205 protein-coding genes, 2 other RNA genes and 3 pseudogenes (2 of these 210 running past the window's edge) are annotated in these 230686 nt (G+C 63.5%); 128 read left to right on the top strand and 82 right to left on the bottom strand.

Going from position 1 to position 230686, the window contains the following annotated elements:
- From AC3EML_RS25415 to AC3EML_RS25405, 3 genes are all read left to right on the top strand, one after another.
- Positions 1–896: the 3' portion of a sugar phosphate isomerase/epimerase family protein gene (locus AC3EML_RS25415; RefSeq protein WP_023705643.1), read on the top strand. The gene continues 19 nt to the left of window position 1, outside the view; the window shows 896 of its 915 coding nt (coding positions 20–915); the start codon falls outside the window, past its left edge; its stop codon occupies positions 894–896.
- 16 nt (positions 897–912) lie between these two features.
- On the top strand, positions 913–2007 hold the full coding sequence (locus AC3EML_RS25410; RefSeq protein ID WP_023753589.1) for a fatty acid desaturase family protein: 1095 nt from the start codon (positions 913–915) through the stop codon (positions 2005–2007).
- 85 nt (positions 2008–2092) lie between these two features.
- Positions 2093–2896, top strand: a complete 804-nt coding sequence (locus tag AC3EML_RS25405) for a 3-methyl-2-oxobutanoate hydroxymethyltransferase (protein ID WP_023682254.1) — start codon at positions 2093–2095, stop codon at positions 2894–2896.
- Here the strand turns inward: AC3EML_RS25405 and AC3EML_RS25400 are convergent, their stop codons facing one another.
- The gene (locus tag AC3EML_RS25400; RefSeq protein WP_023815628.1) at positions 2897–4405 is read right to left on the bottom strand and encodes an HAL/PAL/TAL family ammonia-lyase; all 1509 of its coding nucleotides are present in this window, start codon (positions 4403–4405) and stop codon (positions 2897–2899) included. It lies immediately after the preceding gene.
- On the bottom strand, positions 4402–5403 hold the full coding sequence (locus AC3EML_RS25395) for an ornithine cyclodeaminase family protein (protein ID WP_023829197.1): 1002 nt from the start codon (positions 5401–5403) through the stop codon (positions 4402–4404). The genes AC3EML_RS25400 and AC3EML_RS25395 overlap by 4 nt, the downstream gene beginning before the upstream one ends.
- Before the next feature lie 109 nt (positions 5404–5512).
- Between AC3EML_RS25395 and AC3EML_RS25390 the strand changes: the two genes are divergently transcribed.
- The 7 genes from AC3EML_RS25390 to AC3EML_RS25360 all read left to right on the top strand — a co-directional run bounded on the left by AC3EML_RS25390 (position 5513) and on the right by AC3EML_RS25360 (position 14691).
- Positions 5513–6946 (top strand): DHA2 family efflux MFS transporter permease subunit, encoded by a 1434-nt coding sequence (locus tag AC3EML_RS25390; protein ID WP_352521548.1) that lies wholly within the window; start codon positions 5513–5515, stop codon positions 6944–6946.
- Between the two features lie 272 nt (positions 6947–7218).
- Positions 7219–8205, top strand: a complete 987-nt coding sequence (locus tag AC3EML_RS25385; RefSeq protein WP_023817888.1) for an ABC transporter permease — start codon at positions 7219–7221, stop codon at positions 8203–8205.
- Positions 8206–8265: 60 nt separating this feature from the next.
- The gene (locus AC3EML_RS25380) at positions 8266–9291 is read left to right on the top strand and encodes a sugar ABC transporter substrate-binding protein (protein ID WP_023668177.1); all 1026 of its coding nucleotides are present in this window, start codon (positions 8266–8268) and stop codon (positions 9289–9291) included.
- Between the two features lie 78 nt (positions 9292–9369).
- Positions 9370–11493, top strand: coding sequence for an ABC transporter permease (locus AC3EML_RS25375; protein ID WP_352521550.1), 2124 nt, complete (start codon positions 9370–9372; stop codon positions 11491–11493).
- Complete coding sequence (locus AC3EML_RS25370; protein ID WP_023729421.1) at positions 11490–12539, top strand: SMP-30/gluconolactonase/LRE family protein; 1050 nt, start codon at positions 11490–11492, stop codon at positions 12537–12539. The genes AC3EML_RS25375 and AC3EML_RS25370 overlap by 4 nt, the downstream gene beginning before the upstream one ends.
- Complete coding sequence (locus AC3EML_RS25365; protein WP_023714820.1) at positions 12539–14035, top strand: sugar ABC transporter ATP-binding protein; 1497 nt, start codon at positions 12539–12541, stop codon at positions 14033–14035. The genes AC3EML_RS25370 and AC3EML_RS25365 overlap by 1 nt, the downstream gene beginning before the upstream one ends.
- Positions 14036–14283: 248 nt before the next feature.
- On the top strand, positions 14284–14691 hold the full coding sequence (locus AC3EML_RS25360) for a carboxymuconolactone decarboxylase family protein (RefSeq protein WP_023725431.1): 408 nt from the start codon (positions 14284–14286) through the stop codon (positions 14689–14691).
- Between the two features lie 45 nt (positions 14692–14736).
- Here AC3EML_RS25360 and AC3EML_RS25355 read toward each other — a convergent pair whose 3' ends face one another.
- From AC3EML_RS25355 to AC3EML_RS25300, 12 genes are all read right to left on the bottom strand, one after another.
- The gene (locus tag AC3EML_RS25355) at positions 14737–15624 is read right to left on the bottom strand and encodes an amidohydrolase family protein (protein ID WP_023687944.1); all 888 of its coding nucleotides are present in this window, start codon (positions 15622–15624) and stop codon (positions 14737–14739) included.
- Positions 15624–16760, bottom strand: coding sequence for a vWA domain-containing protein (locus tag AC3EML_RS25350; protein ID WP_023804918.1), 1137 nt, complete (start codon positions 16758–16760; stop codon positions 15624–15626). Before AC3EML_RS25350 ends, AC3EML_RS25355 begins: the two co-directional genes overlap by 1 nt.
- Before the next feature lie 235 nt (positions 16761–16995).
- Positions 16996–17877 carry an AAA family ATPase gene (locus AC3EML_RS25345; RefSeq protein WP_352522025.1) on the bottom strand — a complete coding sequence of 294 codons (882 nt, stop codon included), beginning with the start codon at positions 17875–17877 and terminating at the stop codon, positions 16996–16998.
- A gap of 7 nt (positions 17878–17884) precedes the next feature.
- Positions 17885–18889, bottom strand: coding sequence for a xanthine dehydrogenase family protein molybdopterin-binding subunit (locus AC3EML_RS25340; RefSeq protein WP_023699673.1), 1005 nt, complete (start codon positions 18887–18889; stop codon positions 17885–17887).
- A 1-nt stretch (position 18890) separates the two neighbouring features.
- Positions 18891–20258: a xanthine dehydrogenase family protein molybdopterin-binding subunit gene (locus tag AC3EML_RS25335; RefSeq protein WP_352522026.1), complete on the bottom strand. Its 1368-nt coding sequence runs from the start codon at positions 20256–20258 to the stop codon at positions 18891–18893.
- Between the two features lie 11 nt (positions 20259–20269).
- Complete coding sequence (locus tag AC3EML_RS25330) at positions 20270–20752, bottom strand: (2Fe-2S)-binding protein (RefSeq protein WP_023673043.1); 483 nt, start codon at positions 20750–20752, stop codon at positions 20270–20272.
- A 60-nt stretch (positions 20753–20812) separates the two neighbouring features.
- Positions 20813–21607: an FAD binding domain-containing protein gene (locus AC3EML_RS25325; RefSeq protein WP_023687950.1), complete on the bottom strand. Its 795-nt coding sequence runs from the start codon at positions 21605–21607 to the stop codon at positions 20813–20815.
- A 15-nt stretch (positions 21608–21622) separates the two neighbouring features.
- Complete coding sequence (locus AC3EML_RS25320) at positions 21623–22066, bottom strand: SRPBCC family protein (RefSeq protein WP_352522027.1); 444 nt, start codon at positions 22064–22066, stop codon at positions 21623–21625.
- A gap of 112 nt (positions 22067–22178) precedes the next feature.
- A complete protein-coding gene (locus AC3EML_RS25315; protein WP_023673046.1) occupies positions 22179–23006 on the bottom strand; it encodes an AraC family transcriptional regulator in 828 nt (275 codons plus the stop codon).
- Between the two features lie 150 nt (positions 23007–23156).
- Positions 23157–23927, bottom strand: coding sequence for an SDR family oxidoreductase (locus tag AC3EML_RS25310; protein ID WP_031246147.1), 771 nt, complete (start codon positions 23925–23927; stop codon positions 23157–23159).
- Between the two features lie 39 nt (positions 23928–23966).
- Positions 23967–24965, bottom strand: a complete 999-nt coding sequence (locus AC3EML_RS25305; protein ID WP_023673048.1) for an ABC transporter permease — start codon at positions 24963–24965, stop codon at positions 23967–23969.
- Positions 24966–25007: 42 nt separating this feature from the next.
- Positions 25008–25748 (bottom strand): ATP-binding cassette domain-containing protein, encoded by a 741-nt coding sequence (locus AC3EML_RS25300; RefSeq protein WP_023673049.1) that lies wholly within the window; start codon positions 25746–25748, stop codon positions 25008–25010.
- 466 nt (positions 25749–26214) lie between these two features.
- Here AC3EML_RS25300 and AC3EML_RS25295 point away from each other — a divergent pair, with 466 nt between their 5' ends.
- Both AC3EML_RS25295 and AC3EML_RS25290 read left to right on the top strand, forming a co-directional pair.
- Positions 26215–27204: a sugar-binding protein gene (locus tag AC3EML_RS25295; RefSeq protein ID WP_023673050.1), complete on the top strand. Its 990-nt coding sequence runs from the start codon at positions 26215–26217 to the stop codon at positions 27202–27204.
- A gap of 179 nt (positions 27205–27383) precedes the next feature.
- Positions 27384–28166: a FadR/GntR family transcriptional regulator gene (locus tag AC3EML_RS25290; RefSeq protein ID WP_023673051.1), complete on the top strand. Its 783-nt coding sequence runs from the start codon at positions 27384–27386 to the stop codon at positions 28164–28166.
- 18 nt (positions 28167–28184) lie between these two features.
- On the opposite strand, the gene AC3EML_RS25285 is transcribed toward AC3EML_RS25290, so the two are convergent.
- Positions 28185–29123, bottom strand: a complete 939-nt coding sequence (locus tag AC3EML_RS25285; protein WP_023682235.1) for an NAD(P)-dependent oxidoreductase — start codon at positions 29121–29123, stop codon at positions 28185–28187.
- 117 nt (positions 29124–29240) lie between these two features.
- Here AC3EML_RS25285 and AC3EML_RS25280 point away from each other — a divergent pair, with 117 nt between their 5' ends.
- A complete protein-coding gene (locus AC3EML_RS25280) occupies positions 29241–30131 on the top strand; it encodes an NAD-dependent epimerase/dehydratase family protein (protein WP_023741747.1) in 891 nt (296 codons plus the stop codon).
- A 107-nt stretch (positions 30132–30238) separates the two neighbouring features.
- The gene (locus AC3EML_RS25275) at positions 30239–31015 is read left to right on the top strand and encodes a FadR/GntR family transcriptional regulator (protein ID WP_023687956.1); all 777 of its coding nucleotides are present in this window, start codon (positions 30239–30241) and stop codon (positions 31013–31015) included.
- Between the two features lie 148 nt (positions 31016–31163).
- Here the strand turns inward: AC3EML_RS25275 and AC3EML_RS25270 are convergent, their stop codons facing one another.
- The 5 genes from AC3EML_RS25270 to AC3EML_RS25250 form a co-directional block, all read right to left on the bottom strand.
- Positions 31164–32270, bottom strand: coding sequence for a Gfo/Idh/MocA family protein (locus AC3EML_RS25270; RefSeq protein WP_352522028.1), 1107 nt, complete (start codon positions 32268–32270; stop codon positions 31164–31166).
- 32 nt (positions 32271–32302) lie between these two features.
- Entirely contained in the window at positions 32303–33139 is an 837-nt protein-coding gene (locus AC3EML_RS25265) for an ATP-binding cassette domain-containing protein (protein WP_023712088.1), read from the bottom strand.
- Positions 33136–34251: an ABC transporter permease gene (locus tag AC3EML_RS25260; protein WP_023687958.1), complete on the bottom strand. Its 1116-nt coding sequence runs from the start codon at positions 34249–34251 to the stop codon at positions 33136–33138. The genes AC3EML_RS25265 and AC3EML_RS25260 overlap by 4 nt, the downstream gene beginning before the upstream one ends.
- Positions 34252–34408: 157 nt before the next feature.
- Complete coding sequence (locus AC3EML_RS25255) at positions 34409–35377, bottom strand: rhizopine catabolism ABC transporter substrate-binding protein (RefSeq protein WP_023687959.1); 969 nt, start codon at positions 35375–35377, stop codon at positions 34409–34411.
- A gap of 63 nt (positions 35378–35440) precedes the next feature.
- Positions 35441–36352 (bottom strand): polysaccharide deacetylase family protein, encoded by a 912-nt coding sequence (locus AC3EML_RS25250; RefSeq protein WP_023673060.1) that lies wholly within the window; start codon positions 36350–36352, stop codon positions 35441–35443.
- A gap of 359 nt (positions 36353–36711) precedes the next feature.
- Here AC3EML_RS25250 and AC3EML_RS25245 point away from each other — a divergent pair, with 359 nt between their 5' ends.
- Positions 36712–37956 (top strand): DegT/DnrJ/EryC1/StrS family aminotransferase, encoded by a 1245-nt coding sequence (locus AC3EML_RS25245; protein WP_023673061.1) that lies wholly within the window; start codon positions 36712–36714, stop codon positions 37954–37956.
- Positions 37957–37975: 19 nt separating this feature from the next.
- Here AC3EML_RS25245 and mocR read toward each other — a convergent pair whose 3' ends face one another.
- The 4 genes from mocR to AC3EML_RS25225 form a co-directional block, all read right to left on the bottom strand.
- Positions 37976–39442 carry a rhizopine catabolism transcriptional regulator MocR gene (gene mocR / locus AC3EML_RS25240; protein ID WP_023673062.1) on the bottom strand — a complete coding sequence of 489 codons (1467 nt, stop codon included), beginning with the start codon at positions 39440–39442 and terminating at the stop codon, positions 37976–37978.
- Between the two features lies 1 nt (position 39443).
- Entirely contained in the window at positions 39444–39650 is a 207-nt protein-coding gene (locus AC3EML_RS25235) for a LacI family DNA-binding transcriptional regulator (RefSeq protein ID WP_023673063.1), read from the bottom strand.
- A 214-nt stretch (positions 39651–39864) separates the two neighbouring features.
- Complete coding sequence (gene iolE, locus AC3EML_RS25230; protein ID WP_023673064.1) at positions 39865–40776, bottom strand: myo-inosose-2 dehydratase; 912 nt, start codon at positions 40774–40776, stop codon at positions 39865–39867.
- Between the two features lie 208 nt (positions 40777–40984).
- Positions 40985–41272, bottom strand: a complete 288-nt coding sequence (locus AC3EML_RS25225) for a DUF3175 domain-containing protein (protein WP_023817904.1) — start codon at positions 41270–41272, stop codon at positions 40985–40987.
- Positions 41273–41503: 231 nt separating this feature from the next.
- Between AC3EML_RS25225 and AC3EML_RS25220 the strand changes: the two genes are divergently transcribed.
- From AC3EML_RS25220 to AC3EML_RS25190, 7 genes are all read left to right on the top strand, one after another.
- On the top strand, positions 41504–42676 hold the full coding sequence (locus AC3EML_RS25220; RefSeq protein ID WP_352522052.1) for an MFS transporter: 1173 nt from the start codon (positions 41504–41506) through the stop codon (positions 42674–42676).
- Between the two features lie 155 nt (positions 42677–42831).
- The gene (gntR, locus tag AC3EML_RS25215; RefSeq protein ID WP_352522029.1) at positions 42832–43860 is read left to right on the top strand and encodes an HTH-type transcriptional regulator GntR; all 1029 of its coding nucleotides are present in this window, start codon (positions 42832–42834) and stop codon (positions 43858–43860) included.
- A 327-nt stretch (positions 43861–44187) separates the two neighbouring features.
- On the top strand, positions 44188–45312 hold the full coding sequence (locus AC3EML_RS25210) for a sugar ABC transporter substrate-binding protein (protein WP_023682221.1): 1125 nt from the start codon (positions 44188–44190) through the stop codon (positions 45310–45312).
- A 93-nt stretch (positions 45313–45405) separates the two neighbouring features.
- A complete protein-coding gene (locus tag AC3EML_RS25205; protein WP_023687963.1) occupies positions 45406–46971 on the top strand; it encodes a sugar ABC transporter ATP-binding protein in 1566 nt (521 codons plus the stop codon).
- Positions 46968–47948, top strand: coding sequence for an ABC transporter permease (locus AC3EML_RS25200; protein WP_352522030.1), 981 nt, complete (start codon positions 46968–46970; stop codon positions 47946–47948). The genes AC3EML_RS25205 and AC3EML_RS25200 overlap by 4 nt, the downstream gene beginning before the upstream one ends.
- Complete coding sequence (locus tag AC3EML_RS25195) at positions 47945–48931, top strand: ABC transporter permease (protein ID WP_352522031.1); 987 nt, start codon at positions 47945–47947, stop codon at positions 48929–48931. The genes AC3EML_RS25200 and AC3EML_RS25195 overlap by 4 nt, the downstream gene beginning before the upstream one ends.
- A 2-nt stretch (positions 48932–48933) precedes the next feature.
- The gene (locus tag AC3EML_RS25190) at positions 48934–49488 is read left to right on the top strand and encodes a gluconokinase (protein ID WP_023733120.1); all 555 of its coding nucleotides are present in this window, start codon (positions 48934–48936) and stop codon (positions 49486–49488) included.
- On the opposite strand, the gene AC3EML_RS25185 is transcribed toward AC3EML_RS25190, so the two are convergent.
- Positions 49483–50628 (bottom strand): hypothetical protein, encoded by a 1146-nt coding sequence (locus tag AC3EML_RS25185; RefSeq protein WP_352522032.1) that lies wholly within the window; start codon positions 50626–50628, stop codon positions 49483–49485. The genes AC3EML_RS25190 and AC3EML_RS25185 overlap by 6 nt on opposite strands.
- Before the next feature lie 86 nt (positions 50629–50714).
- Here AC3EML_RS25185 and AC3EML_RS25180 point away from each other — a divergent pair, with 86 nt between their 5' ends.
- Positions 50715–52283, top strand: a complete 1569-nt coding sequence (locus tag AC3EML_RS25180) for an acyl--CoA ligase (protein ID WP_352522033.1) — start codon at positions 50715–50717, stop codon at positions 52281–52283.
- Between the two features lie 65 nt (positions 52284–52348).
- Here the strand turns inward: AC3EML_RS25180 and AC3EML_RS25175 are convergent, their stop codons facing one another.
- Entirely contained in the window at positions 52349–52798 is a 450-nt protein-coding gene (locus AC3EML_RS25175; RefSeq protein WP_023673075.1) for an RrF2 family transcriptional regulator, read from the bottom strand.
- A gap of 261 nt (positions 52799–53059) precedes the next feature.
- Entirely contained in the window at positions 53060–54046 is a 987-nt protein-coding gene (locus AC3EML_RS25170) for a sulfate ABC transporter substrate-binding protein (protein WP_352522034.1), read from the bottom strand.
- A gap of 228 nt (positions 54047–54274) precedes the next feature.
- On the opposite strand from AC3EML_RS25170, the gene AC3EML_RS25165 reads away from it, so the two are divergent.
- Together AC3EML_RS25165 and AC3EML_RS25160 are read left to right on the top strand one after the other, a co-directional pair.
- Positions 54275–54544 carry an antitoxin gene (locus AC3EML_RS25165; RefSeq protein WP_352522035.1) on the top strand — a complete coding sequence of 90 codons (270 nt, stop codon included), beginning with the start codon at positions 54275–54277 and terminating at the stop codon, positions 54542–54544.
- Positions 54544–54939 (top strand): type II toxin-antitoxin system VapC family toxin, encoded by a 396-nt coding sequence (locus AC3EML_RS25160; protein WP_352522036.1) that lies wholly within the window; start codon positions 54544–54546, stop codon positions 54937–54939. The genes AC3EML_RS25165 and AC3EML_RS25160 overlap by 1 nt, the downstream gene beginning before the upstream one ends.
- Positions 54940–54953: 14 nt before the next feature.
- Here the strand turns inward: AC3EML_RS25160 and AC3EML_RS25155 are convergent, their stop codons facing one another.
- The 7 genes from AC3EML_RS25155 to AC3EML_RS25125 form a co-directional block, all read right to left on the bottom strand.
- The gene (locus AC3EML_RS25155) at positions 54954–55994 is read right to left on the bottom strand and encodes a sulfate/molybdate ABC transporter ATP-binding protein (RefSeq protein WP_023673079.1); all 1041 of its coding nucleotides are present in this window, start codon (positions 55992–55994) and stop codon (positions 54954–54956) included.
- Positions 55995–56067: 73 nt separating this feature from the next.
- Positions 56068–56952 (bottom strand): sulfate ABC transporter permease subunit CysW, encoded by an 885-nt coding sequence (gene cysW, locus AC3EML_RS25150; RefSeq protein ID WP_023690809.1) that lies wholly within the window; start codon positions 56950–56952, stop codon positions 56068–56070.
- The gene (gene cysT, locus AC3EML_RS25145; RefSeq protein ID WP_352522037.1) at positions 56945–57796 is read right to left on the bottom strand and encodes a sulfate ABC transporter permease subunit CysT; all 852 of its coding nucleotides are present in this window, start codon (positions 57794–57796) and stop codon (positions 56945–56947) included. Before cysT ends, cysW begins: the two co-directional genes overlap by 8 nt.
- 18 nt (positions 57797–57814) lie before the next feature.
- On the bottom strand, positions 57815–58843 hold the full coding sequence (locus tag AC3EML_RS25140) for a sulfate ABC transporter substrate-binding protein (RefSeq protein ID WP_023673082.1): 1029 nt from the start codon (positions 58841–58843) through the stop codon (positions 57815–57817).
- Between the two features lie 230 nt (positions 58844–59073).
- On the bottom strand, positions 59074–59769 hold the full coding sequence (locus tag AC3EML_RS25135) for a M15 family metallopeptidase (protein ID WP_352522038.1): 696 nt from the start codon (positions 59767–59769) through the stop codon (positions 59074–59076).
- Positions 59770–60010: 241 nt separating this feature from the next.
- The gene (gene pbpC, locus AC3EML_RS25130; protein WP_352522039.1) at positions 60011–62116 is read right to left on the bottom strand and encodes a penicillin-binding protein 1C; all 2106 of its coding nucleotides are present in this window, start codon (positions 62114–62116) and stop codon (positions 60011–60013) included.
- A gap of 83 nt (positions 62117–62199) precedes the next feature.
- Positions 62200–67686 carry an alpha-2-macroglobulin family protein gene (locus tag AC3EML_RS25125; protein ID WP_352522040.1) on the bottom strand — a complete coding sequence of 1829 codons (5487 nt, stop codon included), beginning with the start codon at positions 67684–67686 and terminating at the stop codon, positions 62200–62202.
- 277 nt (positions 67687–67963) lie between these two features.
- On the opposite strand from AC3EML_RS25125, the gene AC3EML_RS25120 reads away from it, so the two are divergent.
- The 8 genes from AC3EML_RS25120 to AC3EML_RS25085 all read left to right on the top strand — a co-directional run bounded on the left by AC3EML_RS25120 (position 67964) and on the right by AC3EML_RS25085 (position 83343).
- Positions 67964–69892 (top strand): autotransporter assembly complex protein TamA, encoded by a 1929-nt coding sequence (locus tag AC3EML_RS25120; protein WP_023804940.1) that lies wholly within the window; start codon positions 67964–67966, stop codon positions 69890–69892.
- A 2-nt stretch (positions 69893–69894) separates the two neighbouring features.
- On the top strand, positions 69895–75942 hold the full coding sequence (locus AC3EML_RS25115; protein WP_352522041.1) for a translocation/assembly module TamB domain-containing protein: 6048 nt from the start codon (positions 69895–69897) through the stop codon (positions 75940–75942).
- Between the two features lie 251 nt (positions 75943–76193).
- On the top strand, positions 76194–77846 hold the full coding sequence (locus AC3EML_RS25110; RefSeq protein WP_023668187.1) for an ABC transporter substrate-binding protein: 1653 nt from the start codon (positions 76194–76196) through the stop codon (positions 77844–77846).
- A gap of 222 nt (positions 77847–78068) precedes the next feature.
- Entirely contained in the window at positions 78069–79103 is a 1035-nt protein-coding gene (locus AC3EML_RS25105) for an ABC transporter permease (RefSeq protein WP_023687977.1), read from the top strand.
- A gap of 13 nt (positions 79104–79116) precedes the next feature.
- Positions 79117–80274: an ABC transporter permease gene (locus AC3EML_RS25100; RefSeq protein ID WP_352522042.1), complete on the top strand. Its 1158-nt coding sequence runs from the start codon at positions 79117–79119 to the stop codon at positions 80272–80274.
- A 48-nt stretch (positions 80275–80322) separates the two neighbouring features.
- The gene (locus tag AC3EML_RS25095; protein ID WP_023668190.1) at positions 80323–82539 is read left to right on the top strand and encodes a dipeptide ABC transporter ATP-binding protein; all 2217 of its coding nucleotides are present in this window, start codon (positions 80323–80325) and stop codon (positions 82537–82539) included.
- A 142-nt stretch (positions 82540–82681) separates the two neighbouring features.
- Positions 82682–82909 (top strand): hypothetical protein, encoded by a 228-nt coding sequence (locus AC3EML_RS25090; RefSeq protein ID WP_023668191.1) that lies wholly within the window; start codon positions 82682–82684, stop codon positions 82907–82909.
- Positions 82906–83343, top strand: coding sequence for a TA system VapC family ribonuclease toxin (locus AC3EML_RS25085; RefSeq protein WP_023682204.1), 438 nt, complete (start codon positions 82906–82908; stop codon positions 83341–83343). The genes AC3EML_RS25090 and AC3EML_RS25085 overlap by 4 nt, the downstream gene beginning before the upstream one ends.
- A gap of 56 nt (positions 83344–83399) precedes the next feature.
- On the opposite strand, the gene AC3EML_RS25080 is transcribed toward AC3EML_RS25085, so the two are convergent.
- The gene (locus tag AC3EML_RS25080) at positions 83400–83990 is read right to left on the bottom strand and encodes a transglycosylase SLT domain-containing protein (RefSeq protein WP_352522043.1); all 591 of its coding nucleotides are present in this window, start codon (positions 83988–83990) and stop codon (positions 83400–83402) included.
- A 217-nt stretch (positions 83991–84207) separates the two neighbouring features.
- Here AC3EML_RS25080 and AC3EML_RS25075 point away from each other — a divergent pair, with 217 nt between their 5' ends.
- A complete protein-coding gene (locus AC3EML_RS25075; protein ID WP_352522044.1) occupies positions 84208–85746 on the top strand; it encodes a trimethylamine methyltransferase family protein in 1539 nt (512 codons plus the stop codon).
- Positions 85747–85987: 241 nt separating this feature from the next.
- Positions 85988–88429 (top strand): GcvT family protein, encoded by a 2442-nt coding sequence (locus AC3EML_RS25070; protein ID WP_352522045.1) that lies wholly within the window; start codon positions 85988–85990, stop codon positions 88427–88429.
- 113 nt (positions 88430–88542) lie between these two features.
- On the opposite strand, the gene AC3EML_RS25065 is transcribed toward AC3EML_RS25070, so the two are convergent.
- Entirely contained in the window at positions 88543–88935 is a 393-nt protein-coding gene (locus AC3EML_RS25065; protein ID WP_023699646.1) for a DoxX family protein, read from the bottom strand.
- Positions 88936–89142: 207 nt separating this feature from the next.
- Between AC3EML_RS25065 and AC3EML_RS25060 the strand changes: the two genes are divergently transcribed.
- Positions 89143–89631 (top strand): hypothetical protein, encoded by a 489-nt coding sequence (locus AC3EML_RS25060; RefSeq protein WP_023699645.1) that lies wholly within the window; start codon positions 89143–89145, stop codon positions 89629–89631.
- A gap of 75 nt (positions 89632–89706) precedes the next feature.
- Here AC3EML_RS25060 and AC3EML_RS25055 read toward each other — a convergent pair whose 3' ends face one another.
- On the bottom strand, positions 89707–90483 hold the full coding sequence (locus AC3EML_RS25055) for a VOC family protein (RefSeq protein WP_023699644.1): 777 nt from the start codon (positions 90481–90483) through the stop codon (positions 89707–89709).
- Positions 90484–90677: 194 nt separating this feature from the next.
- Between AC3EML_RS25055 and AC3EML_RS25050 the strand changes: the two genes are divergently transcribed.
- Positions 90678–91397 (top strand): gamma-glutamylcyclotransferase, encoded by a 720-nt coding sequence (locus AC3EML_RS25050; protein ID WP_023699643.1) that lies wholly within the window; start codon positions 90678–90680, stop codon positions 91395–91397.
- A 68-nt stretch (positions 91398–91465) separates the two neighbouring features.
- Here the strand turns inward: AC3EML_RS25050 and AC3EML_RS25045 are convergent, their stop codons facing one another.
- The gene (locus tag AC3EML_RS25045) at positions 91466–91870 is read right to left on the bottom strand and encodes a hypothetical protein (protein ID WP_352446045.1); all 405 of its coding nucleotides are present in this window, start codon (positions 91868–91870) and stop codon (positions 91466–91468) included.
- Positions 91871–92121: 251 nt separating this feature from the next.
- On the opposite strand from AC3EML_RS25045, the gene AC3EML_RS25040 reads away from it, so the two are divergent.
- The 7 genes from AC3EML_RS25040 (at position 92122) to AC3EML_RS25010 (ending at position 97208) form a co-directional block, all read left to right on the top strand.
- Positions 92122–93489 carry an NAD(P)-dependent oxidoreductase gene (locus AC3EML_RS25040; protein WP_488505337.1) on the top strand — a complete coding sequence of 456 codons (1368 nt, stop codon included), beginning with the start codon at positions 92122–92124 and terminating at the stop codon, positions 93487–93489.
- A complete protein-coding gene (locus AC3EML_RS25035) occupies positions 93482–93805 on the top strand; it encodes a hypothetical protein (RefSeq protein ID WP_023729384.1) in 324 nt (107 codons plus the stop codon). The genes AC3EML_RS25040 and AC3EML_RS25035 overlap by 8 nt, the downstream gene beginning before the upstream one ends.
- Positions 93806–93913: 108 nt before the next feature.
- A complete protein-coding gene (locus tag AC3EML_RS25030; RefSeq protein ID WP_352522046.1) occupies positions 93914–94267 on the top strand; it encodes a hypothetical protein in 354 nt (117 codons plus the stop codon).
- A gap of 57 nt (positions 94268–94324) precedes the next feature.
- Positions 94325–95638 (top strand): NAD-dependent dihydropyrimidine dehydrogenase subunit PreA, encoded by a 1314-nt coding sequence (gene preA, locus AC3EML_RS25025; protein ID WP_023749913.1) that lies wholly within the window; start codon positions 94325–94327, stop codon positions 95636–95638.
- Between the two features lie 109 nt (positions 95639–95747).
- Positions 95748–96266 carry an RrF2 family transcriptional regulator gene (locus AC3EML_RS25020; protein WP_352522047.1) on the top strand — a complete coding sequence of 173 codons (519 nt, stop codon included), beginning with the start codon at positions 95748–95750 and terminating at the stop codon, positions 96264–96266.
- Positions 96267–96298: 32 nt separating this feature from the next.
- Positions 96299–96757, top strand: coding sequence for a carboxymuconolactone decarboxylase family protein (locus AC3EML_RS25015; protein ID WP_488505336.1), 459 nt, complete (start codon positions 96299–96301; stop codon positions 96755–96757).
- A 73-nt stretch (positions 96758–96830) separates the two neighbouring features.
- The gene (locus AC3EML_RS25010) at positions 96831–97208 is read left to right on the top strand and encodes a DoxX family protein (RefSeq protein ID WP_352522049.1); all 378 of its coding nucleotides are present in this window, start codon (positions 96831–96833) and stop codon (positions 97206–97208) included.
- Between the two features lie 2 nt (positions 97209–97210).
- On the opposite strand, the gene AC3EML_RS25005 is transcribed toward AC3EML_RS25010, so the two are convergent.
- Positions 97211–97933: an SDR family oxidoreductase gene (locus AC3EML_RS25005; RefSeq protein ID WP_352522050.1), complete on the bottom strand. Its 723-nt coding sequence runs from the start codon at positions 97931–97933 to the stop codon at positions 97211–97213.
- Entirely contained in the window at positions 97930–98769 is an 840-nt protein-coding gene (locus AC3EML_RS25000; RefSeq protein ID WP_352463489.1) for an SDR family oxidoreductase, read from the bottom strand. The genes AC3EML_RS25005 and AC3EML_RS25000 overlap by 4 nt, the downstream gene beginning before the upstream one ends.
- 99 nt (positions 98770–98868) lie before the next feature.
- Between AC3EML_RS25000 and AC3EML_RS24995 the strand changes: the two genes are divergently transcribed.
- Positions 98869–99741, top strand: coding sequence for a helix-turn-helix transcriptional regulator (locus AC3EML_RS24995; RefSeq protein ID WP_023697054.1), 873 nt, complete (start codon positions 98869–98871; stop codon positions 99739–99741).
- Between the two features lie 9 nt (positions 99742–99750).
- Here the strand turns inward: AC3EML_RS24995 and AC3EML_RS24990 are convergent, their stop codons facing one another.
- The gene (locus AC3EML_RS24990; protein ID WP_352522051.1) at positions 99751–100380 is read right to left on the bottom strand and encodes a TetR family transcriptional regulator C-terminal domain-containing protein; all 630 of its coding nucleotides are present in this window, start codon (positions 100378–100380) and stop codon (positions 99751–99753) included.
- A 255-nt stretch (positions 100381–100635) separates the two neighbouring features.
- Here AC3EML_RS24990 and aptA point away from each other — a divergent pair, with 255 nt between their 5' ends.
- The 5 genes from aptA (at position 100636) to AC3EML_RS24965 (ending at position 105571) form a co-directional block, all read left to right on the top strand.
- Positions 100636–101964, top strand: a complete 1329-nt coding sequence (gene aptA / locus AC3EML_RS24985) for an omega-aminotransferase AptA (RefSeq protein ID WP_023705584.1) — start codon at positions 100636–100638, stop codon at positions 101962–101964.
- A 69-nt stretch (positions 101965–102033) separates the two neighbouring features.
- Positions 102034–103284 carry a Zn-dependent hydrolase gene (locus AC3EML_RS24980; protein WP_023690832.1) on the top strand — a complete coding sequence of 417 codons (1251 nt, stop codon included), beginning with the start codon at positions 102034–102036 and terminating at the stop codon, positions 103282–103284.
- A 61-nt stretch (positions 103285–103345) separates the two neighbouring features.
- Entirely contained in the window at positions 103346–104797 is a 1452-nt protein-coding gene (gene hydA, locus AC3EML_RS24975; RefSeq protein WP_023699634.1) for a dihydropyrimidinase, read from the top strand.
- An 80-nt stretch (positions 104798–104877) separates the two neighbouring features.
- Positions 104878–105171, top strand: coding sequence for a hypothetical protein (locus AC3EML_RS24970; protein ID WP_245260000.1), 294 nt, complete (start codon positions 104878–104880; stop codon positions 105169–105171).
- A gap of 16 nt (positions 105172–105187) precedes the next feature.
- Entirely contained in the window at positions 105188–105571 is a 384-nt protein-coding gene (locus AC3EML_RS24965) for a hypothetical protein (RefSeq protein ID WP_031197044.1), read from the top strand.
- Between the two features lie 17 nt (positions 105572–105588).
- Here AC3EML_RS24965 and AC3EML_RS24960 read toward each other — a convergent pair whose 3' ends face one another.
- Positions 105589–105993, bottom strand: a complete 405-nt coding sequence (locus AC3EML_RS24960) for a cupin domain-containing protein (RefSeq protein WP_031196380.1) — start codon at positions 105991–105993, stop codon at positions 105589–105591.
- 110 nt (positions 105994–106103) lie between these two features.
- On the opposite strand from AC3EML_RS24960, the gene AC3EML_RS24955 reads away from it, so the two are divergent.
- The 4 genes from AC3EML_RS24955 to AC3EML_RS24940 all read left to right on the top strand — a co-directional run bounded on the left by AC3EML_RS24955 (position 106104) and on the right by AC3EML_RS24940 (position 110265).
- Positions 106104–106895 carry an ABC transporter ATP-binding protein gene (locus tag AC3EML_RS24955; RefSeq protein ID WP_023682182.1) on the top strand — a complete coding sequence of 264 codons (792 nt, stop codon included), beginning with the start codon at positions 106104–106106 and terminating at the stop codon, positions 106893–106895.
- 330 nt (positions 106896–107225) lie between these two features.
- Complete coding sequence (locus tag AC3EML_RS24950; RefSeq protein ID WP_023690837.1) at positions 107226–108104, top strand: ABC transporter permease; 879 nt, start codon at positions 107226–107228, stop codon at positions 108102–108104.
- Positions 108101–109255 carry an ABC transporter permease gene (locus AC3EML_RS24945; protein WP_023682179.1) on the top strand — a complete coding sequence of 385 codons (1155 nt, stop codon included), beginning with the start codon at positions 108101–108103 and terminating at the stop codon, positions 109253–109255. Before AC3EML_RS24950 ends, AC3EML_RS24945 begins: the two co-directional genes overlap by 4 nt.
- A 38-nt stretch (positions 109256–109293) precedes the next feature.
- Positions 109294–110265 carry an ABC transporter substrate-binding protein gene (locus tag AC3EML_RS24940; RefSeq protein WP_023682178.1) on the top strand — a complete coding sequence of 324 codons (972 nt, stop codon included), beginning with the start codon at positions 109294–109296 and terminating at the stop codon, positions 110263–110265.
- A 48-nt stretch (positions 110266–110313) separates the two neighbouring features.
- On the opposite strand, the gene AC3EML_RS24935 is transcribed toward AC3EML_RS24940, so the two are convergent.
- The gene (locus AC3EML_RS24935; protein ID WP_023682177.1) at positions 110314–110772 is read right to left on the bottom strand and encodes an Lrp/AsnC family transcriptional regulator; all 459 of its coding nucleotides are present in this window, start codon (positions 110770–110772) and stop codon (positions 110314–110316) included.
- A gap of 123 nt (positions 110773–110895) precedes the next feature.
- Between AC3EML_RS24935 and AC3EML_RS24930 the strand changes: the two genes are divergently transcribed.
- The gene (locus tag AC3EML_RS24930; RefSeq protein WP_023668225.1) at positions 110896–112179 is read left to right on the top strand and encodes a cystathionine gamma-synthase family protein; all 1284 of its coding nucleotides are present in this window, start codon (positions 110896–110898) and stop codon (positions 112177–112179) included.
- A 246-nt stretch (positions 112180–112425) separates the two neighbouring features.
- Here the strand turns inward: AC3EML_RS24930 and AC3EML_RS24925 are convergent, their stop codons facing one another.
- The 3 genes from AC3EML_RS24925 to AC3EML_RS24915 form a co-directional block, all read right to left on the bottom strand.
- A complete protein-coding gene (locus tag AC3EML_RS24925) occupies positions 112426–114075 on the bottom strand; it encodes a thiamine pyrophosphate-binding protein (protein WP_023735984.1) in 1650 nt (549 codons plus the stop codon).
- On the bottom strand, positions 114072–115247 hold the full coding sequence (locus AC3EML_RS24920; RefSeq protein ID WP_023668227.1) for a CaiB/BaiF CoA transferase family protein: 1176 nt from the start codon (positions 115245–115247) through the stop codon (positions 114072–114074). Before AC3EML_RS24920 ends, AC3EML_RS24925 begins: the two co-directional genes overlap by 4 nt.
- An 82-nt stretch (positions 115248–115329) precedes the next feature.
- Positions 115330–116262, bottom strand: a complete 933-nt coding sequence (locus AC3EML_RS24915; protein ID WP_023735983.1) for an alpha/beta fold hydrolase — start codon at positions 116260–116262, stop codon at positions 115330–115332.
- 140 nt (positions 116263–116402) lie between these two features.
- Between AC3EML_RS24915 and AC3EML_RS24910 the strand changes: the two genes are divergently transcribed.
- The 4 genes from AC3EML_RS24910 to AC3EML_RS24895 all read left to right on the top strand — a co-directional run bounded on the left by AC3EML_RS24910 (position 116403) and on the right by AC3EML_RS24895 (position 119529).
- Positions 116403–117293 carry an alpha/beta fold hydrolase gene (locus tag AC3EML_RS24910; protein ID WP_352522198.1) on the top strand — a complete coding sequence of 297 codons (891 nt, stop codon included), beginning with the start codon at positions 116403–116405 and terminating at the stop codon, positions 117291–117293.
- Complete coding sequence (locus AC3EML_RS24905) at positions 117290–117739, top strand: MarR family winged helix-turn-helix transcriptional regulator (protein WP_023729370.1); 450 nt, start codon at positions 117290–117292, stop codon at positions 117737–117739. Before AC3EML_RS24910 ends, AC3EML_RS24905 begins: the two co-directional genes overlap by 4 nt.
- Positions 117740–117837: 98 nt before the next feature.
- On the top strand, positions 117838–118845 hold the full coding sequence (locus tag AC3EML_RS24900; protein WP_023733088.1) for a ribonuclease T2 family protein: 1008 nt from the start codon (positions 117838–117840) through the stop codon (positions 118843–118845).
- Positions 118846–118914: 69 nt separating this feature from the next.
- On the top strand, positions 118915–119529 hold the full coding sequence (locus AC3EML_RS24895; protein WP_156937167.1) for a hypothetical protein: 615 nt from the start codon (positions 118915–118917) through the stop codon (positions 119527–119529).
- 5 nt (positions 119530–119534) lie between these two features.
- Here AC3EML_RS24895 and AC3EML_RS24890 read toward each other — a convergent pair whose 3' ends face one another.
- On the bottom strand, positions 119535–120821 hold the full coding sequence (locus tag AC3EML_RS24890; RefSeq protein WP_352522199.1) for a GGDEF domain-containing protein: 1287 nt from the start codon (positions 120819–120821) through the stop codon (positions 119535–119537).
- 235 nt (positions 120822–121056) lie between these two features.
- On the opposite strand from AC3EML_RS24890, the gene ettA reads away from it, so the two are divergent.
- From ettA to AC3EML_RS24865, 5 genes are all read left to right on the top strand, one after another.
- Entirely contained in the window at positions 121057–122706 is a 1650-nt protein-coding gene (ettA, locus tag AC3EML_RS24885) for an energy-dependent translational throttle protein EttA (protein WP_023688009.1), read from the top strand.
- A 62-nt stretch (positions 122707–122768) separates the two neighbouring features.
- On the top strand, positions 122769–123017 hold the full coding sequence (locus AC3EML_RS24880) for a DUF6290 family protein (protein WP_023668236.1): 249 nt from the start codon (positions 122769–122771) through the stop codon (positions 123015–123017).
- The gene (locus AC3EML_RS24875) at positions 123014–123280 is read left to right on the top strand and encodes a type II toxin-antitoxin system RelE family toxin (RefSeq protein WP_023668237.1); all 267 of its coding nucleotides are present in this window, start codon (positions 123014–123016) and stop codon (positions 123278–123280) included. Before AC3EML_RS24880 ends, AC3EML_RS24875 begins: the two co-directional genes overlap by 4 nt.
- The gene (gene tam, locus AC3EML_RS24870) at positions 123277–124065 is read left to right on the top strand and encodes a trans-aconitate 2-methyltransferase (protein WP_023690849.1); all 789 of its coding nucleotides are present in this window, start codon (positions 123277–123279) and stop codon (positions 124063–124065) included. Before AC3EML_RS24875 ends, tam begins: the two co-directional genes overlap by 4 nt.
- 131 nt (positions 124066–124196) lie before the next feature.
- Positions 124197–125318, top strand: a complete 1122-nt coding sequence (locus AC3EML_RS24865; RefSeq protein WP_023668239.1) for a beta-ketoacyl-ACP synthase III — start codon at positions 124197–124199, stop codon at positions 125316–125318.
- On the opposite strand, the gene AC3EML_RS24860 is transcribed toward AC3EML_RS24865, so the two are convergent.
- A complete protein-coding gene (locus AC3EML_RS24860) occupies positions 125319–125885 on the bottom strand; it encodes a methyltransferase family protein (protein WP_023668240.1) in 567 nt (188 codons plus the stop codon).
- Positions 125886–126081: 196 nt separating this feature from the next.
- Here AC3EML_RS24860 and AC3EML_RS24855 point away from each other — a divergent pair, with 196 nt between their 5' ends.
- Complete coding sequence (locus AC3EML_RS24855) at positions 126082–126693, top strand: MOSC domain-containing protein (protein ID WP_023753072.1); 612 nt, start codon at positions 126082–126084, stop codon at positions 126691–126693.
- 59 nt (positions 126694–126752) lie between these two features.
- On the opposite strand, the gene AC3EML_RS24850 is transcribed toward AC3EML_RS24855, so the two are convergent.
- Both AC3EML_RS24850 and AC3EML_RS24845 read right to left on the bottom strand, forming a co-directional pair.
- Positions 126753–127595, bottom strand: a complete 843-nt coding sequence (locus tag AC3EML_RS24850; RefSeq protein WP_023688012.1) for an SDR family oxidoreductase — start codon at positions 127593–127595, stop codon at positions 126753–126755.
- A gap of 145 nt (positions 127596–127740) precedes the next feature.
- Positions 127741–128703, bottom strand: a complete 963-nt coding sequence (locus AC3EML_RS24845) for an aminotransferase class IV (RefSeq protein ID WP_352522200.1) — start codon at positions 128701–128703, stop codon at positions 127741–127743.
- A 152-nt stretch (positions 128704–128855) separates the two neighbouring features.
- On the opposite strand from AC3EML_RS24845, the gene AC3EML_RS24840 reads away from it, so the two are divergent.
- Positions 128856–129362 carry a hypothetical protein gene (locus tag AC3EML_RS24840; RefSeq protein WP_352522201.1) on the top strand — a complete coding sequence of 169 codons (507 nt, stop codon included), beginning with the start codon at positions 128856–128858 and terminating at the stop codon, positions 129360–129362.
- 6 nt (positions 129363–129368) lie between these two features.
- Here AC3EML_RS24840 and AC3EML_RS24835 read toward each other — a convergent pair whose 3' ends face one another.
- Together AC3EML_RS24835 and tsaA are read right to left on the bottom strand one after the other, a co-directional pair.
- Positions 129369–129683, bottom strand: a complete 315-nt coding sequence (locus AC3EML_RS24835; RefSeq protein WP_023668245.1) for a DUF2293 domain-containing protein — start codon at positions 129681–129683, stop codon at positions 129369–129371.
- Positions 129680–130186: a tRNA (N6-threonylcarbamoyladenosine(37)-N6)-methyltransferase TrmO gene (gene tsaA, locus AC3EML_RS24830; protein WP_352522202.1), complete on the bottom strand. Its 507-nt coding sequence runs from the start codon at positions 130184–130186 to the stop codon at positions 129680–129682. Before tsaA ends, AC3EML_RS24835 begins: the two co-directional genes overlap by 4 nt.
- A gap of 167 nt (positions 130187–130353) precedes the next feature.
- On the opposite strand from tsaA, the gene AC3EML_RS24825 reads away from it, so the two are divergent.
- Together AC3EML_RS24825 and metF are read left to right on the top strand one after the other, a co-directional pair.
- The gene (locus AC3EML_RS24825) at positions 130354–131376 is read left to right on the top strand and encodes an ArsR/SmtB family transcription factor (RefSeq protein ID WP_488505335.1); all 1023 of its coding nucleotides are present in this window, start codon (positions 130354–130356) and stop codon (positions 131374–131376) included.
- Entirely contained in the window at positions 131376–132293 is a 918-nt protein-coding gene (gene metF / locus AC3EML_RS24820) for a methylenetetrahydrofolate reductase [NAD(P)H] (RefSeq protein WP_023690856.1), read from the top strand. Before AC3EML_RS24825 ends, metF begins: the two co-directional genes overlap by 1 nt.
- 449 nt (positions 132294–132742) lie before the next feature.
- Here metF and AC3EML_RS24815 read toward each other — a convergent pair whose 3' ends face one another.
- A complete protein-coding gene (locus AC3EML_RS24815) occupies positions 132743–133660 on the bottom strand; it encodes a DMT family transporter (RefSeq protein ID WP_023682155.1) in 918 nt (305 codons plus the stop codon).
- Positions 133661–133871: 211 nt separating this feature from the next.
- Here AC3EML_RS24815 and AC3EML_RS24810 point away from each other — a divergent pair, with 211 nt between their 5' ends.
- The gene (locus AC3EML_RS24810; RefSeq protein ID WP_023697033.1) at positions 133872–135092 is read left to right on the top strand and encodes an alanine racemase; all 1221 of its coding nucleotides are present in this window, start codon (positions 133872–133874) and stop codon (positions 135090–135092) included.
- Here the strand turns inward: AC3EML_RS24810 and AC3EML_RS24805 are convergent.
- On the bottom strand, positions 135089–135820 hold the full coding sequence (locus AC3EML_RS24805) for an SDR family oxidoreductase (RefSeq protein WP_023712423.1): 732 nt from the start codon (positions 135818–135820) through the stop codon (positions 135089–135091). The two genes, AC3EML_RS24810 and AC3EML_RS24805, sit on opposite strands and share 4 nt — an antisense overlap.
- 131 nt (positions 135821–135951) lie before the next feature.
- On the opposite strand from AC3EML_RS24805, the gene AC3EML_RS24800 reads away from it, so the two are divergent.
- Complete coding sequence (locus AC3EML_RS24800; protein WP_488505334.1) at positions 135952–136851, top strand: LysR family transcriptional regulator; 900 nt, start codon at positions 135952–135954, stop codon at positions 136849–136851.
- Between the two features lie 25 nt (positions 136852–136876).
- Here AC3EML_RS24800 and AC3EML_RS24795 read toward each other — a convergent pair whose 3' ends face one another.
- Together AC3EML_RS24795 and AC3EML_RS24790 are read right to left on the bottom strand one after the other, a co-directional pair.
- Positions 136877–138106 carry a lytic murein transglycosylase gene (locus tag AC3EML_RS24795; RefSeq protein WP_352522204.1) on the bottom strand — a complete coding sequence of 410 codons (1230 nt, stop codon included), beginning with the start codon at positions 138104–138106 and terminating at the stop codon, positions 136877–136879.
- A 32-nt stretch (positions 138107–138138) separates the two neighbouring features.
- A complete protein-coding gene (locus tag AC3EML_RS24790) occupies positions 138139–138936 on the bottom strand; it encodes a glycoside hydrolase family 25 protein (protein WP_023682151.1) in 798 nt (265 codons plus the stop codon).
- 283 nt (positions 138937–139219) lie between these two features.
- On the opposite strand from AC3EML_RS24790, the gene AC3EML_RS24785 reads away from it, so the two are divergent.
- Positions 139220–140599 (top strand): serine hydrolase domain-containing protein, encoded by a 1380-nt coding sequence (locus tag AC3EML_RS24785; RefSeq protein WP_023690860.1) that lies wholly within the window; start codon positions 139220–139222, stop codon positions 140597–140599.
- 123 nt (positions 140600–140722) lie between these two features.
- On the opposite strand, the pseudogene AC3EML_RS24780 reads toward AC3EML_RS24785, so the two are convergent.
- The 3 genes and pseudogenes from AC3EML_RS24780 to AC3EML_RS24770 form a co-directional block, all read right to left on the bottom strand.
- Positions 140723–141379: pseudogene (locus tag AC3EML_RS24780) on the bottom strand (class I SAM-dependent methyltransferase); the annotation flags it as partial.
- Entirely contained in the window at positions 141376–142674 is a 1299-nt protein-coding gene (locus tag AC3EML_RS24775; RefSeq protein ID WP_031201832.1) for a BtaA family protein, read from the bottom strand. The pseudogene AC3EML_RS24780 and the gene AC3EML_RS24775, both read right to left, overlap by 4 nt.
- A gap of 31 nt (positions 142675–142705) precedes the next feature.
- Positions 142706–146665 carry a hydantoinase B/oxoprolinase family protein gene (locus tag AC3EML_RS24770; RefSeq protein WP_352522205.1) on the bottom strand — a complete coding sequence of 1320 codons (3960 nt, stop codon included), beginning with the start codon at positions 146663–146665 and terminating at the stop codon, positions 142706–142708.
- 177 nt (positions 146666–146842) lie between these two features.
- Between AC3EML_RS24770 and AC3EML_RS24765 the strand changes: the two genes are divergently transcribed.
- The 8 genes and pseudogenes from AC3EML_RS24765 to AC3EML_RS24730 all read left to right on the top strand — a co-directional run bounded on the left by AC3EML_RS24765 (position 146843) and on the right by AC3EML_RS24730 (position 152174).
- Positions 146843–147040: a hypothetical protein gene (locus AC3EML_RS24765; RefSeq protein WP_023668260.1), complete on the top strand. Its 198-nt coding sequence runs from the start codon at positions 146843–146845 to the stop codon at positions 147038–147040.
- Between the two features lie 209 nt (positions 147041–147249).
- Positions 147250–147969 carry a TerB family tellurite resistance protein gene (locus AC3EML_RS24760; RefSeq protein ID WP_352522206.1) on the top strand — a complete coding sequence of 240 codons (720 nt, stop codon included), beginning with the start codon at positions 147250–147252 and terminating at the stop codon, positions 147967–147969.
- Positions 147966–148733: an N-acetylmuramoyl-L-alanine amidase gene (locus AC3EML_RS24755; RefSeq protein ID WP_023668262.1), complete on the top strand. Its 768-nt coding sequence runs from the start codon at positions 147966–147968 to the stop codon at positions 148731–148733. The genes AC3EML_RS24760 and AC3EML_RS24755 overlap by 4 nt, the downstream gene beginning before the upstream one ends.
- A gap of 184 nt (positions 148734–148917) precedes the next feature.
- The gene (locus tag AC3EML_RS24750; RefSeq protein WP_023729353.1) at positions 148918–149622 is read left to right on the top strand and encodes a lytic transglycosylase domain-containing protein; all 705 of its coding nucleotides are present in this window, start codon (positions 148918–148920) and stop codon (positions 149620–149622) included.
- A 51-nt stretch (positions 149623–149673) separates the two neighbouring features.
- An RNA gene (gene rnpB / locus AC3EML_RS24745) (RNase P RNA component class A) lies at positions 149674–150071 on the top strand.
- Between the two features lie 223 nt (positions 150072–150294).
- Positions 150295–151491 (top strand): annotated as a pseudogene (locus AC3EML_RS24740) (IS256 family transposase).
- Positions 151492–151600: 109 nt separating this feature from the next.
- Entirely contained in the window at positions 151601–151885 is a 285-nt protein-coding gene (locus AC3EML_RS24735) for a type II toxin-antitoxin system ParD family antitoxin (protein WP_023668264.1), read from the top strand.
- Complete coding sequence (locus AC3EML_RS24730; protein ID WP_352522181.1) at positions 151848–152174, top strand: type II toxin-antitoxin system RelE/ParE family toxin; 327 nt, start codon at positions 151848–151850, stop codon at positions 152172–152174. Before AC3EML_RS24735 ends, AC3EML_RS24730 begins: the two co-directional genes overlap by 38 nt.
- Positions 152175–152182: 8 nt before the next feature.
- On the opposite strand, the gene AC3EML_RS24725 is transcribed toward AC3EML_RS24730, so the two are convergent.
- Positions 152183–153298 (bottom strand): cystathionine gamma-lyase, encoded by a 1116-nt coding sequence (locus tag AC3EML_RS24725; RefSeq protein ID WP_023690869.1) that lies wholly within the window; start codon positions 153296–153298, stop codon positions 152183–152185.
- Positions 153299–153700: 402 nt separating this feature from the next.
- Between AC3EML_RS24725 and mraZ the strand changes: the two genes are divergently transcribed.
- From mraZ to AC3EML_RS24620, 21 genes are all read left to right on the top strand, one after another.
- Entirely contained in the window at positions 153701–154174 is a 474-nt protein-coding gene (gene mraZ / locus AC3EML_RS24720) for a division/cell wall cluster transcriptional repressor MraZ (RefSeq protein WP_023682144.1), read from the top strand.
- Complete coding sequence (gene rsmH / locus AC3EML_RS24715; RefSeq protein WP_352522179.1) at positions 154171–155187, top strand: 16S rRNA (cytosine(1402)-N(4))-methyltransferase RsmH; 1017 nt, start codon at positions 154171–154173, stop codon at positions 155185–155187. The genes mraZ and rsmH overlap by 4 nt, the downstream gene beginning before the upstream one ends.
- Before the next feature lie 4 nt (positions 155188–155191).
- Positions 155192–155584 (top strand): cell division protein FtsL, encoded by a 393-nt coding sequence (ftsL, locus tag AC3EML_RS24710; protein WP_023682142.1) that lies wholly within the window; start codon positions 155192–155194, stop codon positions 155582–155584.
- A 14-nt stretch (positions 155585–155598) separates the two neighbouring features.
- A complete protein-coding gene (locus AC3EML_RS24705) occupies positions 155599–157323 on the top strand; it encodes a peptidoglycan D,D-transpeptidase FtsI family protein (RefSeq protein ID WP_352522178.1) in 1725 nt (574 codons plus the stop codon).
- 54 nt (positions 157324–157377) lie between these two features.
- Positions 157378–158832 carry a UDP-N-acetylmuramoyl-L-alanyl-D-glutamate--2,6-diaminopimelate ligase gene (locus AC3EML_RS24700; RefSeq protein ID WP_352522177.1) on the top strand — a complete coding sequence of 485 codons (1455 nt, stop codon included), beginning with the start codon at positions 157378–157380 and terminating at the stop codon, positions 158830–158832.
- Positions 158829–160262: a UDP-N-acetylmuramoylalanyl-D-glutamyl-2,6-diaminopimelate--D-alanyl-D-alanine ligase gene (locus tag AC3EML_RS24695; RefSeq protein ID WP_352522176.1), complete on the top strand. Its 1434-nt coding sequence runs from the start codon at positions 158829–158831 to the stop codon at positions 160260–160262. Before AC3EML_RS24700 ends, AC3EML_RS24695 begins: the two co-directional genes overlap by 4 nt.
- 18 nt (positions 160263–160280) lie before the next feature.
- The gene (gene mraY / locus AC3EML_RS24690) at positions 160281–161363 is read left to right on the top strand and encodes a phospho-N-acetylmuramoyl-pentapeptide-transferase (RefSeq protein ID WP_023668273.1); all 1083 of its coding nucleotides are present in this window, start codon (positions 160281–160283) and stop codon (positions 161361–161363) included.
- A gap of 8 nt (positions 161364–161371) precedes the next feature.
- Positions 161372–162772 carry a UDP-N-acetylmuramoyl-L-alanine--D-glutamate ligase gene (murD, locus tag AC3EML_RS24685; protein WP_352522175.1) on the top strand — a complete coding sequence of 467 codons (1401 nt, stop codon included), beginning with the start codon at positions 161372–161374 and terminating at the stop codon, positions 162770–162772.
- A complete protein-coding gene (ftsW, locus tag AC3EML_RS24680; RefSeq protein ID WP_023668275.1) occupies positions 162772–163923 on the top strand; it encodes a putative lipid II flippase FtsW in 1152 nt (383 codons plus the stop codon). The genes murD and ftsW overlap by 1 nt, the downstream gene beginning before the upstream one ends.
- Before the next feature lies 1 nt (position 163924).
- Complete coding sequence (gene murG, locus AC3EML_RS24675) at positions 163925–165049, top strand: undecaprenyldiphospho-muramoylpentapeptide beta-N-acetylglucosaminyltransferase (RefSeq protein WP_023821777.1); 1125 nt, start codon at positions 163925–163927, stop codon at positions 165047–165049.
- Positions 165049–166455, top strand: coding sequence for a UDP-N-acetylmuramate--L-alanine ligase (gene murC / locus AC3EML_RS24670; protein ID WP_352522174.1), 1407 nt, complete (start codon positions 165049–165051; stop codon positions 166453–166455). Before murG ends, murC begins: the two co-directional genes overlap by 1 nt.
- Entirely contained in the window at positions 166452–167417 is a 966-nt protein-coding gene (murB, locus tag AC3EML_RS24665) for a UDP-N-acetylmuramate dehydrogenase (protein ID WP_027050618.1), read from the top strand. Before murC ends, murB begins: the two co-directional genes overlap by 4 nt.
- A 303-nt stretch (positions 167418–167720) precedes the next feature.
- A complete protein-coding gene (locus AC3EML_RS24660) occupies positions 167721–168647 on the top strand; it encodes a D-alanine--D-alanine ligase (protein WP_023744604.1) in 927 nt (308 codons plus the stop codon).
- Positions 168635–169576 (top strand): cell division protein FtsQ/DivIB, encoded by a 942-nt coding sequence (locus AC3EML_RS24655; RefSeq protein WP_023725356.1) that lies wholly within the window; start codon positions 168635–168637, stop codon positions 169574–169576. The genes AC3EML_RS24660 and AC3EML_RS24655 overlap by 13 nt, the downstream gene beginning before the upstream one ends.
- On the top strand, positions 169573–170880 hold the full coding sequence (gene ftsA, locus AC3EML_RS24650) for a cell division protein FtsA (RefSeq protein ID WP_023688034.1): 1308 nt from the start codon (positions 169573–169575) through the stop codon (positions 170878–170880). Before AC3EML_RS24655 ends, ftsA begins: the two co-directional genes overlap by 4 nt.
- Positions 170881–170946: 66 nt before the next feature.
- Positions 170947–172605, top strand: coding sequence for a cell division protein FtsZ (gene ftsZ / locus AC3EML_RS24645; protein WP_023744605.1), 1659 nt, complete (start codon positions 170947–170949; stop codon positions 172603–172605).
- A 271-nt stretch (positions 172606–172876) separates the two neighbouring features.
- A complete protein-coding gene (lpxC, locus tag AC3EML_RS24640; RefSeq protein WP_023668283.1) occupies positions 172877–173824 on the top strand; it encodes a UDP-3-O-acyl-N-acetylglucosamine deacetylase in 948 nt (315 codons plus the stop codon).
- 262 nt (positions 173825–174086) lie between these two features.
- Complete coding sequence (locus AC3EML_RS24635) at positions 174087–174956, top strand: outer membrane protein assembly factor BamD (protein ID WP_023668284.1); 870 nt, start codon at positions 174087–174089, stop codon at positions 174954–174956.
- A gap of 218 nt (positions 174957–175174) precedes the next feature.
- Positions 175175–176848 carry a DNA repair protein RecN gene (gene recN, locus AC3EML_RS24630; protein WP_352522173.1) on the top strand — a complete coding sequence of 558 codons (1674 nt, stop codon included), beginning with the start codon at positions 175175–175177 and terminating at the stop codon, positions 176846–176848.
- A 111-nt stretch (positions 176849–176959) separates the two neighbouring features.
- On the top strand, positions 176960–179164 hold the full coding sequence (gene ligA / locus AC3EML_RS24625) for an NAD-dependent DNA ligase LigA (protein WP_352522172.1): 2205 nt from the start codon (positions 176960–176962) through the stop codon (positions 179162–179164).
- Complete coding sequence (locus AC3EML_RS24620; protein ID WP_023682130.1) at positions 179161–179856, top strand: DUF2461 domain-containing protein; 696 nt, start codon at positions 179161–179163, stop codon at positions 179854–179856. Before ligA ends, AC3EML_RS24620 begins: the two co-directional genes overlap by 4 nt.
- Before the next feature lie 22 nt (positions 179857–179878).
- Here AC3EML_RS24620 and AC3EML_RS24615 read toward each other — a convergent pair whose 3' ends face one another.
- The gene (locus AC3EML_RS24615; protein ID WP_023682129.1) at positions 179879–180637 is read right to left on the bottom strand and encodes an SDR family NAD(P)-dependent oxidoreductase; all 759 of its coding nucleotides are present in this window, start codon (positions 180635–180637) and stop codon (positions 179879–179881) included.
- A 116-nt stretch (positions 180638–180753) separates the two neighbouring features.
- Here AC3EML_RS24615 and AC3EML_RS24610 point away from each other — a divergent pair, with 116 nt between their 5' ends.
- Both AC3EML_RS24610 and AC3EML_RS24605 read left to right on the top strand, forming a co-directional pair.
- Positions 180754–181482: an AzlC family ABC transporter permease gene (locus tag AC3EML_RS24610; RefSeq protein WP_352522171.1), complete on the top strand. Its 729-nt coding sequence runs from the start codon at positions 180754–180756 to the stop codon at positions 181480–181482.
- Positions 181479–181775 carry an AzlD family protein gene (locus AC3EML_RS24605; RefSeq protein WP_352522170.1) on the top strand — a complete coding sequence of 99 codons (297 nt, stop codon included), beginning with the start codon at positions 181479–181481 and terminating at the stop codon, positions 181773–181775. Before AC3EML_RS24610 ends, AC3EML_RS24605 begins: the two co-directional genes overlap by 4 nt.
- Before the next feature lie 155 nt (positions 181776–181930).
- On the opposite strand, the gene AC3EML_RS24600 is transcribed toward AC3EML_RS24605, so the two are convergent.
- The 3 genes from AC3EML_RS24600 to AC3EML_RS24590 form a co-directional block, all read right to left on the bottom strand.
- Complete coding sequence (locus tag AC3EML_RS24600; protein WP_352522169.1) at positions 181931–183775, bottom strand: aminopeptidase P family protein; 1845 nt, start codon at positions 183773–183775, stop codon at positions 181931–181933.
- A gap of 105 nt (positions 183776–183880) precedes the next feature.
- Complete coding sequence (locus AC3EML_RS24595) at positions 183881–184753, bottom strand: 50S ribosomal protein L11 methyltransferase (protein ID WP_023733063.1); 873 nt, start codon at positions 184751–184753, stop codon at positions 183881–183883.
- An 82-nt stretch (positions 184754–184835) separates the two neighbouring features.
- Complete coding sequence (locus tag AC3EML_RS24590) at positions 184836–185411, bottom strand: SCO family protein (RefSeq protein WP_023697009.1); 576 nt, start codon at positions 185409–185411, stop codon at positions 184836–184838.
- Between the two features lie 182 nt (positions 185412–185593).
- Here AC3EML_RS24590 and AC3EML_RS24585 point away from each other — a divergent pair, with 182 nt between their 5' ends.
- The 3 genes from AC3EML_RS24585 (at position 185594) to AC3EML_RS24575 (ending at position 187628) form a co-directional block, all read left to right on the top strand.
- Positions 185594–186112 (top strand): CreA family protein, encoded by a 519-nt coding sequence (locus AC3EML_RS24585; RefSeq protein ID WP_023753104.1) that lies wholly within the window; start codon positions 185594–185596, stop codon positions 186110–186112.
- Positions 186113–186172: 60 nt separating this feature from the next.
- Complete coding sequence (locus AC3EML_RS24580) at positions 186173–186814, top strand: LbetaH domain-containing protein (protein WP_023733062.1); 642 nt, start codon at positions 186173–186175, stop codon at positions 186812–186814.
- A 382-nt stretch (positions 186815–187196) separates the two neighbouring features.
- Positions 187197–187628 carry a low affinity iron permease family protein gene (locus AC3EML_RS24575; protein WP_023750938.1) on the top strand — a complete coding sequence of 144 codons (432 nt, stop codon included), beginning with the start codon at positions 187197–187199 and terminating at the stop codon, positions 187626–187628.
- Between the two features lie 26 nt (positions 187629–187654).
- Here the strand turns inward: AC3EML_RS24575 and AC3EML_RS24570 are convergent, their stop codons facing one another.
- The gene (locus AC3EML_RS24570) at positions 187655–188521 is read right to left on the bottom strand and encodes an SDR family NAD(P)-dependent oxidoreductase (protein ID WP_023682121.1); all 867 of its coding nucleotides are present in this window, start codon (positions 188519–188521) and stop codon (positions 187655–187657) included.
- Between the two features lie 131 nt (positions 188522–188652).
- Here AC3EML_RS24570 and AC3EML_RS24565 point away from each other — a divergent pair, with 131 nt between their 5' ends.
- Positions 188653–188934: a hypothetical protein gene (locus tag AC3EML_RS24565; protein ID WP_023668298.1), complete on the top strand. Its 282-nt coding sequence runs from the start codon at positions 188653–188655 to the stop codon at positions 188932–188934.
- A gap of 12 nt (positions 188935–188946) precedes the next feature.
- On the opposite strand, the gene AC3EML_RS24560 is transcribed toward AC3EML_RS24565, so the two are convergent.
- Positions 188947–189522, bottom strand: coding sequence for a TMEM175 family protein (locus AC3EML_RS24560; RefSeq protein WP_023682120.1), 576 nt, complete (start codon positions 189520–189522; stop codon positions 188947–188949).
- 153 nt (positions 189523–189675) lie between these two features.
- Between AC3EML_RS24560 and AC3EML_RS24555 the strand changes: the two genes are divergently transcribed.
- Positions 189676–190884, top strand: coding sequence for an MFS transporter (locus AC3EML_RS24555; protein WP_023712448.1), 1209 nt, complete (start codon positions 189676–189678; stop codon positions 190882–190884).
- Between the two features lie 3 nt (positions 190885–190887).
- On the opposite strand, the gene AC3EML_RS24550 is transcribed toward AC3EML_RS24555, so the two are convergent.
- Positions 190888–192360 carry an MATE family efflux transporter gene (locus AC3EML_RS24550; RefSeq protein WP_023712449.1) on the bottom strand — a complete coding sequence of 491 codons (1473 nt, stop codon included), beginning with the start codon at positions 192358–192360 and terminating at the stop codon, positions 190888–190890.
- Positions 192361–192558: 198 nt separating this feature from the next.
- Here AC3EML_RS24550 and AC3EML_RS24545 point away from each other — a divergent pair, with 198 nt between their 5' ends.
- Positions 192559–193347, top strand: coding sequence for a L,D-transpeptidase (locus tag AC3EML_RS24545; RefSeq protein ID WP_352463536.1), 789 nt, complete (start codon positions 192559–192561; stop codon positions 193345–193347).
- Between the two features lie 78 nt (positions 193348–193425).
- Here AC3EML_RS24545 and AC3EML_RS24540 read toward each other — a convergent pair whose 3' ends face one another.
- On the bottom strand, positions 193426–194901 hold the full coding sequence (locus AC3EML_RS24540) for an esterase-like activity of phytase family protein (protein WP_023714765.1): 1476 nt from the start codon (positions 194899–194901) through the stop codon (positions 193426–193428).
- Positions 194902–195062: 161 nt separating this feature from the next.
- Entirely contained in the window at positions 195063–196088 is a 1026-nt protein-coding gene (locus tag AC3EML_RS24535) for a LacI family DNA-binding transcriptional regulator (RefSeq protein ID WP_023682116.1), read from the bottom strand.
- Positions 196089–196282: 194 nt separating this feature from the next.
- Here AC3EML_RS24535 and AC3EML_RS24530 point away from each other — a divergent pair, with 194 nt between their 5' ends.
- The 5 genes from AC3EML_RS24530 to AC3EML_RS24510 all read left to right on the top strand — a co-directional run bounded on the left by AC3EML_RS24530 (position 196283) and on the right by AC3EML_RS24510 (position 201364).
- The gene (locus AC3EML_RS24530; RefSeq protein WP_352522168.1) at positions 196283–197314 is read left to right on the top strand and encodes a Gfo/Idh/MocA family protein; all 1032 of its coding nucleotides are present in this window, start codon (positions 196283–196285) and stop codon (positions 197312–197314) included.
- Positions 197314–198219: a sugar phosphate isomerase/epimerase family protein gene (locus AC3EML_RS24525; RefSeq protein WP_023682114.1), complete on the top strand. Its 906-nt coding sequence runs from the start codon at positions 197314–197316 to the stop codon at positions 198217–198219. Before AC3EML_RS24530 ends, AC3EML_RS24525 begins: the two co-directional genes overlap by 1 nt.
- Before the next feature lie 116 nt (positions 198220–198335).
- Positions 198336–199349 (top strand): substrate-binding domain-containing protein, encoded by a 1014-nt coding sequence (locus tag AC3EML_RS24520; protein WP_352522167.1) that lies wholly within the window; start codon positions 198336–198338, stop codon positions 199347–199349.
- 180 nt (positions 199350–199529) lie between these two features.
- Positions 199530–200327 (top strand): ATP-binding cassette domain-containing protein, encoded by a 798-nt coding sequence (locus AC3EML_RS24515; RefSeq protein ID WP_023668308.1) that lies wholly within the window; start codon positions 199530–199532, stop codon positions 200325–200327.
- The gene (locus AC3EML_RS24510; protein ID WP_352522166.1) at positions 200324–201364 is read left to right on the top strand and encodes an ABC transporter permease; all 1041 of its coding nucleotides are present in this window, start codon (positions 200324–200326) and stop codon (positions 201362–201364) included. The genes AC3EML_RS24515 and AC3EML_RS24510 overlap by 4 nt, the downstream gene beginning before the upstream one ends.
- A 317-nt stretch (positions 201365–201681) precedes the next feature.
- Here AC3EML_RS24510 and AC3EML_RS24505 read toward each other — a convergent pair whose 3' ends face one another.
- The gene (locus AC3EML_RS24505) at positions 201682–204468 is read right to left on the bottom strand and encodes an ATP-dependent helicase (protein WP_023823155.1); all 2787 of its coding nucleotides are present in this window, start codon (positions 204466–204468) and stop codon (positions 201682–201684) included.
- 80 nt (positions 204469–204548) lie between these two features.
- Complete coding sequence (locus AC3EML_RS24500; RefSeq protein ID WP_023712457.1) at positions 204549–205382, bottom strand: DUF2059 domain-containing protein; 834 nt, start codon at positions 205380–205382, stop codon at positions 204549–204551.
- Positions 205383–205625: 243 nt separating this feature from the next.
- Here AC3EML_RS24500 and AC3EML_RS24495 point away from each other — a divergent pair, with 243 nt between their 5' ends.
- Positions 205626–207965 (top strand): glucose/quinate/shikimate family membrane-bound PQQ-dependent dehydrogenase, encoded by a 2340-nt coding sequence (locus tag AC3EML_RS24495; protein WP_196814830.1) that lies wholly within the window; start codon positions 205626–205628, stop codon positions 207963–207965.
- A 655-nt stretch (positions 207966–208620) separates the two neighbouring features.
- Positions 208621–209526: a dienelactone hydrolase family protein gene (locus AC3EML_RS24490; protein ID WP_352522195.1), complete on the top strand. Its 906-nt coding sequence runs from the start codon at positions 208621–208623 to the stop codon at positions 209524–209526.
- A gap of 3 nt (positions 209527–209529) precedes the next feature.
- On the opposite strand, the gene AC3EML_RS24485 is transcribed toward AC3EML_RS24490, so the two are convergent.
- From AC3EML_RS24485 to AC3EML_RS24470, 4 genes are all read right to left on the bottom strand, one after another.
- Positions 209530–209979, bottom strand: coding sequence for a response regulator (locus AC3EML_RS24485; RefSeq protein ID WP_023668313.1), 450 nt, complete (start codon positions 209977–209979; stop codon positions 209530–209532).
- Positions 209976–211124, bottom strand: coding sequence for a histidine kinase dimerization/phosphoacceptor domain -containing protein (locus AC3EML_RS24480; RefSeq protein ID WP_023667428.1), 1149 nt, complete (start codon positions 211122–211124; stop codon positions 209976–209978). The genes AC3EML_RS24485 and AC3EML_RS24480 overlap by 4 nt, the downstream gene beginning before the upstream one ends.
- 260 nt (positions 211125–211384) lie before the next feature.
- The gene (locus AC3EML_RS24475; protein ID WP_013531006.1) at positions 211385–211582 is read right to left on the bottom strand and encodes a hypothetical protein; all 198 of its coding nucleotides are present in this window, start codon (positions 211580–211582) and stop codon (positions 211385–211387) included.
- A 146-nt stretch (positions 211583–211728) separates the two neighbouring features.
- Positions 211729–212214 (bottom strand): thioesterase family protein, encoded by a 486-nt coding sequence (locus tag AC3EML_RS24470; protein WP_352522194.1) that lies wholly within the window; start codon positions 212212–212214, stop codon positions 211729–211731.
- A gap of 102 nt (positions 212215–212316) precedes the next feature.
- Between AC3EML_RS24470 and AC3EML_RS24465 the strand changes: the two genes are divergently transcribed.
- The 3 genes from AC3EML_RS24465 to AC3EML_RS24455 all read left to right on the top strand — a co-directional run bounded on the left by AC3EML_RS24465 (position 212317) and on the right by AC3EML_RS24455 (position 218322).
- Positions 212317–213726 carry an FAD-binding oxidoreductase gene (locus AC3EML_RS24465; RefSeq protein ID WP_352522193.1) on the top strand — a complete coding sequence of 470 codons (1410 nt, stop codon included), beginning with the start codon at positions 212317–212319 and terminating at the stop codon, positions 213724–213726.
- A gap of 65 nt (positions 213727–213791) precedes the next feature.
- On the top strand, positions 213792–214226 hold the full coding sequence (locus tag AC3EML_RS24460; protein WP_352522192.1) for a hypothetical protein: 435 nt from the start codon (positions 213792–213794) through the stop codon (positions 214224–214226).
- 157 nt (positions 214227–214383) lie between these two features.
- The gene (locus AC3EML_RS24455; protein ID WP_352522191.1) at positions 214384–218322 is read left to right on the top strand and encodes an AsmA family protein; all 3939 of its coding nucleotides are present in this window, start codon (positions 214384–214386) and stop codon (positions 218320–218322) included.
- Between the two features lie 7 nt (positions 218323–218329).
- Here AC3EML_RS24455 and AC3EML_RS24450 read toward each other — a convergent pair whose 3' ends face one another.
- The 4 genes from AC3EML_RS24450 to AC3EML_RS24435 form a co-directional block, all read right to left on the bottom strand.
- The gene (locus AC3EML_RS24450; protein ID WP_023668319.1) at positions 218330–218551 is read right to left on the bottom strand and encodes a ribbon-helix-helix domain-containing protein; all 222 of its coding nucleotides are present in this window, start codon (positions 218549–218551) and stop codon (positions 218330–218332) included.
- Positions 218552–218564: 13 nt separating this feature from the next.
- Complete coding sequence (locus tag AC3EML_RS24445) at positions 218565–218759, bottom strand: DUF4169 family protein (protein WP_023667420.1); 195 nt, start codon at positions 218757–218759, stop codon at positions 218565–218567.
- Positions 218760–218777: 18 nt separating this feature from the next.
- Entirely contained in the window at positions 218778–219323 is a 546-nt protein-coding gene (locus AC3EML_RS24440; RefSeq protein WP_023746898.1) for an SspB family protein, read from the bottom strand.
- Positions 219324–219453: 130 nt separating this feature from the next.
- Positions 219454–220137 carry a TetR/AcrR family transcriptional regulator gene (locus tag AC3EML_RS24435; RefSeq protein ID WP_023690901.1) on the bottom strand — a complete coding sequence of 228 codons (684 nt, stop codon included), beginning with the start codon at positions 220135–220137 and terminating at the stop codon, positions 219454–219456.
- A 187-nt stretch (positions 220138–220324) separates the two neighbouring features.
- Between AC3EML_RS24435 and AC3EML_RS24430 the strand changes: the two genes are divergently transcribed.
- Entirely contained in the window at positions 220325–221530 is a 1206-nt protein-coding gene (locus AC3EML_RS24430; protein WP_023682099.1) for a multidrug effflux MFS transporter, read from the top strand.
- Between the two features lie 211 nt (positions 221531–221741).
- On the opposite strand, the gene ssrA is transcribed toward AC3EML_RS24430, so the two are convergent.
- Positions 221742–222100, bottom strand: a transfer-messenger RNA (tmRNA) gene (gene ssrA / locus AC3EML_RS24425).
- A gap of 168 nt (positions 222101–222268) precedes the next feature.
- Here ssrA and AC3EML_RS24420 point away from each other — a divergent pair.
- Together AC3EML_RS24420 and AC3EML_RS24415 are read left to right on the top strand one after the other, a co-directional pair.
- On the top strand, positions 222269–222580 hold the full coding sequence (locus tag AC3EML_RS24420; protein ID WP_488505330.1) for a DUF2853 family protein: 312 nt from the start codon (positions 222269–222271) through the stop codon (positions 222578–222580).
- A gap of 346 nt (positions 222581–222926) precedes the next feature.
- On the top strand, positions 222927–223721 hold the full coding sequence (locus AC3EML_RS24415; protein ID WP_023688064.1) for a thymidylate synthase: 795 nt from the start codon (positions 222927–222929) through the stop codon (positions 223719–223721).
- Positions 223722–223749: 28 nt separating this feature from the next.
- Here AC3EML_RS24415 and AC3EML_RS24410 read toward each other — a convergent pair.
- A pseudogene (locus tag AC3EML_RS24410) lies at positions 223750–223947 on the bottom strand (TOBE domain-containing protein).
- A gap of 159 nt (positions 223948–224106) precedes the next feature.
- Here AC3EML_RS24410 and modA point away from each other — a divergent pair.
- From modA to AC3EML_RS24390, 4 genes are all read left to right on the top strand, one after another.
- The gene (gene modA / locus AC3EML_RS24405; protein ID WP_352522197.1) at positions 224107–224901 is read left to right on the top strand and encodes a molybdate ABC transporter substrate-binding protein; all 795 of its coding nucleotides are present in this window, start codon (positions 224107–224109) and stop codon (positions 224899–224901) included.
- Positions 224902–224916: 15 nt separating this feature from the next.
- On the top strand, positions 224917–225621 hold the full coding sequence (gene modB, locus AC3EML_RS24400; protein WP_352522190.1) for a molybdate ABC transporter permease subunit: 705 nt from the start codon (positions 224917–224919) through the stop codon (positions 225619–225621).
- A complete protein-coding gene (gene modC, locus AC3EML_RS24395) occupies positions 225618–226730 on the top strand; it encodes a molybdenum ABC transporter ATP-binding protein (RefSeq protein WP_023741674.1) in 1113 nt (370 codons plus the stop codon). The genes modB and modC overlap by 4 nt, the downstream gene beginning before the upstream one ends.
- Positions 226731–226799: 69 nt before the next feature.
- Positions 226800–227141, top strand: coding sequence for a winged helix-turn-helix domain-containing protein (locus AC3EML_RS24390; RefSeq protein WP_023667411.1), 342 nt, complete (start codon positions 226800–226802; stop codon positions 227139–227141).
- A 202-nt stretch (positions 227142–227343) separates the two neighbouring features.
- Here the strand turns inward: AC3EML_RS24390 and cobF are convergent, their stop codons facing one another.
- The gene (cobF, locus tag AC3EML_RS24385) at positions 227344–228117 is read right to left on the bottom strand and encodes a precorrin-6A synthase (deacetylating) (protein ID WP_023667410.1); all 774 of its coding nucleotides are present in this window, start codon (positions 228115–228117) and stop codon (positions 227344–227346) included.
- 147 nt (positions 228118–228264) lie between these two features.
- Here cobF and AC3EML_RS24380 point away from each other — a divergent pair, with 147 nt between their 5' ends.
- The 3 genes from AC3EML_RS24380 to hflK form a co-directional block, all read left to right on the top strand.
- Entirely contained in the window at positions 228265–229281 is a 1017-nt protein-coding gene (locus tag AC3EML_RS24380) for a DUF4424 domain-containing protein (protein ID WP_352522189.1), read from the top strand.
- On the top strand, positions 229281–229799 hold the full coding sequence (locus tag AC3EML_RS24375; RefSeq protein WP_352522188.1) for a dihydrofolate reductase: 519 nt from the start codon (positions 229281–229283) through the stop codon (positions 229797–229799). The genes AC3EML_RS24380 and AC3EML_RS24375 overlap by 1 nt, the downstream gene beginning before the upstream one ends.
- Positions 229800–229944: 145 nt before the next feature.
- Positions 229945–230686: the 5' portion of an FtsH protease activity modulator HflK gene (gene hflK / locus AC3EML_RS24370; RefSeq protein ID WP_023667407.1), read on the top strand. Its footprint extends 368 nt past the window's final position; only the first 742 of its 1110 coding nucleotides appear in the window; its start codon is at positions 229945–229947; its stop codon lies off the right edge, out of view.

The following is a 230686-nucleotide window of genomic DNA, read 5'->3' as shown; positions in this document are numbered from 1 at the left end:
TCACCGGCTATTTCCCCTATGAGCTCGCGGAGGCCGCCCGCCGCATCCGTGCACTCGGCTTCAACACAGTGCAGCTCGACATGCATTTCAGGGATGTCGATCTCACGGCCGGGCAGATCACCGGGGACAAGGCGAGAACAGTGCGCGACACGTTTCGCGACCACAATCTGCCGGTCTGCTGCATCTCGGGCTACACCAACATCATCCATCCCGACAAATCCGAGCGCGAGAAGCGCGTCGGCTATCTCAAGGAAATCATCCGCAATGCGCGCGACTTCGGCTCGCCCTACGTGATCTCGGAGACCGGCACCTACAACACCGAATCCGACTGGGTGCATCATCCCAAAAACAAGACCGAGGAAGGCTTCGAGGAATGCCGCAAGGTGATCTCGGATCTTGCCCAGACGGCTTACGACCATGGCGCGGTGTTCCTGCTCGAAACCTATGTCAACAATGTCGTCGGTTCGGTCGAGGAGACGGTCAAAATGTTCGCGCAGGTCGACCATCCGGGCCTCGGCCTGCTGATGGATCCGACCAATTATTTCGAGGCGCACAATATCGACCGCATGGACCAGGTGCTGAACCAGGTGTTCGACACGCTGGCCGACAAGATCCGCATCGCGCACGCCAAGGACGTCAAGCGCTCAGGCAGCGACAAGACCGAGAAGCATGCCGATATCGGCGACGCGGACGCGCATGAGGGGCTGACCTTCCGCGGCGTCGGCGAGATCGAGCTGCCGGCGCCCGGGCTGGGATCGCTGAATTACGATCTCTATCTGCAGCGGCTCAGTGAGAAGCACCCGAACATCCCTGTTATCATCGAGCATCTGACCGAGGACGACGTGCCGCGGGCGAAAACATTTCTCGACGGGAAGTTCCGCGCCAACGGGCTTTGAGGTAGGCGAGACGGTGATGGCGACGGCGGCCAAGACAAAGCGCGATTACGGCCTGGTCGGCGAAAGCACCCGCCGGGCGATCGAGACCGGGATGGCCTCGGCCGAGTGGTATCACACCGACGTGCCGCGCAAGGCAATGAAGGAAATGATGCAGCGCTCCGACGGGCCGGCGATCCGCGATACAGTGATCTGGATCGCAGCCATCCTGGGCTCGGCCGCCGGCATCGTGTGGTTCTGGGGCACGTGGTGGGTGGTGCCGTTCCTGCTCGTCTATGGCGTGCTCTATGGATCGTCGAGCGATTCGCGCTGGCACGAATGCGGCCATGGCACCGCCTTCCGCACACGCTGGATGAACGATGCGATCTACGAAATCGCCAGCTTCATGGTGGTGCGCAATCCGGTGCAATGGCGCTGGAGCCATGCGCGGCATCACACCGACACGATCATCGTCGGCCGTGACGCCGAGATCGCGGTAATGCGGCCGCCAAATCTGGTCAAGGCGGCGCTTGCCTTCACCGGCATTCTCGATTTCCGTTATTCGCTGCCGATCCTGGCGCGCCAGGCGTTGGGCAAGCTGTCGGACGACGAAAAGAGCTACATTCCTGAGACCGAACAGGGCAAGGCCATCACGGCGGCGCGCTGGCATGTCGCCGTGTACGTTGCGACGATCGCCCTCGCGATCGCGCTGGGTTCATGGCTGCCGCTGGTGCTGATCGGCCTGCCGCGTTTTTATGGCAGCTGGCACATGGTTCTGACCGGCCTGCTGCAGCATATCGGGTTGGCCGACAATGTCGTCGACCACCGGCTGAACACGCGCACCGTCTACATGAACCCGGTCAGCCGCTTCATCTACTGGAACATGAATTACCACGTCGAGCATCACATGTTTCCGATGGTGCCCTACCATGCGCTGCCGAGGCTGCACGAGCTGGTCAAGCACGACCTGCCGGCGGCGAACCCGTCCATGTGGCATGCCTATCGCGAGGTCTGGCCGGTGCTGCTGAAGCAGCTGCGGTACGAGGATTATTTCCTCAAGCGCGAATTGCCGCCGACGGCGCGGCCCTATCGCGGTGAATTTCACGAGCTCGATATGTCGGCAGCGGCCGAGTAGCGAATAAACCACCCGCCTTCTATCCGGCCTGTTACGGGGCCGGTAAGGTGACCGGGAAAAGCAACCAGCCAACAGGGACATCCCGATGAGCCGAAAGAGACCGACCGTCGCCGATCTGCGCGCCATGAAGGGCAAGCGCCAGCTGACCATGCTGCGCGTCCTGACCATGGACGAGGCCGAGGCTGCCGAGCGGGCAGGGGTCGATATCGTCTCGGTGCCGCCCGAGCTGGTGCTCAACCCTGAGTATCGCGATGCGGCGCCCAGCCTGTTCACCATGCCGGGCGAGAATTTTTATGAGATCGGCACGGCGGACGATTTCCTGCGCTGGGCGTTCCGGCTCTACAAGGCCGGCGCCGACGCCGTTTATTGCAGCGCCGGTTTCGCCACCGTGAAGCGGCTCGCCGACGACGCGATCCCCGTCATCGGCCATGTCGGCCTCATTCCGTCCCGCGCCACCTGGACCGGCGGCTTCAAGGCCGTCGGCAAGACCGCCGACACCGCCATGCAGATTTTTGAGGCGGTCAAGCAGTATGAGGCCGTTGGAGCTCTCGGCGCCGAGATCGAAGTGGTGCCGATCGAGGTGGCGAAGGCGATCTCGGAACGGACCTCGCTGATCATGCTGTCGATGGGTGCGGGCACCGGCTGCGACGCGCAATATCTGTTCGCCGACGATATTCTTGGCCAGAACCGGGGCCACATGCCGCGCCATTCCAAGGTCTACCGCAACTTCGCCGCCGAGTACGATCGCCTGCAGGCCGAACGCGTCGCGGCGTTTTCCGAGTACGTTGCCGACGTCGATAGCGGCGCCTATCCGGAAGACAGGCATGTCGTGCGCATGGATCCGGCCGAGCTCAGCCTGTTCATGAAACGGGTGGACGCAAAGGGCTGACTACTCGGCCTCCTTGCCGATCATCGCTGCACCTTGCCATGTTCCGTCAGCGAGCATGGCATGGAGCACCTCGGCATCCGTTCCCAGCGGCCGGTCCTCCCTGAGCATCGCTACATGCGCGCGCACCGCGGTATGGACCGCTGCTGTGCCGGGCGCCAGCTTGAGACCGTCGCGCAGGTCCACGGCCTGTGCGGCGGCCATCAGTTCGAAGGCGATCAGCCGTCGCCACAGCGCGATCATCCCGGCGCATTTCGACACGGCAAGCGGCGTCTGCGTGGCGTGGTCCTCTACGCCTTCGGACACGGCCAGGAAATCCAGCATCACCGGATTGGCCTTGTGGCGGATGCCGGCCAGGATTGCCGTTGCGGTCTTTTGCAGCGGCACGAAACCGGCCGAGGCGCCGCCGACCGGTGACAAATATTTTGGCAGGCCGTTGCGGCCGGAGCCGGCGAGCTGGATGAAGCGGGCAACGCTTGCCGCGGCACATTGCGCGATCGCCAGGCCGAGCGTCTCGAAGGCAAGCGCCAGCGATGCGGTGTGGAAATTGCCGGTCGACAGAACCAGCCCGTCATCGCCCAGCACCAGCGGATTGTCGGCGGCGGCATTGAGTTCGATCTCCAGCGCCAGCCGCGCCTGATCGATCGCCTGGATCAATGCACCATGGATCGACGGCATGCAGCGGATCGACAACGGGTCCTGCAAGGTGGTCGGCGCCGGCTCCTCGTCACGGGCAAGCAGGTCGCGCAGGCCCTTGGCCGCGAGTTGCTGGCAGGCTGCCGGCCGCGCCAGATGCAGGCGCGGATCGAGGATGGTGCGGTTGGCGCCAAACCCTTCCATGGTCAGCGCGCCGGCCTGCTGCTGTTGCGCAAAGGCCGACAGCGCGTCGGCCAGTACCAACGCGCCAGTGCCGGCTGATACCGCCGAGGCGTTGATCAGCGACAGGCCGTCTTTCGGCGCCAGGCTGATCGGAGCCAACCGCGCCATCATCAACGCCTTGGCCGCCGGCATGCGCCGACCCTGATAGTCAGCTTCGCCGTCGCCGGTCAGCAGACGGGCGAGCGCCGCCATCAGCACGAGATCGCCGGCGCCGATCGAGCCCAACTGCGGCATTACCGGATGCACGCCTGCATTGAGCGCATCGACAAGGGCGGTGAAAGCCGCCGGCGAAATGCCGGAGCCGCCGACTGCCAGCATCGCTGCGCGCGCAAGCATGGTCGCCCGCACCGCCTCTTGGGGCAACGGTTCGCCGACAGCGCCGCTTCGCCCTTCCAGCAACTGGCGCTGGAAGGCGCTGGCATCGCCCTCGACCGATGTGCCGAGATTGGCGCCGAGCCCGGTGTTGAGCCCATAGATTTGCTGACCGGACGCGGCGACCTGATCGAGCACTTTTCGCGCTTTGTCGAGCCTCTCGATGACTGTCGGTTCAACCTCGACCTTGCGGCCGCCGCGGGCGACCTGCGCAACGTCCTCGACGCTGACGCCGGCGCCGGTGAGGACGAGCGCGCTCATGCGAAGCGCAGCCTCTGGCCGATGCCTTTATCAGCAGCCTTGGCCAGCATCGCCTTGCCCAGCGCAATGTCGGACAGCGACAGGCCGCGATGCCAGAACAGGATCGTCTCGTCGTCGCTCTGGCGTCCCGGCTTGAGACCGGCAGCGATCTGGCCGAGCTCGGCGTGCAGCGTCGCTTCGCCCAGCCGCCCGGTCTCGACATGGGCGCGCAGCGAGCCGAACTTGCCGCCTTTGCACTGGCCCCAGTCGTCGACGACCATTTTCTGCATGATGTCGGTCAATGACAGCTCCACCGCGCTCATCGTACCATAGGGCACGACCAGCGCACCGGGCTTGATCCATTCGGTCTTGAGCAGCGGCTGCGGCTCCGGCAGCCGCGAGGCCTCGACGACGATGTCGGCGCCCTTGACGCAGCTCTCCCAGTCGGCAACCGCGGTAACTTTCTTGCCGAGATCGGCCGAGAGTTTGGCAGCGAAGCCGTCGCGGCTTTTCGGGCGGCGCGAATGAACGCGGATCTCGTCGAAGTCGAAGAGATGGTCGAGCAGGCGGACATTCCAATAGGCGGTGCCACGTGCGCCGATATGGGCCAGCACCTTGGAGTTCTTGCGCGCCAGATGTTTGGCGCCGATAGCGGTGACGGCGCCGGTGCGCATGTCGGTGATGACGGTGGCGTCGAGAATGGCGCGCGGCGTGCCGGTGCGCGGATCGAACAGGTTTAGAATGCCAAATTCTGAAGGGAGCCCGTGCAGATAATTGTCGACATAGTCGCCGACGATTTTCACGCCCGCCGTATCGAGCGGCGCAACGTAGCCGCGCAGAACGTTGAAATGGCCATGGAAGGAAGGGTCGGGTTCAAGATGGACGCGCGGCTCGATCACCGTCTGGCCATTGCCTTGCGCGATAAGCCCGGCTTCGACAGCGGCAATGATTTCGCCGTCGGTCATCTCCAGGGCTTCGATATCTAGGGCATTGAGGTAGTCGATATAGATAGGCTTCATGCAATGTCCTTGGCCGCCCGCCCATCCATAACAGGCTGCGAGCCGACACGGAAGTTTGTTGGATAAGCTCTGGACGGGGCCAGCCATATGCTGTTCAACGCGGTTCGCTATGACTGCCGTTCCCGACACCGAGGCCTCCGCCGCAACCGCCAGCAATGCGCGGCGCGTGGCGTTGATCGTTGCCATCGCGTTTTTCATGCAGCTGCTGGATTCGACGATCATCTCGACCTCGCTGCCGCAGATGGGACAATCCTTCGGCGTGACGGCGGTGGCGATGAGCATCGGCATCACCGCCTACATGCTGACCATGGCGGTGTTCGTGCCGCTGTCGGGCTGGCTTGCCGACCGCTTCGGCGCGCGCAACATCTTCCTGCTGGCGATTGTGCTGTTCACGCTGGCCTCGCTGGCCTGCGGCTTCTCGCAAAATCTGCCTCAGTTCGTTGCCGCCCGTGTCGTGCAAGGCCTGGGCAGCGCGCTGATGACGCCGGTCGGGCGCATTCTGGTGCTGCGCAATGCGTCGAAGTCGGAGCTGCTCAACGCCACGGCGCTGATCACCTGGCCGGCGTTGTTTGCGCCCGTGGTCGGGCCGGTGCTTGGCGGCTTCATCACAACCTATCTCTCCTGGCACTGGAATTTCTTCATCAACATCCCGCTTGGGCTGGTCGGGCTGGCGCTGGTCGCGCGCTTCATTCCGGGCGACCGCGCGGCCGATCCCAAGCCGCTGGATTGGCCGGGGTTTTTCCTCACGTCGCTGGGGCTCGCGCTGCTGCTCTACGGCCTTGAGCGCATCGCACATCCGGAAGACGGCGCTTTGCCCGCCGTGCTGCTGATTGCCGCCGGCATCGTCATCGGCTGGCTGGCGGTGCGGCATCTCCGGCGCGCGCCGCATCCGCTGCTCGATCTCAGCGCGTTCAGGGTGCAGACCTTCGCCATCTCGACGCTTGCCGCCGGCACCATTTTTCGCGTGGCGATCAACGCCACGCCGTTCCTTTTGCCGCTGCTGTTTCAGGTCGGCTTTGGCCTTTCGCCGGTCGATGCCGGCTTGATGATCCTGGCCTATTTCCTCGGCAATCTCGGCATGAAGACGGTGACGACGCCGACGCTGCGGCGCTTTGGTTTTCGCACGGTCATGGTCGTCAACGGCCTGATCGCCTCGGCCTCGATCATGGCCTGCGCGGCGATCTCGCCGGAGACGCCGCAGGCGCTGGTGGTAGCGCTGATGCTGATCGCCGGCCTGACGCGCTCGATGCAGTTCACAGCGCTGAATACTCTGGCCTTCGCCGATATCGATGCGGCGCAGCGCAGCTCGGCGGCAACTTTGTCGTCCATGCTGCAGCAGATGTCGATGCTGTTCGGCGTAGCGGTGGCGGCTGCCATTCTGAACCTGTCGCAGATCGTCAGGCACCGGCCGGCGCTCGACCTCGTCGATTTTCGCATCGCCTTCCTGGTCATCGGCGCCATCGGGCTGGCGGCGGCGTTGCGGTTCCTCGTGCTGCCGCCCGGTGCAGGCGCCGAAGTTTCAGGCCACATGACCAGGACCTGAATTCGCGATTTTCGCCGCTCAGGCGGCAATTAATTGCGCCTTGTGCTTTCGCCTCAGAACGGCACCTTCGCGCATACACGCAATGGCGCAACGGAATGCCAAAAGCGCAGCCTTTTCCTAGGATTGCGCCAGTTCTAGCAATCGGTGCGTCCACTGGAAGATTATCACTGCCAACGGGCGTTCCGAGCGCGGATTCATTTGACGAAGCGGCGCCGAGCCGATTAGCTTTCTTCGGAAGGGGTGGCAGAGCTGCCATCGGGGCGAATGCAGACATGAACACGATTGGCTGGCCAAATGTCAGGAGCCTGAATCAGGAAGGCATTGTCTTTGCCATCGCCGTGGTGCTGTTCGTCGCCGCTGCCATTGGGCTGCCTGGTTTCATCGCTGCCAACAATCTCGTTGCCATCGTCCGCTCGGTGTCGGTGCTGGGCATTTTGGCGCTCGGCATGGCGGTCGTCATAATCGGCAGGGGCATCGACCTGTCGGCGGTGGCGATCATGGCGATGTCGGTCGCCTGGTATCTACAATTGCTCAACGCCGGAACGCCTGATGGGCTCGCCTTCGCCTATGTGCTGGCAGGCGTGCTCGCCATCGGCCTGCTCAACGGTTTTCTCGTCGCCTATGCCGACGTGCCGGCGATCTTCGTGACGCTGGCGACCGGCTCCTTCGTCTTCGGCTATGTCCGCTCGCAACTGATCACACAGGATGCGGTGCCGGTGCCTCAGGGCCATTGGGTGGAGTTGCTCGGCGGCCTGCGTTTCCTCGACATTCCGATCGAAGTGTTCGTCTTCGCCGGGCTCGCCTTCCTGTTCTTCCTGTTCCTGCGCTACACCAAATGGGGCCGCTACATCTATTTCGCCGGCGACAATTCGGTCGCCGCGCGCAACATCGGCATTCCGGTGCGGCCAATGCTGGTGCTGCGTTATGTGGTTTCGGCCTTTGTCGCGCTGATCGCCGGCCTGCTGACGGCGTCGAGCCTGCATTCGATCAACACCCGCATCGTCAACTCGACGCTGCTCTATGACATCGTGCTGGTGGCGGTGATCGGCGGCATCGGCCTTTCCGGCGGGCGGGGCGGGGTGCGCAATGTGCTGGTGGGCGCTGCACTGATCGGCATCCTGTCGAACGCGATGACCATCATCGACATTCCGCTGCTCTATCAAAACCTGATCAAGGCGGCGATCCTGCTCGGAGCCATCATCGTCGACGGCATCATCAATCCGCGTGACGAACAGACCGCGCAGCAGGGCGACATCTAAGGGGTACCCGACCGGGTCATGCCGACCGGCCGGCAATAAGTGAAAAACAGAGGATGTGACATGAAACTGATCAGAACACTGATGGCGGCCGCCACGGCGCTTGCCGCTACCGCCTTCGTCGCGCCGACCTTCGCCGCCGACGATCCGGGCCCGGCCGCATACGCGCAGGCGCTCAAGGGCAAGCGCGTCATGCTGGTGCCGCTGGCGATGGGCTTCGACCTTGCGCAGGGCTGGTCGCACTATCTGAAGACGGAAGTCGAGGCCTGGGGCGGCACCTTCGAAACACGCGATCCGAACTGGGTCGTCGATGCCGGTGCACAGGCGATCACCGACGCGATCTCGTCCGACACAAGGCCGGACGTGTTGATCATCCATGCGCCGGACCTCAACTCCTATTCCAAGCTGATGAAGAAGGCACAGGCCGCCGGAACCTACGTCATACTGGTCGACAACCCCGCCAACTTCCCGGCCGACGCCTTTGTCGGCAGCGACTGGGACCGGCTTGGCCAGCTCGAAGCCGAAGCGGCGATCAAGGGCTGCGGCGAGAACTCGTCGAAGAAGATCGGCCTTGTGCAGGGTGATCAGGCCAACTCGTCCAGTCTCTACCAGTATGCCGGCATCATGAAGGTGCTGGAGAAGCACCCCGACTTCAAAGTCGTGGCCAAGCCCGACTCCAACTGGGATCCGACGACGTCGCGCAACGTGACGACGACAATGCTGCAGCAGAACCCCGACATCTGCTCGATCATCGACTTCTGGGATGGTGACGCCACCGGCGCATCCGCCGCCATCCGCGACGCCAAGCTCGACGGCAAGGTCTTTTTGGTCACCACCGGCGGCGGCGAGAAGGCGGCCGATTGCGACAAGCTGCAGGACGGCACCTATGGCGCCGTTGTCATGACAGACCTTGCCCGCCAGTCCGGCGACATGAACGCTATCATCAAGTTCCTGCTGCAGAGCGGCCAGCCGGCCGGCACGTCGCACACCTACATCTACACGCTGGAGAAGGCTACGACCAAGGCCGACCTGAAGCCCGACAGCTGCTGGGACCTGAAGGCGCTGCAGGCCGAAGCGGCGGCGAAGTAAGCCGCGCTTTTCGACTGAAATAAACGAGGTGACTGGACAATCCGGTCACCTCGTTCCCTCATGGAATAGCAGCCGCCGATGTCCTTTCGCGAACGCCTCCAGTCCTGGCGCTACAATCTCGTGCCCGACCATCTGGTCGGCGAGATCCTGACAAAACGCTGGACCGACAACGCCATTCCGTTCCTGGCGCTGGTGGCGACGCTCAGCGTGTTCGGCTCGATCATTCCCGGCTTCTTCAAGCTGACCTCGCTGCAGGAATCGACCCGCCAGCTCGGCGAGTTCTCGATGGTAGTCACCGGCATGACGGTGGTGATGCTGGGCGGCGGCATCGACCTGTCCGTCGGCTCGATCTTCGCGCTGTCCTGTTTCTCCGCCGTCTATGTCTTCTTCATTCTCGAACAGTCTATCTGGCTGGCGCTGGCGGCATCGCTCGCCACCGGCCTGATCTTCGGCGCCGTCAACGGCTACCTCGTCGGCTACCTCAGGCTGCGCGCCTTCCTCACCACCCTGGTGACGTTCATCTTCGGCCGGGCGCTGTTCGATATTCTCGTCACCACCTATGCCGCCGACGTGCAGCTTTCCCAGGCGACATCGGATGTGCTCGACTTCATCGGCGACAGCACCTTCTGGGGGCTTTCGGTCTCGGTGTGGCTGGCGATCATTCTTGCCATCGTCACCCATATCGCGCTGACGCGCTCACGGCCGGGCTGGCATGTGCTGGCGGTCGGAGGCTCCAGGCGCTCGGCGCACAATGCCGGCATTCGCGTGCGCCGCACCGTGTTCATGACCTATGTCTTTTCCGGCTTCTGCGCCTCGATCGGCGGCTTCCTGATCGCTTGCCGCCTGAGTGGGGCAGGGCCGGGCACCGGCCTCAACCTTGAGATCATGGCGCTGACGGCGGCGGTGGTCGGCGGCGTCAGCTTGGGTGGTGGCCGCGGCTCGGTCATCAAGGGGCTGATGGGCGCCATCATCGTGCTGACCATGACCAACGGGCTGATCCGGCTGGGCTATGGCACCGGCACCAACCAGATGGTGCTGGGCATCATGCTGGCGGTGGCGGTGACGATCGACATCCGCTGGCTGAAGAACCGCCATAAGGTGCTCAACGAAGTCTATGTCGCGCCGGTCTATCTCAAGATGGGCGAGACACAGTCTGCGGTGCCGGGCTCAGGCACGCCCTACGCGCTCGACAACCGGCTGTCGGCGGCCGACCATATCGGGCTCGGCGAGTTGGAAGGGCCGGAAGACGTCATCCTCGACCGCGACGATCACCTCTATTGCGGCACGCGCCATGGCGAGATCGTCCGCTTCTTCGCGCCGGACTATATGAAATCGGAGGTGTTTGCCCATATCGGCGGCTTTCCGCTGGGCCTGGCCTTCGACAAATCGGGCAATCTGATCAGCTGCGTCGGCGCCATGGGGCTCTATTCCGTCTCGCCGGATCGGGATGTGAAACGCCTGTCGGCGGAGACGTCGCGTTCCTGGACCTCGATCGTCGACGATGCGCGGCTGCGCGACCCCAACGATTGCGACATCGCGCCGGACGGGCGGATCTATTTCACTGACTCCACCAAGCGCTATGACGCCCACGATTGGGCGCTGGACTCGATCGAGAACCGCGCCACCGGCCGGCTGCTGGTTTATGACCCGAAGGACGGTTCGACGAAGACACTGCTCGACGGCTACCGCTACACCAATGGCGTGTGCATGGCGCATGACTGGAAGTCGCTGTTCTTCGCTGAGAGCTGGGCCTGCCGTGTGCATCGATACTGGCTGGAAGGGCCGAAAGCAGGCACCGCCGAATGCGTCATCCGCGACATGCCGGGCTATCCCGACAACATCAACCGGGCGTCGGACGGCAATTACTGGATGGCATGGCTCGGCATGCGCACGCCGAGCTTCGACCTGTCGCTGCGCCATCCCGATATGCGCAAGCGCATGACGCGCCGGCTGCCGCAGGACGAGTGGCTGTTCCCCAACATCAATACCGGCGGCGTGGTGAAATTCAACGACAAGGGCGGCATTGTCGAGGCGATGGGCGACCTTACCGGCGGCGCGCATCCGATGGTCACCTCGATGCGCGAGCACAAGGGTTTCCTGTTCGTCGGCGGCATCCTTAACAACCGCATCGGCCGCTACAAGATTGCGGGCGCCGACCCGAACTGGACCAGTTCCGCTTCTTATTGGGGAGCGAAGCCATGATCCTCGATCCTGTGCTCGACCTGTTTCGTGGCAAGGCGGTGACCATCCCACCGCTCGACGGTGCCTTCCGTCCCAACACGCGGCTGGACGAGGCGCCAGTGTTCGCCGATTTGACGGAGCCCGACAATCTTCTGGTTGCCGATGGCCGGCTGCTCGTTTCCAGCGGCAATGCGGTATATTCGCTTGCCGCAGGGGTGGAGCCGAAGGTTGTCGGGACCTTTCCTTCCCCCATCACGGCGCTGGCTCTATCACTGTCGGGCGAACTGACGGTGGGGTTGGAAAGCGGCAAGCTGCTGGTTGCCGGCAAGGAGGTTTCGCTGCCGGCCGGCGTCAGCTGCATCACCGCGCTTGCCTATGCAGACGACGGCACGTTGTGGCTGGCCAATGGCTCGGCTGAGCACACGCCGTCGCAATGGGCCGCCGACCTGATGAAGAAGGGCGCGTCCGGTTCGCTTTGGAGGCGGGACGCGGCCGCCGCCGAGTTCCGCAAAGTGGCCGGCGATATCGCCTTTCCCTATGGGCTGCATCCCATTGGGCGGGATGTGCTGGTCAGCGAAAGCTGGCGCCATCAGCTCGTTCGCTTCGATGGTGCGACCGGTAGCCGCTCGACCGTGCTGACGCATCTGCCCGGCTATCCCGCGCGCCTCGCGCCGGCCGGCGATGGCGGCGCGTGGCTGGCTCTGTTCGCGCCACGCAACCGGCTGATCGAATTCGTTCTCCAGGAAACCCACTATCGGCGCGACATGCTAGACCAGGTGGCGCCGGCCTACTGGATCGCGCCGGCTTTGGCCTCCAATCGCAGCTTCCTCGAACCGCTGCAATGCGGCGGCATCCGCACCATGGGCATCCACAAGCCCTGGTCGCCGAGCCGCTCCTATGGGCTGGTGGTCAGGCTCGATCAGAACATGCAGCCGCAATTCAGCCTGCACAGCCGCGCCGACGGCACGCGCCATGGCATCTGCAGCGTGGCGGAAACGGACGGCCGCCTGTTCATCGCCTCCAGGGGCGGCGATTGCGTGCTGGCCATCGACGCAGGAGGTCTCTGATGGAACCGATCGTGCGCCTGGAAAATGTCACCAAGAACTATCGCGGCGTGCCCGCGGTCAGACAAGTCAGCTTCGAACTGCGCAAGGGCGAAATCCACGCGCTGCTCGGCGAGAACGGCGCCGGCAAATCCACGCTGACCAAGATCATCGCCGGCGTCGTCGACGCCACCTCAGGCAAGATGTTCCACAAAGGCCGCGAGATCGCTTATGCGTCGCCGCATGCGGCGCTCGAGGCCGGCATCGCCATGGTGTTCCAGGAGACCAGCCTGGTGCCGTCGATGACGGTGGCGCAAAACCTCTATCTCGGCACCGAAAAATTCCTCAACCGGCTGCGCGGCACCTACATTTCGGCGCAGCAGTTTTTGCAGTCGCTGAACTTTCCGGTCGACCCCAACGCCATGGTGGCGACGCTGGGCGCGGCCAAGCGTCAGATGGTCGAGATCGCGCGCGCCGTTCACCACAATGCCGAGATCATCATCTTCGACGAGCCGACGGCGACGCTGACGCCGGAGGAGAAGCGGCACTTCTTCGCGCTGATCCGGCGGCTGAAGGCGAACGGCGTCTCGATCGTCTTCATCAGCCATGCATTGGAAGAGGCGCTGATGATCGCCGACCGCATCACAATCCTGCGCGATGGCGAGCTGGTCATAACCGACGACACATCGGCCTTCGATCGCGACAAGATCGTCGCCGCCATGGTCGGGCGTACACTGTCGGGACAGATCTATCGCCAGCGCGACGAGGCCAGGCTGCGCAAGGCCGGCAAGAAGGTGCTGTCGGTGCAGGACATTTCGATGAGCAATGTCGTGCGCAACACCTCCTTCTCGATCTTCGAGGGACAGATCACCGGCGTGTTCGGGCTGATCGGCTCCGGCCGCACCGAGACCTTCAAGATCGTCTCCGGCATCTACAAGCGCGATTTTTTGCGCGGTGGCGCGATTGAACTCGACGACAGGCCGGTGCGCTATCTCGTGCCCAGTGAGGCGGTCGCCGACGGCATCGTCTATGTTACCGAGGACCGCAAGAGCGAGGGCATTTTCGAGACGATGGGCATCGCCGAGAACCTGTTCGGCGGGCTGCTGGCGGCGGGCCGCGAAAAGGCCTGGGTGATCAACCAGCAGGAGATGCGCACGCTTTCCGCTGAATGGACGAAGACGCTGAACATCAAGGCGATCAACGACAATGCCCGCGTGGTCGAGCTTTCCGGCGGCAACCAGCAAAAGGTGGTGATCGGCAAGGGGCTGGTGCAGCAGCCGCGTATCGTGATCTTCGACGAGCCGACGCGCGGCGTCGATGTCGGCGCCATCGCCGAGATCCACCAGATCATCAACCGGCTGGCCGACGAGGGATTGGCCGTCGTCGTTATCTCGTCCTACCTGCCGGAAATCATGAACCTGTCGGACCGGATTCTGGTGTGCCGGCAGGGCCGTATGGTCGAGGAGTTTTCGCCCGCCGAGGCGACGGAGGAGAAGATCATGTATGCGGCGGTTCATTAGGTTTCTGGTCGGTGTTTGAGGGTGCGCATAGGTCGCCAATTGGCGAAGGCCTCAGCGCCTTCGTCATCCTCGGGTCTCCGCGACGGCGCTTCGCGCCTGCTTCGCCCGTGAATGACGAAGCTGAGATGCTTCGGCCAATCGCCATGGTTCTGTCAGCATCAAAAACTGAATCGGAATAGCCGGTTAGCCGCCCTTGCTCGAGACCTGATTCAACCACCTGATCCACCGATTCAACGAAAGGAAACGCCATGGCCGCCACAAAACTCCTCAGCGATGCTGAGGTCGAAAAAATCCCGGTTGCGAAGGCTGTGTTCGATGACATCCGCGCGACGCGCAAATCGGATTTCGTCAACAATTTCTGGCGTGGGCTCGCCAACGATCCGGCCTTGCTGAAACGGACATGGGACCAGGTGAAGGTGGTGATGGCCACGGAGAGCGCCATCGACCCGCTGACCAAGGAAATGATCTATATCGCGGTGTCGACCGCCAATGGCTGCTCCTACTGCGTCCACTCGCATACGGCAGCTGCCCGCGCCAAAGGCATGACCGATGCGCAGCATGGCGAGATGGTGTCGATCATCGGGCTGGCCGGGCAGACCAACCATCTGGTGACTGCGATGCAGATTCCGGTCGATCCTGAGTTTGAAGTGAAGTGAGGGGCGGCTTTCGCTTCTCCCCTGTGGGAGAATGGAAAGCGTGCGCTATGCCGGTCTGTAAACCTTCTCTGCTGTATTCCAAAAGATATCCGCTTCCGCCACCGGACCGTGCTTCGCCACGGCTGCACGATGCGCCTTGATCAGTTCGGCGTGGCTGGTCCAGAGCTTCTCTATCGGGAAGTTGGAGCCGAACATCAGGTGGTCAGCGCCCAGAATGTCGATCGCATTGTCGACGATGTAGGCAATCAACGCCGGATCGTTGCGGTGGGCGAAGGTGCCGAGGCCCGACAGCTTGGCGTAGAAGTTCGGCGCTGTTGATAGCGTACTCAGGCCGGCTTTCCAGGCCTCGGTGGTTTCCGGCTCCATGCCGGTCAGCATGCCGGCATGGGTGAGGATGAAGTTGATCTGCGGGTTCTCGCCGACCAGCGTCAGCCCGTCCTTCATCTGGGCAGGGAAAAGCTGCAGGTCGAAGGACAGGCCATAGTCTTTAAGCCGCGCGACATTGGCCCGCACCTTGGGGTCGATGACCTGATCGGCCGAGGCAGCGAAGCGGAAGGCCGGCGTCTCGTGCCAATGCAGCTGCATGCGCACGCCGCGCAGCAGCGGGTACTTTTTCAATCGATCGATCTGGGGCCGGACATCGTCGACAGTCATATCGGTATAGCCGACGATAGCGTGCGGCCAGCCGGTCTCGTCGGCAGTCTTCTGCAGGAAGGCGACTTCTTTTTCGAAATCCTCCTTGGCCCAGTTGGTCTGGACATAGACGGCCTTCTCGACACCTGCGCCTTGCTGATCGGCGAGAAATTCCTCGATCGGATAGTCGCGGCGGATCGGCTCGTAGGGGCCGAAAATGCGCGGCACCATCGGCCCGACCAGCCAGGGCTGATCCTGCTGGCGCCAGATGTGGAAATGCGCGTCGATGGCTTTCTGCATCACGATACCCTTTTCCAGATTGCGGACGCCGCCGTGGCCGGGCGGGCGAGCGACAGGATGAAATCGGTGAGACTCCCGAGCGACGAGCCGTCGATGAGATCGTCGAGATCGGGCAAGATGGCGCGCAACGCCGCCGTTGCCGGCTGGAAGCGCGGATCGCCGGCCAAAGGTGTGGCCAGCGACAGGCGAAAGGCGCGGGCGCTCAGGCGGCGTATCGCGGTCTCGAGATCGGCATGGTCGCCGCGCTCCAGCGCGTCCGACAGGATGATCACAGCAGCGCCGCGGGCGAAGGCTGAGAAACGGGGCACCGAGAGGAAGGCGAGCAGGGTCGGTCCCATGCGCGTGCCGCCGTCCCAGTCGTCTACGAGTGCCGCCGCTCGGGCGAGAGCCTGGTCGCGATCGCGGATACGCAGTGCGGACGTGATTCGGGTGAGCTGCGTGCCGAAGGTGAAGATTTCGGCACGGTCAGCACCTTGTACGGCGGCGTGAGCCAATTTGAGATAATCCGATGTATGCAGCTTCATCGAGCCGGAGACGTCGATCAGGATCAGCAGTTTGCGCGGCACCGTCTGGCGGCGGCGGAGCTGCGGCGAGGGGATATCGCCATCGGCGGTGACGATTTCCCTGAGCGAGCGGCGCAGATCGAGCTTGCCACGCGAATGGGTGCGCACGGTGCGGAATGAGCGGCGCGCGGGGAGGGCTGAAGCGAGCTTGCGGCGAAAGGCGGTCAGCCTGTCATCGTCACGCTGAAAATCGCGCGTGCTCAGTTGCTCCAGGCCCGACGACAGATCGCCGCCTTTCTCCTGGCGCGTGGTCTGTTTCTCCTCCTGGCGCGTGCCGTGATCGTCTTTGATGCGGGTTTCCTCGTCTTCCTCGCCTTCGATCGAGGGTTGGCCATCGCCATGGAAGTGATTGCGAAAATGCGCCTCGAATTCGCCGCGGCGATCGGGCGGGGGGGCAAGCGTTGCGAGCGCCGCCTCGCGGATGTCGGCCATCGAGCGGGGACCGAGCAGGGTGACCGCCTGCATGAAGCTGGAGACCTGCTCGGGGGCGACGGCAAAGGCGTGGCGGCGCAGCAGCCGGGCGAAGTGGAGGAAGGGCGCGGAGGCGAGAGGAAGGGTTCCCTGACGCATCATTCCTTCGCGCCCCCCTCTGTCCTGCCGGACATCTCCCCCACAAGGGGGGAGATCAGCAGCTTTGGCGCTTCGGTTCTTTCTGCGCCGCTGGAGATTGGCGAAAGCCAGGATGACGGCTGATCTCCCCCCTTGTGGGGGAGATGTCCGGCAGGACAGAGGGGGGCGCTGTCCCGCCAGCGTTGCAGAGTGCCCAGGTGAGGCCACCTCGCTATGAACGAGCTGTTGACCTCACACGTCACCCCAGCGCCTCCTCGACAATCTGGCCAAGCTCCGGCGCGATCGCGGACAAATCCTCCTCGTCCTTGATAAGCACACCGATGGCTCGGCGGAAGGCTTGCGGCCATGGGCTGCCGCCTTTCTCCAGTATGGTGGCGGCGTTGGCCCATTCTACGGCCTCGGAGATGCCGGGCGGCTTGGCCAGCGGGCGGACGCGGATCTCCTGCACAGCGGCCGCCACGGCGCGGGCGGTGGTCTCGGCGACATCGCCGGCGCGCAGCATGATGATGGCGGCTTCGCGCTCGGCGTCGGGATAGCCGATCCAGTGATAGACGCAGCGCCGACGCAGCGCCTCCGCCAGTTCGCGGGTGCGGTTCGAGGTCAGGATGACGATCGGCTGCGCTTCGGCGCGGATCGTGCCGCGCTCGGGGATGCTGATCTGGAAATCGGAAAGGAATTCGAGAAGCAGCGCTTCGAACTCATGATCGGATCGGTCGATCTCGTCGACCAGCAGCACGCGCTGCCGGGGCGCTCGCAGCACTTGCAGAAGCGGCCGGGCGATCAGAAAGCGGTCGTCATAGATGTCGACCTCGTGCTCGCCGGCATGGCGGATGGCGAGCAACTGGCGCTGGTAGTTCCATTCATAGAGCGCGTGTGCTGCGTCGATGCCTTCGTAGCATTGCAGCCGGACCAGATCGCGGCCGAGGGCTTCGGCGATGGCCTTCGCTGCTTCGGTCTTGCCGACGCCGGGCGCCCCTTCGAGCAGCAACGGTTTGCCCAGCCGTATCGCCAGGAAGATCGCGGTTGCGAGGCTGTCGTCGGCGAGATAACGCGACGCAGCGAGATGCTGTGCCACCGCCTCCGGCGAGGTCGCGACAGTCTCGGCATTCGGCTCCTGCATGTCGTCCTCAGTTCGCCGCTTGCGCCTTCAGCGCGCGCAATATGCGCTCCGGTGTGATCGGCAGCGTGTCGATGCGCACGCCGACGGCGTCGAAGACGGCATTGGCAACCGCGGGGATCTGCGGGTTCGCGCACATTTCGCCTGGCCCTTTGGCACCGTAAGGACCATCCGCCGACGGCCGCTCCAGCACGATGATCTCGGTTTGGGCGAGATCGCCCGGTCCCGGCATCAGATACTGGTTGAAGTCGGTGCCGCCATGGTCGCGGTTGGGATAATAGGGCTCGGTCGTTTCGTAGAGCGCGTGGCTGATGCCCATCCAGGAACCGCCGACCAGTTGCTGCTCGACCATTTTCGGGTTCAGCGCGCGGCCGATCTCAAAGACGTTCTTCACGGTCAGCACCGTAACCTCGCCCGTCTCGTCATCGACCTCGACTTCGGCCACCGTGCAGGCATGGGCGTAGCAGGTCGACGGCTTCATCGCGCCGGTCTCTTTCTCCGGATAGGAGCGCGGGATCAGGAACATGCCGCGCCCGGATATCGAGCGCCCGCGCTTGAAATGCGCCGACAAGGCGACATCGAAGATCGAGATCGACTTTTGCGGCGCGCCCTTGACCAGAATATTGCCCTGGCCGTCAGTCTCAAGGTCGGAAGCGTTGACCTCCAGCTCTTCCGCCGCCACTTCCAACATCACCTGGCGCGCTTCCTTGGCCGCCTGGATGACGGCATTGCCGGCGCGGTGGGTGCCGCGCGAGGCGAAGGTACCCATGCAGTGCGGGCCGGTGTCGGTGTCGGCGGTGTCGATGGTGACCCGGTCGGTCGGCACGCCGATGGTCTCGGCGCAGATCTGCGCCATGATCTGCTTCAGGCCCTGGCCGAGATCGACCGACGAAAGTGTGACCATAAAATTGCCGGTCGGCGTCGAATGCACCAGCGCCTGCGTCGGGTCGCCGCCAAGGTTCATGCCCGTCGGGTAGTTGATCGCGGCGACGCCGCGTCCGCGCCTTATCGCCATCTCAAGCTCCCTTCGTGTAGGAGGACATCGCCATATACTTCTCCGCCACAGGCCAGTTGGCGGCGCGCGACGCCTCCTGCATGCACTCGATCAGCGCCGCACCTTCGGTCGGCTGGCGGTGCGCCTTCATGTCGCCGTCGCGATAGGCGTTGATGAAGCGGAATTCGAGCGGGTCCATGCCGATCAGCCGCGCCAGCTTGTCCATCTGCACCTCAAGCGCGAAGTCGCCGATGGTGACGCCGAAGCCGCGCATGGCGGAGGAGGGCGTGCGGTTGGTGTAGACGCAGTAGGTGTCGATCCAGACATTGGGAATGGTGTAGGGGCCGGGATAGTGCGCCGCACCCTTCTGCGCCCCGTAAGGCGAGTGGCGCGAATAGGCGCCGGCATCGGTATAGCCGGCCACCTTGCGCGCAACGATGCGGCCATCGTTCATCACGCCGTCCTTGATGATTATCTTTTCGGCGGCGCGGGGTGAGGAGATCTGCATCTCCTCTTCGCGGCTGTAGATGAAGGAGACGGGACGTCCTGTCAGCTTGGCGCCAAGAATGGCGATCGGCTCGACGATGACGTCGACCTTGCCGCCAAAGCCGCCGCCGACAGTGCCGCCGACGAAATGCAGTTTTGAGCCGGGCATCTGCAGGATGATCGAGGCGTTGTCGAGGGTGAAGAACATCGCCTGGGTGTTGGTGTAGCAGGTGAAGCGGTCATTGCCTTCCGGCACCACGACGCAACCCGTGGTCTCGGTCGGCGCATGCTCGATCGGCGAGGATTGATAACTCTGTTCCAGGATGTGGTCGGCGCCAGCGAAGCCCGCCTCGGCATCGCCGAAGCGCACCTTGCGGCATTCGCCGCTGTCATAGAGGTAATAATTCTGGCCGTGATATTCGTTGACCAAAGGCGCGCCGGGCTTCAGCGCTTCTTCCATGTCGAAGACGGCCGGCAGCACCTCATAATCGACCTTGACCTTGGCTGCCGCTTCCTGAGCCGCGCGCTCGGTCTCGGCCAGCACCGCCACCACGGCCTCGCCCTTCCAGCGCACCTTGCCGTCGGCCAGCACCGTTTCGTCTTCCGGTCCGACCTGGATCAGGATCAGGATGGTGTAGACATTGTGCGGCACATCCTTGGCGGTGAGGATTTTCACCACGCCGGTATGCTTCTCCGCTTCGGCAGTGTCGATCGAACGGATGCGGGCATGGTGGTGCGGACTGCGCACCATTTTCAGGTGAAGCATATTCGGGAAGTTGCGGTCGGCGAAATAGGCGGTCTTGCCCGTCACATGTCCCGGCGAATCCAGCCGAGGCCGCCCATGGCCGATCTCGTGCAGGCCGTCCTTGCGCTGATCGGCGAAATAGTTTTTGCGCAGTTCCATTCTTTTGGTCCTTAGGCCGCGTTCTGCGAATTGGCTCGGGCCGCGGTCAGCACCGCCTGGATGATCGGCTCGTAGCCGGTGCAGCGGCAGATATTGCCGGACAGCGCCTCGACCACATCCTCGCGGCTCGGATTAGGCGTGTGGTCAAGCAGCACCTTGGCGGCCATGATCATGCCCGGCGTGCAGAAGCCGCATTGTGTGGCGAAGGCGTCGAGGAAGGCACGCTGCAGCGGATGCAGGACGCCGGCCTCAGCGAGGCCCGATGTGGTGCGAATGTCGGCGCCGCCGCAGGTCTCGGCCAGCGTCAGGCAAGAGAGCCGGAGTTCGCCGTCGATGATGACCGAACAGGCGCCGCAGGTGCCCTGGTGGCAGCCGCCCTTGGGCGAGGTGTCGCCGATCTTGTCGCGCAGCGCGTGCAGCAGCGTCGTGCCGCTGTCGACAAATTCGGCCTTCTCCGAGCCGTTGAGCGTGAACTGAACCGGAACCTTTGCCATGTTTTCCTCCCAGCGCGCCTGCCCGGTTGATCGGACAGACGCGCGCCCCCCAAGCGGTGGTTAAGTAAGCAGCAGCCGGCCGAGATGGACCGGCAGAACCTCGGCGCGATACCAGGCGCTGGCGATCGGGTCGGTGATTGGCGAGGTGCCTTCACCGGCTGCAGCCAGCGCCGCTGCGACGCCGTCCTGCTCGAGCCTGCTGCCGATCAGTGCCTTTTCCGCAGCACGGGCGCGCATCGGCCGGTCTGCCATGCAGCCGAGCGCGATCCGCGCCGAGGAGACAGTGCCGTCGCCGGCCTGTTCGAGAACGGCGGCGATGCTGAGCACGGAGACGCCCTTCGGCTTGACCCGCGACACTTTCAGGAAGCGGAAATTCTCGGCCTTCGGCAGTGCGAAGGCGACTGATGTGACGATGGCGCGGCTGTCGTCCCGCCTGGCCAGAAAATCCTCGATAGGCAATTCCCCATCATCGGTGCCGACCGTCGCATCCAACGCCAGCAGGGCGACAGCGAAATCACCGTAGGGCGCGGGTGCGAACAGATTGCCGCCGACAGTCGCCATATTGCGGATTGCCGGGCCGCCGACGGCGCGTGCGGCCTTGGACAGCGCCGCAAGCTCCGGATGGCGGGCGATAGCCGCCATCGTCACCGAAGCGCCTATGCGGACCTTGCCGCCGGCAACGGTGATCCCGGAGAGGGTCGGATCGGTCGAGCGGACGAGGCCGGTGACGGAGACATCGCCTTCATTGGCGGCGCGCACGACCAGCGTGCCGCCGCCGAGATAGCGGGTGCCGGGCGCCTTCAGCGCCGCGTTGGCATCCCTGACGGCCGAAAAGGTCTGGAGGGCAAGCGCCATGGCAGTCTCCCTGGTTCAGCTCTGGCCAGAAAAATGGCTCTTCAACGCATTGAAGCCACCCTGGAAGACATTGGCGGCCATGCCGGCGGCGATCTTGTCGGCCTCTTCGGGCGCCGCGTCGAAGCTCGCGGTCCATTCGGCATAGGTGCGATCGCCGTCGGTCACGCGGCGCAATTGCAGCGTCGCCTTGTGATTGGTCAGCGGCTGCGGCGTCTCCAGGATGGAGTAGCTGACGCGGAAATTCGCATCGGAGAAGTCGAGCAGTTGTTCGCGGATACGCGCGCCGCTGGCGAGCTCGAAATTACGCACGCAGCCGATGGTTTCGGCGCTCTTGCCGTCTTCGATATGGCTCTTGACCATGCGCGGATGCCAGCCCGGCAGGCCGTTGAAGTCGCGTATGCGCGCCCAGACCTTTTCGACCGGCGCGTCGATGACGCTGGAGACGGTGACTTCGGCCATATGATCATTCCCCTACGAATTCGATACGCAGCAGGGTAGGGCGGCGGCCGGTGCTGCGCTTATCAATGGGTCTTGCGGCCCTATCAAGGAGTCTGAAAAACGAACGGCCCGTTCAGGCCATGGCACGCGCCGCTTCGCGGTAAAGCGTCGGCGGCACGCCGACATGGTCGCGGAAGAAGCGCGAGAAATTGCCCTGGGTGGTGAAGCCGAGATTGCAGGCGACCGAGATCAGCGGTTCCTGCGACCACTGCAGCTGCCGCACGGCTTCCTCCATGCGCAGCGTGTTCCAGTAGACATTGGGCGTCAGATTGGTCTGTTCCTTGAATAAAGCAAAGAAGTGCGGCCGCGACAGGCCGACGCTGCGGGCGACGTCGTCGAACGAGATGCGTTCGCAGACATTGGCCTTCATCAGCTGGATTGCCTTGCGGACGCGGAAATCCTGCATTGTGTTGACCCGGATCCGCGCCTCCTGCGGCGCCGAGGCGTCGGCGGCGTCGAGCAGGCTATCGATGAAGCGCTCGATCTCGTAATTGGCGACGTCGTCGATGCTTTCATTATCGCTCAAATGGTCGAGCAGGTTGGCGGCGGCCTGGTGCAGCCAGGGTTCGAGCGTGATCGCAGCCTGTGCAAACAACGGCGCCGACGAAGGCAGGTCGCGGCGCCGGCGCGCCCAATCCGGATCGATGTAGAAAGCGAGGAACAGGCCGGGCCTGCCGTTCTGCGACAGAATGTGGCTGTGCGGCTGGTAGGAATTGATGCCGGCGGCGGTGCCGGGACCCAGCGGCACCGTCTCGCGGCCGACGGTCATCTCGCCGGCCGTGCCCTCCAGCCAGATGATGATGTGGGCCTCGACATGCGCATGGGTGACGAAGTCGCTGGCGACATTCAGGACAGAAACATGTCCGAACCGGCCCCAATAGAGCCTGATCGCGTCCGTCATGGGTTATACCTCCCGCAGACGACTGGCCTCCCTTCGCCTGCGACGGGATTGTGCGGCTGAGTTCGGGCTCGCGTCAAGGCGCGGGGCGAAAGCCGCTGTGTGCTGCCGGCCGTAGTGGTGGATTTTCAGACTGAGCGATAGGGTTTCCCGTCAAACCGAAGCCGTCATGCCGCCGTCGACATAAAGCGTATGGCCGTTGACGAAGGATGAGGCGTCGGAGGCGAGGAACACGGCGGCGCCGATCAGTTCGTCGACATACCCCCAGCGGCCAGCCGGCGTGCGCTTTTCCAGCCAGGCGGAGAATTCCTGGTTGTCGACCAGCGCCTGGTTCATCTCGGTGCGGAAATAGCCGGGGGCGATGGCATTGACCTGCAAGCCGTATTTCGCCCAGTCGGTGCACATGCCACGTGTCAAATTGCGGATTGCGCCCTTGGTGGCCGTATAGGGCGCGATGTTGGGCCGGGCGAGTTCGCTCTGCACCGAGCCGATGTTGATGATCTTGCCCTTGCCGCGCGCGATCATATTGCGGGCGACCGCCTTGCCGGCATGGAAGGCGCCGGAGACATTGGTCTTGAACAGCCGCTCCCACTGCTCCTCGGGAAAGTCCTCGAGCGGAGCGCGGAACTGCACGCCGGCATTGTTGATCAGGATGTCGATGGCGCCGATCTCGGCCTCGATGCGGGCGACATCGGCATCGACCGCGCGAAAATCCGTCACGTCGAAGGTCGAGGGGTGCGCTTTGAAGCCAGCGTCGCGCAAGCCGGCGACAGCACCGGCAACCTTGCCGGCATCGCGGCCGTTGAGCACGACACTTGCGCCATGCTCGGCAAGGCCGCGCGCCAGCGCCAGGCCGATGCCCTGGCCGGAGCCGGTGATCAGCGCCAGCCGGCCGTTGAGCTCGAACAGGGATTTCGATGTCAAGGCAACGGTTTCCAGCCGAAAGGTTCAGTCCAAAAACATTCAGTCATTGCGCCTGAAGTTGCGGATCCGGTCGAACAGCACCGCGAGCAGGATGGCGCCGCCGATGAACACGCCTTGCCAGAAAGCATTGATGCCGAGCAGACCAAGGCTGTTGCGGATCACTTCGATGAGCGCGGCACCGACAATAGCGCCGAAGGCGGTGCCGACGCCGCCGGCGAGATTGGCGCCGCCAATGACCGTGGCGGCGATGACCTGCAGTTCCATGCCGGTTCCGAGATTGGTGGTGACGGCGCCCAGCCATCCGGTCTGGATGATGCCGGCAATGCCCGCCGCCAGCGCCGAGATCATATAGACGGCGACCTTGATCTGCTTGACGGGAACGCCGGTCAGCGTCGCCGCGTGCTCATTGCCGCCAATGGCGAAGATGTGGCGGCCAAACTTGGTCCAGCGCAGCGTGAAGCCGGTGATCAGCGCCAAAAGGATCATGTAGAGCACCGGATTGGCGATGCCGAACACCCAGGCACCGCCGCCCAGCGCCAGAAGCTTGTCGTGATCCGGGCCGAACTGGAAGACGACGGTGTTGTTGGAGGCGACCATGGCGAGGCTGCGGGCAATCGACAGCATACCGAGCGTCACCACGAAGGGTGGAAAGCCGAGATAGGCGATCATGATGCCGTTGAAGGCGCCTATGGCGAGCGCGGTGGCGATCGAGGCGAGGATGCCGACCTCGATGGAGTAGCCGGCATGCATGGTGACGGCCAGCACCATCGACGACAGGCAGAGCACCGAACCGACCGACAGGTCGATGCCACCTGTGATGATGACGAAGGTCATGCCGAGCGCGATGATGGCGACGAAGGTGATGTTGCGGGTGATGTTGTAAAGGTTCTTCGACGTGGCGAAGGCGTCGGTGGCAAAAGACAGGAACAGGCAGGCCAGGATGACCGCGATCACCACCCAGAAGGTCTGGCTGGCAAACAGTCTTGCCGGCAAGGATTGCTGCTTTTGTTCGATCGGCTGGTCAATTGTCAGTGCCATCGTCGACCTTCATGTGCTGGTGCGTGGTGAAATTCGCTGAGATCAAACCTGTTCGATGGCGCCGGTGATCAGCCCGGTGACTTCCTCGGGCGAACTTGACGCAATCGTCTTGTCGGCGACCTTGCGGCCGCGCCGCATGACGATGACGCGGTCGGCGACGGTGAACACGTCAGGCATGCGGTGGCTGATCAGCACCACTGCGATGCCCTGGTCGCGCAAATGGCGGATCAGGTTCAGCACTTCGGCGACCTGGCGCACCGAGATCGCGGCCGTCGGTTCGTCCATCAACACGATCTTCGCCTGCGACAGCATGGTGCGCGCGATCGCTACTGCCTGGCGCTGGCCGCCCGACATCTGCTTGACGAGGTCGCGCGGACGGGTCTCGGACTTCAACTCGGCGAAGAGCTGGCCGGCGCGCTTGTACATGGCGGCATAGTCGAGGATGCGTAAAGGGCCGAAGCCGCGGCGCAATTCACGGCCGAGATAGACATTGGCGGCGGCGGTCAGATTGTTGCACAGCGCCAGGTCCTGGTGGACGATCTCGATGCCGTGCTGGCGAGCTTCCGCCGGCTTGTGCAGGATCAACTCCTTGCCGTCCATGCGCATGACGCCATGGCTGGGGCGGAAATTGCCGGCGATCATCTTGACCAGCGTCGACTTGCCGGCGCCGTTGTCGCCCATCAGGCCGACCACCTGTCCGGGCTCGATCGACAGCGATACGTCGTTGACCGCCTGGATGGCGCCGAAATGCCTCGAGATATTGGTGAGTTCGAGAACCGCCACCAGTCTTTGCCTCCCCGTGTTTTGCGACCCGCTGCTGTTCCCGGCGTGAATGCCGGCGCTGCTTTGGCCCCGCTCTCCCCATCTCCTCCCGGAAACAGCGTCAGCGTTCTTTTACGCAAAAGCCGGCGCTCGTCAATCAATTGTCGGACGAATTGAAGCCTTGGTTGTCCAAAAATCCGTTTTGTAGGACAAATAGCATTGACGTTGGCCGCAAGCCGATATTAGCTAAGCGTCGGAGGAGATTGTGCCGATGCCGCTGGCGGTTAGCCGGGCGGAATCGGCGGAGGTTTATCGGTCGAGGTTGCGGCGCCACCCTTGTGTTGAGCCGGGCCAATGCCGCATCTGGAAATGCTTATCGATCTGTCTTGGCGACACGAGTGCTCGTGAAACGAACCTCGGTCATTAAGCATCCGGTCGATCTGTGTGGCGGGCACGCCGTGTCCGTCTGTTTCAAGGGAGGACTGACATGAGGAAAACACTTTTGCTCGCCGCCGTCGCCGCCATGGCGCTGGGCGCCGGGCCGGCTTTGGCCAAGAAACAGCTCGTCATCGTGGTGAAGGGTCTCGACAATCCATTCTTCGAAGCCATCCACCAGGGCTGCGAGAAATGGAACAAGGAAAATGCAAGCTCGGAATATGAATGCTTCTACACCGGCCCGGCATCGACCTCCGACGAGGCCGGCGAAGCGCAGATCGTTCAGGACATGCTGAGCAAGGCCGACACGGTGGCAATGGCGATTTCGCCATCCAACGCGCCGCTGATCGCTCAGACGATCAAGACCGCCAATCCGACGATCCCGATCATGACGCTCGACGCCGATCTCAGCAAGGAAGATGCCGCGCTGCGCAAGACCTATCTCGGCACCGACAACTATTTGATGGGTCACAAGATCGGCGAGTACATCAAGAAGGGCAAGCCGAACGGCGGCACGATCTGTACCATCGAAGGCAATCCCGCGGCCGACAACATCCTGCGCCGCGCGCAGGGCATGCGTGACGCGCTGTCGGGCAAGGAAGGCCTGGCGGCACTTGCCGGCGAAGGCGGCTGGACCGAAGTCGCCGGTTGCCCGGTGTTCACCAATGACGACGGCGCCAAGGGCGTGCAGGCGATGACCGACATCCTCGCCGCCAATCCCAAGCTCGACGCCTTCGGCATCATGGGCGGCTGGCCGCTGTTTGGCGCACCGCAGCCCTATCGCGACCTGTTCGGGCCGCTCAAGGACCGCATCGCCAGCAACGACTTCGTCATCGGCGCCGCCGATACGATCGGCGATGAAGTGGCGATCGCCCGTGACGGCCTTGTAACCGCTCTGGTTGGTCAGCGGCCGTTCGAAATGGGCTACAAGGCACCGTCGGTGATGATCGATCTGGTCGAAGGCAAGGCCGTCGCCGATCCGGTGTTCACCGGCCTCGACGAATGCACAAAGGACACGGTCGACACCTGCATCCAGAAGTAGGTTCTCGATTTCGGGGCGCCCTTTGACGGGCGCCCCGTCTCTTCCCGGACGGACGCAACGGTTGGGGCAGCAGGCTCCGGCTTTGACGCGTCTGTAGTTTGGATTTTCGGCAACGAGATCGGCGCGCCGTGCAGGTTCGGACCAGTCCGGACGCAGACGGCCGACGCATTGGAACGTGAATGCCGGACGAGAAATCAAAGAAGCGAACCGAGCGGGCCAAGGCACAAGCCAGCCGCGGTCCGGCTGTCATGCGCAGGGCCGGTGCCGCGCATTTTCCGGGAGCGAGCGTCCATGTCTCGCTGGCCGGCGAGATCGGCCTCAGAATCGTGCGCGGCGATTATCCGCCCGGCACCATTCTGCCCAACGAGGCCAAATGGGCCGAGATCTTCGATGTCAGTCGTTCGGCGGTGCGCGAAGCCATCAAGATGCTGATGGCCAAAAGCCTGCTGGCTTCACGGCCCAAGATCGGCAGTTGGGTCGAGCCCAGGGAACGCTGGAACCTGCTCGACCGCGATGTGCTGGCCTGGTACGCGACCGGGCCGGACCGGGAAGCCTTCCTGCGCACGGTGCAGGAGTTCCGTCACATCATCGAGCCGGAAGCGTCGGCCTTTGCCGCCACGCGGCGCAACGACGAGCAGATGGACGAGATCAGCCAGGCCTGTCGTGAGATGGGCGAGGCTCTGAACCTGCAGGAGCGTATCCGCGCCGATACGCGTTTTCACCTCGCCATACTGCGCGCCTCGGGCAACGATCTGCTGGTGCCGCTTGGCGTTCTGATCGAGTCGGCGCTCGATCATCTCTTTGTCTTCGTCACACGCGAGACCAGCGATCAGCGGCGGGCGCAGGCGCTGCATGAGGCGATCGAGAAGAACATCCGCCTGCAGCGTCCTGCGGCCGCGCGCAATGCGGTGCACAAACTGCTCGCCAACACCGACGATGTTATCGGCCGGTCGAGGCGCTGACACAGGCTTTTCGCCACCTCAAATCGTCTGCTTCTTGCCATCCTTGCTGGGCATCAGGTCGACGCCGTTGACCTTGCCGATATATGTCGCCAGCATCGGCACGAATTGCTCGGCCGGGCCAGTGGCATGGGCACCGGCGAAGGAGTTCTTGGTGGCGTTGCCGAGCGGGTTGGCGATGCCGGCCGCGCCCGCCATCGATTCCAGATAGGTCAGGTCCTTGAAGGCGTTGGCGATGGTGAATTTATGTGCGTCGCGGTCGCCCTCCAGCGTCCAGCGCATGAAGGTCTGGTAGAAGCCGCAATCCATGCGGCCGTTGCGGATGACGCTGTCGAAACGCGGTGGCGAGATGCCGACCTTTTCGGCCAGCGCCAGCGCCTCGGAATAGATCGCGGCATAGCCCAGCGAGATGAAGTTGTTGAGCAGCTTCATGCGGTGGCCGTCACCTGTATCGCCAATATGGACGATGCGGCCGGCCCAGGTTTCGATGACCGGCTTCACACGGGCAAACAGCGCGTCGGGCGCGCCGACCATGGCGTCGAGCGTGCCTTCCCAGGCTTCCTTCGGCGTGCGGCTGAGCGGTGCATCGACGAAGTCGACGCCGATCTCCTTCAGTTCCGCCGCCAGCGCCACGGTCGAGACCGGATCGGCGGTCGAGCAATCGACGACAACCGAGCCTCTTTTCAGGCCCTCCTTGAGGCCGCCGGGGCCACGGATGATGGCTTCGACCTCGCGCGAGCCGGTGACGCAGATGAAGACGATATCGGATGCCGCTGCCACCTCACGCGAGGTGGCCACTTCCTTCGCACCGCGGCCAGCCAAGTCTTCCGCCGGCTTGCGGTTCTTGCGGCCGAGGAAGGTCAGGCCATAGCCCTTGTCGACGATGTTCTTGGCAATGCCGTGCCCCATCAGGCCAAGGCCGATAAAGCCGATCTTTTCGCTCGCGGCGGTCGTGGTCATGTCTTGAAGTCCTGTTGCGATGATTGATATTGGGCGCCGCCGTCTTGCGGGCGAGGGTGGTTGCAGAATGCCATATTGTCTGACAATACACAGAAATCCTAGGCATTGGAGACGAAAATGACGAAGCGGATCATGTTCACCGGCGGCAGCGGCAAGGCCGGTCGCCATGTCGTGCAATATCTGATCGAACAGGGCTGCCAGGTGCTCAACATCGACACCAAGCCGCTCGACAATCCCAAGGTACGCACGCTGATCACCGACATCACCGACAGCGGCCAGGTGTTCAACGCGCTGTCGAGCTATATGGGCCTGCATGAATTCGATCCGTCGCTGCGCCCGCAGCCGGTCGATGCCGTGGTGCATTTCGCCGCCATACCGCGCATCATGATCACGACCGACAATGAGGCGTTCCGCATCAATGCGATGGGCACCTACAACGTCATCGAGGCGGCGGTGAAGCTCGGCATCCCGAAGGTGGTGATCGCGTCCAGCGAGACCACCTACGGCGTGGTGTTCGCCAACGAGCCGCGCGATCCCAAATATTTCCCACTCGACGAAGAATACGACGTCGATCCGATGGACAGCTATGCTCTGTCCAAGGTCGTCAACGAGCACACGGCGCGCGCCTTTGCGCAGCGCAACGGCACCGATATCTATGCCTTGCGCATCGGCAACGTCATCGAACCGCACGAATATTCGCTGTTTCCGAAGTGGTTTGCCGATCCGGGCTTTCGCAAGCGCATCGCCTGGAGCTATGTCGACGCGCGCGATCTCGGCCAGATCACGCTGCGCGCCGTTGAAACGGACGGGCTCGGCTTCCAGGTGTTCAACGCCGCCAATGACGACACCTCGTCCGACCTGCCGACGGCCGAACTTTTGAAGCGGTTTTACCCCGACGTGCCGGTCAAGGCGGATCTCGGCGAATATGAAACGCTGCTCTCGAACCGCAAGGCCAGGGACATGCTCGGCTTCCGTCCCGAGCACAGCTGGCGCAAATACGTCAAATAGGACGGCCGGGGGCAAGGTTGCGACCTGATCTGTGCACAGCCGCAGGCTTTGCCGTCAACGTCCCGTCCTTTGCTTGACAGCTTTCGAAATCCGGACTTTGTGGACGCATGAGGGACGGAAAGCCGAATAAGGGAAAGAAGCCTGAAAAGGCGGCATCCGGCGAGCGCCCGGCGACCCTTCGCCGGGCTGACGCCACCCGGATGCCCGGCACCAGCGTGCATGCCTCGCTGGCCAGCGAAATCGGGCTTCGGATCGTGCGCGGCGACTATCCGCCAGGCACCATCCTGCCCAATGAAGCCAAATGGTCCGAAACCTTCAACGTCAGTCGCTCTGCGGTGCGCGAAGCGATCAAGATGCTGATGGCCAAAAGCCTTTTGGCGTCGCGCCCCAAGATCGGCAGTTGGGTGGAGCCCAGGGAGCGCTGGAACCTGCTCGATCGCGATGTGCTCGCCTGGTACGCGACCGCGCCCGACCGTGAGGTGTTCCTGAAGACGGTGCAGGAATTCCGCCACATCATCGAGCCGGAAGCGACTGCCTTCGCAGCCATGCGACGCACCGAGGAGCAGATGGCCGAGATCAGCCAGGCCTGCCGCGAGATGGGCGAGGCGTCGAGCCTGCAGGAGCGCACGCGCGCCGACACACGTTTCCATCTGGCCATCCTGCGTGCCTCCGGCAATGACCTGCTGGTGCCGCTCGGCGTGCTGATCGAATCCGCCTTCGATCATCTGTTCACCTATACGACGCGCGAACTCGACGATCTGCAGCATGCACAGCAACTGCACGAGGCGATCGAGAAGGCCATCCGCCTGCAGCGGCCGGAGGCGGCCCGCAACGCGGTGCGCAAGCTGCTCGCCAATACAGACGGCGTCATCAACACCCGGTAGGATGTGCTGAAATTCAGGTGAGGCGGGCCTGCAAACGCCGGCTTTCTGCGCTTCCGGTGCTCACGTACTTAAGTACGCTCCGCTCCGGTTCTCGAACCCAATGTTTTCGGCGCGGCCTGACCTGAATCTCAACACATCCTGCGAGCGCTCAGCCGGCCTGCGAAGTGGCCAAATGCTGCCTGGTCAGCGCGATCAGCAGCGCCTGGTCGCGCGCGGCGTGCTCGGGGCGGTTGACCACCTCGTCGCCATTGACGATCGCACCCCAGAAGCCGCGCAGTTCCTCGACGAAGGCTTCGCCGTAGCCGGCGCGCAGATCCTTCGTCGACAGTGTGTGGCCGTCCGAGGTCTTCACAGTCAGCCGGGTCGGGTGATGGTTGAGCCAGGGCGAGGGGAATTCGAGCTCGAGGCTGGCAGCGTCGAAGAACAGCGTGATGCGTTCCTTGTAGTCGGCGAGCTTCGGCACGGTGAGATGCGTCATCGTCCACAGCGCCTGGCCGTCGAGCAGTTTTACTGCGCCCTGGCCGCCATCGCCATTGGCGAAGATCTGCGCGCCGACGACCTCGCCATCCGGCACGCTGAGCGCGTCGAGCAGGCCGTGTACGGCATTCACATCGTGAATCAAGGCGGAGCTGTAAGCGGCGGTAAATCCACGGAAAGCCAGATCGTTCAAAGGCTGGCCGATAGCGCGTTCGACCTGTTGTTTCTGCCTGGCTTGCGCGGCGGCAATCAGCTCCTCGGGAATGTCGTTGCCGCGCTTGTAGCGCTGGTGGGCGATGAACGGCCAGGCATCGGGATCGTTAACCTCGACCGAGACGGACCGCAACGTCTTTGCCGTGCCGGGCAGCGAGGCCAGCGCCAGCCGGTAGCTCGGATCGAAGCGCTTCATATAGCCGACCTGCATGACCTTGCCGGCCTTATCGCGCGCGGCGATGATCTCGGCGATTTCCGCCGGGGAATAGCAGAGCGGCTTTTCGCAGAAGACATGCAGGCCGCGCCCCACTGCGGCCAGCACCTGCTCTTGATGCAGCGGGTCGGGCGAGCCGATCACGACGGCGTCGAGCTTATGGTCGAACAGTTGCTCCGGCGTTTCGAAATTGGCGATGCCGTGAACTTCGCTGACATATTCCCGCGAAATCCTTGACGGGTCGGCGACGCCGACCAGTTCGAACAGGTCGCCGAGCCGCAACAGATTCGGAATATGCTCGACCTGCGAGATCATGCCGGCGCCGATAACGCCAACCCGTATCCTGCTCATGCTGCTAAAACTCTCTGCAAAGTGTTCCAGGCTCAGGGTGCGGCGGCCGGCCGATTGCCGATCTGCGCCAACAGCCCGGCAATCTCAGCTTCCACCGCCTTCAGATCCTCGCCGCCCGACATGATGGAAATCACCTCGTCGCGCGAGATCTCGGACTTTGCGTATGTGCCGCGATTGCGGCCGCGGTTGAGCAGCGTGAAAGTGTCACCGACAGGGTAGGCGTGGTGGATGTTGTGGCTGATGAAGATCACCGCCAGCCCGCGCATGCGCGCCTCGATGATGAATTTCAGCACCATGGCCGCCTGATGCACGCCGAGCGCCGAGGTCGGCTCGTCAAGGATCAGCACCTTTGCGCCGAAGTGGACTGCGCGCGCGATTGCCACCGATTGGCGCTCGCCGCCCGACAGCGTGCCGACGGCCTGCGTCGGGTCGCGCACGTCGATGCCGATATCGGCCATCGCCTGGCGGGCAATTGTGTTGGCGCGCTCCTTGTCGAAGCGCGAGAAGGGCAGGCGGCTTCTGGTCGGCTCGCGGCCGAGGAAGAAATTGCGCGTGATCGACATCAGCGAGATCATGCCGAGGTCCTGGAAGACCGTCGCGACGCCGAGGTCCTGCGCGTCGCGCGGGCTGCGGAACGTGACGGGCTTGCCGTCGACGAAAATCTCGCCCTTGGTCGGCCGGTGCACGCCCGACAGAACCTTGATCAGCGTCGACTTGCCGGCGCCGTTGTCGCCCAGCAAGCAGTGCACCTCGCCGGGATAGACCTTGATGTCGATATCCTGCAGCGCGCGCACCGAGCCGAAATTGACCGACACACCACGCAATTCCATGGCTGGCTGGATGGCCGGGGACGGGTTTGGGTAGGTCATTTGCCGCCTCCGCGTCCGAGCGCCTTGAGGCGGATGTAGTTGTTGACCAGCACGGCCATCAAAATGACGATGCCGAGGAAGACCTTGAACCAGTCGGTGTCGATGCCGGTGTAGAAGATGCCCATCTGCACCAGGCCGAAGATCAGCGCGCCGAACAGCACGCCATAGACGGTGCCGTAGCCGCCGGTGAGCAGCACGCCGCCGATGACCGCGGCGATGATCGCCTCGAATTCCTTGAGCAGGCCGCGCGTGGTGTCGGCGGAGCCGGCCTCCATCACCTGGATGGTGGCAAGCAAGGTCGCGGCACAGGCGGTGTAGATGAACAGCGCGATCTTAACCCGGTCGACCGGCACGCCGACATTGCGGGCGGCATTGAGGTCGCCGCCGGTGGCGAAGATCCAGTTGCCGTATTTGGTCTGGGTCAAGACATAGCCGGCAAGCGCTGTCAGTCCGAGCCACCAGACGATCGACATCGGAATGCCGACGACGAAGGGAATGCCGTCGGTGCGGGTGGCGATCCAACCTTGCGTGCCCATCCATTGGAAGAAGCCGGTCAGGAGATGGCCGTTGAACAGGCCCGCGGTTGCCGGGTCCGGCGCGCCGTCGAGGATGTAGGGGATCTGCGTGCGGCCGGTGACGGCGCGGGTGATGCCGATCGACAGGCCGCGCAGGATGTAGAGCGACGCCAGCGTCACGATGAAGGAGGGCAGGCGGGTCTTCACCACGATCAGGCCGTTGACGTAGCCGGTGAGGATGGCGACAGCGAAGGCGCAGGCGATGCCGCCCCACAGCGGCAAGCCCCAGTATTTGACGGTCAGGCCGATGACGACGCCGGCGAAGCCGACCATCGAGCCGACGGAGAGATCGAACTCGCCGGCGATGATGAGAAGGGCTGCGGCCGTGGCGATGATGCCGAGTTCGGCTGCCAGCGTCAGGAAGGTCATCGACCCCTGTAGCGAATAGAGGTTCGACGCACCCGGCAGCAGGGCGAAGATGATGACGGTGGCGATGAGGCCGCCGGCGGCACCGGCTTCGGGCCGGCGCAGCCATTGCGTCAGCCGGCCGGTGCTGGCCAGCCGCTCGTCAGTGCCGGCAGCCCGTTTCGACGTCATGCCGAAACGGTCCTTGCCCAGTACCCCGGGGGCCGGCGCTTCTGGAGGTATCGCCTTGTCTTCCACAACAGCCATTAGGCTCCCCAATCGCTCACTTCGCAATCTCGACCAGAGACGGGGAGCGCATGGCGGCTCCCCGATCCGTTTTGGTCTTGCCTTAGCGGATGCCGTCCTTGGCGAGCGCCAGGATCGCCTTGGCCTTGTCGGGCGAGTCGATGAACAGCGGCCCGGTGTAGGCGTTGTTCTGCGGCCAGAAGCCATGTGTGGCATGCTCGACCAGATAGATCACCGGCAGGTATCCCATCAGATATTGCTGGGCGTCCATGCCGAAGCCCATTTCGCCGGCGACGACGGAATCCAGGACTTCGGGGCTGATGTCGAAGGTGTAGAGCTTGATCTTGCCGAACAGTTCCTTCTGCCGGAAGAACGGGATCAGCGGATTGGCGGCGGTGGCGCCGAGCGCAAACACCGCCTGGGTGTCGGGATGCGCCGACAGATAGGCCTCGGTGCGGCGCTGGATGTCGGCCGGATCGGGCGACACGGTAAGCACCTCGGTGCCGCCGCCTGACGGCTTCAGCCCGTCATTCAACCCCTGGCAGCGCTGGTCGAGGCTGACATTGCCGACCTCGTGGTTGATGCAGACGACCTTGAGCGTGCCTTCCTTGGCCAGCCGCTCGCCCGCCTTCTTGCCGGAATCATATTCGGAGACTGTGCCGACGTAGAGAGAGGTGCCGAGTTCGGCGCCTTCCTTCTCGCCGGAATCCAGGACGACCATCGGAATGTTGGCGGCAAGGCCGGCCTTGACCGATTTACCAAGCGCATTGGCGTCGGCAATGGAGACGGCGATGCCGTCGGGATTGGTGGCGATGGCCGCGTCGAGCAGGCGGGCCTGTTCGACCACGTCGAACACTTGCGGCGCATAATATTCGACCTTGGCGCCGGTGAGCGCCGCCGCATCGTCGACGCCGCGCTTGACCACCGACCAGTAGGGATCGGAGGCCGAGCCATGCACCACGAAGGTGATGCGGACATCCTTCGGGTCCTTCAGGCCCGCGGCCTGCACGACGCCCGCCAGCATACTCATCGAGACAAGCGCGCCGAGCGCCAGTTTCAGAACAGTCTTCATGTCATTCTCCCATTGTCGTTGCAGTTCCAAATCCCTCTTTGCGCTGTTGGCCGACGGATCGGCTTACGGCGCTGACCGGGTGGCCGCTTTGCGGGCCTTTGCCGGTGTCGATGCCCCGAGCCGTGCACGCAGTTCCTCGCGCAACGGCTTCATGCCGATGATGTCGATGTCCTGCGCGCCGAGCCAGTCGCGAAAAGCCTGGTCGCGGAAGAGTTCATATTCCTCGGTGCGGATATAGGCGGAGCGCGGCTCGATCAGTTCGAGCTCGCCCGGCGCGTTGAAGTGCAGGCAAAAGAAGGTCAGGCCTTCACGGACCCCTTCGACCAATGCCTTGTAGGCTGGCTCTATCGGCTTGGAGCGTGGACGGCCCCAGGTCGTCTGAATGGCGGCGTCGAAGATGACAAAGCCTTTGGCGCGGGCTCCAGTGACGCCGCGCTGGAACGCCGCTTCGGTGACGCCGACCAGATTGTCGTTGGGCGAATAGGCCGACAGCGTTTTGGTCAACAGCACCGGCAGCCGATATTCCAGGCCGAGCTTGATGTAGACGTCGCAAAACTCCGGCGACAGCGCTGCCCCCATATGGGCGTCAAGATGAGTGACGTCGATGCCGGCGCGGTAGGCGGTGTCGATCTGCGCGCGAAGCTCGGTTTCCACCGCTTGCGGTGCTGCCTTGCGGCGGGTGGTCGCTACATCGGGCCAGAAATAGCCGAACTCGTCCGTCAGGCCGGCCGCGCGCGACGGCGACGTCAGCGGCCGCCATTTGTAGTGCTGCTTTTCGCTGTTCAGCGTCAGGTGGACGCCGAGATCGAGCCGGGGATCGGCGGCTGCCGCTTCGGCCATCTCAGGGAACCATGGGCACGGCACCATCACGGCGCCGGAGCTGCAGGCGCCGTGTGCGGTCAGTTCGAGGAAGGCGCTGTTGGCGCCATGGCACATGCCGACATCGTCTTCATGCAGGACGAGCTGTCGCGTCATGGACGGCCACCGTCTTGCCGGCCACCATCTTGCCGGCCACCATCTTGCCGGCACGCCGGTTTCGAGGGTCTTCCAAAGTGTGTCCCGTGCTGCATGGAACCGACCGTTTGCCCAACTGGACGCGATGGAACGCCCAATGCCGGCTTTCCGACAGGGCCACTTCGACGAATTCGGATGGGTACGATTTTTCCGCGGGCCTGCATTCTGGAATGTCGATTTCATTCGATATGCCCACATTCGGCGTCAAACCCGGCCATCAAGCAACCGGGATGGCTTGGTCAGATCGCAGCGGAGTGGTTCTTTCAAACAGCGGCCGCAGGCGTACTGCTTTCATACCATCAGCGATGTGGAGACTTGCCATGTACACTGCCGGCGAAGAAGAGATCGAAGCCATTGCCAGGGTGATCCGCTCGGGTGCGCTGTTTCGCTATGGCGAGAACAGCGAGTGCAACCGCTTCGAGGCCCGCTATGCCAGGCATCTCGGCGTCGAGCATTTTGCGCTGGCCGCCAGCGGCACCTATGGGCTCGCCGCCGGCCTGATCGGCCTCGGCATCGGCCCGGGCGATGAGGTGCTGGTGCCGGCGCACACCTATATGGCGACCGCAACGGCAGTGCTGTCGGTCGGCGCCATTCCGGTCATTGTCGACATCGACGAGAGCCTGACCATTGACCCGGCCGCTCTGCGCGACGCCATCGGCCCGCGCACCAAGGCGGTCATCCCGGTGCATATGTGGGGTGCGGCCTGCAACATGAACGCGATCATGGATATCGCTAAAAAACGCGGTCTGCTCGTGCTGGAAGATGTCTGCCAGGGCATTGGCGGCGGCTATGAGGGCAAGAAGCTCGGCTCCATCGGCCATGCCGGCGCCTACTCCTTCAACTACTTCAAGAACATCACGTCGGGCGAGGGCGGCGGCATCGCCACCAGCGATCCGAAAGTGGCCGAGCGCGCGCGCTGCGCCATCGACCCCTGCCACTTCTACTGGCAGGGCCGCAGCGACAGCATCAAGCCGTTCGCCGGCATCGGGGCGCGCGCCTCGGAACTGATGGGTGCAATGCTCAATGTCCAGCTCGACCGTCTGGACGGCATCATCGAGGCGATGCGGGCGGAGAAGAAGAAGGTGCTGGCCGGCACGCGCCATCTCGGCAATCTCGGCCTGACGCCGTCGCCGATGAACAGCCCCGACGACGATTGCGCGGCACAGGTAATGTATCTGCTGCCCAGCGAACAGGCGGCGCAGACTTTTTCGAAGACCATTCCGAGCGTCATTGCCGGCAAGACCGGCCGCCACAATTTCACCCAGTGGGACCAGGTGCTGATGCATGAGGGCGCGCATCATCCGGCGCTCAATCCGTACACGCTGCCGGAAAACAAGGGCCTGCGGCTGACCTATGCCGACGACCTCGGCAAGGGTTCTCTCGACATCCTCAACCGCACGGTGATGATCGCGATGAATCCGGCGCATGGCGACGCCGACATCGACGACATGATCCATAACATCGATGCGGCGGCCCGTGTGGCGCTGGAGAATGCCTCGCTGGACGATGTCGAGGTGCGCAAGGCAGCACCGGTGGACCTGCAGAAATTCGACAGCGTGAATTGAAGAGCCGCGTTGGACCGGCTTATTGCCGGTCCAGTCGCATAAAGGCGGCGCGCAGCGCCAGCACTGCGCGCAGGATCTGGCGTTCGTCCATCGCGGCATAGCCGAGCAGCAGGCCGTGTTCCGGCTCGCTCGAATGGTAGTTGATCGAGATGCCCTGCACGTCGAGGCCCTCCTTGACGGCAGCGGCGACGACGTCGCTGTCCTTGTAGGGTCGGATAAAACTGGCCAGCAGCTGCATGCCGGAATCGTTCTCGGTCACAGTCAGCCATTCGGCCAGATGCTCCTGGCACAGTTTTACGAAATTGGCCTGCCGGCGCGCATAGAGCCGGCGCATACGCTTCAGATGCGTGGCGAAATAGCCTTGCGTGATGAAGTCGTTGACCGTCGCCTGCAGGATCAGCGGCGCGAACTGGCCGGTGATCGAGACGGCGCGGTCGAAGGGGACCGACAGTTCGCGCGGCACGATGAGATAGCCGATGCGGAGCGCCGGGATCAGCGTCTTGCCGAAGGAGCCGATATAGACGACCCGGTCGGCGTGATCGAGGCCGCGCAGCGCCGGTACCGGCCGGCCACGGTACCGGTACTCGCCGTCATAATCATCCTCGACGATCCAGGCGCCGTGGCGCTCGGCGATGTCGAGCAGCTGCAGCCGTTCCTCGATGCGCATGATGGTGCCGAACGGCCACTGGCAGGATGGCGTCACATAGATCAGGCGCGGCGGCGGCAGCTCTGGGTCTGCGAGATGCCATCCAAGGCGATCGACCTTCAAGGGCGCAAGCTGCGCGCCGCTGGCGAGAAAGGCGCTCTTGGCGCCGAGATAGCCGGGCTCCTCCATCCAGACATGGTCGCCTTCGTCCATCAGCACGCGCGAAGCGAGGTCGAGTGCTGCCTGCGCGCCGGTGACGATGATGACCTGGTCGGCGGTGCAATTGATGCCGCGCGACAGGCTTATGGTCGAGGCGATGGCCTGGCGCAGGCCGGGATGGCCGGCAAAGGAGATATAGCCGAGCAAATTCTCATCGCGGCTGCGCGCATTGCGCACCAGAAGGCTCGACCAGATGGTGAAGGGAAAGGATGCCGATTCCGGCACGCCCGGATGGAAGTTGATGACGCCGGCATTGCGTGGCGGCTGCGGGCCGTTGACGATGGTCTGACCGCGCCGCGAGAGTTTTTGCGGGGCGGCGAGGCCGGCGCGCAGCGCGGCCGGCGGGCGTTTCTGCTGGATCGGCGCCACCCAGGTGCCGGACCCGGCGCGCGCCTCTATAAACCCTTCGGCGAGCAGCTGGTCGTAGGCGGCGATCACCGTGTTGCGGCCGACCTTGAGATCCTCGGCCAGCGAGCGTGTCGAAGGAAGCAGCGTGTTCTGCTGGATCTGGCCGTCGAGGATGAAGCGCCGCAAGGCGCCGTAGATCTGCCGGTGCATCGGTTCGTCCGAGCCGCGGTCGACCGACATGATGTCGAGGGAAAGGCGCATATGGTCGGCCAAGCTAGTCTCCGACCAACCTGGCGGCGCGGGCGATCTTCTCTTCGTTAAGCAGGCAGACAGTCTCCAGCACCAGCCGTCTGGTTTCGGGACGGACCTCGCGGCTGTTCTTCAGCGCGCGGTGAACGGTTGCCGCGCCGAGTTCCGCCTTCTCGGCGATCTCACGGATGGTGCAAAGCCGTTCCATGCCGAGTGCCGCCTCGAATGCCATGTCGCTCCTCCATCTGCATCAAGGCATGCCTCGTCCCCAGCCTCAAGCTGGAAACGCCGGGCCGGCAACTCGGGGGCAAAAATTTCGATGCCAAGAACTGTGCGATCCGCGCCGCCAAGGGAGGGCGGCGGCGCGGATCGCCGGGCGCTTTCGCGTCGCTACCCCTACCGAGGCGCGCGCCCAACCGGCCCAACCACCAGCCCCCCGGCGGTGGTTAGGCCATGTCTCGTATTGCCACGTCGAACCCGGCCGCGCAGGCCGTTTTGAGAAGCGAAGCGTAACCTTTCGTGGCATAGGTCAAGGGGTGTGCCTTGGCCGGATCCTGCTCGGCCTCGACGACGATCCAGCCTTCGAAGCCATGGCTGGCCAGAGGCTGCAGCAGCGACAGGAAATCGACGGAGCCATCGCCGGGCACGGTGAAGATTCCTTCCATCACTGCCGCCATGAAACTCATGTCCTCGCGCCGTGCCTTCTCCAGCACGGCCGCGCGGACGTCCTTGCAATGGAAATGCACGATGCGGTCGAGATGCCGGTTCAGGAGGGAGGCCGGGTCGCCGCCTGAGAACAGACAATGGCCGGTATCGAACAGCAGGCCGACGCTCTTGCCGGTTGCGGCCATCAGCCTGTCGACCTCGTCATCGCTCTCGACGATCGTGCCCATATGGTGATGGAAAGCCATGCCGACGCCGAAGGCAGCCATGCGGTCGGCGAGTTCGGTCAGCTTCTCGCCATAGGCGGTCCATTCGCCGTCAGCGAGGCGCGGACGCTGTGAGATCGGCGCGAAAATGCCGTCATGACGGCCGCGCGAGGTGTCGGCATAGACGACGACCTTGGCGCCGAGGTCGCGCAGCAGGGTCAGATGCGAGGTGAGGGCGGCGAATTCCTCGTCGACCGTGCGGTCCAGAATGCGGCCGTCATACCAGCCGGAGACGAGTTCCAGTCCGTAAGAAGACAGGATCGGTCCAAGCTCGTCGCTTCGCCTGGGGAATTTGCCGCCGAGTTCGGTGCCGCGATAGCCGGCCTGCCTGGTTTCCGACAGGCATGTCGCGAGCGGCGTATCGCCGCCGAGTGCGGGAACATCGTCATTGCTCCAGGTGATGGGATTGATGCCGATCTTGACCGTCATGCCGCTACTTCAAAGGGCTCGGGGAAACACAAAGCCGAGGCCGGCAAACTGAGGGGAAAGAGGACCTGTCACTAGGTCCAGTTGAGGTGAATTTGGCAGAGCCAATCGGGAGCGCTAAAGCGCGTCCCGTTTGAACGGACTAAGTCGACGCGCTTAGGTCTTTGCATGTCGTTGTCTCAAAACCGGCGCCACTTTTGAGCGACATGCATTAATCCTGCTGCGGCCTTCCGAAGGCCGCGCGCAGTTCGTCCTTGGCGTCCTCGAGCACTTTCCGGCGCGCCTGCGGCAGGTTCTTGCCGGCGCGGTTGATGTAGAAATTCAGCAACGACATGGCCGACTGAAACGGCTCGGCCTTGCGGCGGTCGCTGTGCTCGGCCGAGCGCTTGAGCGAGGCCGCGGTCTTCCTGGCGTCGTCGGCTTCGAAGATGTGGTCCTCGAGGTCCATCGCATCGCTGTGCTCGGTCACCTCGGCCGACCATTTCTTTTTCGCGGTCATGACAAACTCCTTCCTGTCGCAAAAACTCGGGCAGGCCGCCGCCGGTTCCCGAGAAAGTCGCCGGGCCGCTGGAGCCACGGATCATGGCCCTGTGGCGCTGCCCGTCGCGGTGAATGCGCCGATAGTGGCGACACAACGGTCGACTTCCCAGGACCGTAGACAGGAAACGCCTTGACCCCGATCGTCGCCAATCAGGCGGATAGCCCCGGCATCGACAGCAGCTACGCCTGGATGCGGCTTGCCATCTCCATGCTGCTGGCGACGATCGGTGCGGTCGGCATGTGGGCCGTCGTCGTCGTGCTGCCGGCCGTGCAGGCCGAGTTCCGCGTTGACCGCGCCGCGGCATCGATGCCCTACGCCGCAACCATGGTCGGCTTCGCCGCCGGCAATGTGCTGGTTGGCCGCGCGGTCGATCGCATGGGGTATTGGATCCCGGCACTGCTATCCTCGGTGGCTCTCGCCGCCGGCCTGCTGCTCGCCGCGCTGTCGACCTCTATCCTGCAATTCACCCTTGCCCAGGGCGTGCTGATTGGTGTCGGCACATCGGTGATCTTCGGGCCGCTGATCGCCGACATCTCGCACTGGTTCAACCGTCGGCGCGGCGTCGCCGTCACAGCTGCGGCGGCTGGCAACTATCTCGCCGGAGCGCTCTGGCCAACCATCATGCCGACACTGATCAAGGCGGAGGGCTGGCGCTTCACCTATGCCGGCATCGGTGTCTTCTGCCTGGTTACCATGGTGCCACTGGTGCTGTTGTTGCGGCGCGCTGCTCCGGCGGCGGCTGCCGCCGGTTCACCCGGAAGCCGGACAGTGCAGTCGATTTCGCTGTCTCCGGCGACGTTACAGGTGCTGCTGATCGTTGCCGGTCTCGGCTGCTGCGTGGCAATGTCGATGCCGCAGGTGCACATCGTCGCCTATTGCATGGATCTTGGCTACGGCATTGCGCATGGCGCCGACATGCTGTCGATCATGATGGCGGCGGGCGTCGTCAGCCGGCTCGCCTCCGGCTTTGTCGCCGACCGCATCGGCGGCGTGAAAACCCTGCTTATCGGTTCCGTGCTGCAATGCCTGTCGCTTTTGTTTTACATCCCGTTCGACGGGCTTGCCTCGCTCTATGTCGTGTCGCTGGTGTTCGGCCTGTCGCAAGGCGGCATCGTGCCTTGCTATGCCATCATCGTGCGCGAATACCTGCCCGCCAGGGAGGCCGGCCAGCGTATCGGCATCGTCATGATGGCGACCATCTTCGGCATGGCGATCGGTGGCTGGATGTCGGGCTGGATCTACGACCTGACGGGCTCCTACGCCGCCGCATTCCTCAACGGGATCGCATGGAACTTGCTGAACATAGTGGCGATCGGGCTGCTGCTGTGGAAAGCAAAACGCAGTGCTGCCCTGATGGCTTAATAAGGCAGGATTGCCCTGTTGCTTGACAAGGGCGATTGGCTGCGCGACGCCAGCAGGCGAGTGGGTGCGGCAGCAGCCGGCATGGTGGCAGTGGAAAAGCTGAACATGGTTTCGCAAGGGCGCAGCGGCCGGGGCCCGGCACGTGGAGGATGTCCATGACCAAGCCGCGCTCGCGTCGCGGCGGCGGCCGCCCGACCCTATCAGACGTGGCGCGCAAGGCCGGCGTCGGCGCCATCACCGTGTCGCGGGCGCTGCGCGAACCGGAACGCGTCAGCCAGGATCTGCGGCGCCAGATCCAGGCCGCCGTCGACGAACTCGGTTATGTCCCGGATCCCAATGCACGGGCGCTGGCCTCGGCGCGCGCCGATGTGTTCGGCGTACTGGTGCCGTCGCTGACCAACAACGTCTTCGCCGAAGTGGTGCGCGGCATCTATGACAGCCTGTCGGACGGCCCGTTCCGCGTCCAGCTCGGCAACACCCATTATTCCGGCCTCGAGGAGGAGCGCCTGCTGCAGGTGTTCGCACCGCAGCGCCCGGCGGCGCTGATCGTGGCCGGCATCGACCAGACGCCGACCTCGCGAAAGCTGCTGGAGAGCGCGGGCTGCCCGGTGGTGCAGGTGATGGAGACCGGGCCCGATCCGGTCGACATGCTGGTCGGCTTCTCGCATTTCGACGGCGGCCGCACCGCGACCGAGCATCTGATCGAGGCGGGCTACCGGCGGATCGGCTTCATCGGCGCACGCATGGACCCGCGCTCGCAGCGGCGGCTTGCCGGCTATCGCGCGGCAATGGAGAAGGCCGGCCTGTTCGACCCGCGGCTGGTCACCACCACGCCGCTAGTGTCCAGCGTGACGCTCGGCCGCGAGCTGCTTCGCGATGCGCTGGCCAAGATGCCGGCGCTCGACGGCGTCTTCTGCAACAATGACGACATCGCGCTCGGCGTTTTGTTCGAATGCCATAGCGCCGCGCTCAACGTGCCGAAAACAATCGGCATTGTCGGCTTCAACGACCTCGAAATGATGCAGGCGGCGTTCCCGCCGCTCACCAGTATCCGCACCCCTCGCTATGAAATCGGCCGTCGGTCTGTCGCCATGGCGCTGGCGGCGATCGCAGGACGAAGGCCTGAGCAGCGGGTCGTCGATCTCGGTTTCGAACTCAAGCCCCGCCAGAGCACCGCACGCTGAACACGCTTTGGCCGGCCTCAGCACATGGTGCTTTACACAACGTCATGGTAGCGCTACCATTTTCGTCGGGCAGACGTTTTGATGAGAGGCCCTGCCTGTTTATTATACATAAGCAACAGCTCATGCTTGTTTATTATGTATAATATGCTAGTTTCGTTTCTCGCCTGTGAAGCGGCGAGGGGGAGGGGATCGGGCCGGCTTCGGGCCCTTGAGACGTGGCGCCGGCCAGGCTGGAGGGCCTTCGGCAGGCGTGGAAAACACACCACGACAAACAGCATCAAAATTAACAAGCAGCAGCAAATAAAACTACAACTGGGAGGAATATCGATGATCAAGTCACTTGTTGGTGGCATCGTTGCCGCCACTGCATTCGTCATGCTGAGTTCGTCGGCCATGGCCGACCCGGAAGTCGTCAAGGGCCCGTCGGCTGAGCCGGATTGCTTTGCGCCCTGGGCGGCCGATACGCAGTTCTTCAAGTTCCCCAAGAAAGACGGCCCATACCGCATCGCGCTCGCCAATGGCTATATCGCCAACACCTGGCGCATCCAGATGGTGCAGACCGCCAAGGCCTATGCGGCCCAGCCGGAGGTCGCCGCGAAACTGAAGGAATTCAAGGTCGTCTCGACCGGCGAAGACGTGCCGGCTCAGATTTCGGCGATCAACAACTTCATCGATTCCGGCTATGACGCGATCGTCGTCAACGCCCAGAACCCGACCGCTTTCGGGCCGGTCATCAAGCGCGCCAAGGAAGCTGGCGTCATCCTCGTCGCCTTCGACAATATTCTCGATACCAAGGACGCCATCAACGTCAATGTCGACCAGAAGGGCCTTGGCGAATTGTGGGGCAAATGGCTGGTCGGCCATGTGCCGAATGGCGGCAAGGTGCTCGAAGTGCGCGGCGTTGCCGGGACTTCCGTCGACACCGACCGTCACAACGGAATCCATGAAGCGCTCGATGCCTCCGGCAAGAAATGGGACGTCACCGAGGTGGTCGGCAAATGGGACGACGGCGTGGCACAGAAGGCCACGGCCGACGCCATTGCCACCAACGGTCCGTTCGACGGTATCACCGGGCAAGGCGGCGACACCGGCATCGTGCAGGCGATGATCGATGCCAAGCATGCTTTCGTGCCGTTCGGCGGCGAGACCGAGAACGGTTTCCGCAAGTTCTGCGCGGCACATGCCGGCGACGGGCTGAAATGCTCATCGGCCGGCACCGGTCCGGCGCAGGTCGCGGTCGCCATCAAGACGGCGATTGCCGCGCTCGAAGGCAACGTCGTTCCGCAAGCAGTGAAACTGCCACTGGCGATCGTCGAGGATCCGAACTTCAAGGCCGGTCAGGATTTCTTCCCCGACCAGTCCGACAATTTCTTCGTCGGCAATTCCTTCCCGACCTGCGGCATCAATTTCACCGCGCAGGAAATTATGGGTCAGACCAAAGCTGACCAATAGGGCTGACCAATAGGCGGCATATCCGGCGCCGCGGGATCTCCGCGGCGCCGGCCACTCGATATCCCTTGAAGTCAAACTGCCTCGGGAGGGCCGATGGACGGTGCGGTTCCGCTCTTCCGGATGGAAGGCATATCCAAGCGCTATGGTGGCGTGCGGGCGCTGGAAAAGGCCGAGCTTTCGGTCTCGTCCGGTAGCATCCACGCCATTCTCGGCGAAAACGGCGCCGGCAAATCGACGCTGATCAAGGTCATGGCGGGCGTCGTCGCGCCCGACGAAGGCCGCATGATGCTGAACGGCAGCGAGGTGACGTTCGCTTCGCCTGCTGCTGCAAACAAGTCCGGCATCGTCTGCATCTTCCAGGAGCTGTCGCTGGTTCCCGAACTCAGCGTTGCCGACAACATCGTCATCTCCGATCCGCCGAAGCGTTTCGGCATGATCGACCGCAAGGCGCAGCGCCGCATTGCCGAGGATGCGCTGGCACGCGCAGGTGCGGCCGATATCCATCCATTGGCGCTGGTCAAGGATCTTCCGCTTTCAAGAAGACAGATGGTCGAGATTGCCAAGGCATTGGCCAGGAAGCCGCGCATCCTGATCCTCGACGAGGCGACCTCGGCGCTGACCGCGACGGACGTCGCCAGGATATTCAGCGTGCTCAAGCGGTTGCGCTCGGAAGGGTTGGCGCTGCTTTACATTTCGCACCGCATGAACGAGATCGCCGAGCTTGCCGACCACTGCACGGTGTTTCGCAACGGTCGCAATGTCGCCAGCTACAAGGCAGGCACAAAGAGCGACAACGAAGTCGTCGAACTGATGATCGGGCGCGAATACAGCCATATTTTCCCGCCGAAACCCGCGCGCACCGCAGCCGCCGCCGTTCCCGTGCTGGAGGCGCGCAAGCTGTCCTGGACGGACCGGCTGGACAATGTCTCGCTGACGGTCGGGGCAGGCGAGGTCGTCGGCCTTGGCGGCCTGGACGGCCAGGGCCAGCGCGAATTGCTGCTTGCCTTTTTCGGTGTGCTGCGCGGCCTCGGCGGCCAGATCCTTATCGACGGCAAGCCGGTTTCGATCGCCAGCCCGCAAGCGGCGCGCGACGACCGCATCGGCATGGCGCTGATCCCGGAGGACCGCAAGACCGAAGGCCTGATGCTGCCGATGACGGTGCGCGAGAACCTCTCCTTTGCCGCCCTAGACCGGCTGTCCAAGGCCGGCATCATCGACCGCGCCGCCGAACAGCGGCTGATCGACGACATGGTCGGGCTGCTGGCGATCAAGACGGCCGGCCTCGACATTCCGGTCGGTGCGCTGTCGGGGGGCAACCAGCAGAAGGTGGTCATCGCCAAATGGCTGATGCGCCAGCCGCGTATCATCCTGCTCAACGATCCGACGCGCGGCATCGATGTCGGCACCAAGCAGGAACTCTATCAACTGATGCGCAAGCTGGCGGATGCGGGGGCGGCGATCCTGTTCTATTCAACCGACTATGACGAACTGATCGGCTGCTGCGACCGCGTGCTGGTGCTCTATGACGGCGCGGTCAAGCGCGAGCTGGTCGGAGCCGAGATCACCGAGCGGGCGCTGATTGCAAGCGCGCTCAACATCCACGGCGATGACGCCGGCGCAAGAGACGATGCCGGCGCAAGACAGGGAGCGGACGCGTGAAAGAGTGGCGCTACCGGCTGGCCGAGCAGCGCGGAACACTGATGGCACTCGGCATATTCATTGTCATGTTCGTCATCTACACCTCGAACCATCCGGCGGGCTTCACCGCCAATGTCGTGCAGACGGCGTCGAACAAGGGCGTGCTGCTCGCCTTCGTCGCCATGGCGCAGACACTCGTCGTGATCACCGCCGGCATCGACCTCTCCGTCGGCATGATCTTCACGCTGACCAATTGCCTCGCCTCCTGGGTGGTCATCGGCACCGGCCTTGAGACCGCTTTCGGCGTCATCGCCGTGCTCGGCACCGGGCTCCTGTGCGGGGCGATCAACGGCGCCATCGTCATCTACGGCCGCCTGCAGCCGATCGTCGCCACGATCGCCACGGGTGCGGTCTATTTCGGCATCGCGCTGCTGCTGAGGCCGTTTCCCGGCGGTTCGGTCAACGAAGGTCTCGCCGACGCGCTGACCGGGCGCCTGTTCGGCGTAGTGCCGGCCAGTCTTATCGCGCTGCTCGCCGTCGTGCTAATCGTCTGGGTGCCGTTCAGCCGCTCGGTGCTCGGGCGCGCGGCTTATGCGGCCGGCTCGTCGGAGACGGCGGCCTACATGTCCGGTGTGCCGATAAGGCGCGGCAAGTTCGCTGCCTACGCGCTCGCAGGCCTGTTGGCCGCGATCGGCGGACTGTTCCTGACCTTCTTCACCTATACCGGCGATGCAGCCTATGCCAGCGGCAACGCCTATACGCTGTTTTCAATCGCCGCGGTGGTGCTGGGCGGCGTCTCGCTGTTCGGCGGCAAAGGCAGCGCCATCGGCGCCATCTTCGGCGCGCTGGCCTTCCGCACCATCGGCGACCTGTTGTTCGTGTTCGATTTCGACCCGCTATGGCAGCCACTGTTCCAGGGCGTTATCCTGCTGGTTGCGGTCAGCCTCGGCGCCTTCGCACTATTTCGGGTCCGCAACCGGCTGGAGTGGTTCCTGTGAGCGAAACGACGTTGGGCGGCATCGCCGGCCGCATGCCGAAATTCATCCGCCGCGCCGATCCGGCGGTGCTGACGGCCTTCGCCTGCATCGTGCTGTTGCTGTTCCTAGGCAGCCTCTATTCCAGGAGCTTTCTGTCGCCTGAATATCTCTTGCAGCAGCTCAAGGTGGCCTCGTTCCTCGGCGTCATCGCCACAGGCATGATGCTGGTCATCCTGCTAGGCCAAATCGACCTGTCGGTGCCGTGGGCGGTGGCGGCGGGCGCGATGATGGCGTGTGCGGCTGCGGCCTATGGCCCGATCGGTGTGGCGCTGGCCATCCCGTTCGGCATCTTTTGCGGGGTGCTGATCGGCATCGTCAACGGCTTTGGCGTCGCTTATCTGCGCATACCCTCGATGATCATCACGCTCGCCACCAACGCTGTCGCGCAAGGGCTCATGGTCGTTTATACCGGCGGCTACTCGCCACAGGATTCGGCCACCGGCGCCATGCGCTATCTTGCGACAGGTTTTACCATTCCTAGCGTGCCTAACGCCGTCATCATCTGGGCGCTGATTGGTGCCGCGATGGTGTTCGTGCTGTCCCGCACCAGCTTCGGCCGCACCGTCTACGGCATCGGCAACCGCGAGCGTGCCGCCTATCTCTCCGGCATCGATACAAGGCGCGTGGTGATGATCGCCTTCGCTATCTCAGGCGGGCTGTCCGCCTTTGGCGGGGTGCTTCTCGCCGGCTATGCCTCCAAGGCGGCGCAATCGATGGGCGATGCCTATCTCCTGCCGTCGATCGCCGCCGTGGTTCTGGGCGGCACCTCCATCCTGGGTGGCCGCGGCTCCTATCTCGGCACCGTCGCCGGTGTCATTCTGATCACCCTCCTGCAGTCCATACTCTCGGTCATGCAGATGCCGGAGGCGGGGCGGCAGATCGTCTATGGCCTGGTCATCGTCGCCATGCTCCTGCTCTACGGCCGCGCGCCGGCAAGCCGCTGACCGTGGACGAAGAGACGGCACAGGCGCCAATGGGCGCTACCGGCTCAGTGCCTCGGGCCATTGTGGTGATGGGCGTCGCCGGCTGCGGAAAGTCGGCTGTCGGCAAAGCATTGGCAGCAGAGGAAGGGGCCGTCTTTGTCGAGGGCGACAGGCTGCACCCGCCCGAAAACGTCGCCCGCATGGCGAGCGGTGAGCCGCTCACAGATCAACTGCGTGAGGGCTGGCTCGATGCCATCGGCGAGCGGATCGCCGACCTGACCGGCAGCGGCCAAAGCGTGGTTGCCGCCTGCTCGGCGCTGAAGCGCAGCTACCGCGATCGTCTGCGCGGCTTCCGCCGGGATATCGTTTTCATCTATCTGGAGATCGATCCCGCTACCGCCAAGCAGCGTGTCGCCAGCCGCAAGGGGCATTTCATGCCGGCAAGCCTGGTCGAAAGCCAGTTCGCCATCCTTGAACCGCCTGGCGCCGACGAGCGGGCGCTGACGGCCGACGCCACACTTCCAGTGGCTGAGATCGTCACCGCCGTTGCCAGCCTGCTGGCCGGCGCAAAATCATGAACCACCCTCGTCGGGCAAGGCGGTTTCCGGCCGTTCGGTGAACCGGTCATGGCCTGACCAGACCATCATTTGCTCGGGATAGAGTTTCAGCGCCTCCAGCAAGCGGTCGCGCTTGAGCAATATGTACTCGGCCTGCAGCGCCATGTTCTTGGCGCCGGCTCTGGCCGCGCGCTCGCCGGCCTCTGCCGGGGCCGGCACCAGTTCGGGACTTAGGACGGCGCGGTATTGGCGGAACGGATCGGTCTCGAAGGTCGACATGGAAAACAGCGCCGCCTTGCCTCTGGCAGCGAAATTCGTCGGCGCCGAAGCCAGGTGGGTCCAGCCGCTCTCGCCAAGGCCGACTTCGGTGAATGTCGAGCCGGCATGCACCGTGTTGGTCACCAACACCACGCCGTTGCTGCCAAGGATCTTCTGGATCCGGCCGGTGACCTGGTAGGCGTCGCTGCGGTCGAACACGATCCGGCTTTTCAGGAAACGGTTCTCGACCCGAACCATCGGCGGGTTCAGGAAGCGCAAGCCGAAGGTCGAATCGGATATGCCGTGAGCCCTGACGCTGAGCTGGTGTGTCTCGATGCCGGCTTCATGGAGAGCGCGTTTGCCGATGATGGTCTGGGTCGTGAACTGATCGCACCAGATGATAGCGCCGTGGCCGCGCTTCAGCGCCGCTTGCAGGCCTTCCAGGCCCTCCAGCCGGATATCAGGTGACCAGCGGCGGCCGATGAGATGCGCGGCAAGTAGCAAACGCCGGCGGTGGTTGGCGCAGAGCAAGGCCCTGAACTGCCTTTGCGCATCGATGCCATTGCCGAGCACGGCGCGCGTCGCGGCGGCGTAGCGCACGAAATCCTTGCGGATATGGCGCTTGAGGCGCAGCCCCGATACGCGGCTGCAGATCGCGGCCCACCAATTGACCGGTAGCAATGCCGCGACCCCGAGATAAAAGGCGGCCAGCAGCAGCTCGCGGAGATCCCTGTTGTTGAAGGTGCGCAACTTGCCGGCGCGGACCTGCTTGCGGCTGAAGAAGCGAACATTCTCGGCGCGTTCGGGCACCAGGATGTCGGCGATGATTTCCGTATGATAAATGACGGCGGAAGATGGTGTCCGGTCGGCTTTCCGGGATTTTCCCAACCACGGCAGCCTCATCCGATCGGTGTCCACCTGTTCTTGCGTGCGTCCGGAAATCGCTTTACTGCGTCTGCCACGGGCGCGCAATCGGCGCCGGCAAGGCCATGGTGAACGCCATTCAGGGTTCGAACTTGAAACAGGCCCTATCGGTAGCACTTCCCCAACTGGCGCCCTGGCAGCCGGCTGCGGTGGCGCTGATGGCGCCGGACCGGCCATCCCTCAGCTTTGCCGGCCTCGTCAATCTTGTCGACAAGCTCTGCGGCGATCTCGCCAGGCGTGGCGTTGCCCGCGGCACGGCCGTCGGCATCGTCTTGCCCAACGGCCCGGAAATGGCGGCCTGTTTCCTGGCGGTCTCGGCGTTGGCGACGGCGGCGCCGCTCAATCCGGCTTACGGCGAAGACGAATTCCGCTTCTATCTCGGCGATCTCGATGTGAAGCTGCTGCTGTGCGGACAAGGCATGGGCGATGCCGCGCGCAACGCCGCAAAGGGGCACGGCATTGCGGTGCTCGACGTCGTCGTGACTGACGGCGCCAAGGCCGGCGAGTTTCTGCTGGCGGGCGACGCCGAGGTGGAGGCTGCCAGCGAGGCTCGCCTCGACGATATGCAGCTCAACGGGCCGGACGATTTCGCGCTGGTCCTGCACACGTCGGGAACCACGGCGCGACCGAAGATCGTCGGCTTGCGGCAGCGCAATCTGCAGGCATCAATGGCCAACATCGCCCGCACCTTGGCGCTTTCGGCAGACGATATCTGTCTCAACGTGATGCCGCTGTTCCACATTCACGGGCTGATGGCGGCGCTCAGCGCACAGCTGGCAGTCGGCGGCGCTGTTGTCTGCACGCCGGGCTTCAACCCGCTCAAATTCTACGGCTGGCTGGGCGACTTCAGGCCGAGCTGGTACAGCGCGGTGCCGACCATACATCAGGCGATCCTGGCGCGCGCCGCCCGCAATGGCGAAAGCATCGCGGCTGCGCGGCTGCGCTTCATCCGCTCGTCTTCGGCAGCGCTTCCCGACACCGTGTTCCGCGACCTCGAGCGCGTCTTCGGCTGTCCGGTGGTCGAGGCCTATGGCATGACCGAGGCGGCGCACCAGATGACATCCAATGGCTTGCCGCCGGCGCGCCGCAAGCCATGCTCGGTCGGCCTGCCTGCGGGTCCGCAGGTGACGATCCTGGACGACAAGGGGACGATCCTTCCGGCGGGTGAAAAGGGCGAGATTGCGGTGCGCGGCGCCAACATTCATGATGGCTATCTCAACAATCCGGTGGCCAATGAAGCTGCCTTCAGCGATGGCTGGTTCCGCACCGGCGACCAGGGCCTCATCGACGAGGATGGCGATCTGAAGATCACCGGGCGGCTGAAGGAGATCATCAATCGCGGCGGCGAAAAGATCTCGCCGCTCGAGGTCGACAATGTGCTGCTCGATCATCCGCTGGTGGCGCAGGCGGTGACCTTCGCCGTGCCGCACGCCATGCTCGGCGAAGAGGTGGGTGCGGCCATCGTGCTGGCCGAGGGCGCCATCGCCGATGCCGAGCAGATTCGTGATTTCGCGCGCAGCCGGATCGTCGAGTTCAAGGTGCCGCGCCACATCCTGTTTCTCCAGGAGATACCCAAGGGTCCCACAGGCAAGATCCAGCGCGTCGGCCTGGCCGGCAAGCTCGGCCTGGTCTGAGGACTCTCATTTGAGCATGATCTTGTCCGAAAACCGGTTCCCACTTTTCGGGACCATGCTCTAATTTAGATCTGCGATGTCAGCTCGACCGGAAAATCATCATTGTCGGCGTCGCGCATGGCGGCGAGGCTGCGATTGTCCAGCACTTCGGCGATCGCCTGGCGCACTTCCAGCATCATGTGCCGGACCTGGCAGGTCGCCTCGTCGCAATCCTCGCAGCGCTGGTATTGCGTGCGGCTGGCGCAGGGTATGGGAGCGAGCGGGCCGTCCAGCACGCGCACGACGTGGCCGATCTTGATTTCGGAAGCCGGCCGGGCGAGGCGATAACCGCCTTCCTTGCCCTTGCGACTGAGGACGAAACCGGCATTGCGCAGCTCGCCCAGAATGGCATCCAGGAATTTCTTCGGGATGTTGTTGGCGATCGCGATGTCGTTGACGAATGCAAGCTGGCCGACCGGCAGGCCGGAAAGATGCACGAGGGCCTTGAGGCCGTATTTGCCTTTTTTGGTAAGCATGCCCGCTTCAGTTCATGAAAACCCCAACCACCCGCATCTGGCGGTTGTTTGTGTGCAAATCATGACGTTTCGCCTGAACAACCCGGTTTCGCGTAGAACAAGCCGCCCGGTTGAGACGTTAGGCACAAAGGCGTTGATTCTTTCTAACGTTTTTCGCCGATCGCGACAGATTCCGCATGAAAGCCGTTTGTCGGCGCGCGAAAACGAAAAAGCCGGCAAAGCGCCGGCTTTCTTGTGAGGTGAGGTCGAACGCTGCTGATATCAGCGGCTGCCATAGGTCTGGTCGAGCAGACCGCCGGCGGCGAAGTGCTCCTTCTGTACCTTGTCCCAGCCGCCGAAGACGTCTTCCACAGTCAGCAGGCGGACATCGGGGAAGTCGGCCCTGTATTTTGCCGCGACTTCAGCGTTGCGGGCGCGCAGGCCATTTTCAGCCGCGATGGTCTGGCCCTCGGGCGTGTAGAGGAAATCGAGATAGGTCTTGGCGAGGTCACGGCTGCCGTGCTCGTCGGCGACCTTGTCGACGATCGCCACCGGGAATTCGGCGAGCAGGCTGACCGTTGGCGTGACCTGTTCGAACTTGTCGTTGCCATACTCCTTGCGGATGCCGCGCGTTTCCGACTCGAAGGTGATCAGCACGTCGCCGATCTCGCGTTGCACGAAGGTGGTGGTGGCGGCGCGCCCGCCGGTGTCGAAGATCGGCACGTTGTTGAACAGCTTGGTGACGAACTCCTTCACCTTGGCGTCGTCGCCCTTGAAGGCTTCCTTGGCGTAGGCGGTTGCGGCCAGATAGGTGTAGCGCGCATTGCCCGAGGTCTTGGGGTTGGGGAAGATCACCTGCACGTCGTCGCGCACGAGGTCGTTCCAGTCCTTGATGTGCTTGGGGTTGCCCGCGCGGACGAGAAAGGATGGGAGCGAATAGAAGGGCGAGGCGTTGTCGGGGAAATCCTTCTGCCAGTCGGCGGAGACGAGGCCTTTCTTGACCAGAAAGTCGATGTCGGTGACCTGGTTGAAGGTGACGACATCGGCGCCGAGGCCTTCGGCAATGGCGCGCGCCTGCGCCGAGGTGCCGGCGTGCGACTGGTCGACGGTGACACCCGGATGGCCGGCGACGAAAGCCTTGTTCACCTGGGCGAACAATTCGCGGCCGACATCATAGGAAGCGTTGAGCAATTTGTCGGCCGACCAGGCCTGCGAACAGGCGAGGATCAGGCCGGCGACAGTGGCGACGCTGAGGAAAAATCGCTTCATGAAAAGGAGCTCCTTGAGAAGGCCGTTTGTCGATGCATCGATATAATGCGCCAACATAATAGGACCATGTCCAGCGCGGCCAGACATGCGCGCCGGGTTCGCCATTCGACGATGAGAAAAAGCGTTGCCGAAACAGCCGATTGGTAGGAGTTCCTTCCAACGCCATGCAAAATGATTGCATCTTGCCGTTGTGGCATATACATTTGGCATATACAAGGATGCATCGTGATGCCGCAACACCGCCATTCAACGCCGCCGAGAGAGGCGAAGCTCTTCCGCAACAACCGCAGCCAGGCGGTGCGCATTCCCGTCGAGTTCGAGCTTCCCGGCGAAAAAGTCCTGATCAGCCGCGACGGCGATCGCCTGGTTATCGAGCCAGTCCGTAAACCAGGCCTCACCGCCTTGCTCACCCAATGGGCGAAAGAACCGCCGCTTGGCCCTGAAGACGATTTTCCCGAAATCCATGATGTGCCCGTCAGGCCTGAGGACATCTTCTGATGCGGTTCATGCTGGACACGAACATTCTCAGCGACATGATCCGAAATCCGGCCGGCAAAGCCGCCAGTGCGGCGGTTCGCCAGGGAGACGGCGCCCTATGCACCAGCATCGTTGTCGCCTCGGAGCTGCGTTATGGCTGCGCCCGCAAGAGATCGGCCAAGCTGCTCGCCAAGGTGGAGGAATTGCTCGCCGAGGTTCCTGTGTTGCCGCTCGATGTGCCGATGGATAACGAATACGGAGCACTTCGTGCCGAGCTGGAGGCCAGAGGCCAGCCAATCGGCCACAATGATCTTTTCATTGCTGCCCATGCCTGTGTGTTGGGGACGACACTGGTGACGGCCAACACCGAGTTCCGTCGGATCAAGGGCCTGACGGTCGAGAACTGGCTGGAGTAGCGCCGGATCGATGTCTATGCCGCCGGGAAAAGCTTCCAGCGCCTCGGCCTGAACGCCACCCGGCTCTTCTGCGCCGCAGGATGGTCCACAGGCAGTTCGATCTCGACGCGCTGGCGCTCGCCGCCGATTTCCAGTTCGACGCGTCTTGTGCCGGCGACGCGGCGGCTGGCGGCGACCGTGCCGGCGATGCAGCCGCTGCAGCCGTCGAGCAGTTCGATATCGTGCGGGCGGAAGTACAGCGTCGCATCGCCCTCGGGTGCGTGCGGCGCCGACACGCCGATCGGACGGTCGGCGAGCCAGATCTCGCCATTCTCAACCTTGACCGGCAGCATGCTCGATTCACCGATGAAGGAGTAGACGAAGGGCGAGTTCGGCGTGTCGTAGATCTCGTCGGCGGAGCCGACCTGCTCGATGCGGCCCTGGCTCATCACGACGACGCGGTCGGCAAGCTCGAGCGCCTCTTCCTGGTCGTGGGTGACGAAGACGGTGGTGTGGCCGGTGCGGTCATGGATTTCGCGCAGCCAGCGGCGCAGTTCCCGGCGCACCTGCGCATCGAGCGCGCCGAACGGCTCGTCGAGCAACAGCACCTTGGGCTCGATAGCCATGGCCCGGGCAAGCGCCACGCGCTGGCGCTGGCCACCCGAAAGTTGCGCCGGATAGCGCTTTTCCAGGCCGGAAAGCTGAACGAGATCGAGCAGTTCGGAGGCGCGTCGGCGGATTTCGGCCGCCGGTGGTCGCGACGGTCCATGCCGGACCTTGAGGCCGAAGCCGATATTGTCGGCGACCGTCATGTGCCGGAAGAGCGCATAGTGCTGGAAGACGAAGCCGACATTGCGCTCCTGGATCGAGCGGTGCGAGGCGTCCTCGTCGCCGAAGAAGATCTTTCCGCGCGTCGGCCGCTCCAGGCCGGCGATAAGCCTCAGCAGCGTCGTCTTGCCGGAGCCGGATGGCCCAAGCAGCGCGATCAGCTCACCCGACTTGATGTCAAGGGATACGTCATGGAGGGCCGGAAACCGGTCAAACTCCTTGCGTACGTTGGCAACGCGAACTTCCATGTAGATCCCTCAGTAATTTGGTGCATGTCGTTGTCCCAAAAACGGTTCCCAGTCTTGGGCGACATGCATTTAGTCAGTGCCCGCGCGTCGCGGCGATCTCGGCGCCGTAGCGCATCTCGAGAAGTGTTTTCAAGACCAGCGTGACCAGCGCCAGGCCGGCAAGCAGCGAAGCGACGGCAAAAGCGCCGACGGCGTTGTACTCGTTGTAGAGGATTTCGACATGCAACGGCATGGTGTTGGTCAGCCCGCGTATGTGGCCCGACACGACCGAGACCGCGCCGAATTCGCCCATCGAGCGGGCGTTGCATAAAAGCACGCCGTAGAGCAATCCCCATTTGACGTTGGGCAGCGTCACGTACCAGAAGGTCTGCCAGCCATTGGCGCCCAGAGAGAGCGCGGCTTCCTCGTCGCCGTTGCCCTGTTCCTGCATCAGCGGGATCAGTTCGCGGGCAACGAAGGGGAAGGTGACGAAGATGGTCGCGAGCACGATGCCGGGCACGGCGAACAAGATCTGGATGCCGTGCGCCTTCAGCCATTCACCGAACAGTCCCTGAGCGCCAAACAAAAGCACATAGACCAGGCCGGAAATGACCGGCGAGACCGAGAAGGGCAGGTCGATCAGCGTGGTTAGAAAAGCCTTGCCCTTGAACTCGAACTTGGCGATCGCCCAGGCAGCCGAAATGCCGAAGACGACGTTGAGCGGAACGGCGATCACCGCCACCAGCAGCGTCAGCCGGATCGCCGAGCGCGTATCGGGATTGGAGAGCGATTCCGTGTAGGCGCCAATGCCTTTCGCCAGCGCCTCGTGGAAGACGATGATCAGCGGCAGCAGCAGGAAGATGGCGAGGAAGGCGAAGGCCACCGCCATCAGCAGCAGCCGCACCGGCCGGCTTTCGGTCACCGCCGCCGACCGGCTCTCGTGATGCGGTTCGTAGGATTTGATCTCGGGGTCAGCCATAGCGCTTGCGACTCCATGACTGCGCCAGGTTGATGACCAGCAGCATCACGAACGACAGCAAAAGCATGATCGCCGCGATCGCGGTGGCCGCCGGATAATTGTACTCCTCGAGCCGGATGACGATCAGAAGCGGTGCGATCTCCGACTTGTAGGGAAGGTTGCCGGCGATGAAGATGACCGAGCCGTATTCGCCGACGCCGCGCGCGAAGGCGAGTGAGAAGCCGGTGATGATGGCCGGCGCCAGGCCGGGAAACAGGATGCGGGTGATGATCTGGAAGCGGTTGGCGCCGAGCGTCGCGGCGGCTTCCTCCACTTCCTTGTCGATCTCCTCCATGATCGGCTGCACCGTGCGCACGACAAACGGCAGGCCGATGAAGACAAGCGCCACGACAATGCCGAGCGGCGTGTAGGCGACCTTGATGCCGAGCGGCGCCAGGAGATGGCCGATCCAGCCATTGGGCGCATAAAGAGTGGTCAGCGCGATACCGGCCACTGCCGTCGGCAGCGCGAAGGGCAGGTCGACCATGGCGTCGACGACGCGGCGGCCGGGGAAGCGGTAGCGCACCAGCACCCAGGCGACGAGCGTGCCGAAGACGACGTTGACGGCGGCTGCGATGAAGGCTGTGCCGAAGCTGATTTCGAGTGCGTTGATGGTCCGGCGGTCGATGGCGATCGCCCAGAAATCGGTCCAGCCGAGGGCTGCCGAGCGCCAGATCAGGCCCGACAGGGGGATGAGGATGATGAGCGTGAGGTAGGCAAGCGAGAAGCCGAGCGTCAATCCGAAACCCGGAATGACACTCGGCTGTCTGAATCGCCACCCCGCCTTGGCGGGTGCTATGGTCATGTCGTCCTGATCTAAATCCTACTGGGCCGGCTTGTAGATCTGGTCGAATATACCACCATCGCCGAAATGATAAGGCTGTGCCTTCTTCCAGCCGCCAAAAAGCGGATCGTCGATGGAGATCAGCTTGATTTCGGGCGTCTTCGGAATGTCAGCCGCATCCACCAACTCGGGCTTGGCCGGACGATAGTGGTTCTTGGCGATGATCGTCTGGGCTTCCTTGGAATAGAGCCAGCCGAGATAGGCTTCGGCGACCTTGCGGGTGCCCTTGGCATCGACATTGGCGTCGACGATCGCCACCGGCGGCTCGGCCAGGATCGAGGTCGGGGGATAGACGATCTCGAAATTGTCGGCTCCGAATTCATTGAGCGCCAGATAGGCGTCGTTTTCCCAGCCGATCAGCACGTCGCCGATGCCCTTTTGCGCGAAGGTGACCGTCGAGCCGCGCGCACCGGTGTCGAGCACCGGAGCATTGGCGTAGAGCTTGCCGACAAATTCCTTGTTCTTGGCCTCGTCGCCGCCATCATTGGCGTTGGCATAGGCCCAGGCGGCAAGGTAGTTCCAGCGGGCGCCACCCGACGTCTTCGGGTTCGGCGTGATCACCTGGACACCGTCCTTGACCAGATCGCTCCAGTCGTGGATGCCCTTCGGGTTGCCCTTGCGGACCAGGAAGATGATGGTCGAGGTGTAAGGCGCCGAATTGTTCTCGAACTTCTTGCGCCAGTCCGGGTTGATCTTCTTCGACTTGGTGACGATGGCGTTGATGTCGCCTTCGAGCGCCAGCGTCACCACATCGGCATCGAGGCCGTCGATCACGGCGCGGGCCTGGGCGCCGGAGCCGCCATGCGATTGCTGGATGGTGACCGTCTCGCCGGTCTCGGCCTTCCAGTGTGCGACGAAGGCTTCGTCATAGGCCTTGTAGAGTTCGCGTGTCGGGTCGTAGGACACGTTCAGAATGGTCGTATCGGCAAACGCGAAACCGAGCGTGCCGAACTGGATCGATGTGGCGACCAGTGCGCCGAGCAGTTTCTTGAAATGAGGTTTGGTCATTTCCGCCTCCGTTGATGACGGCTGAACTCTATCGAATTGATAGAAATTAGATGCATTCAACGTTGCATTTTTTGTCCCCCCGAAGGAAATTTTCGCCGATATTGGGTTTCGGAAGGAAATATTTTCCTCATATTGGTCTAACCCGAATCCGGCCGGTTTGACGCTATCTAGGAGCTGACAGCGCAGAAGCAAGGCCGAGCGAGGGAAGGCTCGGTGTAGCACCGGGCGGTTCAGCCCGCAGTGATGGGAAAATCGAAGCGCAGCTTTGGATACGGCTCATCCCGAAGCGTGTAGTGCCACCACTCGCGCGCATAATTCTTGAAGCCGCCGGCGCACATGGCGTCGAGCAGCCTTTTGCGGTTTGCCGCCGCTTCTGCCGCCAATGGGCGATGGGCGGTTTCGCTTGCCGGGTCGAAACAGTCGAAGCTGGTGCCGAAACCGAGCGTGCCGGCGCCGGCCGCGCCGCAAGCGGCGGATGACTTGTTCTTGCCGTCGCTGCGGGCGATGGCGACATCGACGGTCGAGCCGCGCGAATGGGTGGACAATTCGCCGATATAGCCCTTGGCGATGAGGTCGCCGCGCGGCACCAGAGGGTACCATTGCGGATCGGGCGGGCCGCCCTCTCTGGTCCATTTGCCCATGTCGGCAACGGCGCGGGCCGGGCGGTAGCAGTCGAAGACGACCAGCGTCAGGCCGTCGGCGGCGAGCGCTTTCTGCACGCCGGACAGCGCTTGCGCAGCTTGCTTCGTGAGGATGCAGACTGGGGCGTCGTAGCCATCGGCCTTGCGATGCAGGAAATTTTCCAGGCCGGCATAGCGGATGTCCTGGCGGATCGAGGGATCGACATCGGCCAGGCGGACGAAGCCGGCGGGCAGGGGATCGGCGTGGGCGGGGGGTGCAACGAGGATCATCAGCGTTGCCGCCATGAAGCTTGCCAACGAAGGACAGCGCGAGGCACCCCCCTCTGCCCTGCCGGGCATCTCCCCCTCAAGGGGGGAGATTGGCGGTTTGGACCTCGCGCTTACTACTCGACCGTTGGAGATTGGCGAAGGCAGCGAGGCGAATAATCTCCCTCCTTGCGGGGGAGATGGCCGGCAGGCCAGAGGGGGGTGCCTCGCGCCGGGTCTCGGGCGAAGAAGCCCAATCCCCTGAATCGCTTGGCGCCATCTATTCAACGAACACCTTCACGCTTGCCGCGCGTCCCACGGCGTCGATGACGGTGAGCGTCGAATAGCCGGCGCCGTCGGGCAGCCAGGTCGCAGTGCGGCGGCGGTCGATGCCGACGAGCGGCTTGCCATTGGCCAGCCAGCGGAACGGCGCGCGGCCGCCTTGCAGTTTCAGCACCAGCGGCGAGGCCTCGGCGGAATTGGTGGCGAGATCGACGCGGGCGCCGTTGGGCGGGAAAATGATCGTTGGCGCCGGTTCCGTCGGGCCTGCCTGCACCAGTCCGTCGGCGCCGGCGCCGAAGCGCGCCAATGTCACCGGCAGGTCTTCGCGCCTGGCCTTGACGACGCCGGCCGGCTGGCTGGGCAACGGGACGGCGGTCAGGCCTGAACGGACGAAGCCCTCGAACAGGATGGGGGCGGCCGAGACATAGCCGGACAGGCCGGGCACCGCACCGGCATCGGCGCGGCCGACCCACACACCCAGCACGTAGCGGCCGTCGAAGCCGACCGACCAGGCATCGCGATAGCCGTAGGACGTGCCGGTCTTGTAGGCGATGCCGCGCTGCAAGGCGCCCTCAGGCGGCTTTACGCCCGACAATATGTCGGTGATCTGCCAGTTCGCCTGGGCGTCGAGGATGGTGGCGGTGGCGCGCTCGTCGTTGGCCGGCTCGGTGCCGTCATGCAGCGTGTTTGCCTTGCCGCCATTGGCCAGGCCGGTATAGAGCTGGACGAGATCGCGCAGCGTTACGCCGACGCCTCCGAGGCCGATGGCGAGGCCCGGCGCCTCGTTGACCGGTAGCACCGGGCTGACGCCGGCCTGGCGGAAGCGCGCCATCAGCCGTGCCGGGCCGACCGAGTCGAGCACGCGGATCGCCGGAACGTTGAGCGACAGCTGCAGCGCCTGGCGGATCGAGACATCCCCCTGATAGCCCATGTCGAAATTCTTTGGCCGGTAGCCGCCGAAATCGACCGGACTGTCCTCGATCAGCATTTCCTGCGCCACCAGCCCCTGCTCGAAGGCGAGGCCATAGATGAACGGCTTCAGCGTCGAACCGGGCGAACGCACGATCCTGGTCATGTCGATCCAGCCGGAGCGGCTGGCATCGAAGAAATCGGCCGAGCCGACTTCGCCAAGAATGTCGCCGGTGCGTGCGTCCGCCATCACCATGGCGACCGACAGGCGCGGGCCAAGCTTGATCGCGGCATCGCGCGCCACCTGTTCCAGCCCTTGCTGGACGCTTTTGCGGATCGTCAGCTGCAATGGCTTGCCGGGTACGGCCTTGGGCAGCATGGCATAGGCGGCATGTGGCGCCAGTGCCGGCAGTTTGCGGCGCAAGCCCGAGACATCATCGAGCGCTGCGCGCGCGGCCTCGCGCTCGCCAAGCAGGTCAGCTGATACCATGCGGGTCAGCACGCGGTCGCGGGCTGCATGAGCGATGGTGAGATTGCGGTCGGGCCGGCGCTTTTCCGGCAATTGCGGCAGCGCCACCAAGAGGGCTGCTTCCGAGACCGTCAGCCGCTTCGGCTCCTTGCCGAAATAGGCGAGTGACGCGGCGCGCACGCCTTCGAGATTGCCGCCATAAGGCGCCAGCGTCAAATAGCGTTCGAGGATCTCCTGCTTAGACAGCCGCCGCTCGATCTGGATGGCACGCAGCATCTGCTTGATCTTCGAGCCGAGGCTGCGGTTTTCGCGTGGCTCGATCAGCCGGGCAAGCTGCATCGACAGGGTCGAGCCGCCGGAGACGATATGGCCGCTGGTGGCGAACTGGCCGGCGGCGCGCGCCAGCGCCAGCACATCGACGCCATCATGGTCCCAAAAGCGCTTGTCTTCATAGGTGACCAGCATGTTGACGAACTGCTTGTCGACCTGGTCGAGATGAGTGTCGAGCCGCCAGTAACCGTCCGGCGTGGCGAAGGCGCGCAACAGCTGGCCGTCGCGGTCCTGGACCTCGGTGGAGACGGTGAGCCTTCCGGGCAGCGGCGGCGGAAAAGCGCGGTCGAGTTCCCAGAGAGAAGCGGCAGCGATCGCCGCAAAGCCGACGAGGGAGGCGGCGGCGATGCCTGTTCGACGGAGAAATTTTCTGGAGAGCATGGTGGTGCCCTTCATCCGCCTGCCGGCTCCTTCTCTCCGCATAGCGGGGAGAAGGAGATGGTCGCGGACATCGGCGTGTTCATCTTCGTCAAGGCGCCTTACGGCGCCTTGATCTCCATCATGCCGGTGGCGGTGCGGGCCGAATATTGCGGCCGGTACATGTCCTCCACCGTGGCTGCCGGATGGGCATAGGTGCCCGGCGTTACCGCACGCACGACGTAGGCCAGCATGATGTTGCGGTCGCCATCGCCGTCATTGGGATTGAATGCCGCGACGAAACGGTCGTCGCGGAATTCGAGATGGGCTGCGTCCGTTTGCGCCAGCCAGGTGAAGTTCGACAGCTGGGCGCTGGAAACAAGGCCCGGATTGTCGATCTCGAAGCCGGCCGGCAACAGGTCGGTGATCAGCAGGCGCGAAGGCCAGCGGTTCTGCTCGTAAACCTTGAGCACGACCACGTAGCGTTCATTCTGCGTCGCCTCGGTGACGTTGGCTTCGGTGCCATCGAGCTTGTAGTAGGTGCGGTCGATGGTGAAGCCGTCGCCGCCGGCCGGCAAGGGCTCTACCGGCGAGGCGACCGTGGTGACGACCGCCTGCAGCGGCGTGGCGCCGGTGTTGGCGATGGTCAGCGGGCTGTCGGCAATGTCGGTGCCGCTGAGGTGGTTGGAATATCCACCTGCATGCGGCGCGCCGTTGACCGACAGCGTGATAGAGTCGTTGCCCGACTTCAGCGCGCGGGCCGCCAGAAGCATCCAGGACTCGTCCTGCGTGCTGGTCCAGCGGGCATCGGCGCGTTCCCTTGCCACCAGCCGGATCAGCTCCGGCACGATGGTCGGCACCGGCTTCGATTCGGCGGCGAGCGCCAGGATCGCGGCGCCATCACGCAGCCGCGAGCCATAGTCGGACCGGTAGTAGTCGTATTCGGTGGTCGACTTGGCCAGCTGCAGCGCCGTCTGGAAGGTTGCTTCCGAACGCTGCGCGTCGCCGTAGAGCGCCAGGCTCGCCGCCAACTGGGCGACGGCCATCGGGCTCGAGAAGGCTTCGAGCTTGGTGTCGGCGTAGTAGCGCAGATCGCCGACCGAGGCCTTCTTGTTGCGGGCCAGAACATAGAGCGCGTAGGCGATTTCGCTGCCGCGATCCTGGACGTCCTGGTCGTAACCGACCGAGTTTTGCAGATTGCTCAGCGCCTGGCTCATCGCCAGCGCCGGCACGTCGTAGTTCTGCTCGCGCGCCCGGGTCAGGAAGTCGGTGACGTAAGAGTCAAGCCACAGATCGCCGGAGCCCGGACCCCACAGGCCGAAGCTGCCGGCCGAAGCCTGGTAGCTCAGCACCTTGTAGATGGCGGCCTGCACGCGGCCGTGCAGTTCGGGATCGCTTTGCATGCCAACGCCGGACGCCAGATCGTTGACGTAGAGAAGCGGCATGGCGCGGCTGGTGGTCTGCTCGGCGCAACCATAGGGGTAGCGGTCGAGCGTCATCAGCAGCGACGGCACGTCGAAGGCGGCAGCCTGCGAAACGCCGACACTGATCGAGGCGCCGTCGAGCAGGCTTGCCGCGAGCAGCTCCTTGTCGACGCGCAGCGAGCCGCCATTGCCCTTGAGGTCGACGACCAGACGGGTGGTGACCGGCAATTGCGCCGGACGCACCGGAACATACAGCGTCTGCTCGACGGCGGTGCCGTCGCCATGGGCGAGCTTGATGGTGATCGAGGCATTGCCCGCCGTCTGTGCAATCAGCGGCACGGTCAGCGTCTGGCGCTTGCCCTTGGCCAGCGTCAGCTTTTCGGGCAAGGGCTTGTCGCCGGTCGAGAGGTCGCCGGTCGTGGCGATCGACAGGGCATAGTCGCCCTCCGGACCGTCGGTGTCGGCGACGTCGAGCCGCATGATGGCTGCATCTCCAGGCGCCAGGAAGCGGGGCAGGCCGGCGGTGATCACCACCGGATCGCGCACGATGACGTCGGTCGTGGCATGGCCGACTGCATCCTTGGTCCAGGCGACGGCCATGACGCGCACGGTGCCGTTGAACTGCGGGATGTCGAAGTCGATCCTTGCCTTGCCGTCGGCGTCGAGCTGGACCGGGCCGGAGAAGAAGGCGACCAGCTTTTCGGTCGGCGGACTGCCTTGCGGCTGCATCGAGGCGCCGTCGCCGCCGGTCCTGAGCTTGCCGGTGGTGCCGAGCGAGCCGTCGATGAGACGGCCATAGATGTCGCGGACTTCGAGCCCGAGCATGCGCTGGCCGAAATACCAGCCCTCCGGATCCGGCGCCTTGTAGTTGGTGAGGTTCAAAATGCCGACATCGACGGCAGCGACCGTGACATAGGCATTGCTGCCCGGCGCTACGCCGGCGACCGAAACCGGGATCGACAGCTGCTGGCGCGGCATCGTCTTGTCCGGCGGCGTCAGGGTGACGGCGAGCTTTTTCGAGCCTGGGTCGACCGTCAGCCATTTTACGCCGATGGCGCGCGCCGGCATGCGGGTTTCCTGCGCATCGCCGGGCCGGAACAGGGTTGCGGTGATGTAGGCGCCCGCGCCCCAGTCGTCACCGACCGGGATGTCGACCGTGCTGCCGCCGGCCGGCACGGTTGCCGTGATGGTCTTGAGCAGCTTGTCGGCGCCGATGGTGACCAGCAGTTCGCCGGCAAAATGCGGCGACACCTTCAGCTTGGCCACGTCGCCGGCGGCATAGCTGTCCTTGTCGAGAGCGATCTCGAGCCCATCAGGCGTTTCGGTGGAGGTCGAGGAGACATACCAGCCGGCGTCGAACTCATAGCTGGTCGCCGGGCCCTCGGGATCGGCAGTCTCGATCTCGAGCCGGTACTGGCCCCAGTCGACCGGCATCGTCACGGTCGCCTCGGCATCGGCGCTGAGATCGACCTGGCCGTTGGCGATCGACTTGGTGAAGGTGACCGGTTCGTAGTTCCACGAGTTGTTGTTGCGATACCACTGGTAATTGCGTTCGACCTTGACCAGCGACCACTGCGCGCCCTTCAGCGTCTCGCGCTTGCCGTCGGGGTCGACCGCGATGAGGCTGAACTTGGCGGTGCCGCCCTGCGGCACCTCATTGTCGGCGAAATCCGGACGAATGCCGATCATGTGGCCTTGCGGGCGGATGCCGATGTTGAGCGAGCGTTCGATGGCGCGGCCGCCGGTTTCACGCATGCGAACCGTGACCTTGGCGTCGACCAGCTTGGTGGTCGCGGGCAACTGGTCGACCGTGACCGGGAAGGTCGCCTTGCCGTCGTCGCCGACCACCGGCAGACCGGTGAACGGGGTGACCGAAGGCTCGGCCGACTGCTCGTCGGCAAGGCCGAACGAATAGCCGGCGAAACGGTCCCAGTCGCGCGCCGTCGACAGCGTCAGCTCGCCTTCGAGCGCGAGGCCGGCGGCCGGCGCGCCATAGAGGAAGCGGCCGTCAATGTCGATGTTGGCGGTTTCGCCCTGGGCGATCTCCTGCTTGTCGGACTTCATGTCGAACTCGATGCGATCCGGCACGAAGTCTTCGACCAGGAACATCTGGCTGGAAACGGCCGCCTGCTTGGGATCGGTATAGATCGACACCGTCCAGGTGCCGCGCATGGCGTTGGCTTCCAGCGGCAGGTCGACGGCATAGCCGCCGGCCGAGACGCCATCGGCAACGATGCGGCGGTTCTCGACGCCGTCGGGACGGGTGAAGATGAAGGTCAGCGGCAGGTTTTCCACCGCTTTGGAGGCGCCGTCGCGGGCAAGGGCTGCGACATGCACATCCTCGCCGGCGCGGTAGATGCCGCGTTCGGTCCAGGCATAGACATCGAGCGCGCCCGGTGCGGCGCGTCCGGCGACGCCGCGATCGGACAGATCGAAGCCGGCGCGGCCCATGTCGAGGAAGACGAAATCGTTGTCGCCCTGCTTGGCCATCAGAACGGCCGGCACCATGCCGCCGTCGCCGCGCGTCAGGCCGGGGTTGAAGACAGCATGGCCTTCGGCGTCCGACGTGGCTGTGCCGAGGATTTCATTGTTCCTGGCCAGCAGCGTCAGTTCGGCGCCGGCGATCGGCTTGGCGGTTCCGAGCGAGCGGGCAAAGACATTGAGGCCATCCTGGCCGGTATAGGTCGACAGGCCGATGTCGGAGACGACGAACCACTGCGTGGCAAGCGAATTGTAATTGTCCTCGTCATTTTCATTTACCGCTTGCGCGGTCAGCACGTAGACGCCGGGCTTGCGCTGCGGCAAGGCTTCGTCGACCGGGAACGAAGTCGTGACGTCCTTGTTGAGGTCGTTGGCGATATCCAGCTGCCCCTGCCAGACCGGCTCACCCATCTGGTCGGAAATGCTGGAGATATCATAGCCGTCGAGCTGCTTCAGGAACTGATAGCCGGACAGAAGCTGCGCCAGCGAACGATCGCCGATACGGTAGAGCTTCATCTGCGCGGTGTTCATGTTGACGGTGACGATGGGGATGCCACGGCGGGCGCCGGCGGGCAGCACGAAGCTGTCGCCGGTGAAGCGGGCGGACGGCGCGCGGTCCTGCACATAGATCGACAGCACGACCGGAGCGGCGGTGACCTCGCCAATGGCGGCCGGCAGACCGGCGCGGAAGGTCACTTCGTAATGTTGGCCGTGCTCCAGGCCTTCGACGCAGATCTGCTTGTCCTTGGCCTCGACGCCCTTGGGCGGCTGGTTGTCGACGGTGACGAACTGGGCGTAGTCGACGCCGGTCTTGACCAGCTCCTCGGAAAACTGCGCGCAAATGCGCGGCGCGCTGGTGTCGGCGTCGATCGAGTGATCGATGACGCGGAAGCCCTTGCGGGCCTTGAGATCCTCATATTCGGCCTTGACCGCCGGCGAACTGACCAGCGCGAGGCTGGCTTCATAAGCCTGCAGGGCCGGACGGTAGAGATCGCGGCGGTCGAGGCCGTTGCCGAGCAGCGCCAGCACTTCGGCGCGGGTCTTGGTGGTGCGCAGCAACTTGTAGGCGTTGATGGCGGCGGAGGTGCCTTTGACCGGCAGATTGTAGGATTCGGAGGTGCCGCTGGCCGGCTGTATGGCAAGCGTTTCACGCGCCAGACCGAGCCAAAGCTGACCGTCGTCAGGCAGGACCGAGACCGCGGCCTCGTATTTGTTCATGGCCTGCCCATGGTCGCCGGTCAGTGCAGCCTGTTCGGCGGCGGCGCGGAGTGATTCCAGCCCGTCGGTCGGCTTGTCATAGGCCGGATCGGTCAGCTTGTTGCGGTATTGCTGGGCCTGGTCGGCCATCCAGTTGGGGAAGAAGGCGAGTTCCGGCGGGGCGCCGATATCGGGGTCGCCATCGACATTGACGACCTTGCCCGCGACCGCGCCGCTGAAGGGTTTCAACTGGTTATAGTCGGACTTTAGGAAGCACCATTTGGCCTTGTTGTTGTAAGTAAAGGCGCGGCAGGCGGGGTCGCCGAGGCATGTCGTCTTGCACTGATCGAGGCTGACATTCTGGTCCGATCTGAGATCGAAGCCGAAATAGTCGGAATTATTTGAGGTCACCACCCGGCGGGCTTCGGCCGCTTGCGCTACAGACCCCCAGGCGAAAATGAGAAGAATCAAGATCGACAGACCACGAGCCGCCGCGCGCATCGCCATAACACCCTCCAGACACTGCTACGTCCGCGGCATGTTCAAGCTTCAGTCAAGCTTGTCAACACGAGGACGGGCAGGTTTCCGCCCGCCAACGGTTCCCAAACCGGCCAATGACCGGTATGCCGATAGTTCATCCACGGGAAAGGGATCACGCTTTCTTGCGAAAACGCAGAAGGTGTGAATTCCAAGCCCTGCCTATTTCAGACAATTGGATTGTGGCCCCTTTACGAGCGCTTCAAAACTTCATTCCAATTTTAGTTTTGTAACCTAGGTTGTCCTGATGCCGGCGTATGAAGCGCAGATGTCGAAGGTAAGTGCGCCACGGCGCACGCTTTCGCGTGCGCTGATTGTGGCGTTGGCGTGCTCGACCGTGCTCGTTGCCGAATCGGGGTCGGCGGCCGCCTTCGAGCTCTTCGGCATCAAATTGTGGGGCTCTTCGAATGACGAGGACGCCGATATCGTCGACCCGCTGCGCTATGCGGTGACCATCGAAGCGCCCGATGCCGACAAGGACCTGGTCAAGAAGCTCGAAAACGCCTCGTCGCTGAAATCCGACGAAGACCGCCCGGTTTCCGGCTCGCTCGGCCTTTTGGCGAAGGCGCGTAGCGACCGCGAACAGCTGGTCGCCGCGCTTTATGCCGACGCCCGTTATGAAGGCGTCGTCACTATCACCATCCAGGGCAAGGCGCTCGACGATTTGCCGCCCGATGCCGAATTTACGGGTCCGCAGCCGATCCCGGTGGTGATCAGCATCTCGAGCGGGCCCAAATTCACGCTCGGCAATATTCGGCTGGAGGGCGATGCCGCCGGGCTGGCGAGCGCCGATTTCGGCCTGATAGCCGGCGGCGATGCCGGCTCGGGCGCCGTGCTCAAGGCCGAGGCGCTGATCGTGCGGGCGCTGAAGCAGGAGGGCCGGCCGCTGGCCCGGATCACCGACAGGCAGGTCGTGGCCGAGCACACCACCTCGACGCTCGACGTGACGCTGACGGTGGCCGCCGGGCCGGTTGCCGGTTATGGCGACACCACCGTCGATGGCACCGAGAAGGTCAATCGCGAGTTCACCGAATATATGACCGGGCTGAAACGCGGCCGGCAATATTCGCCCGACGAGATCGACGATGCCCGCGACCGGCTGCTGAGGCTCGAAGTGTTCAACAGCGTGACGCTGAAGGAAGCCGACAGTCTCGACGCCGACGGCAACATTCCGATCGGCGTTCAGGTCAGCGAGCGCAAACCACGCTATTTCGGCGTTGGCGGCACTTTCTCCAACACCGAAGGGCTAGGCCTGGAAGGCTATTGGGGCCACCGAAATCTGTTCGGCCGGGCCGAAAAGCTGCGCATCGAGGGCAAGATCAGCGGCATCGGCAGCAACGATCTCAGCGAGCTCAACTACAATGCCGGCATCATGTTCGAGAAGCCGGGCGTGGTCGGGCCGGCCTCGAAATTCATCGCCAGCGTCAAGACCGTCCTCGAACATCCCGATGCCTACGACCATTTCTCGGTCAAGGGCAGCACCGGCCTGTCCTATGAGATCGACAAGAAGCAGACGGTTTCGGCTGAAATCGCGCTGGACTATTCCAGGATCACCGACGCCTTCGGCAAGCACAAATACCTGATCGCCAGCATTCCGCTGCAATATGTCTATGACAACAGGGACAACCGGCTCAATCCGACCAGCGGCTTCAGGGTTCTGGCCTATGCCGAACCGAGCTACGACATTCTGAGCGGCGCCGCCTTCCTCAAGCTCAGGGGCGAGGGGTCGGCCTATCAGTCGCTCGACACGGCCTCGAAATTCGTGCTTGCCGAACGCGTCGCGCTGGGTTCGATCGTCGGCACCGGCCTTCAGAACGTTCCAGCCGACAGGCGCTTCTATTCCGGCGGTGGCGGCTCGGTGCGGGGCTATGCCTATCAGGGCATCGGACCGAAGGACATCGACAATCAGCCGATCGGCGGGCTTTCCTTCTTCGAAACATCGGTCGAAATGCGCATTGCGCTGACCGACACGATCGGCATCGTGCCGTTCGTCGACGCCGGCACTGTCTCGACCACAGCGACGCCGGACTTTTCCGACGTGAAGGTCGGCGCGGGCGTTGGCCTGCGCTACATCACGCCGTTCGGGCCGCTGCGCATCGACGCCGCCGTGCCGCTCAACCGCGACCGTGGCGACCCGCGTTTCGGCATCTATGCCGGGATCGGACAGGCGTTCTGACGATGAAGATTTTGAAACGCATCCTTCGCCTGTTTTTCTACACGCTGCTGATCGTGGCGGCGGCGGGCATCGGCGCGCTGGTCGTGCTGACCAAGACCGAGCGCGGCCGCGAAAATCTCGCCGGCATCATCTCTGACATGGCCTCGTCAAGGGACAGCAAAGTCACGGTCAGCGGCATTAACGGTATCTGGTCCGGCGCGCTGACGGTCGACCATGTCGTGCTGGAAGACCGCGAGGGCGCCTGGCTGGTGGCCCGCAAGGTGGCCATCGACTGGTCGCCGCTGGCGCTGCTGTCGAAGAATTTCAGCGCCGACCGCATAGCGGCCGAACGGATAGAATTGGCACGGCTGCCTGTGGCGAGCACCGAGCCGAGCAAGAGCGGGTCGGGCGGCCTGCCGGTTTCGCTTGATATCAGAGCGATCGATTTGCCGGAGATCGCGCTCGGCCAGCAACTTGCCGGCAGCGGCATTGCCGAACTTGCGGCCAAGGGATCGGCCAAGGTCGATGCGTCGCCACTGGCGATCCAGACGGTGCTCAACGTTACCCGCCATGACGGCAAGCAAGGCAATGTCGACGCCAACATCCACTTCGCGCCGGATGAAAACAAGCTCGACCTCGATCTCAAGGCTTCCGAGCCGGCCGGCGGCATCATCGCCAACCTGCTCAAGCTACCCGGCGCGCCGCCGGTCAACATCGTCGTCTCGGGCACCGGGCCGCTGGCCAACTGGAGCGGCATCGGCACCTTCATGGTCGACGGTCAGATCGTTACCCAGCTCACCGGCCGGCACCAGCTCACCGACAAGGGCAACCGGATCGAGGCCAAGGGCGACGGTTCGTTCGAAGGCTTCCTGCCGGAACGGTTCAAGTCGCTGTTTGCCGGCAAGACCAGCTTCGACCTAGCCGGCACCGCGACCGCGGCCGGCGGCGTCGACATCGAGCGCGCTGCGATCGAGAGCGACGCAGTTCATGGTACCGCTGCCGGCATGGTCGACCCCAACGGCGCCAGCGACCTTTCGGTCGAACTCGTGGTCAAAGCCAAGCCGGTCACGGTCAATGCCGGTACCCAGGCGCAGCCGATCATGGTGGCCATCAACAATGTGACCGCGCGCGCCTTCGGTGACGGCAAGGCGCCGATGATTGACGCCAGCGCTTCGCTCGTCTCGGTGGTTGCGGGCGGTTCTCAGGTGAACAATCTCCATGCGCGGATCCATTCCGACGGTTTCGACATCGAGAACCGCAGCGGCCCGGTCAGCGTGTCGCTGGCGGCGGCCGGGCTGAAGACCGACGTCGCGACGCTGGCCCCGCTGGTCACCGGCAAGCTGACGGCCTCTCTTTCCGGCTCGATCAGCAAGGATGAGATCTCGCTCGATGAGGGTACGCTGCGCAGCGATGCGCTCAATGCCGGGCTGACGGCCAAGGTGGCGCTGGCCGACCTCGCCATGACGCTCAAGATGAATGCCGATGCGGTGTCGACGGCGCTGCCGCCGCAGATCAGTTCACTGCTTGGCGAACGGGTCAAATTCTCGGCGACCGCGACGCGCGATCCGCAGGGCTCTTTCGCCGCCAACTCGATCGAACTCACTTCCGGTTCGCTGAGCGCCAGCGGCACCGCCAGCGCGCAAGGCAGCGATATCCAGGCCGACATCAAGGGCAAGCTCGGCGACGTCTCGGTGCTGTCTTCGCTGGTCGGCGTGCCGATCGCCGGCGGGGTCGATTTCGCGCTGACGGCAAGCGGCGCGCGCAACGCACCGGATTTCTCGGTTTCGGCCGACAGTGCCAGCCTGACGGCCTCCGGCCGCACCGTCAAGGACATCAAGCTGACCGCATCGGGCAAGGCCGACATTGTGAGCCCGGCCGCAGATGTCTCGCTGACCGGCGCGGTCGACGAACAGCCGCTCGCCATCAAGGCGGCGCTGGTGACGAGCGATGGCAAGCGCTCCATCAAGGGGCTCAGCGTAGCGCTGGGCGACAACAAGGTGTCGGGCGACCTCACGCTCGATGAAAAATTCCTGCCGCTGGGGACGCTGACGATCTCCGCCCCCGATATCGCGCCGCTGGCGTCGCTGGCCGGGCAGACGGCGGCCGGCGATATCGGCGGCACCGTGGTGTTCGCCAAAGACGGCGAGGCTCCCACTGTCACCATCAATGCAGCCAGCGTGTCGATCGCGCGCGGTGATGTGGCAGCCAAGGCAGTCACCGTCAGCGCACTGATCGCCAACTATCTCAACAGCCCTGCGATCTCCGGCACGATCAAGGCCGAGAGCGTGACCTCGGGAACGACCGTCGTCAGTGGCATCGGCGTCGACCTCAAGCGTGACGGCGACTGGACGAATTTCACCGGCGGCGCAACCATATCAGGCATTCCGGCGACAGCTGCCGGGCGGGCGAAGATTGCCGGGGGCGCGACCAGCGTCGAGATCGCGTCCGGCGAGGCGACGGTGCGCGGCATCAAGGTGGCGATCGCCGAGCCGTCGAGCCTGACCATTGCCGATGGCATAACCAACATTCAAAGGCTGGTAGTCGATCTCGGCGGCGGCTCGGTGACGCTGTCGGGCACGGTGGGCCAGACGCTCGATCTGGCGGCGACCTTCTCGGCGCTGCCGGCTGCGCTTGCCAATGGCTTTTCGCCCGGCCTCGATGCCGCGGGCACGCTCGACGGCACGGCGCAAATCACCGGGCCGTCAGCAAATCCCGACATTCGCTTTAATGCAAAACTGGCCGGCGCCGAGACCAGCCAGACCCGTCAGGCCGGGCTCGGACCGCTCGATGTCGATGCGGCCGGCAGCTATTCGACGGCCGGCGGCGTCGTGCTGGATCAGGCGACGCTGTCGGGCCAAAAAATCTCCGGCAATGCGGCCGGCACCATCAACCCGAACGGCGCCAGCGACTTCGCGCTCGACCTGACCTCTTCCGGCCCGAGCCTGCCGCTGGCGTTCGGCAGCATGGAAGGCCCGATCAAGCTCGAACTGCAGGCGCTTTCCGTGAAGGCGGCGGGGCAGGCTGCGCAAGCCAAGCTCGATATCTCGGCGGTGTTGCCGTCGGTGGCAACGAATTTCACCAAGGTCGAAGGCATCGCGCTGGCGCTGCATTCCGACGCGTTCGATGTGAGAAGCCGCACCGGTCCGATCTCGGGCACGGTGACGGCGGACAAGATAGGTCTGGACAATCCGACCATCGCACCGCTGATCGCCGGCAAAATCACCGCCAAGGTTGCGGGCAGCCTGGCGGCCGATGCGATCACCATCGACAGCGGCTCGGTGCAGGGCGATGCGCTGGGCAGCGCCTTCAATGGCCGTGTCGGCTTTGCCGATGGAGCAATCGACCTCAACCTCAACGCCGACGTGCTGTCGGCGGCGTTGCCGGCGGCGGCGCGCAGCGTGCTGGCAGAGCGCACGCAGCTCAGCGCCACGCTGAAGCGGGATGCCAATGGCAATGTCAGCGCCAATCCGGTCAGACTGGCGTCGAGCGCACTGACCGCGGACGGTCAGGCCAGCCTCGCCGACAACAAGCTTAGCGCAAATATCAAGGGTGCACTGGCCGACATCTCGCTGTTGTCGAAAGATGCCAAAGGCGCGATCAGCTTTGCACTCAACGCGCAGGGGCCCAGCCTGGCCCCGGATCTGTCGCTGACGGTCAGCAGCGACCGGCTTCTCGTGGCGGAACGCGAAATCACCGGGTTGAAGCTGACCGCCACCGGCAAGGCCGATGCCGCCAATCCGGCGGCCAATGTGCAACTGACCGGCAATGTTGCTGGGCAGGCGCTGCAAGGCAGCGCGGTGCTGGCGACGGCGGACGGCAAGAGCGCCATCAACGGCCTGCTGCTGTCGCTCGGCAAGAACAAGATTTCCGGCGACCTTGCGCTCGACGAGGCTTTCGTGCCGGTCGGCACCATCGCGCTCGACCTGCCGGATATCGGGCCCCTGGCGGCGCTGGCGCTGGAAAAGGCCGAAGGCGACGTGCGCGGCACCATCGCCTTCTCAAAGACCGCGGATGGCCCGAACGTCGCCGTCAAGGCTGCGACCGCTTCGATTACGCGCGGCGACCTGCAGGCGAAGACGGTGTCGATCGATGCGCTGGTCGCCAACTATCTCGCCGCGCCGGTCATCTCGGGCAAAATTCGCGCCGACAGCGTCATTTCCGGCGGCACCGCCATCAGCGGCATCGATGTCGATTTGAAGCGCGACGGCGACTGGACCGGGTTTTCCGGCGGCGCCACCGTCAAGGGCATTCCGGCGAAGGCTGCGGGCAGGATAAAGGTGGCTGGCGGCACCACCACCATCGAACTCGCTTCCGGCCAGGCCACGGTGCAGGGCATCAAGGCGGCCATCGCCCAGGCCTCGACCGTCAGCATCGCCAACGGCACAACGACGCTGGACAAGCTGGTGCTCAATCTCGGTGGCGGCACGGCGACGGTGACCGGCAAGGTCGGGCAGGCACTCGACATCAGTGCCGCGCTGTCGAAGGTGCCGGCTTCGCTGGCCAACAGTTTTTCGCCGGGCCTCCAGGCCGCCGGTTCGATTTCAGGGACTGTGAAGGTGACGGGCGCGTTGGGCAATCCGGCTGTCGCCTTCGATATCGATGCCGGCGGGGTGCAGACCTCGCAGACGCGCAGCGCCGGTCTTGGCGGCATGAATATCTCTTCGTCGGGAACATTTGCCGGCAAGAAGCTCACCTTCAACGCCGACATCAGCGACGGCGCCGGGCTTGGCCTCAAGGGCGGCGGTACGGTGACGACGGCCGGCACACCAGCGCTGGTGCTCGACTTCAACGGCAAGGTGCCATTTTCCTTCCTGGCCGCCAAGCTTGCGGCGCAAGGCCTGTCGCTCAGCGGCACCGCCAACGTCAATATCCAGATGCGCGGCCCGGCGGCGTCGCCGGTGATCGGCGGCACGGTCAGCACGTCGGGCGCCCGCCTGGTCGACGCGCGCTCCGGCCTTGCCGTCAACGACATTGCCGCCGACATTTCGATCGGCAACGGCGTTGCCCGGATCAACCGGCTGACCGGCACGCTGTCGACACGCGGCAGCCTGTCGGCCTCCGGCACCCTCGGCATCAATCCGGCGCAAGGTTTCCCAGCCGATTTGTCTATCAAGCTGGTTGACGGCCGCTATACCGACGGCAGGGTGGTGACAGCCAATCTCGGCGGCGACCTGACCATCAAGGGGCCGCTCACCTCGGCGCCGGTGATTTCGGGCACCGTCAATCTGGCCAAGACCGTCATCACCGTTCCCGATAAGCTGCCGGGCTCGCTGGCAGCGCTCGGTGTCAAGCACAAGAACGCGCCCGCCTCCGTGCGGGCGCAGGACAAGGCCTTGCGACCGGCGGCGGCCAGCGGTGGTGGCGGCAGTGGGCTTGTCCTCGACGTCACGGTCAATGCGCCGAACCAGATCTTCATCCAGGGCAGGGGCGTCGATGCCGAGTTCGGCGGTTCGCTGAGGCTGACCGGCCCGGCGGCTTCGCCGCAGGCGGTCGGCACCTTCACCTTGCAGCGTGGGCGGCTGTCGATTCTCGGCAAACGGCTGACCTTTACCGAAGGCACGGTCGGCTTTTCGGGCTCGCTGGTGCCCTACCTCAACTTGACCGCGACATCGACCACGACCAGCGCCACCGTCACCATCGTCGTCTCGGGCGAAGCGACCAATCCGAAATTCGACTTCTCATCGGTGCCGGCGCTGCCCGAGGACGAGGTGCTGGCGCAGCTGATTTTCGGCCGCTCTATGTCGAACCTGTCGCCGCTGCAGATCGCGCAGCTGGCCGAGGCCGCCGGCCAACTGGCCGGCGTCGGCGGCTCGACCTCGCTGCTCGAAAACCTGCGCAGTGCAATCGGCGTCGACGACCTGGATGTGACCACCGATGACCAGGGCGGCACCGCCGTGTCGGCGGGCAAGTACCTCAATGACCGCACCTATGTGACGATCCAGAAAGGCGACAGGCCAGGGTCGGGCAAGGCGACGATCGACCTCAATGTCGGACGCGGCGTCAAGCTGCGCGGCGAGGCCAATGATGGCGGCGAGGCCAAGGGCGGCATATTCTACGAAAAGGAATATTGAGTTCCTGGCCCTTACCGCCGCCGGAACTGGCGCTGTCTCAACCCGCCCAAATGTATCAATACTCGCCTAAGCAGATTCCGGCGGAATCTGGGCGCGCTAGCACTTTTGCGCCAAGTCTGTCGTTATCACGCGAACCGCTCCCTTTTCAAAGTTGCACATTCCCTAACAGGTTCCGTAGCCATGCCGTCTTTGACATCACGGCAGGGATGCGGAATGTTAAAAGGCGGAAAGCCAACAATGGGAGTTAAGGTATGACAAATTACAAGAGTAATGGCGATCGCGTTCCCGATCACATCCTGGCCATGGCCGAAGAAGCCAAGGCAGGCAAAGTCGATCGCCGCGAGTTCCTCGCCATGGCGAGCGTGTTCGGCGCGTCGACTGCGATGGCCTACGGCATGCTCGGCGTAGCCGTGCCGACCCAAGCCAGGGCCGAAGAGGTGCAGGGCAAGAAGGGTGGCATCCTTAAAGTCGCGCAATGGGTCAAGGATCCCAAGGATCCGCGCAAGGCCGACTGGTCGGAAATCGCCAATGCCGAGCGCCAGGCGCTTGAGCCGCTGGTCAAGTACACCAGCGAATACACGTTCCGGCCGTACCTTCTGGAGAGCTGGGAGGTCAACGACGACGCCACCGAGTACACGCTGCATGTGCGCAAGGGTGTGACCTGGTCGAATGGCGATGCCTTCACCGCCGATGACGTCATCTTCAATCTCAAGCGCTGGGCCGACAAGAAGGCCGAGGGCAATTCGATGCCTGGCCGTCTCGGCACGCTGGTCAAGGACGACAAACTCGACGAAAGCGCCGTGACCAAGGTTGACGACCACACCGTCAAGCTGAAGCTCGGCAAGGCCGACATCGCGCTCATTCCGAACATGTGCGATTATCCCGGTCTCATCGTCCACAAGAGCTTCGACGAGAAGGGCGGCGACTTCAAAGCCTGCCCGATCGGTACCGGTCCGTTCGAGCTCGTCTCCTACGATGTCGGCCAGAAGGTGGTCTACAAGCGCCGCGAGGATAACAAGTGGTGGGACGGCGAGGTGTTCCTCGACGGCATCGAATTCGTCGACTACGGCACCGATCCGGCAGCCATGGTCAGTGCCTTCGAGGCCGGCGAAGTCCATACCAATTTCGAGACCTCGGCCGACTATGTGTCGATCCTCGACGGACTGGACCTGGTCAAGTCCGAAATCGTCACCGCGTCGACCATCGTGTGCCGCACCAACATCAACAACAAGCCTTACGGCGATCAGAAGGTGCGTAACGCGCTGCAACTGGCGGTCGACAACAATGTCGTTCTGCAGCTTGGCTACGGAAATGCCGGCACGGTGGCTGAAAACCACCATGTCTGCCAAATCCACCCGGAATATTACGAGCTGCCCAAAGTCGCTCGCGATCCGGCCAAGGCCAAGGCGCTGATGGCGGAAGCCGGCCAGGCCGACTTCGAGCATGAGCTGATAACGGTCGACGAAGACTGGCACAAGAATACCGGCGACGCCATCGCCGCGCAGATGCGCGACGCCGGCCTCAAGGTAAAGCGCACGGTGCTGCCGGGCTCGACGTTCTGGAACGACTGGACCAAGTATCCGCTGTCGATGACCAACTGGAACATGCGCCCGCTCGGCGTCCAGGTTCTGGCGATCGGCTACCGCACCGGCGAGGCGTGGAACGAGTCGGCCTATTCCAACCCCGAATGGGATGCCAAGCTCAATGCAGCATTGGCCGTTGCCGATGCGGCCAAGCGCAAGGAGATGATGAAGGACATCGAGCAGATCCTGCAGGATTCCGGCATCATGATCCAGCCATACTGGCGCAAGCTCTACAGCCACTCGGTCAAGGCGGTGCAGAATTACAAGATGCATCCGACCTTCGAGCGCGACTACGGCAAGGTCTGGCTCGACCAGGCGTGATCGGAACGTCAGGGAAGGGGCACTTCGCTCCTTCCCGTCACGCCTCGCATGGCCCAGAACCGGAAGCCGCCGCAGCAAAAGTTGCGGACTCTCCTGAAAGACCGTTCAATAAAACTGGGTTGATTGCATCCGAGTGCCGATTTGACGGCCAACTCTGCCGGCAACGGCAAAGCTGGTTTTTCGAACTGGCTCCAACCCCAACCAGACCGGCAGGGGACCGCCATGCTTTCTTTCGTAATCCGGCGTCTCGGCACCATGGCATTGACGATGCTGTGCCTGACGATGATCGTCTTCTTCCTGATCAACCTCGAGCCGAATTTGAAGAAGCTGGCGATCAGCCAGACCGAAATGCACACATCGGCCGAACAGCTCGAAAGCTGGCTGGTCAACCATGGCTACCGGCAGAACTTCTTCGTGCGCTACGGCCAATGGCTGGGCGTCGTCCCGAAGCAACCGGTGACCGATCCGGCGACCGGCAAGCCGACGCAGCGTTTCTCCTTCTGCAACGAACCGCTGGAGCCGAAATTCTCCGGCATCCTGGAAGGTGATTTCGGCTGCTCGACCAAGTTCAAAACCACCGTTGCGTCAAAGCTATTCCCCGCACTCGCCGCCACCGGTATCCTGATGCTCTGCGTGCTGTTGGTGATGGTGCCGATTTCGCTGCTGATCGGCATCCTGGCCGGCATGCGCGAGGGCTCGCGAACGGACCGAACACTGTCCGTCGCATCGATCGCGTCGACGGCGACGCCCGAATATGTGTCGGGCGTCATCTTCACCGTCATCTTCGCCTCCTGGCTCGGCTGGCTCAACGGTTCGGCCGCCTCGGCAAGCCAGGGCATCACCTTCTACAATTTCACCCTGCCGGTGATGACGCTGGCGATCTACGGCATCGGCTACATCGCCCGCATGACACGCGCCTCGATGGTCGAGGTGATGACGCAGCAATATATCCGCACCGCCCGGCTGAAAGGGCTTTCCTTCGGCAGCGTCGTCGTCAAGCACGCGCTGCGCAATGCGCTGATTGCGCCGTTCACCGTCATCATGCTGCAATTTCCCTGGCTGCTTACCGGCGTCGTCATCGTCGAGGTGATGTTCCGCTACCAGGGCTTTGGCTACACGCTGGTCGAGGCCGCCGGCAACAACGACATCGATCTGCTGCTTGGCTGTTCACTGGTCTCGGTGTTCATCGTGCTGATCACGCAGCTCATCTCGGATGTCGGCTACGCGTTCCTCAATCCGCGTATCAGAGTTCAATAGGGGGCTGGGGCAGATGCAGGTCGAATATATCGGTGCCTTCAATGTCGTGCTCGGCGTGATTGGGCGTTTCTGGCCGGTCTGGTTAGGGCTTGCCCTGGTGATGGGGGCGAGCTTCACCTACAAGAAAAGGCTCGGCCTCTACGGCCAGCTGTTCGATAGCGGCGTCGGCATAGTCGGTGTCGGCATCTGCCTGTTCTGGCTGTTCACGGCAATCTTCGCGTCGACCGTCGCGCCCTTCGATCCGCTCGCCCAGGTCCCGATCATGAAGGATGCGCTGCCGGGCGCGCTCGAGCCGGTATCGAAACTCATCTACTATTTCGGCGGCGACAAGCTCGCCCGCGATGTCTTTTCGCGCATGGTCTATGGCAGCCAGATCGTGCTGATCATCGCACCGGCTGCGACCGGTTTCGCGCTGATGGTCGGCATCACGCTCGGTCTGCCCGCCGGCTACTATGGCGGCCGGATCGACACTGTGCTGTCCTTCCTGGCCAATCTGGTGCTGGCCTTCCCGGTGATCCTGCTGTTTTACCTGCTGGTGACGCCGGGCATCATGGATACGCCGATCCCCTACGCCATGGCCGGGCTGTTCTTCCTGTTCCCGATCATCTTCTTTTCGGTGCTGTTCTGGACCCGCTACAAGAACCGGCCGGACCGCCTCTATATATTGCTCGGGCTGACGCTGGTCATCGGCGGCTGGGTCTATGCCGGCCTGGTGTTCGACGCCGATCCGTTCAAGATCATCCACATCGATCCCAACCAGCTCAACATCTTCGTGGCGGTGGTGTTCGCCTCCAGCCCCGGCGTGTTCCGCATCGTGCGCGGCCTGGTGATGGACATCAAGACGCGCGACTATGTGGCGGCGGCGCAGACGCGCGGTGAATCGCCCTGGTACATCATGCTGTGGGAGATCCTGCCCAATGCGCGCGGACCGCTGATCGTCGATGCCTGCCTGCGCATCGGCTACACCACGATCCTGCTCGGCACGCTCGGCTATTTCGGGCTGGGCCTGGCGCCGGAGAGCCCGGATTGGGGCACCGCGATCAAGGACGCCAGCCGCCTGCTGCGCTCGTTCATCCACCCGGCGCTGCCGCCGACAATCGCGCTGATGTCGTTCGTGCTGGGCTTGAACCTGCTTGCCGACTCGCTGCGCGAACAATCGATGAAAGACTGATCTGCGGGTTTCGGCCCCGCGAGCATAAAAATAGGATTGGAGCGACCCATGAATGAGGCAGTTCGAAATCCCGGCAACCCGACCCTTGGGCCAAGCGCTGCGCCGATCATCGAGATCGAGAACCTGTCGATCTCCTTCTTCACCCGCAAGGGCGAGATCCCTGCCGTCATGGACTTTTCCTGCACGGTGATGCCGGGCGAAGCCATGGGCATCGTCGGCGAGTCCGGCTGCGGCAAGTCGACCGTGTCGCTCGGCATCATGCGCGACCTCTCCAACATCGGAAAGATCGTCGGCGGCAAGATCAAGTTCCAGGGCAAGGACATGGGCGAGCTGTCCGACGAGGAGTTGCGCTCCATCCGCGGCAACAAGATCGCCATGATCTACCAGGAGCCGATGGCGAGCCTCAATCCGGCGATGAAGGTCGGCCAGCAATTGATGGAAGTGCCGCTGATCCACGACAAGGTGTCGAAGGAAGAGGCTTACAAAAGGGCGCTCGAAATGGTGCGCTCGGTGAGATTGCCCGATCCCGAACGGATGATGCGTTCCTATCCGCACCAGCTGTCCGGTGGCCAGCAGCAGCGCATCGTCATTGCCATGGCGCTGCTGTCGAAACCGGCGCTGCTTCTGCTCGACGAGCCGACGACGGCGCTCGACGTGACGGTGGAGGCCGGCATCGTCGAACTGGTCAAGGGGCTGGGCGAGAAGTTCGGCACGTCGATGATCTTCGTGTCGCACAATCTCGGCCTCATCCTCGAGACCTGCGACCGCATCACGGTGATGTATTCGGGCGAAGCGGTCGAGACCGGCAAGATCAAGGACGTGTTCGACCGGATGCGTCACCCCTATACGCAAGGGCTGTTCCGCTCGATTCCGCTGCCGGGCGCCGACAAGAATTCGCGGCCGCTGATCTCTATCCCCGGCCAGTTGCCGCTGCCGCATGAGCGGCCCAAGGGCTGCAATTTCGGGCCGCGCTGCCACCATTTCGTCGAGGGCGTCTGCAACGCCGCCGAAATCCCGATGATCGAGGTCGCCGGTCACGAAGGGCATTTCTCGCGCTGCGTGCGCTTCAACGAGATCGACTGGGAAGCGCTGCCTCCCGGCGCCAAGAAGGTCAATGAGAAGGTCGTGCCCGGCGCCCCGGTGCTCAAGATCGAGGATTTGAGAAAATACTACAAGGTCGGCGGCAGCGAAGTGTTCGGCTCCAGCGAAGGCCGCGTCGTCAAGGCCAATGAGACGATCTCGTTCATGGCGCGCGAATCCGAGACCGTCGCCATCGTCGGCGAGTCCGGCTGTGGAAAGTCGACGCTGGCCAAGGTCCTGCTCGGGCTGGAGACGGCAAGTGCCGGCACAGTGACGCTGGGCAACAAGGAGATCCAGTCGACGGGCATCGAGAAGCGCAGCGTCGAAACGGTGTCATCGATCCAGATGGTGTTCCAGAACCCGTTCGATACGCTCAATCCCAGCCACTCCGTCGGTTCGCAGATCATCCGCACGCTGGAAAAATTCAAAGTCGGCAACAATGTCGCCGAGCGGCGCAAGCGCATGCTGGAGCTGCTTGACCTGGTGAAGCTGCCGCGGGCCTTCGAGACGCGCAAGCCGCGTCAGCTCTCAGGCGGCCAGAAGCAGCGCATCGGCGTGGCGCGTGCCTTTGCCGGCGATGCCAAGGTGGTGGTGGCCGACGAGCCGGTGTCGGCACTCGACGTCTCGGTGCAGGCGGCGGTGACCGAGCTGCTGATGGACATCCAGCGCAAGAACAAGACGACGATGCTGTTCATCAGTCACGATCTGTCCGTCGTGCGCTACATCGCCGACCGGGTCGTCGTCATGTATCTCGGCTACATCGTCGAGCAGGGTACGACCGACCAGATCTTCGCGCCGCCCTACCACCCCTACACCGAGGCGCTTCTGTCGGCGATCCCGATCGCCGACACCAGCGTGGTCAAACGGCACATCGTGCTCGAAGGCGATATCCCGTCGGCGATGAACCCGCCGAGCGGCTGCCCGTTCCAGACGCGCTGCGGCTACAAGAGGCTGGTGCCGGACAATCTGTGCGAGACCAAGGTGCCGCCGGTGAAGCATCTCGGCGATGGCCATATGAGCCTGTGCTGGCTGTCGGACGATGTGCTGGCGACGATGGAGCCGGTGATCAAGTTCGACAGGGAACACGCAGCGCATGAGGGCGTGCCGGAAGACGCACCGGATGGGATCGGCCCCGGTTTCGCCGGCGAACCGCCGAAGCGCCCGCATGGCAAGAAGCCGAGCTGACCAGCCATAGAGGCAATGCCGCTCGTTGGCGCATTGCCGCAGCGTCGCCATAGCTCAAGGAACGACAGCTACGTTCGCTTGAATATTGCTGTCCATTGCTTTATGTGATGCGTGATGTTTGATGCGCGGTAGGGAGCATGTTGTGAGAACCACACTTGCAATCGATGACGATGTCCTACTTGCGGCCAAGGCCATGGCGCGACAGCAGGATCGCAGCGTTGGCGACGTCATTTCCGATCTGGCTCGCCGCTCACTGCGCAGGCCCCCGACCGGCGGTGAACGCAACGGCATCCCCTTGCTTGCATCGCGGCCCGACGGCCCGATGGTCGATCTCGAAATGGTCAATGCGCTTCGCGACGAATTGCCGTGACCTTCCTGCTCGACGTCAATGTGTTGATTGCGTTGATCGATCCGGCTCACGTCGCGCATGAAGATGCCCATCGGTGGTTCCAATCCACCGGGCATTTATCATGGGCAACATGTCCCATTACCGAGAATGGCGTCATCAGGATTGTAAGCAACCCGAAATACCCCAATTCTCCGGGTTCGCCCGCCGTGGTGGCGCAGATTGTCGGCAAGCTGCATGCCCTTTCAGGACATCAGTTCTGGCCTGACGAGATCAGCCTTGTCGGTTCCAACGACATCGATGCAGCCAGGATCCTCACCCCGGCACAGGTAACGGATAGCTATCTGTTGGGACTCGCCAAGGCGCGTGACGGCCAATTGGCGACGTTTGACCGAAAGCTGTCGACGGCAGCGGTAAAGGGAGGGAGGTCGATCCTCCACCTGATCCCAAGCGAATGAATAGCTGAGTTCCGCTTCGATCGCAAACTGCGTGGCTGCAAGACCGCTTGGCAACGTCAGCTGCCGCATTGCTGCAGCTGTTCGGCATAGTCGCGGGCCATCTTTTCGGTCGCCCTGGCATAGCCCTGCACGCCGGCATCGCCACGGTTACCGCGGCCGTAGGCGGTCCAGCCGAGATAGTAGGCGAGATAGAGATTGTAGGTGTCGTTGCGGGCGACGCCGAACGTGTCTGATGTCTTGGAATGATACCAGCCGACGAAATCGACGGCATCGGCAAACTTGGTCCGCCTCGCCGCCCAGCTGCCGGTTTCGCTCTGATATTGCGACCAGGTGCCGTCGAGCGCCTGCGAGAAACCAGTGGCTGACGAGACATGTTTCCACGGAATGAAGCCGAGCAGTTTGGTACGCGGCGGCCTGGCATTGCTCTTGAAACCGGATTCCTTGCGCACCGTCGCCATCAGCACGGGGACGGGGACGCCGTATTTCTGCGAGGCGCGCTCGGCGGCCGACTGCCAGTTGTCGAACCAGCCGTCGTTCTGGTCGAAGACGGCGCAGAGATTGTTGATATGGTTGGGCGGCGTCGCGCAGGCCGGCAAAGCCAGCAGCACGCCAACCGCTACAATTTTACTCAAACTCGAACTACGCATTGGAAAACGAATAGGCCGAAATCATAAAGGGAATCTTGCGGCGTTTCTTAACGGCTTGCCGGCCCGGCTGCGCTGAGCGGGCCTGTATCATTATTCCGACCTTTCGCGTCGCCTTTATCTCCGTCGCAATTCAAAAATGCCGCCTCCGCTAAAATCACGCCCGCCAAGGGCGGATTTTTGACAGCGATCTCCGGATGCCGGCGCTCTGATGCCAGGCATGAATGAACCAAGACGCAAGCGCGGCGCGGAGCGAACCAGCAACCGGGGGCCTGCCGTCATCCCGCAACTTCCACTGCGGCGGGTGACCAATCCCTATCCGCCGATGGCGATGCTCTCAGTCGACCAGGTCGAAACGATCCACCAGGCATCGATGCATATTCTGGAAAATTTCGGCATCGAGGTGATGTCTCAGCGGGCGCTGGCGCTGTTCGAGAAGGCGGGCGCAAAGGTCGACCATGCAACGGCGAACGTCCGCATCGACCGGGGCCTTGTCGCCGAGGCGCTGAAGACCACGCAGTCCAGCTACCGGCTGACGCCGCGCAACCCCGCCAACACCATTCATCTCGGCGGCAACACGATCAATTTCACCCTCGTCGCCGGGCCGCCCAATGTGCACGACATGGAGCGCGGCCGGCGCGCTGGAAACTTGCACGACTATGCCGATCTGACCCGGCTGGCGCAGCATTTCAACTGCATCCACATGCTCGGCAACCAGGTCTGCGCGCCGGTGGAACTGCCGGCGAACACCAGGCACATGGATACCTATTTCACCAATCTGACGCTGACCGACAAATCCTTCCATGTCTCGGCGATCGGACGAGGCCGGGCGCTGGACGGCATCGAGATGATGGCAATCGCGCGCGGGCTGACGCTGGACGAAATGCGCGATGATCCCGGCATTGCCACCATCATCTCGGTCAACTCGCCGCGGCGTTTCGACGAGATGATGGCCGAAGGGCTGATGACCATGGCCGAGTTCGGCCAGTCGGTGGCGGTGACGCCGTTCACGCTGATGGGCGCGATGAGCCCGGTGACGCTCGCCGGCGCCCTGGCGCAGCAGAATGCCGAGGCGCTGTTCGGCGTGGTGCTGACGCAACTGGTGCGCCCCGGCGCGCCAGTGATGTACGGCGCCTTCACCTCCAACGTCGACATGAAGTCGGGCGCGCCGGCCTTCGGAACGCCGGAGAACACCAAGGCCAACATCGCCTCGGGGCAATTGGCGCGGCGCTACAATCTGCCCTACCGCACGACACCGGGGTCGGCGTCGAATGCGGCGGACGCGCAAGGCGCCTACGAGACGCTGATGGCGCTGTGGGGCGCTGTGCTCGGCCACGGCAACCTCGTCTATCATGCCGCCGGCTGGCAGGAGGGCGGGCTGACGGCATCGTTCGAAAAGCTCATCATTGATGTCGAGATGATCCAGCACATGATGGAGTTCTTGCGCCCGATCGTCGTCGATGAGGCCGAGCTTGCGGTCGAGGCATTGGGTGCGGTGCCGACCGGCGGCCATTTCTTCGGCGAACCGCACACGCTGGAGCGCTATGCCACCGCCTTCTACCAGCCGATGCTGTCCAACTGGCAGAATTACGAGGCCTGGCAGGAAGCCGGCGGCCTCGACACGACGGCGCGCGCGACCCGGCTGTGGAAGAAGGCGCTGGAAGACTATGTCGAGCCGGTGATGGATATCGCCGTGCGCGAGGCGCTGGAGGCGTATGTGGCCAGGCGCAAGGAAGCGATCGGGCAGGGCGAGCCGTGACTTTTTCAGCGTCGGCGCGCGGCCCCCCTCTGTCCTGCCGGACATCTCCCCCTCAAGGGGGGAGATTGGCTGTCACGTCTTCCTTCGCCAATCACCAACGCTGAAAAGAAAGCGGCGATGCAGACGCTGCTGATCTCCCCCCTTGAGGGGGAGATGGCCGGCAGGCCAGAGGGGGGTCGCTTGGCGCTTCCTTTTCCGATTCATCCTACGTTCCCAACTCATTGATAACAGAGAAAAACTCATGAAATCGCATGCAAAGGTCGTGGTCATTGGCGGTGGCGTCGTCGGGTGTTCGGTGCTGTTCCATCTGGCGCGTCATGGCTGGACCGATGTCGTGCTTTTGGAGCGCGACGAGCTGACCTCCGGCTCGACCTGGCATGCGGCCGGCGGCATGCACACGATCAATGGCGACCCCAACGTCGCCAAGCTGCAGAAATACACGATCTCGCTCTACAAGGAGATCGAGGAGCTGTCGGGACAGGCGACCGGCGTACATCTGACCGGCGGCGTGCTTCTGGCGGCAACCGAGGCGCGGCTCGACTGGCTGCGCGGCGTCGTCGCCAAGGGGCGTTACCTCGGCATCGACCTCGAGGAGATATCGGCCAATGAAGCGGCCGAGCTGATGCCGCTGCTCGACCCGAAACAATTCGTCGGTGCCGTCCGCAACAAGGAGGACGGCCATCTCGATCCCTCTGGCGTTACGCATGCCTATGCCAAGGCCGCGCGGAAACTGGGCGCCGAGGTCGAGCGCTTCACCAAGGTCGAGGACATTGTGCGCCGGCCCGACGGCATGTGGCGCGTCATCACCAACAAGGGCGAAGTGGTGGCCGAGCATGTCGTCAATGCCGGCGGGTTATGGGCGCGCGAGGTCGGCCGCATGGTCGGGCTGGAGCTGCCGGTGCTGGCAATGGAGCACATGTACCTGATCACCGAGGATATGCCCGAGGTGGCGGCTTGGAACGCCAAGACCGGGACCGAGATCATCCATGCCGTCGATTTCGATGGTGAGCTGTACCTGCGCCAGGAGCGCGGCGGCATGCTGATGGGCACGTACGAGAAGGCCAACAAGGTCTGGTCCGAATTCCAGACGCCGTGGAATTTCGGTCATGAACTGCTGGAGCCGGACATCGACCGCATCGCGCCGTCGCTCGAAGTCGGCTTCCTGCATTTCCCGGCCTTCGAGAGGACCGGCATCAAGCAGATCATCAACGGGCCCTTCACCTTTGCACCGGACGGCAATCCGCTGGTTGGGCCGGTGCGCGGGCTACCGGGTTTCTGGGTCGCCTGCGGCGTCATGGCGGGCTTTTCACAAGGCGGCGGCGTCGGCCTGGCGCTGTCCAACTGGATGATCGAGGGCGATCCCGGCGCCGACATCTGGGCGATGGATGTCGCGCGCTACGGCGACTGGGCGACGATGGCCTACACCAATGCCAAGGTGCGCGAGAACTATTCGCGCCGCTTCTCGATCCGCTTCCCCAATGAGGAACTGCCCGCGGGGCGGCAGCTGAAGACGACTCCGATCTACGATCTGCTATCGGCCAAGGGCGCGCAATGGGGCGTGTCCTATGGGCTGGAAGTGCCGCTATGGTTTGCGCCCGAGGGTGTCAGGGACGAGTTCTCGTGGCGGCGGTCCAGCGATTTTTCCCATGTCGCCAATGAGGTCGCGACGGTTCGTGAGAGCGTCGGCCTGGCGGAGATTTCGAACTTCGCCAAATACAAGGTGACGGGAGAAGGGGCGGCCGCTTGGCTCGACCTGATCTTTGCCTGCAAGTTGCCCAAGCCAGGCCGCATGACGCTGGCGCCGATGCTGAAGGATGACGGCAAGCTCATCGGCGATTTCACGCTGGCCAATATCGGTGCCCCCAATTCCAACGGGACCGAGTGGTTCATCGCCGGCTCCGGCATTGCCGAGCAATATCATATGCGCTGGTTCGAGGCGCATTTACCTGCGGATAGCTCAGTGCGCATAGAGGCGCTGGGCCAGAGGCTGACCGGCCTCGCCATTGCGGGGCCCAAGGCGAGGGAGGTGCTGGCAAAGGTCAGCCGCGCGGATGTCGCCAACACCGCATTCCCCTTCATGGCGGTCGCGAAAATGGACATCGGCACGGCGCCGTGCCTGGTCGGCCGCGTCAGCTACACCGGCGATCTCGGCTACGAGATCTGGGTGGCGCCGGAATATCAGCGCGCTGCCTTCCAGGCGTTGATGGCGGCAGGCGAGGAATTCGGCCTCGGCCTGTTCGGCTCGCGCGCGCTCAATGCGCTGCGGCTGGAGAAAAACTACGGCTCATGGGCGCGCGAATACCGGCCGATCTACGGGCCGCTGGAGGCCGGGCTCGACCGTTTCGTCGCCTATGGCAAGGATGCCGATTTCGTCGGCAAGGCCGGCGCTCTTGCCGAGCGCAAGCAGGGCGGCAAGCTCAGGCTGCGCACATTTATCCTAGATGCCGACGATGCCGATGTCATCGGCGACGAGCCGATCTGGTACGATGGCGCGGTGCGCGGCTGGGTGACGTCGGGCGGCTATGCGCATCACTCGAAGAAATCCGTCGCCATCGGCTATGTGCCGAAGGAGATCGCAGACAAGAGCGACGGCTTCGAAATCGAACTTTTGGGCAAGCGCCACGCGGCGCGCGTTCAGGCAGCGCCGCTCTTTGACGCGAACTTCGAGCGAATGCGCGCCTGAAGCGCTTCGGCTTCGCCGAGGCGCTTCAGATTCTTGTTTTGTGCAAGTCGTTTTTTGTGTAAGTCGTTATCCCAAAACCGCTGCGCACTTTTGGGCGACATGCATCAGGCGCGTCAGGTGCTGCGGCGGTTGTCGAGCGCGAAGGCGCCGGCGCCGGCAAACACCAGATAGAGGAAGATGAAGCAGAAGGAGATCGCGGCATCGCCGCTGTTGTTGACCGGGAAGAAGTCGCGCGGGTAGTGCGCCATGAAATAGGCGATGGCCATCTCGCCGGCCAGCAGGAACGCGACCGGGCGGGTGAACAGACCGAGCGCCAGCAGGATGCCACCGGCGAATTCCAGGATGCCTGCCGTCGCCGTCAGGCCGGTAAGAGCGTGAGGCTCGGCGCTGACCGGAAAATTGAACAGTTTCTGCGAGCCATGCTCGATGAACTGCAGGGCTGTGATGATGCGCAGGACGCCGAGTGCCTGCGGCTGAAATCTGGCGAGACCGTCAAAAAGCTTCATCTAAACTCCATTTTTCCAACCATGTGGCCCGGCCATAAATCATCACCCGGCGCTGGACCATTCACTTCCCATGGCCTGTCATCAACAATCGGTGATTGCAATTATTTCCAGTCTGACTTCGAAATTTGCTCTCGTTATGGTTGCATAAATCTCGTTAAGGTTGTATATCTGCGAGTAGACACTCCAAACCAGACGGGTTCCTTCGCCATGAAAAAAGTCGCCATCAGCCTGTTCGCAATCCTCGCAAGCACCAGTTTCGCCGTGGCCGCTGATGCTGGCTGCGATGCCTTCAAATGGCCGGTAACACGCGAGCAGGAACTGTTTCCGGCAGCGCCCGCCGCGCAGTCAGGTGCCTCTCTTGCTTTTGGCGAAGCCGCGGATATGGCGCTGGAGCCGGTCGATGCGGTCAGCTTCACGGTCTCACCGCAACGCGCGCCGGCAGCCGGCACGTTCGGCGCGACGGCAAATGTGGCCGTGCCAACGCAAGGAGAGCTCCAGATCAGCCTGTCCGATGAGGCCTGGGTCGACGTCATTCAGGATGGCCAGGCCGTGAAATCAGCCGGTTTCAGCGGCGTGAAGACCTGCCTCGGCGTCCGCAAGAGCCTGCGCTTCAAGCTGACGCCTGGCGCAGCCACGATCCAGCTCAGCGGCGCCAGGAAAGAGAACCTCAAGGTTGCGGTGCTGGCGCCGGAGTGACCGCGCCCGGACGCGCCTCTCATCGCACCAGCGGCGCGATGAGAGCAGTTCCGTGCAGGCGAGTACCGGAGGGGATCAGCGGCCCGGCGCGATCAGCGCGAAATAAGCGCCTTGCGGATCGGTGAACTGGGCAATCCATTGGCCGGTCGGCACCGGCATCGGACCCATGACGATCTTGCCGCCATTGTCGGTGACGCGTTTGGCGGCTGCGTCGATGGCATCGACATTGAAGTAGAACAGCCACACCGGCACCGGCAGCTGTTGTGGCTTGTTCATGATGCCGCCGCCGGATTCAGGGCCGGCCGAGAAGGTCTGATAGATGCCCATCTCGCCGACGTCCATGCTACCGGCATCGGTCCAGCCGAACTGGCTTGAATAGAAATCGAAGGCCTTCTGGCGGTCGGCCGCATAAAGCTCGTGCCAGCCGACATGGCCCGGCGTCGTTGCCGGAAGGACGGGCTGGTCGGGACCATTGGGCTGCAGGAACATGAAGGCGGCGCCTTGCGGGTCGGCGACGACGGAGAAACGGCCGACGCCGGGAATGTCGTCGGGTTCGCGGTGAACAGCCCCGCCGGCGGCTTTCAGTGCCTCGGTCGAGGCATCGGTATCGCTGGTGTGGATATAGCCGAACCAGGCCGGCTTCAGACCCGTCCTGGCTGCTTCCTCGGGCAGGGTCATCAGCCCGCCGACGCCACGCTCGGCGGAGTTCACCACGATATAGCGCGGCATGCCGGGCGCCTTGTCGAAGGGCTCGGCCCGCCAGCCGACCACGCTCGTGTAGAACGCTTGCGCCGCATCGAGGTCGCTGGTCATCAACTCGTACCAGAAGAAGGGCATTGGGGATTTCGGCATTTTCGGTCTCCTCACCTTCATGCATAGATCGTCGTCCGATCCATCAAAGGACGTTTCAGCGACGCGAATCCGACAGCGAAGCGGAGAAAGTTCAACGGCTGCGTTGACACATCGTTCCGCACTTCGTCCCGCTCGACGCCTTGCACGTGCGGCGGTTTTCGACTTTCCTTGGGCAAACGAGGGGTAGTCGTTTCATGCGCCTTATGTCGCTCACGCCTGAGCTTGTGTCACTGTGTCATCGCGAAGAGGTCGATCCCGGGCCGGACGGCAGCTGGACGCAGCTGAACGACGAGGATTTTCGCACGCTTGCCTTACAGCTCTCCGACGAAGCCGATGCGGGGCCGTTATGGGTGTTCGCCTATGGCTCGCTGATCTGGAAGCCGGCTTTCGAGTCCGTCGAACGCCAGCGCGCCACTGCGTTTGGCTGGCATCGCTCCTTCTGCCTCGACATGGTGCGCTGGCGCGGCAGCGTCGCGCAGCCGGGGCTGATGATGGCGCTCGAACGCGGCGGCCGATGCGACGGCGTCATCTACCGCCTGCCCGACGGCGACAAGCCGCAGCAGATCGAAAGACTGCTGCGGCGCGAGATCGACGACCATGAGAGTGTCAGCTCGGTCCGGTGGGTTCCCGTGCGCACGGAGCAGGGCCGGATACGGGCGCTCGGCTTCTGGGTCGGGGTGACTGGCAGGGGAACGTCGCTCGGGCAGCCGCTGGACACGGTGGCGGGGGTGCTTGCCAGAGCCTGCGGCCATGTCGGCTCGGGCGCGGAATATCTCTACAACACCGTCAGCCACCTCGAGGAATTCGGCATCCGCGACCGCAATCTGTGGCGGCTGCAGCAACTGGTTGCCGACGAGATCAGGTCGATCCATGGCGGCCGCTCAGATGCCAGCCTACAGCTGGCACCTTCGTAGCGAACAGCCACCAATCTTGGCCTGTGCCGGAGCGTATGCGGTTTCAAGGCGTTTCGCTCCCCGGGTGATCAGATCCAAGAAGGAGTGGCTTCACGAGCAATGACCTCAACCGTGCATTCGAGACTGAGCAGCAGAAAATGCGTACAGTCTTCTGTCGGGCCAAGTGTCGATCGCAACCAGTGCGAGTTCTCCACTCGCAGGATCGGCCACCTGTAGGAGGCTTGCCTGCCAGATCCAATCAATGGGATCGAGGTGTCCGCACGGATTTTGGTCAGTCCCAGCATGTCATCATGGGCAGCCAGGGCTACTACCCCTTGAAAATCGATCTTGAGAGTTCGTTCCGATGTCCCGAAGTCGCCTTCGACGGTCAGCTCAAAGTTATTGTCGGATTTTAGACGCCACACCTGACAGGCAGCCAGAGGTAAATCTCCCACGGGCTCCCACCGGTGAGCCGTCTCCCTATCATCGGTCATCGCCTTCTCCGTTGAATGAAAGCCGCGCATCGTGCTCAAGCGCCCTATCATTTCGCGCTGGCCTGGAACAGCTTGCCGCGACTTGGAGCTTATCGCGCTCCCCTCTTTGAGGACGCAACCGTCACTCATAACATGAGCAACTAAATCATATTACCAGCTAATCTTTTCAGCGGCTTGGGTCGAAAATTGACCAATTGATAAAAAAATAAAACGTGCTAGCCTTCCCCAAAACGAAAACAGGGGAACTGACGATGCCAGAAGGCCAGTTCAAGGACGGCATTGCCGGCGGCCGGCTTGCCGCCGACCAGTACGCCGAGAATTTTTCCGATCTGCATCCGCCGCTCGATCACCACGAAGCGCTGGTCGAATCCGATCGCTGCTATTTCTGCTACGACGCGCCGTGCATGAATGCATGCCCGACCTCGATCGACATTCCGCTGTTCATCCGCCAGATATCGACCGGCAACCCGATCGGTTCGGCCAAGACGATTTTCGACCAGAACATACTGGGTGGCATGTGCGCCCGCGTCTGCCCGACCGAGACGCTTTGCGAAGAGGTCTGCGTGCGCGAGGTGGCGGAAGGCAAGCCGGTGCAGATCGGCCGCCTGCAACGCTACGCCACCGATGTCGCCATGGCCGAGCACAAGCAGTTTTATCCGCGCGCTGAATTGACCGGCAAGTCGGTCGCCGTCGTGGGCGCCGGACCGGCCGGTCTTGCCGCGGCCCACCGGCTCGCCCGCCAGGGCCATGACGTCACCATTCTGGAAGCCCGCCCGAAGGCCGGCGGCCTCAATGAATATGGCATCGCCGCCTACAAGAGCATCGACAATTTCGCCCAGGCCGAGGTCGACTATGTCACGGGGATCGGCGGCATCGATATCCATAACGGCAAGGCGCTCGGCCGCGACTACCAGCTGTCGGACCTGATCCTGAATTACGATGCCGTCTTCCTCGGCATGGGGCTAGGCGGCGTGAATGCGTTGCGCGCGGATGGCGAGGACGCCGATGGCGTTGTCAATGCGGTCGAGTTCATCGCCGAGCTACGCCAGGCCAGCGATCTCGCGAGCCTGCCGGTCGGCCGGCGCGTCGTCGTCATCGGCGGCGGCATGACGGCGATCGATGCCGCGGTGCAGTCGAAGCTGCTCGGCGCCGAGCAGGTGACGATCTGCTACCGGCGCGGCCAGGAGCACATGAACGCCTCCGAGTTCGAGCAGGATCTGGCCGCGGCCAACGGCGTCACCATCCGCCACTGGCTGCAGCCGAAGCGGGTCATCGCCGAGGCTGGCAAAGTGTCGGGCATCGAGCTCGAATACACCGCCATGAACGGGGACAGGCTTGCCGGCACGGGCGAGACGCTGACGCTTACTGCCGACCAGGTGTTCAAGGCCATCGGCCAGAGCTTTGTGCCGGCCGCGCTTAATGGAAGCGGCGCCTCGATCGATCTTGAAGCCGGCCGCATCAAGGTCGATGCGGAAGGCCGCACCTCGCTCGCCAATGTCTGGGCCGGCGGCGACTGCATCTTCGGCGGCGACGATTTGACGGTCTCGGCCGTCGCGCAAGGCCGCGACGCGGCGGAGAGCATCAACCGGGCACTGGCTGGAGGAAGCTGGAATGCCTAACGTCGTCAAGTTCGTTGGAGCTTTAAGCACGAGCCTGTTGCTGTTTTCTGCCAACGCCTCGGCGGCTCATCGTGTGACCAGATATTTTGATCAACCGGACGTTCGCGCAGGGGAGGCGTTCTCTCCTATGCTTGGGTGCGGGAACGAGGAGCTCATCTCTGGAGGTTACGCGCTTGATATCCCGCCGGCCAACCCTACTGCGTTGGTTGTATCGGCAAGTTATCCGTTTAGCGACCATGTGTGGCAGGTCGTCGTCCGAAACGTTTCGAGTGAGCCTGTAGCAGTTCAGATGACTCTTGTTGTGATCTGTAGCTAGCGGGAGAGTTATGACCGACATCCGCAACAATTTCGTCGGCATCAAATCGCCCAATCCGTTCTGGTTGGCCTCGGTAAAGCCGACCCGCTTGATCAACCGGGCACTGCGATGATCGCGCCGATCCTCGCTGCCGTCATCGGCACCGCGGCAATGCCGGCGGCTTCACCGGACTATTGGCTCTATGCGCAATGGTGTGACCAGAAGGGTGAAGAGCGGATGTCCGTCGAGGCATCCGGTGTCGGCTTCAGCGAGCACACGATCTGCCAATGGACATCCGGGCCGCCAAGCGGCGATCATGTTGAGACAAAGATTTCATGCGCCAGCGTCTATCTCAACGGGGACGAGACCGTGCGCATGGACGAAAGAATGGTCGGGTTGGAGGCGCGCAAGGGCGATCCGGACCAGATCACGGTAACGGTCGAAGGCGAACCGCCATCGGTTTTTCTTCGATGCGAGGAATGATCGCAGGCAACGCTTTGAGGTGGCGGTAAGCCCGCCACGGCCAGAGGAGAAAGACCCATGGCAGACATCCGCAACAATTTCGTCGGCATCAAATCGCCCAATCCGTTCTGGCTGGCTTCGGCGCCGCCGACCGACAAGGCCTACAATGTCATCCGCGCCTTCAAGGCGGGCTGGGGCGGCGTCGTGTGGAAGACGCTGGGCGAAGAAGGTCCGCCGGTGGTCAACGTCAACGGCCCGCGTTATGGCGCGATCTGGGGGGCGGACCGGCGCCTGCTCGGCCTCAACAATATCGAGCTGATCACCGACCGCGATTTGCAGGTCAATCTGCGCGAGATCAAGCAGGTCAAGAAGGATTGGCCCGACCGCGCCATCGTCGTCTCACTGATGGTGCCATGCGTCGAGGAAAGCTGGAAGGCGATCCTGCCGGTGGTCGAGGAGACCGAAGCCGACGGCATCGAGCTCAATTTCGGTTGCCCGCACGGCATGTCGGAACGCGGCATGGGCGCGGCTGTCGGCCAGGTGCCTGAATACATCGAAATGGTGGTGCGCTGGTGCAAGGCCAACACCCGCATGCCTGTCATCACCAAGCTGACGCCGAATATCACCGATGTGCGCAAGCCGGCGCGCGCCGCACTCTCCGGCGGAACCGACGCGGTGTCGCTGATCAACACCATCAACTCGATCACCGGCGTCGACCTCGACAGTTTCGCGCCGCAGCCGACCATCGACGGCAAGGGCTCGCATGGCGGCTATTGCGGCCCGGCGGTGAAGCCGATCGCCATGAACATGGTGGCCGAGATCGCCCGCGATCCGGAAACGCGCGGCCTGCCGATCTCCGGCATTGGCGGCATCACCACCTGGCGCGATGCGGCTGAATTCATGGCGCTCGGCGCCGGCAATGTGCAGGTGTGCACGGCGGCGATGACTTACGGCTTCAAGATCGTGCAGGAGATGATCGCCGGTCTCGAAAACTGGATGGACGAGAAAGGCCACGCCTCGCTCAACGACATTGTCGGCCGCGCCACGCCCAACGTCACCGACTGGCAGTATCTCAACCTCAACTACATCGCCAAGGCGCATATCGACCAGGACGCCTGCATCAAATGCGGCCGCTGCCACATCGCCTGCGAGGACACTTCGCACCAGGCGATCACCAACATGGTCGACGGCGTCAGGCATTTCGAGGTGGTCGAGGCCGAATGCGTCGGCTGCAATCTGTGCGTCAATGTCTGCCCGGTCGAGAACTGCATCACTATGGAGCCGCTGGCCGCCGGCGTGATGGACCAGCGCACCGGCAAGCCGGTGTCGCCGGTCTATGCCAATTGGACGACACACCCGAACAACCCGATGGCCAAGGTGGCTGCGGAGTAGGGAACGGGTCGAAGAAAAAAGCGGCGCTTTCGAGCGCCGTTTTTCATTTTCCTATTGCAGATAGAATTTATCTAGGATAAAAGATATCCATGAATAGGAGCGCAACATCATGAAGCTGGGCGAGGGTGTAGAAGCGGCCATCCATTGCGCGGCCACACTGGCCAGCGTGGAGGGCAACAGCACGATGCCGGGTGCTGCTTTGGCAGAGTCCTTCGGCCTGTCGCCGAGCTATCTGCTGAAACATCTGAACCAGCTGACTACTGCGCGCATCCTGGAATCGGTGCCGGGACCGGCGGGCGGCTACCGGCTGGCGCGTCCGGCCGAGCGCATCACGCTGCTCGACATCGTGCTTGCGGTCGAGGGTCGCGAGCCGGCCTTCCGCTGCGGCGAGATCCGCCAGCGCGGCCCGGTCAAGATCGATGCTTCGGCCTATGTGAAGCCGTGCGGCATCAATGCCGCGATGCTGAAAGCCGAGCGTGCCTATCGTGCCGCTCTCGCGGAAACCCGGTTGTCCGACATCGTGGCTGACTACAAGGCCGAAGGCGATCCGCGATCGTTTGCCGCCAGCTGTGCCTTTGTGGCGCGCCATCAGCGGCCGCAGAAACCCGCTTCGACCAAACAGATTTAATCCCCCGCCAAACAGATGTGAAAGGAAAGACGATGAAACAGAGACTGCAATTCTTCGCCAAGGCGCCTGAGATCATGAAAGCCATGTCGGCGCTTAACAAGGCGGTCGACGAATGCGGGCTTGAAGTGAGCCTGCTGCATTTGATCAAGCTCCGTGCCTCGCAGATCAATGGCTGCTCCTACTGCGTCGAGATGCACAGCCGCGAGGCAAGGCGCGACGGCGAAACCGAGACACGGCTCTATCTGGTTTCGGCCTGGAAGGAATTGCCGCTGTTTTCCGAACGTGAACGCGCGGCCCTTGCCTGGACCGAGGCAACGACCCTGATCGCCAACAATGGCGTTGCGGACGAACTCTATGCCCGCACGCTCGAGCACTTCTCGGAAGAGGAACTGGTCAAGCTGTCGGTCGCGATCGGCATGATCAACACCTGGAACCGGCTCTGCATCCCGTTCCACGCCATTCACCCGACGCCGGCTGCCAAAGCAGCCTGACCGTCCGGTTTGTGGAGCGCCGTCGAGAGGGCGGCGCTCCACCTGTTTCATGCTTAAGTACGGGGAAGATTTCATGCCTGTCGATTTGCCTTCGACCCTGTTGTTTCTCGGCCGCCTGTTGCTTGGCGGCGCCTTCGTTGTCGCGGGACTGCGCAATGTTCAAAACGAGGCGTTCCTGACCGGGCTGATGGCCGCGCGCGGCGTGCCGCAGGCGAGATTGGCGTTGTGGGCCGGCATCGTCCTGCAGACCATTGCCGGCGCGCTGGTGATGGCCGGCCTGTGGACCGCGATCGCCAGTGCTGTGCTGGTGCTGTTTCTCATTGTCGCGACGCCGATGTTCCACAATTTCTGGGACCATGAGGGTCCCGACCGGGCGTCGCGCATCAACGGCTTTGTCGGCAATGTCGCGCTCGCGGGTGGATTTCTAACGCTGATCGCGCAGTCGCTGTAAGGTCACGCCGCGTAGCGCAGGCCGCCGTCGCAGGTCAGCACCTGGCCGGTCATGAAGCCGTTGGAGACGAGGAACGCGATTGCGCCGGCGACGTCTTCGGCCTGGCCGATCCTGCCCACCGGGGTTTTGCCGGCATATTCGCTGAACACCGCCTGCCGCTGGTCTTCGGCCAGAAAATCCCACCATGGCGTGTCGATGACGCCGGGCGCCACGACGTTGACGCGCAGAGGCTTCAGTTCGACCGCCAGGATCGGCACCACCGTCAGCAGCATGCCGTTGACGGCGGCAATGCCAGCCACGCCGGGCGCCGACAATTGTGCCGACACCGCCGAGATGAAAGTGACCGATCCCGATCTGTTGAGCGTCGGTAAGGCTGCCTGCAAACAGGACAGCTGCGGCCTGACTTTCTCGTCGACGCCGCCGGCGATGTCTGAGAGGTCGAGGGTTTCGAACCGCCCAAGTCCCTTGCCGCCGCTGGCAGCCAGCACGAGGTGATCGAACGGTCCGAGTTCCCCAAAGAACTGGCGGACTTCGTCCGGCTTCGAAGCATCGAAGGCAGCTTTTTCGGCGGCGCCGCCGAGGCTCTTCCAGGCGCTGGTGAGCTTGTCCTGGTTTCGTCCGGTGATGGTCACCTTCATGCCTGGGCCCAGCAGTTTTCGCGCCGTTGCGAGGCCGATGCCGGATGAGCCGCCGATGACGACCGTGTGTTCGATCTTGCCGGTCATGAATGCTGTTCCTTCGATTTTGGGGAAGCCTGGCCGACGAGGTCGAGGCTCAGGGTTCGCAATTGCTGTCTGGCCTTGGCATCATAGGCTTGTGCGTCGGCGCGGGCCTCCCTTTGGCCGTCGAAATAGAGGCCGCTGCGGCCCTCCAGCGCGGGCGATGTCGCGAGGTTGAGAATGGCGTCGGCGCCGGTCTCGACCGAGCTCCATGGCGTCACGCCGGCCTGGCGGACCATGGTGGTGTTCATGTAGCTCGCTGGATGCAGAGCGTTGACGGTGACGCCGCTGCCTTTCAACTCTCCGGCCAGGTCGATGGTGAACAGGATCTGCGCCAGCTTGCTCTGGCAATAGGCGCGCACGCCGTCATAGGAACGGGTCAGCATGACATCGCCGAAATCGATCGCCTGCTGGCCGGCCGAAGCGACGTTGATGATGCGCGCCGGCGAACTCGCCTTGAGCAGCGGCAGCAGTTCCGAGGTCAGCAGGAAACCGGCGAGATAGTTGACCGCAAGGCGCAGTTCGAAGCCGTCGGCGCTGAGCTGTCGCTTGGCGCCGGCCGTGCCGATGCCGGCATTGTTGATGAGGATGTCGAGCCGGTCGGTTTTTGCGCGTACGGCCTCGGCAAGGCGGCGGACCTCGGCTAGCGAGGCGAGGTCGGCGGCGAGGAACTCGGCTTTGCCGCCGGCGGATTCGATTTCTGCGACGGTTGCCTTGCCGCGAGCCGCGTCACGGCCATGCACCAGCACGCGCGCGCCGCCGGCGCCCAGCCTTTGCGCGACGACACGGCCGACGCCGTCGGTCGAACCGGTGATGAGGATTGTCTTGTCTTTCAGATCCATATTCAGAGCCTCCATCTCTCTGGATGGAAGATGGGGCGCCTGACCCAGCCCAAACAGTTCAAACTTTATCCTGGTATCAATACTGCTATAATAGCTCTCATGGATGCCCCCACGCACTCCGCTGAAGACAGCCGCCGGCGCGAGCTTGGCGCCTTCCTGCGCTCGCGCCGCGAAAGATTGACGCCGTCCGCCACCGGCATCGCGACCGGTCTGCGGAGACGCACGCCCGGCTTGCGTCGCGAGGAAGTGGCGATGATCGCCGGCGTCGGCACCACCTGGTACACATGGCTAGAGCAGGGGCGCGAGGTCAGACCCTCGGTGGAGGTGCTAGCGGCGCTCAGCGAAGCGCTGCGCCTCGACGCCGTTGAAAGGCGGCATCTGTTCATCCTGGCAGGCCGCCAGCAACCGGAGAACCGCGTGGCTGCGCCGGAAAAGGTCGATGGCCCGCTGATGCATATGCTGGAGAGCCTGGTGCTGCAGCCGGCCTATGTCGTCGGGCGGCGCTGGGACGTGCTGGCCTGGAATCCGGCGGCGGTAGCGGTGTTCGGTGATTATGGCCTGCTAGAGGGCGACGCCCGCAACATCGTCCACATGGTGTTCACCAATCCGCATCACCGGCGCCTGCTGGTTGACTGGGAGCAATTGGCGCGCACCGTGCTGGCCTCGTTCCGGGCGGAAAGCGCCCGCTATGTGGGCGATGCGGATTTCGAGCGGCTGATCGTGCTTATGACGCGCTCAAGTCCGGAGTTTCGCGACTGGTGGCCGCAACGCGACGTGGCACGCCGATTGTCGGGGGTGAAACATGTCCGACATCCGAGCGCCGGCGCCATGACGTTCGAGCATATGAGCCTGTCGATCGACGACGGCTCGGACATGAAGCTGATCGTCTACACGCCGCTGGCCGAACAGAATTCGATCGAGAAGCTGCAGAATTTGCTTGAGGCGATGCCGGCGGAGCGCCGCAGCGCCTGACGCCCAAGGTCAGCCCTTCGGCTTCAGCCCATCAATGAACAACTGCTCCAGAAACCGCGCCGCATCCTCGAAGCGGCCGTCGCTGCCGCGGTCGGGCCCGAGCACCGCGCGGACCTGGACATCGAAATCGGCATAGTGCTGCGTCGTCGCCCAGATCGAAAAGATCAGGTGCCAGGGATCGGTGCGGGCGATTTTTCCGGCGCGCATCCAGCCCTTGATGACGTTGGCCTTCTCGTCGACCAGCGTTTTCAGCTCACCCGCCAGCAGCGGCATGATGCGCGGCGCGCCTTGCAGGATCTCGTTGGCGAACAGCCGGCTCTCCCTGGGAAAATCACGCGCCATTTCGAGCTTGCGCCGGATGTAGCTCCTGAGCTCGGTCAGGGGGTCGCCGATGTCGTCGAGTTCACGTAGCGGCGCCAGCCAGGTCGCCAGCAGCCGCTCCATCAGCGTTTCGTGGATGTCTTCCTTGCGGCGGAAATAATAGAGCAGGTTCGGCTTCGACATCCCGGCGGCCTCGGCGATCTGGTCGATGGTCGAACCGCGAAAGCCGTTGGCGGAGAAGACTTCGAGGGCTGCCTCCAGGATCAGTTCGCGCTTTTCCTGCTGGATGCGGGTGCGGCGAGGGGCTGAGCCTTCCATGGCGCCGCTCACCCCTGCAAGCCTTGGCCGCAGGGTTCATCTGGACCAATTCTCTGGACCAGTTTTTCTCTTACCCGTGGAGCGCACTTCGCAGGCCGCATTTCCGCTAGTAATCCCTTGACCGCCGACAGGGCGGTGCTAACGTTTGTCCAATCGGTCAAAAATTTGCGTAGCATGAAAACGCAGCAAAGACCAAGCTTTGGAAAGACCAAGCGTTAGCCGCACCGAAACAGGTTACAAGGGGAAGTCTTGGTCATGTCCAACCGGCTGAAAGTCACGCCGAACGATCTCAGCGCATTCTGGATGCCGTTCACCGCGAACCGGCAGTTCAAACAGGCGCCACGCATGTTCGTGTCCGCCAAGGACATGCACTACACCACCAGCGACGGCCGCAAGGTGCTCGACGGCACCGCCGGCCTGTGGTGCGTCAATGCCGGCCATTGCCGTCCCAAGATCACGGAAGCGATCCAGCACCAGGCGGCCGAACTCGACTATGCGCCGGCCTTCCAGATGGGACACCCGATCGTGTTCGAACTGGCAAACCGCCTGGTCGATCTCGCGCCCAAGGGCATGGACCATGTCTTCTTCACCAATTCCGGTTCGGAATCGGTCGAAACGGCGCTGAAGATGGCGATCGCCTATCACCGTGTGAAGGGCGAGGGCGCGCGCACCCGCCTGATCGGCCGCGAACGCGGCTATCACGGCGTCAATTTCGGCGGCATCTCGGTCGGCGGCATCGTCACCAACCGCAAGATGTTCGGCACGCTGCTCGGCGGCGTCGACCACATGCCGCACACGCATCTGCCGGAAAAGAACGCCTTCTCCAAGGGCGTGCCGGAATATGGCGCGGAACTCGCCAACGAGCTGGAGCGCATCGTTGCCCTGCATGACGCCTCGACCATCGCCGCCGTCATCGTCGAACCGGTCGCCGGCTCCACCGGCGTCATCCTGCCGCCGAAGGGCTATCTGCAGAAACTGCGCGAGATCTGCACCAAGCACGGCATTTTGCTGATCTTCGACGAGGTCATCACCGGTTTCGGCCGTCTCGGCGCGCCGTTCGCAGCGGATTATTTCGGCGTCACGCCCGACATCATGACCACCGCCAAGGGCGTCTCCAACGGCGTCATCCCGATGGGCGCGGTGTTCGTGAAGAAGGAAATCCACGACGCCTTCATGACCGGCCCCGAGCACATGATCGAGTTCTTCCACGGCTACACCTATTCGGGCAATCCGATTGCGTGCGCCGCGGCACTCGGCACGCTCGACACCTACAAGGAAGAGGGCCTGCTCACCCGCGGCGAGGAACTGGCGCCTTACTGGGAGGATGCGCTGCATTCGCTGAAGGACGAGCCGCATGTCATCGACATCCGGAATATCGGCCTGATCGGCGCGATCGAACTGGCGCCGATCGCCGGCAGCCCGACCAAGCGGGCCTTCTCGGCCTTCGTCAAGGCGTTCGAGCGCGGCGCGCTGATCCGCACCACCGGCGACATCATCGCGCTGTCGCCGCCACTGATCATCACCAAGGGCCAGATCAACGAATTGATCGACCATGTCAGAGAAGTGCTAAGGGCGATCGACTAATCTATCCAGCCAGTCGGGCGGCGGCGGGAACCGCCGCCCGGTTGGTTATATGAAATGAGAGGACTTTGAATGGCCGCCCCAGGCGAGAATCTGCGAATCAATTCAGACCGTTTGTGGGATTCCATCATGGAGATGGCGAAGATCGGCCCCGGTATTGCCGGCGGCAACAATCGCCAGACCGTGACCGACGAGGACGGCGAGGGACGGCATCTGTTCAAGCGCTGGTGCGAGGCGGCCGGGCTCGAAATGGGGCTCGACGAAATGGGCACCATGTTTGCCCGCCGGGAAGGCGCTGATCCCAGCCTGCCGCCGGTTTATGTCGGCAGCCATCTCGACACGCAGCCGACCGGCGGCAAATATGACGGCGTGCTCGGCGTGCTCGGCGGGCTGGAGATTATTCGCTCGCTTAACGATCTCGGCATCCAGACCAGGCATCCAATCGTCGTTACCAACTGGACCAATGAGGAAGGCTCGCGCTTTGCCCCGGCTATGATGGCGTCCGGCGTGTTCGCCGGTGTGCTCGATCAGGCGGACGTGTATCAGCACACTGATAAACAGGGCAGGAAATTTGGCGAGGAGCTGGAGCGCATCGGCTGGAAAGGCACCGAGAAAGTCGGTGATCGCAAGATCCACGCCTTCTTCGAACTGCATATTGAGCAGGGGCCGATCCTTGAGGACGAAGGCATCGACATTGGCGTCGTCACCCACGGCCAGGGCCTGAAATGGCTGCAGGTAACGCTGACCGGCAAGGAGGCGCATACCGGCTCGACCCCGATGCCCAAGCGCCGTAATGCCGGGCTCGGCATGGCTCGGGTCATCGAACTGGTGCACGAGATCGCCATGGACTACCAGCCCGACGCCGTCGGCGCGGTCGGCCACATGGAGGTGTTTCCGAACTCGCGCAACATCATCGCCGGGCGCACCGTCTTCACTATCGACATCCGCTCGCCCGAGAAGGAAGTGCTGGACGCGATGGATGGGCGCATACGCGAAGGCATCGACACAATCTGTGAGGCGCTCGACATCCAGTACAAGGTCGAGCAGGTCGGCGCTTTCGATCCGGTCACCTTCGATGCCGGCTGCGTCAAGGCGATCCGCGACGCCGCCGATCGGCTCGGCTATTCCCACCGCAACATCGTCTCCGGCGCCGGCCACGACGCCTGCTGGATCAACCGCGTTGCGCCGACCGCCATGGTGATGTGCCCCTGCGTTGACGGGTTGTCACACAACGAGGCTGAGGAAATCACCAAGGAATGGGCCGGCGCCGGCGCCGACGTGCTGTTCCATGCGGTGGTAGAGACAGCGGGGATCGTGGCGTGAACTAAGATCTGTATCAAAACGACGCTCACAAGAAGCGCGAAGAGAACAAGGGAACACGACAATGACCAAAGTCATCCGAAACGGCACCATCGTCACCGCCGACCGCACCTGGAAGGCCGATGTGCTGATGCAGCACGGCAAGATCGTCGCCATTGGCTCGAACCTGCATGGCGACCATGAGTTCGACGCCAGCGGCTGTTACGTCATGCCGGGCGGCATCGATCCGCACACCCATCTCGAAATGCCGTTCATGGGCACCTATTCGGCCGACGATTTCGAGTCCGGGACGCGTGCGGCCCTTTCCGGTGGCACCACGATGGTGGTCGATTTCTGCCTGCCGGCGCCGCAGCAATCGCTGCTGGAAGCGTTGCAGATGTGGGACAACAAGACCTCGAAGGCTGCCTGCGACTACTCCTTCCACATGGCGATCACCTGGTGGGGCAAGCAGGTGTTCGACGAGATGGCCACCGTCGTCGACAGAGGCATTACCTCGTTCAAGCATTTCATGGCCTACAAGGGCGCGCTGATGGTGGACGACGACGAGATGTACGCGTCGTTCCAGCGCTGCGCCGATCTCGGCGCGCTGCCGCTTGTTCATGCCGAGAATGGCGACGTGGTTGCGGCGCTGTCGCAAAAGCTGCTCGCCGCCGGCAATAATGGCCCCGAGGGACACGCCTATTCGCGGCCGCCGGAAGTGGAGGGCGAGGCGACCAACCGCGCCATCATGATCGCCGACATGGCCGGCGTGCCGCTCTATGTCGTGCATGTGTCCTGCGAGCAGAGCCACGAAGCCATCCGCCGCGCCCGCCAGAAGGGCATTCGGGTTTTCGGCGAGCCGCTGATCCAGCATCTGACGCTGGATGAAAGCGAGTATTTCGACAAGGATTGGGACCATGCGGCGCGCCGCGTCATGAGTCCGCCCTTCCGCAACAAGCTGCACCAGGATTCGCTGTGGGCCGGCCTGCAGGCGGGATCGCTGCAGGTGGTGGCGACCGACCACTGCGCCTTCACCACCAAGCAGAAGCGCAACGGCGTCGGCGATTTCACCAAGATCCCGAACGGCACTGGCGGGCTTGAAGACCGCTTGCCCGTGCTGTGGACGACGGGCGTCAACACCGGGCGGCTGACGATGAACGAGTTCGTCGCGGTGACTTCGACCAACATCGCCAAGATCCTCAACATGTATCCTAGGAAGGGCGCCATCGTCGAAGGCGCGGACGCCGACATCGTGGTGTGGGACCCCAGCGCCAAGAAGACCATCACCTCGAAGAAGCAGCAATCGGTGATCGACTACAACGTCTTCGAAGGTTTTGAGGTGACCGGCCTGCCGCGCTTCGTCTTTTCGCGCGGCGAATTGTCGGTCGAGGAAGCGGAGGTCAAGGCCAAGCCCGGCCATGGCGAATTCGTCGCCCGCGAGCCGAACGCGGCGGTCAACCGGGCTCTATCGACCTGGAAGGACATCACCGCGCCGCGCAAGGTCGAACGCACCGGCATTCCGGCGACAGGCGTTTGACGTTGCGGAGCCCGGGGGCGCTCATTTCACTGGTCGTGGCGATGGTGGTCGCTGGTCCGGCAACAGGGGCCGAGAGGCTGGTGGGCTTCTGGGGCAACGATGCCGGTTGTGTCTTTGCAAAGGCCGGCTTTCAGGGCCGCGACGATTATATCGTGCTGACCGCCGAGGGCATCGAGACCTATGGCAGCGGCTGCCGGTTCGCGCAGCAATTGACGTGGGCGCCGGGCACGCAATCACTTGATGCGACCTGTTCCGCCGAAGGCGAGGCGGGGACGACGGCTGAAACCGTTGTGGTCACCAACAAGGGCGAGGGTGGGTTCTTCGTGACCATTCCCGGTCTTGAAGAAATGGGGCCGTTGCAACCGTGTTCGTGACGTTGGAGCTGGGGGAATGAGCGCGCGCGGTTTGGGGCCGTCTGTTGCGATGGTAGTCGTTCTGGCTGCGGGTCAGGCCCTTGCGGCAGGCATCGACCTGACGAAACCCTATGGGGACAAATATGGCTGCATCAACCGCAACGGCCAGGAAGTCGCCGCCGATCGGATGCTGCTTTTGACCGACGAGGCATTGGTCACCGCCGCCAGCGCCTGCACCTTCACGGAGAAGCAAGCGCAGGCTGATGGTTCGCTGGTGGTGACGGCGACATGCGAGGCCGAAGGTGAAGACGGACAGGAGCCGACCAAATTCACCATCAAGCGCAGCGCCAAGAACGCCAAGAAGCTGACGGTCGCCGACGAGGACGGCAATGTCATGGGCGAAGTGGCGCGGTGCAAATGACGGCAGTCCCGTCAGCGTCAGGCCACCAGCGCATCCAGCTCCGGCAACAGGACGACGCTTTCCTGTTCATTGGGATCGGTGCGGGCGATGACGGCCGAGGACGGGGCGTTGCTCATATTGGCCGGCAGATGCGGTACGCCGGCCGGGATGTAGAAGAGGTCGCCGGCCTTGACGACGATGTGGTTCTCGAGCCTGTCGCCATACCATGTGTGGACCTCGCCCGAGAGCACATAGATCGCCGTCTCATGGCTTTCATGCAGATGCGCCTTGGCGCGGGCGCCGGGCGGCAGGGTGAGCAGATGCATGCAGATGCCGGACGAGCCGACCGTCTCGGCTGCAATGCCGGCAAAATAGGTCAATCCCTGCTTGCCTTCATAAGTGCTTTCAGGACGGATAAGGTGACAAGTGGGTTTGGGCGACATCGGCAAGGCTCCGGGCGTCGAGTGGGTGGGATTGGACGAGTGGAAAGCAACATCAACGCGAATGCAACGGCATTTCATCCTGGGCGGCTGCGAGAGGCAGGCAGCAAGCGATGACGGGACAATCGCCAGCCGTCGTCTCGGCAAGCAGACTTGGCCTTACCTTTCAGACCAATGACGGTCCGGTAGAGGCGCTCTCCAATGTCGACCTGACCATCGGCAAGGGCGAGTTCGTCTCCTTCATCGGCCCATCGGGCTGCGGCAAGACCACCTTGCTGCGCGTCATCGCCGATCTGGAAAAACCGACATCGGGCATGATCTCGGTCAACGGCATGACGCCGGAACAGGCGCGCGAGAAACGCGCTTATGGCTACGTCTTCCAGGCGGCAGCCCTTTTCCCGTGGCGCACGATCGAGCGTAACGTGGCGCTGCCGCTGGAGATCATCGGCCTTTCGAGAGCGGAGCAGGCCGAGCGCATCAAGCGCACGATGGAGCTCGTCAACCTCTCCGGCTTCGAGAAGAAATACCCTTGGCAGCTTTCCGGCGGCATGCAGCAGCGCGCTTCGATCGCCCGCGCGCTCGCCTTCGACGCCGACCTGTTGCTGATGGACGAGCCCTTCGGCGCGCTGGACGAGATCGTGCGCGACCATCTCAATGAACAGCTTCTGGAATTGTGGGCGCGCACCAACAAGACGATCTGCTTCGTCACCCATTCCATCCCCGAGGCGGTGTATCTGTCGACGCGCATCGTCGTCATGTCGCCGCGCCCAGGTCGGGTTACCGACATCATCGAATCGACGCTGCCAAAAGAGCGGCCACTGGATATCCGCGAGACGCCGGAATTTTTGGCGATCGCGGCCAGGGTACGCGATGGCTTGAGGGCAGGGCACAGCTATGATGATTGAGGGGGTAGCGAATGAGTGCGGACGTCGCCGCCACGCCTTCGTCATCCTAGGGCGAAGCAAGGAGCGAAGCGACGCGGGGCAGACCCTAGGATCCATACCGTTACCTATACGGTCCGCAACGGTGCAAAACGGTGCACACGCCGCTGCGCCCGCGAAGGCGAACATTCTCAACCGCTTATACCCCTCGGCCAACGTCACGGAATGGATCCTAGGGTCTGCACGACGCTTCGTGTCGCTCCGCCCTAGGATGACGAACGCGGAGGTGGTCGGCCTCCGCTTCGCTCCGGCCACCCTCTTCCCGGCGGGGAGAGGAGAAGGGGAGCGCGCCTGATGGACACCTTCCGCGAAAAATTCATCCCCGTGACCTCCATCCTCCTGGGCGTGGTGGTGCTCTGGTATGTCTTCGCCGTCATCCTAAACGCGCCCTTCCAGCGCGACCTCGACCGGCGCGCCGGGGAAACCCACGACACCGTCGAATTCATCGGCAAGACGCTGTCGCAGCCCAAGCCGACGCTGCCGGCGCCGCATCAGGTGGCGGTGAACTTCTTCGAGAACACCTTCCTGCGGCCCATCACATCGAGCCGAAGCCTCGTCTACAATGCCTGGGTGACCCTGTCGTCGACGTTGCTCGGCTTTGCCTTCGGCACGGCGCTCGGCATCGTCATCGCGGTTGGCATCGTGCATGTGGCGACGCTCGACCGCAGCCTGATGCCGTGGATCATCGCCTCCCAGACGATTCCCATTCTGGCGGTGGCGCCGATGATCATCGTCGTGCTGGGGGCGATCGGCATCAGCGGTCTGATCCCAAAGGCGATGATCTCGACCTACCTGTCGTTCTTCCCGGTGACGGTTGGCATGGTGAAGGGCCTGCGCTCGCCCGAACTCATGCATCTCGACCTGATGCACACCTACAATGCCAGTGTCTCGCAGACCTTCTGGAAGCTGCGGGTGCCGGCCTCGGTGCCGTTCCTGTTCACCTCGATGAAGGTGGCGGTGGCGGCGAGCCTGGTCGGCGCCATTGTCGGCGAACTGCCGACCGGTGCTGTCGCCGGCATCGGCGCCAAGCTTTTGGCAGGCGCCTATTACAGCCAGTCCATCGACATCTGGTCCGCCCTTGTGGCGGGCTCGGTGGTGGCGGCCCTTCTGGTCATGGTGGTCGGCATAGCCGGGCGCCTCGTTGACCGCGCGATGGGCGGGAGGCCGGCATGAACTGGCTGAAGCCCTCCTGGCAAGCCGTGCTGGCCATTGCGCTGTGCCTCGTCGCCGTCGCGCTCGGTGCGATGTCGAAGCCGGAAGCGGCCGCCCTTGCAGACCCGACAGCAAGCTTCGACTACCCCTATTTCGGGATAAAGACCCCGATGATCGGCCTGGCCGTGCTGGCAGGGCTGATCTCGATGATCAGAATTTCGCCGCTGGCCGAGGCTGCGGTGCTGTTCATCGGCGCTCATCTCGTCGCCTGGATGCTGATCTCGGGCATTACAGGTTTCGAAGGCACGGCATTGGCGCCTTATTTCCTGCTGCTCGCCGCTGCCTGGCTGCTGGCCTGGCGCTGTGTGGCGGTGCTGTCGGGGCTTCGCCCGATGGCAAAAGGGGCGCGGATGGCGCTGCGCCTCATCATCCCGGCGATCTTCGGCGCCTGGATCCTGATCATATGGGAAGCGGTGACGCGTGGCGCCGGCATTCCCTTCATCCTTTTGCCGCCGCCGAGCGCCATCGGTGTGCGCATCGCCAGTTCCCTGCCGGTGCTCGGCGCCGATATCAGGCAGACCATCTTCAAGGCGGTGATCTTCGGTTATGTCATCGGCAGCGGCGCCGGCTTCCTGGTGGCGATTGCGGCCGACCGCGTGCCGTTCCTGCGCCGCGGTCTGCTGCCGATCGGCAATATGGTCTCGGCGCTGCCGATCATCGGTGTGGCGCCGATCATGGTGATGTGGTTCGGCTTCGACTGGCCGTCCAAGGCCGCGGTCGTCATCATCATGACCTTCTTCCCGATGCTGGTGAACACGGTTGCCGGTCTTGCCGCCTCCGGCCATATGGAGCGCGATTTGATGCGCACCTATGCGTCGGGCTACTGGCCAACACTCTTGAAGCTCCGGCTGCCGGCGGCAGCGCCCTTCATCTTCAACGCGCTGAAGATCAACTCGACGCTGGCGCTGATCGGCGCCATCGTCGCCGAGTTCTTCGGCACGCCTGTGGTCGGCATGGGCTTTCGCATCTCGACCGAGGTCGGGCGGATGAACATCGACATGGTCTGGGCCGAAATCGCAGTTGCAGCACTGGCGGGTTCGGTCTTTTATGGCGTGGTCGCTCTCGTCGAGAGAGCCGTCACGTTTTGGCATCCCTCTGTCCGTGGTGGATAGGGCGGTGGGTTCGGGTGTTAACTTCAGAGGGTAAAAACATGAAAAGACTGATCATTCCGATGCTGGCCGGCGCGATGTCGCTGGCCGCGTTCCAGGCAATGGCCGCCGACAAGGTGACCTTGCAGCTGAAATGGGTCACGCAGGCGCAGTTTGCCGGCTACTATGTCGCCAAGGCCAAGGGTTTTTATGAAGCAGAAGGCCTCGACGTCGACATCAAGCCGGGCGGTCCCGATATCGCACCCGAGCAGGTGATCGCCGGCGGTGGCGCCGACGTCATCGTCGACTGGATGGGCGGGGCGCTCGCCGCGCGCGAAAAGGGCGTGCCGCTGGTCAACATCGCCCAGCCGTTCAAGAAGGCCGGTATGGAGCTGGTCTGCCCGAAGGACGGCCCGATCAAGACCGAAGCCGATTTCAAGGGTCACACGCTGGGCGTCTGGTTCTTCGGTAACGAATATCCATTCTACGCCTGGATGAACAAGCTCGGCCTGAAGACCGAAGGCGGCCCGGACGGCGTCACGGTTTTGAAGCAGAGCTTCGACGTGCAGCCGCTGATCCAGAAGCAGGCGGATTGCATTTCGGTCATGACCTACAACGAGTACTGGCAGCTGATCGATGCCGGCTACAAGCCGGACCAGCTCACCGTGTTCAACTACTCGGCGATGGGCAACGACCTGCTTGAGGACGGGCTCTATGCCTCGGAAGACAAGCTCAAGGATCCGGCTTTCGAAGACAAGATGGTGCGTTTCGTGCGCGCCTCGATGAAGGGCTGGAAATATGCCATCGACAACAATGACGAGGCCGCGGGCATTGTCATGGACGGCGGTGGCCAGGACGAAAACCACCAGAAGCGGATGATGAGCGAAGTCGCCAAGCTGATCGACAATGCCGACGGCAAGCTCGACCCGGCGACCTACGAGCGCACCGCCAAGGCGCTGCTCGACCAGAAGATCATCACCAAGGCGCCGACCGGCGCCTACACCACAGCCATCACCGACAAGGCGATCAAATAAGCCTGGCCAGGCAATTTCGACCTCGAGAGCGGCGCCTTTGACCAAATGTCAGAGGCGCCGTTCCTTTATGGTGTTCATGACGAAGCTGGTCTCGATCGACGCGACGCATTTCAGCCGCGCGATCTTTTCCTTGATGAAGCGCTCGTACTGTTCGAGGCTGCCGGTCACCACTTTCAACACATAATCGCGTGACCCGGTGACGAGGTGGCATTCCAGTACCTCTTCCCAACCGCGGATGGCGTCTTCGAACATGACGATCTCGTCCTCGTTCTGGCGGCTGAGCCGGACGGTGGCGATGGCGACCATGTTCCAGCCGAAGGCGGCCGGGTCGACCAGCGTGGTATAGCCCCGGATAATGCCGGCCTCCTCCAGCCGGCGTACCCTCCTCAAACATGGCGACGGCGACAGGCCGATGCGCTCCGCAAGCTCATTGTTGGTGATGCGGGCGTCGGCCTGCAGCTCGCGCAGGATCTTGCGGTCGAAATCGTCGGCTATCTTCTGTTGCACTTTTGCTCTCGCTCGGCAATTTGTTGCCGGGATGCAGCCATGCGAGGCCGAAAATAGCAAGGACTGGTGGACCGGGATCGCATAAATTGCTGGACGAGACTCCTCCAGAACGCAGGAAAAGCCATGACCGCGCCGCGCCCGTCGAAAACCCACATCGGCAACCACAAGCTCCATCCGGAAACGTTGATGTTGAGCTATGGCTTCGATCCGCAACTGTCGGAAGGCGCCGTCAAGCCGCCGGTGTTCCTGACCTCGACCTTCGTGTTCAAATCGGCGGAGGAGGGACGCGACTTCTTCGACTACACATCCGGCCGCAAGGAGCCGCCGAGCGGCACGGCGTCCGGCCTGGTCTATTCGCGCTTCAATCATCCCAACTCGGAGATCGTCGAGGACCGGCTGGCGGTCTATGAGGGAACGGACGCCTGCATCCTGTTCTCGTCGGGCATGTCGGCGATCGCCACGACGCTGCTCGCCTATGCCCGGCCGGGCGATGTCATCCTGCATTCGCAGCCGCTTTACGGCGGCACCGAGACGCTTTTGACGCGCACGCTGTCCGGCTTCGGCATCGGCGCTGTCGGCTTCGCCGACGGCGTCGACGACAAGGCGGTGCGGGCCGCTGCTGATGCAGCGGTGGCGAAGGGGCGTGTCTCGGTCATTCTCATCGAAACGCCGTCGAATCCGACCAACAGCCTGGTCGACATCGCACTGATCCGGAAGTTTGCCGACGAGATCGGCGCAAGCCAAGGATCAACGCCGATCATCGTCTGCGACAACACGCTGCTCGGCCCGGTGTTCCAGCGACCGATCGAACATGGCGCGGATGTCTCCGTCTATTCGCTGACCAAATATGTCGGCGGCCATTCCGACCTGATCGCCGGTGCGGCGATGGGCAGCAAGGCGGTGACCAAGCCGATCAAGGCGCTGCGCGGCGCCATCGGCACGCAACTCGACCCGCATTCCTGCTGGATGCTCGGCCGCTCGCTGGAGACGCTGTCCATCCGCATGGAGCGCGCCAACGACAATGCGCGGCTCGTGGCCGAATTCCTGCGCGATCACGCCAAGGTCGAGAAGGTGCATTACCTGCCGTTCCTGGGCGAGGATACGGCAGCGGGACGGGCCTACAAGGCGCAATGCAGCGGCGCCGGGTCGACATTTTCTTTCGATATCAAAGGCGGAGAGAAGGCGGCCTTCGCATTTCTCAACGGGCTGCAAATATTCAAGCTGGCGGTGAGCCTCGGCGGCACGGAGTCACTCGCCAGCCACCCGGCGGCGATGACGCACTCCGGCATTCCCTTCGACGTGCGCCAGCGCATTGGCGTGCTGGAGACCACGGTCAGGCTGTCGATCGGCGTCGAGCATCCGGACGATCTTATCGCCGACCTGACGCAGGCGCTGGCAGCGGTCTGATAGCTCGCTTGTAGATATCAGGAAAGGGGCGATCGTCTTGGCAGCGTCGGCGGGACAGCACCCCCCTCTGTCCTGCCGGACATCTCCCCCTCAAGGGGGGAGATCAGCAGCTCTGACCATAGCGCCCTGTCTGCAACGCTGCAGATTGGCGAAGGGCGACATGACATCCAATCTCCCCCCTTGAGGGGGAGATGTCCGGCAGGACAGAGGGGGGTGTGACGGAACTCGGCTTTCGCTGCTAACTTCTCAGCTCTTGTCGCGGATCTGCGTCATCGTCCGCGTCGGCGTGATCGCCTCGGGGTCGAGCCTGATTTCGACGATCGCCGGCTTGCCGCTGGCGCGGGCACGCTCGAAGGCAGGGGCAAAATCTGCCGTGTTCTCGACCGTCTCGCCGTGGCCGCCATAGGCGCGGGCAAGAGCGGCAAAGTCAGGGTTCTTCAGATCGGTGGCGACGACACGGCCGGGATAGTCGCGCTCCTGGTGCATGCGGATGGTGCCGTAGATGCCGTTGTTCACGACGATAACGATGATCGGCAGGTCGTATTGCACGGCGGTAGCGAATTCCTGTCCGTTCATCAGGAAGCAGCCGTCGCCGGCAAAGGCGATCACGGTGCGGTCGGGATGGAGCGCCTTGGCGGCAACCGCGGCCGGCGTGCCATAACCCATCGAACCGGAGGTCGGCGCGCCCTGCGTGGCGAAGCGGCGAAAGCGGTGGAAGCGGTGCAGCCAGGTGGCGTAATTGCCGGCGCCGTTGGTGAAAATGGCGTCGTCGGGCAGAACCTTTTCCAGGTAATTCATGATCGGTCCCATCTGGACCGTGCCGGGGCCGGTCTCAGGAGGCGTCGACCAGTCGAGGTAGGCAGCGTGTGCTTTCGCTGTCTCATCCGCCCAGGCTGGCGCGGAGGCTGGCTTGCGCTTGGCGAAGGCTTCGACGAAGGCTGACGGCGCAGCGTTGATCGCCAGGGTCGGCCGGTAGACACGGCCGAGTTCGCCGGCATCGGCATGGACATGGACCAGCGTCTGGTCGGGATAGGGGCTTTTCAGCAACGTGTAGTCGGAGGACGGCATCTCGCCCATGCGGCCGCCGATCAGCAGCACCAGGTCGGCCTGCTTGATGGCGGTGGCCAGCGTCGGGTTGATGCCGATGCCGACATCGCCGGCATAGTTCGGGTGCAGATGGTCGAACAGCATCTGGCGGCGGAAGGAGCAGCCGACCGGCAGCGACCAGGCCTCGGCAATGGTGCGCATACGTGCCACCGCTTCCTCGTCCCAGCGTGTGCCGCCGAGGATGACGAAGGGACGCTTGGCTTTGGCCAGAAGCTTTTCCAAAGCATCGAGTTCGGCTTCGCCGGGCCGGGTTTCGACCGGCGTGTGCGGCAAGGCCGCGGGCGCGTCGACAAGACTGGTCAGCATGTCCTCCGGCAGCGAGACGACGACGGGGCCGGGGCGGCCCGATGTCGCGACAGCAAAGGCGCGGGTGACGAGTTCGGGGATGCGCGCGGCATCGTCGATCTCCACCACCCATTTGGCGATGTCGCCGAAGAAGCGCTTGTAGTTGACCTCCTGGAAAGCCTCGCGCTCCTTGGCGTGGCTGGCGACCTGGCCGATGAACAGGATGACGGGTATCGAATCCTGCATGGCAATGTGAATGCCGGCCGACGCATTGGTGGCGCCGGGGCCGCGGGTGACGAAGCAGATGCCGGGCTGGCCGGTCAGCCGCCCCTGGCAGTCGGCCATCATGGCGGCGCCGCCTTCCTGTCGGCAGACAATGGTGCGGATGGGCGAGTCATGCAATGCGTCGAGCACCGCGAGATAGGATTCGCCGGGCACGCAGAAGATGCGGTCGGTGCCGTTCGCCTCGAGTGCGTCGACAATCAGTTGTCCACCGGTCTTCATCGTCCAGACTTCTCCAGTTCGGCAAGAATTTCTTCGGTATGTTCGCCAAGGCGTGGCGAAGGGCGTTCATAGACCAGCGGTGTGCCGGACATCACCATCGGCGCGCGCACCGAGGGCAGACGATTGCCATGGCCATCGTCGAGGTCGAGGCGCATGCCGCGTGCGATCGTCTGCGGGTCGGCAAACATCTGGCCGATATTGTTGATCGGGCTCGCCGGCACGCTTGCCGCTTCGAGCTTGGCCAGCAACGGGTCTCGGTCCCAGTTCTTCAGCGTCTCGATCATGTGCTCGCGCAATTTCACCCGGTTGGCGACGCGGGCCGGATTGGTGGCGAAATCGGGATTCGCTGAGAGATGGTCGAGTCCGACGGCGGCGCAGAATTTGGCGAACTGGCCGTCATTGCCGACCGCCAGGATGATATGGCCGTCCCTGACCGGGACAACCTCATAGGGCGCAATGTTCATATGCGCATTGCCCATCTGCACCGGCGCCTTGCCGGAGACGAGATAGTTGAGGTTCTGGTTGCCGAGTGCGGAAATCTGCGTGTCGAACAGCGCCATGTCGATATGCTGTCCCTGGCCGGTCTTTTCGGCATGGCGAAGCGCTGCCTGGATGGCGATCACCGAATAGAGGCCGGTGAAGATGTCCGATATGGCGACGCCGGCTTTTTGCGGCTCGCGCCCGACCTCGCCGGTGATCGACATCATGCCGGCCATGGCCTGGATGATGAAATCATAGCCGGCGCGGGGTGCGTAAGGCCCATCCTGGCCGAAGCCGGTGATCGAGCAGTAGACGAGCTTTGGATTGATCGCCTTCAGGCTCTCGTAATCGAGCCCGTATTTCTTGAGGCCGCCGAGCTTGAAGTTCTCGATCAGAATGTCGGCCGTGGCAACCAGCCGGCGCACCGTCTCGGCCCCTTCGGGCGTCGAGAAATCGACGGCGATGGAGCGCTTGCCGCGATTGCAGGAGTGGTAATAGGCGGCCGACAGGTTCTCGCCATCATGGCTCATGACGAAGGGAGGACCCCATTTGCGGGTATCGTCGCCGCCATCGGGGCTCTCGACCTTGATGACATCGGCGCCGAGATCGGCCAGCAATTGTCCTGCCCAGGGGCCGGCCAGGATGCGGGCGAGTTCGACGACGCGGACGCCTTTCAGCGGAGGTTCAGCCATAAATCACCAAAAACGGGTCGGAACCGCAGCCTCTATCAACCCGGGATGCCGCTGTCACGGGCCTTGCGGTGGGCCAGCGATGTCAGCGTTTGAGCACGCTATCGGCCCAGGCAGCGAAATCGTCCATGACGACATCGCGGTTCACCTCGTTCAAGCTTTCGTGGCGGGTGTCGGCGTAAACCTTTGAAACCAGATTCGAAAAGCCCATCGCACGCATGCGCTTGGCGAGATGGTCGATGCCCTTGCCATAGTCGGAGGCCGGATCCTTCTCGCCGCCGACGATGCTGACGGGCAGGTCGCGCCTGATGCCGGCAAAGCCCGCATCCTTGCCGCCTTTCTGCGCCATCTCCACGACATCGCGCCACATCGAGATCGAGGCATCCCAGCCGCACAGCGGGTCGGCAATGTACTTGGCCACTTCAGCCTCGTCGCGCGACAGCCAGTCGAACGGCGTCTTGTGGTTGGGCACCGCCTTGCCCCAGGCCTGGAAGGTCAGTTTGGGCAAGACGCGTGAGGGGACATCGGAGCCGAGCCTGAAGCGCTCATAAGCGAGGATGGCGAGCGCAAGCCGGCCGAGCAAGCCTTGTGAGAAATTGCCGTTCCAGATCGCCGCGGCGTGGACGCGCGGCGAGTGCGCCAGCAGGTAGTTGAGCGCCACCGACGCACCCATCGAATGGCCGAACAGGATGACCGGCAGGCCGGGCTGCTCCCTTGCGATCAAATCGTGGACGGCATCGACATCGGCGATCACCTTGGCCGGGCCGCCTGTGCCGGCGAACCTGCCGAGCGGGGCATCGGGCGCCTTGGTCGCGCCATGGCCGCGATGGTCGTGGACGTAGACATGAAAGCCGCGGGTGCTGAGGTAATCGGCGAAGCGGGCATAGCGCGCCGCATGTTCGGCCAGGCCGTGATTGACCTGGACTACCGCGCGTGGAGAGCCCCCCGCGTGCTTCACATAGAGGTTGAGCGTGGCCCCGGTCGGAGAGGCCAGCGTCGTCTGCTTGTCAAATGCCATGTCTCGCTCCTCGGCGACTGTTGGGCGACGGCGGGACCGACGTCAAGGGGAGGTCGAAATCAGCCGGGGTCACTATTGACAGCTTGCTGTCAATTTGGTTATATGACAGCATACTGTCAAATTACATCGGGAACATGAGTATGAAAACCGTTTCGACCGTTTCGCGCCGCGCGTTTCTGCTGGCGAGCCTTTCATCCGCAATGCTCCTGCCCGGCATTGCTTCCAGCCAGACCAGGGAGATGACCATGAAGACCTCAACCATTGCCGGCCCGCAGGGCCAGCTTGCCGGCTACGACATCAAATCCGGCGACGGCCTGCCCATCCTGTTCGCGCATGGCGACTGCAGCCGCGCCACACAGTGGAACCGGGTGATGCAGCTCACCGCAGGTGGCCGTGAGGCGGTCGCCTTCGATTTTCGCGGCCATGGCGCATCGGCGCCTGCAGCTGATGCCGACTACGGCTATGACGGCCGTGCCGACGATATTGGTGCGGTGGCCGATGCGTTCGGCCTGAAGCGGTTTGTCCTCGTTGCACATAGCGGCGGCAGTGGGGCCGCGCTCGCCTATGCCGCCGGCCATGCCGACCGTGTTGCCGGCATCCTGCTGGTCGATCCGGCGACCGATCCGCGCGCCCTGCCCAAAGAGATTCGCGACGGGTTCGTGCGCGATCTGGCGGGGCCAAACGGCGGCGATGTCCTGAGCGCTTATTACACCTCGATCGCCGGCTCCAACCCAGATGTCCGCAAACAGGTCATCGCCGATGCGGCGGTGGTCGATCCGGCGGCTCGGGCAGGCGTCGGCAAGGCGCTGGCGGAATGGAATCCCGAACCGACGCTCGATGCCTATCACGGGCCGATCTTCGTGCTGGCCACGGAGGCCAATGACAATGCGGCGGCCCTGTTTCGGCTGCGCATCGGAATTGGCCACAGAACCGTCGCCGGTTCCGGCCATTGGGTGATGCTTGACAAGCCGGAGGCGGTGGCTGAAGCCGTCAACACTTTTGTTTCCACCATCGAGGCCGGCCAGAAATGACAAGCAGGACCGAAGCCGGAGATGTGCTCACCGACCTGGTGCTTGCCGTGTTCCGGCTGAATGGCGGGTTTCTCGACGCGGCCGACCGGCTGGCCGAGCCTGCCGGGTTGACGGCGGCGCGCTGGCAGGTTCTGGGCGCGGTGCTGAAGGAGCCGAAATCGGTGGCCGACATTGCCCGCGACATGGGGCTTGCCCGCCAGAGCGTGCAGCGCCTTGCCGACATTCTGGCCGCCGAAGGGCTTGCCGCCTATGCGGACAACCCGGCGCACCGCCGCGCGAAGCTCCTGGCGATGACCGATGCCGGCCGGGCCGCGATCCGGGATATCGGCACGCGCCAGCATGTCTGGGCCAACCGCATCAGCGAGGGCATCGAGGCTCGCGCGCTCGAGACAGCGCTTGATCTGCTGCGTATGTTGACGAAGCGGGTCGAGGAGGGCGGGGTCTGATCGACCGAGCGATTGTTTTTTGCGGCGGACGAAAGAAATCGTAATTCTGACATGTCACACGTTTCTAGCTTGCGCTATGAAACGCTAGGAGTGCTGGAATGCGGATATCGGCGATATGGGGTGCGGTGTTGGTGGCGCTGGCCGGTGTCGGCCTAGCGCGTGCCGATGTGAAGATGAGCGGCTCCTTCGTGGCCGATGCCGCCTGTCCAGCGACGCAGGCGATCAAGAGCGGCAAGAACCCCGGCAATATCGCGACAACGGCTGGACAGAGCTACGACCTCCTGGCCGGCAACAAGGATGCGCCGACGCATTACCTCATCCGCGTGCCGGGCGCCGATCCTGAGCGTCGCTGGGTCAAGATCAGCTGCGGTCATGTCGCCGGCGGCAGCGCAGCCGCCCAGCCGGCCGCGCCCGCCGATCAGGGCAAGCCTGCGGCTTCGGGAAAGCCCGAATATGTCTTTGCGCTGAGTTGGCAGCCGGCCTTCTGCGAAACCAAGGCAAGCAAGCCCGAATGCCAGGCGCAGACGGCGGGCGGTTTCGACGCGTCGCATTTCACTTTGCATGGTCTGTGGCCGCAACCGAACGGCAATTTCTATTGCCAGGTGCCGGCGAGCGACAAGGCCAATGATAATCCGGCCCATTGGGCCGACCTGCCGCCGGTCAACCTCGATGCCAATACGCGCGCCGAACTCGACCAGGTGATGCCTGGCACCGCCTCCAAGCTCGAACGGCATGAATGGATCAAGCACGGCACCTGCTACGGCAAGAGCCAGCAGGAGTATTTTGCCGAGGCGCTGAACCTGATGCGGGCGGTGAATGCCTCGCCTGTGCGCGAGCTCTTCACCAGGAACGTCGGCAAGCAACTGACTTCGGACCAGATCCGCAGCACCTTCGACAGCGCCTTCGGCGCCGGGGCGGGCGCGCGGGTGCGTGTCTCCTGCCTGGTCGATCCGTCGAGCGGCAGGCGGCTGATCGGCGAGCTGACGCTGGGCCTGACCGGCCCGATCGGCCCCGACAGTTCGCTGGGCACTCTCATGCTCGCCTCGGCGCCGACGACCAAGGCGGGCTGTCCGAAGGGTTCGGTCGATGCGGCCGGGTTCCAGTAGATATCCGTCTGTCGCTTGGCACTGACGCGGTGATATGGTCTGGATGTGTTTCATTCGGCGGGGGTGGCGATGAGTGGCATGACATCAGGCGCGCTGGCGCGGCTGGCTTTCTGGGCCAGGGGGATGACCGCCATAAAAGACGGCCGCATGGAATGGCCGGGCTTTTCCTATACCGATGCCGAGTGGGCGCGCATGCGCGTGCTTGCCGCGCCGATCGGGGCAAGCCGCTACCAGCTGTTCACTTGGGTCAACGCCGCGATCTTCATCGCCATTGCCGCGCTCGGCATCGTCTGTGTCTTCCTGCCGCTGGCGACACTTTTGTTTCCGGTGCCGGCCGACACCAGCGCGCTCAAATTCTCGGCTCTGCTGGCGGCGTGTGCCTTTCTCATAATCGGGCTCGGCTTGCCGATCTCCATGCGCCTGTCGAGCGCGTTGGCCATCTCCCGGGAGATGCGCGCCGGTCTTGTCGGCGAAGCCGGTGACGAAGCGCTGGCAGCAAAAGTGTCTTGGCAGATCAACCGCATCATGCTGGTCATGTGCGGCCTGCTGGTGCCCGGCATTCTGTTGTTCATCGCTTATGACATCGACGCCAGTCCGATCATCACCACGCTGAAATGGCTGGCCATCGCGCTGATAGCCGTTTCAGTTGCGGTCGGCGCGTTGCAGCAGCGCAAGCGGAGCTGACAACCTTATCCGCTGACGCCACGTGTGGACAATGTCCAGGCACTGAGGTCTTCGGCATCGTCATGCGCTTCGCCGACGACGCGGTCACGCCCGGTGGATTTGGCCCTGTAGAGACGCTCGTCGGCAAGGGCGAAGAGATCGGCAAGCGAGCCTACGGTCTCATCGACAGTGGCGATGCCGGCGCTGACGCTGATGTCGAACCGGTTTGCGCACGTCTTGACGGCCTGGCGAATGTTTTCGCCGAGCAATCTGGCGACCGCATGCGGTTGCGAGCAAAGGATGGCGAACTCCTCGCCGCCGATCCTGAAAACCTGATCGTGCGCGCCGGCCGCCTGGGTCAGCACCTGGGCGATCGATCTCAGCACCCTGTCGCCCTCGGCATGGCCGAAGCGATCGTTGATCGACTTGAAATGGTCGACGTCGACGATCAGCAGGCTGAGCGGCTGGGCCGTGCGCAGGCTGACAGCAACCAGACGTTCGCCGTCGCTGTCAAAGCGTCCCCTGTGCAAGAGGCCGGTGAGGCCGTCGCGGCCGACATGTTCGACCAGGGCTTCGTAGCGCTCGCGATAGGTCAACGTGTCGAAGACGTCGGACAGCCCGCGGGGTGCCACGACCTGACGCGTTTCGAACCATCTGAGGTAGGCGACAAGCATGGCGCTGTAGGCAAAAGCGGCACCCATCTTGGCCAACCAGCCGCCGAAGAAGACCGCAATCGGTGCGCCTGCGACGAAATGCAGGGCGGTGAAAAATCCGGCCTGGTCGAAGGTGAGCACGCAGGCGACGCAAATCAGGATGCGGGAGAACGGCGCCTTGCGCAGATAACGCCCGAGCTTTTCGTAAAGCAGGATGATCAGGATGGCGTCGATGAAGAGCAGCGTCGTGCCCCACACCATCAGCCAGCCCAACTGGTCGATGAAACCGATATCGGGAAGCTTGCCGTCGGAAAGGGCTGAAATATCGTGCAGGCGCAGGATCAGGACCAGCCCGATCATCAAGGCGTTGCCGAGCAAAAGGCCATAGATCGGCTGGCGCACCGTGGCCGCATCTTCCTTCATGTAGAGCAGAAGCAGCATCACCAGCTTGCCGGAAAACAGCACCGCCGAGCCTGGCGAGACCATGCCGAAGGGCAGGGCGACATAGAAGACGCTGGCGAGATAGGTTTCGAGGAAATGCATGGCGCCCAGCGCGCAGACGAAGACGCCGAGGCCGATGCGATCCCTGAAGCGGAACAGCGTGACCATGACGCTGAAGTAGACGACCGCTTCGGCAAGGAGCAGGAAACTGTTCAGCACTACCTTCGGTCCGATCTCTACTTTCGATCGCGACAGGCCAGCGATCGATCCTGTTTTGACGCTGAAGGGTTAACCGGGGATTTCAACGCTCCCTACAACCGGCGGAAAACTTAACGTGCGGTGTACACCCGGCTTGAAATGGCAAAAGCGATTGCCGTTCGGCCCGGCATCGCCTACATAGCGGCCAACCTCCATTCAATCCGACATTTTCGGTCAATCATCAAGGAAAGCGCGCGTGGCACGCCAGTTCATCTATCACATGGCCGGCCTCAACAAGGCCTATGGCACCAAGAAGGTGCTTGAGAATGTCCATCTCTCCTTCTATCCCGACGCCAAGATCGGCATCCTCGGCCCCAACGGCTCGGGCAAGTCGACGATCCTCAAGATCATGGCCGGGCTCGACAAGGAGTGGAACGGCGAAGCTTGGCTCGCCGAAGGCGCCACCGTCGGCTATCTCGCGCAGGAGCCGGCGCTCGATGCCAACAAGACGGTGTTCGAGAACATCATGGAAGGTGTCGCCGCCAAGACCGCCATCATCGAGCGCTACAACGAATTGATGATGAACTACTCCGACGAGACGGCCGATGAGTCCGCCAAGCTCCAGGACGAGATGGACCGGCTCAATTTGTGGGATCTCGAACAGCAGGTCGAGATGGCGATGGAAGCGCTGGGCTGCCCGCCCAAGGATTCCGAAGTCACCAAGCTTTCGGGCGGTGAGCGCCGCCGCGTCGCGCTCTGCCAGTTGCTGCTGCGTCAGCCCGACCTCTTGCTGCTCGACGAACCGACCAACCATCTCGACGCCGAAACCACGGCGTGGCTCGAAAAGCATCTGCGCGCCTATCCGGGCGCCGTGATGATCATCACCCACGATCGCTACTTCCTCGACAATGTCACGGGATGGATCCTCGAGCTCGATCGCGGCCGCGGCATTCCCTATGAGGGCAACTACACCAAATACCTCGAAGCCAAGGCCAAGCGCCTCAAGCAGGAAGGTCGCGAGGACGACGCCCGCCAGCGCGCTATCGGCCGCGAGCGCGAGTGGATCCAGTCCAGCCCGAAAGCCCGCCAGACCAAGTCCAAGGCGCGTATCCAGGCGTTCCAGGACCTGCTGGATGCAGCCGACAAGCGGCGTCCGAGCGATACGCAGATCGTCATTCCGCATGGCGAGCGGCTCGGCAATGTGGTGATCGAGGCGGAAGGCTTGTCGAAGGGCTTTGGCGACACGCTGTTGATCGAGGGTCTGGAGTTCAAACTGCCGCCGGGCGGCATCGTTGGCGTTATCGGGCCGAACGGCGCCGGCAAGACGACGCTGTTCCGCATGATCACCGGCCAGGAAACGCCGGATGCCGGCTCTGTCCGCATCGGCGAAACGGTGAAGCTCGGCTATGTCGACCAGAGCCGCGATGCGCTCGATCCGTCAAAGACGGTGTGGGAGGAGATTTCCGGCGGCGCAGAAGTGGTCAAGCTCGGCAAGTTCGAGGCCAACACGCGCGCCTATTGCGCGTCGTTCAACTTCCGTGGTGGGGACCAGCAGCAGAAGGTCGGCAACCTCTCCGGCGGCCAGCGCAATCGCGTGCATTTGGCAAAGATGCTGAAGACCGGCGGCAATGTGCTGCTGCTCGACGAACCGACCAACGACCTTGACACGGAAACGCTGGCGGCGCTCGAAGACGCGCTGGAAAACTTTGGCGGCTGCGCCGTCATCATCTCGCACGATCGTATGTTCCTCGACCGTCTGGCCACCCACATCCTGGCCTTTGAAGGTGACAGTCATGTCGAATGGTTCGAGGGCAATTTCGAGGATTATGAGCAGGACAAGATCCGCCGGCTCGGCCCCGAGGCCGTCAACCCGCACAGGATGACGTACAAGAGGCTGACGCGGTAGGGCTGCGGCGATCCGTTGCAGGCGGTGTGCGTTTGACCTAAATTGATCGGATGGAGTCGTCCATGATCACAGTCAAACTGCCGCAAAAAGCCGAGAAACTGCTGGCCGAAATGGCCAAGGCCAGCGGTCGCACCGCCGACCAGGTTGCAGCCGAAGCGATCCTCGAGGCCATCGAAGATTGGCACGACGCCGCAATTGCGGACGAACGCCTGAGAGATGATGACGGTGTGCGCATTCCGCTGGATGAAGTGATCCGGAAGCTCGAACGTCGTGAAGCCGAGGAGCGTCGCAAGAAGCCTGCCGCTGAATGACCTGGCGTGTCGAGTTCACGCCGCGCGCCGAGAAAGACATCGAACGGCTTTCGACGAAAGATCAACGGCGCATCCTGGAGTTCCTGAATCAGAGAGTTTCAGCGCATCCCAATCCGAGAGCCCTTGCCAAGCGCCTGACGGGCACAAAGGAAGAAGCTTGGCGGTTTCGTGTCGGTGACCACAGGATCATTACTCAGTTCCAGGACAGCCGGCTTGTCGTGCTGGTCGTGGAGGTTGGCAACCGTCGTGAGGTTTATCGATGAACAGCACAGCCGCAAAACCTGACTGGTCCGCCGCCCAATATCTGAAATTCGAGGATGAGCGGACGCGGCCCGCGCGCGATCTTGTTGCGCAGGTGCCGGTGGATTTCCCGCGCCGGGTGGTCGACATCGGCTGCGGCCCGGGTAATTCGACCGAGCTGCTGGTCGAGCGCTGGCCGGATGCTGATATCAGCGGCTTCGACACCTCTCCCGACATGATCGAGAAGGCGAAGGCGCGCCTGCCCAGCGTCAATTTCGACCTCGCCGATGTCTCGACATGGCGACCGGCCGAGCCGGTCAACGTCATCTTCGCCAACGCGGTATTCCAGTGGCTGCCCACCCACCCGGTAGTGTTCCAGCGGCTGATGGGCTTTCTCGCCCCCGGTGGCGCGCTCGCCGTCCAGATGCCCGACAATCTGCTTGAGCCGTCGCATCAGGTGATGCGCGAGACGGCCGCCGAAATGCCGTTCGCCGCCAAGATGGCAGGTGCTGCGCGCGGACCGCTGCCGGCGGTGTCGTTCTATTATGATCTCTTGTCGCCGCTCTCCGACCGGGTGGATATCTGGCATACGGCCTACAATCATCCGCTGACCGACGCCGAGGCGATCGTCGAATGGGTGAAGTCGACGGGGCTGAAGCCTTTCCTCGATCCGCTGGACGCCGGCGAGCGCAAAATCTTCCTCGACAGCTACACGGCCAAAATCGCCAAGGCCTATCCGAAGACCGCAAACGGCAAGGTGCTGCTGCGCTTCCCGCGCATTTTCATCGTCGCCAAGCGGGCCGGCTAGCACTCCCGATGACATCCGGCCACAGCCTGTGGTTTAAGCCGGCGTAAACCGGTGGGGTGAGAAAAGTGTTGTGTCGCGCCCCCTGGTCGTTCACATGAGAACGACAACGCCTGCGCATGGACGGACTGGATATGCATCGCGTCATCATCAGCGGCATTGGCGTTGAAATCCCTGAAGCCAAGATCACCAATGAAGAACTGGTCGCCAGCTTCAACGCCTGGGTCGACACCGAGAATGCGCGCCGGCAAGGCACGGATGAGACGCTGCTGCAGAAATCCGACAGCGCCTTCATCGTCCATGCCTCGGGCGTCCAGACCCGCCATGTGATCGAGCGCGAAGGCATTCTCGATCCGACCCGCATGGCGCCGCGCATTCCGGCGCGGCCCGATGATGCGCTGTCGCTGCAGGCCGAGTTTGGAGTGGCCGCGGCCCGGAAGGCGCTCGACCATGCCGGCCTGAAGCCGTCCGACATCGACCTGGTGATCTGCTCGGCCTCGCACCAGCAACGGCCCTATCCGGCGATCGCCATCGAAATGCAGGAGGCGCTGGGCACCAAGGGCGCCGGCTTCGACATGGGGCTTGGTTGTTCATCGGCCGCGGCCGCCTTGCACATTGCGGCCAATCTGGTCCGGGCGGGCGCGCACAAGCGCGTGCTGGTGGTCACGCCGGAGATCATCACCGGCCATCTCAATTTCCGCGACCGGCAGACGCATTTCATCTTCGGCGATGCATCGGTGGCGATGGTGGTCGAGGGGCTGGGCGAGGGCGAGAGGCGGCCGGGGCGTTTCGAGGTGCTGGACACGCGCACCTGGACGCAGATGTCGAACAATATCCGCACCAATCTGGGCTATCACACCCGCACCGCCCAGGACGATCCTTACATGATCAACCTCGAAGGCAATCTGATCAAACAGGTCGGCAACAAGGTGTTCAAGGAAGTCACCGTCGCCGGCCACAAATTCATTGTCGAATTCCTCGCCGAGCACGGGCTGACGCCGCAAGCCATCAGGCGATTCTGGCTGCATCAGGCCAATGCGCGAATGAACGCCATGATCCTGAAACTGGCCTTCGGCCACGAGGTCGACCATGACCGCGCGCCGATGGTGCTGGAGCGGCTCGGCAACACCGCCGGCGCTGGCGCCATCATCGCGCTGTCGGAAAACCACGCCGACATGAAGCCCGGCGATTTCGGCGTGCTGTGCGCCTTCGGCGCCGGCTATTCGATCGGTGGCGCGCTTTTGCGGATGCTGTAATCAGGCCGGCATGAACGGCACCAGCATCGGTACGCTGCGGGCATAGTCATCATAGGCGTTGCCGAGTTCTCCGCGCAGAAAGCGTTCCTCCAGCCTTGCCTTCATGACGATGCCGATGGTGAGAAGAATCGCGCCGGCGATTCCCCAGACCGTGCCTTTGGCCGCCATTGTGGCAAGCATCGCCAGAAGCAGTCCGGTATAGATCGGGTGGCGGACCATTCTGTAGGGACCGGTGTCGACGACACGGTGCTCGGCCTTGGCCGTCACCGAAGCCGACCAGAGACGGCCGAGATGCAACCGCGCCCACCAGGCGAACAACAGGCCAACGGCAACAAGCCCTGCGCAGATCCACGCTTCGGCAAGGGTCGGAAACCAGAATCGCAGCCGGCCGGCATAGCCATGCGCGGGAATGAACAGCAGCACCGCGCCGATCAACCACAAAGCGCGATAGCGAAGCTCCTCCTGGATGCCGGCACGCTTTTTCGCCGGGTCGGCCCAGAAGGCGGCTAGAAACCAGGACACGACCCAGATCAGCCAAAGCAGCGCGATTGCAGTCCCGGGACGCATGGAAACCTCCGCAGACTTGTCTCACCATGAGGCCGGTGCAGCACGGCGGCAATGCGGCGCAGTACGATAGGATATGCGATCCGCGGTAAGAAGATCGTGATCGGCTGCCATCAGCCCGCTTGATCGGATCATCATTGCTTTGGACTGGACCGGGCTCATGGCTATCGCTAATGCCGCCTTGCACAAGGAGTAAGCCATGCTGGATCTTTTCCCTGAGGCTCCGATCGAGATCATTTCAGCGCGAAAACTCGTAGCCAGGGTGACGGCGCTCTACGCCGCACCGTCGAATCACTTCCAGACGCGCCCGGTGGAAGCATTGCAGCTCGGTTTCGAAGGCATCGACGGCGACTTCCACGCCGGCGCCACCCGTCGTTCCGGCGGTCGCGAACCCTGGTATCCGCGCGGCACCGAAATCCGCAACGAGCGGCAGATATCAATCGTAGCAGCGAATGAACTCGGCGTCGTTGCCGAGCGGATGGGGCTGGCCGAGATCAAGCCGGAATGGATCGGCGCCAATCTGCTGATCGAAGGCGTGCCGCATCTCTCGATGCTGCCGTCAGGCACGCTGCTGTTCTTTAGAGGTGGCGTGACGATCAAGGTTGATGCGCAGAACGGGCCTTGCCGGCTTGCTGGACGTTCGATCGCCGAAAACGCCGGGATGGCCGATCGGGAGGCCGGCGCGCTGGCCTTCCCGAAGGCGGCGAAACGGCTGCGCGGCCTCGTTGCCTGGGTCGAGAAACCGGGTCGTATGACAACAGGGGAAGAGATCTCGGTGCGCGTGCCCGAGCAGTGGATTTATCGATCCTAGCACCGGGCTAGGGCACGGGCTGCGCCGCCGGGGCGACGCAGCCGAATTTCAAGACGCGCTCAGGCCGCCTTGCGGTTCTTCTTGGCGCCCTGCGCCTCGACGGAAAGGTGGTCCCACTTTTCCCAAAGCGCGATGCGGTTGGCGTATTCCTGCTTGATCATCGGCAGGCCACCATCGCCGAAGAAGACGCGCAGCGGCGGCTCGGCCGCGTCGACGATTTCAAGCATCGCCGGTCCGGTGGCCTCGGGGTCGCCGGCGACCGAGTTGGCGCGGCGTTCCGCCATCTTGGCGCGGGCCGGCGCGTAAGCCTCGATCGCTTTGGAGACCTTGGCCGAGGCGCCGGACCAATCGGTGGAGAAGCCTCCCGGTTCGACAAGCGTCACATGGATGCCGAATTCGGCGACCTCGATGCTGAGCGACTGGCTGAAGGCTTCGAGCGCCCATTTCGAGGCATGGTAAAGGCCGAGCGACGCAAAGGCGTTGACGCCGCCGATCGACGAGATCTGGATGATATGGCCGGAGCCCTGCGCCCGCATGATCGGCAAAGCCGCCTGGGTGACCCAGAGCGCGCCGAACACATTGGTTTCGATCTGGTCGCGGGCTTCCTGTTCGCTGACTTCCTCGATGGCGCCGAAATGGCCATAGCCGGCATTGTTGATGGCGACGTCGAGCCGGCCAAAGCGCTTGTGCGCCTCGGCGATGGCCGCATCGACAGCCTTCTTGTCGGTGACGTCGAGCTTGATCGCGGCGACATTATCGCCGTATTTCGCGACGAGATCGGCGAGCGTGCCGGCATCGCGCGCGGTTGCGGCGACACGGTCGCCGCGGGCGAGTGCGGCCTCGGCCCAGACTCGGCCAAAGCCTTTCGACGATCCGGTGATGAACCAAACCTTGCTTGTCATGACGTGGAATCCTTGCCCATGCGGGCCGTGAACTGGGAAGCGGAGGCTTCTCCGCTTCCGCGATATACGGTGCGTCGAGCGATTTTCCAGAGGCGAGGGGGAATCTTTTTGGTCACGACATCGTGTGGAGCAGGACCTTCGCCGGTCAGGGATAGCGCACCGGGCTCGACCAGGCCGGGTCGTCATGCTTTTGCCAGTAGAGCGCCATCAAGCGCTTTGTGATCCCGCCTATCTTGCCGTCGGCGACAGCAGCGCCGTCGATCACTGTCACCGGCATGATGCCGCCGGCGGTGGAGGTGATGAAGACTTCGTCGGCTCCCTTCAGTGCGGTGACGCTGACATCGACTGGAGCGGCGACAAGGCCTGCCTCGGCGCAAAGGTCGAAGACGGTGCGCCTGGTGATGCCGGGCAGCACGCCGGCGGCTGGCGTCGACAGCCTGCCGTCCTTGACGCAGAACACGTTGAAGCCGGGGCCTTCGGCGACATTGCCATTGAAGTCGAGAATCAATGCGGTTTCGGCCCCAAGATCATAAGCGTCGTAGAGGCCGCGCACGAGGTCGAGCCAGTGGTAGTTCTTGATCGCCGGATCGATCGAGACCGGCGGAATGCGCACCCTGTCGCTAATGGCGACATGCAGGCCGCGCCGCAACTGCTCGGCATTGGCGACCGAGCCGAAGGGAACTGCGAAGGCCATGAAGCGGTTGACCGCCTGGCGCGGATCGCGGCTGAAGGTCGGCGAGGCGCCGCGTGTGCACAGCATTTCGACATAGGCGGCGCGATGGCCCGACAGCGCCACGCAATTGTGCAGAATCTCGGCCACGCCATCGCGGTCGGACGGGATCGTCATGCGCAGTTTTTGCAAGCCGGCGAAGAAGCGGTCGAGATGCAGGTCGAGTCGGAAGAAGCTCCCGTCCCAGACATGCACGGTGTCGTAGGTGGCGTCGGAATGCAGAAAGCCCCAATCCAGCACCGAGATCTTGGCCTGCGACATCGGCAGATACTGGCCGTCGAGGAAGGCGATGCCGTCGGGATAGGAATGCGGATCGATATGGCGATCCGACAAAGCCGGCAATGGCACAATGCTACCGGCTGCTGCGCTTCGGTTCATGGCGATTGGTCCCCTTGGCTTGATGCGGCAGAGTCAAGCTAGTGGTCCCCTGCAGGCGGCATAGGGCCACCCAACCATCGCTGTTTGTCCTAGGTAGCACATTCGATATGCCCTATGGTCCGGCTTGAAAATATCCGGCCGGGAGGGGCAAAATGGGCAAATCTTTTCGGACCATCAGCTTTGCAATTTTCCTCGTCTTCGTCACTGGCGATGCCTTCGCGCAATGCGCTCGCGAGGGCGAGGCGCTGTGCCAGAACGGCCAGACCTATCGTTGCGAGAAGACGGGCAGCGAACTGACGCCGATCTTTCAGGACGTGCCTTGCGTGGTCAACGCGACGGGGCTCAACGGGATCTGGACCGGCAGCGGCCATCAAAGTCCGGCCGGGGCTGCCGGCGCCGATTGGGCGATCGCCATGACCATCGGCGATGGCGCCGCGTCGATCGACTATCCATCGCTCGGCTGCGGCGGATCGTTGACCCAGATTTCCCGGGACGACAGTTCGGCGGAATACCGGGAAAACATCAGCTACGGCCAGGACAAGTGCATAGACGGTGGCGGCATCACCGTCCGATTTTTCAAAGGGAACCTGTCCTGGACCTGGGTTGGCCAGGCCGACGGCCAGCCCTACAATGCGGTTGCCGTATTGAAGCGACGGTAGCTGAAGTTATTCCTCTTCGTCCTCTGCATCGAGCAGGCGCGTGGCGCGCCAACGGGTCAGCACCATATTTGTTTGCTCGATGACGAAGAACCGCGCCGAGTCGCGGTCATAGCCCTCGGCCAGCAGCTTTTCATAGTCGGTATGGCCGTGCCTGATATGGGCGATCGTCGCCAGCCAGACCGCGATGCCCGGCGGCAGTGTCTTCATGTGCACGGCGCCGGCCTCGGTGCGGATTTTCTCCATATCGGCATAGGGCGCCAGGGGCAGCAGGGCGGTCAGCGCCTTGGCGATGGCGCGGCGGCGGCCGGTGGGCGCGCTCATTTTTCGTCACGCCCGGCAATGGTCGCCTCGGGAAAGGCGTCGGTCGAGGCGAAATAGGGCTTGATGTCGATCACCGGGGTGCCGTCGAGCACATCGATGGCGTCGATGGCGATGCGGCCGTGGTCGATGTCGACGGCGATCAGGCCGGCGATATGCAGCCCGACTGGGTTCGGCCGGGCAGGGGAGCGCAGCGAGAAAACGCCTTTCGGCTCAGCCGCATGGCGGGGTCTCTGGACAATCAGTGCCCGCGGCGCGTGATGCAGCCAGGACAGGATGACGATGTGGCTGGCCCGCTCCAGCGCAAGCAGGCCGTCGCGATAGGCAGGGTCGATGAGAACCGTGGCCGCCTGTCCGGCCTCGCGCGCCGCGCGCATGTTCTTCGGGCAGCTTTCGGGCGTGGTCCACGGCGAGGCGATGCGGCCGATGAACACGATATGGCCATCCGCCGGCATGTCAGCCGGGTCGGCCTGCAGGAGCTTTTCGCCGTCGCGCGTCTCGAACATGGCTTTCGCCCTAGCACAAGTTTCCAGCCGATCGTCAGGGAAAAGCGGTTCTCTCAGGCGGGGATCATGTGTGCGGCATTTTCTTGTCAGGAAGCGACATAGGCCTTGCCATGTCGTCAAAGCTGACATAAACATATGTTTATATCTTTTTCAACGAGAATACGCCAATGCATGTTTCGCTCGATACGATGGTTGATACGTTGAAGGCTGCGGCCGAATTGAGCCGGCTCCGCATCCTGGCGCTGCTGTCGCGCGGCGATCTCACCGTGTCCGACCTCACCGAGATCCTCAGCCAGTCGCAACCGCGGGTGTCGCGGCATTTGAAGCTGCTGCTGGAGGCCGGGTTGATCGGCCGCTACCAGGAGGGCTCCTGGGCCTTCTTCCGGCTGTCGGATACGGATTCCGCGCGCGACTTCGTCATGGGGCTGGTCTCCGGCATTCGCGGCGCCGATCCACAGGTCGAGCGCGATCTCGAGCGGTTGGCATCGGTCAAGCGCAAGCGCCAGGACCGTGCCGCCGAGTATTTCTCCGAGAACGCCGCCAGCTGGGATCACATCCGCTCGCTGCATGTGCCGGACCGCGCGGTGGAAGCCGCACTCCTCAAGCTGGTCGGCAAGCGGCCATTCCAGTCGATGCTAGACCTCGGCACCGGTACCGGGCGGCTGCTGGAGATATTTTCGCCGCTCTACCGGCGCGGTGTCGGCATCGACATGTCGCGCGAAATGCTGACGGTGGCGCGGGCCAATCTCGACAAGGCAGGCATCGCCAATGCCCAGGTCCGCCAAGGCGACATTTTCGCGCCGCCGGTCGAGCGCGACGCCTTCGACCTCGTCACCATCCATCAGGTGCTGCACTATCTGGACGATCCCGCCCGCGCTATCCGCGAGGCGGCAAGGCTGCTGCGCCCGTCGGGCCGGCTGGTGATCGTCGATTTCGCGCCGCATGCACTGGAATTCCTGCGCGACCAGCATGCGCATGTCAGGCTGGGCTTTTCCGACCGCCAGATCTCCGAATGGTTTGCCGATGCCGGGCTCGATCTCGAGGATGCCCAGGAATTCGAGCCGCGCGGCGGCAACGAAGCCAGGCTCACCGTCAAGCTGTGGCTCGGCCGCGACCGCCGCATGCTGATCGCCGAGCCTTCAAATGACACCCAACCCACCAAAGCGTACCCTATGGGGGAAATCGCCTGATGAACCAGTTCCGCTTTTCCCGCCGTCCCGACATTGGCGACAAGGTCCGCGTCTCCTTCGAGTTCTTCCCGCCGAAGACCGACGAGATGGAAGCCAGGCTCTGGGACACCGTCACCAGGCTGGAGCCGCTGAAGCCGAGATTCGTCTCGGTGACATATGGCGCCGGCGGCTCGACGCGGGAGCGCACGGCGCGCACGGTCAAGCGCATCCTGAACGAGACGGCGCTGACGCCGGCGGCGCACATGACCTGCGTCGACGCCGCCCGCCATGAGGTCGATGCCGTGGTCCGCGAATTCGCCGATATGGGCGTGAAGCGCTTCGTTGCGTTGCGCGGCGATCCGGCGGCGGGTGTCGGTACGGCCTACCGGCCGCATCCCGATGGCTATGCCAATGGCGCCGAACTTGTCGGAGCACTGAAGGACGCCGGCGATTTCGACATCTCGGTCTCGGCCTATCCCGAAAAGCATCCGGAAAGCCCCGACTTCGCCACCGACTTCGACATGCTGAAGCGCAAGGCCGACAATGGCGCGACGCGGGCGATCACCCAGTTCTTCTTCGACAACGATCTCTACGAGCGTTATGTCGAGAAGGCGCGCCGTGCCGGCATCTACATCCCGATCGTGCCTGGCATCCTGCCGGTGCACAATTTCACCCAGGTCGCCAATTTCTCGGCGCGCTGCGGCGCGCTGGTGCCGGCATGGCTGGCCGAGCGTTTCGAAGGGCTGCACAACGATCCGCAGACGCATGCGCTCGTGGCGTCTGCCGTGGCGGCTGAGCAGGTGCTCGATCTCGTCGAGCGCGGCGTCAGCGACTTCCATTTCTACACCATGAACCGGGCCGACCTGGTGTTTGCCATCTGCCATATGATCGGCATCCGCTCCCACGAAACAGAGGCAGCTGGATCCGCCGCCGCCTGAGCTTCATCGTGGTATGAAATCTGAAATGCAAAAGGCCGGGCGAAACACCCGGCCTTTCGAATTTGTGGGCTATTGCTGCTGTTCTTCCGCTCCGGCGGTTACGGAAGAACACCTATGATAAGGGCGCCAATGAAGGCAAATGCAGCACAGATCATCAATGCGTTGATTGGCCTCGTAAGTCCCATGTCATAGTCTCCTCTTCAAGAGCTATGGGTGGAGTCTAGGGGCATTTGTGCCACAGGCAAGCGGAAAATATGCTGCAATGCGACGCGATTGTGGAATTTGCGACCTGCCACCTGTCGTTAAGCGTTGAAACTCTTCGGCAAAAGCCGCTGGCAGCCTGTGAATAAATTGTGACGCGGCCGTGGCGAAAGCGAGGCATGGCAGCGCTACCAGACCTAAAGCGCGTCGTTGTCCCAAAACCGCTGCGCACTTTTGGTCGACAGGCATTAGCGCCGACCAAACAACCGCCCGTCGATCGTCACCAGGCCAAGCGCGATCAGTGCCATGCCGCAGAACTCGAACAGAGCGAGCCGCTCGCCGAGGAACAGGAGGCCGAGTAGGATGGCGCTGGCCGGGACGATGAGCGTGACCAGCGAGGCGTTGGTGGCGCCGGCCGAGGCGACGAGGTTGAAATAGAGGATGTAGGCGAAGGCGGTGGAGAGCAGCGCCAGCGCCAGCACCGCCGTCCAGACCGGCGGCGAGGCCGAGAACAGGCCGGCCGGGCCATAGGTGAGCAGCACCACCGGGATCATGATGATGGTCGACGCCGTCAATTGTCCGGTGGCGATGACCGGCGAGGGCACGCCCTTGAAGCGGCGGGCAATCATCAGCGCGACGGCGTAAGACAGCGAGGCGCCGATCAGCGCGAATTTCGCCCAGACCGGGCCGCCGAGCCCGGCCAGCAGGCCGGGGCCGATCATGACAGCGGTGCCGGCGATGCCGAGCCCGATGCCGGCAAGCTTGTTCCAGGAGAGCTTTTCGTCCGCTGTCAGCGCGTTGGCGAGGATCAGCGTCCAGAACGGCGTCGTCGCATTGAGCACCGAGGCGACGCCGGCGCCAAGCGCGGTCTGGCCGGCAAAGATCAGCGAGAACGGGACGACATTGTTGGCGAGCGCCAAAAGGAAAAACAGGCCGGCATGCGGGAAGGCGAGGCGGAAGGACGGACCGCGAATGCCGAGATAGAGCTGAAGTGCGATGGCCGCGATGGCAACGCGAAACAGCACCAGCACCAGCGGGTGCATTTCGGCAACGGCGATGCGGGCAAAGAAGAACGAGCCGCCCCAGATGGCGCCGAGCAGCAGAAGCTGTCCCCAGTCCCTCAGCGTCATCGGTCCGCGCTGCACGGCTGTCGTGGCTATTGCCATCGTGAACGTCCTTCCCCGCGGCATCAATGCCAGCCACTCAGGCAGAAGGCATATCGGGTCCGGCGACAAGAGCCACCCGAAACCTGATTGCTGGCAACAGTGCTGCCAGGAGGGTGCGCCGCTGGGTCAGTGCCCGCCAGACACAGAATTGTTTTCTTTGGCCGCTAGCTTGGATTAATTGTGCGCAGCCGAGAAGTCAGGGGATTCGTCCATGCAGCGATTCGAGAATGCCCGCGAGGCGGCGCTGGCGCTTCGGCCGGACGATCCGGTCTACTGCTTTCGCCCGCAGGTGCTGAAGGCGGATGCCAAACAGTTCATGGGCATGTTTCCCGGCAAGACCGCCTACGCAGTCAAGACCAATGGCGAGCAGATCGTGCTGAAGGCGCTGGTCGAAGCCGGCGTCACCGCCTTCGATGTGGCCTCGCCCGGCGAGTTCGCCGCAGTGCGCGCCGTCTCACCCGACGCCGAGATGCTCTACATGCATCCGGTCAAGGCGCAGTCGGACATCAAGCTTGCGCTGGAAAAATACGCCATCCGGGTCATTTCGCTCGACCATGAGGACGAGATCACCAAGCTGACGCGGGTGGTGCGGGCGCTTGACATCGATCCGGGCTCCATCAGCGTGTTCGTGCGAATCCAGACCAAGGGTTCGGCGGCCTATGAACTGTCGAAGAAATTCGGCGCCGGGCCGGCCTATGCGGTGGAACTCGCCGAGCGGCTCAACCGCACCGGCTACAAGGTCGGCCTGTGCTTCCATGTCGGCAGCCAGATCGAGGATCCCGACACCTATGAACGGGCGCTGGCCTCCGCCGATTGGGTGCGCAACCGGCTGACCTTCGACATTGCGGGGCTCGATGTCGGCGGCGGCTTTCCCGCCGAGTACGGCCATGACCCCAATCGCAAGCAGCTCGAGATGCCGTCGCTCGGCCAGATCATGTCGCGGCTGTCGGGCGACCTGAGGGAATACCAGTTCGACCAGATCCCGTTGGTGGCCGAGCCCGGCCGGGTGATCGTGGCGCGCTGCCTGTCGCTGATCGTGCGGGTGCTGCTGCGCAAGGGCAAGCGGCTCTACATCAATGACGGCATCTGGGCGTCGCTGTCGGATTCTTGGACCGGCAAGATCACACTGCCGGCCCGCTTCATCCCCGATCCGGCGATCCGTTCGCGCAATGGCGAGGAGAAGAACATCGTGCCGTTCAAGGTCTGCGGCGCGACCTGCGATTCCGTCGACATCCTGTCGCGGCCGTTCTGGCTGCCGGAAACCGTCGACACCGGCGACTGGATCGAGATCGGCCATATCGGCGCCTATTCGCTGTCGCTGAGAACCCGCTTCAACGGTTTTTATCCCGACACATTTGTCGAGGTGACGACACCGTTTGACGAAGGCGATGCGCCGCAGGGATTCGCCAGCCTGGAGACGATGGCGGACTAAGCGACCCCGCCACCGGCCTGGATATTCTCGCCGGTCAGCCAGCGGGCCTCGTCGCTGGCCAGGAAGACCGCGACATCGGCAACGTCGCGGGGCGCGCCGATCCTGCCAAATGGAGACATGCCGGCCGCCACGGCGCGATCGCGCTCGGGAAGCAGGTCCGTGTCGGTGAAGCCAGGCGACAGCGCATTCACGGTGATGCCGCGCGGTCCGAGTTCACGCGAGAGCACACGAACGAATTGTTCGACGGCGCCCTTGCTGCCGAGATAGAGCGCCGTTTGCGTGAAGAACATCTTGGTGCCGCCGGTGGAGACCGCGATGATGCGGCCGCCGTTTCGCACACGGCGCGCTGCTTCCTGAAGCACGAAGAACGTGCCCTTGGCATTGGTGCCGAAGACATGGTCGAAATCGGCTTCGGTTGCCTCGGTCAGAGGCTTGATGACGGCGACGCCGACATTGGCAACCACGATGTCGATCGCGCCGAACTCACTCTCAGCCTCGTCAAACAGGCGATGAATATCCGAGACGCTTGATATGTCGGCCTGGACGGCGATCGCCTTTCCTCCCTTGCCGGCGATGGCGGCCACGACCTCGTCAGCGGCTTCGTGGTTGCCGACATAGTTGACGACGACGGCAGCGCCCTTGGAGGCGAGGCCTTCGGCGATGACTCGCCCAATGCCGCGCGAACTGCCGGTGACGAGTGCGGTTTTGCCTTGCAAGGACTTGGGCATGATACGTTTCCTTCAATCATTCAGGCCAGTGCCGGTTTCATCCGACGGGTCCGCTAGTCGAGAAATAGGGCCATGCAACTGATCAGATAATGGCCTATTATCTGACTAGCGTGTTAATCTAGGAATACACAATGCGCGGTTCTGAATTCGCCGAGCTCAAGGCATTCGCCGCAATCGTGGAAGAGCGTAGTTTCGTCCGCGCCGCCGCCCGGCTGCGTGTTTCCCCGCCGGCGCTCAGCCAGTCGATCCGGCAACTGGAGGCTCGCATCGGCGTCAGGTTGCTGAATTGCACGACGCGTAGTGTTTCACCCACTGGTGTCGGCGAGACGCTGTTTGCGCGCCTTGCCGCTGCGTTCGAAGAGCTAGAGGGCGCCGTAGCGGACATTCATGCCGCGCGTGATCGACCGGCGGGTTCGCTACGAATAAACGTGCCGCGTGTTGCCGCGGTGCGGTTCATCGGCCCGATCCTTGGCGACTTCCAACGCGCCTATCCTGATATCGCGCTGACCGTCATCGTCGACGATACGCTGACCGACATTGTTCGAGGACGGTTCGATGCCGGAATCAGGCTTGGCGAGCGGCTGGAGAAGGACATGGTGGCAGTGAAACTGAGCGGGGATTTGCAGATGGCGGCGGTGGCCGCTCCCGTCTATCTCGAAAACCGGGCCATACCGCGCCATCCGCAGGAGTTGCATCAGCACCAATGCATAAAATTCCAGTGGCCTGGTGGCGGCAACCTCTATCGATGGGAGTTCGCGCGCGGCAAACGGTCTCTGGAAATCGCCGTCGAGGGCAGCCTGACTGTCAACGACACCGAGCTGATGCTGAACGCGGCACTGGGTGGAGCAGGCGTTGCCTACATGATCGACTATCAGGTCCAGTCCTGGATCGATGCGGGCAGGCTGATGAGATTTCTAGAGCCCTGGTCGCCCAGCTTTCCAGGCTTCTTCCTGTATCACCCGAGTTCGAGGCACGTCCCCCCGGCTTTGCGGGCATTTATCGACTTCGTCCGGGCAAGGAGTAGGGAATAAGGAACCCAGCTTGGGCAGATTCTACTCACAGTTTCCCCAAAAGCTCCGGCGTCGGCCAGCCGTCTACCGGCATGCCGAGCCGCATCTGTTCCTTGCGGATGGCTTCGCGGGTGTTGGTGCCCAGAATGCCGTCGACGGTGCCGACGTCATAGCCCCTGGCTTCGAGCTTGGTCTGCAATTCCTTCATCTGGTCGCCATTGAGCCCGGTTTCGGGATTGCGCGGGTCGAACTGCTGTGCCCCGGCCAGCCGGCTGGCGAAGTTGGCGGCGGTTAGCGCGTAGGTGAAGGACTGGTTCCATTCGAGATAGACGTCGAAATTGTCGTAGGCGAGGAAGGCCGGACCTTTGCGGCCCATCGGCAGCGCCAGGCCGGCCTTCAGGCCATTGTCGATCAGCGGCGTGCCATCGGGATTGGTGACGCCCCAGGCGGCCCATTGCGACAGCGGCAACTTGTTGGTGCGGCCGGTCTGCTCCCAGGGCATGTCCTCGGGCACGCGCACTTCCTCGATCCAGGGCTGGTCGCGTTTCCAGCCGCGCGACAGCACCTTGTTGGCCGTGGTCATGATCACGTCGGGTACGCTGCGCCTGAGGTCGACGATGCCGTCGCCGTCGCCGTCGACTCCGCGCGCGAGATAATCGGAAGGCAGGATCTGGGTCTGGCCGATCTCGCCGGCCCAGGCGCCGGTGACGTCGGCCGGAACGACGCCGCGATCGATCAGCGTCAACAGCGGCAGCAGTTGCGGCCGAAACAGCTGCGGGCGGCGGCAGTCATGCGACAGCGTCACCAAGGCGCTCAGCGTGTGGAAATCGCCCTGTACGGCGCCGAAATCGGTCTCCAGCCCCCAGAAGGCGGTGATGATCGGCGCCTGGACACCGAACTGCTGGTCGGCGCGCGCAAAGATTTCGGCGTATTTCTTCAGATTGGCCGCGCCCTGCTTCAGCCGGTAGGCCGAGATCATGCGGTTGGAGAACTGAATGAAGGTCTGGGCGAAGACGCCCTGGGCGCGGTCACGCGCGAGCACCTTGTCGTCGATGGTGGCGGCCTCCAGCGCGTTAAGGCCGACAGCGCCGACACCGGCTGCCTTGGCTTCCGCCGCCACGCCTTGCTTCCAGGTTTCGAAGTCGCCGCCGCATTCCTGCGCCGCCGCCGGCATCGCCGTAGCGCCGAGCAGCAGGGCCGCGAGCAGCCCGGAGCGCAGGCGGCTCTTCGACTGTTTCCGGCGGAAATATCCCAGTGGCTGCAGGTAGGTGCGCATGGGACGTCGAAAAGCAGGCGGCAGAGCCGGTGTCAACGGGTGTTCTGCCGCAGCCACTTTTTCCAGGCTGCCTCAGTGCCGTTGAAGACGTTGATATCGGACTTGCCGTTCATGCCGGGCACGATACCGGTTCCGGTGTATTGCCAGAAGGTGAAAGGGTGGCTGCCGTACTTCTGGCGGGGGTGGCCGGCCACCGAGCGCAGCCAGTAGGGATAGCCGCGGAAGGTCGCAAGGTCGTTATCGTCGAAGAAGTCGACCGAGGTGTAGATGATCGGCTTCTTGCCATAGTGCCGCTCGATCATCTCGAGAAAGGTGGTCATTTCGGCCCGCACCGTCGCTGAATCCGGGCGCAGCCGGCAGGTCGGCGATTGCGGGTTCCACTCCATGTCGAGCACCGGCGGCATGGCCGAGCGGTCGACGGGCACGTTCTGGATGAACCAGCGCGCCTGGGTGGCGGCAGGCGTGCAGAAATAGAAGAAATGGTAGGCCGCGCGCGGAATGCCATTGGCCTTGGTGCGCGACCAATGCTCGTTGAAATACTCGTCGAAACGGTCGCCGCCCTCGGTCGCCTTGATGAAGGCGAAGGAGATGCCGCTGGCCTTGGCCGTCGGCCAGTCGACCGAGGTCTGGTATTTGGAGACGTCGGTGCCGTGAACGGCATAGTTCCAAGGCGCGCCGCTATCCCATTCATGCGGCTTGGAGTCTTCGAAACGCGGTGCACGCACGGCAACCGTCGGGCTGCTGGATGGCGACATCGAGGGCACGAGATCGCCGGCGGTCGAGCAGGCGGCCAGCAGCGTCAACGTGATGAGGGCCGCGAAACGGCGCATCGCATTTCCCGAGCCGGAATCAGCCGGTCGCTGTTGGGTTGTCGTTGCAGGTGCCCCTCAGGCGATCGCCCCACAGCATCGCCTGATACGCTATTTTCGTGCATGTCGTTGTTCCAAAACCGCTGCGCACTTTTGGGCGACATGCACCAGTGATCGCCGATCATGGTTGATAACAGGTTGACGGCGCTCGACAAGAACACCGATTTTGCGGAAGCAATGGCGGCAAATCGATGACATAAATCGGGCCGCAAGCCACGGGCAGCGGAAAAGCAGGGACGGAAAGATGCGGATCGCCGTGAAGATCATCAAATGGCTGCTCGGCCTGGTCGTGTTGGCCATAGCCGCCCTGTTTACCTGGCTCTACGTCGCGCCGCCCGAACTGATCCGCGTCGGTTCCGGCTATTCCGCCAAGATTGTCTGCTCGAATGTTTTTATCGCCGGCCGTGATCCCAATGAGGTGCTTGCCATCGACGTGCAGGCGCCCGGCCATCCGCTTCTCAGGCTGATGAAGGTGTCGGTCGACAAGAACAGGGGGACCGTCTCGGCCGGGCTGCTTGGCTTCCTCGGCAAGAGCGTTGCCGTTGCGCGCGCCGGCCTGGGTTGCGCCTCGGTTCCTGATGGCGACGTCGGCAAGGCACGGCGCACGTCAATCCCTGCCGAGGCGTCGGCGGCCACCAAGGGCGATCTGTGGCCCGAGGGAGATCGAGTCGATGCCTCGCAAAATCCCGAAATCAACAAGATCCTCGACGGTGCGGCGATGACCGGCATCGGCATGCGCGCCGTGGTGGTGGTCAAAAATGGCCGCATTGTTGCGGAGCGTTATGGCGACGGCTTTTCGGCGAAAACGCCGCTGCTGGGCTGGTCGATGACCAAGACAGTCAACGCCGCGCTCGTCGGCACGCTGGTCAAGGACGGCAAGATGGCGGTGACCAATCAGGGCCTGTTCGGCTCATGGAAGGCGGACGGCCGCGCCGCCATCAGCCTTGCCGATATGATGGCGATGTCGAGCGGACTCGAGTTCAACGAGGATTATGGCGACGTTGCCGATGTGACGCGCATGCTCTACCTCGAACCGGATATGGCGGGCTTCGCCGAGGCCAAGCCGCTGACCGGCGACGTCGGCAAGGTCTTTTCCTATTCGAGCGGCACGGCGGTGATGCTGTCGCGGCTGTGGCAGGATGCTATCGGCGACAAGGACAAGGCGCTGATGTGGCCAAGGGCAGCGCTGTTCGGGCCGCTCGGCATGCAAAGCGCGGTGCTCGAAACCGACGAGGAGGGTACCTTTGTCGGCTCATCCTACCTCTATGCCACGGGGCATGACTGGGCGCGGTTCGGCCAATTCCTGCTGCAGGGCGGCGTCTGGAACGGCAACCAGATCCTGCCGGCCGGTTTCGTCGACTGGATGCGCGAACCGGCACCGGCCTCGAAAGTCTACGGCAAGGGGCAACTTTGGATCGAAGCCCCGGGGGACGAAGGAAATCCCGGCGCCGGCGTCGCCGCCGGCCTGCCCAACGATACCTACTGGATGGAGGGCCATGACGGCCAGACGGTCGCCATCATCCCGTCGGAGCAACTGGTGGTGGTGCGGCTGGGGTTGACGCCGGCCAAGCTCGGCTACCGGCCGCAGGTGATGGTCGGCGCGCTGATGAAGGCACTGCGCTAGCTCCCTTTACCCTCCCCTTGATGGGGAGGGCGGGCGCGTAGCGCCGGGCGGGGTGCCTGGCACTTCACCCCTACCCGCGCCTTCAGCGCGACCTCCCCCATCGAGGGGGAGGTAAGAGTGCGCGATCTTGACGACCGCCAGCCAGGCATAGCCGCGATAAAGCGCGCGGAAACAGAAGCTTGCGCCGGTTCGCCGAGATTCCGATTCCAAGACTTCGCGCAATGATTCACGTGGGGTGACATGGAATTTCTTGAGCCAGCCGCGCAGCAATGTCCGGAACCAGTTGGGCAAGCCTTCCTGCTGGCCGAAATCGACGACATGCAGCGAGCCGCCGGGCGCGAGTGCCGCAAGGGCTGCCGAAACCGTCTTTTCCCAACCGGGGATCATCGACAGCGAATAGGACACGAAGATGCGGTCGAAGCGCTCGACGCCGAACAGCGTCTTGGCGTCGAAATCGGTGGCGTCGCCGCGCGCCAGCACGGCGCGGCCGGACAGGCCGTCGCGGCCGATCGCCTTGCTCGCCGTCTCCAGCATCTCGGCCGAGATGTCGAGGCCGTAGAGGCGGGCGTCGGGATAGCGGCGGGCGGCAAGCGCGATGTTGCGGCCGGTGCCGCAGCCAAGTTCGAGCACTCTGCCATTCGCCGGCACATCCAGCCCGGCTATCATCTGGTCGCGGCCAAGCAGATAGTATTTGCGGGTCAGGTCGTAGATATGGCGTTGCCAGCGATAGACGCCGTCCATCAGTTCGGCATGGTCGGCCGGCAGCTCGCTCGCGCTCATGCCGCGCGCTTCACATAGAGGTGGAAGCCGCCATAGATGGCCGAGCGGTCGCGGGCCGAACAGTCGCGCGAGGCCTCGTCCTCGTAGGTCCACTGGTCGAGCAGCGAGATCGAGACGCGGCCCGGCAGCAGGCTGGGCTCGGCGGCGGTACGGAAGATGACTCGGGCGCCGACCGAGGCGGTGCGGGTGATCTCCGACCAAAGGGCATTGAGCTGGTCGTTCGTCATCCAGTCCTGCGCGTCGAGCAGGACGAAACGATCGACGGTGCTTGCGTCCTTGCCGGCCAGAAATTCGATCAGATTGGCGTGGTGGATGCCGACGCGATCGACATTGTTGCGGATCGCCTTGTAGTTGGCCTCTTCTAGATAGGCGGGCAGGGCGGCCTCACCCGGATTGGGATAGCGACGGGCGAAGGCTTGCCAAGCGAAGTAGTTGTTCTTCAGCGGAAAATCGCAAGCGAGCTTTTCCAGCCGGGCCTTCAGCACGCTGGCCATCGAACCATCGCCCGAGGTGATCAGCGAATCGTACTGCGCCGGCGGAATGCCGAGGCCGAACAGCGAAGCCTTGCGCGAGGTAGCCCAGCGCAACAGCTTCTTGTCGAAGACCGGCGCCAGCTCTTCGTTGAAGAAGCGGCGCTGGTCGGCGAGGCTCTTCGACGCCATGATACCGGCGGGATCGACGCCGAAGAATTTGGCGATGCGGTGGCCCATGGCGATGAACAGGCCGAGCAGGCCGGTCTGGTAGAAATTGCGGTCGAAGACGGTGATGCGCCGGCGGCCGGGCCAGCTGCGACGCTCCCAATAGTGGCGGCTGACCGGGTCGAGATGCGGCGCGATGAAGCGGTCATAGGCTTGCGAATTGTGGCTGGTGCCGGCGGCGCCGAAGAAACGGAACAGATCGCCCTGCGAGGGCAGATGCCGCACCGCCTCCAGCTTCATCCGGTTCAAGGCGATGTGGGCGGCGTTGAGGTCGACCGCATCGACGCGTTCAGGCGAGCGGGTGAGGTAGGCGAGGATGTTGCAGCCGCCCGACGCTATGGTGACGACGCGGTGACCCTGGCCAAGCTGCATGGCCTCCATGTCGACTTCAGGGTCTTCCCAGATCTGCGGATAGACGAGACCGGAAAACAAGAGGGCGAACAGCCGCTCCGAGATGCCGGCCTTCGACAGCGGGCGGTTCTGGTAGACGGCTTTTCCAACTTCCTTGCCGCGGCGAAAAACGAGATCCGAGGAGACGTCCGTCATGGCAAAGTGATTCCCCATTTGCTTTGCCGCAAGCGGGTAACTCAGGGGCATGACAGGCGGGTGACAGCCTGTTGACGCGAGTTCAGGCCTTGCCAAATCCCCCGGGTGTCGGCGTCGTCAGGATGACGGCGTCGCCGGCGTCGAGCACGGTCTGGTCGCAGGCCTTCAGCGTCTCGACGCTGCCGTCCTGGCGGCGGACCTTGGTCGAGCCGACCTCGCCGTCACCGCCGCCGTCGAGGCCTTGCGGCGGGCGGTTGCGGTGCGAGGACAGGATGGCGCATTCCATCTTTTCGAGGAAACGGATGGTGCGCCTGGTGCCGTCACCGGCATCCCATTTGCCTTTGCCGCCGGAGCCTTCGCGAATGTGAAAATCCTCGAGCAGCACGGGAAAGCGCAATTCCAGCACCTCCGGGTCGGTCAGGCGCGAATTGGTCATGTGGGTGTGGACGCCGGATGTGCCGGCAAAGCCGCGGCCGGAGTTCATCCGGCCTGCCGGCGAACCGGAGCAGATGGTCTCGTAATACTGGTACTGCTTGTTGCCGAAGGTCAGGTTGTTCATCGTGCCTTGCGCATTGGCCATGGCGCCCATGGCTCCGAACAGCGCGTTGGTGACATGCTGCGAGGTCTCGACATTGCCGGCGACGACTGCTGCGGGGTAGGCCGGCTTCAGCATCGAGCCGTCGGGGATGATGATGTTGGTGGGCCTGAGGCACCCGGCATTCATCGGGATCATGTCCTCGACCATGACGCGGAAGGCATAGAGCACGGCGGCGCGGGCGACGGGCTCGGGCGCGTTGAAATTGTTCTTCATGACAGGCGAGGTGCCGGTGAAGTCGACGGTCGCTTCGCTCTTTTGCCGGTCGACCGTGATCTTCACCTTGATCACCTGGCCGGTGTCGGTCGGGTATTCATACTGCGAGCTGTTAGGCAGCCTTTCCAGCACGCGGCGCACGCTTTCGGCGGCATTGTCCTGGACATGGCCCATATAGGCCTCGACGACATCGAGGCCGAAATGGGAGACCATTTTGCGCAGTTCCGCCACGCCCTTTTCATTGGCGGCGATCTGCGCCTTTAGGTCGGCGATGTTCTGGTGCGGGTTGCGGGCGGGGTAGGGGTGGTCGGTGAGCAGCGTTTGCAGCTCCGCCTCGCGGAATTTTCCGCGATCGACGACGCGGAAATTGTCGAACAGCACGCCTTCCTCGTCGACCGTGGTGGCAAGCGGCGTCATCGAGCCGGGGGCAGTGCCGCCGATATCGGCATGATGGCCGCGTGAGGCTACGTAGAAGATTACTTCCTCCCCCCTTGAGGGGGAGGTGGCGGCGGAGCCGCCGGAGGGGGTCGTTGCGGCAGTGCTCGACGCTCTTGTGGTGCCTTCTGAGAGGACCCCACCCGGCCGCTGCGCGGCCACCCTCCCCTCAAGGGGGAGGGAAAACACCGGCGTCACCACGGTGATGTCGGGCAGATGCGTGCCGCCATTGTAAGGTGCGTTCAGCGCAAAGACGTCGCCGGGGTGGATGTCGCCGGAGTTCAGCCGGATGATGGTTTCGACCGAGCGATCCATTGAGCCGAGATGCACCGGCATGTGCGGCGCGTTGGCGACCAGCGCGCCGTGGCGGTCGAAGACGGCGCAGGAGAAATCCAGCCTTTCCTTGATGTTGACGGAATAGGCGGTGTTCTGCAGCGTAACGCCCATCTGTTCGGCGATCGACATGAAGAGGTTGTTGAAGACCTCCAGCATCACCGGATCGGCTTCGGTACCGAGGGCAGCCGTGCGAACTTTCCGTTCGGTGCGGCGGATGACGACGTGATTGAGGTTGGTGATTTCGGCCCGCCAGCCCGGCTCGACGACGATGGTCTGGTTCGGCTCGATGATCAAAGCGGGGCCTGCGATCAGGTTGGATGGGCGCAGATTTTCGCGACGATGGATGCCGGCCTCATGCCAGCGGCCCTCGGTGTAGATGCGCCGCGTTCCGGACGCACCCGCTTCAACCCTTGCCGGTCCGGCGGGCGCAACGGCTTCGGCCGTGGTCTCGACGATCTCGGCGCCTTCCACGCCAACGGTCTCGACGATCATCGGCTTGTCATCATAGACGAACCCGAACTGCGCCTTGTGGGCGATTTCGAAATCGCGCCTGGCCTGGAAGATCGAGTCGCCTTCGAAATTCACCGGCAGCGTGGTGTCGGTGCCGTCATAGCGGATGTGCAGCACCGGCTTTGCCGCAATCTTGTCCTCGGCGATGCCTTGCGCTACCAATTCGGCGATGACGGCTTTTTTCAACGTGCCGATGAGGCTGCCCATCTGGGTCCTGGATTCTTCGGCAAGCGGCTTCAGGAGCGCCTGCTGGCGCGACGCGAAAACCGACGACAGGCCGATACCATAGGCTGAGAGCAGACCGGAGAAGGGGTGGATCAGTACCGCCTCCATGCCGAGCGCGTCGGCAACCAGGCAGGCATGCTGGCCGCCGGCGCCGCCAAAACAGTTCAAGAGATATTCAGTGACGTCATAGCCGCGCTGCACGGAGATCTTCTTGATGGCATTGGCCATGTTTTCCACCGCGATGGTGACGAAGCCTTCGGCGACGGCTTCCGGCGTGCGGCCATCGCCGATTTCGACGGCCAGCGCAGCGAATTTTTTGCGCACGGCGGCCACATCGAGCGGCTGGTCCTGGCCTGGGCCGAAAATTGCCGGGAAGAAATCGGGCTGCAGCTTGCCCAGCATGACATTGGCGTCGGTGACGGCCAGCGGGCCGCCGCGCCGGTAGGCGGCGGGGCCAGGATTGGCGCCGGCGGAATCCGGGCCGGCGCGGAAACGGCCGGCTTCGTAGTGCAGGATCGAGCCGCCGCCGGCAGCGACGGTATGGATGCGCATCATCGGCGCACGGATGCGCACGCCGGCGACCTCGGTGTCGAAGGCGCGCTCATACTCGCCGTCATAATGGGCGACGTCGGTCGAGGTGCCGCCCATGTCGAAACCGATGACTTTCTCGAATCCGGCGAGTTTCGCCGTCTCGACCATGCCGACGACACCGCCGGCCGGGCCGGACAGCAGCGCGTCCTTGCCCTGAAACATGTCGGCGGCGGTAAGCCCGCCCGACGACATCATGAACATCAGGCGAGGGTTCTCCCTCCCCCTCGAGGGGAGGGTGGCGGCGAAGCCGCCGGGTGGGGTCGCCGCGGCAGTGCTCGACGCTTTGGTGGTGCCTCCTGAGAGAACCCCCTCTGTCGGCTTTGCCGACTGCCCTTCGCTATGGCTCCGGGCGTTCGTCGCTGAAAAAGCCAAATCGTTGGCTTTTTCTCGGCCTTTGGCCGACCGCTCCTCACCCCCCACAAGTGGGGAGATTGGCGTCGCGCCCAGTTCTCCCGCCACCCTTTGCACATAGCGCGACAGGATCGGCGACAGATAGGCATCGACCACGGTGGTGTCGCCGCGGCCGACCAGTTTGATCAGCGGCGAGACTTCATGGCTGACCGAGACTTGGCTGAACCCGATCTTGCGGCAGACTTTCGCCACCGCCTTCTCGTGGTCGGGATATTTCCAGGCATGCATGAAGACGATGGCCACCGCATCGATGCCGTCGGCCTTCGCCTGTTCGATGGCGGGCCGGCAGGCGGCGATGTCGAGCAAGCGCTCGACCTCGCCATTGGCGCGCACACGCTCGTCGATCTCGATGACTCGCTCGTAGAGCTGTTCGGGAAGGATGATCTCCTTGGCGAAGATGTCCGGCCGCGCCTGATAGGCGATCTTCAGCGCGTCGCGAAAGCCCTTGGTGATGAGCAAAAGCACACGGTCGCCCTTGCGCTCCAGCAGCGCATTCGTGGCAACGGTGGTACCCATCTTGACGTCACCGACTAGGCCCGGAGGAATAGCGGTGCCGGATTTCAGCCCCAGAAGCTCGCGGATGCCGGCTATGGCCGCGTCGGGATAGGCTTCGGGATTTTCCGACAGGAATTTCCTGGGATGCAAACCGCCTTGCGGATCACGTCCGATCACGTCGGTAAAGGTGCCGCCGCGGTCGATCCAAAAATCCCATTTCTTGTCCACGCAGAACTCCGGCATTGCATTTGGGTCCAGACTGTTAGTTCGGCATCGCCCGGCCCGCAATCGGTAGTGCGCGGATGTTACATCAGGAAACGCAACGTTACGAAACTCATGGCCGTTTGATGCATTTTGCCTTCGACCGTTCACCGCAACGTGAGCGTGTGTTGAAGGAGAGATGTCATGAAAAAGCTCATTCTTGCTTCCGTTTCCGCCCTGGCCCTGTTCGGCGTTGCCGCCTGCAGCGACAGCGGTACGGATAACACCACCACCCAGAGCACCAATCCGCCAGCCGCCGAGCCCATGAAGCCGGCGACGCCGGATGCACCGAAGCCTGCAGAACCGGCTCCGGCAACACCTGCTCCTGCCCCCGCGCAGTAGCAGCAGTCCCGGTCACTTTGACGTGACGAGAGAGGAGGCCGGCTTCGCGCCGGCCTTCCTGCGTTTAGGTCGATTCGGGGCTCAAGGGCCTTGAACCGGCTCTTTCCTACGGTTTGGGATCTGGCGCGTCGGCTGCTTGCGTAAATTCGGTCCACTCTGCGGCGCTGTCTTGGCTTGATAGCAATGGCCGGCGGCCCTAATAAGCGCTCATGTCGATTTGGGATCGCCTCGGCGACTTCATCACCCGCGTTTCATCTTCAGCCACGTCCGGCGCAGCCGATGTGGTTGAGGCCGTGCGCACGGTTTTCTCCGGTGACGCTGATCTGCGCCGGCGTGTCGCCTTCTCTGTGGCGATGATTGCGCTGTCAGCCAAGATGGCCAAGGCCGATGGCATCGTCACCCAGGACGAGGTTCGCGCGTTCCAGGAAATATTCGAGGTGCCGCGAGAACAGACCCGCAATGTGGCGCGGCTTTACGATCTGGCCAAGCGCGACGTCGCCGGGTTCGAGACCTATGCCGAGAGTATGGCGCAGATGTGCGGCTCGGGCCATTCGAACTGCGTCATGCTGGAAGACATACTCGACGGTCTGTTCCATATCGCCAAGGCGGACGGGCTGGTGCATGAGCGCGAAGGGATTTTCCTGCACCGTATTGCCGAGATTTTCCGCATCGACGAGGTGCACTACGAGGCCATTATGGCCAGGCACGTCAATCTCGGGGCCGGCGATCCCTATATCGTGCTCGGCATTGAGCGCGGCAAGCCGTTCGAGGAGGTCAGGAAGCGGTACCGCAAGCTGGTCTCCGACAATCATCCGGACCGGCTGATCGCGCGCGGCCTGCCGCAGGAATTCATCAAGATTGCAACGACCAGAGTCGCGGCGATCAACGCGGCCTATGAAATGATCGAGCGGGGCCTCAGGCACGCATGACCGGCTTCTCGCCCGACGAGCCAAGCGCGGAGGTCAGGGTATCGCCGAATTTCGGCCCGCGGCGCGAAACGCTCAGGCCCGACATGATCGTGCTGCACTATACCGGCATGGCGACGGGTGCTGCCGCGGAAGCCTGGCTGTGCGACCCCGCAAGCGAAGTCTCGTCCCACTACCTCGTCCATGAGAACGGTCGCATCATCCAGATGGTGCGCGAAAGCGACCGCGCCTGGCACGCCGGTGCAAGTTCCTGGTTCGGTCGTCGCGACATCAACTCCTGTTCGGTCGGCATCGAAATCGTCAATCCCGGCCATTCGCTCGGCTATTCGGCCTTTCCCAAGCGGCAGGTGGAAGCGGTGATCGGTCTTTGCCTTGGTGTCATCGAACGCCATTCCATTACGGCGCAAAGGGTGCTTGCCCATTCCGACATCGCGCCGGGGCGCAAGATCGACCCGGGCGAGAAATTCCCCTGGAAGGCGCTGTTTGCGGCCGGGGTCGGCCATCTCGTGCCTGCGGCGCCGGTCCGGCGCGGCGCGGTGCTGAAAGCCGGCGATACCGGCGCCGAGGTCGAGGCACTGCAGTCGATGCTGGCGCTCTATGGCTATGGCGTCGAGATATCAGGTGTCTTCGACCGCCAGACCGAAATCGTCGTCGAAGCTTTTCAGCGGCATTTCCGACCACGCCTGGTGGATGGAGTCGCCGACGGCTCTACGTCTAGCACGCTGCAAAGCCTGCTGACTTCCCTTAGGTCAGTTGCGTCTAAATAATCTTTTCCTGATATCCAAGTTACAGCTTGTCACTGAAAGTGAATTGCCTCGCCTTGTTCGACACAAATTCCGCCCTCAAAGGCAGTTCGTGCAAGTTATCGGACCTCCAGCCCCCCGGATGCTCCGATATTGATTAGGCGTTGCTGCGTGAAGATCTTCGCGCGGCCAAACAGAACAGGACCACATGCAGAAATTGACCGTTGTAACGGCAGCTATTGCTGCCGGAGTAATGACTTTTGCCTTCAGCACGGCCGATGCCGCACCAGTGAGCCAGAGGGCAGACCAGGGCTTCATCGCCGCACCCGCCAAGGCCACCATGACGAAGGCAAACCCGAAAGCAAAAAGGGCAACCACCGCGAAAGTGCGCAAAGCAGCCGTGGTGAAGGCCAGAAAAGCCACGGCCAAGAGGCATTTTAAGCGCAACAGGAAGAGCGTCGACCTGACGACGACCGCATCGATCCGCCCAAGCACCGCTGCGGAGTCGACTGCGGCAGCCGCGCTTGGCGGCCAGTATTCGGCAATCATTGCCCGCTATGCTGCGGCCGAAGGCGTGCCGGTGTCGCTGGCCCAGGCGGTCATTAAGATCGAGAGCAACTACCGGCCGAACATCGTCGGCAGCGCGGGTGAAATCGGCCTGATGCAGATCAAGCCGGCAACGGCGCGGATGATGGGGTATAGCGGCTCGGCCAAGGGTCTGTTCGATCCCGACACCAACATCAAATACGGCATGAAGTACCTTGCCATGGCGCGCAATCTCGGCGGCGGCACCACCTGCGGCACGATCCTGAAATACAATGCCGGCCATGCCGCGACGCGGATGAACCCGGTGTCGGCGGCGTATTGCGGCAAGGTCAAGGTGCAGTTGGCGGCATTGGGATCGCCGGCATAAAGTCTGCTTTTTCATTTGCGTTTTGGAACGTGAACCCCTTTATACGCTGTGCCAGCTGGCCGGGCGGCCGCACCCGCAAAGCCGAAAGGCTGCGGGTGAGGAAAGTCCGGGCTCCATGGAGACACGGTGCCGGTTAATGGCCGGCGGGGGCGACCCCAGGGAAAGTGCCACAGAAAGCAAACCGCCACGATTTATCGGGGCAAGGGTGAAAGGGTGGGGTAAGAGCCCACCGCGCGACTGGCAACAGGAGCGGCACGGTAAACCCCACCGGGAGCAAGACCGAATAGGGACGGTGCGAGGGGAAACCTTCGAGGGCTGTTTCCGGCTCACCGTCCGGGTAGGTTGCGTGAGGCGGATGGCAACATGCGCCCAAGATGAATGGCCGCCACGTTCTCGCCCCGAAAGGGGCGAGGGCCATACAAAACCCGGCTTACAGGCCAGCTGGCAATTTCTCCCCCATATCGCGATTAATCCTTTGGATCAGCAGTCTGCGCCTTCGGGCGCAGCTGGCGATTCAGGTGCTTGAGCGATTGAATCAAGTACGCATGCTGGGGTCGAGACAAACGCATCCTTGGGTAGTGTGCTGAGAGTTCTGCAAATTCGCTGAGAGGGGGCGGTCATGGCAGGCTGGTGATTGTTCACGTCACCTGATTCCCGCGAAGGAACGCCACCATGACCAAGACTGAAGTTAAGACCGCCAGCGCTGCCGTCAAAGACATTTTGCTTTCGAACCCGGATGGATTGCACGAAGTGCTCCGTGCGGTGATGCAGGAGGTGCTTGAGGCCGAGATGGACGAGGCGCTGGGTGCCTCGAAGAGCGAGCGCACGCCCGAACGGCTTGGCTATCGCTCGGGCTATTACGGCCGTACCCTTGTGACGCGGGTCGGCAAGCTCGAGCTGCGGGTTCCGCAGGACCGGGCCGGGCGCTTCTCCACCGAGCTGTTCGAGCGCTACCAGCGTTCCGAGCGGGCCTTGGTGGCGACACTGGCCGAGATGTATGTCCAGGGCGTGTCGACCCGCAAGGTGAAGGCGATCACGGAAGAACTGTGCGGCCATGCCTTCTCGGCCTCGTCGATCTCGGCCATCAACAAGCGGCTGGACGAGAGCCTCGCTGCCTTTGCCAGGCGCCCCCTTCAAGAGCCGTTTCCTTACCTCATCCTCGATGCGCGCTACGAGAAGGTGCGTGAAGCCGGTGTTGTCATGAGCCAGGCGGTGCTGATCGCGGTCGGTATCGACTAGGACGGAAGGCGCCAGATCCTGGCCGTGGAGATGGCCAATCGCGAGAGCCGCTCGGCCTGGAGGGACTTCCTCGTCGGCCTCAAGGCGCGCGGCCTCAAGGGCGTCGAGTTGGTTGTGTCCGACGATCACGCCGGCCTGGTGGCAGCGATCGGCGAGGTGATCCCCGAAGCAGCATGGCAACGCTGCTACGTGCACTTCCTCAGGAACGCGCTCGATCATCTGCCGAGGAAGCACGGCGACGACTGCCTGCAGGAATTGCGCTGGCTCTACGACCGGCGCGATCTCGCAGAGGCCAGGGCTGATCTTGCCGCATGGCTTGCCAAATGGTCGGCACGCTATCCGCGCCTGACAGGCTGGGCCGAGGATGCCATCGAACAAACCCTGACCTTCTTCAGGCTGCCGAGACAGCACCACAAGCATCTCAAATCCACCAACATGCTGGAGCGGCTCAACGAGGAAATCCGCCGGCGCACCTATGTCGTGCGCATCTTCCCCAACACCGAAAGCTGCCTGCGCCTGGTCAGGGCGTTGGCCGTCGAGACCAATGAAAACTGGATGGAGGCCAACCGATACATCAACATGGACGACCTGCGCGAGCACAAGAAGCTCGCTCTGCGCCAAGCCGCATGACCAGCATCATGGCCGCCCCTTTTTGCAGAACTTGACGCACACAACCCATCCTTGAAGCTGGTACGATTTAATCGTACCATGATTGTCATGGTTTGATCAGGAGCGCATCATGGGTCACGTCGACAAACGCAGCATCACGCTTTCGCCGGAACTGGCGGCGGCGGTCGACGATGTCGTGGCCGCCGGCGAATATGCCTCGGCCAGCGAAGTCATCCGTGATGCGCTGCGGCAATGGAAAGACCGCCGCGATCTTCTCGGCTACACGGTCGAGGAATTGCGCAGGCTGGTTCAGGAGGGGATCGACAGCGGACCGGCGGTGGACGGCCAGCCCTTCATGGACCGGCTGCGAGCCAAATATCACAGGATGTCGGAAGCTGCAGGCTCGGAAGAGTGAAATATCGGCTGCTTCTCAGGCGATATCAGATGTCGAAGGCATCGGTGACTACATTGCGGAACATAGCCCAAAGGGAGCCATGCGCCTTGTGGACGCTTTGGAGAGGCGCTGGACACTGCTCACCTTGCACCCGTTCTCAGGTGCGCCGCGCGATGATATCGCGCCCGGCATTCGTCATCTGATCGTCGGCGAATATGTCACTCTGTATCGCATGGGCGAAGACGCGATCGAGATCGTCCGCGTTTTGCACGGCAGGCGCGATATTGGCGCCGATGACTTGGTGACCTAACCGCCAGCTCAGATGCCGATCTTGTCCAGCGATGCCTCGATCGCCTGCCAGAGTTCTTCCACCGGCTCGCAGCCCACCGACAGGCGCACGAAGCCGGGCGGAACCGAATCTCCTCGCTTGGCCCGCCGCTCGGCGGAGGTGTGGACACCCCCGAACGACGTTGCCGCCTGCATCAGCGTGCAGTTGTTGATGAAATCCTCGGCCTTTTCCTGGGAGAGGAGTTCGAAGGACATGAGGAAGCCGAAGCGCTCCATCTGCGCCCGGGCGAGGTTGTGCGACGGGTCGCCCTCCAGCCCGGGGTAGCGCAAGCCGCTAACGGCGCGATGGTTTTTCAGGCGCTTCGCGATCACCTCGGCAGAAGAACACATGCGGTCGAAGCGTACCTCCAGCGTCTCCAGGCCGCGATGCACCAGCCAAGCCTCGAACGGGCCGGGAATGCCGCCCGCGGTCTCGCGCCAGCCGGTGACGTCCGCGATGATGTCTGGATTGCGGCTGGCGACATGGCCGAACAGCACGTCGGAATGCCCGTTGGCCGCCTTGGTGTCGGCAGCAACGACGATGTCGGCGCCGAGATCGAGCGGGCGCTGGCCGAACGGCGTCATCGTGGTGTTGTCGACGACGACGATCGCGCCCGCTTGGTGCGCGGCCTCGGCGACCGCTGTGATGTCGCAAATGTCCAATCGCGGATTTGACGGGGTTTCAACGTAGACAAGGCGGTAGCCGTCGAAGCCGCCGTCGAGGAATGTAGCTGTCGGCCGCAGATCATAGGCGACGCCGAAGGGCTTGAGGAAACGTTCGGCCAGCGCGCGTGTGGCATGGTAGCCGTCCGAAGGCAAAAGCACGCGGTCGCCGGATTTCAACAGGCCGAAAAACACCGCCGAGATTGCCGCCATTCCTGAGGGGAAGCCGACGCATGGCGCGTCTTCGAGATGCGCCAGCATGTGCTCGACTGCATCCCAGGTGGCGTTGCTGTAACGGCCGTACTGACTGTAGCCGGCGCCGTCGCCCGGGTTGTGGAAAATAGCGGCCATGGTCAGCGGCAATGGGATGGGGTCGCCTTTGGCAAGTCCGTCGCGACGCAGATGGGCAAGGGAGGCCGCGCGGGACCTGGCTGTTTCGGACATGGATTTCTGACCTTGTTGCTCAGCGAAAAGACTGACGACGCTATTCGCGGCAGTGATGCGCGGCAAGCCGCTTCCGCTTGGGCCAGCCCGCTCTAAACGGTTCGTTAGGCTTAATGGGAGATAAAGACGGGAGTGTTGTCAGAGCTGCTCTCACCGGTTGTGGCGCGCGCGTTTGTGAAGCCTGTTCCCGTTGACGCCCATAGTGCCCCATGATATCCCATTTCGATACCAAAGCCTTCGTTCCGCGTCAGGGTAAAGCGTACGCCAATCGGGCAGCCGCGGCGGCTGTGCGTTTGCGGGGTTTTGCCGCTGGGATCGAAGCGGATTTTCGGCAGGGGACGCGCTTCGGCGCGGACGAAAACATGGAGAGGGGTGCGGCGGCGGAAGCGGCTGCAGCGTGTCATGGACCGGTTTCTGTCAAGCGCGGTGAACAGGATCGATGCGAAGGGGCGGGTCTCCGTTCCGGCGCATTTCCGCGCTGTCGTGCAGAAACGCGGCTATTCGGAGCTCTACGCGCTGCGCGGCCTGGACGTGCCTGCGATGGATGTCGGCGGGCTCGATCTGCTCGACCGCTACGAGCAGCGCATCGCGCTGGAAGACCCTTTTTTGCAGACGGCGGACGATATGTCGTTCTTCTGCCATGGCGACGGGACGTTCCTGAAGCTCGATCAGGATGGCCGCATCACGATGAGCGATTTCATCCGCGAGCATACGGGCATCACGAGCGAAGTGGCCTTTGTCGGCCGTGGCAATTTCTTTCAAGTTTGGGAGCCTGGACGGCTGGCCGCCTATGGGGCGCAGGCGCGCGCTCGGCTTTTGCAGCTTCGGCAGGGGACGAAGGCTCACGAGGCCAAGGCTGGGGAGCGGCCGGAATGATGGCGGATCACGGCGATGATCTCAGCGCCGTTGGCGGACCGGTCCGCCACATTCCGGTCCTCCTCGCCGAAGTGCTGGAGGCGCTCTCACCCAAAGCCGGCGATGTGATCGTCGACGGCACGTTTGGCGCCGGCGGCTACACCAAGGCGATCCTGGCGAGCGGCGCCTCGGTGGTGGCGATCGATCGCGATCCCGATGCGATTGCCGCCGGGCGCGGCCTGGAACAGCAATCCGGCGGCAGGCTAAGGCTGGTGCAGGCGCCATTTTCGACGCTGGACGAGCAGGTCGAAAGCGCCGACGGCGTTGTCCTCGACATCGGCATTTCCTCCATGCAGGTCGACCAGCCCGAGCGCGGCTTTTCGTTCCGCACCGACGGGCCGCTCGACATGCGCATGGCGCAGGCGGGCTTGAGTGCTGCCGACGTCGTCAATTCGTTCAAGATAGGCGACCTTGCCCGCATCTTCGGCTTCCTCGGCGAAGAGCGGAATGCCGGCCGCATTGCCCGCATGATCGAGTCACGCCGCGAAAAACGTCCGTTCGAGCGCACGCTCGATCTCGCCGACGCCATCGAAACGCATATCGGCCGCGCGCCGAAGGACAAGATTCATCCGGCCACCCGCGTCTTCCAGGCGCTGCGCATTTTCGTCAATGACGAGTTGAGCGAATTGGCCAAGGCTCTGGTGGCGTCGGAGCGGATATTGAAGCCCGGCGGGCGGCTTGCCGTGGTGACGTTCCATTCGCTGGAAGACCGCATCGTCAAGCGCTTCATCGCCGACCGCGCCGACGTCGCCACCGGCTCACGTCATTTGCCCGAGGCGCACGCGCGCACCGCGACCTTCCGCAAGGCCGGTGGCGGCGTGACGGCAGGCGATGCCGAAGTCACTGCCAATCCGCGGGCGCGCTCGGCCAGGCTGCGTGCCGCCATCCGCACCGAGGCGCCAGCGCGCGCCGGTGATCTCACCGTTTTCGGACTTCCAAAACTTCCCGGCATCCAGGCGCCGCGAGAGAGGTGAACACGTGTTTCGAACCAGCGACATAGTCCTGATCGCCGTCATGGTCTCGGCCGCGGCCCTGACCTACAAGGCCAAGCGCGAGGCCGAGGAACAGCTGGCTTCGGTGCAGAAGATCGAGGCGCAGATCCGCTATGAGGAGGACACGATCGACCTGCTCAAGGCCGACTGGAGCCTGCTGACCCAGCCGTCGCGCCTGCAGAAGCTGGCTGAAATCTACAAATCGCAGCTCGCACTCGAGCCGGTCAATGCGCGGCAGATCGTCGGGCTCGACGACCTGCCGGCAAAACCGCTCAACATCGAGGACCTGTCGTCGCAGCGGCTTGGCGGCATGGCCGACAATTCCGGCAAAGGACCAGCCGACAAGGATCCCGTGGTCACCGGAGCCATCGTCCAATGATCGCTGGATTTCCAATGCGCGCCAAACTTCCGTCGGTCGGCAAATTGCTGAAGCGCCGCGCGCGGACCGGCGAGGACGGCTCCATCGTGGTCGAAGGCGCGCGCAAGGCGACCGGCGGCAAGGCCAAGACCCGCATCGTGATGACGATGGCGGTGTTCTTCGGCATCTATTCGACCATCGCCGGGCGGCTGGTCTATCTCGGTTTCCAGTCCCCCGACATGTCGAATGGGCCGCAAAGCCGGGTGACGGCGTCGCGTCCCGATATCGTCGACCGCAACGGCGAGGTGCTGGCGACCGACATCAAGACGGCATCGCTGTTTGCCGAGCCGCGCCGCATCGTCGATGCCGACGAGGCGATCGAAAAGCTGTCGACCATTCTGCCCGACATCGACCCCGAGCAGACCTATCACAAGCTGAAGAGCGGCGCCGGCTTCGTCTGGCTGCAGCGGCAGCTGACGCCCAAGCAGCAGGCCGACATCATGCAGCTCGGCATTCCCGGAATCGGCTTTCGCACCGAAAAGCGCCGCTTCTATCCGGCCGGCGTGACCTCGTCCTACATTGTCGGCCTCACCAACATCGACAATCAGGGCATCTCCGGCATGGAGAAATACATTGACGAGCAGGGCTTAAGCGACCTGCAGGCCTCAGGCCTTGCGATCGCCAAGGATCTGAAGCCGGTTCAGCTGTCGATCGACCTGCGCGTCCAGCATGTGGTGCGCGACGAGATTGCCGCCGGCCTCGAGCGCTATCGGGCCATGGGCGCCGGCGCCGTCGTGCTCAACATCAAGACCGGCGAAGTGGTGGCGATGGCCTCGGTGCCGGATTTCGATCCGAACAATCCCTTCAATGCGCAGGACAAGGATCGGCTGAACCGCATGTCGGCCGGCCTCTACGAGATGGGCTCGACCTTCAAGAGCTTCACCTCGGCCATGGCGCTCGATTCCGGCAAGGCGAACATGAACAGCCGTTTCGACGCCTCGCACCCAATCCGGGTCGGCCATCAGGCCATCCACGATTTCCATGGCAAGAACCGCGTGCTGTCATTGCCGGAGGTGTTCCTTTACTCTTCCAATATCGGATCGGCCCGTGAGGCCGAAATGGTCGGCATCGAGGGGCACCGCGAATTCCTGCATCGCCTTGGCCTTCTGGACAGGATGCAGACCGAACTGCCTGAGGTCGCCCGCCCGACCGAACCGAAGGTCTGGAAGCAGGTCAACTCCTTCACCATCGCCTTCGGCCATGGCGTGTCGACGACGCCGCTGCAGGCGGCCGTCGGCTGCGCGGCGCTGATGCAGGGCTATTTGATCCCGCCGACTTTCCTGGTCCGCAGCGAGCAGGATGCCATGGCGGTGGCCAAGAGAGTGGTCAGCGAAAAGACTGTGGAGGGCATGCGCTACCTCTACACGCTCAATGCCGAGAAAGGCTCGGCCAGAAACGCCAGGACCCCCGGCTACCGCGTTGGCGGCAAGACCGGAACCGCCGAGAAGGTGATCAATGGCCGCTACTCGAAGGAACTGAATTTCAACACCTTCGTCGCCGCCTTCCCGATGGACGATCCGCAGTATCTGGTGTTTACGATCGCCGACGCTCCGCACCCGGAAAAGCCCGGAATGACTGACGTCGCCGCCAACAATGCGGGTGTCATGGCCGGAAACATCATCAGGCGGGCAGCCGCCATGCTTGGCGTGAAGCCAGATTTCAGCCATGAAAATGGCGCAACGCTGGTTTCCTATCAGTGATTCTTAGGGCGCGCCGGCAACTGCGCGCCATTTTGTTGAGATAAACGGGGTTCGATGCACCTGAGAGATTTAGCCGGTATCCTGCCTGTCGAGGGAACATCTTCCCGCGATGTGGAGGTAACCGGGATTTCGTCGGATTCCCGCACGGTCAAGACCGGCGTGGTCTTTTTCGCGCTCGCCGGCAGCAAGGCGGATGGTTCGGCCTATGCCGCCGATGCGGCAAAGCGCGGCGCAGCGGCGGTTGTCGTGGGCAAGGCCGGCGCCATTTCCGGTCTGTCCGTCCCGGTGCTCAGCGTCGACGACCCACGCCTGGCGCTGGCGCTGAGCGCGGCACGTTTCTTCGGCAGCCAGCCGGAGACCATGGTCGCGGTTACCGGCACCGCAGGCAAGACCTCGGTCGCCGCCTTCACCAGGCAGATCTGGGAGCAGGCCGGCTTTGCAGCCGCGTCCATTGGCACCACCGGCGTGGTGGCGCCGGGCCGCAACGATTACGGTTCGTTGACCACACCCGATCCAGTGGCTTTGCACCAGTTGCTCAAGGAATTGGCGGAGGCCGGCGTCACACACGCCTCGATGGAGGCTTCCAGCCATGGTCTCGACCAGCGCCGTCTCGATGGCGTCAAGCTCGCCGCGGGCGGTTTCACCAATCTCGGCCGCGACCATATGGACTATCATCCGACGGTCGAGGACTACCATCGCGCCAAATTGCGCCTGTTCGACACGCTGCTGCCGAAAGGCGCGCCGGCGGTCATCTTTGCCGACGATCCGTGGTCGGCGCCGACCATCCAGGCTGCGCAGGCCGCGGGGCTCAATGTGCTGACTGTCGGCCGCCATGGCGATTTCCTGCGCCTGAAGCGGGTCGAGCACGAGCGCCACCGCCAGCGCGCCGAGGTCGAAGCTGACGGCGTGCTCTACGAGATCGACCTGCCGCTCGCCGGCGACTTCCAGATCGCCAATGCCCTGGTTTCGGCAGGGCTGGCCATTTCCACCGGAACGCCGGTCGCCAAAGCTTTGATGGCATTGGAGAAACTCCAGGGTGCGCCGGGACGGCTCGACCTGGTCGGCGCCACCGCCAATGGCGCGCCCGTCTATGTCGACTATGCCCACAAGCCGGATGCGCTGGAAAATGTACTGGCCGCCGTGCGCCCGTTCACCACCGGCCGCGTCATCGTCGTGTTCGGCTGCGGCGGCGACCGCGACCGGGGCAAGCGGCCGATCATGGGCGGAATCGCCACGCGGCTGGCCGATGTCGTCATCGTCACCGACGACAATCCGCGCTCGGAAGTGCCGGAAACGATCCGTGCCGCGATCCTGGCAACCGCGCCCCGCGCGATTGAAATCGGCGACCGCCGCAAGGCGATCCACGAAGCGGTCGCCATGCTCAAAGCGGGCGATACGCTGATCGTTGCCGGGAAGGGCCATGAAGAGGGCCAGACCATCGGCGCCGAGACGTTTCCCTTCTCCGACCACGAGGAAGTCCGCTCGGCGCTGCGGGAGCGGGCCGCATGAGCGTGCTCTGGACTTCCGAGGCGCTGGTCGACGCCATGGGCGGTCGGCCGCTCGGGCCGATGCCGGAGGGAATTTCGGGGATCTCGATCGACAGCCGCAGCCTGCAGCCGGGCGACGCCTTCTTCGCCATCAAGGGCGAGGCGATGGACGGCCATGACTTCGCGACCGCGGCGATCAAGGCCGGCGCCGGCGTTCTGGTCGTCGCCGAGGGCAAATTGCCGTCGCTTGGGCGGCTGACGGCGCCGATGATCGTCGTGCAGGATGTGCTGGCAGCACTGGAGAAACTCGGTGTTGCCGCCCGCGCCCGTTCCAGCGCAAAAATCATCGCGGTGACCGGATCGGCCGGCAAGACCACCACCAAGGAGGCGCTGCGTCATGTGCTGTCGGCCGTCGGCACGGTGCATGCTTCGGCGCAGTCCTTCAACAATCATTGGGGCGTGCCGCTGACGCTGGCGCGCATGCCCGGCGATTGCGACTATGCGGTGTTCGAGATCGGCATGAACCATCCGGGCGAGATCCGGCCGCTGGTCAAGATGGTCCGGCCACATGTGGCCATCGTCACGATGATCGCCGCGGCGCATCTCGGCTTCTTTAGAAATCTCGACGAGATCGCCAAGGCCAAGGCCGAGATTTTTGAAGGCATCGAGCCCGGCGGTGCGGCCTTGCTCAACCGCGACGATGCGCGATGGAAGCTGCTCGACAAGATGGCGCGAGCCGCCGGCGTCGAACATGTCTTTGGCTTCGGCGAGAATGCACGGTCGACCTACAAGCTGACCAAATGCGAGCTGCATGCCGATCATTCCGACATCACCGCCAGGATCGGCGGGCAGGATGTGACGGCGCGCATCGGCGCGCCCGGCCGCCACATGGTACAGAACGTCCTGGCGGTGCTCGGCGCCGCGCATTTGGTTGAAGCCGACATCGCAAAGGTGGCGGAAGCGCTGGCCGATCTCTCCGCCGAACGCGGCCGTGGCAAGCGCCATGTGCTGCGCCATCCCAAGGGACTGATCACACTGATCGACGAGAGCTACAACGCCAATCCGGCCTCGATGGCTGCTGCCATGGCGCTGCTCAATGCGACGCCTGTCACGGGCGAGGGCCGGCGCATCGCCGTGCTCGGCGACATGCTCGAACTCGGCGACCATTCGGCCAAGCTGCATGCAGCCCTGGCCGAACTGATCGTCGGGACCGGCACGCACACGGTCTTTCTCGGCGGCCCGGAAATGCGGGCGCTGGCAGACATCCTGCCCGACGAGATCAAAACGGAATACCGCGCCGGCGCCGAGGAATTGAAGCCGCTGCTGCTGTCGACGCTGGAGGCCGGCGACGTGGTGATGATCAAATCGTCGAAAGGCATCGGCTTTTCAAAGCTGGTCGAGGCCTTGCTCGGCAAATATCCGGCGGAAGCCGCAGGCACGAAACAGAACTAGTCCGGGGAACGGAATCGTATGTTTACATTGCTCGTCGATTTTGCGGACAAGGTCTCGGTCTTCAATGTCTTCCGCTACATAACTTTCCGCACCGGCGGTGCGCTGATCACCTCGGCGCTGATCGTCTTCATCTTCGGGCCGACCATCATCAATTCGCTTAGGCTGCGGCAAGGCAAGGGCCAGCCGATCCGCGCCGATGGCCCGCAGACGCATTTCAAGAAGGCCGGCACGCCGACGATGGGCGGGCTGATGATCCTGTGCGGCATCGTCGGCTCGTCGCTTCTATGGGCGAACCTCTCCTCGATCTATGTCTGGGTGGTGCTCTTGGTGACGCTGGGCTTCGGTTCGATCGGCTTTTACGACGACTATCTCAAGGTAACCAAGCAGTCGCATCTCGGCTTTTCCGGCAAGGCGCGGCTGGCGTTGGAATTCGTCATCGCCGGCATCGCCGCCTGGGCGATCATGCATAATGGCCAGGCGCCGTTCTCGTCGTCGCTGACCTTCCCCTTCGCCAAGGAATTCATCATCAATCTCGGCTGGTTCTTCGTGCCGTTCTCTTGCTTCGTCATTGTCGGCGCCGGCAATGCGGTGAATTTGACCGATGGCCTCGACGGGCTGGCGATCGTGCCGATCATGATTGCGGCGGCATCCTTTGGCGTCATCGCCTACCTCTCCGGCAATGCGGTGTTCGCCGAATATCTGCAGATCCATTTCGTGCCCGGCACCGGCGAGCTGGCTGTCGTGCTTGGCGCCGTCATCGGCGCCGGCCTCGGCTTCCTCTGGTTCAACGCCCCGCCGGCGGCGATCTTCATGGGCGACACCGGTTCGCTGGCCATGGGTGGCCTGATCGGTACGGTCGCGGTCGCCACCAAGCACGAGATCGTGCTGGTCATCGTCGGCGGATTGTTTGTCGTGGAAATCCTGTCGGTCATCATTCAGGTCGGCTACTTCAAGATGACCGGCAAGCGCGTGTTCCTGATGGCGCCGATCCATCATCATTTCGAAAAGCTCGGCTGGACCGAAAGCCAGGTGGTGATCCGCTTCTGGATCATCGCCGTCATCCTGGCGCTGGTCGGCCTGTCGACCCTCAAGCTGAGATAGGAACCCGCTTGATCCCCGCCGCATCCTTTTCGGGCAAACGCGTTTCGCTCTTCGGCCTCGGTGGCTCGGGGATCGCCACGGCGCGCGCGCTGATCGAGGGCGGCGCCGACGTGCTCGCCTGGGACGACAATCCCGATAGCGTCGCCAAGGCCGCTGGCCAAGGCATTGCGACCGCCGATCTGCGCGGCGCCGACTGGTCGAAATTCTCGGCCTTCGTGCTCTCGCCCGGCGTGCCGCTGACGCATCCCAAGCCGCACTGGACGGTGGAGTTGGCGCGTGGCTCCGGCGTCGAGGTGATCGGCGATATCGAATTGTTCTGCCGCGAGCGGATTGCGCGCGCGCCTGATGCGCCGTTCATCGCTATCACCGGCACCAACGGCAAGTCGACGACCACGGCGCTGACCGCGCATATCCTCAAATCGGCAGGGCGCGACACGCAGATGGGCGGCAATATCGGCCGGGCCATCATGACGCTCGATCCACCGCAGGCTGACCGGGACTATGTCGTCGAGTGTTCGTCCTACCAGATCGATCTCGCGCCCTCGATCAACCCGACGGCCGGCATCCTGCTCAACCTGACGCCCGACCATCTCGACCGCCACGGCACCATGCAGCACTACGCTTCGATCAAGGAGCGGCTGGTCGCCGGCAGCGAGACAGCCATTGTCGGCGTCGACGATAGCTGGTGCGCGCAGATCGCCGACCGGCTGGAGAGGGCGGGCCGACAGGTGATCCGCATCTCCAAGCGGCTGCCGCTGACCGACGGTTATTTCGCCGATGGCTCCGATCTGATGGAAGCCGTGCATGGCCGTTACAGCCGCGTCGCCTTCCTCGAAGGCATCGGTTCGTTGCGCGGCCAGCACAATGCGCAGAACGCGCTTGCCGCCGTCGCCGCCTGCCTCAGGGTCGGCTTGAGCCTCGGCAAGATCCAGGCGGGACTGGAAAGCTTTCCCGGGTTGGCGCATCGCATGGAGCAGGTCGGCCGCAAGGATCATGTGCTGTTCGTCAACGATTCCAAGGCGACCAATGCCGATGCGGCGGCACCGGCGCTGTCGAGTTTTTCGCGCATTTACTGGATCGCCGGCGGACTGCCCAAGGAAGGCGGCATCGAGCCGCTGCGCGGTTTCTTCCCGCGCGTCGCCAAGGCCTATCTGATCGGCGAGGCGGCGCCCGCATTCTCGGCGACGCTCGGCGAAGCCGTGCCCTATGAAATCTCGGGCACCCTGGCCGCCGCGGTCGACCATGCCGCGAAAGACTCGGCCAAGGATGACAACGGCGAGGTGGTGGTACTGCTGTCGCCGGCCTGCGCCAGTTTCGACCAGTTCAAGAATTTCGAAGTTCGCGGCGAAGCCTTCAGGCAAGCTGCGAATGCTATCGAGGGCGTGAAACCCATCGGAGGGGCACGATAATGCAAAGCCGTCTCGACAAAAGCCCGGTTGCAACCTGGTGGTGGACGATCGATCGCTGGTTCCTGGCGGCGTTCCTGTCGCTGATGGGGCTTGGCATCGTCTTGTCCTTTGCGGCAAGCCCGGCGGTGGCCGAACGCATCGGCCTCGACAGTTTCCACTTTGCCACCAGGCAGATCATCTTCACCGTGCCGGCGCTCGGCGTGATGCTGGCAGTGTCCTTCCTGGAATCGCGGCAGATCCGGCGCATGGCGCTGATCATCCTGGGGATCATGCTGGTGCTGATGGTCGCCGTGCTCTATATCGGCGTCGAGGTGAAAGGCGCGCGGCGCTGGGTGTCGTTTGTCGGCATGTCGATCCAGCCGTCGGAATTTCTGAAACCCGCCTTCGTCATCGTCTGCGCCTGGCTGTTCGCCGAACACAAGCGCCAGCCCGACATTCCGGGCAATTTGTTTGCCATGCTGCTGCTGATCCTGGTCATCTCGCTTCTGGTGGCGCAGCCCGATCTCGGCCAGACCATGCTGGTGACCGGCACCTGGGGCGTCATGTTCTTCATGGCCGGCCTGCCCTGGCTATGGATCATCGCGCTTGGCGCCACCGGCGCCGGCGGCCTGTTTGCCGCTTATACGGTGTTCCCGCACGTCGCCGCCCGCATCGACAAATTCCTGACCGGCGAAGGCGACACGTTCCAGGTCGACATGGGCCGCGAGGCGCTGATCAACGGCCACTGGTTCGGCGTCGGGCCGGGCGAGGGCACGGTCAAGCGGGTCATTCCCGACGCGCATGCCGACTTCGTCTTTTCGGTCGCCGGCGAAGAGTTCGGGCTGATCATGTGCTTCTTCATCATGTCGATCTTCGCCTTCATCGTGCTGCGCGGCCTCAGCACGGCGCTGAAGGAACATGATGATTTCACCCGCTACGCCGTCGGCGGTCTCGTCACCGTGTTCGGCCTGCAGTCGGTCATCAACATGTGCGTCAACCTGCAACTGATGCCGGCCAAGGGCATGACGCTGCCTTTCATCTCCTATGGCGGCTCCTCGCAGATCGCCATTGCCATCTCGATGGGCATGGTGCTGGCGCTGACCCGCAAGCGACCGGAAAAGCGCAAGCAGATGGGCTTTGCCCTGTCGCAGCGCGCCCTGCCGGCGGAGTGATATGGCGCGGGGTGTCATCCTTCTCGCGGCGGGCGGAACAGGCGGACATTTGTTTCCGGCCGAGGCGCTGGCGCATGAGCTGATCGAGCGCGGCTGGAGCGTGCATCTGGCGACGGACGACCGCGCCGAGCGCTTTGCCGGCCATTTCCCGGCCGCCGCCATCCATCCGATCCAGTCGGCGACGATGGGCTCGAAAAACCCTGTCGCGCTGCTTGGCGCGTTCTGGAAGATCTGGCGCGGCGTGCGCCAGGCCTCCGCCGTCATCGCCAGGATCAAGCCTGATGCGGTCGTCGGCTTTGGCGGTTATCCGACCTTGCCACCGCTCTATGCCGCGACACGGCGCAAGCTGCCGACGCTGATCCATGAGCAGAACGCAGTGATGGGCCGCGCCAACCGGGCGCTGTCCGGGCGCGTCGATGCCATCGCCGGCGGATTCCTGCCGCAAGATGAAAGCGCCACAGGCGCCAAGACGGTGACGACAGGCAATCCGGTCAGGCCGCCAATCCTGGAGGCGGCCAAGACGCCCTACACCGCATCCAAAGGGGCGGATCCGTTCAGGCTCCTGGTGTTCGGTGGCAGCCAGGGCGCGCAGTTCTTTTCCGACGCCATGCCGACGGCGATCGCACTTCTGCCGGAGGCGCAGCGCAAGCGGCTGGTGATCACCCAGCAGGCCCGCGCCGACGACGTGGCGCGGGTGAAGGCCGGCTATGCGGCACTCGGCGTCCATGTCGAGGTCTCGCCCTTCTTCACCGATATGGCACAGCGCATGGGCGCGGCGCATCTGGTAATCTCGCGCTCCGGCGCCTCGACGGTTTCGGAGATCGCCGTCATCGGCCGGCCGGCGCTGCTGGTGCCTTATCCCTATGCGCTGGATCACGATCAGGCGGCGAACGCAGCCGCCCTTGCCGCGGCGGGCGGCGGCGAGGTGCATCCGCAATCGTCACTGTCGCCGGAGCGCATCGCGGCTCTCATTGGCGGGCTGATGGACACTCCCGAGCGGCTGACGGCCATGGCTGCCGGAGCGAAGTCGGCTGGCCGGCCGAACGCGGCACGGTTGCTCGCTGATCTCACAGAGGCTATTGCGTCCAGAAAAACCGTTTCGGATTTCAGGAAAGGGACGCATTGATGAAGATGCCGCAGACCATCGGCCTTGTGCATTTCATCGGCATTGGCGGCATCGGCATGAGCGGCATCGCCGAGGTTCTGCACAATCTCGGCTACAAGGTGCAGGGTTCGGACCAGGCCGACAGCGCCAATGTCCAGCGGCTGCGCGACAAGGGCATCGAATGCTTTGTCGGCCACAAGGCCGAGAATATCGGCGCGGCCGAAGTGGTGGTCGTCTCCACCGCGATCAAGAAATCCAATCCCGAGCTGAAGGCCGCGCGCGAAAAACTGCTGCCGATCGTGCGCCGGGCCGAGATGCTGGCCGAACTGATGCGCTTCCGCCAGGCGGTCGCGATCGGTGGCACGCATGGCAAGACCACAACCACGTCGATGGTGGCGACGCTGCTCGATGCCGGCGGGCTCGACCCGACGGTGATCAATGGCGGCATCATCAATGCCTATGGCACCAATGCCCGTATGGGCGATGGCGAGTGGATGGTGGTCGAAGCCGACGAAAGCGACGGCACCTTCCTCAAGCTGCCGGCCGAGATCGCCGTCGTCACAAACATCGATCCCGAGCATCTGGACCATTATGGCAGTTTCGACAAGGTGCGCGAGGCGTTCCGGCAATTCGTCGAGAACGTGCCGTTCTACGGTTTTGGCGTGATGTGCACCGACCATCCGGAAGTACAGGCGCTGGTCAGCCGCATCGAGGACCGCCGCGTCATCACCTATGGCGAGAACGCGCAGGCCGATGTGCGTTTCACCAACCACCGGATGGCCGGTGCCGTCTCGGCATTCGACGTGGTGATCCGCGACCGCAAGACCGGCGGCCAGACGACGATATCGGATCTGCGGCTGCCGATGCCCGGCCGCCACAACGTCTCCAACGCCACCGCCGCAATTGCGGTCGCGCATGAACTCGGCCTATCGGCCGAAGCGATCAAGAAAGGGCTGTCGTCCTTTGCCGGCGTCAAGCGGCGCTTCACCCACACCGGCTCGTGGAACGGCGTCGACATCTTCGACGATTACGGCCACCACCCGGTCGAGATCACGGCGGTGTTGAAAGCGGCGCGCAGCGCCACCAAGGGCCGCGTCATCGCCATTGCGCAGCCGCACCGCTTCACCCGGCTGCACGATCTGTTCGACGAGTTTTCGGTCTGTTTCAACGATGCCGACACGGTGATGGTGGCGCCGGTCTATGCGGCGGGCGAGGAGCTGATCGACGGCGTGACCTCGGAGGCGCTGGTGTCGCGCATCCGCTCCGGGGGCCATCGCGATGCGCGCTACGTCGAAACCCCTGCCGCGATTTCGCCCGTCATCCGCGCGTTGGCGAAACCGGGCGACTTCGTCATCTTCCTGGGCGCCGGCAACATCACCCAATGGGCCTATGCGCTGCCTGGGGAACTCGGCGGTACCGTCTCATGATGCGCGGCCAGGACCTGCTCGACAAACTTGGCGACCGGCTTGCCGGCCTGCGCGGCCGCATCACGCCCAATGCCGAGATGGACAAGATCACCTGGTTCCGCGCCGGCGGTCTGGCGGACGCCCTGTTCCAGCCGGCCGACGAGGAGGATCTGGCTGCCTTCCTGCGCGCCGTGCCGGAGGACATCCCGCTCACCATCGTCGGTGTCGGCTCCAACCTCCTGGTGCGCGACGGCGGCATTCCGGGTTTCGTCATCCGGCTTTCGGCCAAGGGCTTTGGCGAAGCCGAGGTGGTTTCGCCGACCGTCATCAAGGCCGGTGCTGCGACGCCCGACAAGCGCGTCGCGGCCGTCGCTTATGAGGCCGGTATTGGCGGCTTTCATTTCTATCACGGCATTCCCGGCGCCATCGGCGGGGCGCTGAGGATGAATGCCGGCGCCAATGGCGTCGAGACGCGGGAACGTGTCGTCGAGGTTCGGGCGCTCGACCGCAAGGGCAATCTCCACACCCTCAGCAATGAAGACATGGGCTATGCCTATCGTCACTCGGCCGCACCTGCCGGGCTGATCTTCACCTCCGCCGTTTTCGAAGGTGTTCTGGAAGACCAGGAGGCGATCAAGGCGGCCATGGACGCCGTCCAGACGCATCGCGAGACGGTGCAGCCGATCCGCGAGAAGACCGGCGGCTCGACCTTCAAGAATCCGGAAGGCACCTCGGCCTGGAAGGAAATCGACAAGGCCGGCTGCCGCGGGCTGATGATCGGCGGCGCGCAGATGTCGCCGATGCACTGCAACTTCATGATCAACACCGGAACAGCGACCGGATACGACCTCGAATATCTCGGCGAGACGGTGCGCGCCCGCGTGCTTGAAAATTCAGGCATCCGCCTGCAGTGGGAAATCAAGCGGCTCGGCAATTTCCGCCCCGGCCATGCCGTGCAGGAATTCCTCGGACAGCTTCTTTAGCGCAAGCTGAAGTTCATGTGATGCTTGAACTTCAAACGGTCTGAAACAACAGCGCCACCGTTGCTCCAAAGACTCACAACACGCTTTTTCCGGCCGTTTTCGCGGAAAGTGAATCTGTCGGAATCATAAGCACTTGCCAGCGAATCAACTCTCTGATTCTCTGCCTTAAAGCGTTTCCTGATTTGAGTCGTTCGACGCGTCGACCGCGTTTTCCGTCTGGGGGGGCAACCTGCCGGGAGACTCGGACTCAATCTGGTCGCTGAATGCGTGGTTGCGGGCCCGCCGTGAGAGGGATGACGGGATATGAAGAACAAGCATGTGGCTGTCCTCCTGGGCGGATTCTCGTCCGAGCGGCCCGTGTCTCTGTCTTCGGGAAAGGCGTGTGCGGATGCGCTTGAGAATGAAGGCTACCAGGTTACCCGCGTCGATGTTGCGCGCGATGTCGGCGCCGTGCTCACCGAACTCAAGCCCGATGTCGTCTTCAACGCACTGCACGGCCCGTTCGGTGAAGACGGCACCATCCAGGGCATCCTCGAATATCTGGCCATTCCCTACACCCATTCGGGCGTGCTCGCCTCGGCGCTCGCCATGAACAAGGAGCAAGCCAAGAAGGTCGCCAAGGCTGCCGGCATCGCGGTGGCGGAATCGAAGGTTGCCAGCCGCTTTGCCATCCAGAACAAGCATCCGATGAAGCCGCCCTACGTGGTCAAGCCGGTCAATGAAGGCTCAAGCTTCGGCGTCGTCATCGTGCATGAAGGGCAGTCGCATCCGCCGCAGGTCATCGGCTCGTCCGAATGGAAATATGGCGAGACCGTCATGGTCGAGCGCTACATCCATGGGCGCGAGCTGACCTGCGCCGTCATGGGCGACGTGGCGCTCGGCGTCTGCGAGATCATTCCGACCGGCCATTCCTTCTACGACTATGATTCAAAATACGTCGCCGGCGGATCAAAACACGAAATCCCTGCTAAAATTTCATCAAATATTTACCAAAAAATACAGACACTGGCGCTCAAGGCACATCTGGCTATCGGCTGCCGGGGCGTTTCCCGATCGGACTTCCGCTATGACGACCGTCACTCCGAAAACGGCGAGATTGTCTGGCTCGAGATCAACACTCAGCCGGGCATGACGCCGACGTCTTTGGTGCCTGAAATCGCCGCCCAGGCCGGGCACTCGTTTGGCAAATTGTTGAGTTGGATGGTGGAGGACGCTTCGTGTCTGCGTTGAAATGGGGACAGGACAAGGGCAGGGGCGGCGCCGGGCCGGCGCTGTTCGGCATGCCGTTGTCGTTCGACCATTTCGTGCTGCCGCGCGTGCTGCGCCGGCCGGTGCGCGTGCTGGCGCGCCTGGGCGGCGGCGACTTCGTCGCGCCGCGCTTTTCCGCGGCCATCCTGTCGGCTTCGCTCATTGCATCAAGCAGCCTCTATGGCGCCATTCTCGGCGGTCATGCCGACGACATCGTCCAGAGCATCACCGCCCGGACCGGCTTTGCCGTCGACCAGATCAAGGTGGTCGGCAACCGCCAGACTTCGGAGATCGACATATTGGACCGGCTCGAGCTCGACGGCTGGACGTCACTGATCGGCTTCGATGCCGAGGCCGCGCGTGAACGTATTGATACCTTGCCCTGGGTCGAAGTGGCGGCGGTGCGCAAGGTCTATCCACATACGCTGGAAGTGCGTGTCGAGGAGCGCGAGCCCTTCGCGCTCTGGCAGCAGGGCGCGGAGCTTTCGGTCATCGAACGCTCCGGCGCGGTGATCGCGCCGTTCTCCGGCGGCAAGCAGGCGCTGCTGCCGCTGATCATCGGCACCGGCGCACCGGCCAAGGCGCCCGACTTCGTGGCCAAGATCAAGAAATTTCCCGAGCTCGCGGCTCGGGTCAAAGGCTATATCCGCATCGGCGAACGGCGTTGGGACCTGAAGCTGGAAAACGGCATCACGATCAAGCTGCCCGAGGATGGCGAGGATCAGGCGATCGCCGACCTGGTTCGGATGGACCACGACAACGGGCTTCTGACGCGGGACATCGCCGCCGTCGACATGCGCATCTCCGATCGCCTGGTGGTGCAGCTGACGCCGGAAGCGGCGACGCAGCGCCAGGCCGCGCTCAATGAAAAGCCGCAAAATCTGAAGCGCAAGTCGGGGACGAAGATATGAGCTGGCTTGGCGGCAACAGCGATGCCTCTTCGCGGCGTTCCGGCACGCTCACCGTGCTGGATGTCGGCTCGAGCAAGGTTTGCTGCGTGGTGGCGAAACTGAAGCCGCGCGAGGACGGCAAGCTGTTGCGCGGCCGCTCGCACCGCATCCAGGTAATCGGCATCGGCCACCAGAAATCGCAAGGCGTGAAGTCGGGCGTGGTCGTCGATCTCGACCGTGCGGAGCACGCCATTCGCCTGTCCGTCGACGCCGCCGAACGCATGGCGGGACTGACGGTGGATTCGCTGATCGTCAACATGACGGCGGGCCGGCTGAAGAGCGAAACCTATTCGGCCACGATCAATCTCGGTGGCCATCAGGCCGACGAAGCCGACATCAAGCGCGTGCTTGCCGCCGGCGCCAAGCAGGCGCTCAAGGCCGAACGCGACGTGATCCATTCGCTGCCCGTCGGCTTTTCGCTGGACGCCGAGCGCGGCGTGCGCGATCCGCGCGGCATGGTCGGCGACCAGCTCGGCGTCGATATGCATGTGCTGACGGGCGATGCCGCGCCGCTGCGCAATCTGGAGCTCTGCATCAACCGCTCGCATCTTTCGGTCGAGCGCATGGTGGCGACGCCCTATGCCAGCGGGCTTGCGGCCCTGGTCGACGACGAACTGGAAATGGGTGCGGCCTGCATCGACATGGGCGGCGGCACGACGACCATCTCGGTGTTTTCGGAAGGCAAATTCGTCCACGCCGATGCCATTGCCATCGGCGGCAATCATGTGACGCTCGATATGGCCAAGGGCCTGTCGACCTCGCTCGACGCCGCGGAGCGGCTGAAGGTGATGCATGGTTCGGCGCTGCCTGGCAGTGCCGACGATCGCGACCTGGTCTCGATCCAGCCGATCGGCGAAGACGGCGAGATGCCGCTGCAGATCCCGCGCTCGGTGATGACGCGCGTCATCCGCGCCCGCATCGACGAGACGCTGGAACTGTTGCGCGACCGGCTGAACAAGTCGGGCTACGGCAATGCCGTGGGAAAACGCGTCGTGCTGACCGGCGGCGCCAGCCAGCTTGCGGGTCTCCCCGAGGCGGCGCGCCGCATTCTGGGACGCAATGTGCGCATCGGACGCCCGCTCGGCGTGGCGGGCCTGCCGGAAGCTGCCAAGGGGCCGGCTTTCTCGACGGCGGTCGGGCTGCTGATCTATCCGCAGATGGCGAGCTTCGAGAGCCATCCGGCGAAAGGAATTTCCGGTCTCAGGATGACCGGGACGGGCGGAAAACTGCATCGCATGAGTCAGTGGTTGAGAGACAGTTTCTAATTGACGGGGACAGCCCCATAGGCGGCCGCGGCGGCGAAGCGGCGGGAAAGGCAAAGGACGGAGACAATGACGATCAATCTGCAAAAGCCGGACATCACCGAGCTCAAGCCGCGGATCACCGTATTCGGTGTCGGCGGCGGCGGCGGCAATGCCGTCAACAACATGATCACCGCGGGCTTGCGCGGTGTCGAGTTCGTCGTGGCCAACACCGATGCACAGGCGCTGACCATGTCGAAGGCCGAGCGGCTGATCCAGCTCGGCGCGCATGTCACCGAGGGGCTCGGCGCCGGCTCGCAGCCTGAAGTGGGCCGTGCGGCGGCGGAAGAGTGCATCGATGAGATCATCGATCATCTCTCCAACACCCATATGTGCTTCGTCACCGCCGGTATGGGTGGCGGCACCGGAACCGGTGCGGCTCCCGTGGTTGCCCGCGCGGCGCGCGAACGGGGTATCCTCACCGTCGGCGTCGTCACCAAGCCGTTCCATTTCGAAGGCCAGCGCCGCATGAAGACGGCGGATCTCGGCATCGAGGAGCTGCAGAAATGTGTCGATACCCTGATCGTCATCCCCAACCAGAACCTGTTCCGGCTGGCCAATGACAAGACCACCTTTGCCGACGCCTTCGCCATGGCCGACCAGGTGCTCTACTCCGGTGTTGCCTGCATCACCGACCTGATGGTCAAGGAAGGTCTGATCAATCTCGACTTCGCCGACGTGCGTTCGGTGATGCGCGAAATGGGCAAGGCGATGATGGGCACCGGCGAAGCTTCGGGCGAGGGCCGCGCGATGGCCGCCGCCGAGGCGGCGATCGCCAATCCGTTGCTCGACGAGACCTCGATGAGGGGCGCCAAGGGCCTGCTGATCTCGATCACCGGCGGCCGCGACCTGACCCTGTTCGAAGTCGACGAGGCCGCGACCCGCATCCGCGAGGAAGTCGATCAGGACGCCAACATCATCCTCGGCGCCACCTTCGACGAGGAACTCGAAGGCGTCATCCGCGTCTCGGTGGTCGCCACCGGCATCGACAAATCGGCAGCTGAAATTGCCGCGGCGCCGATCTCGATCCGGGCCGTGCCGCCGCAGCAGAAGCCGGTCAGCCGCCCAGCGGCTTCGGGGGCGGAAGGCCGTCCGGCACCGGTCCAGCAGCAGACCTATGAGCAGCGCGCGGCCGATCCGGTGGCCGAGGCGATCCAGCTTGCCGAGGCCAATGCGGCGGCAATGGCTCGTCCGGCGCCGATGGCCCAGGCGGAAGATTTCCGCCCGCAGAGCAAGATCTTCCAGGCCCCGCCTGCCCAGCCGCAGCCTGTCGTGCAGCAGGTGATGCAACCGGCGCCGCTGCGGGAAATGCCGCAGCCGGTGGCTGCCGCACCGCAGCGCATGCCGCGGGTGGAGGATTTTCCGCCGGTGGTGCGGGCCGAGGTGGAAGCCAAGGGCCGTCCGGCCGACCATGAAAACAGCGGGCCGATGGGGCTGCTCAAGCGGCTGACCAACGGACTGACGCGCCGCGAAGAAGAGCCGGCCCGGTTGCAGCCGGCACAGCCGCGCGAACCGAAACTGCGCCAGGCGGCGCCGGAAATGCGCCGCCTTGCCAGCCAGGATCCGCAGCTTTACGCGCCGCGCCGCGGCCAGCTCGACGATCAGGGCCGGTTGACGCCGCAGACCAGGTCGACCCAGGAAGACGACCAGCTGGAGATACCGGCTTTCCTGCGCCGCCAGGCCAACTGAGCCGTTAACGGTATGTAACACTTGTTAACAGGCAGACGAGAGATTGTCTGCCTGTTAACGTTTAAAGGGGTTTAATAACAAGGCGTTACGATGTGACGCTCAAGGTCTGTCGCGGTTACACAGAGTAAGAAACCGTGATTTGGAGTCTCCCTGACAGACCATTATCTTTGCCGCAGCACTTTCGGTGTGCTGGGATTCGGGGAAGTGGCCCTGCCTGCCGATAAAAAAGAGCCGCGCCTTTTGGGTTAAAGCGGACTTAGGCGTTTGGGCTATGGGGTTTGTCTTGCAAGACTATCAGACGACACTGAAATCGCGTGCAACGCTGACCGGTACCGGCGTTCACAGCGGCAAACCGGTCACCGTCAATTTCCTCCCTGCGGACGCCGACACCGGCGTGCTCTTCCACCTTTCGAACGGAAGCGAGAGCCGCGAGTTCCGCGCGCTGGTTGCTGAAGTCGGCGCGACCGATCTCTGCACCATGCTCGGCGATCCGGCAGGCGAGCATATCGCCACCGTCGAACATCTGATGGCGACGCTTTTCGGGCTCGGCATCGACAACATCGTCATCGAGATCGACGGTCATGAGGTTCCGATCCTCGATGGCAGTGCGGTGGCGTTCGTGGAAGCCATCGACCAAGCCGGCATCGAGACGCTGGCGGTCAAGCGCCGCTACATCAGGGTGGTCAAGCCCGTCCGCATCGAGAATGGCGCGTCCTGGGCCGAGTTCAGGCCCTATAGCGGCACGCGCTTCGAGGTCGAGATCGATTTCGAAAGCCCGGCGATCGGCCGCCAGCTATTCGCCTCCGACATCAACCCCGACATCTTTCGCCAGGATATCGCGCGCGCCCGCACCTTCGGCTTCATGAAGGATGTCGAGCGGCTGTGGGCGGCCGGCTATGCGCTGGGCTCCTCGCTGGAGAACTCGCTGGTGATCGGCGACGACAACCGGGTGATCAACATGGGCGGCCTGCGCTACCCCAACGAGTTCGCTCGCCACAAGACGATGGACGCGATGGGCGATCTGGCGCTGGCCGGCGCCCGTTTCATCGGTTGTTTCCGCTCCTATCGCGGCGGTCACCGGATGAATGCGGCTGCTTTGCGGCGGCTTCTGTCCGACCGTTCGGCCTTCGAGGTCGTCGAGACCACGCGCCGCGAGCGCGGCCGCACCGCCGAGATGAGCGCCGTCACCGGCCCTGTCTTTGCACCTTGGGTGATCTGATTCTTAACGTATTTCTGGCTTTCTGAACGCTGGCCGGTGTTGCACGGATGCATCACCGGCCGTGAAAGTGCATAGCTTTCCGGGCAACACCAAGCCGCCACAAAAATGTGCGATTGGCTAGACATAGCGTTGCTGGGCAAGGCAGTTATGGTTTATGGCTGCTGCCGTCTGTTAGGCGCATGTCGCTCAAAAGTGGGGATCAGTTTTGAGGGAACGCCATGCGAAAGGCATTGAACTAACGCCGAAAGGGCGCAATCCAATCATGTTCTTCAAGCGAGTTGGTCAATCGAAAGCGCCGTATCGGGCTGTTTTCCTGGCGCTTTCGGTGGTTGTGCCATCGCTGTTCCTCTCGGCCTGCATGTCGTCCGAGAAAGACGTCGACCTGTCGACCTATGTCGACCAGACCGAACCGGCCGACGTCCTTTACAATCAAGGCCTTGCCAATCTCAATGCCGGCCGCCTGGATGAGGCGAGCAAGAAGTTCGACGCCGTCGACCGCCAGCACCCCTATTCGGAATTCGCCCGAAAGTCGATGGTGATGGGCGCCTTCGCCGACTACCGCGCCGGCCGTTATGACGAAGCGATCGGCTCGGCAAAGCGCTATCTGACGCTTTATCCGTCGACCGACGACGCGGCTTACGCCCAGTATATTATCGGGCTGAGCTACTACAAGCAGATCAAGGACGTCACCCAGGATCAGAAGGAAGCACGCCAGACCGTGCAGACGATGCAGGATCTGGTGACGCGCTGGCCGACGTCGGAATATGTCGACGACGCCAAGGAAAAGATCCGTTTCGCCAACGACCAGCTGGCCGGCAAAGAGATGCAGATCGGCCGCTATTATCTCGAGCGGCGCGAATACATTGCTGCCGTCAAGCGCTTCCGCAACGTTGTCGAGAACTATTCCAACACCCGCCATGTCGAAGAGGCGCTGGCGCGTCTGGCCGAAAGCTACTACGCGATGGGCTTGACCTCGGAAGCGCAAACCGCCGCTGCTGTGCTCGGCACCAATTATCCCGACAGCCAATGGTACAAGGATACCTACAAGCTGTTGCAGAGCAACGGGCTTGAGCCGCGCGAGAATGCCGGATCGTGGATATCCAAGGCCGGCAAGCTGATCACCGGCGCCTGACGCCCGAGCATCGACTGAGGCGGAACGCGCTTTTCGGATTGATCCGACGCTCAAACAAAAAGATAGTGCGGCGCTGCGACTCCATCGGTCGCATGCCGCTTCACAGCGGTTCAGTGGTTTGATTGAGGCGCTGAACCGTCCTAACTTTTTGTTCTACGCAATTCCGGACGGAAAACCGCTACGCACTTTTCCTGGAATTGCTTGAGGTCCGGGTTCTGATGCTTTCCAGACTGTCGATCCGCGATATCGTCCTGATCGAGAAGCTGGATATCGACTTCCAGCCCGGCCTTTCCGTGCTGACCGGTGAAACCGGCGCCGGCAAATCCATCTTGCTCGACGCGCTGTCGCTGGCGCTTGGCGCGCGCGGCGACGCCTCGCTGGTGCGCCACGGTGCTGCCCAGGGCCAGGTAATTGCCGTCTTCGATGTGCCGCGCAACCACCCGGTGCGCGCGCTGCTGGCCGAAAACGCCATCGAGGATGACGGCGACATCATCCTGCGCCGGCTGCAGACCGCGGATGGCCGCACCCGTGTCTTCGTCAACGACCAGCCGTCCAGCGTCACCCTGATGCGCGACATCGGCCACGCGCTGGTCGAGATCCACGGCCAACATGACGAGCGCGCTCTGGTCGATCCCGGCGCCCATCGCGAATTGCTGGACAGTTTTGGCGGCCATCTGGGCGCTGCCCGCGCGACCGGCGAGGCTTGGCGCTATTGGCGCGACGCCGAGCAGGAGTTTGCCAGGCACCGCGCCAAGGTCGAGGCAGCGGCGCGCGAGGCCGATTATCTCAGGGCCTCGGTGGCGGAACTGGCAAAGCTCGATCCGCAGCCCGGCGAAGAGACGCAACTGGCCGAATTGCGCGCCACGATGATGCGGGCCGAAAAGATCGCCTCGGAAATACACGATGCGCAGGATGTGCTGTCAGGCCCGTCCTCGCCACTGCCGCAACTGGCCAGTTTGCTCAGGCGCCTGCAGCGCAAGGCCAGCGAAGCGCCGGGCCTGCTCGAGGATGTGGTGAAGTCGCTGGATGAGGCGATGCTGTCGCTGGATGCCGCGCAATCGGGCGTCGAGGCGGCATTGCGCGCCACCGAATACGACCCGCAGCGGCTGGAGAAGGCGGAGGAGCGGCTGTTTTCGCTGCGTGCGGCCTCACGCAAGCACAGTGTGGCCGTCGACGATCTGGCGCAACTGCGCGACACCATGTCCGCCGATCTCGCCGATCTCGATGCCGGCGAGGGGCGCCTGCATCTCTTGGAAAAGCAGGCCTCAGCGGCGCGCGAAGCCTACGATATTTCCGCAGCCCAGCTCTCCGCGCTTCGCCACGCCGCGGCGGTCGGTCTGACCAAGGCTGTGATGGCCGAACTGCCGGCGCTGAAGCTCGAACGGGCCGAGTTCATCGTTGAACTGGCCAGCGATGGCGAGAACCGCATGGAAGAGGGCATCGACCAGGTCGAGTTCTGGGTGCGCACCAATCCCGGTACCAGGCCCGGCCCGATGATGAAGGTCGCTTCCGGCGGCGAGCTGTCGCGCTTCCTGCTGGCGCTCAAGGTGGCGCTGGCCGACCGTGGCTCGGCGCCGACATTGGTCTTCGACGAGATCGACACCGGCGTCGGCGGCGCCGTGGCCGATGCGATCGGCCAAAGGCTGGCCAGGCTGTCGAAGCGCGTGCAGGTGCTGTCGGTCACGCATGCTCCGCAAGTGGCGGCGCGCGCGGCAACGCATTTCCTGATTTCCAAATCCGGTGGCACCGACAGGGTCGCCACCGGCATTGCCGAGATGGACCGGGCGGCGCGCCAGGAAGAGATTGCGCGCATGCTGGCCGGCGCCACCATCACCGAAGAGGCGCGCGCAGCCGCCGAACGGCTGCTACGCGAGAATATTGCTGCAGCGTAGTCGTCGCAAGGCTTTCGGACTGAGTCAGGATATGGCTCCATCCCGCTGTTCAGGAATGCTTTTTCCGAAATCCTGATTTATGGTGCCTCGCCACTGTCCAGGGACCGCTGCATGTCTGAAAAACCAGTCGAATCGTTGAGCGAAAGCGAAGCCGCGGATGAGCTCCAGCGGCTGGCCGAGGAGATCGCCGGTCATGACCGGCGCTATCATGCCGAGGACGCGCCGACGATTACGGACGCGGAATATGACGCGCTGCGGCGGCGCAACCTTGCCATCGAGGAGCGGTTTCCCGGTCTGGTGCGGGAGGATTCGCCCTCGCTGCGGGTCGGCGCCGCGCCGGCGGAAGGCTTTGCCAAAGTGCGCCATGCGGTGCCGATGCTCAGCCTCGCCAAGGCCTACACAGACGAGGACGTCACCGATTTCATCGAGCGTGGCCGGCGCTTCTTCGACCGCGACAAGGATCTCGACATCGCGTTTACGGCCGAGCCGAAGATCGACGGCCTGTCGGCGTCGCTGCGCTATGAACGCGGTGTGTTCGTGCAGGGTGCTACGCGCGGCGACGGCACTGTCGGCGAGGATATTACCGCCAATCTCAGGACCATCGCCGACATCCCCGCCAAGCTGGAAGGATCGGGCTGGCCCGAGACCATCGAGATCCGCGGCGAGGTCTACATGACCTATGCGGAATTCGAGGCACTGAAGGTACGCTCGGCGGCGGTGGGCGGCCAGGACTATGTCAATCCGCGCAACACGGCAGCGGGCTCCTTGCGACAGAAGGATGCGTCCGTCACCGCCAGCCGCAATCTTAAATTTTTTGCCTATGCCTGGGGCTACACGACAGCGGATCCGGCGCCGACCCAATATGATTCGGTGCAGAAATTCGCCGAATGGGGATTCAAGGTCAGCCCGCTGATGGTGCGGGCGAAGTCTGTCGAGGAGCTGATCGCGCACTACCACAAGATCGAGGAGCTGCGTTCGTCGCTCGGCTACGACATCGACGGTGTCGTCTACAAGGTCGACCAGCTGGAATTGCAGCGTCGCTGGGGCTTTGTCACCGGTGAGCCGCGCTGGGCCGTTGCGCACAAATTCCCGGCCGAACAGGCGATGACGACGGTGCAGAAGATCGACATCCAGGTCGGTCGTACCGGTACGCTGGCGCCGGTGGCGCGGCTGGCGCCGGTCACGGTCGGCGGCGTGGTGGTCGAAAACGTCACGCTGCACAATGAGGACTACATCAAGGGCTTCGACAGCAACGGCCTGCCGATTCGCGACGGCATCGATGTCCGCATCGGTGACACGGTTGTCATACAACGGGCGGGCGATGTCATTCCGCAGATCGTCAGCGTCGTCGTCGACAAGCGGCCGGCTGATGCGGTGCCTTACGAATTCCCGCACATTTGTCCGGTCTGCGGCTCGCCGGCGACGCGCGAAATCAACGAGAAGACCGGCAAGGAGGATTCGCGCCGGCGCTGCACCGGCGAGCTGATCTGCGCCGCGCAGGCCGTGGAGCGGCTGCGTCATTTCGTGTCGCGCGGCGCGCTCGACATCGAGGGGCTGGGCGCCGAGAATATCGACCTGTTCTTCAATTCGGGACTGGTCAAGACCGCCGCCGATATCTTCACCCTCAGGGATCGCCGCCCGGCCGTCACCAGGGCGCTGGCCGAGCGGCGCGAGGAGCAGGCTAGGCAGCGCGAGGCGGCATCGGGCAAGGCGCGCAAGAATGTGCGCGGTGTCGAGAACCGCAATTATGAAGGCCTCGACAAGCTGTTCGCGGCCATCGATTCGCGCCGCGAGCCGGAGCTCGACCGCTTCATCTTCGCACTCGGCATCCGCCATATCGGCGAAACGACGGCGGCCGTGCTTGCCCGGACGTTTTCGACCATCGAGGAGCTGATCCGCGTCGGCAAGGAAACGGCGGCGGCTGAGGATCCGCACAGCGTCTTCCCCTCCATCAACGGCATTGGCGACACGGTGATCGACGCGTTGCGCGATTTCTTCGGCAATGAACGCAATGACGACGTGCTCGACAGACTGCTCGAACAGGTCAAGCCGAAGCCGTATGTCGTCACCGTGTCGACCGACAGCGAGGTTGCCGGCAAGACCATCGTCTTCACCGGCACGCTGGAAAAGATGACACGCTCCGAAGCCAAGGCGATGGCCGAACGGCTCGGCGCCAAGGTGGCGGGTTCGGTGTCGGCGAAGACCGATCTGCTGGTGGCCGGGCCGGGCGCTGGCTCCAAACTGAAGCAGGCCAGCGAACTCGGCGTCGAAGTCATCGACGAGGACACATGGCTGCAACGGGTCGGCAAGGCATGACCGCCGGTTCGTTCAAAGGGTTCGGGCAAAAGGCCATACCGTTCCTCAAGGCGCTCGACTTCCACCAGAGCCGCGAATGGTTCCAGGAAAACCGCGCGCTTTACGACAGCGAGTTGCATGAGCCGTTCTGCGATCTGGTCGAGACGCTGACCGAGCGCTTCGCGGCGGCGGGTCTGGGCTTGCGCGGAGACCGCAAGAAGTCACTGTTTCGCATCAACCGCGACGTGCGCTTCGCCAAGGACAAGCGGCCCTACAACCAGCATTTGTCGGCCATGCTGTCGCCGGATGGCACCAAGATGGAGCAGGGCGTGTTCTTCGTCTATGTCGGGATCGACCGCTGCTTTGCCGATGTCGCCTGGTGGAATCCGGAGCCGTCCCTGCTGCTGGCGATGCGCAAGGCGATCGTCGCCCGGCCGGCCGAGTTCCGAAAACTGCTCTCAACGCTGAAGAAAAACGGCTTCGAACTTGAAACCGAGGGCCGCATGAAGCGCACGCCGCGCGGCTTCGAGCAGGTCAACGAACCCGATCTTGTCGACGCCATCCGCAACCGGCACTTCTATGTCCAGCACATGATCGATCCGGCTGGAATTCACGCGCCGACGCTGGTCGACGAGCTTGTCGATTTCGCCTTGCGCGCCAAGCCGCTGCTTGACTGGGGCAGGGCGATCCAGGGCACGGCACCGCGGAGCTAAATCAGCCCGGCGCACTGCACGGCTACATCCGCATCAAAAGACCGCCGTCGACTGCCAGTTCGATGCCGGTGATGTAGCTTGCCGCATCGGAAAGCAGGAATAGCGCGGCATTGGCCATGTCCTGCGGCGTGCCGATGCGGCCGAGCGGCGCATAATTGGCAACGGCCGCGCGTTTCTCTTCGGTGTCCCAGCGCGCCTGCAGCGGCGTCAACGCCATTCCCGGGCAGATCGAATTGGAGCGGATGCCATCGCCCGCCAACTGCATGGCGAGCGACTTCGACAGCGCACAGACGCCGGCCTTCGATGCCTGGTAGGCATCCTGCGGGGTCGGATCGCCGCGATACCACTGGATGGTGGAGAAGTGCACCATGGCGCCGCCGCGTCCGCCGGCCCGCATATGCGGAACCACCGCCCGCGCGGTGTGGACGAAGGATTTCAGATTGATGTTGAAGACCTGATCCCAGACATCGAGGTCCATCTCGAGGGCCGATTTGTCGCGACCGAACCAGAGCACGCCTGCGACATTGGCGAGATAATCGATGCCGCCGCGCTCGCGGCCCGCGGCATTGATGGTCTGCTCGACGAAGGCGGCGTCGGTGAGGTCGCCCTGGGCAAAGGTGAGCCGGTCGTCATAGGCGGCAAGCGACGCCGGACGCGGCTTGACGTCGATGGCGGTGACCGAGGCGCCGGCATCGAGCAGCGCCAGCGAGATCGCCTCGCCCATACCGCCACCGGCGCCGGTGACGACCGCGTGCCTGCCGGTGAAGTCATAAGCGATCATCCGAACCCCCTCATTTGTTTTTACAACATCAGTTTCGCTGATTTGTTGGCTCAAGCGAATTCGTCTGACTTTTCAAACGCCGGCTCCTACATAGCAGCGCGAGATGGGAATGTGACATGTCGGCAGAGACCTTAAGCGAAAATTCCGTGGCCAGCGACTTCTGGGACGGCGTGCGGCTGTCGATGCCGGTGGTTGTCGCCGCGGCGCCATTTGGGCTGCTGTTCGGCGCCATCGCCGTCGACAACGGCTTTTCCGTTCTCGAAGCTTTCTTGATGAGCGCGCTGATCTTCGGCGGCGCCAGCCAGATGGTCGGCATCGAATTGTTCGGCCAGCATGTCGCGCCATGGCTGATCGTGCTGTCGATCTTCGCCGTAAACTTCCGTCACGTGCTTTACTCCGCCAGCATCGGCCGGCGAATGGCGCACTGGCCGGTTATCAGCCAAGCGCTGGGCTATTTCGTGCTCACCGATCCGCAATTCGCGGTGGCCGAGCGTAAGGCCGAAGCCGGCGAGACCGTTGGCTTTGCCTGGTACATGGGGCTTGGCCTGCCGGTCTATGTGTTCTGGGGGATCGAGAGCGCGCTGGGCGCGGTGTTCGGCAAGCTGATCCCGGACACGCATGCGCTCGGCATCGACTTCCTGCTGCCGATCTATTTCCTCGGGCTGGTCATGGGCTTTCGCAACCGGCCACTGTGGCTGCCGGTGGTGATCGCCAGCGCCGCGGCGTCGATCATTGCCTACAAAACTGTGGGATCGCCATGGCACGTCTCCATCGGCGCCGTTGCAGGCGTGCTTCTGGCCGTCATCCTGCCGCCGCACCATAGCGGTGTGGAGGCAAAACGATGAGCGCGACCTTGTGGATCATCATTGCCGGCGCGATCGCCACCTATCTCACCCGCGTCGGCGGCCATCTGGCGATCTCGCGCTTCGACCACATCCATCCACGCGTCGAGGCGGGTTTGAATGCCGTGCCGGCCGCAGTGTTGACGACGCTGGTGGCGCCCGCCGCACTTAGCGCCGGACCGGCGGAATGGGCGGCGCTGGTCGTCGCCGCTGTGGTCTCGCTGCGCGGCGGCCTGATGGCGATGTTTCTGGCCGGGGCGGTGGTGCTGGTCCTCGCGCGGCAGTTTGTGGCATAGGGCGCCTGCCGGCACAACAGTTCCGAACTGTCGGCGCTGCCCCTCATTGCCCTGCCGGGCGTTCGTCACTCGAAAAGCCAAGCAATTGGCTTTTCGTCCGCTTCGCGGACCGCTCCTCACCTCCCCGTATAGTGACGGGGAGAAAGAATCTCATTTCAGATCTTGGCGTCGTGCGGCAGCGGCGCTGTTGCCTTCTCCAGCCAGGCCAGCGTCTCGCCGTCGAGCATCGGGCCGATCTCGGCCAGCACCCAGGCATGGTAAGTATCCAGCCAGTGCAACTCCTCGCGCGTCAGCAGGTCGGTGCGGATCAGCCTGATATCGATCGGCGCCAGCGTCAGCGTCTCGAAACCGTGCATGGCGATGTCGCCGCCCTCGACCTGTTCGGCCGGCGCCACCAGGATCAGGTTCTCGATGCGGATGCCGTAGGAGCCTTCCTTGTAATAGCCGGGCTCGTTGGACAGCATCATGCCGGCGAGCAGCTTTTCGGTGCCGGTGCGGGCGATGCGCTGCGGCCCTTCATGCACGGCCAGATACGAGCCGACGCCGTGGCCGGTGCCGTGGGCAAAGTCGCAGCCATGCTTCCACAGCGCCATGCGCGCCACTGCGTCGATTTCCGAGCCGCGCGTGCCGGCGGGAAAGCGCAGCGTGGAAATGCCGATCATGCCCTTCAGCACCAGCGTAAAGCGCTCGCGCATCTCCTCGGTCGGCTGGCCGATCGGCACCGTGCGGGTGATATCGGTGGTGCCGTCCTGATACTGGGCGCCGGAATCGAGCAGGAACAGCTCGCCCTTTGCCAGCTCGCGGTTGGTGGCGCGCGACACGCGGTAGTGCATGATGGCGCCGTTCGGACCGCTGCCGGAAATGGTGTCGAAGGAGACGTCGCGCAGCGGCATCTGCGTTTCCTCGCCGGTCTGCCGGCGCACCTCCTCCAGCTTGGTGACAACGGTTATTTCGTCGAGCGTGCCCGGCTTTTGCCGTTCCAGCCAGCAAAGCAGTTTCGCCACGGCCGCCCCGTCTCGGCGGTGCGCGGCGCGGCTGCCGGCGATTTCCGCCTGGTTTTTGGTGGCGCGCGGAATGCGGGCGGGATCGGCTGCAGAAACAAATGTGCCGCCATTGTCCTCGACCAGCATTCTCAGCTTGTCCGCCGCCAGCACCGGATCGAGCGCGATCTTGGCGCCGCCCTTGGCAAGGGCTGCGACCGCCGCTTCGAATTCGCCGGGCTCGTGCAGATCGGCGAGTTGGGTGAGATAGGCGGCAACCGTGCGCGAAAACTTGCGCTGGTCCATGAACAGCTGGTGCTTGCCATCTGCTGCAAGGATCGCAAAGCCGAGCGCCAGCGGCGTGTGCGGCACGTCGCCGCCACGGATGTTGAAGGCCCAGGCGATCGAGGAGGGATCGGTGAGCACGGCATGTGTTGCGCCGTCCTTGGCGAGGGCCGCCGCCAGCCGCGCCAGCTTGTCCTTGGCCAGTTCGCCGGCAAAGCCGATCGGGTGGATTTCGACCGGCGCCACGGGCGGCGCCGGCTGATCCTTCCAGATGATGTCGATCGGGTTCCTGTCGAGCGGCACCAGCGTCGCGCCGGATTGCTCGGCCGAGGTTTTCAGCGCCTTGACCTCAGCGATCGTGTGCAGCCAGGGGTCGAAGCCAAGCCTGGCGCCCTTGCCGAGATTGTCCTTGATCCAGGAGGCCGGCGGGTTGTCGACGAGACTCTCGATTGCAAAAATGTCGAGATCGACTTCGTGGCGCACTTGCAAGGTATAGCGGCCATCGACGAACATGAAGGCGCGGTCACGCTGCACAAGTGCTACGCCCGCCGAGCCGCTGAAGCCGGTCAACCATTTCAGCCGCGCCGAGCGATCGGCCACATATTCGCCCTGGTGCTCGTCCGCGCGCGGCACCAGGAAACCGTCGAGGCCATTATCCGCCAGCCATCGCCGCAGCAACGTCACGCGCGGCTTGCCGACGCTCGGGTCGCCTGCGGAATCGAAGGTCTGGAACATGGTATGCCTCCTGTATCGGGCGCGACCGTAGCGCATGACCCGGAAAACCGGAATCGATTTTCGCCAATCGCAAACAGCCTCGGATGGTCCAAAGCGCGTTGCGTCTCAGTGCTTCAGGTGGATCGTTACCCAGCCTTCGCGATGCAAGGTCCTGACATGGCGGAAATTCTGGCCGACATAGGCCGAGATCACCGCATTGCACTGCCGCTCGAGGATGCCGGACAACACGATCGAGCCGCCGAGGCTGATGTGCCTGGCCATCTCAGGCGCCAGCCGCATCAGCGGCCGCGCCAATATGTTGGCGACGATGAGGTCGAAAGGCGCGCGCTTGCCGAAGATCGGGTGGTGGAAGCCGGGCGCCGTCACCGTTTCAACCAGCGCCTTGACGTGGTTGAGGCGGGCATTGGCGGCGGCGACCCTGACGGCGATCGGATCGATGTCGGTCGCCAGCACCGGAATATGCGCCAGTTTGGCGACGGCGATTGCCAGCACCGCGCTGCCGGTGCCGAGGTCGAGGGCATTCCTGGGACGTTCGCGGCGCACGACCCGTTCCAGCATTTCGAGGCAGCCGGCCGTGGTGCCGTGATGGCCGGTGCCGAAGGCAAGGCCGGCCTCGATCTCGATGGCGAGTTCGCCGCTGTGGCGCTTCCGGCGGTCATGCGCGCCATGGACGAAGAAACGTCCGGCGCGCACCGGCTTCAGTCCCTCCAGCGAGCGCGCCACCCAGTCGATGTCGGGCAAAACCTCGCGCTCGATCGGCTTCGACAGGGACAGTCCCACAAGGCTGTCTTTTAGCCGCGCCTCAACCGCGTCGACATTGCCGTCGGTGTAGAGCGAAACCTCATAGATGTCGCGGTCTTCATCGACTTCGAGCACGGCGATCGGCAGGCCTTCATCCTCGAAAGCCGGCTCGAGCGCGGCAAAGATGCGGTCGGCCTCGATCTTCCCAGCGATGAAGTGGAGCCTGGTCTGACCCATCAGTTGGTCTCTTGCTTGAGCATGATCTCTGGACAACACTTTTCTGTCCGAGAAAACCGGATTCCACATTTAGGGATCATGCCTAGCCTGCTGCCAGCCGCTTCAGCTTGGCAATCGCGGTATCGGCGCTTTCGCCATAGGCGATGGTGCCCGAAAACTCGCCCTTGGCATTGAGCAGCAGCGCCGAGGCGGTGTGGTCCATCGTATAATCGCCGTCGCCGGTGTCGACCTTCTTCCAGTAGATGTTGAAGGACTTCGCCATGGCGTGCACCTTGTCGGGATCGCCCGATATGCCGACGATGCGGTCGGAGAAATTGCTGACGTAAGTGTTCATCACAGGCGGCGTGTCGCGCTCTGGATCGACGGTAACGAAGTAGGCGTTGAGGTTCTTGCCGTCGTCGCCCAGCGTCTTCAGCCAGCCGGCCATTTCGAACAAAGTGGTCGGGCAGACTTCCGGGCAATGGGTGAAGCCGAAGAAGACGATGCTGGGTTTTCCCCGGAAGGCGGCTTCGGTGATTGGCGCGCCTTTCTGGTCGACCAGCGTGAATGGCGCGCCATACGGTTCGCCACCATAGTGGCCGCGATAGAAGTCAAAGGTGAGCCAGCCGATGCCCGCCGCCATCAGAACGAGAATGCCGACCAGAATTGAACGCATCATCAGGAATTGTCCGTAGCAGAAATCATCGAGCGCCGGATCGGCGCCTCTCTGCCGGCAGTCTTAGCCGGTCGCAGGGGGCAAGGCAAAGATGCCGCGTTGCCGCAACCGGGCTGGGCGCTACCTTGCAAACAGCTGGCCCTTATCCCACCTGAGACCGGCAAACTGAACCTGAGGAGGCTCCCTTGCAAAGACGGACTGGGCAGAGACGGATTGGGCAGAAACTGATCGGCGGCGCGCTGGCCGCATGCATTGCCCTTGGCGCCGGTGCCGCAGCGGCAGAGGAAGTCGGCAAGGTCGGCGTCGATTGGGTCGGCAACGACATCATCGTCGAGGCGATCAAGGATCCCAAGATCGACGGCGTGACCTGCCATGTCTCCTATTTCGACCGCAGCGTCATCGACCGGCTGCACAAGGGCAACTGGTTCGAGGATCCGTCTGATTCCTCGATCTCCTGCCGCCAGACCGGGCCGATCACCATCGGCGACATCGACATGAGCGAGGGCGGCGAAGAGGTGTTCAAGCAAGGCATCAGCCTGATCTGGAAGAAGCAGGTGGTGAACCGCATCTACGACAAGAAGAACGAGACGCTGATCTATCTCTCGCATTCGCGCCAAGTGCAGGACGGCTCGGCGAAAATGTCGGTGACGACCGTGCCGCTGTTCGGCCAGAACGTGGTGTGGACCGGCGGCAAGCCGAAATAACGATCCTCCGGGCGCAACGCGACAATTGCTTCCGCAATTGCGCGGGGGTAAATCCGCCAGATGGACCGTACCGAAAACCTCGTCCTGAAAGATCCCGAGCCGCGCATCCATTCGACCGCGGAGCTGAAAGCGTGCAAGCTTGGCCGCTATGCCTCGATCGGCGAACGGGTGGTGCTGCGCGAGGTCAATGTCGGCGATTTCTCCTATTTCGAGCGCCACGCCGAGGCGATCTACACGACGATCGGAAAATTCTGCTCGATCGCCGCCAACAGCCGCATCAATGCCTTGGAGCATCCGATCGAGCGGATCACGCAGCACAAGCTCAGCTACCGGCCGAACGAGTATTTCCGCTGGCTGGGCGTCGACGCGGCGTTCCGCGCGCGGCGGCAGGCCAAGGCGGTCGGCATCGGCAATGATGTCTGGATCGGCCATGGCGCCGTCATCATGCCCGAGATCAGCATCGGCAATGGCGCCATCATCGGCGCCAATTCGGTGGTGACGCGGGATGTGCCGGCCTACACAATCGTCGCCGGCGTACCGGCGAAGCCGTTGCGCATGCGCTTTCCCTCCGAGATCGCGGCGCGGATCGAAAGCCTTGCCTGGTGGGACTGGCCGCCGGAGAAACTCGCCAAAGCGGTTCCCGACATGCAGGCCTTGCCGATTGAGGATTTCCTCGATCGTTGGGAGCAAGAGCATTCCTGAGAGCTCGCCGCGCGTGCGCGGTTTCATCGACTGGCTGGCCGAAATCCTGGCGCCAAAATTCTGAACGGCACGTGTCGGGAAGAGTTCCGCCGGTCTGCGGCAACGCAACGGACCCCTTCCGCCATGCGGGGGTGGCGCAGCGGAAGGGGCTTGGAGACAAATCCGCCGTGAAGCGGAACGAACAGGTTTTGGCCTGCATGGTGACTAATGGCAACAAACCGATAAGGCGGCTTTTCACGGCGCTGCGCCTTTGGCGTGCATACAATTGCACCAGCGATGCCCTCTGCGACAGGGAACCGGAAGCGGCTGCCGGTTGTTTATTGTTGGAGCGATGAATGCGGCCTTGGTCAGCTCGTCGCGCTTTGAACGGTTGAGGATGTGAATGATCGAAAAGCTGTTTACCAGAATCGCCAACACCGTTTCGCACTTGGCGGGCCTGCCGCCGACTTTCATCGCCTGTTGCGCCATCGTTATCGTCTGGGCGGTAAGCGGGCCATTCTTCGGCTTCTCCGATACGTGGCAGCTCGTCATCAACACGGGAACGACGATCATCACCTTTTTGATGGTGTTCCTGATTCAGAACACCCAGAACCGCGACGGCGCCGCGGTTCAGGCCAAGCTCGACGAACTGATCCGCGTCAGCGAGGGCCACAATCATTTCATCGGCATCGAGCACCTGACCGAATCCGAGGTCGAGGAGATCAGAGACAAATGCGAGCGGGCGGCAAAACGCCATGACCACGAGCTCGCCGAACTGGCGGGCAAGAAGGCCGTCGCGCAAAAGCGCACCGCGAAAAAACGCGCGCCCGCCTGAGTCTCGGCTTTGGCTGAGTTCGACGATCAGTTTCCCATAAAGGCCGCGAAAGCGTCCTTATGGTCGGGGTGCCAGCGCGAGAGAGCAGGCCGGTTCTCGATGATGTCGCCGATCGCCCAGGCCATGCGCTTTTCATCGGTCGGCCGCATCACCTCATTGTCGGGGCACAGGATGTAGAAGTCCCCGCGCGCCAGCGAAGCCAGCATGAAGTCGACCACCTGCTCGCCGGTCCAGGCGCCAGCGGGTTTTTCGACCGCTCCTTCGGTGAGGCCGGTGAAGGTGAAGCCGGGAATGAGAAGATGCGCCGCGACCTTCGCGCCCGGCTCGTTGCGCAATGCGTGCGCCAGGCCTTCGGTGAACGTCTTCAATGCCGATTTGGATACGTTGTAGGCGAGATTGCCGGGTGGCGTGGTGATGCCTTGCTTGGAGCCGGTGTTGATGATCAGGCCCGGCTCTCCGGAGGCCAGCATGGCCGGCGCAAAGGCCTCGACGCCATGTACGACGCCCCAGAAATTGATGTCGATCAGCCGCTTCCAGGCGTCGCCGTTCTCCCACGGTTTTCCCGGATTGTTGCCGACGCCGGCATTGTTCATCAGCAGCGATACGGCGCCGAAAGCGGCATGCGTCTTTTCCGCCAGCCGGCCGAGTTCGTCGGCCTTCGAGACGTCTGTGGCGACCGCAAGCACGGCATTCTCGCCGGCGATCGCGGCGACTGCCTGGCGGGCCGCATCGAGGCGCGCGCCGCCAATGTCGGCCAGCACCAGTCTCATGCCCATAGCCGCCAGCCTTTTGGCGGCGGCAAGCCCGATGCCGCTGGCGCCCCCGGTGATGACGGCGACGTTGCCTCGGCTGAGGGCGGGCAAAGCGGATTGGATTTCGGCGTCGGAGGTCATGATCTTTTTCCTAGGGTTCGGGTGGCGCCGAACTTAGCGCGGGACGCGCATCGTGCAAGGCCGTCCCGCGTGTTCGGGTTGACCGCATCAACGGCGGCTGTGCATGCTGCGGCTGAACAGGAGACTGCCGATTGACCGACTGGGTTGCGATCCTGAAGGAGCAGACCGCCACCGGCGACCAGATGGGCCGCGAGGTGCCACAGATGCTTGCCAATCCGGACATAAGCGAAGCGCAGGTGAAGACCTTGTTTTCGGCACTCGAAAAACAGGCCGAGTTCGTCGAGAAATTGCGCATGGCGCTGGAAAAATTCGGCCATGATTTTTCGATCATCAAGGCGGCCGAGCGGCTGGAGGAGCGCTATGCCGACCTAGCCGCGTCGGTTGCCGAAAAGCTGAAGGCGATGCGCAAGTAGAGGCGTCCTACGCTACTTTTCCAGCACCCGCGAAAAACGCGTGTCCGGAACGAACCAGACGGCGGCCACCAGCACGAAGATCGCAACGCCGATCCATTGGTTGACGAAGGCAAGCGGGACGGCGGCGGCGTAGAGGGCCACCGAGATCTTGCCCTTGCGGTCATTGCCCAGCGCCTTGGCGAAGGCGGTGTCGTTGCCGTGCAAATGGTGCAGCTTGGTGGCGAGAAAGGTGTAGGCGACCGCGCACAGCACCAGGTCGATGCCATAGACGGCGACGGGGACCGGCGCGAAATGGTTCTCGCCCATGAAGGCCGTCGTCGCCGGCATCAGCGACAACCAGAACAGAAGGTTGAGGTTGGCCCACAGCACGCGGCCGTCGACCCTTTGGACGGTGTGGAACATGTTGTGCAGATTGTTCCAGTAGATACCGACATTGATGAACGACAAGACATAGCTGAAAAAGATCGGCCACAGCGGCAGAAGCGCTGAAAAATCCTCCCCATGGGGCACTTTCAGCTCCAGCACCATGATGGTGATGATGATGGCGACCACCCCATCGGTGAATGCCTCGACTCTGCCTTTTCCCATGGATTCTCCTTCTCGATGGAAAGACGTTAAGCGAGGATTTCGGGCAAGACCATCCTGACAAGGTTGTCAGGATGAAGTTCGGCGCGTGGAACGGCCATCCTTACATGGACGTTGGGGCGCAATTGGGCGTTGGGCGATTGGCCGGAGGTTGCCATGACCAGCTATGCCGAGACCATAACGCGCGACAACGGACTCGATGGCCGGCCCGCGATGGCCGCGGTTGCCGCCATGATCGCCGCTCTGTTCGCCGGCAGCACGGTGCTGACGCCGCTTTACGTCATCTACAAGCAGGCCTTCGGTTTCTCGCAGATCACGCTGACGCTGGTCTACGCCGTCTATGTCGTCGGCAATCTCGGCGCATTGCTGATGTTCGGGCGCTTGTCCGACGGCATTGGCCGCCGTCCTGCGGCGCTGGCGTCGATGGCCATAGCGGTGGTCAGCGCGCTGGTGTTCCTGTTGGCCGAGAACGTCGCATGGCTCGATGTCGCCCGCATATTGAGCGGCCTTGGCATCGGCGTCGGCGCGGGAACCGGCACGGCCTGGCTTGCCGAATTGATCGAGGGTAAGGACAAATCGCGCGCGGCAATCATCGCCACCAGCACCAACTTCGTTGGCCTTGGCCTCGGCGCGCTGGCATCGGGCCTGCTCGCCGAATATGCGCCCTGGCCGTTGAGACTAACGTTTGCGGTCTATCTTGCCTTGCTCGTGGTGGTGACGCTGTTGATCTGGCGCACCAGGGAAACCGTTTCGCGGCCGGGAAGGCTGGTCGACGTTTCGCTGCGGCCGCGGCTGTCGGTGCCCGCTGATATCCGCGCCGCTTTCGTGGCGCCGGCCGTCACCGGCTTCGGCGCCATGGCGCTGGTCGGCTTCTATGCAGCCCTGGCGCCGAGCATCCTGGCGCAGCAGCTGCATGTGGCCAACCATGCCGAGGCCGGCGGGCTGTTCTTTGAACTGTCGATCGTTGCGGCCGCGACCATTCTGGCCACGACCCGACTGTCCAGTCGCGCCGGCATGCTGGCCGCGCTGGCGCTGATGATCCCGGCCGTAGGGCTGATGGTTGCTGCTCAGTTTTTCGCGTCGATGTCCCTGATGGTTGCCGCCACCGCTGTGTGCGGCGTGGCGGCGGCGCTCGGCTATCGCGGCGGCCTGCAGGTGGTGAGCCAGATCGCACCTGCCGAGCGTCGCGCCGAATTGGTGTCGGCGTTCTTCATCTGCTGCTTCTGCGGCAATGCGCTGCCGGTGATCGGCATTGGGCTGCTGTCGAGTTGGGCCACTCCGACGACGGCAAGCCTGGCCTTCGCCGGCATGATCACGCTGTTCTCTGTCGTAGCGCTGGGGTTCGGCGTCAAATACGCGCGCTGAGCCTCACCCGTTTGGCGTCTCGGGCGCCATGTTTGCCCGTCCGCGCGGGATGCCGAGGCCGGTGTCGGGCGGCTCGCCGGCGGCCGGCCGGTCCTCGATCATGTGCATGGTGCGCCAGCGGCCGAAGCGATAATAGGCGGCGGCCAGCACCAGCGAGGTGATCGATCCCGCCGGAAAACTCCACCACAGCGCTTCCTCGCCGATGTAGCTCCTGAAGAAGTAGGCAAAGCCGGTACGCACGACCAGCACGGAAATCACCAGAATGATCAGCGGCGGCATCACGGCACCGGTGGCGCGCACGGTGGCGAACAGCACGATGGTGACGCCGAACAGGATGAACGACCAGGACGCCACCTTGTTGATGTGGGCTGCAATGTCGATTGCGGTGCTGTCGCGGCTAAGGAACAGGCCGAGCACCGGCCTGTCGAAGAGGAACAGCAGCGCCACCAGGGCGCCGGTGAGCACCAGGTTGAAGCCGACGCCGGACGCCGCGATGCGACCGATGCGGTCCCAGCGCCCGGCGCCGACATTCTGGGCCGCCATCGACGAGACTGCGGCTCCGATCGCCAGTGCAGGCATCTGGATATAGGTCCACAGCTGCGCCGCGATGCCGTAGGCGGCGGCGACCTGCGAGCCGTAGGAGTTGACGATGCCCATCACGGTCAGCGCCGCCGCCGAAATGACGATCATCTGCAGGCCCATCGGCACGCCCTTGAAGACGACGATCCTGAGCAGCGCCGGATCCGGCCGCAGCAGAGCGAGGTTCGCGCCGGCGAGCCGCAACGGATGCTTTTTGGCATAAAGCACGACGAGGATGGCGATCACGCTCACCGTCTGGCCGATCAGCGTCGAGGTGGCGGAGCCGGCGATGCCGAGTTCGGGGAAGGGGCCGATGCCGCGAATGAGCAGCGGATTGAGGATGATGTCGAGCACGACCGCGAGCGCCATGAAGAAGAATGGCGTGCGCGAATCACCCGCACCGCGCAGCACCGTCATGACGAAGGACAGAAGGTTCATCATCGGCACGGCGACGAAGATGATACGCAGATAGGAGCGCGCCAGCGGCAGCGCATCGGGCGGGGTGCCCAGTGTGTTGAGGATGGCGTCGACCCAGATCCAGCCGCAGACGGCGAAGATAGCCGAGACGAGGAAGAAGAAGCTGGCGCTGGTGCCGACGATGCGCCGCGCCTCGGGCAGGTCGCGGGCGCCAACCGATTGCGCCACCAGGATGGTGGCGGCCATGCCGATGCCGAATACGGTGCCAAGAATCAGGAACAGAACCAGATTGGCGTTGGAGGTGGCGGTCAGCGCCGATTCACCGAGGAAGCGGCCGACCCAGACAGCGTTGATCGAACCGTTGAGCGACTGCAGCACATTGGAGCCGAGCACCGGCAGAGCGAACAAAAGCAGCGTGCGCGGAATCGGGCCGCTGGTCAGGTCGCCGGTGCGCCGGCGCGGTGGTATTTTTTCGTCCATGGGCTGTTCGGCGAAGGTTCATCTCAAAGTCCGCCCGGCAATGATCGCCGATTTGACGGACAAGGTCGATGCGGCATTGGAACATGCCACCTGGCGGCTTCAAGCTAATCAGTTCTCAAAACATTCGGAATGGGATATGGGTCGTCGCCGCGTGGGGTCGCATATCCTGTTGGATATGATGAATAGGCTGGGGGGATCATGTCCGACAATCCGCTTTTTTCCGAGCGCCTGAACCGGCGCGCGTTTCTTGGAATATCCGCTTTGGGTGCCGCTTCCATGGCGCTTTCAGCCTGCACCACGACCGACGTCGTGGTGCCGCCAACGCCCGCTCCGGCGCCCGAACCGGCTCTGGGCGATGCCGCCACCATGTATTCGGCGCGCGTCGATGAGGGCTTTTCATTGCCGGCAATCCCCGTGGCCAAGCTCGATCCGAAGTTCGTGCGCCAGATCGTGGACGATCCGACCGGCGAAAAACCCGGCACGATCGTCGTCGATACATCCGAGCATTTTCTCTATCTGGTGCGCGACGGCGGCAAGGCAATGCGCTATGGCGTCAGCCTCGGCAAGGCCGGGTTTGGCTGGACCGGCAGCGCCGTGATCCAGGCGCGCAAGAAATGGCCGGTGTGGACGCCGCCGCCCGAAATGATCCAGCGCCGGCCGGAACTGGCGAAATATAAGGACGGCATGCCGCCGGGACCGCAGAGCCCGCTCGGCGCGCGTGCGCTCTATCTGTTCCGCGACGGCAAGGACACGATGTACCGGCTGCACGGCACGCCGGAATGGGATTCCATCGGCAAGAACGCGTCGTCGGGCTGCGTGCGCTTCATGAACCAGGACATTATCGACCTCTACAGCCGGGTCAACGGCTTAGCCCAGGTCTATGTGCGCCCGAACCTGTCGGCCGCAGGCAAGATCATGGCCGTGTCGAGCCGGACCGCCGAGCCGATAGATGCCGGCGTGCCAAGGGATGCGGAGATTTTGAAATAGGTGCCTTCACGGCATCGCTGATCGCCGACAAACGTTTAGAGGCGGACGCGCCGGGCGCGTCCGCCTTTCCGTAAACGGCTACTTCTTGGCGAGGCCCGGAAGCGTGACCTGATAGACCAGAAACATGGTGTCGACATCGGCGCCGTCGTCGGCCTTGTAGGGCGCGCCGACCTGAAAACCGTCCTGGGTGAGAAAGTCGTTATCGTTGCCGACGAACAGGAAATAGTCGTCGGGCAGCGCCGGATCGAGCAGGCTGACCACAGACATTGCTTCCCACTTCTCCGAGAGATTGTTCTTGTCGTTCGGCTTGCCGTCATGCAGGCCGAAACGGCCGAGTTCCTTGTTGTCGTTGATGTCAATGAACGGCGTCAGCTTGGCCGGGGTCACCGAGGGGTCGAGCACGCCCTTGGGCGCCAGCGGCTTGTCGGCGGCATCGAAGGCGCCGCCGGCAATGTCGGTGGCGCCAGAGACGTCGACGACGAAAATCTGGCGCAGCAGCGAAGTATCGCCCTTCACCCCCTGGCCGTTTCCGCTGTCGCGCGCCAGCATCAGGAAGGTCTTGTCGGACAGCGCCACGATTTCGCTCTGCGCGGCGACCTTGGTCTTGTCCTTGGCGTCCTTGAACACCGGCAGCGGCACGGCATATTCATGCACCAGCTTGAGATGGGCCGGGTCGGAGGCGTCGTAGACCAGCGCGCGGGTGTTCTGGCGCGTCGCGGGCGAATCGCCGCCATCCTGGCGGGGCGCCGACTGCAGCACAGTGATCAGCGACTTGCCGTCCGGCGTCAGCGCCATGCCTTCGAGGCCTTGATTGTTCTGGCGGCCGGTTTCGGGATCCTTCGGATCGGGTTCGGCTGCACCGGGGCCCGGATTGTCGGAGGCGAAGTTCGGCGCGCCCTTGCGCATCGGCACCAAAGCGGCGGGCGGCTGCGTTGCCGACAACAGATGGCCGTCGGCCGAGAAGCGGTAGATGTTGGGGCCGTATTCGTCAGAGATGAACATGGTGCCGTCGGGCAGCCGCGCGATCGCCTCATTGTCGAGCGCCAGCTTGCCATTGGCCTCGGGCAGGATCGGCAGGTCGCCATTGGCCGCGCGCACGCCGTTGAGCGGATCGAGGCCGGTGGCGTCAGCGCCCTTGTCGTCGGTGAGGAGCAGGGAATCGGCAAGCGTCGCCTTGACGCCTGTCTGTTCCTGGCCGGAGGTGGGCGTGGCGCCCAGTGCGGTCGGCGTGAATTCGATATGAATAGTGTTGAGGCGCGGCCGGTAATCGGTGGTGCCGACGACATTGTAGCCACGGTCCGGCAGCAACCAGAGCGAGCCCTTGTAGCCGTCCGCGCCACGGGTCCAGCTTGCGGCGTCGATGGACATGCCGGAGCCGGAGCCGAAGGTCTCGCCGAACTTGTCCTTCTGATCGGCCGGGATGCGGCCGACGCCGACCAGGCCCTTGTTGACGAAGCCGCCAACGGTGGCGGTGCTGTCGGCAAGGGCAGGGGTCAGGGCGGTAAACAGCGCCAGCGCGGCGCCGAGCGACACGGTTCGGTGCGAGATTTTCATGGAGATCCTTTTTGTGACAAGCCTTGAGCGGCGCAAAGGGGCCACCGCATCGCATCGACGATGTCGCCCTCTCGCAAAGCGGTCTAGGACGCGAACATGATACTTGCGTGACAGAGAGGGCCTCTTCCTTCTCCCTTGTAGGAGAGGGAAGAGCGCAATGATCAATCGCTGTCGCGGGCGATCAGTTCCAGCGGCCAGACTTCGCGGATGATGCGCGGACCTTCCGGGCCGGCAAAGGCGGGAAGCGAGGCCAGCAGCATTTCGGCCAGCCGCCGGCCCATCGGCTCCAGCGACGGACGGAAGGCGGTCAGCGCCGGCGAGAAATAACGGCAGAGCGGCGTGTCGACGATGACGATCACCGCGATGTCGTGGCCGGGCCTGATGCCCATCTCGGCCAGTGCCTTGCAGCCGCCGAGCGCCATTGCGTCATTGTTGAAGATGATGGCTGTGGGCCGGTCCTTGGAGAGCATCACGCGCGGCGTCACCTGGTAGCCGCCTGCCTCGTTGATGAAGCCGTCGGCGATCAGGCCGGGGTCGACTTCGATGCCATGCCGCTCCAGCCCCTTGCGGTAGCCGTCGAGGAAAAGGTAGCCGAAGTTGAGATCAAGCGAAGGGCGGATGGCGGCAATGCGGCGGTGGCCGCGCGCGACCAGCCGGTCGACGGCTTCATCACCCGCCCTCTCGAAATCTATATCGAGCGAAGGATAGGTGTCGTCGCCGGATTGACTTCGGCCAAGCGTGGCGAAGGGAAAGCCGGCCTTGCTGAGATAGTCGATCCGATCGTCTTCCCGCCGTGTATTGGCCAACACGACCGCGTCGGCCCGGCGCGTCTCAACCACGCGGCGCAGCCTCTCCTGCTGATATTGGCCGGGCTCGCCCATGACGACCATCAGATCCAGGTCATCCTCGGCCAGCCGGCCCTGCAGACCGATCAGGAACGGGATGAAGAACGGTTCGCCATATTGCTGGTCGCCCGGATGCGGCTGCAGCATGAAGGCGATCGAATGGGTGGTGCCTTGCCGCAGGCTGCGGCCGGACTGGTTGGGCGAATAGTTCAATTGCTTGGCGGCGGCGAGCACGCGCTGGCGGGTGTCGGCATTGACGTCGGCGCGGCCGTTCAGCGCCCGCGACACGGTGCCGATCGAAATGTTCAGGTGACGCGCGAGGTCATGGATGCTGGACGCCAAGGACAGTTCTCCCCCTGTCTTGGCTAGCACCGGCTGCCGCCCAGGCCAAGGCTTCGGGATGATTTTCGCTGACAGCCGATTGACATTCTACGCCATCGGGTGTGTTCTCGTAAACGTTTACGGAGAAACGTTTACGGTGATGCCGGAAATGCCGTGACATTCGGTCTGGAGGGACCGGACGGGAGGAATGCCGGATGATGAATGCCGTCCTCGTCGGCTGTGGTGCGATGAGCAAGGCCTGGCTCGATGCCGCGAGGCAGATCGACGGGCTGGCCATTGTCGGCCTTGTCGATCTCGACGCCGAACGGGCGAAGGCGAGGGCGCACGAATACGGGCTCGACGGCGCGGTCATCGGCACCAGCCTCGACGCGGTGCTCGACCAGACCACGCCCGACGCGGTGTTCGATGTCGTGGTTCCAGCCGCCCGGCGTGATGTCGCCTTTGCCGCCTTTGCCCATAATTGCCATCTGCTGACGGAAAAGCCGCTGGCCGATACTCCGGAAAATGCGCGCGCCATCGTCGATGCGGCGCGTAACGCGGGGCGCGTCCATGCGGTCGTGCAGAACCGCCGCTACGTCGCCAATGTCCGGCGCATCAGGCGCTTTCTCGACTCCGGCGCCATCGGCAAGCCGACCAGCATCCATGCCGACTTCTTCATCGCGCCGCATTTCGGCGGCTTTCGCGAGGAGATGGCCCATGTGCTCTTGCTCGACATGGCGATCCACACATTCGACGCCGCCCGCTACATGGTCGCAGGCGATCCCGCCGGTGTCTTTTGCCAGGAATGGGAGCCGGCCAATTCCTGGTACCGGCAGGGATCGTCGGCCAGCGCTATCTTCGATCTCGGTGGCGGCAAGCGGTTCACCTATGCAGGCTCTTGGTGCGCGGCGGGCTTCCGCACCAGTTGGGAGAGCACATGGCGCATCGTCGCCGAGCACGGCAGCCTGGTCTGGGACGGCGAGGACGGGCTGAAGGCCGAAGTTGTGTTGTCGGTCCGCGACGGCCTTTTCGACCTGACCCAGCCCATCATCGTGCCGCCGCTCGATCCCGCCGACCGCATCGGCGGTCATCTCGGCGTCATCAAGGATTTCATCCACGCCATCGAGACCGGTAGCGAGCCGGAAACCCGTGGCAGCGACAACATCAAAAGCCTGGCCATGGTTTTCGGCGCCATCGAAAGCGCCGAGACCGGACGGCGCGTCGCAATCACACAGGAAGCATCATGATGCCAAACCCGCTTCTCGACATCCGGATCGGCACCATGGTGCGGGCCAATCTCGAAGACCCCGCCGCCTACATCAAAGAGATTCTGCCGCTCGGTTTCGAGAGCATCCAGCCCTTCTTCTGGCAGACGCTGGGCGGCAAGGATTTGCGGCGGCTCGCCGGTGAGATTCGCGAGGCGATCGGCGATGCCGATGTCGCCGTGTCGTCGATTGGCGTGTTCGGCAATCCGCTGGAGGATGGCGAGGTCGATCGCGGCGTGCTCGCGGCCTGGGAAACCGTCATCGACAACGCGCATCTGTTCGGCGCCTCGACGGTCAGCGGCTTCACCGGCCGCCTTCGCGGCAAGAAGCTGACCGACAGCCTGCCGCGCTTCCGTGAGGTCTGGGGACCACTGGCCAAGCGCGCCGCCGACAAGGGCGTGCGCATTGCCTTCGAAAATTGCGCCATGGATGGCAACTGGGCGGCCGGCGACTGGAACATCGCCCACAATCCCGATGCCTGGGAGTTGATGTTCAACGAATTGCCCGACGACAATCTCGGCCTCGAATGGGAGCCCTGCCACCAGCTTGTCTACCTCATCGACCCGATGCCGCAGATCCGCAAATGGGCGCCGCGCATTTTCCATGTCCACGGCAAGGACGCGACGGTGCGCTGGGATGTGATCCGCGAGCACGGCGTGTTCGGCAAGCTGCCCTTCGTGCAGATGCGCACGCCCGGTTTTGGCGACAGCGACTGGACGCGGGTGATCAGCGAATTGCGGCTGGCCGGTTACAAGGGCGCCATCGACATCGAGGGCTGGCACGACCCGGTCTATCGCGGCGACCTCGAAATCACAGGCCAGGTGCGCGGGCTGGAATACCTCAAGCAATGCCGGGGAGGAGCGACCTACCTGCCGAACCCGGCGTGACCGAGGGCCGGTGGGAGGAGCCGGCCTGACAGATTGCCAAGCACTGCCGACAAGCACTGCCGACAGGCGAATGACGAAACCCCTCGGCTCACCGAGGACAAAAGGGAGGAACGTGCATGAGCATCGCAATGAGAACGACACTTCTGCGCTCGACCGTCGTGGCCGCCGCCACGGCGCTGTGCGCTGCCATCTCCACTCTGCCGGCGCAGGCGCTCGACGCCCAGTGGTGCAAGGATGTCCACATCCGCTTTTTCGTCGGCGGCGCCGAGGGCGACGCTTTCGGCACCATCGTCTACAATGGCGCCAAGCAGGCGGCGTCCGATCTCGGACCCAAGGTCGACTATATCTTCTCGCAGTGGGACGTCGAGAAGATGGTGCAGCAATTGCGCGAGGCCGTGGCCGTGAAGCCAAACGGCATTGCCATGATGGGCCATCCCGGCGACGCCGCGATCATGCCGCTGGCCGAACAGGCGCACAAGGACGGCATCAAGATGATGTACCAGAACGTGCCGGTGCCGACGGTGGTGGCTGCGTTCGGCGGCGGCTATGTCGGCGCTCAGCAGGAGCAGCAGGGCCGCGCGCTCGGCGTCGAGGCGTTCAAGCTCGGCAATCTCAAGGCCGGCGACAAGGCGATCATGATCGGCCCGTTCGAGAACGAGGCCCGCGGTGCGCGTGAGCGCGGCACCGTGGCCGCGCTGAAGGAAGCCGGCGTCGAGGTCATCCAGCTGTCCTCGCCGCCGAGCGGCGAATGGGCGTCCGACCCCAATCTGGCGATCCCGGTGATCACCGCGGCACTGCTCAACAATCCCGATGTGAAGGCGGTCGGCTATCCCGGCGGCCAGATGCTGGGCAACGTCGCCACCTACATGCAGGCGGCGGGCAGGAAGCCCGGCGACATCTTCAACTTCGGCTTCGACACCAGTCCCCAGATCGTCGAGGCGTTCAAGGGCGGCTGGGTGCAACTGACGGCCGATCAGCAGCCGTTCCTGCAAGGCTATCTGCCGATCCTCAGCCTTTGCCAGCAGGTGGTGCTGGGCCTGGCGCCGATGAATGTCGACACCGGCGCCGGTTTCGTCACGCCGCAAAATTACGAGATCGTCGCCGAGCTCGCCAAGCAGGCGCTGCGCTGACCTCCCAAGCTGCCGGCTGGGCCCAAGCCCGGCCGGCAGGACCGCTGGCGAGAATGCCGGCAAGCGAGAGCATTTCACCGTTTCAAGGAAACGGCGAACCGCTCTACCTCTTTGTTCTTACGCAATTTCGGACGAAAAACCGCGTACACTTTTCCTGGAATTGCTCAAGCGAGGATCGCCATGGCCGAACGCATCATCGAACTGCGCGACATCAGCAAATCCTATGGCCAGGTCTATGCGCTGGGCGGGGTCAATCTCTCGGTCGACCGCGGCGAGGTGGTTGGCTTGATCGGCGACAATGGCGCCGGCAAATCGACGCTGATCAAGATCCTGTCCGGCGTCGTCAAGCCGACCAGCGGCGAGATCCTGGTGCGCGGCAAGCCGGTGACCGGCTGGAGTGCGGCACGCTCGCGCGACGCCGGCATCGAGACGGTTTTCCAGGACCGGGCGCTGGCCGTGCAGCAGACCATCGTGCGCAACATCTTCATGGGCCGCGAACTCACCGGCTTCATGGGCTTTCTGAAGGTCAATAAAGAGATAGAGGAGGCGAGCCGGCTGATGCGCGAGATCGGCTTTACCTCGAAAGTGTTCACGCCGCATTCGATCGTCGGCCAGCTCTCCGGCGGCGAACGCCAGGGCGTGGCGATCGCGCGCGCCATCTACAAGCAGGCGGAGCTGATCATCCTCGACGAGCCGACGACGGCGCTGTCGCTGACCGAGACCGCCAAGGTCTTCCATTTCGTGCGCCAGGTGCGGGCGAGCGGGCGCTCGATCCTCTTCATCGGCCACAACATCCATCACGTCTTCGACATCGCCGACCGCTTCGTGGTGATTGACCGCGGCAAGGTGGCGCTGACCGCCGATCGCACCGAGGTCAAGTCGGCCGAAGAGCTGATCAACTTCATGGAAGACGTTGCGCATCCCGGCGGATTGCCGGGGCTGCACGAGGCCGGCGACGCGGAGAGGGCAGCACGATGAGCAAGACCATGGAACCCGATCTGCAGAGCCCTCTCGGCGGCAAGGCAGCCCGACCCGAGTGGAAGCACCCGTCCGACCATTGGCTGCGCGGTTTCGTCATCGACAACCGCGCAGCGCTCGGCACGCTGGCCGTGTTCATCATCATGATGGCGGCGTTCCTGATCGCCAACCCGACCGTGTTCACCACCTGGTATCTCTACAGATCCGTGCTGACCACGCTGCCGGTTGCGCTGTTCGTGGTGGTGCCGCTGGTCTTCGTCGTCACCTGCGGCGAGATCGACCTGTCGTTCCCCGCAACCATGGGCTTTGCCTCCTGGGTGTTCGCGCTGGTGGTGCAGGCCGGCTACGATCCGTTCCTCGGCATTGCTGCCGCACTCATCACCGGCACGCTGCTTGGCTTTCTCGTCGGATCGCTGGTCGTTTATGGCGGGCTGTCGTCGCTGATCGCCACGCTCGGCATGAATTTCCTGCTGCGTGGGCTGATCCAGATCATCAACGAGGGCAGGTCGACGGCATTGACCGATCTCAGCGACAGCTGGGCGTACACCATCTTCTCCGGTCAGGTGTGGGGTTTTCCGGTACAGGTCTTCTGGGCACTCGCCTTCGTCATTTTGTCGGCAATGCTCTACAACCGGCACCGCTTCGGCGCGCAGGTGAGGGTGGTCGGCGACAACCCCGACAGCGCCCAGCAGATGGGCATCGACGTCAAACGCGTGCGGGTGAAAGTGTTCATCTTCACCGGCATTGGGGCTGCGATCGCCGGCACGTTTTCGGTGATGATCAACTTCACCTGGTGGCCGACCGCGGGCGACGGCTATCTGCTGCCGGTGCTGGCGTCAGTGTTCGTCGGCGGCACCCCGACCTGGGGCGGCATCGGTACGGTTGCTGGCGGCGCCATCGGCGCGGTCACCGTGTCGTTCATCCAGACCGGCGTCGTGGCGGCGGGCTTGAGCGGCTTCTACGTCCAGTTCTTCAACGGGCTGATCATCATCCTGTCGCTGCTGGGGCACAAGTGGAACCAGGCGCGGTACAGGTGAGGGGCGGGCTAAATTGACGGGGACGCTCATGTTGCGGACCGCATGCCCCGACGACTGGGCAGACGCCCGTCGCTTCGTCATTCTAGGGCGGAGCAGGAGCGAAGCTCCGTCGCGTAGACCCTGGAATCCATTCCGCGACCTTGGAGTGCAGCTGCGCAGAATTCCGCACCGTGGCAACGCGTTGAAGACGCGGGATGGATCCTCGGTCTACGCTGCGTCGCTACGCTCCTTGCTCCGCCCGTGGATGACGAGGCGGGGAGGGCTCCGCCAGCCTACAACAATGTGGTCGCTTGTAGGACAACAGGACAAGCGGGCGCTCACACCGCCGCCACAAACCCGTCCAGCACGCGTTTCTGGCCGGCCTTGTCGAAGTCGATGGTCAGCTTGTTGCCTTCGATGTTGGAGATGTTGCCGTTGCCGAATTTCTGGTGGAAGACGCGGTCGCCGACGCTGAAGGGCGACGGCGTGTCGGCGACGGATTTGGCGACCAATTCGCCGTCGATGGTGCGGCCTTTGACCGAGGTTCGGCCGGCGCCGTAGCCGCTGTCGGTCTCGCCATAGCCGATGCGCTCGACCTGGTGGCCGGAGCGCGAGCCCCAGTTGCGGTCGGTCGCCTCGGTGCGGTTGGCCTGCGCGCGCTGCCAGCCGGGCGTCGCATAGGTGTTGGAGAAGGCGCCGGATTTTTCCGCGCCGACATTGTCGAAGCGCGAGGCGCCGTAGGGGTTCTGCCGCCCTGCGCCCTGGCCGCCACGGCCCGACGCGAACGAACCGCCGCCATAGGAATTGCCGTAGCCGCCATAGGAGTTGCCGCTTTCGGCGACCTCGACATGGGCTTCCGGCAGTTCGTCCAGAAAGCGCGACGGGATGGTCGACTGCCACAGGCCGTGGATGCGGCGGTTGGAGACGAACCACAGATGCAGGTTCTTCTTGGCCCGGGTCAGGCCGACATAGGCGAGACGGCGCTCTTCCTCCAGGCCGGAGCGGCCGCCTTCGTCCAGCGCGCGTTGGTGCGGGAACAGGCCTTCCTCCCAGCCGGGGAGGAACACGGTCTCGAATTCGAGGCCCTTGGCCGAATGCAGCGTCATGATGTTGACGGCGTCAAGCTCGGCGTTCTGCTCGGCGTCCATGACCAGGGCGACATGTTCGAGGAAGGAGCGCAGCGATTCGTACTCCTCCATGGAGCGGATAAGCTCTTTCAGGTTTTCCAGCCGGCCCGGCGCCTCGACCGAGCGGTCGTTCTTCCACATGTCGGTGTAGCCGCTCTCCTCCAGAATGGTCTCGGCGAGTTCGGTGTGCGGCGTGGTTTCCAGCGCCTTCTGCCAGCGCTCGAAATTGGCCGCCACTTCGCGCAAGGCCGCGCGGGGCTTGGGCTTCAGCTCGTCGCTTTCTGCGAGCTTGGCGGCTGCCTCCAGCATCGGGATGCGCAAGCTCCGCGCCGTGTCGTGGATCTGGCGGATGGTGGCTTCACCCAGGCCGCGCTTGGGGACATTGACGATGCGCTCGAAGGCGAGGTCGTCGGCGCCCTGCGCGACGACGCGGAAGAAGGCCAGTGCATCGCGGATTTCCATGCGCTCATAGAAGCGCGGGCCGCCGATGACGCGGTAGTTGAGGCCGAGCGTGACGAAGCGATCCTCGAATTCGCGCATCTGGAAGGAGGCGCGGACCAGGATGGCCATATCATTGAGCTTGTGCTTGGCACGCTGGTAGGTCTCGATGGTCTCGCCGACGGCGCGCGCCTCCTCCTCGGAATCCCAGGCGGCGTGGACATGCACCTTCTCGTCGTCCTCGGCGACCTTCTCGGTGAACAGCGTCTTGCCGAAGCGGCCCTCATTGTGGGCGATGAGGTGCGAGGCAGTGCCGAGGATGTGCGCGGTCGAGCGATAATTGCGCTCCAGACGGATGATGGTGGCGCCGGGAAAATCCTTGTCGAAGCGCAGGATGTTGTCGACCTCGGCGCCACGCCAGCCATAGATCGATTGGTCGTCGTCGCCGACGCAGCAGATGTTGACTTTGTTTTCGCTCACGGGCCGTTCCGCGCCTGCCGGCGCAGGCCCTCCGCCCCCTCTTTTTTGCGCGCCTTCGGCGTCGCGGGAGTCGCCTCGCAACGGCTCGGACGCCCGGTCGGGCTTGCGGCCTTCGGCCGAGCGCGCTTTACCCTCCCCTGGATGGGGAGGGTCGCCGCGAAGCGGCCGGGAGGGGTGACTGGCGCCGGCGCTGCCACCCCCACCCGCGCCGCTACGCGGCGCGACCTCCCCCATCGAGGGGGAGGTAGGCCTTTGCGCCAGCAGCCGCAGCCACATGTATTGCGCGGTGTTGGTGTCCTGGTACTCGTCGACGAGGATGTATTTGAAGCGCTTGTGGTAGTCCTTCAGCACGTCCGGATTGGCGCGGAAGATGCGGATCGGGTGGCAGAGCAGATCGCCGAAGTCGCAGGCGTTCAGCGTCTTCAGCCGCTCCTGATAGGCCTTGTAGAGTTCCCGGCCCTTGCCGTTGGCGAAGCTGCGCGCGTCGCCCTCGGCAATGTCGGCGGGGCCTTGGCCCTTGTTCTTCCAGCCGTCGATCATCTGCGCGAACTGCTTGGCCGGCCAGCGCTTGTCGTCGAGGCCTTCGGCCTGGATCAGCTGCTTGATCAGCCGTACGACGTCGTCGGTGTCGAGGATGGTGAAATCGGATTTGAGCCCGGCCAGCTCGGCGTGGCGGCGCAAGAGCTTGACGCCGATGGAGTGGAAGGTGCCGAGCCACGGCATGCCCTCGACGGCTTCGCCGACGAGATGGCCGATGCGCTGCTTCATCTCGCGCGCGGCCTTGTTGGTGAAGGTCACCGCCAGGATCTGCGAGGGGAAAGCCCTGCCGGTGGCCAGGATATGGGCGATGCGGGTGGTCAGCACGCGGGTCTTGCCGGTGCCGGCGCCGGCCAGCACCAGGACCGGGCCTTCGGTGGTTTCCACCGCCAGCCGCTGCTCGGGGTTGAGGCCGTTGAGATAATCGGGTGCGCTGTTGGGTCCGCTGCGGGCCGCCATGGCGCGCGCGGCTATGCCCGACGGGGCCGCGGGCCGCGCATTGGGTTCGTCGAAAAAGGGCATTTCTTCCGCAAAGCCGGACATCTCCCCCGAATGTAGTGATTCGGGAGCGAAAGACCAGAAGTGTCTACGTTTTGTTCTGCTAAAGTGCCCGATACTGCGGCTCAGGCCTTTCGGTAACCGAGCGCGACGAACAATCGATGTCCGAACGAGCGCGCTTCCTCTGTCATCACCATGCCAAAGGCCGTCAGCATCTGGTCGTAATAGCGGCTGCCCGCGGGTGACGCCAGGAATGTCGAGTACAGTCTGAGATCGCCGAGCGGGAGATCCCGGTACGTATAAGCGCTACCCTGCATGGCATTCTGTTCGATGTTCTGGCGAATTTTCACGGATTGCTGACGCACCAGCGCCATGATCTGTTCGTCCGACAGAGGCTTTCCGGCTGCGCCCAGCATCCCCGTAACCATCGCGTAGCTCATGTTCAGCGCTATCGCCTCGCCGGTGTCGACAGCGCTGATATCGTCGATGATCTTGCGGTACAATTCGAGCCGGGCTGGATCCTTGGTCGGAAGCTCGGCGAGGATTTGCTTGCCCTCTGTCTTCTTGCTTTGCCTGCCTTCCGGGCCAGACGACTGAATTTCCAAAGCGGTGACGTGCTTGCCCAACGGGGAAGCGTAAAACGCTGCGAGGTCGGACAGATCGGTGGCCGACAGCCTGTCCGCCATCCGCGATTCGATGGCAGTCTCCATTTTGACTGCGTCGAAGGCGCCTTCCAGCGCGACCGACAAGGCGTCCTGGAAATTTGCCGGTAACGGTTCGGGTATGGATTTCGTGGCTGCGGCGATGCCGGGACCGATGCCCATCAGCATCTCGTGAAAGCCGTTTGCCTTGTTGATCTCGCTCAGCGTCTGTGCCGGCGCGGCCACTGTGCCGGCCGTGAGCGCGACGAAGCTACAGAGGACAAGGACTACTCGCGTCAGAGGCGAGGCGAATGACATCACTCTGGTTGCTCCTGATGGTTGGTCGAAAGCAGACTGCTGGAAAACCCGGATGCCGGCAAGGCGGGATTGCCACCTGGGCGTGTGGCCTCGAAAAAAACGCCCTGTGCGCGGAGCCTGCGGCATGGCCGTTTGGTTTCGCCATGGATCGCTCCCCGGCGGCTTGACAGGCACGGCGGGCGGGAGAAGGTTGTACCGCCGGGGGCAGGATTGGCATACCTTTGCCCATGGCCGCGCCGCGGAATGCGCATCAGTCGAAGGAGTATCGTCTTGGCTGTCGTCATCACCTCCCTCATCCTGTTCCTCATCGGCCTCGCACTTGGCGGCGGCGGCGTCTGGCTCGCGATGCTGGGCGGCAGCTGGTACTATGTCGTCACCGGTCTCGCCTTCCTCATCGCCGCATGGCTGCTCTTCCGGCGCAAATCGACGGCGCTCTGGCTCTACGCGGCGATCGTGCTCGGCACGCTGGCCTGGGCGGTGTGGGAAATCGGCTTCGACTGGTGGGAACTCGGACCGCGCGGCGGCATCATCGTGCTTCTGGCGCTGTGGCTGCTGACGCCTTGGGCAAGGCGGGGCCTGATCGGCCCCGACGCGCGCGCGCCGCTCATTCTGGCCGTGCTGGCATCGCTCGCCGTCGCCGGTTATTCGATGACGGCCGATCCCAAGGACATCGCCGGCGACCTCAGCGCCGACAAGGTGACGCCGACTGCCGATCTCGGCGGCAATGTGCCTCCGGGCGAATGGCATTTCTACGGCCGTACGCAATTTGGCCAGCGCTATTCGCCGCTCGACCAGATCACGCCCGACAATGTCGCCAAATTGCAGCCGGCCTGGATCTACCAGACCGGCGACGTGAAAGGGCCGGACGATGTCGGCGAAACCACCTACCAGGTGACGCCGCTGAAGGTGGGCGATGCGCTCTATATCTGCACGCCGCACAATTTCGCCATCGCCATCGATGCCGCCACCGGCAAGGAGAAATGGCGTTTCGATCCCAAGATCAAGCTCGACAAGGACCGCCAGCACCAGACCTGCCGCGGCGTGTCCTATTATGCCGATGCCAAGATCGCCGCCGGCCAGCCTTGCGCGACGCGCGTCTATCTGCCGACCTCGGATGCGCGGCTGATCGCGCTCGACGCCGCCAACGGCCAGGTCTGCCCGTCCTTCGCCGAAGCCGGCACGCTCAATTTGTTGACCAACATGCCGTATCCGAAGTCGGGCTATTATTACTCGACCTCGGCGCCGCTGATTGCGGGCGGCAAGATCATCATCGGCGGCGCGGTCAACGACAATTATTCGACGCAAGAGCCGTCCGGCGTCATCCGGGCCTTCGACGTCGACACCGGCGCCCTGGTGTGGAACTGGGATTCCGGCAATCCGGACCAGACAACGCCGCTGGCGGCAGGCCAGACCTACACCCACAACTCGCCCAACATGTGGTCGACGGCAAGCGCCGACGAGAAGCTCGGCCTGCTCTATGTGCCGCTCGGCAACCAGACGCCGGACCAGCTCGGGATGGGCCGCAGCGCCAATGTCGAGAAGTTTTCCTCCTCGATCACCGCGCTCGATCTGGCCACCGGACAAGTGCGCTGGGTGCGGCAGACCGTGCATCACGACCTCTGGGACATGGATGTGCCGGCACAGCCGACCCTGGTCGACATCACCACCGCTGCCGGCGTCGTTCCGGGCCTGGTTGGACCGACCAAGCAGGGCGACCTCTACGTGCTCGACCGGCGCAGCGGCGAGCCGATCATCCCGATCAAGGAAGTGCCGGCGCCGGGCGGCGCTGTCGAGGGCGATCACACGTCGCCGACGCAGCCGGTCTCGGATCTCTCCTTCAATCCGAGGCCGCTGACCGGCGCCGACATGTGGGGCATCACCATGTTCGACCAGCTGGCCTGCCGGATCGAATTCCAGGGCCTGCGCTACGAGGGCCGCTACACCCCGCCATCGGTGCAGGGGTCGCTGGTCTATCCCGGTAATTTCGGCACATTCAACTGGGGCGGCGTCGCCGTCGATCCGGTGCGGCAGGTGATGTTCGGCATGCCGACCTATCTGGCGTTCAAATCGCAGCTCATTCCGCGCGACCAGGTGCCGCCGCCGGATGAGGGGCGCGGCAGCGAGCAGGGGCTGAACCGCAATGAGGGCGCACCCTATGCGGTGGTGATGGGGCCGTTCCTGTCGCCGCTCGGCGTGCCCTGCCAGGCGCCGCCATGGGGCTATGTGGCGGGAGCGGACCTCAGAACCGGCAAGATCGCCTACAAGCACCGCAACGGCACCGTCTATGACATGACGCCGTTGCCCTTGCCGCTGAAGGTCGGTGTTCCCGGCATTGGCGGGCCGATGATCACCGCCGGCGGTGTCGTCTTCCTGGGCGCGGCGGTCGACGACTATCTGCGCGCCTATGACCTGACATCGGGCAAGCAGCTCTGGCAGGCCAGGCTGCCGGCCGGTGGGCAGTCGACGCCGATGACCTACACCGTCGCCGACGGCCGCCAGTTCGTGGTCATCGTCGCCGGCGGCCACGGCTCGGTCGGCACCAAGCCCGGCGACTATGTGATGGCCTATACGCTGCCGAAGTAGCAGCGATGTGACTTAGGTAAGTGATCGGCCCGGCAGATATTCTGGCAATGTCGCGCCGCCCCTCATCTGCCTGCCGGCATCTATACGGGGAGAAGTGCCCGGCAGGGCGATGAGGGGCAGCAGCAGCCTTGGTCAGCTTGCGTAAGAGATGGCCTTTGAGACTGGGCACGGAGCCCAGTACTTCATTGGTTAGCTGCGGCCCTGTTTCGGCCTGCTGGATCAGCGTGGTGACGGCCGACGCCGGTCGACGCGGACCTTCACCATCCGAGCGGCGGCTGCGGCAGCAGCGGAGCGCATTGCCAGCAAGGCAGCAACAGCAAGCACGAGCGCGCTTGCAAGGATCGGAGTAGACAAGGTCATGGCGTTGTTCCTTCTCGTCGGGCTCGCCGCTACGGGCGAGACCATCATCAGCTTCCTTCCATATTGTGGCGGCACCATCGACATTCTCTGAAATGACCAAAATGTGATGGGCGCGTTCGGCGGGGCGGCCGCATCGTTCGATGGCGCAAGCGTCACCCGTCCGAGACTGGACCGTGCGAGCTTGCACCCTATCTTGATCCGCGAGTCATCCCGGAGTGACCGCGAGGTCATCCCGGAGTGACCGTGAGATCATCCCGGAGTGACCGTGAGATCATCTCCTAACGAGGAGCACGCCATGACGAAACCCACCGCCGAAGCCGTCAAACCTGCCAAACCTGCCATCACCCAGGCGATGATCGATGCCTATGACGAATACACGCATCTGACGCTCGACCGCCGCCGCTTCATGGAACAGCTGACCAGGCTTGCCGGATCGGGCGCGGCGGCGGCCGCGATCGCGCCGCTGCTTGCGGCGAATTCGGCGCAGGCGGCAATCGTCGCCGACAACGATCCGCGCGTGAAGGCTGAAGATATCACCTATTCCGGCAGCAGCGGTGAGATGAAGGGCTATCTGGTCAGGCCGGCGGACCAGTCCGGCAAGCTCGGCACCGTCATCGTGGTGCATGAGAACAGGGGGCTCAACCCGCATATCAAGGATGTGGCGCGGCGCGTTGCGCTGGAGGGGTTCGTGGCGCTGGCGCCGGATTTCCTGTCGCCGCTCGGCGGCACGCCCGCCGACGAGGACAAGGCGCGCGACATGTTCACCAAGCTCGACGCCAGCCAGGTCACCGCCGATGGTGTGGCGACCATCGCCTATCTCAAGGGCGAGAAGGACGGCAACGGCAAGGTCGGTGCTGTCGGCTTCTGCTGGGGCGGCGGCACGGTCAACAATCTGGCGGTCAACGCGCCCGATCTCGCCGCCGGCGTCGCCTACTACGGCATGCAGCCGAAGGCCGAGGATGTGGCGAAGATCAAGGCGGCGCTGTTGCTGCACTATGCCGGCCTGGACGAGCGCATCGACGCCGGCATCGAAGCCTACAAGAAGGCGCTCGACGCCGCCCATGTCGAATACACGCTCTATGTCTATGACGGCGTCAACCATGCCTTCAACAACGACACCTCGGCCGCGCGCTACGACAAGAAGGCAGCCGATCTCGCCTGGGGCAGGACGATCGCTTTCCTCAAGGAGAAGCTGGCGTAGGCTTCAGGCCGCGGACGACGCCCATACGCTCTCATAGGCCGGCGACAGCGTAAAGCCGGCCGGCAGCACCGAGACCGGGGGCGGACGCCGCACGCCCTCCTGCAGATAGCGCAACGCCGACACCAGTCCGTTCATCGTGTAGGGCTTGGCGATGACACCGATCGCGCCGGCGAAATGGTCGGGGATGCGTTTTGGATTGGCGGTCATGAACACCACCATGGAACGGTTACCCTCGCGGATATGCTCGGCAACCTCGACCCCGGTTGGTCCGTCGGCGAGGTGGATATCGACAAAGGCAATATCGGCATCGGCGGTATCAATCATACCTCTTGCTTCGGCCAACGATGTCGCCCAACCCACAACGCTGTGGCCGGCTTCCTCGACGAGGCTTTCCAGTTCCATCGCCAGCAACGCCTCATCCTCGACGATCAGGACCTTGAGCGGTTCGTTCATGACAGCTTCCCTTTCTGCTGCGGTTCGTTCGGCATCGAGATGACGACCTTTGTGCCCGGGCCGGCGTCGCGCCATTCGATGTCGGCATGCAACTGACGGGCAAGCGACTTGATCAGCCGCATGCCGAAGGAAGCATCGCCACTGGCCTCGGCCATGCCGACGCCGTCATCGGAAACCTCGATGTTGAAGTGGCCGTCGGGCTGGCTCATCTTGATGCCGATGCGCCCCGCGGTGGTGCCGTCCGGCTTTGCCTTGAAGGCGTGCTTCAGCGCGTTGGTAACAAGCTCATTCACCATCAAGGCAACAGGCGTGGCTTTTTCGGCCGGAATGACGATGGGTTCGAGGTCCAGCGTCGGCTTGATCTCGGCGCGTCCGGATGCGGTCAGCAGGTCGGTGACCAGATCCCTGGCGAAATCCGAGACATCGAAGCGGCTGACATCCTTTGACTGGTAGAGACGGCGATGCACCGTGCTCAGCGCCTCGATGCGCTCCAGCATGGTGGTCAGCGATCGCTTTGTCGCTTCATCCTTGATTGCCCGGCTTTGCATGATGATCAGCGAGGAGATCATCTGCAGGTTGTTTTTCACCCGATGGTCGACCTCGTGCAGCAGCGTGGTCTGCGCCTCAAGGGCGGCCTCAAGCTCGCGCGTGCGTTCCTTGACAGCCTTTTCAAAGCGGTTCTTGTCGGCGGTGATGCGATCCTCGGAGCGCTTGCGATCGGAGACATCGAGCTGTGAGGCAAAGAAGAACAGGAGTTCGCCTTTGTCGTTGGAAACCGGGCTGATGTAGAGCGCATTCCAGAATGTCGAGCCGTCCTTACGGTAGTTCAACAGATCGATGGCGATATCGGTTCCCGCTGCTATCGCGTCGCGCACGCTAGCCACAGCTGCCTTGTCTGTCTCTGGCCCCTGCAGGAAGCGGCAGTTCTTGCCCATGACCTCGTCGCGCTCGTAGCCGGTCAGGCGCAGGAACGCGTCATTGGCAAAGACGATCGGATTGTCCGCCTGACGGGGATCGGTGATGACCATCGACATGCGGGTGGCGCGGATGGCGGCCGCGAACGGATCGCCCTTGCCGTGCTCGGCATGCAGATTGTCCGTCATGTGCCATGCGTCGGCCGGTTCCCTGGTCCTTTTCCAGTCCATGCTTTCACTCCAAGCCGTTTTTCAGGGGTCACAACGGCTTAGACGTGGAATTGGTTCAATCTTGATCTTCTTGTCGCAGGCAGCCGTTTGCGAAACCGAATCGCCGGTTGCGCAAACTGTCGAAATGAACGGTTTTTGAAGGTTGTCGGATGTAGCCGATTCGCTGAAAGCAGGGCTGGCGCCGACCTATAGAAATGATCAGGTCGCAATGGTCCGTGGCGGCGCTCGCCGGTGGCGGCTTTCTCAGAACAGCGGAAACATCAGGCGTGGCCACGCTTCATGCGCGCCTGCTTCAGGATGGCGCGCCAGCGGATCATGTCGAAGGGGATAGGCTCGTTGTTGTTGGCGATGTGGAAGATCTCGTTGTTGACGTTCTTCAACGAGCGCCAGAAATCATAGTCGGTGATGCGCGGATCGGCAGCCAGCCTGTCCACCTCGACCTTGATGTCGGTTTTCATGCACGTTCCTCGAACCGCCTGTTGCCCGCCGCCCGCATCGCAACTCGCATGGCACCGTTCTCAAACGGTCCGCTGAGTCGTTCAATGGCTCAAATGGCTTGTTCACGTTAAAACCTTGGTAAGGTTAACGCGGGCGCGGCAGCGCTTCAAGCGGTCCTGCGACGAATACCGATCGAACGGCCGGCCCGCTCGGGCATCGGCAGTGCAGAATGGGCGGCGCGCATGGCTTCCACCTTGGCCTGCACATCGGCGGGGAAGGGCGCGACTTTCGGCCCGGACATGTCGACATGCAGCGACAGGGTTTCGGAAGTGGCGGCGAGCCAGCCATCGACATGGCGGATTTCCTGGTAGGCCCGCAGCCGCTTGTCGTCGTGATCGATCAGCTGGAAGGATACGACGACCTTGTGTTCGAGGTGCAGTTCCTGGACATAGCAAACATGGACTTCGGCCGTGTAGATGGTCAGGCGCCGCTCTTCGACATAGTCCAGCCCCATGCCCATCGCCTCGAACGCCTCATCCGAGCAGCGGTCGAACAACACGTTGTAATAGGCCATGTTGAGATGGCCGTTGTAGTCGATCCAGTCCTTCTCGATGTCCATCGGTTTGGAAACGAAGGGGGCAGGGATGGGCATGGAAACTTCCTTGTTCTGGTGCTGGACAGAGCGCGGCAGTCGAGACTACGCATCCATAATCGCATAACAAGCGTGGACGCTGGTCCATTCGCGGAGGAATTCATGGCTCTGAGCGACCTCAATCCGGTCGAACGCAACGAGGAAGGCATCGCCGCCGTGCTCGGCATTCTCAAGCAGCAGCTCGGCGAACGCTTCCAGACAGGCGCGGCGATCCGCTCGCAGCATGCGCATACCACCACCTATATTCCGACGCAGGCGCCTGACGGTGTCGCGTTCCCGGAGACGACAGAAGAGGTGCAGGAGATCGTACGTGCCTGCGCCGCGCACCGCGTGCCGGTCATCGCCTTCGGCGTCGGTTCCTCGCTGGAGGGCCACACCAACGCGCCGGGTGGCGGCATCTCGGTCGACACCTCGCGCATGAACCGCATCCTGTCGGTCAACCCCGAGGATCTCGACTGCACGGTCGAGCCTGGCGTAACGCGCGAGGATTTGAATCGGCACCTGCGCGATACCGGCCTGTTCTTCCCCATCGATCCCGGCGCCAATGCTTCGCTCGGCGGCATGGCGGCAACGCGGGCCTCCGGCACCAATGCGGTGCGCTACGGCACGATGCGTGAAAACGTGCTGTCGCTGACGGCCGTCATGGCCGATGGCGAGACGGTGACGACCGGCAAGCGGGCGAAAAAGAGTTCGGCCGGCTACGATCTGACGCGGCTTCTGGTCGGCTCGGAAGGCACGCTCGGCATCATCACCTCGCTGACCTTGAAGCTGCAAGGCATTCCGCAGGCGATCTCCGGCGGCGTCTGCCCGTTTCCAAACCTCGAGGCGGCCTGCAACGCGGTCATCGCGACCATCCAGATGGGCATTCCGGTGGCGCGCATCGAACTGGTGAATGGACTGCAGATGCGGGCGATGAAGAATTACTCGAAGCTCGATTACCCCGAGAGCCCGTGCCTGTTCGTCGAGTTCCACGGCAGCGATGCCGGTGTCGCCGAACAGGCCGAAACCTTCGGTGCCATTGCTGAAGACAATGGCGGCGGGCCATTCCTGTGGACGAGCGTCGCCGAGGAGCGCACGAAACTCTGGAAGGCCAGGCACGATGCTTATTGGGCGTCGCTGACGCTGCGGCCGGGCACCAAGGGCCTGTCGACCGATGTCTGCGTGCCGATCTCGCGGCTGGCCGAATGCGTTGCCGCAACCGAGGCCGACATTGCCGAGATGGGCCTGGTTGCGCCGATCGTCGGCCATGCCGGCGACGGCAATTTCCATGTGCTGGTGCTGATGAATGTCAACGACCCCAAAGAGATCGCGCTGGCGGAGAAATTCGTCTCGCGGCTGAACATGCGGGCGATCGCCATGGACGGCACCTGCACCGGCGAACACGGCATCGGCCAGGGCAAGATCGGCTTCCTGCGCCATGAGCTCGGCCATGGTGTCGACATCATGCGCTCCATAAAAAAAGCGCTCGACCCGCAAGACATCATGAACCCAGGCAAGATATTACCTGCATAGCCGAAATGTGAGGAGCGGCAATGGATACCCTGATTATAAGGGCATCGCTTGGCAAGACACTGTTATTGCTGTCGGCCAGCCTCTTCTTTGTCCTGGCCTGCGCTTTCCTGATTTATGTCTCCGAGGACGGCGACACCGCCGGCCTTTGGTGGTGCGTGGCCTTTTTCGGGCTGGTCGCGTTGGTGTTTGCCTGGCAGCTTGTGCGGCCGCAGATTCTGGTGCTGAACGGACAAGGTTTCAGTCTCGGCGGAGGCCTTGTTCGATCGCCCAAGCTGGTCCCCTGGAAGGATATCGAAAGCTTCTTCGTCGTCCACCGCCGGCGCAGAATCGGCGATATGATCGGGTACAATTTCGCACCGGGGGTCAAGAAAAGCTCCGTCATGGGCAGCGTGACCAAAAGCCTCGGCGCCGAAGCCGCATTACCGCAGGGCTGGACATTGTCGCCCGAAGAGATGGTAGTGCTGCTGAACGAATATCGCCGACGGGCGGTGGCGGGTTAGTCTGTTGCATGTCCGCCGGCACGCAGTCACAGGCGTCCAAAAATCTCTGCTCTTCCAGATACATCAGAGATCAAGCAACTCTGGATGAATTGCCTCTTTATCGACACGCTGATGCGGGTAGAGTGCGGCTGACTTTCAATCAACCCGTTCGGAGCTGATGCTCGCACGCCTGTTCGTGATCTTCGGTGGCTTGTTTGTGCTGGTGCTGGTTGCGGCGCTGGTGGTGCCGTATTTTGTCGACTGGACCGGGTACCGCGCCCAATTCGAGCGCGAGGCGAGCGCCATTCTCGGCCGCAAGGTGACGGTGCAAGGCGACGCCACGGCGCGCCTGTTGCCGTTCCCCTCGGTGACCTTCTCAAACGTCACGGTCGCCGGCGGCCCCGGCGGCCAGCCGGCAATGACCGTCGAGACCTTTTCGATGGACGCGGAACTGGCGCCGTTCCTGCGCGGCGAAGTGCTGATTTTCGACATGCGGCTGGTGCATCCGAAGGCGACGATCGACATCGCCGATAACGGCACGGTCGACTGGGCGATACGGCCGTCCTCGCCCTTCGATCTCAACCAGATCTCGATCGAGAAGCTCACGGTGACGGAGGGAGAAATTGCGCTCCGCCATGCCGCAGGCGGGCGCAGCCATCTGATTTCCGAGATCAATTCGACCATCTCTGCCAAGTCGCTGGCCGGGCCGTGGCGCATGGACGGAACGTTGCTGCTCGACGGACTGCGTTCGACGGTTGCGGCTTCGACCGGCAAGGCCGAAGGCAGCGGCCAGATGCGGCTGAGGCTCAAGGTCGATCCCGATGCCTATCCACTGGTCATCGAAACCGACGGCAATGCCGGCATCGTCAATGGGGCTGCCGTCTATTCCGGCCAGTTCAAGATTTCCGGCAACGACAAAAACAGCGCCGAACTGCGCGGCGGCGATGGCGAGAGCGTCAAAATCAGAGCCGGCAAACCCGATCCGGGGTTCAGGCTGAACGGCAAGTTCTCGCTCGACCACCAGAAGCTTGGCGTCGACGAATTCCGCTTCGAGACCGGGCCGCTCGACAATCCCTACACAGCCGACGGCAAGGCTTCGGTCGATCTCGGCCTTAGGCCGAACTTCGCCATCGAGGCCAATGGCGCGCAGGTGCAACTGGACGAGGCGGTGGGCGCTGAGAAGGGCGCCGGCCTGACGCTGGACCAGCGCATTGCCGGAATCGAGCAGGCGCTGCTCGTCCTGCCGAAGCCGAGCATCCCCGGCACTGTCGAGGTCAAGCTGCCGGCGGTGGTGGCTGGCGACACCACGGTGCGCGACGTGCATCTCTCGGCCGAGCCGGTCGAGGGCGGCTGGTCGGTGAAATCGCTGGCCGCGACCTTGCCCGGGCGCACGACGCTGGAAGCCAGCGGCATGCTCAGCGTCGAAGATCATTTCCGTTTCAGCGGCTCCATGCTGCTGGCGGTGGCGCAGCCTTCCGGCTTTGCTGCCTGGTTGTCGAAAGATGTCGACGAGGCGATCCGCCGGCTGCCGGCCGCCGGCTTCAAGGCCAAGGTGGACCTGTCGGAGAAGCGCCAGGCGTTCAGCGATCTCGAACTGATCCTCGGCAAGTCGAAGTTCACCGGCCGCATCGATTCCAACCAGCCCGACGACGCCAAGTCCTCGGTGCTGATGCGGCTCGAGGGCGGCGAACTCGATGTCGACGGGCTGACGGCCTTCGCCTCGATCTTCGTCAGCGACAAGGGCGCCAACCGCTTTTCCGACCGTGACCTCGATTTTCAGATCAAGGCAGGGCCGGTCAATGCCGGCGGGCTCACCGCCGACACGGTCGATACCGCGCTCCGGCTCCGCGACGGGCTGCTCGAAATCGACCGGCTGTCGATTGGCGGCCTTGCCGGCGCCTCGATCAGCGCCACCGGCCGGATCAAGGATTTTCCGGCAAGCCCGACCGGCAAGCTCGATGCCTCGGTGGTCGCCGTCGATCTGAAGCCGCTGATCGACATTGCCGCGCAACACTATCCCGACAATCTGATGCTGAAGGGACTGGCTGGCCGCACGGCCGCCTATCCTGAACTGTTCCAGGACGCGCGCGTCGATCTGGTGGCGAGCGCCGCCGACAATGGCGACGGCACGACCGGGCTGGCGGTGAGCGGACAAGGCAAGGCCGGCGGTTCGGCCTTTTCGGCGTCGCTGTCGGGCAAGGGTGCCGTCGGCCAGTTGCTCGACGCGCCGGTGACGCTGACCTTCAACGCCAAAAATCCCGACGCCACCGTGCTGCTGGCGCTCTACGGCCTGCCGGCGCTGCCGCTCGGCATGCTCGGCCAGGCAAGCACCGATATTTCGGCCAAAGGCACGCTCGGCGGCGGCCTGGCGACGAGCTTCAATTTCGCCGCCGATGACTTCAAGGCGACGTTCGACGGCACCGTTGCTCAGACACCGCAAGGCGCCACCGCCAAGGGCAAGATCGGCCTCGACGCTTCCGACATCGAGCCCTGGCTGATGACGACCGGCGCCGGCCTGCCGGGTATGGGAACGGGCACCTCGACCTCGCTCAGCGCGGATGCCGATTTCGGCAACGGCCTGCTGGTGTTGAGCGGCCTCAGCGGATCCATCAACGAGTCGGAGATTTCGGGCGACGTCAACATCGATGCGAAGCAGGGGCTGCCGCATTTTGCCGGTGCGCTGGCGCTCGACGAACTGGACCTCGACCCGATTGCGGTTGCGCTGTTCGGTGACCAGTCGTTCCTCAGCAGCAACGCGAACTGGCCGACGGCGCCATTCAGCCAGAAATCCAGCCTGCCGTTCAGCGCCGATCTCGACCTGGCGACGGCGACGCTTGCCGCCGGACCGCTGGCGACAGCCTATGACGCGTCGCTGTCGTTGAAACTGGACCAGGAAGGCATCCGCGTTTCGGACCTGAAGGCAAAACTGCTCGGCGGCGCGCTCACCGGATTGTTCGAGTTGAAGAACACGGACGGCACGGGGCTGTTCTCCGGCCAGATGAGGCTTGCCGGCGCCGACCTGGCGACTGTGCTGCCGGCTGCCGGCTTGAGTGGCAGCGGCGACTTCTCGACAGGGCTGTCGACCAGCGGCAAATCGGTCGACGCGATGATTGCCGCACTCTCCGGCTCGGGCACGGCGGCGCTGAAAGGCCTCACCATTGCCGGCGTCAATCCCGATGCCTTCGGCGCGTTGATTGCCAAGGCCGATGCGATCGGGCGCGACATCGACGTGGCCAAGACTGCGGGCTTTGCACCTGAGATCGCTGGCGACGGCAGCTTTGCTGCCGGCGATGCCGACATCGCCTTCACGGTCGCCGGCGGCACGTTGCGGGCACCACCGATCAAATTCGAAAACCAGGCGGCGACGCTGTCTGCCGACATCACGGCCGACCTCAACACCGGCACCGTCGCCACCAAGGGCGCGGTCACCTACAAGCCTGGCGACGAGGCGCTGGTCGGCTCCGATCCGACGGTCAATTTCAGCGTCGATGGGCCGTTCGGGGCGCTGAAAAAGCAGTTCGACAGCGAGCCGCTGGCGCAATTTTTGACCCAGCGCGCGCTGGAAAAGGAGCAGCAGCGGGTCGAGGCGATGCAGGCCGCACTGCTCGAGAAGCAGCGGCTGCGGCGCGAGGTGCGCTATTACGCCGCCCTGCAGACCGAGCGCGACAACGCCGCCGAGGAATTGCGCAAGCAGGAGGAAGCGGCACGGCTCAAAGCCGAGGCCGACGCCAAGGCGAAAGTGCAGGCCGACGCAAAGGCACAGGCCGAAGCGGATGCCAAGGCCAAGGCGGATGCCGAAGCAAAGGCCGATGCCGATGCGAAAGCGCAGGCAGAGGCTGACGCAAAGGCCAAGGCAGATGCGGACGCGAAAGCCCAGGCGGAAGAGCAGGCTGCCGAAGACGCCGCCAAGGCCGAGGACGAACGGAAGAAGGCCGAACAGGCTCGGATCGCTTCGCAGGAAAAAGCCAGGCTGGAGGCCGAGCGCAAGGCTCAGGAGCAGGCGCCGAAGGTCGACCGCTCACTTCCCGGCGTCAATGACGGTTCGGCCCCGGCGCCGCCGAAGCCCAGGACAAATCCGTTCTCGGTCGACAATTTGCTGAAGTCGCTGGGCAATTAAAAACCATTCAGACAGCGCCGCGCTTGGCCCAGTCCAGCACATGCAGCCTGAGCGCCGAGGACAGGTTCGCATCGCGCGGTCTTGTCTCGTCGATCTCCGCGACTAGGGCAGCAAGCGTCAGCTTGCGCGCGGCGGCGATGGCGACGAGATCGTCATAAAAGGGTTTTTCGAGGGAATAGCTGGTGCGATGGCCGCGGATGGTCACGGAGCGTTTTTCGACCGGGCTCACCGCAGGCGGTCCATCAATCGCCCTGGTCTTCCGGGCGTTCGCGGCGGTGGCCGGCGACGAATTTTTCGGCCTTGTCCGATGTCAGACGGTCACGAGTTCTTTCGGCTTTGGAACGGCCGTGCAGAGCGCGGTTCTCGCCGGCGAGCTTTTCCTTTTCGGTGCGCGCCTTCTGCTTGCGGACCTGGCGAAGGTTGACGATTTCGCCCATGTCGCGCCGACCGTCCCGCTACTTCTTGCGGAAGGCGTCGAGCGACACGACGTCGGCGCCCTTGCCGGCGGCGGCATCGGCCACGGCGGGCTTTTTCTCCGCCTCAGTGGCAGCTGCCTTCTTCTCGGCCTTCGGCTTTTTCTCGGAGACGATAGTCAAAGGCTCGGCAGCCGGCTGGGCGGCTGCATCGTCTTCCGCCGGGACGTCGGTCTTGACGTCGAATTCGAGTTCGAAATTGACCGATGGGTCGTAGAAGCCGCGTACGGCCGAGAACGGAATTTCCAGCTTCTCCGGCACGTCGGAGAAGGACAGCCCGACCTCGAAGCCGGTATCGGTCACCTTGAGGTCCCAATACTGGAACTGGATGACGATGGTCATCTGTTCGGGATAGCGCTCGCGCAGCCTGGAGGACACCCGCACGCCCGGCGCGCCGGTCAGGAATGTGATGAAGAAATGATGATTGCCGGGAAGGCCGGTGCGCGCGACTTCGGCCAGGACCTTGCGCATGACGCCGCGCAACGCCTCCTGGGCCAGAATGTCGTAGCGGATGTGGTCGTCGGCCATGTGCTGGTCGGGTTCCGTTAAATCGTCCGCATAGCTGTAATCAAGCTTGAGCGCGGCGTAAACCGGATATAGATCGCTGATGCGCCGAAGCGAAGCCCGTAACGGACGATTTGATCGCCGGCTTTGACGTTCAGGCGCTGGCCAGCTGTTTTTCCACCGCTGCCGCTGATCTGCGCTTGCCGAAGGCGCGCAGGAATGTGCGCACGCCGTGGGTCGCGGATTGCAGCACTTCATCTTCCGACGGCATGCCGCCGAGCATGAAGGTGGTCTGCAGTTCGGCATTTGCCAAGGCCAGGAACTGGCGCGCGGCGACATCGGGATCGTCGACCGCGAGATGGCCGGCATGGGCGAGGCGGGCAAAACGGGCGGCAAGTGCGGGCCAGGTCCGGCCCGGCCCCTGGTCGCGCCATTCTGCGAAGAGCTCGGGATAGCGCTCGCCTTCGGTCTGGATCAGCTTGCGCAGGAAGCGTCCGTCGCGGTTGCAGATGCAGTTATGATTCAGGCGCACGGCAAAGCCGATCAGGTCGGCTTCCAGATCCTTCGGCTGGTCTGGGAAAGAGGCGAAGGTGGCGAAGATGCCGGCATTGCAGCGCTCCGTCAGATCCCGCACCACAGCCATGAAGAGCCTTTCCTTGTCGCGGTGGTGATTGTAGATGGTCTGGCGCGAAACGCCCGCCTCCACCGCGATCAGGTCGATATTGGCGCCGGCAAAGCCTTCCCGGCAAAAGACCGAAGCCGCCGCATCGATAATCGACATACGCTTGGCCTCGTGGCCGCGTGGCGGGAAAATGTCAGGAGAAACGGCAAGCTTCATAGAAATCTATATAGAGGTGATTGACGAATTAGACAAGGCTGTCTAAATTTGTGGACACAATAAATGGGAATTCGCTCCGTAGAGACGAATAATCTCTCTCTGAGCCGTCGGATTTCAACGGGATGGAACGTCCTAGGGTTAGTCGTCGCGTTGGCGGCGCCAACCAGACTTGAAAGAAGCCTTTATCATGAGTCCCAAATTCCTCCGCATCGCGGTCGTGCTCGGCCTGTTGTCCGCTATCGGCCCCTTCGCTATCGACATGTATCTGCCGGCGTTGCCTTCGATCGGCGAGGATCTGCATGCCGGCACCGCCGCCGTTCAGATGAGCCTTTTGATCTTCTTCCTGTCGATGGGCTTCGGCCAGATCGTCGTCGGACCGATCTCCGACATGGTCGGCCGCAAGCTGCCGCTTTACGGCGGCCTTGCGCTGTTCATGGTCGGCGGTATCGGTTCGGCCATGAGCCCGACCATCGAATGGCTGATCGCCTTCCGCTTCCTGCAGGGACTGGGCGCCAGCGCCGGCATGGCGGTGCCGCGCGCCATCGTGCGCGACCTGCACACCGGCACCGAAGCCGCCAAGCTGATGTCGCTGCTGATGCTGGTGTTTTCGGTGTCGCCGATCCTGGCGCCGCTGACCGGCAGCCAGATCATCGAGAATTTCGGCTGGCGCGCCGTGTTCTGGACGGTGACGGGCGCGGCCCTGCTGGCCACCATTCTGCTGGCGACCTCGCTGAAGGAGACGCGGCCGGCGGAAGAACGCGTCGGTTCCTCCTTCGGAACCGCACTCGCCGGCTATCGCTTCCTCATGGGTGACCGCAATTTCCTCGGCCTGGTGGCGATCGCCGGCTTCGGCATCGCCAGCTTCTTCGTCTACCTCTCGAGTTCGTCCTTCATCCTGATCGACCATTACGGGCTGTCGCCTTCCGTCTACAGCGTGTTCTTCTCGATCAATGCGGTGGCCTTCATCGGCATGTCGCAACTGACGGGGATGCTGTCGGAGCGCTTCGGGCTGAAGCGCGTCGTCTGGGTGGCGGTAACCGGCTATGCCACGACGATGGTTGTGCTGTTCGCAGTCATGGCGACCGGCGTCGACCGGCTCGATGTTATGGCGGCACTGCTGTTCGTCGGCTACGGCTTCCTTGGCCTGGTCATCCCGACGACGTCGGTGCTGGCCATGGAAGAGCATGGCGAGATCGCCGGCACGGCCTCGGCGCTGATGGGCACGCTGCACTTCGCCATCGGTGCGCTGGCGATGGGCGTCGCCGGCATCTTCTTCGACGGCACCCCGCTGCCCATGGTGGCCGGCATCACGCTCTGCGCGGTGATCTCGTTCACGCTGGCCAAACTGACGCTTGGCCGCTCGCGCGAAGCCGTTGAAGCGCCGGCCGAGTAAGCTGACCGCAATCGACCGGAAAGGCCGGGTCATCCCGGCCTTTTTCACGTCTGGGGTAATCCGGCCCCGGCCAGAACCACGGCCTTCGACGACGCCAGCGGCAAATTGCACCAGCTCATGGCTCAATTTGGTGTAGGCTTCGCGGCCCATCGTCATGCGAAATCCGGCCAGCGGCAGCCGGCATTGCGCCTACGATATCGAGGAGGGGAGAAGTGGAGGTTTCTGTTGCCAGGTACCTCCGAACCCCGCCTAGAAGTGCGAACCTCTAGGGCTTGATTTGAAGCTATCGCACCGCTTACGCGGCGAGACGTGCTTCCGCATAGTTGTCATTTGCAACTACAGGTTTAGCCCGATGACGGTGGTACCATGCCGGGCAAAAGTACGATCTTTACACCTTCGTCGATCCTATTTCGCCCCCAGCAACAGCCGCTCTGATCACAGAGCGGTTCTTGGTGGAGGCGCCGGGTACCGCCCCCGGGTCCGAACGGCTTATTACATCGCCCATTTATCGCCATAGTCGGTCAAGCCGACAAAACGAATATAGGGGGCGGGCGCACAAAATGAAAGGCCGCAATGACACTTCTTGGCCGCACCAAACTGCGGCGCCGAGGGTTGACTCGCGCGCGGTCTCAACCGAAGCTTTGCGATGGTGAGGAGTATCGACCGAGCGCACAAGTTGCGGCAGCGCGCCACAGCCCTCATCGATCGGATCCCGTGGCGCCGACATGGGGAAATTTGATGGCCGATTATCTCGCAGACGTGAAGAAATACGACGCCGCCGCAAATGCCGATGTGGTTGCCAAGATTGTGAAACATCTGGGCATCGCGCTGCGCAACCGCGATTCCTCGCTGGTATCCTGCACCGACCCCAAGGAATTGGAGCGCGTCAAGACCAACTGGGTTGCCAAGAAACTCGGCGTGACCGACGGGGCGAAAGCCAACTCAGCGATCGAGAAGACCTGCAAGGCGTTGGCCGCCGACAGCTCCAAGAGCCGCGTGACTTTCTACTATCTGGTCGCCAAGGATCTGGGCAAGCTCGGCTCTTTGTAGAGATTATTGCCGATAGGCAGAGCGCGCGTTTGATTTTGCTCCTCACCGGAGGTCAGCACCGCCCCTCATTGCCCTGCCGGGCATTTCTCCCCGTATAGTGACGGGGAGAAATGGCTGACCGCAGCCTTGGCTCTCTCTCTCTCTCTCGAACGCTTGTGATTGGCGAAACCGCTGATCACAGCGCCCCTCTCCCCGTCCCTATACGGGGAGAGGATGCCGGCAGGCAGGTGAGGGGCAGCGCTAACCCTTGAAGAGTGATGGGCAAGCCGCGTTCTGGTCCTTTTGCTGTGTTCGGCCGGCGGCCAGTCGGTTATGATGGCGGTAACCCCGAATCGAGGCGAAGCCGATGCGCCAGTATCTCGACCTTTTGCAGCATGTGCTGGACAATGGCGCCGACCGTGGCGACCGCACGGGCACCGGCACGCGTGGGGTGTTCGGGTACCAGATGCGCTTCGACCTGTCGCGCGGCTTTCCCGTCACCACCACCAAGAAGCTGCATCTGAAGTCGATCATCCATGAACTCCTGTGGTTCCTGGCCGGCGACACCAACATCAAATACCTTAGAGATCATGGCGTTTCGATCTGGGACGAATGGGCCGACGAGAATGGCGATCTCGGCCCGGTCTATGGCAAGCAGTGGCGCTCTTGGCCGGATGGCCATGGCGGGTCGATCGACCAGATTGCCAATGTTCTGAAGGAGATACGCAGGAATCCGAATTCACGCCGGCTGATCGTTTCGGCGTGGAACCCGGCCGAAGTGGAGGCGATGGCGCTGCCGCCCTGCCACTGCCTGTTCCAGTTCTACGTCTCGGACGGCAAGCTGTCCTGCCAGCTCTACCAGCGCTCGGCCGACATTTTTCTCGGCGTACCCTTCAACATCGCTTCCTACGCGCTGCTGACCCTGATGGTGGCGCAGGTGACCGGGCTGAAGCCCGGCGAGTTCGTCCATACGCTGGGCGATGCGCATCTCTATTCCAACCATTTCGAGCAGGCGCGCGAGCAATTGCGGCGCACACCCAAGGCGCTGCCGACGCTGTGGATCAATCCGGAGGTGAAGGACCTGTTCGCCTTCCGCTTCGAGGATTTCCGGCTGGAAAACTATTTTGCCGACGCGTCGATCAAGGCGCCGATCGCGGTCTGATCCGTCCACCGTCAATCAATTCCGACCCTCAATCGATGTCGACCATGACGTCGGTTGCCTTGATCATGGCATAGGCTGCTTGCCTTTTTCGAGCTTGAGATCGGCAACGGCCTCGTTGGTGATCGAAGCGTGAAGACGGAGCCGCCGACATCACCGCGGACAGGCGAGGTGCTTTGACGATCTCGACGATCGTTCCCTTGAGGATGTTGCGGGCGCTGATCTTCATCGGAGTTCCTTTCCGGGTTTCGGTGCACGTCCAAACCAGAACAATCGATGCCGAACATACGCTTTCGCAGGAGGCGGCCTTCCCTTGTTATATTCATCCAGATATATCGGTCGGCAGGAGTCGAGCCAGCAGATTTCAAGCCCAGGGAGAGTTTTCATGTTGGGGCACAAAGGTTTTGGTATGAGGGCAATCGCGATTGGCGGCTTTGCCGTAGCTCTGATGGCCGTGATGCCGGCGGCTCACGCGAGAGACAAGGTGATCGTGTTTGCCGCAGCCAGCCTCAAGGACGGGCTCGACGCCGTCACCAAGGCCTGCGAAGCCGATGTCGGAGAAGCGGCGACCGTCTCCTACGCCGCGAGCTCGGCGCTGGCCAAGCAGATCGAAAGCGGGGCGCCCGCCGATGTGTTCATCTCGGCCGACCTCGACTGGATGAAATATCTCTCCGACAAGAAACTGACCAAGCCGGACACCGAGGTGAAACTGCTCGGCAACCAGATCGTGCTGGTGGCGCCGAAGGATTCCAAGGTCGAAACCAGGATCGAGAAAGGCTTCGACCTCGCCAAGCTGATCAGCGACGGCAAGCTCGCCATGGGCGACGTCAAGGCGGTGCCGGCCGGCAAGTATGGCAAGGCGGCACTTGAATCGCTCGGCGTCTGGTCGTCGGTCGAAGGCAAGGTGGCGCAGGCCGAGAATGTGCGCGCCGCGCTGAAGCTGGTTTCAACGGGCGAGGCCGCGCTCGGCATCGTCTATGCCACCGACGCGCATGCCGACAAGGGAGTCAAGGTGGTCGGCACCTTCCCGGAGGCTTCGCACCCGCCGATCATCTATCCGGTTGCCCAGACCACCGATTCGAAGGACAAGGATACCCCGGCTTTCCTGAAGTGCCTGCAGTCCGCCAAGGCGGTGGAGCTGTTTAGGGATCAGGGTTTCACCGTGCTCACGCCGAGCAATTAAGGTAGCGGCTGACGCATGAACTGGCTGCTGGACCTTACTCCCGACGAATGGAATGCGGTCCGGCTGTCGATCAAGGTGGCGACGGTGGCGATGCTGTTCAGCCTGCCGCCCGGCATCTTGATGGCGCTTTTGCTGGCCCGCGGAAAATTCTGGGGCAAGACGCTGCTCAACGGTGTGGTTCACCTGCCGTTGATCCTGCCGCCGGTGGTGACAGGTTATCTCTTGCTGCTTACCTTCGGCCGGCGCGGGCCGGCGGGAGCGTTCCTGGCCGAGCATTTCGGCATCGTCTTCTCGTTTCGCTGGACCGGCGCCGCACTGGCCTGCGGTATCATGGGCTTTCCCCTGATGGTGCGGGCGATCCGGCTGTCGATCGAGGCGGTCGACCGCAAAATGGAGGCAGCGGCGGGAACGCTCGGCGCCAACCCGATTTGGGTCTTCGCCACCATCACGCTGCCGCTGATCCTGCCCGGGCTGATCGCCGGCTCGATCCTGTCCTTCGCCAAGGCGATGGGCGAGTTCGGCGCCACCATCACCTTCGTCTCCAACATTCCCAACGAGACGCAGACGCTGCCTTCGGCGATCTACACCTTCACGCAGGTGCCTGGCGGCGATGACGGGGCGCTCAGGCTGGCGCTGATCTCCATCGTCATCTCGATGGCCGCATTGGTCGCCTCGGAAGTGCTGGCGCGGCGCGTCGGCCGGCGGATGGACATCGAATGAGCGTGCTGGTGGACATCAGCCATCGGCTCGGCGGTTTCGCCGTCGACGCGCGTTTCGAAAGCGCCGGGCGGCTGACGGCGCTGTTCGGGCCATCGGGCTCCGGCAAGACGACGCTGATCAACGTGATCGCCGGCCTGATCCGGCCGACCAAGGGCCGTATCGCGGTCGACGGCTGTGTGCTGGTCGACACCGATGCCGGCATTTTCGTGCCGAAGCACAAGCGCCGGATCGGCATGGTGTTCCAGGACGCGCGGCTGTTTCCGCATATGAGCGTGGCCGGCAATCTGCGCTATGGCCGCTGGTTCACGCCACCGGCGGAGCGCTATGCGGATGTCGACGCGGTCGTCGAACTGCTCGGCATCGGTCCTCTGCTCGACCGGCGACCGGCAAAGCTCTCGGGCGGCGAGAAGCAGCGCGTGGCGATCGGCCGGGCGCTGCTTGCCAGCCCGAAACTGCTGTTGATGGACGAGCCGCTGGCCTCGCTCGACGATGCGCGCAAAGCCGAGATCCTGCCCTATATCGAGCGGCTGCGCGACGAGACCAAGCTGCCCATCGTATATGTCAGCCACTCCGTCGCCGAGGTGGCGCGGCTGGCCAGCGACGTGGTGGTGATGGCGCAAGGCAAGGTCGCTGCCTCAGGCCCGACCGGCGCGATCATGCAACGGCTCGAATTGCTGCCGGCGGAGGAACGCGGCGAGGGCGGCGCGGTTCTCGACACCAAGGTGCTGCGCCATGACGAGATCTTCGGGATGACCGTGCTCGGCTCGGCGGCGGGGGAAATCCGGGTGCCGCAATTGGCGGTCTCGGTCGGCGCGCCTGTGCGCATCCGAATCCGCGCCCGCGACGTGATGATCGCCACCGAACAGCCGAAAGGTCTCAGTGCGCTCAACATCCTGCCGGGCGCCATCGTCGCAATCGGCTCGGGCGAGGGGCCGACGGTCGAAATCGGCATCGACTGCAATGGCGCAACCGTGCTTGCGCGCATCACCGAACAATCCAGGCAGGTACTGAACCTTCAACTCGGCGGCAAGGTGTTCGCGGTGATCAAGACGGTCAGTTTCGACCGTGCCAACACCGGCGCCGGGCTGCCGGCCGAAGCGGATGGCTGATAGCCGCTATATCGTTTTGGAATAGCGCTATGGGTCGAGAGGGGCTAGTGTGACCGTGGAGGACAAGAGATGCCGTCGCTGAGCCTGCGGATAAATCTCGATCCGGACGGGCGCATAGGTCCGGGCAAGATCGAATTGCTGGAGCAGATCGCCACTTTCGGCTCGATCTCGGCTGCGGCACGCGGCATGGAGATGTCCTACAAGCACGCCTGGGATCTGGTGGAAGATATGAACCGTGTGTTCGGCAAGCCACTGGTCGCGGCGCAGACCGGCGGCAAAAAGGGTGGCGGCGCACAGCTGACCTCAGTTGGCCTTGCAGTTGTCAGCCGTTTTCGCGCTATCGAGCGCGCTGCGGCGGCAGCGGCGGCCACGCATATGGACGCCTTGCAGGCGGAGATCGATGCTGGGTGAGGGTTGAAGCTTGCGATCCGTCACACCCCCCTCTGTCCTGCCGGACATCTCCCCCGCAAGGGGGGAGATCAGCTAGCCCGTAGACGGGCGCTAATCTGTTAGGCGATTGGCGAAATCCTCCGTGACGGCCAATCTCCCCACTAGAGGGGGAGATGTCCGGCAGGACAGAGGGGGGCGCGAAGGAACTCGACCTTTGAGCGCGCTATTCCTCGGGCTCTCCTGCTTTACGCAGCAGATAGGTGTCCATGATCCAGCCCTTTCTTTTCCGGGCTTCTTCTCTCGTCCTCTCAATCTCCTCGCCGACATCACCCAGGCGACCGGAAACGATGATCTCGTCCGGTGTGCCGAGATAGGCGCCCCAATGGATGATCAGATCCTTGTCTGCCAGCGTGTTGAAGGCGCATTTGCCGTCGAGCATGACCACGGCGCTGCCGGCATTGTGCGGCATGCCTTGTTCGGCGAGGCGGCGGCCGGTGGTGATCAGCACGGGGTCGCCGATGCGGTTCAGCGCCATCTTGTGGCCGGCGGCTAGCGCCTGGACGGCGGTGATGCCGGGAATGACCTCCAGTTCGAATGCGACATTGCCCCTCAGTCGTACGCGCGCGAGGATGCGTAGCGCGCTGTCATAGAGCGAGGGGTCGCCCCAGATCAGGAAGGCGCCGCAGCCGTCCTCGGCAAGTTCGTCGCGGACTAGGCTCTCATAGATCTGGGCGATGGCCTCGTGCCAGTCATCGACGGTCGAGCGATAGGAAGGCGCCGGCTCGGCGCGCACCGGCACGTCGAACTCGACGCGGCGCGATTTCGGATTGCTGACGAAACGGTCGCAGATATGGCGGCGCAATTCGGCAAGGTCGTTCTTCTTCGCCCCCTTGTCGGGGATAAACAGGACGTCCGCCCGGTTTAGGCCTGATATGGCCTGCACGGTCATATGGTCGGGATTGCCGGCGCCGATGCCGATGACGAGAAGCTTGCGCATGACGCGAACTCCTGCCCGATCGAAACCTGTTAGTCCAGACCGCCGATTGGCGTGTCCAGACACTGTGGCGTCCTGCTGGGAGACGGAAGGCTTTGAAACGCCACATTGAAACGGCTAGGGTCGCGGCATTCTTGGCGAGGGGCTTCGATGTTGCAATATGTTCTGTCCGTAGCGCTGGCGCTTTTAGCCGTGCCCGCGCTGGCCAATGATACGACCGCCGAACTCGGCACAGGTGGCCTGATCCTGTCGCGTAGCGACGCGGTGTCGATGCAAAGCGAGGACCTCTATATCTCGCCGGAAAAGATCACGGTCGACTACGTCTTCCACAACAACACCGACAAGGATGTAAATGCCATCGTCGCTTTTCCGCTGCCGGACATCGAAGGCAATCCGGAGGAAATGCCGGCCATCCCGGAAAACCAGAGCGACAATTTCCTTAGCTTCGAGGTGACGATCGACGGAGCGCCGGCAAAGCCGCAGCTCGAGCAGAAAGTGTTCGCTGTCGGCATCGACATCGGCGCCGATCTGAAGGCGCAGAACGTGCCGTTCAATCCGTTCGGCGATGCGGCCAAGGCGGCCCTGGCGAAGCTGCCGAAAACGGTCGCCGAGGATTGGGAAAACCGCGGCATCATCATCGAGGATACGGGCAGCGACGGTACCGAGGCGAACAAGGTCTATACGCCGTGGTGGCAGTTGCGCTCAACCTATTGGTGGCGCGCGATATTTCCGGCCAACAAGGATGTCCACGTCTCGCACCGCTACAAACCGAGCGTCGGCGGCACGTCATCGGTGAGTTTCTTCTATGACGGCAAGTTCACCGAGGGCAGCCAGTACACGACCTACAAGACCCGCTACTGCATGGACGACAGCTTCGAGAATGCGGTGCGGCAGGCCGCCAAGGCCGACGGTTATCCGCATTTTTACGAGAACCGCATAGCCTATATCCTGACCACCGGCGGCAACTGGGCCAATGGCAGCATCGGCAAGTTCAAGCTGACCGTCGACAAGGGCAATCCGAAAGCGCTGATCTCGTTTTGCGGCGACAATGTCAAGAAGGTCGGGCCGACGACCTTCGAGACGGCGGCGCAGGATCTCTATCCCGAGCACAACATCGACATATTGCTTTTGGAGCCGTCGGATGACGGCGCCGGGGGAGCCAACTGATGGACGTCGCGATCTATGTCGCCATTGCGCAGAACGGCGTCATCGGGCGCGACGGCGGCTTACCGTGGCGGCTGTCCACCGATCTCAAGCGCTTCAAGGCCGATACGATGGGCAAGCCCGTCATCATGGGCCGCAAGACTTATGAAGGCATCGGCCGGCCGCTGCCGGGCAGGTTGAACATCGTGGTGACCCGCGACAAGGCCTGGCGCGCCGAGGGCATCGAGGTAGCGCACTCCCTGGAGGCCGCGATCCAGCTGGCCACGGTGCGCGGGCGTTGCATGGCCGGCGTCGACGAAATCTGCATCATCGGCGGCGGCGAGATCTATGCGCAGGCGCTGCCGCTGGCAGACCGGCTGCACGTCACCCATGTGCTGGCGGCGGTCGATGGCGACGCGCATTTTCCCGACATCGATCCGGATTTGTGGCGCCTTGTCAGCGCTCAGGACATTCCGGCCGGTGAAAAGGACAGCCATGCGACGCGCTATTCGGTTTACGAGCGACGCCGCGGCGTGCATTGAGACGATAAAAGGGTCGCGAACGTCCAAAACGGACATGCTCGGCAGCGGATCGCGTTGAAAGCGCATCGCTGCGTCCCTATAGAAGAACAACTGGATTTTGCGCCGCAACGTCGGCGCTGAGGGAATCCCAAGCGAAAGGACATTCATGCCCTGGAACGACAAGAGCGGCGGCGGCGGCCCATGGGGCGGCGGCGGCAACAATCAGGGACCCTGGGGGCAGGGACCGAAGGGGCCTAGCGGCCCGCCGGGGTCACCTCCCGATCTCGAAGACATCATCCGCCGCGGCCAGGACCGGCTGCGGCGCGCGCTGCCCGGTGGCGGCGGCGCCAGCCCGGCCGTCTTTGCGCTGATCGCAGCGGCCCTGATCGTGCTGTGGGCGTTCAAGGCGGTCTACACCGTGCAGCCGGACGAGGTTGCGGTCGAGCTGCGCTTCGGCAAGCCGAAGGCGGAGCTGTCGCAGCCGGGTCTGCATTTCCATTGGTGGCCGGTCGAAACCGTCGAGACGGCCAACATCGCCGAACAACTCGTCGATATCGGTGGTGGCGGCGCGACGAGCGGCAACTCGTCGGGGCTGATGCTTACCGGCGACCAGAACATCGTCAACGTCCAGTTTTCGGTGGCCTATCAGGTCTCCGATCCCCGGGCCTATCTGTTCGACGTCTCCGATCCCGAAGGCATGCTGCAGCAGGTCGCAGAGAGCGCCATGCGCGAAGCGGTTGGCCGGCGACCGGCGCAGGACATCTTCCGCGACGACCGTCAGGGCATCGCCGCGTCGGTGCGTGAAATCATCCAGACGACGCTGGACGGCTACAAGGCCGGCCTGAATGTCAACGCGGTTTCGATCGAGGACGCGGCCCCGCCGCGTGAAGTTGCCGATGCCTTCGACG

Source organism: Mesorhizobium sp. P170090, from assembly GCF_057786115.1.
The sequence above is the reverse complement of the archived record's forward strand: the minus strand, read 5'-3'. Positions and strand labels throughout refer to the sequence as shown.

Coding starts and splice junctions, on each gene's coding strand:
- AC3EML_RS25410 (WP_023753589.1), top strand. CDS start 913: ATGGCGACGGCGGCCAAGACAAAGCGCGATTACGGCCTGGTCGGCGAA.
- AC3EML_RS25405 (WP_023682254.1), top strand. CDS start 2,093: ATGAGCCGAAAGAGACCGACCGTCGCCGATCTGCGCGCCATGAAGGGC.
- AC3EML_RS25400 (WP_023815628.1), bottom strand. CDS start 4,405: ATGAGCGCGCTCGTCCTCACCGGCGCCGGCGTCAGCGTCGAGGACGTT.
- AC3EML_RS25395 (WP_023829197.1), bottom strand. CDS start 5,403: ATGAAGCCTATCTATATCGACTACCTCAATGCCCTAGATATCGAAGCC.
- AC3EML_RS25390 (WP_352521548.1), top strand. CDS start 5,513: ATGACTGCCGTTCCCGACACCGAGGCCTCCGCCGCAACCGCCAGCAAT.
- AC3EML_RS25385 (WP_023817888.1), top strand. CDS start 7,219: ATGAACACGATTGGCTGGCCAAATGTCAGGAGCCTGAATCAGGAAGGC.
- AC3EML_RS25380 (WP_023668177.1), top strand. CDS start 8,266: ATGAAACTGATCAGAACACTGATGGCGGCCGCCACGGCGCTTGCCGCT.
- AC3EML_RS25375 (WP_352521550.1), top strand. CDS start 9,370: ATGTCCTTTCGCGAACGCCTCCAGTCCTGGCGCTACAATCTCGTGCCC.
- AC3EML_RS25370 (WP_023729421.1), top strand. CDS start 11,490: ATGATCCTCGATCCTGTGCTCGACCTGTTTCGTGGCAAGGCGGTGACC.
- AC3EML_RS25365 (WP_023714820.1), top strand. CDS start 12,539: ATGGAACCGATCGTGCGCCTGGAAAATGTCACCAAGAACTATCGCGGC.
- AC3EML_RS25360 (WP_023725431.1), top strand. CDS start 14,284: ATGGCCGCCACAAAACTCCTCAGCGATGCTGAGGTCGAAAAAATCCCG.
- AC3EML_RS25355 (WP_023687944.1), bottom strand. CDS start 15,624: ATGCAGAAAGCCATCGACGCGCATTTCCACATCTGGCGCCAGCAGGAT.
- AC3EML_RS25350 (WP_023804918.1), bottom strand. CDS start 16,760: ATGATGCGTCAGGGAACCCTTCCTCTCGCCTCCGCGCCCTTCCTCCAC.
- AC3EML_RS25345 (WP_352522025.1), bottom strand. CDS start 17,877: ATGCAGGAGCCGAATGCCGAGACTGTCGCGACCTCGCCGGAGGCGGTG.
- AC3EML_RS25340 (WP_023699673.1), bottom strand. CDS start 18,889: ATGGCGATAAGGCGCGGACGCGGCGTCGCCGCGATCAACTACCCGACG.
- AC3EML_RS25335 (WP_352522026.1), bottom strand. CDS start 20,258: ATGGAACTGCGCAAAAACTATTTCGCCGATCAGCGCAAGGACGGCCTG.
- AC3EML_RS25330 (WP_023673043.1), bottom strand. CDS start 20,752: ATGGCAAAGGTTCCGGTTCAGTTCACGCTCAACGGCTCGGAGAAGGCC.
- AC3EML_RS25325 (WP_023687950.1), bottom strand. CDS start 21,607: ATGGCGCTTGCCCTCCAGACCTTTTCGGCCGTCAGGGATGCCAACGCG.
- AC3EML_RS25320 (WP_352522027.1), bottom strand. CDS start 22,066: ATGGCCGAAGTCACCGTCTCCAGCGTCATCGACGCGCCGGTCGAAAAG.
- AC3EML_RS25315 (WP_023673046.1), bottom strand. CDS start 23,006: ATGACGGACGCGATCAGGCTCTATTGGGGCCGGTTCGGACATGTTTCT.
- AC3EML_RS25305 (WP_023673048.1), bottom strand. CDS start 24,965: ATGGCACTGACAATTGACCAGCCGATCGAACAAAAGCAGCAATCCTTG.
- AC3EML_RS25295 (WP_023673050.1), top strand. CDS start 26,215: ATGAGGAAAACACTTTTGCTCGCCGCCGTCGCCGCCATGGCGCTGGGC.
- AC3EML_RS25290 (WP_023673051.1), top strand. CDS start 27,384: ATGCCGGACGAGAAATCAAAGAAGCGAACCGAGCGGGCCAAGGCACAA.
- AC3EML_RS25285 (WP_023682235.1), bottom strand. CDS start 29,123: ATGACCACGACCGCCGCGAGCGAAAAGATCGGCTTTATCGGCCTTGGC.
- AC3EML_RS25280 (WP_023741747.1), top strand. CDS start 29,241: ATGACGAAGCGGATCATGTTCACCGGCGGCAGCGGCAAGGCCGGTCGC.
- AC3EML_RS25275 (WP_023687956.1), top strand. CDS start 30,239: ATGAGGGACGGAAAGCCGAATAAGGGAAAGAAGCCTGAAAAGGCGGCA.
- AC3EML_RS25270 (WP_352522028.1), bottom strand. CDS start 32,270: ATGAGCAGGATACGGGTTGGCGTTATCGGCGCCGGCATGATCTCGCAG.
- AC3EML_RS25265 (WP_023712088.1), bottom strand. CDS start 33,139: ATGACCTACCCAAACCCGTCCCCGGCCATCCAGCCAGCCATGGAATTG.
- AC3EML_RS25260 (WP_023687958.1), bottom strand. CDS start 34,251: ATGACGTCGAAACGGGCTGCCGGCACTGACGAGCGGCTGGCCAGCACC.
- AC3EML_RS25255 (WP_023687959.1), bottom strand. CDS start 35,377: ATGAAGACTGTTCTGAAACTGGCGCTCGGCGCGCTTGTCTCGATGAGT.
- AC3EML_RS25250 (WP_023673060.1), bottom strand. CDS start 36,352: ATGACGCGACAGCTCGTCCTGCATGAAGACGATGTCGGCATGTGCCAT.
- AC3EML_RS25245 (WP_023673061.1), top strand. CDS start 36,712: ATGTACACTGCCGGCGAAGAAGAGATCGAAGCCATTGCCAGGGTGATC.
- AC3EML_RS25235 (WP_023673063.1), bottom strand. CDS start 39,650: ATGGCATTCGAGGCGGCACTCGGCATGGAACGGCTTTGCACCATCCGT.
- iolE (WP_023673064.1), bottom strand. CDS start 40,776: ATGACGGTCAAGATCGGCATCAATCCCATCACCTGGAGCAATGACGAT.
- AC3EML_RS25225 (WP_023817904.1), bottom strand. CDS start 41,272: ATGACCGCGAAAAAGAAATGGTCGGCCGAGGTGACCGAGCACAGCGAT.
- AC3EML_RS25220 (WP_352522052.1), top strand. CDS start 41,504: ATGCGGCTTGCCATCTCCATGCTGCTGGCGACGATCGGTGCGGTCGGC.
- gntR (WP_352522029.1), top strand. CDS start 42,832: ATGACCAAGCCGCGCTCGCGTCGCGGCGGCGGCCGCCCGACCCTATCA.
- AC3EML_RS25210 (WP_023682221.1), top strand. CDS start 44,188: ATGATCAAGTCACTTGTTGGTGGCATCGTTGCCGCCACTGCATTCGTC.
- AC3EML_RS25205 (WP_023687963.1), top strand. CDS start 45,406: ATGGACGGTGCGGTTCCGCTCTTCCGGATGGAAGGCATATCCAAGCGC.
- AC3EML_RS25185 (WP_352522032.1), bottom strand. CDS start 50,628: ATGAGGCTGCCGTGGTTGGGAAAATCCCGGAAAGCCGACCGGACACCA.
- AC3EML_RS25180 (WP_352522033.1), top strand. CDS start 50,715: ATGGTGAACGCCATTCAGGGTTCGAACTTGAAACAGGCCCTATCGGTA.
- AC3EML_RS25175 (WP_023673075.1), bottom strand. CDS start 52,798: ATGCTTACCAAAAAAGGCAAATACGGCCTCAAGGCCCTCGTGCATCTT.
- AC3EML_RS25170 (WP_352522034.1), bottom strand. CDS start 54,046: ATGAAGCGATTTTTCCTCAGCGTCGCCACTGTCGCCGGCCTGATCCTC.
- AC3EML_RS25165 (WP_352522035.1), top strand. CDS start 54,275: ATGCCGCAACACCGCCATTCAACGCCGCCGAGAGAGGCGAAGCTCTTC.
- AC3EML_RS25160 (WP_352522036.1), top strand. CDS start 54,544: ATGCGGTTCATGCTGGACACGAACATTCTCAGCGACATGATCCGAAAT.
- AC3EML_RS25155 (WP_023673079.1), bottom strand. CDS start 55,994: ATGGAAGTTCGCGTTGCCAACGTACGCAAGGAGTTTGACCGGTTTCCG.
- cysW (WP_023690809.1), bottom strand. CDS start 56,952: ATGGCTGACCCCGAGATCAAATCCTACGAACCGCATCACGAGAGCCGG.
- cysT (WP_352522037.1), bottom strand. CDS start 57,796: ATGACCATAGCACCCGCCAAGGCGGGGTGGCGATTCAGACAGCCGAGT.
- AC3EML_RS25140 (WP_023673082.1), bottom strand. CDS start 58,843: ATGACCAAACCTCATTTCAAGAAACTGCTCGGCGCACTGGTCGCCACA.
- AC3EML_RS25135 (WP_352522038.1), bottom strand. CDS start 59,769: ATGGCGGCAACGCTGATGATCCTCGTTGCACCCCCCGCCCACGCCGAT.
- pbpC (WP_352522039.1), bottom strand. CDS start 62,116: ATGAAGGGCACCACCATGCTCTCCAGAAAATTTCTCCGTCGAACAGGC.
- AC3EML_RS25125 (WP_352522040.1), bottom strand. CDS start 67,686: ATGGCGATGCGCGCGGCGGCTCGTGGTCTGTCGATCTTGATTCTTCTC.
- AC3EML_RS25120 (WP_023804940.1), top strand. CDS start 67,964: ATGCCGGCGTATGAAGCGCAGATGTCGAAGGTAAGTGCGCCACGGCGC.
- AC3EML_RS25115 (WP_352522041.1), top strand. CDS start 69,895: ATGAAGATTTTGAAACGCATCCTTCGCCTGTTTTTCTACACGCTGCTG.
- AC3EML_RS25110 (WP_023668187.1), top strand. CDS start 76,194: ATGACAAATTACAAGAGTAATGGCGATCGCGTTCCCGATCACATCCTG.
- AC3EML_RS25105 (WP_023687977.1), top strand. CDS start 78,069: ATGCTTTCTTTCGTAATCCGGCGTCTCGGCACCATGGCATTGACGATG.
- AC3EML_RS25100 (WP_352522042.1), top strand. CDS start 79,117: ATGCAGGTCGAATATATCGGTGCCTTCAATGTCGTGCTCGGCGTGATT.
- AC3EML_RS25095 (WP_023668190.1), top strand. CDS start 80,323: ATGAATGAGGCAGTTCGAAATCCCGGCAACCCGACCCTTGGGCCAAGC.
- AC3EML_RS25080 (WP_352522043.1), bottom strand. CDS start 83,990: ATGCGTAGTTCGAGTTTGAGTAAAATTGTAGCGGTTGGCGTGCTGCTG.
- AC3EML_RS25075 (WP_352522044.1), top strand. CDS start 84,208: ATGAATGAACCAAGACGCAAGCGCGGCGCGGAGCGAACCAGCAACCGG.
- AC3EML_RS25070 (WP_352522045.1), top strand. CDS start 85,988: ATGAAATCGCATGCAAAGGTCGTGGTCATTGGCGGTGGCGTCGTCGGG.
- AC3EML_RS25065 (WP_023699646.1), bottom strand. CDS start 88,935: ATGAAGCTTTTTGACGGTCTCGCCAGATTTCAGCCGCAGGCACTCGGC.
- AC3EML_RS25060 (WP_023699645.1), top strand. CDS start 89,143: ATGAAAAAAGTCGCCATCAGCCTGTTCGCAATCCTCGCAAGCACCAGT.
- AC3EML_RS25055 (WP_023699644.1), bottom strand. CDS start 90,483: ATGCCGAAATCCCCAATGCCCTTCTTCTGGTACGAGTTGATGACCAGC.
- AC3EML_RS25050 (WP_023699643.1), top strand. CDS start 90,678: ATGCGCCTTATGTCGCTCACGCCTGAGCTTGTGTCACTGTGTCATCGC.
- AC3EML_RS25045 (WP_352446045.1), bottom strand. CDS start 91,870: ATGACCGATGATAGGGAGACGGCTCACCGGTGGGAGCCCGTGGGAGAT.
- AC3EML_RS25040 (WP_488505337.1), top strand. CDS start 92,122: ATGCCAGAAGGCCAGTTCAAGGACGGCATTGCCGGCGGCCGGCTTGCC.
- AC3EML_RS25035 (WP_023729384.1), top strand. CDS start 93,482: ATGCCTAACGTCGTCAAGTTCGTTGGAGCTTTAAGCACGAGCCTGTTG.
- AC3EML_RS25030 (WP_352522046.1), top strand. CDS start 93,914: ATGATCGCGCCGATCCTCGCTGCCGTCATCGGCACCGCGGCAATGCCG.
- preA (WP_023749913.1), top strand. CDS start 94,325: ATGGCAGACATCCGCAACAATTTCGTCGGCATCAAATCGCCCAATCCG.
- AC3EML_RS25020 (WP_352522047.1), top strand. CDS start 95,748: ATGAAGCTGGGCGAGGGTGTAGAAGCGGCCATCCATTGCGCGGCCACA.
- AC3EML_RS25015 (WP_488505336.1), top strand. CDS start 96,299: ATGAAACAGAGACTGCAATTCTTCGCCAAGGCGCCTGAGATCATGAAA.
- AC3EML_RS25010 (WP_352522049.1), top strand. CDS start 96,831: ATGCCTGTCGATTTGCCTTCGACCCTGTTGTTTCTCGGCCGCCTGTTG.
- AC3EML_RS25005 (WP_352522050.1), bottom strand. CDS start 97,933: ATGACCGGCAAGATCGAACACACGGTCGTCATCGGCGGCTCATCCGGC.
- AC3EML_RS25000 (WP_352463489.1), bottom strand. CDS start 98,769: ATGGATCTGAAAGACAAGACAATCCTCATCACCGGTTCGACCGACGGC.
- AC3EML_RS24995 (WP_023697054.1), top strand. CDS start 98,869: ATGGATGCCCCCACGCACTCCGCTGAAGACAGCCGCCGGCGCGAGCTT.
- AC3EML_RS24990 (WP_352522051.1), bottom strand. CDS start 100,380: ATGGAAGGCTCAGCCCCTCGCCGCACCCGCATCCAGCAGGAAAAGCGC.
- aptA (WP_023705584.1), top strand. CDS start 100,636: ATGTCCAACCGGCTGAAAGTCACGCCGAACGATCTCAGCGCATTCTGG.
- AC3EML_RS24980 (WP_023690832.1), top strand. CDS start 102,034: ATGGCCGCCCCAGGCGAGAATCTGCGAATCAATTCAGACCGTTTGTGG.
- hydA (WP_023699634.1), top strand. CDS start 103,346: ATGACCAAAGTCATCCGAAACGGCACCATCGTCACCGCCGACCGCACC.
- AC3EML_RS24965 (WP_031197044.1), top strand. CDS start 105,188: ATGAGCGCGCGCGGTTTGGGGCCGTCTGTTGCGATGGTAGTCGTTCTG.
- AC3EML_RS24960 (WP_031196380.1), bottom strand. CDS start 105,993: ATGTCGCCCAAACCCACTTGTCACCTTATCCGTCCTGAAAGCACTTAT.
- AC3EML_RS24955 (WP_023682182.1), top strand. CDS start 106,104: ATGACGGGACAATCGCCAGCCGTCGTCTCGGCAAGCAGACTTGGCCTT.
- AC3EML_RS24950 (WP_023690837.1), top strand. CDS start 107,226: ATGGACACCTTCCGCGAAAAATTCATCCCCGTGACCTCCATCCTCCTG.
- AC3EML_RS24945 (WP_023682179.1), top strand. CDS start 108,101: ATGAACTGGCTGAAGCCCTCCTGGCAAGCCGTGCTGGCCATTGCGCTG.
- AC3EML_RS24940 (WP_023682178.1), top strand. CDS start 109,294: ATGAAAAGACTGATCATTCCGATGCTGGCCGGCGCGATGTCGCTGGCC.
- AC3EML_RS24930 (WP_023668225.1), top strand. CDS start 110,896: ATGACCGCGCCGCGCCCGTCGAAAACCCACATCGGCAACCACAAGCTC.
- AC3EML_RS24925 (WP_023735984.1), bottom strand. CDS start 114,075: ATGAAGACCGGTGGACAACTGATTGTCGACGCACTCGAGGCGAACGGC.
- AC3EML_RS24920 (WP_023668227.1), bottom strand. CDS start 115,247: ATGGCTGAACCTCCGCTGAAAGGCGTCCGCGTCGTCGAACTCGCCCGC.
- AC3EML_RS24915 (WP_023735983.1), bottom strand. CDS start 116,262: ATGGCATTTGACAAGCAGACGACGCTGGCCTCTCCGACCGGGGCCACG.
- AC3EML_RS24910 (WP_352522198.1), top strand. CDS start 116,403: ATGAAAACCGTTTCGACCGTTTCGCGCCGCGCGTTTCTGCTGGCGAGC.
- AC3EML_RS24905 (WP_023729370.1), top strand. CDS start 117,290: ATGACAAGCAGGACCGAAGCCGGAGATGTGCTCACCGACCTGGTGCTT.
- AC3EML_RS24900 (WP_023733088.1), top strand. CDS start 117,838: ATGCGGATATCGGCGATATGGGGTGCGGTGTTGGTGGCGCTGGCCGGT.
- AC3EML_RS24895 (WP_156937167.1), top strand. CDS start 118,915: ATGAGTGGCATGACATCAGGCGCGCTGGCGCGGCTGGCTTTCTGGGCC.
- AC3EML_RS24880 (WP_023668236.1), top strand. CDS start 122,769: ATGATCACAGTCAAACTGCCGCAAAAAGCCGAGAAACTGCTGGCCGAA.
- AC3EML_RS24875 (WP_023668237.1), top strand. CDS start 123,014: ATGACCTGGCGTGTCGAGTTCACGCCGCGCGCCGAGAAAGACATCGAA.
- tam (WP_023690849.1), top strand. CDS start 123,277: ATGAACAGCACAGCCGCAAAACCTGACTGGTCCGCCGCCCAATATCTG.
- AC3EML_RS24865 (WP_023668239.1), top strand. CDS start 124,197: ATGCATCGCGTCATCATCAGCGGCATTGGCGTTGAAATCCCTGAAGCC.
- AC3EML_RS24860 (WP_023668240.1), bottom strand. CDS start 125,885: ATGCGTCCCGGGACTGCAATCGCGCTGCTTTGGCTGATCTGGGTCGTG.
- AC3EML_RS24855 (WP_023753072.1), top strand. CDS start 126,082: ATGCTGGATCTTTTCCCTGAGGCTCCGATCGAGATCATTTCAGCGCGA.
- AC3EML_RS24850 (WP_023688012.1), bottom strand. CDS start 127,595: ATGACAAGCAAGGTTTGGTTCATCACCGGATCGTCGAAAGGCTTTGGC.
- AC3EML_RS24845 (WP_352522200.1), bottom strand. CDS start 128,703: ATGAACCGAAGCGCAGCAGCCGGTAGCATTGTGCCATTGCCGGCTTTG.
- AC3EML_RS24840 (WP_352522201.1), top strand. CDS start 128,856: ATGGGCAAATCTTTTCGGACCATCAGCTTTGCAATTTTCCTCGTCTTC.
- AC3EML_RS24835 (WP_023668245.1), bottom strand. CDS start 129,683: ATGAGCGCGCCCACCGGCCGCCGCCGCGCCATCGCCAAGGCGCTGACC.
- tsaA (WP_352522202.1), bottom strand. CDS start 130,186: ATGTTCGAGACGCGCGACGGCGAAAAGCTCCTGCAGGCCGACCCGGCT.
- AC3EML_RS24825 (WP_488505335.1), top strand. CDS start 130,354: ATGCATGTTTCGCTCGATACGATGGTTGATACGTTGAAGGCTGCGGCC.
- metF (WP_023690856.1), top strand. CDS start 131,376: ATGAACCAGTTCCGCTTTTCCCGCCGTCCCGACATTGGCGACAAGGTC.
- AC3EML_RS24815 (WP_023682155.1), bottom strand. CDS start 133,660: ATGGCAATAGCCACGACAGCCGTGCAGCGCGGACCGATGACGCTGAGG.
- AC3EML_RS24810 (WP_023697033.1), top strand. CDS start 133,872: ATGCAGCGATTCGAGAATGCCCGCGAGGCGGCGCTGGCGCTTCGGCCG.
- AC3EML_RS24805 (WP_023712423.1), bottom strand. CDS start 135,820: ATGCCCAAGTCCTTGCAAGGCAAAACCGCACTCGTCACCGGCAGTTCG.
- AC3EML_RS24800 (WP_488505334.1), top strand. CDS start 135,952: ATGCGCGGTTCTGAATTCGCCGAGCTCAAGGCATTCGCCGCAATCGTG.
- AC3EML_RS24795 (WP_352522204.1), bottom strand. CDS start 138,106: ATGCGCACCTACCTGCAGCCACTGGGATATTTCCGCCGGAAACAGTCG.
- AC3EML_RS24790 (WP_023682151.1), bottom strand. CDS start 138,936: ATGCGCCGTTTCGCGGCCCTCATCACGTTGACGCTGCTGGCCGCCTGC.
- AC3EML_RS24785 (WP_023690860.1), top strand. CDS start 139,220: ATGCGGATCGCCGTGAAGATCATCAAATGGCTGCTCGGCCTGGTCGTG.
- AC3EML_RS24775 (WP_031201832.1), bottom strand. CDS start 142,674: ATGCCCCTGAGTTACCCGCTTGCGGCAAAGCAAATGGGGAATCACTTT.
- AC3EML_RS24765 (WP_023668260.1), top strand. CDS start 146,843: ATGAAAAAGCTCATTCTTGCTTCCGTTTCCGCCCTGGCCCTGTTCGGC.
- AC3EML_RS24760 (WP_352522206.1), top strand. CDS start 147,250: ATGTCGATTTGGGATCGCCTCGGCGACTTCATCACCCGCGTTTCATCT.
- AC3EML_RS24755 (WP_023668262.1), top strand. CDS start 147,966: ATGACCGGCTTCTCGCCCGACGAGCCAAGCGCGGAGGTCAGGGTATCG.
- AC3EML_RS24750 (WP_023729353.1), top strand. CDS start 148,918: ATGCAGAAATTGACCGTTGTAACGGCAGCTATTGCTGCCGGAGTAATG.
- AC3EML_RS24735 (WP_023668264.1), top strand. CDS start 151,601: ATGGGTCACGTCGACAAACGCAGCATCACGCTTTCGCCGGAACTGGCG.
- AC3EML_RS24725 (WP_023690869.1), bottom strand. CDS start 153,298: ATGTCCGAAACAGCCAGGTCCCGCGCGGCCTCCCTTGCCCATCTGCGT.
- mraZ (WP_023682144.1), top strand. CDS start 153,701: ATGGACCGGTTTCTGTCAAGCGCGGTGAACAGGATCGATGCGAAGGGG.
- rsmH (WP_352522179.1), top strand. CDS start 154,171: ATGATGGCGGATCACGGCGATGATCTCAGCGCCGTTGGCGGACCGGTC.
- AC3EML_RS24705 (WP_352522178.1), top strand. CDS start 155,599: ATGCGCGCCAAACTTCCGTCGGTCGGCAAATTGCTGAAGCGCCGCGCG.
- AC3EML_RS24700 (WP_352522177.1), top strand. CDS start 157,378: ATGCACCTGAGAGATTTAGCCGGTATCCTGCCTGTCGAGGGAACATCT.
- AC3EML_RS24695 (WP_352522176.1), top strand. CDS start 158,829: ATGAGCGTGCTCTGGACTTCCGAGGCGCTGGTCGACGCCATGGGCGGT.
- mraY (WP_023668273.1), top strand. CDS start 160,281: ATGTTTACATTGCTCGTCGATTTTGCGGACAAGGTCTCGGTCTTCAAT.
- ftsW (WP_023668275.1), top strand. CDS start 162,772: ATGCAAAGCCGTCTCGACAAAAGCCCGGTTGCAACCTGGTGGTGGACG.
- murG (WP_023821777.1), top strand. CDS start 163,925: ATGGCGCGGGGTGTCATCCTTCTCGCGGCGGGCGGAACAGGCGGACAT.
- murC (WP_352522174.1), top strand. CDS start 165,049: ATGAAGATGCCGCAGACCATCGGCCTTGTGCATTTCATCGGCATTGGC.
- murB (WP_027050618.1), top strand. CDS start 166,452: ATGATGCGCGGCCAGGACCTGCTCGACAAACTTGGCGACCGGCTTGCC.
- AC3EML_RS24660 (WP_023744604.1), top strand. CDS start 167,721: ATGAAGAACAAGCATGTGGCTGTCCTCCTGGGCGGATTCTCGTCCGAG.
- ftsA (WP_023688034.1), top strand. CDS start 169,573: ATGAGCTGGCTTGGCGGCAACAGCGATGCCTCTTCGCGGCGTTCCGGC.
- ftsZ (WP_023744605.1), top strand. CDS start 170,947: ATGACGATCAATCTGCAAAAGCCGGACATCACCGAGCTCAAGCCGCGG.
- lpxC (WP_023668283.1), top strand. CDS start 172,877: ATGGGGTTTGTCTTGCAAGACTATCAGACGACACTGAAATCGCGTGCA.
- AC3EML_RS24635 (WP_023668284.1), top strand. CDS start 174,087: ATGTTCTTCAAGCGAGTTGGTCAATCGAAAGCGCCGTATCGGGCTGTT.
- recN (WP_352522173.1), top strand. CDS start 175,175: ATGCTTTCCAGACTGTCGATCCGCGATATCGTCCTGATCGAGAAGCTG.
- ligA (WP_352522172.1), top strand. CDS start 176,960: ATGTCTGAAAAACCAGTCGAATCGTTGAGCGAAAGCGAAGCCGCGGAT.
- AC3EML_RS24620 (WP_023682130.1), top strand. CDS start 179,161: ATGACCGCCGGTTCGTTCAAAGGGTTCGGGCAAAAGGCCATACCGTTC.
- AC3EML_RS24615 (WP_023682129.1), bottom strand. CDS start 180,637: ATGATCGCTTATGACTTCACCGGCAGGCACGCGGTCGTCACCGGCGCC.
- AC3EML_RS24610 (WP_352522171.1), top strand. CDS start 180,754: ATGTCGGCAGAGACCTTAAGCGAAAATTCCGTGGCCAGCGACTTCTGG.
- AC3EML_RS24605 (WP_352522170.1), top strand. CDS start 181,479: ATGAGCGCGACCTTGTGGATCATCATTGCCGGCGCGATCGCCACCTAT.
- AC3EML_RS24600 (WP_352522169.1), bottom strand. CDS start 183,775: ATGTTCCAGACCTTCGATTCCGCAGGCGACCCGAGCGTCGGCAAGCCG.
- AC3EML_RS24595 (WP_023733063.1), bottom strand. CDS start 184,753: ATGGGTCAGACCAGGCTCCACTTCATCGCTGGGAAGATCGAGGCCGAC.
- AC3EML_RS24590 (WP_023697009.1), bottom strand. CDS start 185,411: ATGATGCGTTCAATTCTGGTCGGCATTCTCGTTCTGATGGCGGCGGGC.
- AC3EML_RS24580 (WP_023733062.1), top strand. CDS start 186,173: ATGGACCGTACCGAAAACCTCGTCCTGAAAGATCCCGAGCCGCGCATC.
- AC3EML_RS24575 (WP_023750938.1), top strand. CDS start 187,197: ATGATCGAAAAGCTGTTTACCAGAATCGCCAACACCGTTTCGCACTTG.
- AC3EML_RS24570 (WP_023682121.1), bottom strand. CDS start 188,521: ATGACCTCCGACGCCGAAATCCAATCCGCTTTGCCCGCCCTCAGCCGA.
- AC3EML_RS24560 (WP_023682120.1), bottom strand. CDS start 189,522: ATGGGAAAAGGCAGAGTCGAGGCATTCACCGATGGGGTGGTCGCCATC.
- AC3EML_RS24555 (WP_023712448.1), top strand. CDS start 189,676: ATGACCAGCTATGCCGAGACCATAACGCGCGACAACGGACTCGATGGC.
- AC3EML_RS24550 (WP_023712449.1), bottom strand. CDS start 192,360: ATGGACGAAAAAATACCACCGCGCCGGCGCACCGGCGACCTGACCAGC.
- AC3EML_RS24545 (WP_352463536.1), top strand. CDS start 192,559: ATGTCCGACAATCCGCTTTTTTCCGAGCGCCTGAACCGGCGCGCGTTT.
- AC3EML_RS24540 (WP_023714765.1), bottom strand. CDS start 194,901: ATGAAAATCTCGCACCGAACCGTGTCGCTCGGCGCCGCGCTGGCGCTG.
- AC3EML_RS24530 (WP_352522168.1), top strand. CDS start 196,283: ATGATGAATGCCGTCCTCGTCGGCTGTGGTGCGATGAGCAAGGCCTGG.
- AC3EML_RS24525 (WP_023682114.1), top strand. CDS start 197,314: ATGCCAAACCCGCTTCTCGACATCCGGATCGGCACCATGGTGCGGGCC.
- AC3EML_RS24520 (WP_352522167.1), top strand. CDS start 198,336: ATGAGCATCGCAATGAGAACGACACTTCTGCGCTCGACCGTCGTGGCC.
- AC3EML_RS24515 (WP_023668308.1), top strand. CDS start 199,530: ATGGCCGAACGCATCATCGAACTGCGCGACATCAGCAAATCCTATGGC.
- AC3EML_RS24510 (WP_352522166.1), top strand. CDS start 200,324: ATGAGCAAGACCATGGAACCCGATCTGCAGAGCCCTCTCGGCGGCAAG.
- AC3EML_RS24505 (WP_023823155.1), bottom strand. CDS start 204,468: ATGTCCGGCTTTGCGGAAGAAATGCCCTTTTTCGACGAACCCAATGCG.
- AC3EML_RS24500 (WP_023712457.1), bottom strand. CDS start 205,382: ATGTCATTCGCCTCGCCTCTGACGCGAGTAGTCCTTGTCCTCTGTAGC.
- AC3EML_RS24495 (WP_196814830.1), top strand. CDS start 205,626: ATGCGCATCAGTCGAAGGAGTATCGTCTTGGCTGTCGTCATCACCTCC.
- AC3EML_RS24490 (WP_352522195.1), top strand. CDS start 208,621: ATGACGAAACCCACCGCCGAAGCCGTCAAACCTGCCAAACCTGCCATC.
- AC3EML_RS24485 (WP_023668313.1), bottom strand. CDS start 209,979: ATGAACGAACCGCTCAAGGTCCTGATCGTCGAGGATGAGGCGTTGCTG.
- AC3EML_RS24480 (WP_023667428.1), bottom strand. CDS start 211,124: ATGGACTGGAAAAGGACCAGGGAACCGGCCGACGCATGGCACATGACG.
- AC3EML_RS24475 (WP_013531006.1), bottom strand. CDS start 211,582: ATGAAAACCGACATCAAGGTCGAGGTGGACAGGCTGGCTGCCGATCCG.
- AC3EML_RS24470 (WP_352522194.1), bottom strand. CDS start 212,214: ATGCCCATCCCTGCCCCCTTCGTTTCCAAACCGATGGACATCGAGAAG.
- AC3EML_RS24465 (WP_352522193.1), top strand. CDS start 212,317: ATGGCTCTGAGCGACCTCAATCCGGTCGAACGCAACGAGGAAGGCATC.
- AC3EML_RS24455 (WP_352522191.1), top strand. CDS start 214,384: ATGCTCGCACGCCTGTTCGTGATCTTCGGTGGCTTGTTTGTGCTGGTG.
- AC3EML_RS24445 (WP_023667420.1), bottom strand. CDS start 218,759: ATGGGCGAAATCGTCAACCTTCGCCAGGTCCGCAAGCAGAAGGCGCGC.
- AC3EML_RS24440 (WP_023746898.1), bottom strand. CDS start 219,323: ATGGCCGACGACCACATCCGCTACGACATTCTGGCCCAGGAGGCGTTG.
- AC3EML_RS24435 (WP_023690901.1), bottom strand. CDS start 220,137: ATGAAGCTTGCCGTTTCTCCTGACATTTTCCCGCCACGCGGCCACGAG.
- AC3EML_RS24430 (WP_023682099.1), top strand. CDS start 220,325: ATGAGTCCCAAATTCCTCCGCATCGCGGTCGTGCTCGGCCTGTTGTCC.
- AC3EML_RS24420 (WP_488505330.1), top strand. CDS start 222,269: ATGGCCGATTATCTCGCAGACGTGAAGAAATACGACGCCGCCGCAAAT.
- AC3EML_RS24415 (WP_023688064.1), top strand. CDS start 222,927: ATGCGCCAGTATCTCGACCTTTTGCAGCATGTGCTGGACAATGGCGCC.
- modB (WP_352522190.1), top strand. CDS start 224,917: ATGAACTGGCTGCTGGACCTTACTCCCGACGAATGGAATGCGGTCCGG.
- modC (WP_023741674.1), top strand. CDS start 225,618: ATGAGCGTGCTGGTGGACATCAGCCATCGGCTCGGCGGTTTCGCCGTC.
- AC3EML_RS24390 (WP_023667411.1), top strand. CDS start 226,800: ATGCCGTCGCTGAGCCTGCGGATAAATCTCGATCCGGACGGGCGCATA.
- cobF (WP_023667410.1), bottom strand. CDS start 228,117: ATGCGCAAGCTTCTCGTCATCGGCATCGGCGCCGGCAATCCCGACCAT.
- AC3EML_RS24380 (WP_352522189.1), top strand. CDS start 228,265: ATGTTGCAATATGTTCTGTCCGTAGCGCTGGCGCTTTTAGCCGTGCCC.
- AC3EML_RS24375 (WP_352522188.1), top strand. CDS start 229,281: ATGGACGTCGCGATCTATGTCGCCATTGCGCAGAACGGCGTCATCGGG.